This is a genomic window from Streptomyces sp. NBC_00461 (assembly GCF_036013935.1).
Classification (GTDB): domain Bacteria; phylum Actinomycetota; class Actinomycetes; order Streptomycetales; family Streptomycetaceae; genus Streptomyces.
On record NZ_CP107902.1, the window covers coordinates 3,300,775 to 3,531,460 of the forward strand.

Here is a 230,686-nt window from a genome sequence, read left to right on the forward strand (position 1 = left end):
GCCCGCTCGGGGGCGGCGAGATGGTGGACGGCGATGTCGACCTGTGCGCTGCCGGCGCGCTCGGCCACGATCTCCTCAAGGCGGGCGATCGCCTTCGACGCCGTACGGACCTTCTCCAGGAGTTCGATACGGCCGCCGTCCAGCTGCAGCAGCGGTTTCACGGCGAGCGCGGAGCCCAGCAGTGCCTGCGCGGCGCCGATCCGGCCGCCGCGGCGCAGATAGTCGAGGGTGTCGACGTAGAAGTAGGCCGACGTGCCGGAGGCCCGCTTCTCCGCGGCAGTGACGGCCTCGTCCACCGTGCCGCCGGCCTCCGTCGCCTCCGCCGCGGCCAGCGCGCAGAAGCCGAGTGCCATCGCGACCATGCCGGTGTCCACCACCCGCACCGGCACCGGTGCCTCGCGCGCCGCGAGGACCGCCGCGTCGTAGGTACCCGAGAGCTCGGCGGAGAGATGCAGGGAGACGATGCCGGTCGCGCCGGACTCGGCGACCTCGCGGTAGGTCTGGGCGAACAGCTCGGGGCTGGGGCGCGAGGTGGTGACGGGGCGCCGCTTCTGGAGTGCCTGGGCCAGGGAACGGGTCGAGATCTCGGTGCCCTCGTCCAGCGCCTGGTCGCCGAGGACCACGGTCAGCGGCACCGATGTGATGCCGTGGCGCTCCATCGTCCGCGGCGGCAGGTAGGCCGTTGAATCGGTGACGATCGCGACATGGCGGGACATGAGCTGGAGGTTACCTGCCGTAGCGCCCGGGCGGCAGCCCGGCCCCTCTCACCTGGTATGCCCTTGACCGGATCAAGTAGTGCTCTCGGGGCGGGGCTTCTTCTGCCAGGGGTAGGAAGGGCGCCGCACCGGAGGGGTGATGGCGGTCCGCGTCGGCTCCTCGGCCGTGCGCGACCGGGGCGCCTCCGGCCAGGTCTGCCGGGATGCCTCGCCGTCGGCGGCCGGGGCATCGGGCCACGGCGGTGGGGCCGACGCGGGCTCCGCCGTCGTCCAGTGCCGCAGGGCACCGGCCTCGACGTCTATCTGCGCGCTCAGCGAGTCCAGGTCGTCGTCGGCGAAGCGGCGGGCCCGGTCGCGGGCGGCCCAGCGCAGCGAGTCGGCCGCCTGAACGATGCGCTCGGTGCGCTCCCGCAGGTCGGGCAGCCGCTCGGCGAGAGTGGTCCGGTCCGGCTCGGCCTCCAGGCGCCTGAGCTCGCCGTCCAGTTCGTGCCCGTGCGCGCTGAGGCGCTCGAAGAGGCCCAGGGACTCCTTGAGGGACTCGTCCTCGGCCACGCCCGCATGCAGCGCGTCCTGGGTCGCGCGCATCGATGTGCGCAGCTTCAGCCGCAGTTGGGCCAGCTCACCCGCCGCTCCCGGCTGGACGAAGGACTTGGCCCGCAGGGTGTGGTCCTCGACCGTCCGGCGGGCCTGGTTGATCGTGCGGTCCACGCCTCGCTTGGCGGCGCCGACCGCCTTCACCGTGGCGTAGGCGCCGAGTACCAGGAAGAGCACGAAGAGCAGGGCGAATACTGCGATCACTGCTTCCACCGCTCCTCCTCCGACGGTCGCGACCCATACGGCGTCGCTCTTCCACGGTAAACGAGACGGGCAGGCCCGGAGTTCCAGACGAACCCCGAACCTGCCCGTAGGGGACTACCCCGAGGCGCTCACGCCCCAAGCCTCCGGCACCTGGGCCACCGACGCCCGGACCGCCGGCGCCTAGGCCGGAACGATGTTCACCAGCTTCGGCGCCCGCACGATGACCTTCCGGATGCCCGCGCCGTCCAGCGCCGCGACGACCTTCTCGTCGGCCAGCGCGACCTTCTCCAGCTCCTCCTCGGAGATGGACGGCGAGACCTCCAGGCGCGCCTTGACCTTGCCCTTGATCTGCACCACGCAGGTCACGCTCTCGTCGACGACGTACGCCGGGTCGGCGACCGGGAAGTCCTGGTGGACGACCGAGTCGCTGTGGCCCAGCTTGCTCCACAGCTCCTCGGCGACGTGCGGGGCCAGCGGCGCGACCAGCAGCACCAGCGGCTCGGCGACGGAGCGCGGCACCGTGCCGCCCGCCTTGGTCAGGGCGTTGTTCAGCTCCGTGACCTTGGCGATGGCGGTGTTGAAGCGCAGGCCCTCCAAGTCCTGGCGCACTCCGTCGATCGCCTTGTGCAGGGCGCGCAGCGTCTCGTCGTCGGGCTCGGCGTCGGAGACGGTGACCTCGCCGGTGGCCTCGTCGACGATGTTGCGCCACAGCCGCTGCAGCAGCCGGAACTGGCCCACCACCGCGCGCGTGTCCCAGGGCCGCGACACGTCCAGCGGGCCCATCGCCATCTCGTACAGGCGCAGCGTGTCGGCGCCGTACTCGGCGGCGATCTCGTCCGGAGTGACCGCGTTCTTCAGGGACTTGCCCATCTTGCCCAGCAGCCGGGAGACCTTCTCGTCCTGGTAGTAGTACGCGCCGTCGCGCTCCTCCACCTCGGCGGCCGGTACGGCGATGCCGCGGCTGTCGCGGTAGACGTAGGCCTGGATCATGCCCTGGTTGAACAGCTTGTGGAACGGCTCCGCGGAGGAGACGTGCCCCAGGTCGAACAGGACCTTGGACCAGAAGCGCGCGTACAGCAGGTGCAGCACGGCGTGCTCGGCGCCGCCGACGTACAGGTCGACGCCGCCGTGCGGCCGGCCCTCGCGCGGGCCCATCCAGTACTGCTCGATCTCCGGGTCGACCAGCTTCTCGCTGTTGTGCGGGTCCAGGTAGCGCAGCTCGTACCAGCAGGAACCGGCCCAGTTGGGCATGGTGTTGGTCTCACGGCGGTACCGCTTCGGGCCGTCGCCCAGGTCCAGCGTGACGTTGACCCAGTCCTCGTTGCGGGACAGCGGCGTCTCCGGGGAGGTGTTCGCGTCGTCCGGGTCGAAGGTGCGGGGCGAGTAGTCCTCGACCTCCGGCAGCTCCAGCGGCAGCATCGACTCGGGCAGCGAGTGCGCGATGCCGTCCTCGTCGTAGACGATCGGGAAGGGCTCGCCCCAGTAGCGCTGGCGGCTGAACAGCCAGTCGCGCAGGCGGAAGTTGACCGTGCCCTCGCCCAGGCCCTCGCGCGCCAGCCACTCGGTGATGCGCGCCTTGGCCTCGGCAACGTCCAGGCCGTCCAGGGAGATGTCGTCGTTGGTCGAGTTGATGATCTTCGCGTCGTACGACGCGAAGGCGTTCTCCCACGTCGACGTGTCGGTGCCGCGGCCGTCCGTCGGCTCGACGATGCAGTTGACCGGCAGTTCGAAGGCGCGCGCGAACTCGAAGTCGCGCTGGTCGCCGCAGGGTACGGCCATGATCGCGCCGGTGCCGTAGCCCATCAGGACGTAGTCGGCGATGAAGACGGGCAGCCGGTCGCCGTTGGCCGGGTTGGTCGCGTACGCGCCGATGAAGACGCCCGTCTTGTCCTTCGCCTCGGCCTGCCGCTCGACGTCGGACTTCGAGGCGGCCTGCGCGCGGTAGGCGGCAACGGCCTCGCCCGGGGTCGCGTGACCGCCGGTCCACACGTCGTGCGTGCCCTCCGGCCAGGCGGCCGGGGTGAACTTCTCGACCAGCGGGTGCTCGGGCGCCAGCACCATGTAGCTCGCGCCGAACAGCGTGTCGGGGCGCGTGGTGAAGACCGTGATGCGCTCGCCGTCGATCGGGAAGTCGACGCGGGCGCCCTCGGAGCGGCCGATCCAGTTGCGCTGCTGCAGCTTGATGGCCTCGGGCCAGTCCAGCGCGTCCAGGTCGTCCAGCAGGCGGTCGGCGTACGCGGTGATCCGCATGTTCCACTGGCGCAGCTTGGCCTTGAAGACCGGGAAGTTGCCGCGCTCGGAGCGGCCGTCGGCGGTGACCTCCTCGTTGGCCAGCACGGTGCCCAGGCCGGGGCACCAGTTGACCGGCGCGTCGGAGGCGTACGCCAGGCGGAACTCGCTCAGGACGTCGGCACGCTCCATGGCGTTCAGTTCGTGCCACGCGCGCGTGTGGCCCGGTACGGCGCGCTCACCGGTCTCGAACCGGGCGATCAGCTCGGAGATCGGGCGGGCCCTGCCGGCCTCGTCGTCGTACCAGGAGTTGAAGATCTGCAGGAAGATCCACTGGGTCCACTTGTAGTAGTCCGGGTCGATCGTGGCGAACGACCGGCGCCTGTCGTGGCCCAGGCCCAGCCTGCGCAGCTGGGACTTCATGTTCGCGATGTTGGCCTCGGTGGACACGCGCGGGTGCGTGCCGGTCTGCACGGCGTACTGCTCGGCGGGCAGGCCGAAGGCGTCGAAGCCCAGGGTGTGCAGGACGTTGTGGCCGGTCATGCGCTGGAAGCGCGCGAAGACGTCGGTGGCGATGTAGCCCAGGGGGTGACCGACGTGCAGGCCCGCACCGGAGGGGTACGGGAACATGTCCATGATGAACTTCTTGGGACGGGCGACGACCTCGGGGTCCCCGGCCAGATCACCCTTGGGGTTCGGCGCGGCGTAGGTACCCTCGGCGTCCCAGAAGTCCTGCCAGCGTGCCTCGATCTCGGCCGCCACGGCGGCCGTGTAGCGGTGCGGCGCGGCCACCTCGGCGGCAGCGGGGTTCGTCTCGCTCATGATCCTTAAGCTCCATCGATCGTCTCTGCCTGCGGCTGTGTCGTCGAGAAACGAAAAATCCCCTCACACAGGAGGGGACGCCGCGCCGATGCCGACCTGCCGGTTCCGGCGGTCGGGACTGATCAGCGCGGCTCGCTAAGCAGAAGGCGTACGGCACGCATGCGGTTAGGGTACCGCAGCGCTTGAGCACGATGCGACGCGCGTCCGTATGGGTCCTTGGCATCGGTCATCACCCGACAAAAACTGAACCAAGGTCAAAGGTTACTTCGCGTAACAACCAACACCGGGACATCGCAACAAGCGCGCGGTCCTTTTATAACAACGCAATAACTCAAACCTCGTACCGATCGGTATGGAGACACTTAGAGTTCGGCAGCGGGACCGCCTTCCCGAACTGCTTCGGAGTTGCCCCCATGAACGCTCGTCGTAGTAACACCTCGCTCCCCAAACCGGGCCGGTCGGCCTACGGGGTGGCCTCGGCTGTCGTACTGCTGCTGATACCCGTCGTCGTAATACTCGGAGGCGACTGGCTGCAGCAGTTCCTGAACTTCGGTGCCGGCGTCCTGTCGCTCGTCTGTCTCACCTGCTCGGTGATCTGGGGCCTGGTGGCCCAGGACCGGCTCGTCCTCAACATCCGCCAGCGCATCGTCGCGCAGGGCATCCACCGGGTGACCGCCGTCGCCTCGATCGCGTTCCTGTTCATACACATCGGGGTCAAGCTCGCGCTGGACCACGCCGACTGGGTCGCGGCCCTGCTCCCCTTCGGCTGGCTCTTCTCGGGCACCGGCGGCGCCAACCCGGGCAGCGCCACCCTCATCGGCATGGGTTCCCTGGCCGCGTACCTCATGATCTTCGTCGGCATCACCGGCGCGCTCCGCAACCAGTTCGCCTCCCCGGCGCCGATCGCGGCGCGCTGGCGTGCCATGCACATGCTGGCCTACCCGGCCTGGTGCGCGGCGCTCCTCCACGGCCTGTTCGCGGGACGGCCGGCGAAGACGTTCTTCATGGTGTCGTACGAGCTGTGCGTGGTCGCGGTCGCCGCGGCCCTCGCGCTGCGTGCGGCGCCGCGCCCGTTCAAGCGCAAGGTCGCCGACCGCCTCGCCATGATTCTGGGCAACGAGCCGGGGTCCATCCGTGCCGAGGAGCTCGAAGCGAGCCGCGCGCGCGTCGCCGAGGGCTCCTCCGCACTGCCCGGCTACGAGAACAGGCGGGCACCGAGGCAGTCCGTCACCGACACCGGAAGCATCCCGACGGCAGCCCCCTCGTACGACGCCCCGGCCTCGCGCACCATGTCCCCGGAGCCCTCGAACGGCTTCGCGGCCGCCTACCGCGCCGTCACTCCCCAGCAGCGTGGACAGCAGCCCTACGCGGCCGACCAGACCGCGCGCATGGACATGCCCATGGACATGCAGTCCACGGAGGCGATCCCGCGCATGGACGGCGGCGGCAGCACCTCGGGGAGCTGGCCGGTCCCCCTGCCCCCTCCGGTCGGCGAGGCGCCCCCATCGGCGTACGACCCGATGCAGGACACCGGATACAACATCCCGGCCTACGACAATTCGGGCACCGCTGCCTATCGCAACAGTGATGTGTACGACACCGGTGAGACGAACACCGGCTACGCCACGTACAACCAGAGCGACACGTACAACCAGAACGGCACGTACAACAGCGGTCCCGCCAACGAACCATCGCCCGGTGCCTCGTACGACGCACCGGGTTCGGGCGAACCTTGGAACACGCCCTCCGGAGGCTATAGGTGAACGAGGCCCTGCCCGACGTCCCGGAAGTCCGCGTGGTCGGCCTTCCGCAGCTGACGTCTGGCTTCGACCTTGTCGAAAGACTCGATCTGTCCATGCACCTCAAGGTGCACGGGCCACTCGAACCCCTGGGCGGCGAGCAGCTCGCCAAGCTCGCCGAGAACATCAACCTGAAGGGCCGCGGCGGCGCGGGCTTCCCCTTCCACAAGAAGCTGCGCTCGGTCGCCGAAACGGCGATCAAGCGCGGCGTACGGCCCGTCGTCGTGGTCAACGGCAGCGAGGACGAGCCGGCCTGCCGCAAGGACACGGTGCTGATCAACCGTGCCCCGCACCTCATCCTGGACGGCGCGCTGCTGGTCGCGGAGGCGCTGGGTGCCCGCACGCTCGTGGTGGGGGTCACCCGTGAGTCGACGCAGCGCTCGATGGAGGCCGCGCTGGCCGAGCGCGGCCTGAGCAACGGACGCCGCTCCGCACTGAAGGCCTGGGTCCAGCGCAACCCGGTCCGCATGGTCACCGGTGCCGCCGCGTCGCTGATCCGCTCCATCGACGGCGGCCCGGCGATCCCTCCCGGCCGCAAGGTCAGCGCCTCCCAGAACGGTGTGGGCGGCGCACCCACCCTGCTGTCGAACGCCGAGACCTTCGCGCAGTTGGCGATCGCCGCCCGCATCGGCCCGGAGCGCTACGGCAACACCGGTCTGTACGACGAGCCGGGCACCGTCATGCTGACGGTCTCCGGCGCGGTCGCGCGCCCCATGGTGATCGAGGTCCCCACGGGTGTCCCGCTGCGCTACGTCCTCCAGCTCGCCGGCGCCCCGCCGGTCCCGCAGGGTGTGCTGACCGGCGGCTACCACGGCAAGTGGATCGACGCGGCGACGGTCAACGAGGCGATCGTCTCCCGCAACTCCCTGGACGCGGTAGGCGGAGCGCTGGGCGCCGGCGCGATCCTGCCGATCACTCAGGAGACCTGCCCGCTGGGCGAGTCGCTGCGCGTGGCGCAGTGGCTGGCGGAGGAGAGCGCGGGCCAGTGCGGTCCCTGCTACCTCGGTCTGCCGGCCGCCGCGCGCGGCATGGCGGACATTCTGGGCGGCGGCGGCCCGGCCGCCCTGGAGGCGCTCAAGCAGGTCGCCAAGAACGTGAAGCGGCGCGGCGCCTGCTCGCACCCGGACGGCTCCGCGATGTTCCTGGAGTCGACCATCAAGGCGTTCACCGACGACCTCGCCGCGCACGTCCTCGGGAACGGCTGCGGACGGCCCGTGGAGGGGGTTCTGCCGCTCTTCGAGGGCGGCCAGATGCCCGCGGGCATCGCGGGCGGCGGAGAGCCGGAGGAGAACGGCCCCAGCCGCCAGAAGATCTACGTGGACTGGACCCTGTGCCGCGGCCACGGCCTGTGCGCCGACATCCTCCCCGAGGTGTTCGAACTCGGCGCCGACGGCTTCCCGACCGTCGCCCAGGCCCAGGTGCCGCGGTACGCGGAGGCGAAGGCCCTGCGCGCGGTGCGCCGCTGCCCGGCACTCGCCCTGCGCATCGAGGAGGAGACGGCGCGCGACCGGGCACCGTCCCGCAACCTGCCGGTCCTCTCCCAGGGCCGCGGACGGCGCGCGCTGGGCCGCTGAGCCCGAACGGAAACGGCGGGCCACCCTCTTCGGGGTGGCCCGCCGTCATGTTGCACCGCTCACACACGTGAAAGGCGGGCCATCCATCGGATGACCCGCCTTCCAAGTCCTGTGGAGCTAAGGAGAATTGAACTCCTGACCTCCTGCATGCCATGCAGGCGCTCTACCAACTGAGCTATAGCCCCTCGCGTCACCCGGCGAAGCCGGATATTGGCGCTGTCCGGCGGGTTTCCCCGGCGGCGACGCCAACATTACACGGTCGACCGGGTGGAACACCAAATCGTTTCCGTCGGCCCAGGACAGGGCCGACGGGTGTCATGCCGTGACGAACGAATAGAACCGCTTCAGTGTGCAATGCTCCTCGAGGAGGCGGCCGTAGATCGGCTCGCCCTCCAGTTCGCGGTACGTCTCGATCGGGTCGCCCTTTATGATCAGCGCCCTCGCGCATTCCTCGCACCAGTACTGGTAGTCGGGGTTGACCGGCTCCATGTCCCGGACGATGGGCGTACCACTGCCGCACCAATCGCACTTTCGCCTGTGTGCACCCATCGATCAGCTCCAGCTGTGGCCGCAGGCCGTGCACACGTAGGAGATTCCGCCGTTGTCGCCGAGCACTTGGGCGACGTGGACGGAACCACAGGAAGGGCAGCTCAGACGGGTGACCGTGTCCCGTGTCGACGCCGCTTCGAGGAGGTGGCCGACCTCCTCGAGGATGCTCGCAGGCATCACTGCTCCCTCCCGTCGGGCCGCGCTCCCTTCCGGCCGTTTGATTCTGCCACGGCCGGAGCAATACGGTCAGCGACGCCTCAGTACCAGTCCGGACACGGCACCCTCCGCGGCCGTCCCGGCCGGCGCGAACGTGCACGCCAAGAGCGCCTCCGCAGAGATATACGCCGCCGGGCCCCAAGTGACTCAAGACGCTTGGGGAACAGTGTGCCGAACGCGGCGACTCCAGTCAGCCGTCCCAACTGCGCGACCGTGACGAGCAGCCAAGTCGGTCCCTGAGGCTTGGAGTTCGGTGCCGGTGGCGGCTCCCACGTGGCTGAGGTGCCGTACGGCCCACGCCCCGCGGTGGTCCGCGACAACGAAAGATCCCGCCCCCTGAGGGGACGGGATCCGATCTGTGGAGCTAAGGAGAATTGAACTCCTGACCTCCTGCATGCCATGCAGGCGCTCTACCAACTGAGCTATAGCCCCTTGTCCTTCTGTCACGCGGCGAAGCCTCGTGATGTTTCGCCCCGCTCGGCGGGGCGAACAAGAAGAACTTTAGCCTGCGACCTGCCGGAAAGTGAAATCCGGGTCAGGGGCCCGGCACGACGGCCGGTCAGGCGTTCAGTCGTCGTCGCCGAGCACCGGTTCCGGCAGCGTGCCGGCGTTGTGCTCCAGCAGGCGCCAGCCGCGGGCGCCCTCGCCGAGGACGGACCAGCAGCAGTTGGAGAGACCGCCGAGGCTCTCCCAGTGGCGGGCCTCCAGGCCCAGGAGGCGTCCGATGGTGGTGCGGATCGTGCCGCCGTGGCTGACCACCACGAGGGTGCCGTCGTCGGGGAGCTTCTCGGCGTGCCGCAGCACGACGGGAGCGGCCCGCTCGGCCACCTCGGTCTCCAGCTCGCCGCCACCGCGGCGGACCGGCTCACCGCGCTTCCACGCGGCGTACTCCTCGCCGTGGCGCGCGATGATCTCGTCGTGTGTCAGCCCCTGCCAGACGCCCGCGTAGGTCTCGCGCAGCCCCTCGTCGTGGGTGACCTCAAGGCCGGTGAGCGCGGCCAGCTCGGCCGCGGTGTTCGCGGCCCGCCGGAGGTCGGAGGCGACGATCGCGTCGGGCTCGAGGGAGACGAGCAGCCGGGCGGCGCGGCGGGCCTGGGCCACGCCGTCCTCGGTCAGCTCGACGTCCGTGCTGCCCTGGAAGCGACGCTCCACGTTCCAGGAGGTCTGGCCGTGCCGCCACAGGATGACGCGGCGCCCGCGGCCGGGACGGCCCGCGGACACCTCACCGGTGGCGCTCATCACCACTCACCGCCCAGGTCGGCCGCCTCCTCGGCGGCCCGCAGCTTGGCGTGCTCCTCGGCCTTGCCCCGGGTGGCCTTCGCGTCGGCGGGCAGCTCCAGCTCGGGGCAGTCCTTCCACAGCCGCTCCAGGGCGTAGAAGACACGCTCCTCGCTGTGCTGGACGTGGACGACGATGTCGACGTAGTCGAGCAGGACCCAGCGGGCCTCGCGGTCGCCCTCGCGGCGGACCGGCTTGGCGCCGAGCTCCTTCTGGAGCCGCTCCTCGATCTCGTCGACGATCGACTTGACCTGGCGGTCGTTGGGCGCGGAGGCCAGCAGGAAGGCGTCCGTGATCGACAGGACGTCGCTGACGTCGTAGGCGATGATGTCGTGCGCGAGCTTGTCGGCGGCCGCCTGGGCGGCGGTGTTGATGAGCTCGGTGGAGCGGTCAGTCGCGGTCACTACATGGCTTTCGGTCGGCGGTCACTTGACCTCAAGGGTCTCACGGACCGCCGGGAGCACCCCACGCGTTTGAGGGATCACGTGGGGCGGCCCCGCTTCTTCCGTTCTCTCCCGGGTCCGCGGGCTAGGACGACGACGGCTTGTAGTCCCGGCCGAGGGTCACCGAGACGTCCGCGTTCGAGGTGGTCGCGCCCTTGGCGACGGAGCCGGCGGGCAGGCCCAGGGTCTTGGCGACCTCGGTGGCGTTCTCCTTGTCGGCGGCGTCGGTGTAGACGACCTTGGACGTGGCCGACGTGGTGGCGGTGCCGCCTCCCAGGAAGGTGAAGCCGCCGTTGAGGAGTACGACGCGGGCCTTCTCGGTGTTGTCCTTGACCCCGCTGGCGTTCTGGACGGAGACCCGCACGGCGGAGCCCTGGTCGGGGCTCTTGGCGGTGCCGCCGAGGACGTCCTTGACCACACTGGCGCTTGCCTGCGCGCTCAGCGATCCGTCGTTCTGCACGGGCAGGAGCGCGGTCTTGTAGTCGCCGCCCTTGGCGAGGTCGGCGAGCTTGGCGAGGAAGGCGCCGAGGTCCTTGTCGGTGAGTGAGGGGTCCAGGATCTGCGCCAGCGTCTGCACGGTGGTGGTCGCCCCCGTCGGGTCGGACGACAGCTTGCGCAGCACGCCCTGCAGGACCTGGCCGAACCGCTCCAGCTGGGCGTTCTGGGCCTCGCCGGAGGCGCGGTAGGTGGCGTAGGCGACGGCCGTCTTGCCGCTGAGGGTCTGGCCCTTGCCCTTGTGGACCAGCGGCGCGCTGCCCTTCTTGGCGTCCGGGTCCGGTACGTCGGCGTTGGTGTCGACGTCGATGTTGCCGACGAGGTCGACGAGGTTCTGCAGGTAAGGGGTGTCCAGCCGCCAGGTGCCCTCGATGTCGGTGCCGAGGACCGTGTCGATGGAGTCGCGGGTGCCCGAGGAACCGTCCTCGTCGACCGACTTGGCGAGGGTGGTCGTGGTGCCGTCGTCGTCCGTCAGGGAGAGGGAGTTGGGCAGCAGCACGGTGGTGGCCTGCCTGGTGGTGGTGTTGTCGACGAGCAGCGCCGTGGAGGTGCCGCCCTTCTTGGTGTTGTGCAGGTGGACGACGATCACGTCGCGGTTCTGGGCGCCCGCGGCGGTCGCCGTACCGGTCCTGGAACCGGAGGACGACGACAGGCCGGGCAGCTTCCCGGCGTACCAGAGGTAGCCCACTCCGCCGACCGCGACCAGGGCCAGGACCACGACGAGGGCGACGAGGCGGCTGCGGGCGCGGCGCTTGGCCTCCTCGCGTCGCTCGGTGCGGTTCTCGGTGAAGTTCAGCCAGTCGATGACGTCTTCGGAGTCACTGTCGGGATCCTCGACGAAGGCGAACTGCTCGGTGTGGTAATCCCGTTCGGGCCGGGCGGCGGCCTGGGAGCCGTCCTGTGCCGGCTCCGACGGGCCGGCCTGCTGCGGGATGTAGGCGGTCTGCTCGGCGACACGGGGCTGCTGACCGCCGGCCGTGGCCCGCCCGTAGGGGTCGTACGGCGCTGCCGGCGCACCGCCCTGGGCCGTCCCCCCGGTGCCATAGGGGTCGTCGTAGGAGGGCACGGGAGGCTGCTGGCCGGTGCCGTAGGGGTCGTACTGCTGCGGCGGGACCGGCTGCTGCCGGCCGGTCGCGTACGGGTCGTATCCGTAGCCCTGCTGCTGCGCGTACGGGTCGTACTGCTGCGGGGCAGCCTGCTGCCGCTGGGCCTGCCGGTAGATGGGACGGCCGTACTCGTCGTAGCCGACGAGCTCGTACTGCTCCTCCTGCTCCTCGTAGTCGCCGCCGTAGCCCGCGTCGTATCGGTCGTTCACCGGTGCCCCTCTCGGCTCACTCGCCGCGGTACAGCTCGCGCTTGTCGATGTAGCGCACAACTCCGTCCGGCACCATGTACCAGATGGGGTCTCCCTTGGCGACTCTCGCACGGCACTCTGTGGAGGAGATGGCCAGGGCGGGAACCTCCACCAGCGAGACGCCGCCCTCCGGGAGACCGTGGTCGGTCAGGTGGTGGCCGGGCCGGGTGCAGCCGATGAAGTGCGCCAGGGAGAAGAGTTCCGCCGTGTCCCGCCAGGTCAGCAGTTGGGCCAGGGCGTCGGCGCCGGTGATGAAGAAGAGGTCCGTGTCGGGGTTGAGCGCGCGCAGGTCGCGCAGGGTGTCCACGGTGTAGGTCGGGCCGCCGCGGTCGATGTCGATGCGGCTCACCGAGAACTGCGGGTTCTCGGCGGTCGCGATGACCGTCATCAGATAGCGGTCCTCGGCCGGGGAGACATGGCGGTGGCTCTTCTGCCACGGCTGGCCGGTCGGGACGAACACCACCTGGTCCAGGTGGAACTGCGCGGCGACCTCGCTGGCCGCCACGAGGTGCCCGTGGTGGATCGGGTCGAACGTTCCGCCCATGACGCCGAGGCGGCGCTTGCCGGGGTTCGACGGGCCGTTGCCGGGGCCGTTCACCAGACGCGGCTGCGCGGCGGGGCCGCTCTTCGGACGGTTTTCCGTGCCGTCCGCCGTGCCGGTCGCCGGACCGGTAGGCATGTCCTGCTCTCCCATGCGTGCAGACCCTACCGGCCCGGCCTGAGAAGCCTGCCCGGGCCGGTGCCCGAGGGCGACCCTGGAGGGGCTCAGCGGTCGCGGTTGAAGCGGGTGGTGATCCACAGCAGGAGCAGCAGGAGGAACAGGGCACCGCCACCGGTGACGTACGGGCTGAGGCTCTCGTGGTTGCCGCCGTGCTCCTCGCCCTCGGCAGCGAGGGTCACCAACTGAGCAGCAGCGCTGTGGAAGCTCGTCATCGACAGAACCTATCGGTGTGGGCGGGATGAAGACGTCCGCCCATCGTAAGCGGGCGCCTTCACGGCGATCACGCCGACTCCGCCGTTGGGGAACCCGGGGCGGCCCTCAGTCGTCCTTCTGCTTGTAACCCCGCAACAGGAACCACCCGGTCAGCGCGCAACCCACCATCATCACGATGAGTACGACCCGGAGCAGATTCCCCGGCCCCTGGTGCTGGGCGGCGCTCGCGGCCTCGGTGAGCCAGGCGGCTGCGGGGCTGTGATCCATGGTGCTGGACTCCTTCGGTGTAGTGCCCGTCCACGGTAACTCCGCCTAGGCTGGGGCTTGCTTCGGGGGCGCAAAGGGCCGCACAAGGGTCCGCAAAGGCAACTCTCACGCACATGGGGGAAGACATGCCCGACGACGGCCACGAGCACAACGGTCACGAGCACGTACCGAGCAGGCAGCGCCGGCGCTTCCCGGGGATCTCCTCGCGTGCGTACGAACACCCGGCGGACCGTTCCGCTCTGGTGGCGCTGCGCAAGCTGAGCGGATTCGACACAGTCTTCAAGGCGCTCAGCGGGCTGCTGCCCGAGCGCAGCCTCAGGCTGCTGTTCCTGTCCGACTCGGTGCGCGTCTCGGACCAGCAGTTCGCTCACCTCAACGACATGCTGCGGGACGCCTGTTACATCCTGGACCTGGAGAAGGTCCCGCCGATGTACGTCAACCAGGACCCGCAGCCGAACGCGATGTGCATCGGCCTGGACGAGCCGATCATCGTCGTCACCACGGGTCTCGTCGAGCTGCTCGACGAGGAGGAGATGCGGGCGGTCGTCGGCCACGAGGTGGGCCATGCGCTGTCCGGCCACGCCGTGTACCGCACGATCCTGCTGTTCCTGACGAACCTGGCGATCCGGGTCGCCTGGATCCCGCTGGGCACCCTCGCGATCATGGCGATCGTGACGGCGCTGCGCGAGTGGTTCCGCAAGTCGGAGCTGTCCGCCGACCGGGCCGGGCTGCTGGCCGGCCAGGATCTGCAGGCCTCGATGCGCGGCCTGATGAAAATCGCGGGCGGCAACCACCTGCACGAGATGAACGTGGACGCGTTCCTGAAGCAGGCCGACGAGTACGAGGCGGGCGGCGACCTGCGCGACTCCGTGCTGAAGATCCTGAACCTGCTGCCGCGCTCCCACCCGTTCACCACCATCCGCGCGGCCGAGCTGAAGAAGTGGGCCGAGTCCCGGGACTACCAGCGGATCATGGACGGCCACTACCCGCGGCGCACCGAGGACAAGGACACCTCGGTCTCGGACTCGTTCCGTGAGTCGGCGGCGAGCTACGCGACCAATGTGAAGAGCTCCAAGGACCCGCTGATGAAGCTGGTCAGCGACATCGCCGGCGGGGCCGGGGACCTGGGCGGGCGGGTGCGGCGCGGCTTCGGCGGCTTCGCGAGTTCGACGCCCACGCAGGAGCGGCCGACGACCGACGAGCCGCCGACCGACGAGCCGCCCACGGACCACCAGGAGGACTGACCGGCCCCGGACGACTGCAACGCCTCAAGGGGCACGGGGCTGCATGCATCCATGTACGGCTCCGCCGCGTGGGCGCGACCGGCCCCCACCGGGGCCGCGGCCGACCACCGACCCCGCGCCCCTGTCACACCTTCGGCTGCGCCCCAGTGGCCAACGACCCGCACAGGGCCGTCGTGCCGCCCGTGGCGTACGGGTCGGTGCCTGCCGGGCCGCCCGCCTTGGCCGTCTGTCCGGCCAGCAGCGGGTGGAGGTGGTTCGTGGAGTCCTCGGCGCAGGACAGCGGGCCGGCCTGGACGTAGGACACGACGAGCTGGGCCTGGCGCAGGCGCAGGTCGTCGCGGTCGAAGCGGAAGTGCAGCTCGCGCCGGACGGTGAACAGGGAGGCCTGGGCCTTGGCGTCGGCGCCGGTCGGCTTCAGCGCGTAGACGAAGGTGTGGTCCGCGGTGACCTCAAGGGTGGCGGAGTCGGTCTCTACGGCCTGCAGCGTGCCCTCGACGCGGATCTTGGTGTCGGCGAGCTGGGCGCGGGTCTGGTCGAAGCGAACCATCCAGCCGGTGGGCTGGTGGCGCCCGTCGGCGGTCGGGTGCTCGAAACTCTGGTCGAACTGGTCCAGCTGGTCGCCGTCGAGCAGGACGCGCACGGAGCGGACGTCCTGGCTGCTGATCACGTCGGGTGAGAGCGAGGACCGCACGATGTAGTCCTTGGCGGCGGTCAGGGCGGCCACCACCTGGCTCTCGGAGAAGTGCGCGGTGCGCCGCGAGGCGGGCAGCGGTATGCCCTCGGCGCCGACGCGGAACTGCGCGGCGGGGCTGTGCGCGTACAGGTACTCGGGATCGACCGCGCCGGGCACCCGGCCCTGCGGGGAGAGCGGTATGACGGTCATCCGCAGGGGCTCGACGGGCTGCCGGGCCGCGGGGGTCTGGTAGGGGTGCCGTACACCCATGTAGATCGCGGTGCCGAAGGCCACCGCGATCAGGAGAACAAGGATCAGCGCCTGCCGGGACAAGCCCCGGCGCAGTGGCGTACGGCGGCGTACGGCGGGTGCGTGGTCGGCCATGCGCTCGTGCGCGGAGAACTCCTGGAGGCGGGCAGCGCGAACGAACGACTCGTCGAAGACGACGGATCGATACTCGTCCTCTCCACCTCCGGGGGCGCCCTCGGGTGTCCCCTCAGGTGGGTCTCCAGGCCCTCCCATATCTTCAGGGTAGGTCGCCGAGAGCCCCGGTAAACGCCCTGGTACACGACAAGTTCTGACAGGTTCCCACCAGGTTCGAAAGTGAGCGCGACGGAGCTGCTCCGAGTGCCGCTCAGGGGGTGCGCGGTATCACCGAGAGGGCTGGCTGAGAGTTGTCGGCGGAAGCGGAGGGCGGCGCCGCGCTGCCCTGTTCCAGACCCGTCGAGGCGGGCGCCGGCACCTGGTCCCGGCTGCCCGAGGAGGCTCCCCGGTAGACCGCGGCGAAGGCCAGCGCGACCATGCCGATGCCCATCACCAGGGCGAGCATCCACGCGACGGGGCGATGCCAGCGGACCGGTTTCCCGTACGTCCCCGGGGCGCCGTAGCGGCCTTCGAGGACGTCGGTGTCGTCCAGGTCGTCGAGGTCGGGATCATGGCCGAAACCGGTGCGTGCGTCGGGGCGGTACCCGTCCTCGTAGCGCTCGCCTCTGCCGTGGGCCCTGCGGGCTTCCGCCTCGGAGGCCTCCGCTCTCGCCTGGGCAGCGGCAAGGAGGCGTTCGACGGCGGTCGGCTCGTGTACTACGGCCGCCCGTACGAAGGCCTCGTCGAAGACCACGGAGGCGAACTCTTCGTCCGACACCCCGCGGTCGTGGTCGTCGTCGGGCTCCCAGCCGTCAGGGAACGGCGTGCCCCCCACGTCCTCCGGCACCACTCCAGAGTAGACCTGGGGGGTCAATTTGGGCAGACGGTATGGAAATTCATCCGTCTGCTGAGACATTTCCGGCCGGGGTGCCGGGTCAGCGCCGGATGTGCCCGTCCCCGGTGACGATGTACTTCGTGCTCGTCAGCTCCGGCAGCCCCATCGGCCCGCGCGCGTGCAGCTTCTGCGTGGAGATGCCGATCTCCGCGCCGAAGCCGAACTGGCCGCCGTCGGTGAAGCGCGTGGAGGCGTTCACGGCGACGGTGGTGGAGTCGACGAGCTGGGTGAAGCGGCGGGCGGCCTGCTGCGAGGTCGTGACGATCGCCTCGGTGTGACCGGAGGTCCACAGGCGGATGTGCTCGACGGCCTTGTCCAGGGAGTCGACGACGGCGGCGGCGATGTCGTAGGAGAGGTACTCGGTGTCCCAGTCCTCCGGCGTGGCCTCGACGACGGTCGCCTTGGAGTCCTTCGCGTACGCCAGCACGCGCGGGTCGGCGTGCACCGTCACTCCGGCCTCCGCGAGGGCGTTCAGGGCCCGGGGCAGGAACTCGGGGGCGATGTCCTGGTGGACGAGGAGGGTCTCGGCGGCGTTGCAGACGCTGACCCGGTGGGCCTTGGAGTTGATCAGGATGTCGACCGCCATGTCGAGGTCGGCCGACGCGTCGACGTAGACGTGACAGTTGCCGGTGCCGGTCTCGATGACGGGGACGGTGGACTCGGAGACGACCGTCTGGATCAGGGAGGCCCCGCCGCGCGGGATCAGCACGTCGACCAGGCCCCGGGCGCGCATCAGCTCGCGCACGCTCTCGCGGCTCTCCCCGGGCACCAGCTGGATGGCGTCGGCGGGCAGCCCGGCGCCGCCCACGGCGTCGCGCAGCACCCGCACGAGGGCGGTGTTCGACTCGTACGCCGAGGCCGAGCCGCGCAGCAGGACCGCGTTGCCGGACTTCAGGCACAGCGCCGCCGCGTCCACGGTCACGTTCGGGCGGGCCTCGTAGATGATGCCGACGACGCCCAGCGGGACGCGGACCTGGCGCAGGTCGATGCCGTTCGGGAGGGTCGAGCCGCGGACGACCTCGCCGACCGGGTCGGGCAGCGCTACGACGTCCCGCACGTCCGAGGCGATCGCGCGCACCCGCTCGGGCGTGAGCGTCAGACGGTCGACGATGGCCTCGCTGGTGCCGGCCTCGCGGGCCTTGGCGATGTCCTTGGCGTTGGCCTCGACGATCTCGCTCGTACGGACCTCCAGGGCGTCCGCGACGGCGAGCAGCGCGTCGTCCTTCACCGCGCGCGGCAGCGGGGCGAGGTCGGCGGCGGCGGCCTTGGCGCGGTAGGCGGCCCGGGTGACCGGGGACATGGAGTCGTACGGCGAAAGCGTGGTCATGAGGGAAGCGTAGTGCGCTGTCCGGGCTCGTCCACCGCGCATTCCACACCCCGAGACAAGCCCCGCAGAGCCCGTATAGCCCGCATATCCCCCGAGACCTCGCAGGTCTCTCAAAAGGGATGCACGCCCACGGGGCTGGCCGGTGGCGGGCCGTACCCCTCGGCGAGCCGCTGGTGGTAGGTCTCGCGGTCGATGACCTCCAGGCCGACGATCTCCCAGGGCGGCAGCTTGGCGGTCTGGCGGTGCTCGCCCCACAGGCGCAGGGCGACGGCGGCCGCGTCGTGCAGATCGCGGGCCTCCTCCCAGTAGCGGATCTCCGCGTGGTCGCCCGCGTATCGGCTGGTCAGGAGAAAGGGGTGGTCGTGGGCGAGCTGTTCGAGGCCGCGCCGCACCTCCTTCAGCGGCGCCTGTTCGCCGGAGACGCTGAGGGTGACGTGCCACAGACGCGGCAGGTCGGCCGGTTCCTCGTACCGGGCGCCGGCGGCGACGCTGGTCAGGGCGCGCTCCTCGCCGCCCGCACGGGAGGCGGCGCCGTCGCGGGACGCCGCCGCCCCAGGGCGCACTCGTCTCACGACGGCCTCCTTACGCAATGGTCGAGCGATGCTCGCGCGGAATCTGTCCCTGAGACAAAGTTGAGCAGGCCGCAAGGGTTCGTGGGGCGGTTTTGCGGAACGTCCACCTCAGGGGCGGGCCGTTTTGCGGGGCGTTCCCCCCGTTTTCGGCTCCTGCGCCGCGCTCTTCCGCTTCCGCGGGCGTCCGGGGCGGTCAGGGATGCAGGATCACCAGGTCGTCCCGGTGGACGACCTCGCGTTCGTACGCCGGGCCCAGTTCGCGCGCCAGTTCCCGGGTCGAGCGGCCGAGCAGCTGGGGGATCTCCTTGGCGTCGAAGTTGACGAGCCCGCGGGCCACCGCGCGCCCCTCGCCGTCGCGCAGCTCGACCGGGTCCCCGGCGCTGAACTCGCCCTCCACCGCGGCGATTCCGGCCGGCAGCAGCGACTTGCGCCGCTCGACCACCGCCCGCACCGCCCCGTCGTCCAGCGTGAGGGAGCCCTGCGGGGTGGAGGCGTGCTGCAACCACAGCAGCCGGTCGGCGGAGCGCCTGTCCGCGGGGTGGAAGTAGGTGCCGGTGTCGTTGCCCTGCAGCGCGTCGCCGGCGTGGATCGCGCTGGTGAGGACGACCGGGATGCCGGCGGCGGCCGCGATCCGGGCCGCCTCGACCTTGGTGACCATGCCGCCGGTGCCGACGCCGGCCTTGCCCGCGCTGCCGATGTCGACGTGCGCGAGGTCCTCGGGCCCGTGGACCTGAGCTATCCGCGAGGTGCCGGGCTTGCTGGGGTCGCCGTCGTAGACGCCGTCGACGTCGGACAGCAGCACCAGCAGGTCGGCGTGGACGAGGTGGGCGACCAGCGCGGCGAGGCGGTCGTTGTCGCCGAAGCGGATCTCGTCGGTGGCGACGGTGTCGTTCTCGTTGACGATCGGGAACGCGCCCATCGCGAGCAGCTTGTCGAGGGTGCGGGAGGCGTTGCGGTGGTGGGCGCGGCGGCTCATGTCGTCCGAGGTGAGCAGGACCTGGCCGACGCGGACGCCGTAGCGGGCGAAGGAGGCGGCGTAGCGGGCGACGAGCAGGCCCTGGCCGACGCTGGCGGCGGCCTGCTGGCGGGCGAGGTCCCTGGGGCGGCGGCGCAGGCCCAGCGGGGACAGGCCCGCGGCGATGGCACCGGAGGAGACCAGGACGATCTCCTTCTCTCCCCCGCTGCGGCTCTTGGCGAGGACGTCGACGAGCGCGTCGACCCGGTCGGCGTCGAGGCCGCCGGACGCGGTGGTCAGCGACGAGGAACCCACCTTGACGACGATCCTGCGGGCCTCGATCACGGCCTGCCTTGCCCCTGCCACCTTGTTCTTCCGTCCCTCGCGCTCAAGCTTCCCCGCCCGGCAATCTACGCGAAGGGGACCCGGTTGCGCGCGCCCGGTCCAGACCCCGGACAGGCGTGACGTAACCGTTTGCTCACGCGTCGCATACGGCAAAAAGGTTGCACTGGTTGCCTATAGAAATCAAAGTGCAGGTAAACCTAATTTGAACTCCGTGCAACCTACAGAAGTTCGCCGTGCAAAGCGCATCCTCCTGCGTTCGGGGAAGAGCCCCTTCGACGTCTTTCCGGTGGAGGAGGCCCTCGACCAGGACGTCATCGCCACCAACTCAGGCAACCTGATCTTCAGTGACGCCTCCCACAAGATCCTCGAAACCCCGGGGACCGAGGTCATCTCGAACAGGATGCGGACCGAAGTGGCGGCGGCGGGCCTGATCAACGAGGAGTACGACGCGTTCGTCGTGCCCCTGGCCAATGCGTTCCGGCCGTCGTTCGAGGCCGGGCTGAAGCGGTTGACGCGGCTGATCAGCAGGCTGAAGATCCCGGTCGTGGTGCTGGGCATCGGTGCGCAGGCCGGGCTGAACTACAACGCGGCACGGCTCAAGCCGATGGAGCCGGCCGTGCGCGACTTCGTCTCCGCGGTGCTCGACCGCAGTGCCTCGATCGGCGTGCGGGGCGAGTTCACCGAGAAGTACCTCAAGGACCTGGGGTTCAACGACGTCGAGGTCATCGGCTGCCCGTCCCTGTTCATGTACGGCAAGGAACTGGCCGTGGACAAGCGGACGCCGGACCTCACCGCCGGCTCCCGGATCGCGGTCAACGGCTCGCACAGCGCGGTGCAGAAGCAGGGCCTGGGCAAGGTCATCGACCGCGCCCACGCCCGCTATCCGCATCTGACGTTCTTCGGCCAGAACCTCAGCGACGCACGGCAGTTGCACTGGCGGGACCTGTCCCACCCGAACGCGGCGGTGACGGCGATCCCGACGCATCCCGACCACCCGATGTACCGGGAGGACAAGGTCCGGGTCTACGTCGACCCGGTCACCTGGATCGACGACCTGCGCGGGTACGACTTCTCCTTCGGCTCCCGCATCCACGGCAACATCGCGGCGCTGCTCGCGGGCACGCCCGCCACGGTACTGTGCGGCGACTCGCGGACGCTGGAGCTGTGCCGCTACTTCGACATCCCGCACCGCCGCATCGACAGGCTGCCCCCGGACCTGGACCCCGCGCAGCTCTACGAGGAGGCCGACCTCACCGGCCTGACCGGCGGTCATCTGGAGCGCTTCGAGCGGTTCACGGGGTTCCTGGACAGGAACGGCCTGGAGAACACGTTCACACACGGAGACGGCGGCGCGGGCTTCGAGGCACGGATGAAGGAGCTGGCCTTCCCGGCGGGCATCCGTCCCTGGAACGACGCCGACCTCGCCTCGCTCACCTCACGTTTCGGCTGGATGCAGAGCCGTATCACCGAACTGTCGCTGGACAACGCCCAGTTGAAGCGGGATCTGGAACGAGGCACCGCCAGGCCGGGTACGGCGTCACCGTCGACGTCCGTCTACCGTCGGGCCCGCCGCGTGGTGGGCCGCCCGATCCGACGTGCACTGCAGTCGGGCCGGTAAGCAGCGGTCGGGTTGGTAAGCAGCGATCGGGCCGGCATGCAGCGGTAGCGACGGGGTCTGGCGGCGAGCACTCCGCCTACCGACAGACCTGCACCAGTCCGCCCGGCATCCCGGACGACACGCCCGCCGCCCGCGCGGAGCAGCCGTCAGGCCGCCGCCGCGGCGCCCGTTCCCGTACCCGTACCCGTTCCCCCTGGCGTCCGCGGCCTGCTCGCCGTCGTCCGGGACCGGATCACCCTGCGCGCCTTGCGGGCCGCGCGGCGCAGCACCGAGGCGGGCGAGTGTTCCCGGTAGCCCGGGACGGCGCGGGCCTCGCGGGGAGCGGCGAGGTAGACCGAGTCCGGTATGCGCGCCGCGGCGTCACGGAAGAGCGGGTAGGCGAGGTAGACGTGGCGGCCCTTCTTCTCCAGGAGCGCGGCCGCCTGCTTCTTCGCCTTGACGAACTCCACGACGCCGACGAGGAGTTCGGGCCGCTGCTCGGCGACCAGGTGCAGCCTGAGCCGCTCCTCGACCTTAAGGCGGCCGGCCACGCCCTCACCCCAGAACTCCTCCATCAGCGGTTTCGCCAGCTCGAACTTGTGCCGGCGGACCTTCTCGCTGTCCTTGAGGTACCGGGGACCGAACTGCGGGAGCAGCGTGATCAGGAAGGGCCGGATCATGAGCGCGTCGCGCCGCTCCCCCGCGGGGACCAGCCCGGCTATCAGGTTCATCAGGGCACGCGCGGAGTCGAAGCGCAGGGTGTAACTCCCGCTCTTCGTCACGTGCTTGCCGTCGTCCCGGCCGACCAGGTAGTAGCAGGTGTAGTCGGCCAGCACGGAGACGCCGTCCGCCCGCAGATAGGCCTCCATCGTGAACAGCGCGTCCTCGCCGGTCCACAGGGACTCGTCGAAGCGCATGCCGTGCCGCTCCAGGAACTCCCGGCGGAACAGCTTCTGCGCGCTCAGCGTGAACTTGATGTTGGAGGAGAACACGTCCGTACGCTCGAACGTCTTTCCCCACATCGACTGCGGCGGCTTGCGGTTGATGCCCTCGACCCGGCCGAGGACCACGTCGGTGCCGTTGCGGTCGGCCATCGCCACCATCCGCTCCAGCGCCTCCGGGCCCAGCCGGTCGTCGGCGTCGAGGAAGAAGACGTAGCGCCCGGCGGCCTTGCCGAGCCCGACGTTGCGCGGCCCGCTCGGGCCGCCGGAGTTGTCCTGCCGGATCACCGTGACCGGCATGGTCACACGCTCCGCGAACTCCTCCAGGTAGTCCCCCGTCCCATCGGTGGACCCGTCGTCCACCGCGATGACCTCGATGCGCTCCGGGTCGATGGTCTGTGCCTCGACGGACGCGAGGCACTCGACCAGATACGGCATCGCTTCGTACGCCCCGATGATCACACTCACATCAGGCTGCGCGACGGTCACATTTCCCCCTTGGTCACAGTGCATTTCCCCCGAATCCGCATATTCGCAATTTGTTAGACGGGTGGCCACTTGAGGAGGTTGCCTTACCGCTTGGAATTGGTGACACAGGTCACAGGGAGCACACAGGCGGCACAGGCCGCCGAAAGGAACGGGCACCGAAAAGTACGCACAACCGCCGAGAGTTACTCAGGACGCGGTGGGACCAAGCGGTAAGAAACGGTAAAGAGCCCGGCCCCGAGGAGTGATCCTCGGGGCCGGGCTCTTGAGGTGTTTACGTGGGAGCGGAGAACGTCAGCGCGTGTTGGCGCCGTCCGCCTCCCCGGTCGCCGGCACCGGCTGGGCGGGCTGTGCCGGGGACAGCTGGTCCGACAGCTCGTCGGCTCCGGCGGCGCCGGCCGCGGCCCGGGACTCCTGGCCGAGGTTGCGCGTCTGGGCCTTGAGCGCCAGGTCGGCCACCGCCTTGTTGAACTGCTCGATGGACGTGGGCTCGTCCGGGCCGAGCAGGTACTCCTTCAGCTCCTTGCGGTCCTCCGCCAGCGGGTCGGCGGCCGGGGCGCGGACCGCGCCCAGCAACTCGCCCAGTTCCGCGGCGCTGTTGGAGAGGATCACCGCGGCGCGCACGGCGGTGTTCTGCCGCTTGAACTCCTCGACCCCCAGCTCGGCGGAGTCCGTGACCGCGTACGGCTTGCCGCTCGCGATGAAGTCGGAGACCACGGAGGAGATGTCGGAGACCATCGCGTCGGAGACGTTGAAGCAGTCGTACAGGCGCGGCTCGGCACCCTCGATGACGCGGTGCTCGAAGCCGCCGAAGGAACGCCAGTACGCGTCGTTCCACTCGCCGCGCAGCCGGGCGACCTCCGCGTGCTTCTCGACGTCGACCACTCCGTCCCGCGTGGCCTCGGCCTCGTCGCCCTTGTCGCTCGCGGTGCCGGACAGCTCGGCGAGCCGGGCCTCGATACGGGCCAGTTCGCTCTTGGCCCCCGCCTGGGCGGCCGCGTCCACCGCGAAGCGGGAGTCGGCGGCACGCTCGGCGGCGGCCTTCTCGACCAGGGCGATGATGCGCTGGTGCGCGGCGCCCGCCTGCTTGCTGACGGTGCCGGTGAAGGGGTGCGGCTTGTACAGGACACGGACCGGCGGGTCGGCCTTCACCAGCTTCTTCACGATGTTCTCGCCGGCGAGCACGAGCGAGGTGTTGCCCGGGTTGCCGTCCCAGCCCTCCCAGGTGGGCGCGTACAGCACCGTCGGGCAGGATCCGTCAGCGGCGGCGTCGCCGGCGGGCAGTGCGTCGTGCCGGCTCTGGATCGGCGCCAGCTGCGGGCGGCCGACCTCCACGATGTCGTCGTCGCGGACGCCGACATCGGCGATGGCGTAGCGGTCGCGGCCCGCGCGGCCGGCGGTCCACACCTCGTCGTACACCTTGCTGAAGGGGTTCACACTGGCGAGCTTGTCGCTGTCGCCGTGGCCGATGAAGACGTGCTTCATGGTGGGGACGCGCAGCATGTGGATGTTCTTGCCGACGTTCGCCGCGTACAGCGCGACGCGCACCGTCGAGAGCTCCATGTTCATCAGGTGCACACCGCCGGGCACGCAGATGACGGGGGCCGTGGTGGGCGCCAGGTTCGTCAGGATGACCCGCTCGCGCAGGATGACCAGCGGCTTGGAGTCCAGCTGCTCCATGGTCTCCAGCCACATGTTGACCTGGTACGCGGAGTCCTTGGAGCCCGAGAAGTACAGCACCGTCTCCGGCTTGTACTCCCGCAGCCAGTCGTCTACGGCCGCGAGCACCTTCTCCGCGTTCGGCGGGATCTTGGTGCCGCGGACGTACGGCATCAGCGTGAGGACGTAGAGGCAGCCCAGGACCAGGGTGACGCCGATGCCGATGAAACCGGGCACGGCCGAGTCCAGGGCGGCGGAGACGAGCAGGCCCGTGACGGCCGCGAGGTCGAGGTGGAGCATCTTCTCGGCGGAGCGGTTCAGCAGCCGGCGCGGCGGGGCGTCCGGGATGCGGACGCGCGAGGCCAGGTCGACGTTGCGGGTCGCGACCGGCATCCGACGGCGGTTGCGGATCAGCGTGACCAGGGCGCCGTGCGGGGCCTGGAGGCCGTAGAAGGCGATGAAGCAGGCGATCGCGCCGTAGAAGATCAGGCCGTCCGAGAGGGACATCCGGGCCAGCAGCAGGACCAGCAGCAGCTGTCGGATGAGGAAACGGATCGACAGGCCGGCGCGGACCTTGCTGAGCCGGTTGACGAGGTAGCTGCCCTTGCGGTGCAGATAGTGGTCCGCCAGGTACGTCACGGCGGCCGCGGCCGCGAAGGCGTAGACGCTCGGAATGAGCGCGGCCAGCATGAGTGCCGGGAAGCCCAGCATCATGAGTGCCGCCGCGGCAAGCTCGGCCGCGCTGCCCACGCGGGCGACGCGAATAGCGGTGGATATCACTGAGAACCTGCTCTGGGATGGGGAGTGCCGGTTTTGTTCTGGAGTGCGCAGGGTTTAGGTAATTCGTCGGGTGTACGGATCAGGCCTCTGCAAGCACCCGGTCAATGCACTGCATTAACGCCGGAAAGCAGAGGCCTGAATAACGGAAGACTAATTACCGTCGATTATTACACGCCGTCCTGGACGTCCAGAACCGAGGCCAGCGCCTGCTCGAAGCCGGAGGCCTTCGCCGCGCCCGCCGTCGGGTCCTGCTGGCGGACGTCGATGACGTGCCCGGTCAGCTCGGACAGCAGCACGTCGAGCGAGGTGCGGGCCACCGCCTCGGAGGAGAGCAGGGAACCCGTGGGCTCCTGGCCGAAGGCCTTGGTGCGCATGGGCGTCGCGGTGCGCTCCGGGTTGACGCAGTTGACGCGGATGCCGTCGCCGGCCCACTCGTCGGACAGGGCCTGGGTGAGGTTCACCATGGCGGCCTTGGTCGAGGAGTAGAGGCTGTACTCGGCGCGGCCGCGGGTGTAGCTGCTGGAGGTGTACAGCAGCAGCTGGCCCTTGGTCTCCGCCAGGTACTTGTACGCGGAACGGGCGATCTGCACCGGCGCGAGGTAGTTGACCTTCAGCGCTTCCTCGATGGTCGCGTTGTCGGTCTCGGCCAGCTTGCCGATGCGCAGCACGCCCGCGGTGTTGACGACGTAGTCGATCCGGCCGGTCTCCGCGTACGCCTTGGACAGCGCGTCGTCGACCTCCTCCGGGTTCTCCACGTGCGTGCCGGTGGTGGAGCGGCCGAGCGCGTACACCTTGGAGCCGTAGGACTCGGCGAGCTCGGCGATGTCCTTGCCGATGCCGTACGAGCCGCCGAAGATGACGACCGTCTTGCCGGTCAGCAGCTCGCGGTAGGCCTCCTCGCTCATCTGCTCGGGCGTGGCGGTCGAGGCGAGCTGGAACAGCTTGTCGGCGATGAAGACGTCGACCGGCTGCGTGACCTTCATGTTGTACTCGTCACCCGCGACGACGTGGATCGGCACGTCCGGCAGGTACTTCAGTACGACCGAGCAGTCGTCCGTGGCCTGGAAGTTGGGGTCGCTGGCGGCGACCTCGTAGGCGCGCTTGATCGTGGACAGCTTGAAGGCCTGCGGGGTCTGGCCGCGGCGCAGGCGGGAGCGGTCCGGGATCTCGGTGATGAACTCGCCGTCCTCGCCGTGCGTGCGCGTGACGATGATGGTGTCCGCGGACGGGATGGCGACGTCGACGGCCTGGAAGCGCTCCAGGGCGACCACGCAGTCGTCGATGACGCGCTGCGAGAGCAGGGGGCGCACGGCATCGTGGAAGAGGACGTTGAGGTCCTCGCCCTCGGCCAGGCCCTCGCCGAGCGCCTCGATGGCACGCTCGGTGGTCTCGTTCCGCGTCGAGCCGCCCTCGATGATCTTCTTGACCTTCTTGAACCCGGCCTTGGCGACGATCTTCTCGATGTCGGGGACGTAGCCCGGCGCCATCAGCACGATGACGTCGTCGATCGAGTCGGCCTTCTCGAAGGTGGTCAGGGTGTGCTCGACCACTGCCTTGCCGGCGATCTTCAGCAGCTGCTTGGGGATCGAGAGACCCACCCGCTGGCCGGTGCCACCGGCCAGGATCACTGCGGTGGTACGGGGCTTGGCTATGTGCTGGGACACAGAGGACCTACCTTGGGGCGTCAGGGAACCTGGAAATGGTCCCACTTGCGGTTACCGCTGTGCAAGGTGAGCGCCGTTCACTGCATATGTACGGGCCACCTGGCATTCATCTTGCACTGCTGGTGGCCCCGGGAACGCCGCCGGGAGCACCTGTCGAATTGCTGTGAGTAACTGCACAGGTGGTCAGTGCCGCCGCAGCTTCCTCAGGCAGCGGCGGCCGAGAGCACCTTGATGGGTTCCACGAACACGTCAGGTGAACCAGGTGAACCGTGCGTGCCACCGGATCACCGAGGACCCGTACGCCCATACGAGTGATGTGCTCGATCATCTCGGCGCCGATCCCGCACCGATCCCGACGGCGATGCCGACTGGGACCCCTGTGTCCGCCCGCCCGGGGCGCCGAGATCTTCACGTCCCCCGGTGCCGGGCTGCACGCATTCTTCATATGCATGACCGCGCCGTTACGGATGAGCCTGGAATACAGCTCGTCCGACAGCGCATTGCCGCGGAATTCCTTATTAAGATTCCGCAGCATTTCGGTCTCGGTGAGGGAGGGGCGCGAGAAGGCCTGGGACACAGAAGAGTCCCAGGCCCCGTCACGCAGACCTCATGTACCGCCAGACCTCATGTACCGTCCCGGGTCATGGCGTCAGGCGAGTTCGACGCCCGGCCGACCGTTCTCCACCCGCAGTCGCGCATAGGTGCTCGGCGTCGCCTTCGGCTGCAGCACCGTGTCGACCACCCGCACCTGCGCGTCGATCCCGTCACGCCGGATGTCGAAGAGGTGGTAGCCCCGGTGGGCGTCGATCAGCTTCCAGTGCGGGTTGTCCGCCTGCAGCGGGTCCCACTGCGCGTGGAAGGCGGCCTGGTCCTGGTCGCCGTTGCTGGAGATGGACGTACCGACGAACTCGGCGCCGACGACCTCGGAGTCCGGGTCGGCGTAGTCCGTTTTGAGGTCGCTGATCATCGTCAGGTGGCGGTCGCCGCTGAGTACGACGGGGTTGCGGACGTCGGCGAACTCGTCGAGCAGGGCGTTGCGCTCGACCTGGTAGCCGTCCCAGGCGTCGTAGTACCAGAGCTTGCCCTCGCCGATCTGCAGGTCGGTCTCGGCCATCATTATCTGCGAGGCGACGAGGTTCCAGCGGGCCGGCGAGTCCTGCATCCCGTCCAGCAGCCACGCCTTCTGCTCGGCGCCGAGCATCGTGAGTGACGGGTCCTCGGCGGCCGCCTGGCTGGTCACCTGGTCGCTGCGGAACTGGCGGGTGTCGAGGACGTTGAGGCGCGCGAGGCGGCCGAACTCCAGGCGGCGGTACATCTGGATGTGCGGGCCGGTCGGGATGGCGGTCGCGCGGACCGGCATGTGCTCGTAGTACGCCTGGAAGGCCGCCGTCAGCCGCGCCACGAACGCGTCGTGCGGCTGCTTGGCGGGGTCCTGCGGGATCTCGCCGGCCCAGTCGTTGTCGACCTCGTGGTCGTCGAAGGTGACCACCCAGGGGGCGCTGGCGTGCATCGCCGCGAGGTCGGGGTCGGTGCGGTACTGCGCGTACCGGTTGCGGTACTCGACCAGGGTGTACGGCTCCCCCGTGCCCTCGTGCCGGCGCGGCCCCGTCGAGGCAGGCGTGGACTCGTAGATGTAGTCGCCGACGAACAGGACGAAGTCGGGGTCCTGCTGGAGCATGTCGGCGTACGGCGTGAAATAGCCGTGCTGCCAGTTCTGGCAGGATGCGAGCGCGACGCGCAGGGAGCCGCCCCTGCTGTGCGGGTGGGGGGCGGTGCGGGTGCGGCCGGTGGGCGAGAGCTGCCCGCTCACCCGGAAGCGGTACCAGTACGAGCGGTCGGAGCGCAGTCCGCGTACGTCCACGTGAACGCTGTGCCCGTACTCGGGGCGGGCCTGGGCGACGCCCCGGCGCACCGGCTTTCTGAGCCGTGGGTCGTCCGCGATCTCCCACTCCACCGCGACCACGCGGTCGGGCATGCCGCCGCCGTTCAGCGGGTCGGGGGCGAGCCGGGTCCACAGCACGATGCCGTCGGGCAGCGGGTCACCGGAGGCGACGCCGAGGCTGAACACCCCGTCGGGCAGCGTGGCCTCGGCCGCCCGGGCGGTGCCCGGCACCCACAGTTGGGCGGAGGCCGCCGCACCGAGGACGGCGGCACCGGCGGTCAGAAAGCGCCGTCGGTCGGGCGAGATTGTTCCGGTCATCATGAACTCCCTTGCCTCGCAAGCCTCTTGGACACGTGAAAGCTCACGCAGCCGGACGGTCCACCGGCTGAACGCAAGCGTTCGCGTGCATGACAAATGGGCAGACAACAGAAGACCCGTTGCGACACAGGAACAACGGGATGAACGTCACCTGGTCACAACGGGTCTGACGTCACATCAATTGACGCCCACCACATGAGGCTTCAGTACGAGAAGTTCGAGCCGAATTTCGCGTTCGTACCATCCGTGCCGAGCACGGTGTTACCGACGAGACCGGTGCCGTTAGGCGCTTGAGGACGAGCCCAGCTCAGCCCCATCCAGCCCGTCCGGCGCTGGGGGACGAACTCAGCTCGACCCCATCCAGCCCGTCCGGCGCTTGAGGACGAGGCCGCAGGCCGACAGGGGGGCGAGGGGCGCAGCCCCCAAACACGCGCACCCCCACACGAGACCGGCTCAGCCCCATCCAGCCCGTCCGGCGCTTGAGGACGAGGCCGCAGGCCGAAGGGGGGCCTGGGGGCGCAGCCCCCAGTCATCAGCGCCGACGGCTCAGAACGGCTCGAACCCGTCAAACTCCTGGAGGGACTCGTCCCGCTCAGCCTCCCGGTCCCGCCGCCGCTGCGCCGCAGGCCGCGGCGCCTCGAAGCGATGGTCCTCACCACGGCGTCCCAGCATCTCCGCCCCGGACATCATCGACGGTTCCCAGTCGAAGACGACGGCGTTCTCCTCGGGTCCGATGGCGACACCGTCACCCGAACGGGCCCCCGCCTTCATCAACGCCTCTTCCACACCAAGCCGGTTGAGCCGGTCGGCGAGGAATCCGACGGCCTCGTCGTTGCTGAAGTCGGTCTGCCGCACCCAGCGCTCGGGCTTCTCGCCCCGCACCCGGAACACGGGCTCCCCGTCGGCCTCCTCGTGCGTCACGGTGAAGCCCGCGTCGTCGACGGCCTTGGGCCGGATCACGATCCGCGTCGCCTCTTCCTTCGGCTTGGCGGCCCGCGCCTTCGCCACCAGGTCGGCGAGCGCGAACGACAGCTCCTTCAGGCCGAGATGGGCCACCGCCGACACCTCGAAGACCCGGTACCCCCGCGCCTCCAGATCCGGCCGCACCATCTCCGCGAGGTCCTTGCCGTCCGGCACGTCGGTCTTGTTCAGTACGACGATCCGCGGCCGCCGGTCGAGCCCGCCGTACTGCTTCAGCTCCTCCTCGATGATGTCGAGGTCGGAGACGGGGTCCCGCTCGGACTCCAGGGTCGCGGTGTCCAGCACATGCACGAGCACACTGCACCGCTCGACGTGCCGCAGGAACTCCAGGCCAAGGCCCTTGCCCTGGCTGGCGCCCGGGATCAGCCCCGGCACGTCGGCGATGGTGTACACGGTCGAACCCGCGGTCACCACACCCAGGTTCGGCACCAGCGTCGTGAAGGGATAGTCCGCGATCTTCGGCTTCGCCGCGCTCAGCACCGAGATCAGCGAGGACTTGCCCGCGCTCGGGTACCCCACGAGCGCCACGTCGGCGACCGTCTTCAGCTCCAGGCCGATGTCCTGGAGGTCCCCGGGCTCACCGAGCAGCGCGAACCCCGGTGCCTTGCGCCGCGCCGACGCGAGCGCCGCGTTGCCGAGGCCGCCCCGGCCGCCCTGCGCGGCGATGTACGACGTGCCGTGTCCGACCAGGTCGGCGAGTACGTTGCCCGCCTTGTCGAGCACTACGGTGCCGTCCGGCACGGGCAGGACGAGGTCCTGTCCGTCCTTGCCCGAGCGGTTGCCGCCCTCGCCCGGCTTGCCGTTGGTGGCCTTGCGGTGCGGGGAGTGGTGGTAGTCGATGAGCGTGGTGACGGACTGGTCGACGGTGAGGATCACATCGCCGCCGCGCCCGCCGTTGCCGCCGTCGGGTCCGCCGAGCGGCTTGAACTTCTCACGGTGAACGGAGGCACAGCCGTGGCCTCCGTTACCCGCGGCGACGTGCAGCTCGACGCGGTCCACGAAGGTGGTCATCTGGGTGCCTCCAGCACTTCAAAAACGTACGGATATGTCTCTGCTGTAACACGCGAAAGGCGGACCCGCCTTCCCACAGGGGAAGTGAGGTCCGCCTCGCGAAACGTTCGGTCTGTGTCTAAGCCTGAGCTCAGGCGACCGGAACGATGTTCACGACCTTGCGGCCACGGTGGGTACCGAACTCCACCGCACCGGCGTTGAGCGCGAACAGCGTGTCGTCGCCGCCACGGCCGACGCCGGAACCGGGGTGGAAGTGGGTGCCGCGCTGGCGGACGATGATCTCACCCGCGTTGACGACCTGACCGCCGAAGCGCTTCACGCCGAGCCGCTGGGCATTGGAGTCGCGACCGTTCCGGGTGGACGATGCGCCCTTCTTGTGTGCCATCTCTCCTCAGTCCCTTACTTCGCAGCCGCGGGGATCTCAGTGACCTTGATCGCCGTGTACTGCTGGCGGTGGCCCTGACGACGGCGGTAGCCGGTCTTGTTCTTGTAGCGAAGGATGTCGATCTTCACACCCTTGTGGTGGTCCACGACCTCGGCCTGGACCTTGATGCCGGCCAGCACCCACGGGTCGCTGGTGACAGCTTCGCCGTCGACAACGAGCAGGGTCGAGAGCTCGACCGTGTCGCCAACCTTGGCAGTGGAAATCTTGTCAACCTCAACGATGTCGCCGACAGCAACCTTGTGCTGGCGACCACCGCTGCGCACGATGGCGTACACGCGGATCTCACTCTCTCGCTCGGGAACGGCACCCCCGCAGTCCAGCCACCCGGCAGGCGGGCAGCCTCTCCGGAACAGCCGGTGACGAGCACCGAGCACTCTGGAGGAAGAGGTTTACGGGGATGTGACGCGTCTGTACCTGCGGACACGCCGACGGCCAAGGTTACGGGGCCGTGGCCGAAGGGGTCAAACCGGGCCGGGGCCCAGCGGTGTGCGGCCGGTCACGTGGACCGGCCGCACAGCGCACTGCTCAGCTCTCGTCGGCTGCGGCCGAGACCGCGGACTTCTTCGCCGTCGACTTGGCGGCGGCGGTCTTGACGGTCTTGGCCGCCTTCTTCGCCGTCGCCTTCTTGGCGACCGTCTTCTTGGCCGCGGTCTTCTTGACGGCGGCCTTCTTCGCGGTCGCCTTCTTGGCCGTCTTGCGCGCGGCCGTCTTCTTGGCCGGAGCCGTCTCCTCGACGCTCTCCGCCGCGGACGACGCCTCGTCCGCCGCACCCGACGGGACGACCACGACGGCCGTCTCCTCGGACGCGGTGGGCGCGGTCGCCTTACGCACCGCACGGCGCCGCGGACGGGCCGGTGCGGCGCTCTCGGCGGGCGCCTCGGCCGGGGCCTCGGTCGCCACCGGAGCCTCGGCCACGGGCGCCGCGGTCTCGGCGACGGTCACCACGGCGGTCTCGGCCCCCGCGGGCGACCCGGCCGGCGCGGACACCTTGCGGGTGGCGCGACGACGGGTACGGCCCTTGGGCGCGGTCTCCTCCACGGCCTCGGCCGGGGTCTCGACGACCGCGTCCTCGACGGCGGCGGGCTCGGCGAGCGCCGCGACGGCCGGCTCCGGCTGCACCGGACGCTCGACCTCCTGCTCTGCGGTCACGTGCTGAGCGGTCGGTGCCTCGGACTGGACGTCCTCGGCCCGGACCTCCTCACGCCTGCTCTCGTCGCGCCTGTTGTCGTCCCGCCTGGAGTCGTCGCGCCTCGGCGCGCCCGCCGGAGCGGACGCCCGCCGGCTCGTCCGGCGCCGCGAACGGCCACGGCCGACCGCCGCCTCGGCCTCGGCGACGCTGCTGTACAGCTCCTCGTCCGGGGCGTAGGCGGGCGCGGACAGCGCGACCGGCTCGGCCACCTCGGCGGCGACCTCGGCCTCGGTCTCCTCCTCGACGTCCGGGGCATCCACGGCCACCGCGGCCTCGTGCTCGTGCACATGTCCGTCGCCGCCACGGCCGCGCTTCTTGCGCTTGCCGCCGCCACCGGCGGAGGTCGGCTGCTCCATGTGCACGATGACACCGCGGCCGTTGCAGTGGACGCAGGTCTCGGAGAAGGACTCCAGCAAGCCCTGGCCGACCCGCTTGCGGGTCATCTGCACGAGCCCCAGCGAGGTCACCTCGGCGACCTGGTGCTTCGTACGGTCCCGGCCCAGGCACTCCAGCAGACGCCGCAGCACCAGGTCCCGGTTGGACTCCAGGACCATGTCGATGAAGTCGATGACGATGATGCCGCCGAGGTCGCGCAGCCGCAGCTGGCGGACGATCTCCTCGGCCGCCTCCAGGTTGTTCCTGGTGACGGTCTCCTCGAGGTTGCCGCCCTGACCGGTGAACTTGCCGGTGTTGACGTCGACGACGACCATCGCCTCGGTCCGGTCGATCACCAGCGAACCGCCACTGGGCAGCCAGACCTTGCGGTCCAGGGCCTTGGCGAGCTGCTCGTCGATCCGGTACGTGGCGAAGACGTCGACCTCGGAGGTCCACTTCGACAGCCGGTCGGCCAGGTCGGGCGCGACGTGGGCGACGTATCCGTAGATGGTCTCCCACGCCTCTTCGCCGCTGACGACGACCTTGGAGAAGTCCTCGTTGAAGATGTCGCGGACGACGCGGACGGTCATGTCCGGCTCGCCGTACAGCAGCGACGGCGCGTTCGAACTGCCGCCGTTCTTCGACTTCTTCTGGATGTCCTCCCACTGCCCCTGCAGTCGCTCGACATCGCGGCGCAGCTCGTCCTCGCTCGCGCCCTCGGCGGCGGTGCGCACGATGACGCCCGCGTCCTCGGGGACGATCTTCTTGAGGATGGTCTTCAGCCGGGCGCGCTCGGTGTCGGGCAGCTTGCGGCTGATGCCGGTCATCGAGCCCTCGGGCACGTACACGAGGTAGCGGCCGGGGAGCGAGACCTGGCTGGTGAGCCGTGCGCCCTTGTGACCGATCGGGTCCTTGGTGACCTGGACGAGCACGGACTGGCCGGACTTGAGGGCGGACTCGATGCGCCGCGGGCCGTTGGCCATGCCCAGCGCCTCGAAGTTCACCTCACCCGCGTAGAGAACGGCGTTGCGGCCCTTGCCGATGTCGATGAAGGCGGCCTCCATCGACGGCAGCACGTTCTGGACCTTGCCCAGGTACACGTTGCCGACGTACGAGGTCGACTGCTCCTTGTTGACGTAGTGCTCGACGAGCACACCGTCCTCCAGGACGCCGATCTGCGTGCGCTCACCGCTCTGCCGGACGACCATCACACGCTCGACGGCCTCGCGGCGGGCCAGGAACTCGGCCTCGGTGATGATCGGAACCCTGCGGCGGCCCTGCTCGCGGCCTTCGCGGCGGCGCTGCTTCTTGGCCTCCAGACGGGTCGAGCCCTTGATGGACTGCACCTCGTCGGACGGCTCGGAGGGCTTGCGCGGCTCGCGGACCTTGACGACGGTGCGCTCGGGGTCGCCCTCGCCGGGCTCCGAGTCCGCGGAGGAGTCACCGGCCCGACGGCGACGGCGACGGCGCCTACGGCTGCTGGAGCTAGAGCCACCACCGTCGGCGTCGTCCTCCTCGTCGTCCTCGGCGCTGTCCTCGGCGTCCTGCGCGGCGGCCTCGTCGGACTCCTCCGACTCGTCCTCGCCCGCGGAGTCGGCCAGCTCGCCCCGACGGCGGCGACGGCCGCCCCGGCGACGGCGACGGCGGGACCCGGTCTCCTCGGACTCGTCGCCGTCGGCGGCGTCCTCGGCCGACTCGGCGGCCTCGTCGGACTCCTCCGACTCGTCCTCGGCGGCGGTCTCGACGGCCTGCGTCTCGGTCTCCTCGGCGAACGAGGCACCCCGGCGCCGGCGGCGGCGCCGCGATCCGGCCTGCTCCTCGGGGAGCTCCTCCGGCTCGACGGCCTCGACCTCGACCTCGGCTTCGGCGGCAGCCGCGGCGGCGGCCCGCTGCGGCGTCTGGAACTGCGGCTCGGTGAACACGGGCGCCTGGAACACGGCGACGGCGGGCCGCGACGGCCGCCGCGGCTCCTCGCTCTCGCCCTTGTCCTCGGTACGTGCGGCCTGCGCGGGCGCGGCGAAGCCGGTCGCGGCCTTGCGCGTGGCCCGCCGACGCGTACGCCGCGGGGCGGCGTCCTCGTCGCTCTGCTCGGCGGCAGGGGCGGGAGCGGTCACCGGCTCCTCGACGGCGGGAGCCTGCGCCTCTTCGACGGCGGCCTCGGTGGTCGCGGCCGTCTCCTCGGCGGGCGCGGTCACGCGCCGCGTGGCGCGACGCCGGCCACGGCGCGGAGCCGCATCCTCGCCGGCGGACTCGACAGCGGGAGCCTCGGCCTCGGCGGGCGTCTCGGCCTCCGCGGCAGGCGTCGCCTCGTCGGCCAGGGGCGCACCGGCGGGTGCGGACGCACGACGCGTGGCACGCCGACGGCTACGGCGCGGAGCCGCGTCCTCGTCGGCGGACTCGACAGCGGGAGCATCGGCATCGGCCGGTGCCTCGGCGACGGCCGCGCTCTCCGCGACGTCGGCCGGAGCGGCAACGGGCACCACGGTCTCGGCCACCTCGGCGGCCGCGGGCGCACCGGCAGGCGCGGCCGCACGACGGGTCGCACGACGACGCGTACGCCCAGCGGGCGCGGCCTCCTCGACAACCGCAGGCACCTCGGCCGCCTCAGCGCCCTCGTCGGTCTTTTCTGCTTCTTCGGCCTCTTCGAGATCAGCCGCGACCGTGGTCTCGGCGGCCTCGTCCTCGTCGGCCTTGAGGTCGCCGTCGGCCGGTATGGCCGGCGCGACGATCTCCTCCGGGGTCTCGGAGGCGGCCGGGGCGGGGGGACCCGCCGGGCGGGAAGCGGCACGGCGCCGACGACGCGGCGGCAATGTGTCGCTGGGAGTGTTCGGTTCGGAACCCTCAGTGGGTTCGGTCGGTTCGAGCATGCGGGCATTTCTCCCGTCAGGCTCCCGGGCGCCGCACCTGGTCCGGCTTGATTGCCGGTGACGTCCGCGGCTCGCGCGATGCGCGGTGCCGCCGTCCGGGGCGCGGGCGCCGCACGGGAGCTCTCTGTGTCCTGTCTCGCCGGTTCCGTACACCGAATGTGCACGGCCTGGCGAAAGTCTTCTGGTCAGTTCGCTGCCCGACCCAGGTGGCTCCCGAGTACAAGGGCGGCGCTTCGACGTCCGTCCTTCGCGGGACCTTCCTTACGCCGGCGCCTTCGCGGCGGCAGCGGGATCGGCCATGGGTGCGGCCGTCGCTGCCTCGCGGTCGGGCGCGAGCGGGTCGGTCACCGTGCCGGTCTCTTCATCGAACAGCCCCTGCGCCAGCCTGGTCACCGCTGCGGGGACCGGCGGCGCCAGGTCGGCCACGGCGCGGAGACCGGACAGGACGTCGTCGGGTCGTACGGCAGGCGTCACGTGCCGAACAACCAGCCGCAGTATCGCACAGGGCTGGTCGGTCGGCCCAGCAAGGTGCACGGCGTCAGCTTCTCCATCGGAGCCGACGCTTGTGGGTGAGGGTCCACGATGCGTTTCGAGCTGTACGACCGCGGCGCGGGCGTCAAAGGTCCGTACGCCGTTCTTGGCGGTGCGCTGGACCTCGACCGCGTCCGCGGCGTTGAAGGCCGAAACGGCCCTCTCGGCCTGCACCGGATCCACGCCGTCCAGCCGCAACTCCCACACGGAAGCGGTGAGCCGGTCGGCGAGCCCGGAGGTCCGGGCCTCGACAGCGTCGACGATGTCGAGCCCGGCGGGCAGCGACTCGTCGAGCAGGAGCCTCAACTTCTCCGGATCCCGCGCCTCGGTGAGGGCGATCTCCAGATACTCCGCCTCACTGCCCGTGCCGGTGGGTGCGGCATTGGCGTACGACACCTTCGGATGCGGTGTGAACCCCGCCGAGTACGCCATCGGCACCTCGGCACGGCGCAGCGCACGCTCGAAGGCGCGCTGGAAGTCACGGTGGCTGGTGAACCGGAGGCGGCCGCGCTTGGTGTAGCGCAGTCGGATGCGCTGCACCGCGGGTGCGGGCGGCGGGCCTTCGGGCTGTCGCTTGCCCAGTGTCGTTCAGTCCTTCGTGAGAGCGGTCGTACTGCTATCAAGAGTACGTGCCTCAAGGCCCAGAGGTTCCCGCCCGTCCACAGCCTCGGCCCGCTCCGGCTCTCCGAAGAGCATCCGGCGGAAGTCGGCCCGCGCCTGGCGTGCGGACTCCCGTGCGGAGGCCAGCGCCAGCCGGATGGCCCGCCCCACACTGCGCGCGGCCTCGGCGGCCGGCCGCAGCACGGCGTCCCGTACGGCATGCCCGACGGGAGTGAGGACGGCCCGGTGGAACCAGCGCACGGGCTCCACGAGGATCCACCGGAAGAGGGTGCCGAGGGCCCGCCCCACGGCGAGCGAGATCCGCCCGGCAACTCGCCAGGCATGCCCGAGCGCCTCTCCCACCTCGCGGCCGACGACGGCGAGGAAGCGCCAGACGGGCACGAGCACCCAGCGCCATAGGGCGAGCGCGGGCAACACGAACAGCACCCGCAGGATCCAGTAGAGGGCGACCCCGAGCCCGGTGGCGAGCAGGACCACGCCCCGCACGAGCCCCTTCGCGCACCACGCGACCGCCCGCCCGACCGGCGCGAGCACCCACGTGTACAGCCACACCGCTGGGACGACGACGAGATACCGCACCAACCAGGCGAGAGCGGCATACGCACCCGCCCCGAGCAGGGCGAGCACCGCACCGATCCCCCTGAGCGCCCACATCACGGCATGGCCGACCGGCGCCAGCACGCGCGCGTACAGCCACCCGGCGGGGACGACGACGAGATACCGCACCAGCCAGGCGAGAGCGGTGTACATCCCGGTCATGAGCAGGCCGAGCACCGAGCCGATCCCTCGCGCCAGCCACACGAGGGCGTGGCCGAGGGGAGTCAGAACATGGCGGTGGAGCCATCCGAGCGGGACGACGACGAGGACGTTCCCGAGCCAGGCCAGCGCCCGGCCGAGGGGCACGACGACGTACCGCCACAGTCCGATGAACGGCCACACGAACACGGCTCGCGCGACCCACCCCAGCGCCCGTCCGACCGGCCGCAGCACGGTGTCCTTCAGGAACCGCCCGGCAACGACGAGCGCGTCCCACACCATCCGCACCGGCACGACCAGTACGAGTACGACGATCCGCACGGGAAGCCGGATCGCCACGACGAGACACCCCTCGGGCGTCTGTCCCTCGGGCGTCTGTCCCTCGGGCGACTGCCGCGCGGGCCGCTGATGCGCGGACTGGTGTTGCGCGAGCTGCTGTTGCGCCGGCTCCGCGGGCGGCTTGTGCAGATCCATACCCACGTAGACGCCGGAACCTCCCCTCCGGATCCCGCGTCAGTCACAAAGAGCTTGGTCCGCCAGCAGCAGGGTGTGCCAGTACCGGTAGTAGCGGACGCCCTCCGAGTGGCCGGTGAACTCGCAGTACTCGACGGCGGCCGCGACGGCGTCCGTCACCGGCAGGTAGGCGGCACAGGGCACGTCGGCGTCCGCGGACCGCGACGTCAGCTCGCGGATGGCGTCGTGCGCCGCGGCGATCACGTCGCCGTCCAGGTCAGGGAGGTGCTTGCTCAGCGCCCGGTAGTAGTTCAGGTGCTCTTGGAGTGCCGTCCTGAGGAGACTGCTCGACTCTGCCATGGGTCCTCCTAAGGGGGAGTCGCACCGTGAGAGAAACCGTGTGATGCCTGAGGTTTCAGGTTACGGCGCGTCCACCGTCCTCACGGGCTCAGCAGCCGCTGCACCAACGGAAGCACGTCCTCAAGATCCGCGGCCGCCAATTCCCCGAACGCGCCGGCGCTGCGTCCCATCACCACCCCGATGAACGCGGCCGCCGCCACCTCCGCCCGCAACTGCGGATTGTCCAGCCCCTGAGCCGCGAAGGTCTCCTTCAGGGGAGTGACGATCCGCACGTGGAGTTCGTCGTGCGTGGCGGTCTCGACCGCCGGATCACGAGGGCGCTGGACCGCGGCCTGGAAGATCGGCCCGGGACCGCGCTGCCCGATGCGCTCCAGCAACATCCGCACCTGCTCGGTGTCGAACAGGTCCAACTCCAGACTGTCGCCCGCCTCGGCGCGCAGGACGGCGATGAGGAGCTGAGCCTTGCCCCCGAAGTACCGGGCGATCAGGGCCTGGTCGAGTCCCGCGCGTTCACCGATGTCCCGCACGGTGGTGCGCTCGAACCCACGCTCGGCCACCAACTCCCCCGCGGCCTGCACCAACAGCTCCTTGCTGCGCGCAGAGTCCCTCCGGCGCACGGGTTTCTCCGCGCTCATCGACAAACGTCCCTCCGTCTCAGCCTCTTACGACGACGTGTACGCCCCGCTTCTGCCGGCGACTCTGCCACGTCCGGCCGGCCACGCCGTAGCCGCGCGATGGGGCGGACGTGAGTCGTATCACGCCGACGGGCCCCCGCCCGGGTGCGGCCCAGTAGTAAAGTCGCGATGTCAGCACTTGCTGACTTACGGGTGGCAGGACGCCCGCCGCCTCCCCCGGGAGTCGCGATTCACCAGGAGATGCGCTCGTGCAGCAAGAGGTCTTCAACCCCGATACGGGCTCTGGTACGAACTCTGGTCCCGGTATCAGCTCTGGTACGGGCCCCGGTACGAGGCCGAGCCCGAGCTGGAGTCGGCCCCGGCATCGCGGGGGTAAAGCGACCGATGCGGCGCCCGCCCGGCGCGGCCTGACCGGCCCGAAGGCGGTGCTGGCTCCGGTCGTCACCGTGCTCACCATCGGCCTCGTGTTCATCGCCGTCTTTCTCGCCGCGTTCCACACGCCGAAGGCCCACCGGCTCCCGGTCGCGGTGGCCGCCTCGGACCGGGCGGCGGCACTCTTCGACGTACGGCTGCAGCGCGCGGCGCCCGACGCGTTCCAGGTCGATCGCTACCGGGACGCGGACGCCGCCAGGTCGGCGGTCGAGCACCGCACCGCGTACGCGGCCTACGTGGACACCGCCGGCTCACCCCGCCTTCTGTACGCGGGCGCCAACGGCCCGGCCGTCCAGGCGATGGTCACCCCGCTCGGCAACGCCGCGACGCCCGACGGCAGCAAGATCAGGGTGCAGGACATCCTCCCGCTGTCGAAGGGGGACAGCCGCGGCCTGTCCGTCTTCTACGCCTCCTTCGGCCTCGTCCTGGCCGGATTCCTGTTCGGTCAGATGACGTACCAGATGGCGCCGAGACTCTCCTTCGCACAGCGCATGCTCAGCCTCGCGATCTTCGCGGTCGCGGGAGGCACGGCCACGGCCGTCATAGCGGGCGGGATATTCGACGCCATCCCGGGATCCTTCATCGCCCTCGCCGGCATCCTGACGCTCGCGGCAGGGGCGGTGGCCGCGGGAACCGCCCTGCTCATACGGATCTTCGGTTCGCTCGGCATCCCACTGGGCTCGATCTTCATGCTGGTCATGGGCAACGCATCGAGCGGCGGGGTCCTGCCCCCGTCGTTCCTGCCGGGCTGGCTGCAGCCACTGGCCTCGGTGATGCCGGCCGGCGTCGGCGTGCGGGCCATCGACGGGCTCGCCTACTTCCACCACGACGGAGTGGGGGACGGCGTGATCATCCTCTCCGTCTGGGTGCTGTTCTGCACAGCAGCGATCTTCAGCCTCGACCGCATCGCCGCATCAACGGGCATCCTCCACGTCGCCCACCGCGGGAGTCCGTCGGCGGCGAGCGCGTGAACACCGGCCCCTCGCCGTACTCGCCGTACTCGCCGTAACTACAGAGCCACGGAACCTACGCAGCCGCAGAGTCACGAAGCCACGGAGCTACAGGAGTTCGCTCACCAGCCCACGAATCCGCTGCTCGATCCCGTCCCGGATCGGGCGGACCGCGTCAACGCCCTGCCCAGCGGGGTCGTCGAGCTGCCAGTCGACGTACCGCTTGCCCGGGAAGACGGGGCAGGTGTCGCCGCATCCCATGGTGATCACGACGTCCGACGCCTGCACGGTGTCCACGGTGAGCGCCTTCGGCGTCTCGTCGGAAATATCGATGCCCACCTCCTTCATCGCCTCCACCACGGCCGGGTTGACGGTGTCGGCAGGGGCAGAACCGGCCGATCGCACCTCGATCCGGTCCCCCGCGAGGCGAGCGAGAAAGGCCGCAGCCATCTGGGAGCGCCCCGCGTTGTGGACGCAGACGAACAGCACGGACGGGCGATCACCGAGAGCAGTCATGACGTGTCTTCCTGGGAGAAAAGGGGGCCGGAGAGAGCCGGAGAGAGGGGAGAGCGGATCAGGGAGTGGCAGGGGCTACGGATTCGACTGCGCCCTGCGGGACGGAAATCTCGGGAACCTCGGGAACTTCGGCTTCAGCGGGCGCGGGGCGACCGAACACCGCCGCCACCAGGCCCAAGCCGAGGACGGCACCGATCAGTTGGGCGACGACGAACGGGGCGACGGAAGCCGGCGCGATACCGGCGAACGTGTCCGTGAAAGCCCGGCCGATGGTCACCGCCGGGTTGGCGAAGGCCGTGGACGAGGTGAACCAGTACGCGGCACCGATGTAGGACGCCACCCCCACCGGGGCCAGGTGGTCACGCCCCACGCGATTCAGGCCGAAGACCAGCAGGACGAGGCCGGCCGTGGCGACCGTCTCGCCGAGCCACAGGTGACCGGCGGAGCGGTCGTGCGTGGACCACTTCACCAGCGGTTCTGCGAACATCGCGTCGGCCAGGATCGCCCCGCCGACAGCCCCGACGACCTGCGCGGGGACGTACGCCACCACTTCCCGTCCGGTCGGCCCGTCTCCGCTCGCGCGACCGGAGACACAGGCCACGATGGTCACGACCGGATTGAAGTGGGCCCCGGAGACCGGCCCGAGGAGCACGATCAGCACCCCCAGCCCGAAGACCGTGGCAAGCGAGTTGGCGACCAGCTGCACGCCCACGTCGCGCGACAGCTCGGCCGCCTGAATCCCCGAGCCGACCACCACGGTCACCAACGCGGCTGTCCCGACGCCCTCGGCCAGCGCGCGCCGCGCAAGTGAGGCACTCACACGGTCACCGCAGTAGGCTCGGCAGGCTCGGCAGTGGTCAAGAACGCGGCCAACCGCTCCAGCACCCCTGGCAGCACCCAGTAGTAGACCCAGGTCCCACGCCGCTCGCAGTCGATGAGTCCCGCCTGCCGGAGCAGCTTGAGGTGGTGCGAGATCGTCGGCTGAGACAGGTCGAAGGCGGGCGTCAGCTCACACACGCACACTTCGCCACCCTCCCCGCGCGAGGCGATCATCGACATCAGCCGCAGCCGCACCGGATCGCCCAGGGCCTTGAAGATCTTCGCCAGGTCCGCGGCCTGGCCCTCGTCCAGCGGAGCGGACGCAAGACCCTGGCAGCAGCCGGCATCCGTGTCCTGTCCGAGGATCTTCAGCTCTTGTTTCGACATTCCTCTATGTTGACGTTTTTCAATCCAAGGCGCAAGGTTGCATCAACGAACGTCAATACAAGCCGTTCCGGGGCAAGATCCTGCCCCCCGTTACCGGGAGTGAGTCATGTCTGATCAGTCCACCGATCAGTCCACCGAACTGCGCGAAACCGTCCGCCGGCGCTACGCCGCCGCAGCCGTGAAGGTCACCGAAGGCGCCACCGCCTGTTGCGGACCCGAGCCCGTCGAGGTCGACGAGAACTTCGGCTCCACCCTCTACGCCGCCGACGAACGCGACGCCCTGCCCATCGAGGCCCTCGCCGCCTCCCTCGGCTGCGGCAACCCCACCGCCGTAGCCGAACTCCAGGAAGGCGAACGCGTCCTCGACCTCGGTTCCGGCGGCGGCATCGACGTCCTGCTCTCCGCCCGCCGAGTCGGCCCCACCGGCAAGGCCTACGGCCTCGACATGACCGACGAGATGCTCGAACTCGCCCTCAGCAACGCCGCCAAGGCCAAGGCGCCCAACGTCGAGTTCCTCAAGGGCACCATCGAGTCCATCCCCCTGCCCGCGAACACCATCGACGTCGTGATCTCCAACTGCGTGATCAACCTGTCCACCGACAAGCCCGCCGTCTTCGCAGAGACCTTCCGCGTCCTCAAGCCCGGCGGCCGCATCGGCGTCTTCGACATCGTCGCCGACGACGCCCTGGCCCCCGAACAGCGCGCCGAGCGCGGCGACTACGTCGGTTGCATCGCGGGCGCCCTGTCCTTCACGGAGTACCGCGAGGGCCTCGACGCAGCGGGCTTCACCGACATCGAGATCACGCCCACGCAACCCGTCGCCGACGGCATGCACTCGGCCATCGTGCGCGCACTCAAGCCCGTATCCGCCGCCGCGCGGACGTCCACGAACGCCGAAGCCGCCGAGACCGCTGCCGAGTCCGCCGCCGAATGCTGCGGCGTCACCTCATGCTGCACACCGGCCGAGCAGTCCGCCGACCCGGCCCTCACCGTGACCGAGGCCAAGTCGACATCCGGCTGCGCATGCCAGAGCTGAGCAGATGACCCCGCCTTTCCGACCTCCGCTCAGGTCTCAGAGCAGGCTCTCGTCCCGCACGACCCAGCCCTGACCCAGCTCGCGACGCAGCACCTCCAATGCGGTGAGCGCCTGTTGCTTGAACTGTCGGAGTTCGTCGTCCGACCACGGTGACGGATCCGGCGGGTACTCCCAGTTGATCGAAGACTGGTACCGCCGGCTCAGCCCGGCCAACTCGTCCCGTGTCTCCGAACTGATCGGGAGGAGCGCCAGATCAACGGGGTAGCCGTACGGGCTGCCCATGTCCTCCGGCCACAGCGGGGTGTCCACGCCGGCCTCGAAGAAGAACCGCAGATGGTGGATCATGCCGCACCTTCTCGCGACTGTGGTCCCCGGCGAGGGCCAAAAGTCATGATGCGCCGCGTCGTTGGCACCGAAACCTCTCCTTTCCCGTACAACCCTTCAGTCTCACCGGAGGTCTCTCTGAGCCCATACGTATGTCCTGGAGAGGAATCCATGTCCCGGCCCCACCACAAGCGCTCCCGGCGTCCCGTCGTCCTGGGCGCCACCGCCGTCGCGGCAGCCCTGGCCGGCGGCCTGCTCATCACCCTGCCCGGCGGGGCGAGTGCCGCCGCATCCGGCCTCGCCGACGACTTCAACGGTGACGGCTACCGCGATCTGGCGATCGGCGCCCCGGGTGCCGTGGCGAACGGGAAGGCGAAGGCGGGCGCCGTGGTCGTCAACTACGGTTCGTCGAGCGGTATCAGCGCAGCCCGCCGCAAGACCACATCGCAGAGTTCCTCCGGTGTGCCGGGCGACTCGGAGACCTCCGACCGCTTCGGCACCGAACTCGCGCACGGAGACCTCAACAGAGACGGCTACGGCGATCTCGTCGTGGGCACACCGCTGGAGGACGTCGGCAGCGATGCCGACGGTGGTTCGGTCACGATCCTGTGGGGCAGCTCGTCCGGACTGTCGGGCGGCACGACGATCAGCGACCCGAACGCGTCGGGCCACGACCGGTTCGGCCAGGCCCTCGCGGTCGGCGACTTCACCGGTGACGGGAAGGCCGATCTGGCGGTCGGTTCCACCGGTAAGGACGTGTGGATCTTCAAGGGCGGCTTCACCACCTCGGGTGGCGCGGCCGGGAAGCTGCGCTTCGACGCGCAGATCGAGTCCGGCTCGTATCCCAAGGGCGCCGTCCAGCTGGCCGGCGGGGACTTCGACAACGACGGCACGGACGACGTGGTGGTGGGCTCCTCCGCGGGCAACTTCGTCTACCGGGGCTCCTCGACCGGGCCCACGCTGCAGACCGAGGCGGGCCCCGGGTACGCGGGCGCGCTCACCGTGGCCGACTTCGACCGGGACGGACACGACGACCTGGTCGTCGGCTCCGACTTCGCCGACGTCATGGACCAGACGGCGAAGGGCGGCTACGCCACCGTGTTCTACGGCGGTACGGCGGGCGTCGACACCACGCGCAGCGCCGTCTTCAGCCAGGACACAGCGGGTGTGCCGGGAGCGGACGAGTCCGACGACTCCTTCGGAGGCGCACTCGCAGCGGGCGACGTCAACGGTGACGGCTACCCGGACCTCGCCGTCGGCGCGAACTTCGAGACCATCGGCTCGGCCACCCACGCAGGCAGCGTCTGGGTGCTGCGCGGCGGCGCCTCCGGCCTGACGGGGACCGGCGCGCAGTCCTTCAACCAGGACACCTCGGGTGTACCGGGCGCCAACGAGTCGTCGGACATGTTCGGCGACGCCGTCCACCTCGCCGACCACAACAAGGACGGCCGCGCCGATCTGTCGGTGGGCGCGGCCGGCGAGAACAGCGACGACGGCGCCGTGTGGGTCCTGCGGGGCTCCACCGGAGGCGTCACAGCCACCGGCGCGGTGAGCTTCGGTGCGTCGTCCGTGGGCATCGGGAACTCGGGGGCCGACCCCATGTTCGGGGAGGCCATGTCGGGCTCCTGAGCACGTGGACAGACAGCGGGAAGGGGCGGCACCGGACGATTCCGGTGCCGCCCCTTCCTTGTGCCTCGACAACTCCCTGTGTGCCGGCGGCGTGAGCCGGCGGCGGACCGGTGAGGGATGCCCCCGTCGCCGAACTGCTCGTACGCCCCACCGAACAGGCCTGACCAGTCAACAAAGCAGCCCCAGGTCACCTCTGGTGCCCGTGCCTGTCGTCATCCCACAGGCCCCTTGGGCCACTTGCACCGGCGCGTGCCCCTCGCGCCTCGGCAGGCCGTTCACCCGCATGATTCGCCCAGGTCGCGTGCTTTACGCCGGGCAGCTCTGCTGGTGCCATGAGCGACAGGGGTGACGAAGAGCTCTCGGCCCGGGAGCGCGGCGAACTGGCCGAACTGCGGCAGCGGGTCCATGCCCTGGAGGACGCCGGGCCACCCAAAGCGGCCCGGCACCACCCGTTGCGCTCGCTCGGCTCGGCCCTGCTGATCCTTTTCGCCGCCCTGCTGGCGCTGCTGTCCGTCGTGGCGGTGTGGGCGAACAGCATCGTGCAGGACACCGACCGCTACGTCTCCACCGTCGGACCGCTGGCGAGCGATCCCGATGTGCAGCAGGCGGTCACCAAGCGGGTCACCAACGCCGTGCTGGCGCAGGTCGACGTGGACGCGCTGGTCAAGCAGCTGACGGACGCGGCCTCGTCCAAGGGCGTTCCCCCGCAGGCCGCCAAGCTGCTGGGCAACCTGGACGGTCCGATCGAGAACGGGCTCAAGCAACTGGTCAGCAGCACCGTGGAGCGGGTGATCACCAGCAGTGCCTTCGAGACCGTCTGGGTGAACGCGAACCGCAGGGCACACACGGCGCTGGACAAGGCCCTGACCGGCCAGGCCGATGGCGCCGTCCAGCTGAAGAACAACGAGGTCGTCGTCGACCTGGGGCCGATCGTCGCCAACGTCAAGGACCAGCTGGTCGCCGCAGGCTTCTCGCCCGCCGCGAAGATCCCAGCCGTGCACACGAACTTCGTGGTGTTCGCATCCAAGGACATCGGCAAGGTCAGGTCCTATGTGAGGGTGCTGCAGATCCTCGGCGGCTGGCTGCCCGTCATCGCGCTGTTGATCGCGGCAGCGGGGGTGTACGTGGCGTTCAACCGCCGGCACGCGCTGATCGGGGCAGCGCTGGCGGTCTTCGTCGCCATGCTGGTGCTCGGCATCGGTATCACCGTCGCCCGCGACGTCTACCTCAATCATCTGCCACCCGGCGCATCCCAGGCCGCCGCGGGAACCGTGTACGACGCCCTGGTCAAGTTCCTGCGGGCCGGTGTACGTGCCCTCGCCGCGGTCGCCCTCTTCACCGCCGCCGGCGCCTTCCTCGCCGGCCCGTCCCGGATCGCCGTCGTCACACGCACCGGCTGCAAGAAGAGCCTCGGCGCTCTGCGCGAGGTGACGACGTCGGCGGGCCTCCGTCTCGGTGCGGTCGGCCGGTTCGTCCATCGCTTCAAGCGCTGGATCGGGGTGGTCATCCTGGTGGTCGCGGCGATCGTCCTTTTCACTTGGACCTACCCGACCACGGCGGTCGTGGTGTGGACCGCGGTGATCACCCTGGCGGCCCTCGCGATCCGCGAGTTCCTGGACCTCGACGACTCCACCGCGCCCGCCGACGGCGGTATGGCCGCCGCTCACTGACTCGGCTCGCCGGGTGCCTCCGCCGGGGATAAGTTGGGTGAGGAAGCCCGTGAGCGGCCGTTTCGTGACCGCGAGACGTCGACCACGGCGAAGGCGGAGCACGCTCCGACATCAGTGCCCGGTTGCGCTGGTCTCGGCGGCGACCGCGCCACGGCCCACGGCCCACGGCCGACTCGGAGCGGTCGACCCACCACTCGCAGCCCGTCGCCACCGGCGTGTGAGGAGGCGACCATCCCCTGGAGCCGCTGTCATGACGGAGAACCACTTGGACGGCCGCGAGCTGCGGCACCGCACCCCGCAGGAGCGAGCCGCGCTCGGCAAGGCAGCGCGGGCCGAAGTGCCCCGTTCCAGCCAGGCCGAGTTCGCGCCGGGACCCAAGCGGCCGGATCCCCTGGAGATCATCGAGAAGCAGTCGGCGACGCGGCTGCCCGAGCTCGTACCGGTCCGCTACGGGAGGATGTCCGAGTCACCGTTCCGGTTCTACCGGGGGGCCGCGGCCATCATGGCGTCGGACCTCGCGGAGACGCCGAGGACGGGTTTCAGGACCCAACTGTGCGGTGACGCCCACATGTTGAACTTCCGGCTGCTGGCCTCGCCCGAGCGCCGCCTCATGTTCGACATCAACGACTTCGACGAGACACTGCCGGGCCCCTGGGAGTGGGACGTCAAGCGCCTGGCCGCCAGCCTCGTCATCGCCGGCCGGTTGAACGGCTTCAGCACCAAGGAGCGCGCCGCGATCGTACGGGCCACCGTAGGGTCCTATCGCGAGGGCATGCGCGGGTTCGCCGGAATCGGCAACCTGGGCGTCTGGTACGCCCAGTTCGACGACAACTGGGTGCGGAACCAGTTCGGGGCGGACCTGTCGGCGCGGGGCCGTGACCGCTGGGCGCGTGCCGCGGCCAAGGCCCGTTCGCACGACACCCTTCAGGTCTTCGACAAGCTCACCCATGTCGTCGACGGCAAGCGCCGTATCGTTCCCGACCCGCCGCTCATCACCCGCCTCGAGGACCTGATGCCGGACGATCAGCGCGGCCAACTGGAGCAGCAGATCAGGCGGCTGGTCGAGCGTTACGGCACGACCCTGCAGTCGGACCGGCGGTTCCTGCTGGAGCAGTACCAGCTGGCCGACATAGCGCGCAAGGTCGTCGGGGTCGGCAGCGTGGGCACCCGCTGCTGGATCGTGCTCCTGTTGGGCCGGGACGACGAGGATCCGCTGTTCCTCCAGGCCAAGGAGGCCGATCAGTCGGTGCTGGCACCCCACGTCGGAGACAGCGAATATCCCACGCAGGGCGAGCGGGTCGTCTCCGGGCAGCGGCTCATGCAGGCCACCAGCGACATCCTCCTGGGCTGGGAGCGGGTCGAGGGCATCGACGGCCGACGGCGCGACTTCTACATACGGCAGTTGCGGGACTGGAAGGGGGTCGCCGTGGCCGAGGACATGGTGCCGCGGGGCATGCGGACGTTCGGCGCTCTGTGCGGCGCGACGCTGGCCCGCGCCCACGCCAGGTCCGGCGACCGCATCGCCATCGCCGCGTACCTGGGCGGCGGGGACACCTTCGACCGGGCGCTGGTGACATTCGCCGAGCACTACGCCGACCAGAACGAGCGGGACCACCAGGCACTCGTCGACGCCGTCAGCACCGGGAAGCTGCCGGCCGAGGCAGCCTGAGGAGGCATTGGCCTCAGAGCCGTCGCGGCGATGAGACCGCCGATGCCACCAGGATGCGGGACCCGTGGACCGGTCATGGCCGGCTGGCCGTCTTGCCCAGGCCGGTGCCGTCGAACCGCCTCACGGACCTCACCCGCCACGGGTGATCACCCCTGCTGAGTCAACGCGCATGCTCGAAGAAACAGCGTTGGCGCTGCGTCTCACCGACGAAGTGAGGAATTCACCATGGCCACGACCACAACGCACCACCGTTCGGAAACCGGTCAGGCGGCCGCGGGTGGACTGACGATGTTCGCCGCCGTCCTGCTGTTCATCGCCGGTGTCCTGGACCTCCTCCGGGGCATCACGGCCATCGCCAACGACAACATCTACGTCTCCGCCCCCAACTACACCTTCAAGTTCGACCTGACGAGCTGGGGCTGGATCCAGCTGGTCCTCGGAGTGATCGCCGTGGGCGTGAGCGCCGGTCTCTTCACGCGCGCCACGTGGGCCAGGGTCGTCGGCGTCGGCATCGCCGGACTGCTGATCATCGCCAACTTCCTGTCGATGCCGTACTACCCCGTCTGGTCGCTCATCCTGATCGCGATGTACGGCTTCGTCATCTGGGCCCTGTGCGTCGTGCAGCGGGAGCCCTGAAACGAACGGTCGGCCGATCGGGCCGCTCACTGACGGCCTCTCCGGCCAGATGATCTCGTGAACTCCGGGTCCCGACCCGGGCCGTCGCTCGCGGAGCACGCTCTGCCTGCACTACTCGGGTGGCGGATCATTCGGTGGTGAAATGCCAGGTGGAGCGCCGCCTGCCGGCGTGTCGCCGGACGGTGGGCCCGGCGCTGCGGATCTGTCCAAATGGCGGGCGGCCCAGGGTTCGCGGGCGATGACCGCACCGGCGGTGATGCACAGGGCCGCGACCACGCAGAGCGTGATGAGCCAGGACAACAGAGTGAAGACCGCACCCAGCGAGCCGTACTTGTCCAGGCTGTGGTTGAGGGCCTGGGGCACGTACAGCGGTGCGGTGAGGGTGAGGACGCTCAGGGCCGTTCCGGTCAGCAGCGCGCCCGGCAGCAGTGGCAGCCACGGCACGCGCGCGGCCAGCAGCAGATGCTGCGTCCACCACCAGAGGGCGACCTCCGCGACCAGCAGCAGCGGCACACCCAGCCACAGGCCGAGCCCGAAGCCGGTGCGCAGGCTCCCCTGCAGTCCGAACATGACCAGCCACGCCGCGAGCCAGGCGATCCAGCGCCAGGCGGCCACCCGCGCGCTCGCCCCGGGCAGGCTCCAGGCTCGCTGGCACAGCCGTTGCATGGCACGGCTGCACGCGGTGGCCGAGATGAGCACCATCAGCCCGCCGACCACGCCGGTGGTCTGCCGAAGCTCGTCGGACGGATTACCGGTGCCCTGGACAACCTTCTTCAACTCGGCGTCCGCGCTTCCGGTCAGCCCGAAGGCCTCGTGCACGGACTTGACGAACTGATCACGCAACGCCGCCGGGGCGATGGAGGCCACCACGAACAGCAGCGGGACGGCCGTGAGGAACGTCTGAGCAGCCAGCCGGGTGGCCGAGTCGAGCACATTCACCGAGATCAGGTGCGACATCAGACGCGTGATCACCGGGAACCGGGCCTCGGCCCGGGCCCGCAACCCCATCAGCCGGGACCCGATCGAGGCGCCGGACTCCCGCCGCGCTGCCCGGCGTGGCGGGTGATCCGGGCCTTTCCCTCCGGCCCCTGTCCCTGACTGCATACTGCCAGGGTGTCGCCGCTGAGACCGTCTGGCTCCGGCACGAGCACGACGCAGGGCCGGATGGATCAACGAACCAGCACGAAAGGCGTGAACGGGACGGCGGTTTCAGAGACCCGGTGAGCCTCCGGCGCGAACCGGCCCCGCCGCCGAGGAGGGCCGTTCACCTGGCTTCACGAACCGCACGTGACGAGCGGGCGCGGCCTCCATCGACCTGTTCAGTTCAGTAGCAGGCAGCGCGGTTGAAGCCGGTGATGTTGAGCTTGAGGCCCTTCACCGCGTCGGTCTCCAGTTGCGAACCTGGGGCATTGGGGCCTCGTGGGCTGACCAGTGGATGCCCTGGAGGACCGGGCAGGTGTGTCCAACCGGGGCGCGGAGGTGCGTCAGTAGCCGGTGCCGCGCTTGACCTGGGCCCGCTCGATCCCGTGGGTCGCGCCCTTGTCGTCCAAAGTCCGACACGCGTCGTCGATGTCCTGGCTCAGGCGATCGACCTGCTCGCGGCTCAGGGTCTCCCTGACCAGGGCACGCAGGATCTTCACCCTCTCCGCGTTGGGCGGGAGCGTGTACGCCGGCACCATCCAGCCGCGCTCGGCCGAGAGCTGCCAGGCGATGTCGGACTCGTCGTAGGCGTACTTGCCGGCGAGACGGAAAGCGACCAGCGGCAGCTGCTCAAGGTCACTCCCGATCACTTCGAAGCGGCCGTTGCTCCGCAGGTTGTCCGCCAACGCGTGGGCGTTCTCCTGCATCATCTTCATGACGTAGGTGTAGCCCTGGCGACCGAGCCGGACGAAGTTGTAGTACTGCGCGAGCACCATCGACGCGCCGGTAGAGAAGTTCAGCGTGAACGTGGCGTCGGTCTTGCCCAAGTAGTTCTCGTAGAACACGAGATCCTTGGCCAGGTCGGACTCCTCGCGGAAGACCAGCCATCCGATGCCGGGGTAGACCAGGCCGTACTTGTGTCCCGAGACGTTGATCGAACGGACCTGTTCAAGCCGGAAGTCCCATTTCGAGTCCGGGTAGAGAAAGGGCCACACGAATGCGCCGCTGGCGCCGTCAACATGGATCGGAATGTCGAGGTCCCGCTCTTTGCGAACGTCCCGCAGGAGCTTGTCGATCCCGACGACATCGTCTTTGTGGCCGGTGAACGTGGTGCCGAGGACGGCGACGACGCCGATCGTGTTCTCGTCGAGGTGGGGCTCCACGTCCTCCGGGCCGATCGTGTACTTGCCCTCAGCAAGCGGCACGATCCGCGGCTCGACGTCGAAGTAGCGGCAGAACTTCTCCCACACGACGTGGACGTCCCCGCCGAAAATCAAGTTGGGCCGGTCGATCGACAGGCCGGCCGCCTGGCGACGCTCGCGCCACTTCCACTTCAGCGACATCGCTCCGAGCATGATCGCCTCGGACGAGCCCTGAGTCCGACATCCAGTCGTCCTGCCCGGCGCATGGAACAGGTCGGCGAGCATGCGCACGCAACGCTGCTCGATCTCGGCGGAAATGGGGTACTCCGCATGGTCGATGAAATTACGGTGGAGGTTCTCGGCGATCAGCCGCTGCGCCTCCGGCTCCATCCAAGTGGTGACAAACGTGGCGAGGTTTCGCTGAGGGTCGCCCTCCATGGCGAGATCCACATCCACGAGCCTCATTGCGTCCGTCGCGGCCATGCCTTCCTCGGGAAAGGTCTCCGAGGGTGCGGGCGCAGTCAGGAATCGGTTGCCGAAAAGGGCCACGTCGTCGCGCTTGGTCATACGACGAATCAAACAGTGCCGGAGCGTGCCTCCGGGAGGGACACGCCGAAGCAGAATAGCGAGGCGCCGAGCATGAACGAGATCGCGGCCAGCAGGTCAAACCGCGGAAGAAGCAAATCGTTCCAAGCCCATCAAGCACCCCTGGGACTACGAACACGTTTGAGTCGATCACCGGCCCGACTGCATTTTGGCCTTTTTCACCGCCGCCACAAGGAACCGGGCAGCCACACCGATCAGCAGCAAGTTCAGGGTCATCTGCGCGGTGACCAGCAGCCGGGCCGGTTCGCTGCGCGGGCTGATATCTCCGAAGCCGACGGTGCTGAAGACGGTCATGGTGAAGTACAGCGCGTCGCTCCGCGACAGAACCTCGCTGAAGCTTTCCGCACCGCTGCGCTCCATCAGGTAGTAGACCGTCGCGAACAGGAGCAGGTAGAGCGGGAGGGTTGTCCCCAGGGCCTCAGCGGCCCGCAGCTCGGGACGCGGGGACTGGGCGATCCTTCGGATGTGCCACACGAGGAGCAGCACCACGGCCGCCACACCGCCGACGAGCGCGAGGACCGTGCCGGCGGTGAAGGCCGAATCGAGCGGCAGCACGTAATAGGTGGTGACGAGAAGCGCCGCAGTCAGCAACGAACGCAGCAAGGCACGGAGCGCCTGGCGTCGGCCCTTGCGTGAAGTCTTGTCCACGGTTCCCTCGATGCGCCGCTGCGGTGATCGCGTTGTCGCTTCCGCTCGTGGCTTCAACGTCCCCGTGCTTCGGAGGCGCGTGTGGCAGGCGCACCAGATGGTCACCGGGATGGCGGCTTCCGGCTCGGGCCGCAAGGCGGCCTCATCGGGGAATGGTTAGGACACTCGCCTCTACTGGCAGTGGATCGGCTACAACACGATCGCGTTCGTCGTTGTTCTGACTGTCGGCTTCTTGTTGGTACTGGCCGGCAGCGACACCTTCAACCTGGACCTGGATCCTGTGAGCACCCATGGCAGCGGCTACGTCCTCCTCGCTCGCCGCTGCCAGGGCATCAGCAATCCGTGCCAGCGCCTCACTCACGTCAGTGAGTGTGTCCGCCGGCCGCAGCGTCCTTCTTGACCGTAAGAGGCAGCAACTTCTTCCCCGTGGGCCCGATCTGAATCTGCGTGTCCATCTGCGGACACACCCCACAGTCGAAGCAAGGCGTCCACCGGCAGTCCTCGACCTCTGTCTCGTCGAGGGAGTCCTGCCAGTCCTCCCAGAGCCAGTCCTTGTCGAGGCCGGAGTCCAGGTGGTCCCAGGGGAGGACCTCCTCGTACGTGCGCTCGCGCGTCGTGTACCAGTCGACGTCCACGTCGGAGTCCGCCAGCGCCTTGTCCGCGCACTGCATCCAGCGGTCGTAGGAGAAGTGCTCGCGCCAGCCGTCGAAGCGGCCGCCGTCCTCGTAGACCGCGCGGATGACGGCGCCGAGCCGGCGGTCGCCGCGGGAGAGGAGGCCCTCCACGATGCCCGGCTTGCCGTCGTGGTAGCGGAAGCCGATCGAGCGGCCGTACTTCTTGTCGCCGCGGATCTTGTCGCGGAGCTTCTGCAGGCGGGCGTCCGTCTCCTCGGCGGAGAGCTGGGGCGCCCACTGGAAGGGGGTGTGGGGCTTGGGGACGAAGCCGCCGATCGAGACCGTGCAGCGGATGTCGTTCTGGCCGGAGACCTTGCGGCCCTCGGCGATGACCTTCATCGCCATGTCGGCGATCTGCAGGACGTCCTCGTCGGTCTCCGTGGGCAGGCCGCACATGAAGTACAGCTTCACCTGGCGCCAGCCGTTGCCGTAGGCGGTGGAGACGGTGCGGATGAGGTCGTCCTCCGAGACCATCTTGTTGATGACCTTGCGCATGCGCTCGGAGCCGCCCTCGGGGGCGAAGGTCAGGCCGGACCGGCGGCCGTTCCTCGTCAGCTCGTTCGCCAGGTCCACGTTGAAGGCATCGACACGCGTCGACGGGAGGGACAGACCGATCTTGTCCTCCGTGTAGCGGTCCGCCAGGCCCTTGGCGATGTCGCCGATCTCCGAGTGGTCCGCGGAGGACAGGGACAGCAGGCCGACCTCCTCGAAGCCCGTCGCCTTCAGGCCCTTCTCCACCATGTCGCCGATGCCCGTGATCGAGCGTTCACGGACCGGGCGGGTGATCATGCCGGCCTGGCAGAAGCGGCAGCCGCGGGTGCAGCCGCGGAAGATCTCCACCGACATGCGCTCGTGGACCGTCTCGGCCAGGGGGACCAGCGGCTGCTTGGGGTAGGGCCACTCGTCCAGGTCCATGACCGTGTGCTTGGACACACGCCACGGGACACCGGACTTGTTCGGTACGACCCGTGCGATACGGCCGTCCGCCAGGTACTCCACGTCGTAGAACGCCGGGATGTACACCGAGCCCGTCTTCGCCAGGCGGAAGAGGACCTCCTCGCGGCCCCCGGGCCGGCCCTCCGCCTTCCACTCGCGGATGATCCTCGTCATGTCGAGGACGGCCTGTTCCCCGTCGCCGATGATCGCCGCGTCGATGAAGTCCGCGATCGGCTCGGGGTTGAAGGCGGCGTGGCCGCCGGCCAGGACGATCGGGTCGTCGAGCGTACGGTCCTTGGACTCCAGGGGGATGCCCGCCAGATCCAGTGCCGTCAGCATGTTCGTGTAGCCGAGTTCCGTGGAGAAGGACAGGCCGAACACGTCGAAGGCCTTCACCGGGCGGTGGCTGTCCACCGTGAACTGCGGGACGCCGTGCTCCCGCATCAGCGCCTCCAGGTCCGGCCAGACGCTGTAGGTGCGCTCGGCGAGGACGCCCTCCTGCTCGTTCAGGACCTCGTAGAGGATCATGACGCCCTGGTTGGGCAGGCCGACCTCGTACGCGTCCGGGTACATGAGCGCCCAGTGGACGTCACAGGACTCCCACGGCTTGACCGTGGAGTTGAGCTCTCCGCCGACGTACTGGATCGGCTTCTGCACGTGCGGGAGCAGAGCTTCGAGCTGCGGGAACACGGACTCGGCGGCCGCAGCGACTTCGGCAGGCATCTCGCGAACCTTCGTGGGAGGACTGGACTGACAGGGGTGACCATCTAGCGTAACGCGGCCGCACGGCCACCCCGACCGTTCAAGCCCCTCCCCGCCCCCTCAGACCTGCATCCCGGCCTTCGCCTCCTGCCACGCGGCGGGCAGCCCGGCCTCGGCGGCCGTCGCGCGCCCCTCCTCGCGGGCGTAGAGCACTCCGTACGTGAACGCGTTCTCCCCCGCCGCGTGTGCCACGGCGGACAGCTCGCGCAGGGTCTGGCGGGTCATGACGCTGTCCTGGTGGTCGCCCAGCAGGCTCTGCAGGGACTTCATCGACTTGGCCAGGGCGGACGCCGGGCCGCCGAGGGCGGCTGCGGCGACCTCCGCCGAGTACCGCGTCCGCTTCGCCTTCTTGCGGGCCTCGTGCAGGGCGAGGTCGCGGTCCTGGCCGGGTTCCAGGCCGATGGCCCGGTCCACCAGCTCCGCCAGCTTGCCGAAGTCCTTGCGTACGGCCTTGGCGATCACCATCTCCGGCGCTCCGGCGGCCGCCTCCAGCAGCGGCGGGTCCGCGACCAGCGCGTCCAGCCTGTCGAGCAGGACCAGATACCGCTTGGAGTCCAGGACGCCGGTCAGCCGGCGTCGCGAACCGCCGCGGCGGGCGCTCATCCACGTGCGCAGCCGGGTGCGGACCGGGCCGTGGAGCAGCGTCCTGGGCAGTGCGTCGAAGGCCGCCGTCAGGCGTTCGGTCAGCACCTCGGCGTCCCGGTCCACACCCAGCTCGCCGGCCAGCCACTTCAGTTCCTCGCCGATCGGGTCGGTGACGGTCCGGTCGAGAACCTTGGCGTACGAGCGGAAGGCGCTGCGCATACGGCGGGTGGCGACGCGCATGCGGTGCACCGAGTCGTAGGTGTCCTGCCGTACGGCCGGGTCGAGGGCGACGATGGCGTCCCGCTGCTCGCGGAGGTAGGCGAGGACGTGGTCGCCGGCCGTCTCGGGGGCCTCGGGCATCTGCTTCTTCGCAGCCTGCTGCTTCGCGCGCTGCTTCTTGGTGCCCTTCTTCCGCGGTGCCGTCTCCATCAGCGCTCGCGCGAGCTTCGACGCCGATGCGGACGGTCGTACGCCCGCCTTGCGCAGCCTCTTGTGGACTTTGTCGAGGAAGACCGGGTCGCCGCCGTCGGCGAGTTCCACCTCCAGCTCGGTCCACTGGGCGGAGCCGCCGTCGCCGGTGAGCCGCTCGGCGCGTACGGCGTCCACGCTGACCTCGGCGAGCAGCCGGCCCTCGGCGTCGACGAGGTCGCGAACGTCGCGGTCGGAGAGGAGGCGGACGACGGGCTGCAGTTCGGCGTCGCGGACGCGGGAGCGGACCAGGCCGGCCAGGACGCGCGGGACGGTGTCGGAGAGCGGGGCCCGGATCTCGTCGCGGACGTCGGGGGCGACCGGGAACTTCAGGTGCCAGCCCGCGTCGGATCCGCCGGTGCGGCGGCGCAGGGTGATCGCGGCCGCGGCGAGGCGTTCGTCGGGGGTGTCGTAGTAGGTGGCGTCCAGATGGGCGACGCCCTTGTCGACGACGGACGCGACACCGGCGACGCCGGTCAGGTCCGGCAGGCCGCTGTCGTCGGATTCGTACTTCCGCTCGATCTCGCGCTTTGTGTCCGCCATGACCTGAATCTAGTGGGATTCAGGTCATGGCGGCAGAGCCTCTCGGAGGTGAATCCCGGGGGGATGCGGGGGAAACGCGGGAGCAACGCGCGGGTCCCTACGCGGACATCGGCCGCTGCACCTTGATCGACTGGAGCAGTCCCACCGCTATCCACACCGCGAACATCGACGAGCCGCCGTACGACACGAACGGTAGCGGCAGGCCCGTGACCGGCATGATGCCGAGGGTCATGCCGACGTTCTCGAAGGTCTGGAAGGCGAGCCAGGCGACGATTCCGGCAGCGACGATCGTGCCGTACAGCTCGGTCGAGTCGCGGGCGATGCGGCAGGCGCGCCACAGGACCACGCCGAGGAGGACGATGATCAGTCCCGCGCCGAGGAAGCCCAGTTCCTCGCCCGCGACCGTGAAGACGAAGTCGGTCTGCTGCTCGGGGACGAACTGGCCGGTGGTCTGCGAGCCGTGGAACAGGCCCGCTCCGGTCAGACCGCCCGAACCGATCGCGATACGCGCCTGGTTGGTGTTGTAGCCGACGCCGGCGGGGTCGAGCGCGGGGTTGGCGAAAGCGGCGAAGCGGTTGATCTGGTACTCGTCCAGGATGTGCAGCTGCCAGACGGCGATCGCGCCGATGGCGCCCGTGGCGATGAGGCCGAAGACCCACCGGTTGGAGGCGCCGGAGGCGAGCAGCACGCCGAGGATGATGATCACCATGACCATGACGGATCCGAGGTCCGGCATGAGCAGGACGATCAGGATCGGTACGGCGGCCAGGCCCAGGGCCTGCAGCACCGTGCGGTGGTCGGGGTGCTTCTTGTCGCCCGCGTCGACTCTGGTGGCCAGCAGCATCGCCATGCCCAGGATGATCGTGAGCTTCACGAACTCCGAGGGCTGGAGGGAGAAGCCGCCGCCGAGCACGATCCACGAGTGTGCGCCGTTGACCGTGGAGCCGAGCGGGGTGAGCACCAGCAGGATCAGCAGCACCGAGGCGCCGTAGAGGATGGGGACGGCGGTGCGCAGGGTGCGGTGGCCGAGCCAGACCGTGGCGATCATCAGGGCGAACCCGATGCCGGTGTTCATGATGTGCCGGATGAGGAAGTAGTACTGGTCGCCCTGGTTGATCTCGGTGCGATTGCGGGTCGCCGAGAAGACGAGGACCGCACCGATCATCGAGAGCGCGAGCGCCGCCAGCAGTATCGGCCAGTCCAGGCGGCGGGCGAGCGAGTCGCGGGCGAAGATCCGCGTCCAGCCCGCGCGCGCGGGTCCGTACCCGGAGACGGAGAAGCTGCCTGCACCGGTCATGTGAGCATCCTCCGGCTTCCCCTTCTGCGCGGCCGCCTGCGGGTCGTCCGGTTCGTCGTGGTGGGCGAGGCGGTGGTCGCGCCGGGCTGGGTCTGGTCGGGGGCGGTCGTGCCCTTTTCGGTGGCCTTCTGCAGGTCCTTGAGCTGCTTGGCCGGGTCCTTGGAGATCTTCGGAGAGGCGATCGTGCCGTCCGTCCGGACCTTGGGCAGGCCCTTCTGCGGGCTGGGCAGCAGCGCCTTCTTCTTGTCGATCGAGCCGTCGGAGTTGACGCCGTACAGGGCGCTGTAGATGTTGCGGACCGCCTCACCGGAGGCGCCGGAGCCGGTACCGGCCTGGGCGATGGTCATGACGACCGTGTAGTCCTTGGAGTACGTGGCGAGCCAGGAGGTGGTCTGCTTGCCGTAGACCTCCGCGGTACCGGTCTTGGCGTGCAGTTCGATCTTGTCCTGCGGCCAGCCCTGGAACTTCCAGGCGGCGGTACCGCTGGTGACGACGCCCGCGAGGGCCTTGTCGATGCCCTTGAGCGTGGCCTGGGTGACCGGGAGTTTGGCCTTGACCTTCGGCTTGATCTCCTTGACGGACTTGCCGTCGGGGCTGATGACCGCCTTGCCGATGGTCGGGACGTACTCGGTGCCGCCGTTGGCGAGCGCCCCGTAGATCATGGCCTCCTGGATCGGGGTGAGGAGGGTGTCACCCTGGCCGATGGAGTAGTTGATCGAGTCGCCCTCGCGCATCTTGTTGCCTTCGAGGCAGTTCTCGTACGCGATCTTCTCGACGTAACTGCCGTCCTTCTTGCCGGTCCTGCACCACGAGTCCTTGTTGGCCTTCCAGTAGTCCTCCTTCCACTGGCGGTCGGGGACGCGGCCGGTGACCTCGTTGGGAAGGTCGATGCCCGTCTGCTTGCCGAGGCCGAACTGGTGGGCGGTCTTGTAGAAGTAGTCCTTCGGCTCGCCCTTCTTCGGGTTGATGCCGCCGTCCTTCTTCCACTCGCGGTCGGCGAGGCCGTAGAAGACGGTGTCGCAGGAGACCTCGAGCGCCCGGCCGAGCGAGATGGGGCCGAAGTTCTCGCCCTCGAAGTTCTTGAAGACCTGGCCGCCCACCGAGTACGAGCTGGTGCAGGGGTAGCCGCCGTCCCAGACGTAGCCGGCCTCGACCGCGGCGGCCGTGGAGACCACCTTGAAGGTCGAACCGGGCGCCGACTGACCCTGTATGGCCCTGTTCAGCAGCGGGTAGTCGGAGTCCTTGCCGGTGAGCTTCTTGTAGTCCTTGGCGGAGATACCGCCGACCCAGACGTTCGGGTCGTAGGTGGGCGCGGACGACATGGCGACGATACGGCCGGTCTTGGCCTCCATCACGACGACGGCGCCCGAGTCGGCCTTGTAGTTCTCGCCGGTGATCTTGTCGAACTGTCCGCGGGCTGCCTTCATCGCCGCGTTCAGTTCGTATTCGGCGACGCGCTGGACGCGGGAGTCGATGCTGGTGACGAGGCTGGAACCGGGTTCGGCGGCGTCCGCCTTGGCCTTGCCGATGACCCGCCCGAGGTTGTCGACCTCGTAGCGGGTGACGCCCGCCTTGCCGCGCAGTGCCTTGTCGTACTCGCGCTCCAGGCCGTTGCGGCCGACCTGGTCGGAGCGCAGGTAGGGCGAGTCGGTGTCCTTGGCCTGCTGGATCTCGTCGTCGGTGACGGGCGAGAGGTAGCCGAGGACCTGGGCGGTGTTGGCCTTGCCGGGCGACGGGTAGCGGCGCAGGGCCTCGGGCTCGGCGGTGATGCCGGGGAAGTCCTCGGAGCGCTCGCGGATCTGCATGGCCTGGCGGGGCGTGGCCTCGTCGGTGATGGGGATCGGCTGGTAGGGCGAGCCGTTCCAGCACGGCTGCGGCGTCTTGGCGTCGCACAGCCGGACCCGCTGCATGACTTCGGTGGGCTTCATGCCCAGGACCCCGGCCAGCTTGGTGAGGACCGCCTTGCCGTCGTCCTTCATCTTCAGCAGGTCGGTGCGGGAGGCAGAGACCACGAGGCGGGTCTCGTTGTCGGCGAGCGGTACTCCGCGCGCGTCCAGGATCGATCCGCGTACGGCTGGATCGACGACCTGCTGGACGTGGTTGCCGGACGCCTCCTTGGCGTATGCGTTGCCCTCGCGGATCTGCAGGTACCACAGACGGCCGCCGAGGGTGCCGAGCAGGGAGAGGACGAGAATCTGGATGACGACGAGTCGGATCTGGACCCGTTGGGTCCGACCGGTCTCGGGGATGTTGGTCACTGCTGTTGCCTCCCCCTCTCAGTGTGTGTCTGTGTCATATCCGACGGAGCTGTGAAAGCGTGCCGCCGACTCCCGCGCTCTCACAGCCGCTTGACCCCCTTGATGCGGCCCACGCGCGTGGTACGGGTACGGGCCTTGGTCTTCAGCCCGCCGAGGCCACCGCGCTGGCCGCCGACCTTGAGGCCGGTGCCGGCGGAGATCCAGCCGGAGGTGATGTCGGTCGCCTTCTTGGACGGGGAGTTGGTCTCGGCGAGGGGGTCGTTGTCCGCGCGCCGGGCCAGGGCCATGATCCCGGGGACCACGAAGGGGGCGAGGAGCAGGTCGTACAGGGCCGCCGTGAACAGCAGGCCGACGAGGCCGACATGGCGGGCGGCGGTGTCACCGACCAGGGCGCCCACACCGGCGTAGAGCAGGGTCGAGCCGACGGCCGCGGCGGCCACGACGATCATGGGCCCTGTGGCCGATTTCAGCCGCCCGTTCTCCGGTTTGACCAGTCCGGCGAGGTAGCCGACGACGCACAGCACCAGGGCGTAGCGCCCGGCGGCGTGGTCGGCGGGCGGCGCGAGGTCGGCGAGCAGGCCCGCGCCGAAGCCGACGAGGGCGCCGCCGACATGGCCGTACACCAGGGCCAGGCCCAGGACGGTGAGCAGGAGCAAGTCGGGGACGGCGCCGGGCAGATGGAGCCGGGCGAGGACGCTCACCTGGATGACCAGGGCTACGACGATCAGGGCCGAGGAGAGCAGGATCCGGTTGACACGCATGGGGATTCAGCTCCTACTGCTGCTGGGTCTGGCCGTCGGGGGACGCGTTCGCGGACGGGGTGACCGTGACGGTGACCGTCGGCGTGGGCGTCGGCTTGGGCTTCTTCGGGAGCACCGTGTCGCGGGGGTCCTGCTTCGGGGCCTCTACGACGACACCGACGATGTCGAGTTTGGTGAAGCCGACGTAGGGCGTGACGTAGAGGGTGCGGGTCAGGTCGCCGCCGGAGGGGTCGACCCGGGAGACCACGCCGACCGGGACGCCCGGCACGAAGGGCTTGTCGGCCTCGGAGCCGAAGGTGACGAGCCGGTCGCCCTTCTTCACGTCCGCCTTGCTGTTGAGCAGTTCGACGCGCAGCGGGCGGTCGCCCTGTCCGGAGGCGAAGCCGAGTTCGTCGCTGCCCTCCATGCGGGTGCCGACGGTGAAGTCCGGGTCGTTGGCGAGCAGGACGGTCGAGGCGTCGGGGCCGACGGTGGTGACCCGCCCGACCAGACCGTCCCCGTTCAGGACGGTCATGTCCCGCTTGATGCCGTCGTTGGCGCCGATGTCGATGGTGATCGTCCAGGAGAAGCCCTGGGCCGCCCCTATGGCGATGACCTGGCCACCCTTGATGCCGTACTGGCCCTCGGCGGAGACCTTCAGCATCTTGTCGAGCTGTTTGAGGCGGCTGGAGTTGCGGTCGTCGCTGCCGAGCTTCGCCTTGAGGGCCGCGTTCTCCTTTTCCATGCGGGCGAGCCGGTCGTGCCGGGTGCCCGAGTCGCGGATCGCGGAGACGGCGTTACCGACCGGGTCGACCGCCGACGACATCCCGTTCTCGACGGGGCCGAACACCGCGGCGGCACCCTGGCGGGCACCGTCGACCGGTGAATCCTCTCCGCCCCGGATGTCCACCGTGATCAGCGCGAACGCGACGGCGATCAGCAGCACCAGGAGCAGCCGGCTCTCTCGTGTGTCCCTCACGTGCGGCGGCCGTGCCTTCCTCATAGGAATGTGCAGAGGTTTGGGTATTCAGGTGTGCGGAGGCTTATGGGCGAGCTTATGCCTCCATATCAACGATCCGCCGCACGAGAGGAGATCATCTCGTACGGCGGAATCGAAGAGTTACTTCATCTGCGCGGCTGGGCGTCCAGCACCTGCTGGAGCGCCTCGAACTCCTCGACGCACTTGCCCGAACCGAGCGCCACGCTGTCCAGCGGGTCCTCGGCGATGTGGATCGGCATGCCCGTCTCGCGGCGCAGCCGCTCGTCGAGTCCGCGCAGCAGCGCCCCGCCGCCCGTCAGCACGATCCCCCGGTCCATGATGTCGCCGGACAGCTCCGGCGGGCACTTGTCGAGGGTCGTCTTGACGGCGTCGACGATGGCGTTGACCGGCTCCTCGATCGCCTTGCGCACTTCGGCGGCGGAGATGACGACGGTCTTGGGCAGCCCGGAGACGAGGTCCCGGCCGCGGATTTCGGTGTGTTCGTCAGCATCGAGCTCGTACGCCGAACCGATCGTGATCTTGATCTGCTCGGCCGTCCGCTCACCGAGGAGGAGGCTGTACTCCTTCTTGATGTGCTGGATGATCGCGTTGTCCAGCTCGTCACCAGCGACGCGGATGGACTGTGCGGTGACGATTCCGCCGAGCGAGATGACCGCGACCTCCGTGGTGCCGCCGCCGATGTCCACCACCATGTTGCCCGTGGCCTCGTGGACCGGCAGGCCGGAACCGATGGCCGCGGCCATGGGCTCCTCGATGATGTGCACCTGGCGGGCGCCCGCCTGGGACGACGCCTCGATGACGGCACGGCGCTCGACGCCGGTGATGCCGGAGGGCACGCACACGACGACGCGCGGCCGCGCGAGATACCGACGCTTGTGGATCTTCAGAATGAAGTAGCGGAGCATCCGCTCGGTGATCTCGAAGTCGGCGATGACACCGTCCTTCAGCGGTCGCACGGCAACGATGTTGCCAGGGGTCCGCCCGATCATCTTCTTCGCCTCGGCGCCGACCGCGAGGATGCCACCGGTGTTGGTGTTGATCGCGACGACGGACGGCTCGTTGAGTACGATCCCGCGACCCCTGACGTACACCAGCGTGTTGGCGGTCCCGAGGTCGACAGCCATGTCACGGCCGATGAACGACATTGAGTTCCCCATCAGGATTCGTCTGGCCTTCCTGGGAGCTTTTGAGTGCTTTTCAGGTCGGCGAAGTGGGTGCTGTGACGTGAAGGCTTCCATCGTAGACGCGCCTGCACGAACACTGCGCGAGGGTCTTCGCCATTGTCAGCAGATGAAGTGCCGCATCGCTTGTGGAGACGGCCTATCGGGGGCACTCGTTCCCCCGATCGGCACGCATATGCCGAAGGGCGGCCGAAATCCTACGGCCGCCCCAGGTCAGACGGGCGGGCGACCTGACGGAACCTCAGAAATATCCACGAAAGTTCCGCGCACGGCTCCCCCGGGGCACCTCGGACCCGGCCGGCCGGACAACCCGCGGACGACCCGAAGTCGTCAGCTGCCCAACCCCCGCAGGACTACGCGCGGCCGGGGAAGAAGATCTTCACCTCGCGCTGGGCGGACTCCTCGGAGTCGGAGGCGTGGATCAGGTTCTCGCGGACGATCACGCCGTAGTCGCCGCGGATGGAACCGGGGGCGGCGGCGATCGGGTCGGTCGGGCCGGCAAGCGCGCGCAGTCCCTCGATGACCCGCTCGCCCTCGACGATCAGCGCGACGACCGGGCCGGACGCCATGAACTCCACCAGCGGCTCGTAGAAGGGCTTGCCCTTGTGCTCGCCGTAGTGCTGCTCCAGGGTCTCCTGGTCCAGGGTGCGCAGCTCCAGCGCGGTGATCTGCCAGCCGTCCTTGCGCTCGATACGGCTGATGATCTCGCCGGTCAGGCCACGGCGGACCGCGTCGGGCTTGAGCAGGACGAGGGTGCGCTGAGTCACTGCGGGCTCCTATGAATCAAGGGTTCTGCTGAATCAAGAGTCGTGCTGAATCAAGGGTTCTGCGAGGTGTTCGAAGATTACAGGGCGTGTCCGGACCCCTGTTACGCAGCGTCAGCTGTGGAGGAGCCGGCCTCTGCCGCGAATCTGGCCTTCGCCTCGTCGATCTTTCGTCCGTAGTGCACCGAGGCCCACCACAGGGCCGCGAAGACCACGCCCAGGAAGAACATCGTCGGGACGACGAAGCCGGAGGCGATGAGGGCGATCTGCAGGGCCCAGCCGAGGACGATCCCGGCCGGCCGCGTCACGACACCGCACAGCGCCACGCACAGGAACATCGCGATGCCGCTGACCGTCCACACCGTCGCCATGGACAGGTCGGGGTCCTTCATGGCGACCAGCCCCGCGAAGCCGATCACGAAGAACTCGCCGATCAGGGTCGAAGCACAGAGCGTACGCACGGGCCGTCAGCCCCTTCCCAGAAGAAGCCGGGCCTCGCCGACCGTGATGACGGAACCGGTGACGAGGACGCCGCCGCCCGCGAACTCACCCTCCTCCTCGGCCAGCGTGATCGCGGCCTCCAGAGCGTCCGGCATCGCCGGCTCGACCTGGACGCGCTCCTCGCCGAACACCTCCACGGCGATCGCTGCCAGCTCGTCGACGTCCATCGCGCGGTGGCTGGAGTTCTGCGTGACGACGACCTCGGCGAAGATCGGCTCGAAGGCCTCCAGCAGTCCTCGTACGTTCTTGTCGGCGCTGGCGCCGACGACGCCGATCAGCCGGCTGAAGTCGAAGGCCTCACCGACCGCCTCGGCGGTGGCACGGGCACCCGCCGGGTTGTGGGCGGCGTCCAGCACGACGGTCGGGGACCGCCGTACGACTTCGAGCCGGCCCGGGGAGGAGACGGCGGCGAATGCCTTGCGGACGGTGTCGATGTCCAGCGGTTCGGGACGCTGGGAGCCGACTCCGAAGAACGCCTCGACCGCGGCGAGCGCGACGGCGGCGTTGTGGGCCTGGTACGGGCCGTGGAGCGGGAGGTACACCTCGCCGTACTCCCCACCGAGGCCGCGCAGCGTGAGCACCTGGCCGCCGACGGCGACCTGCCGGGCGACGACCCCGAACTCCAGCCCTTCCCTGGCCACGGTGGCGTCGACCTCGACGGCCTTCTTCAGCAGCACCTGCGCCGCGTCGACCGGCTGCTGCGCCAGGATCACGGTCGCGTCCTGCTTGATGATCCCGGACTTCTCCGTGGCGATCGCGGCGGGCGTCTCGCCGAGCCGGTCGGTGTGGTCGAGGTCGATGGGGGTGACGACGGCGACGTCCCCGTCGATCACGTTCGTCGCGTCCCAGGAGCCGCCCATGCCGACCTCGACGACCGCGACGTCGACAGGCGCGTCGGCGAAGGCCGCGTACGCCATGCCGGTCAGCACCTCGAAGAAGGACAGCCGGTACTCCTGCTGCGCGTCGACCATCTCGACGTACGGCTTGATGTCCTCGTACGTCTCGATGAAGCGCTCGGCGGAGATGGGGCTGCCGTCGAGGCTGATGCGCTCGGTGACCGACTGGACGTGGGGGGAGGTGTAGCGGCCGGTGCGCAGTTCGAAGGCGCCGAGGAGGGCCTCGATCATGCGAGCCGTGGAGGTCTTGCCGTTCGTCCCCGTGATGTGGATCGAGGGGTACGAGCGCTGCGGGTCGCCCAGCACGTCCATCAGCGCGGAGATACGGCTGACCGACGGCTCCAGCTTGGTCTCGCCCCATCGTGTCGCCAGCTGCGCCTCGACCTCGCGCAGGGCCTTGTCGACCTCGGGGTCCTCGGGACGCGCGGGCACGTCTGCCTCCGGCGGGCCGCCCTGGGTGCGCAGGGTGCGGCTGCCGGCCTCGATGACCGCGAGGTCGGGGTCGCGGTCGGCTTCTGCGGCGATGATCTCGTCGAAGGCGTCGGGCTCGTTGTCGAAGGCGTCGGGCTCGTTCTGGTCGCTCACGGACTCAGTCTACGGAGGCCGACTGACAGTGTGCCCACGGAGTGGGGTGGCCGGTCATTGCCGGCGGGCGCGGGGAGTCTGCGGCTTGTCGCGCAGTTCCCCGCGCCCCTCGAGGTCGGCTACTGCTGGGGCAGGCGGTCCAGTTGGGCCTTGATCCTCGCGATGTCCTCGTCCGCCTTGGCCAGGCGGCCGCGGATCTTGTCCACGACGTTGTCCGGGGCCTTCGCCAGGAACGCCTCGTTGCCGAGCTTGGCCGTGGCCTGGGCTTTCTCCTTCTCGGCGGCCGCGAGGTCCTTGGCGAGGCGCTTGCGCTCCGCCACGACGTCGATCGTGCCGGAGAGGTCGAGGGCCACCTCGGCGCCGGAAACCGGCAGGGTCGCCGTCGCCGTGAAGCTGTCGCCCTCCGGCTGGAGGCGCAGCAGCTGGCGGATGGCCGCCTCGTGGGGCGCGAGCGCCGTGCCGTCGAGGCTCAGCCGGGCCGGGACGCGCTGGCCCGGCTGCAGACCCTGGTCGGCACGGAAGCGGCGGACCTCGGTGATGACGGACTGGAGGCTCTCGATCTCCCGCTCGGCGGCGGTGTCCCGGAAGCCGCTGTCGGCCGGCCACTGCGCGATGACGACCGACTCGCCGCCCGTGAGGGTGGTCCAGAGGGTCTCCGTGACGAACGGGACGACCGGGTGCAGCAGCTTGAGGGTGACGTCGAGGACCTCGCCGAGGACGCGCTTGGAGACCTCGGCCGCCTCGCCGCCCGCCTGGAACGTCGTCTTGGACAGCTCGACGTACCAGTCGAAGACCTCGTCCCACGCGAAGTGGAAGAGCGCGTCCGACAACTTCGCGAACTGGTAGTCCTCGTAGAGCGCGTCGACTTCGGCGACGACGGAGTTGAGCCGGGAGAGGATCCAGCGGTCCGTCGCGGACATGGCCGACGCGTCCGGCAGGGGGCCGTCCACCGTGGCGCCGTTCATCAGCGCGAAGCGCGTGGCGTTCCAGATCTTGTTGGCGAAGTTGCGGGAGCCCTGGACCCAGTCCTCGCCGATCGGGACGTCGACGCCCGGGTTCGCGCCACGGGCCAGAGTGAACCTGAGCGCGTCGCTGCCGTACTTGTCCATCCAGTCCAGCGGGTTGACCGCGTTGCCGAAGGACTTCGACATCTTCTTGCCGAACTGGTCGCGGACCATGCCGTGCAGGGCGATGGTGTGGAACGGCGGGGTGCCGTCCATCGCGTACAGGCCGAACATCATCATCCGGGCGACCCAGAAGAAGAGGATGTCGTAGCCGGTGACCAGGACGGAGTTCGGGTAGAACTTCGCGAGCGACTCGGTCTGTTCGGGCCAGCCGAGCGTGGAGAAGGGCCACAGGCCGGAGGAGAACCAGGTGTCCAGGACGTCGGTGTCCTGACGCCAGCCCTCCCCGGTGGGCGGCTCGTCGTCGGGGCCGACGCAGACGACCTCGCCCTCCGGGCCGTACCAGACCGGAATACGGTGGCCCCACCACAACTGCCTTGAAATACACCAGTCGTGGAGGTTGTCGACCCAGTCGAAGTACCGCTTCTCCATCTCCTGCGGGTGGATCTTGACGCGGCCGTCGCGGACCGCGTCTCCGGCGGCCTTCGCGAGCGGGCCGACCTTCACCCACCACTGCATGGACAGACGCGGCTCGACGGTGGTCTTGCAGCGCGAGCAGTGGCCGACGGAGTGGACGTACGGCCGCTTCTCGGCGACGATCCGGCCCTCGGCGCGCAGGGCGGCGACGATGGCGGAGCGGGCCTCCAGCCGGTCCAGGCCCTGGAAGGGGCCGTGGGCGGTGATGACAGCGTGCTCGTCCATGATCGTGATCGCCGGGAGGTCGTGGCGCCGGCCGATCTCGAAGTCGTTCGGATCGTGGGCCGGGGTGACCTTGACGGCGCCGGTGCCGAACTCGGGGTCGACGTGCTCGTCCGCGACGACGGGGATGGAGCGGTCGGTGAGCGGCAGCTTGATGAGCTTGCCGACGAGGTGCTTGTACCGCTCGTCCTCGGGGTGAACGGCGACGGCGGTGTCACCGAGCATGGTCTCGGCACGGGTCGTGGCGACGACGATGGACTCGTCGCCCTCCCCGTACTTCATGGAGACCAACTCGCCGTCGTCGTCCTGGTACTCGACCTCGATGTCGGAGATCGCGGTGAGACAGCGCGGGCACCAGTTGATGATGCGCTCGGCGCGGTAGATCAGCTCGTCGTCGTAGAGCCGCTTGAAGATGGTCTGGACGGCCTGCGACAGCCCCTCGTCCATAGTGAAGCGCTCGCGCGACCACGCGACGCCGTCGCCGAGGCGGCGCATCTGGCCGGAGATCTGCCCGCCGGACTCGCCCTTCCACTGCCAGACGCGCTCGACGAAGGCCTCGCGGCCGAGGTCGTGCCGCGACTTGCCTTCCTTCCCCAGCTCGCGCTCGACGACGTTCTGCGTGGCGATGCCGGCGTGGTCCATGCCGGGCTGCCACAACGTCTCGAAGCCCTGCATGCGCTTACGGCGCGTCAGCGCGTCGATGAGGGTGTGCTCGAAGGCGTGCCCGAGGTGCAGGCTGCCGGTGACGTTCGGCGGCGGGATGACGATGGTGTACGGCGGCTTGTCGCTCTTCTCGTCCGCCTCGAAGTAACCCCGCTCCACCCAGCGCTCGTACAGCGGGCCCTCTACGTCGGCCGGCGCGTACTGGGTCGGCAGTTCGGAGTCGGGCGCTGGTGGCTGCTGCTGAGCGTTCTCGGTCACGCGCTCAGTTTAGGGGTGTCACGGGGCAGCCCCGAAACGCGTTTGTTCTGTAACGGTGCGCCCCCCGCCGGAACGCGCGCTCGAGGTCTAGGCCAGGATGTCAGGACCATATAAAGCATCTGGAGGGGAACCCAGAAATGAGTCACAACCAGCCGGGCCCGTACGGCGGGCAGCCCCAGCAGCCCGGACCGTACGGCCAGCCGGGCCCCTACGGCCAGCAGCCGCCGCAGGCGCCCCAGCCCGGCTACGGCTATCCCCAGCAGGCCCCTCCGCCCCAGCCGCAGCCCGGCTACGGCTACCCGCAGCAGGCTCCTCCGGCCCAGCCCGGTTACGGCTACCCGCAGCAGCCCGGCTACGGCCAGCAGCCCGGCTATGTCCCGCAGCCGCCCCCGCCCAGCGGCAGCGGCAAGAAGACGGGCCTGATCATCGGCGCGGTGGCGGTCGTGGCCGCGATCGCGGTCGGGGCCTACTTCGTCATCGGCGGGGGTTCCGGCAGCGGCGGTTCGTCCGTCTCCGACGACGGCGCACACAAGCTGACGACTCCGGCGACCGTGATCAACGGCGAGTACAAGAAGTCGGAGAAGGGCGGCTCCAACGACGAGATGACCAACGACGACAAGGCCGACTTCGAGAAGTGGGGTGTGAAGAACCCCAAGGACGTCAGCGCCGGTTACCAGAAGGGCACCGGACTCAGCGCGACGAGCCTGTCCTTCAGCGGCGTCTACGGCACCATCGACGACCCGGAGGCGGTCGTCGACGCCATGTTCGCCAAGGTCAAGTCGGAGTCCCAGAAGGACGAGAGCGGCGACAGCGGCAAGGGCAAGATGATCGGCAGCCCGGAGAAGGTGTCACCCGCGGGCTTCAAGGACGGCATCATGAAGTGCCAGATCGCCCAGATCGACAACACCGGCTCGTCGAGCTCGAGCGCCGGCGCCGCGAAGACCATCAACATGCCGATGTGCATCTGGGGTGACCACAGCACCGTCGCCGTGGTCACGAACTTCGGCTTCGCCGACCTGGCCAGCGGCAACGGTGGCTCGATCGACGACACGGCGTCCGTGGCGGCCAAGCTCCGCAACGACGTCCGCGTCAAGGCGTAGCCACAACGACGCGAGGGGGCACCTCGTCGGTGAGCGCCCCCTCGCGTCGCAGCGCTAGCCCATCAGGCCAAGGAGCAGGCAGTATTCGCCACGCGGTTCGTAACTCGGGCGAGGCCGCCGGTCAATTCCCTATGCCGCCAAGCCTCTTTGCCCACCCTCCGGTTCCCGCGGAGTGATCTAGCGAAAAAGGGGACGCCCGGCGACTCCGCCGGGCGTCCCCTTTCAAGGTCGTACCAATACCGCCTACGCCGTCTTCTGCTCCCCCGGCCCCCGCCCGTTCCGCGCGTCGCGCGGGATCAGGGTCGGGTTCACGTTCGAGTGGACGACGTCCGCTGTGACGACGACTCGGGCGACGTCCTTGCGGGACGGGACCTCGTACATCACGGACATGAGGACTTCCTCCATGATGGCGCGCAGGCCGCGGGCGCCGGTCTGGCGGAGGATGGCCTGGTCGGCGATGGCCTCCAGGGCCTCGCGCTCGAAGTCCAGCTCGACACCGTCGAGTTCGAAGAGACGTTGGTACTGCTTCACCAGCGCGTTACGCGGCTCGATGAGGATCTGGAGCAGGGCCTCGCGGTCCAGGTTGTGCACCGAGGTGATGACCGGGAGGCGGCCGATGAACTCGGGGATCATGCCGAACTTGACCAGGTCCTCGGGCATGACGTCCCCGAACTGGTCCTTGGACTGCAGCTCCAGCTTCGAGCGGATCGTCGCGCCGAAGCCGATGCCCTTGGCGCCCGCCCGGGACTCAATGATCTTCTCCAGGCCGGAGAAGGCACCGCCCACGATGAACAGGACGTTCGTCGTGTCGATCTGGATGAACTCCTGGTGGGGGTGCTTGCGGCCGCCCTGGGGCGGGACCGAGGCCGTCGTGCCCTCCAGGATCTTCAGCAGGGCCTGCTGGACGCCCTCGCCCGACACGTCGCGAGTGATCGAGGGGTTCTCACTCTTCCTCGCGACCTTGTCGATCTCGTCGATGTAGATGATCCCGGTCTCGGCCTTCTTGACGTCGTAGTCCGCCGCCTGGATCAGCTTGAGCAGGATGTTCTCGACGTCCTCGCCGACGTAACCCGCCTCCGTGAGCGCCGTCGCGTCCGCGATCGCGAACGGGACGTTCAGCATGCGGGCCAGGGTCTGGGCCAGGAGGGTCTTGCCGGAGCCCGTGGGGCCCAGCAGCAGGATGTTGGACTTCGCCAACTCGATCGCGTCGTCACGGCCGTTGGCGCCGCCGTTCTCGCCGGCCTGGACGCGCTTGTAGTGGTTGTAGACCGCCACGGAGAGGGCCTTCTTCGCCGGCTCCTGGCCGACGACGTAGCCCTCGAGGAACTCGTAGATCTCGCGGGGCTTGGGCAGTTCCTCCCAGCGCACCTCGCTCGTCTCCGCGAGTTCTTCCTCGATGATCTCGTTGCAGAGGTCGATGCACTCGTCGCAGATGTACACACCAGGCCCTGCGATGAGCTTCTTGACCTGCTTCTGGCTCTTGCCGCAGAACGAGCACTTGAGCAGATCGCCGCCGTCACCGATGCGTGCCACGGTGTGCTTCCCCTTCGCCTGGGAGACGCCTAGGTCCAGCGGCTCCTGGTGCTGCCTTAATCCGACGGTACCTTGCCGAGCCCCCCGTTCGGGCCCCCCTTGGCGCGGTTCACTTTGACGTGCAGCGTGTCAAAGGCCACCAACCGTGCCAAGGGGCGGCAGACGATACAGCCTCCGACTAGCGGACGGCGGCGTTGTTCATCTTCCGGGTGGAGATGATCTGGTCGATCAGGCCGTACGAGAGCGCCTCCTCGGCCGTGAGGATCTTGTCGCGCTCGATGTCCTCGCGGATCTTCTCGATCGGCGTGGTGGAGTGCTTGGCCAGCATCTCCTCCAGCTGCGCGCGCATCCGCAGGATCTCGTTGGCGGCGATCTCCAGGTCGGAGACCTGGCCGCGGCCCGTCTCGCTGTAGGGCTGGTGGATCAGCACGCGGGCATTCGGCAGCGCCATGCGCTTGCCGGGCGTACCGGCGGCCAGCAGGATCGCGGCGGCGGAGGCCGCCTGGCCCATGCAGACCGTCTGGATGTCCGGCTTCACGAACTGCATGGTGTCGTAGATCGCAGTCAGCGCGGTGAAGGAGCCGCCGGGGCTGTTGATGTAGACCGAGATGTCCCGGTCGGGGTCCATCGACTCCAGGCACAGCAGCTGCGCCATGACGTCGTTGGCGGAGGCGTCGTCGATCTGGACGCCCAGGAAGATCACGCGCTCCTCGAAGAGCTTCGCGTACGGGTCGTACTCGCGGATGCCCTGCGAGGTGCGCTCGACGAAGCGCGGGATGACGTAACGGGACTCCGCCGCGGGACCCGTGTACTCGGCGCGTGTGCGGTCGAACAGGCCGCTGCCGGGGAAGTCGTTCACTGTCTCTCTCCTAGGGGCTGAGGCGGTCGGCTGGGGGCTTGCAGGGGGCCTCAGGCCCCGGTGCCGCCGCCGCCCGGCATGTTGGCGGCCGCTGTGATGACGTCGTCGATGAGGCCGTACTCCTTGGCCTCCTCGGGGTCGAACCAGCGGTCGCGGTCGGAGTCGCGGGTGACCTGCTCGAACGACTGACCGGTGTGCTGGGCGGTGAGCTCCGCCATGCGCTTCTTGGTGTGCAGCAGCCGCTCGGCGTGGATCTTGATGTCGGAGGCCGAACCAGCCAGGCCCGCGGAGGGCTGGTGGATCAGGATCTCGGCGTTCGGCAGCGCGAAGCGCTTGCCGGGGGTGCCCGCGCTGAGCAGGAACTGGCCCATCGAGGCGGCGAGGCCCATCGCGATCGTCACCACGTCGTTCTTGATGAACTGCATGGTGTCGTAGATCGCCATACCGGCCGTGATCGAGCCGCCGGGGCTGTTGATGTAGAGGTTGATGTCCTTGTCGGGGTCCGCAGCGGCAAGGAGCAGCAACTGTGCGGTGATCTTGTTCGCGATGTCGTCGTCGACCGGCTGGCCGAGGAAGATGATCCGCTCGTTGAGCAGCCGGTTGTAGACCTGGTCGCCGAGGCCGCCACCGATGGAAGGCTCGCCGGCGGCGGAGGGCATCAGATTCGTCACGTATCCACCTGCTCGTCTTACGACGGCGCCGGGCCGTCTTCACGTTTGCCTTCGGGGCCGGGCCCCGTTCGGGGACTCCACTGCCCTCGTATTCATGGACCCTAACGCGCTGGTCCCTTCGGAGAATCCCGTAGATGGGAGTGTTCGCCGGGGGCGTAGAGCCTGGCGGCCGGGCCGCCGCCCACGCGCCGGGGCTGTGCCGCCGCCCCCGGGTAGACGGACGGGCCCCGGGTCATGAGTGACCCGGGGCCCGTCCTACGACCTACGAGGCGCCGTGGGCTCAGCCCTCGGTCTTCTCGTCGGCGGCCTCGACGGCGTCGCCGTCGGTGCTCTCGGCGGCGACCTCCGCGGCCGTCTCCGTCTCGTCCTCGTCGTCGAGGTCGACGACCTCGCCGTTGGTGTCCTTGACCGTGGCGGCCTCGACGACCACCGCGAGGGCCTTGCCGCGGGCGACCTCGCCGACCAGGAGCGGAACCTGGCCGCCCTCGACGACGGCCTGGGCGAACTGGTCGGGGGACATGCCGGAGGAGGCGGCGCGGCGCATGAGGTGCTCGGTGAGCTCCTCCTGGTTGACGTTCAGCTTCTCCTGCTTGACGAGCTCGTCGAGGACGAACTGCGTCTTGATGCCCTTGACCGCGGCTTCCTTGGTCTCGGCGTCGAACTCCTCGACCGTCTTGCCCTGGATCTCGAGGTACTTCTCGAGGTCGAGGCCCATCTGGCCGAGCTGGTGGTGCTCGAGGTTGTGCTTACGGGTGTTGATCTCGTCCTCGAGCAGCTTCTCGGGGACCGGGACCTCGACCAGCTCGAGCAGCTTCTCCAGGACGCGCTCCTGGGCCTGCGTGGCCTGGTCGTACTGCTTCATGTTCTCCAGGCGCTTGCGGCTGTCCGCCTTCAGCTCCTCGAGGGTGTCGAACTCGGAGGCGAGCTGCGCGAAGTCGTCGTCCAGCTCGGGCAGTTCACGGGCGGCGACCTGGGTGACCTTGACGGTGACCTCGGCCTCCTTGCCGGCCGCCGAGCCGCCCTTGAGCTCGGAGGCGAAGGTGGCCTCGCCACCGGCCTCGATGCCCTTGACGGCGTCGTCGATGCCGTCGAGCAGCTCGCCGGAGCCGATGGTGTAGGAGACGCCGGACGCGACGCCGTCCTCCAGCACCTCGCCCTCGACCTTGGCCTCCAGGTCGATCGTGACGACGTCGCCGTCCTCGGCGGCCCGCTCGACCGGGGAGGTGGAGGCGAAGCGCTCGCGAAGCTGCTCGACCGACTTGTCGATGTCCTCTTCGGTGACCTCGACGGCGTCGACCTCGACCTCGATGCCCGAGTAGTCCGGGATCTCCAGGGCCGGGCGGATGTCGACCTCGGCGGTGAAGTTCAGCGTCTCGCCGTCCTTCAGCTCCGTGATGTCGACCTCGGGCTGGCCGAGGACGTTGAGCTCGGCCTCGTTGACCGCCTCGGTGTAGAACTTCGGAAGCGCGTCGTTGACCGCTTCCTCCAGGACCGCTCCGCGGCCGAACCGCTGGTCGATGACGCGCGCCGGGATCTTGCCCTTCCGGAAGCCCTTCACCGTGACCTGCTGGTTGATCTTCTTGTACGCCGCGTCGAGGCTGTCCTTGAGCTCCTCGAAGGGCACCTCGATGCTGAGCCGAACCCGGGTCGGGTTCAGGGTCTCCACGGCGCTCTTCACGGTTCGGTCTCCTTGGGGGCTGACTTCTTGGTCTCTGCCGGAGCCAGACTGGTCCGGCGGATTTCGCCGCCCGAAGGACGTCCGGAGGATCTCCAGTGGGGGTCCAGTGGATTCCTGCGGATGAGACACACGGGCGCGCAGCTTGCATAGTAACCGCAGCCGCCGAACGCCCCAAAGGCGATCATGCGAGGTGATCGCGCGGGTGACCGGTGTTGACCGGTCGGTGGTCGGGGTGGCGGGATTTGAACCCACGGCCTTCCGCTCCCAAAGCGGACGCGCTACCAAGCTGCGCCACACCCCGTCAGGTGCGACACGTAGGGTACATGCCCGCAGGCAGTGCGGCTGCCGCATTTACCGAGCGCCGCTGCCCCGCGGGGGCGGGCGGGAACGGCGGGCCGGAATGGAGTGTGCGCCGAGCGCATCCGACCCGCTACGATGCCTTGTGTGCCGCGGTCACCTGACCTGCGGCGCGTGCTGTGCGGGCGTAGCTCAATGGTAGAGCCCTAGTCTTCCAAACTAGCTACGCGGGTTCGATTCCCGTCGCCCGCTCCATACGCCGAAGGCCCAGGCGAGAGGTGGATTTCCTCTCCCTGGGCCTTCCGCCGTTCCCGGGGCCGTTCAGTCCTTCGTGTCCCCCGCCTGCACAGGCTGAGCGAGAGCATCTGGAGCGGGGGAGGCGCAGCAGCCCTTGCCCTGCCAGGCGTCGCGGTCGCGGCCTTCCTTGACGGCGATGGCGGCGATGACGAGGGCGGCGATCGGGTCGGCCCAGGACCAGCCGAGGGTGGCGTTGAGGACCAGGCCGACCAGGAGCACGGCGGAGAGGTAGGTGCGCAGGAGGGTCTGCTGCCGGACGGTGTGGAAGCATCCTGACCATGCGATGGGGACGCACGTCACGGGACCAGAACTCCAACGACGCACGCAGGTCGCAGGTGGCACTGCTGGAGGAGCAGGCGCTCAGCATGTTCCAGCAGGGCCGCACGGCTGAGGCTGTGCCGCTGCAGGAACGGGCCGTCGAGCTTGTCCACGCCATCATCGGCGCCCAGGCCGGGGCCACCCCCGACGACCTGGTCATGCTGGGCTCACTGCAGTACGGGCTGGGTTCGAGCCTGCGCGCGGTGGACCGTCCCGACGACGCACTCGCCGCGCTCGATGCGGCCGAGGAGGCCTACGGCGACGTGCTCGACACCGGCAGGCGGGACATGGCGCAGCGGATCACTGATGTGCAGGTGCGCCGCGCCAGAACGTTCCAGGAACTGGGCCGGGTGACGGACTCGATCCTCGAAATGGACGGTGTGGTCCGGGCAGCGATGCTGGCGGGACCGGACGGCGATGTGTTCGAGTTCGAGCTGGGCCTCAGCCGGCTGCTGTACACCAACGCCCTGGTGCTGGGCCAGTACGGCGACCCGGATCTGATCCTGAGTTCGGCGGACGCCGTGGTGCGGCTGATCACCTCGAACGGCTTGAAGGTCAACACGCTCGAGGGCGATCGCGCTTACTACATCGATGTGCTGCGCTGCGCCGCCACGATCGCCATGCGTGAGCACGCCGGGCAGGGGAGGGCCGAGATAGCCGCGTCGGCCGGGCGGATCGCGGTCGATACCTGGGTCGAGGTCGAGCGGTCGGAGTTCCCGCAGTTGATCCGCGAGATGGGCGAGATGCCGTCGATGTACCGCATCTCGATCGTCCGGGCCGCGGCGTACTACGGCAAGCTCACAGAGGCGCTCGGGCAGCGGGAACTGTCGGAGCGCTACCGCGACTTCGCGCGCGACCTGGACGCCGACGTCGCCGGCCGGGCCGAGCAGAACTGGCTCGGGATCGGGATCGGGCCGATGACCATGGGCACGGCACTGCACCGGGCGCGCAAGCTGCTGGGCGTCGGGCAGGTGCCGGACGAGGTCCTGCTGCTCGGCGGCCCGGACAACGCACGGAGCAGGTTCACCACCAGTCAGCGCTGCCCGCGCTCGCAGTGGGCCGACTCCGCCGGGGAACTGGCCCGCATCGTGGCACCACTGGCGCGGCATCCGCAGCTGGTGGCCACGCTCGGGCTGGAGGCGCACCTCCTGTACGCGTCCTCACTGGCCGTCGCCGAGGATGCCACGGCGTGGCACGTGGCCAACTCACGCCATTGGATGTACCTGCTCCGAGACCTGGTCAAGGCGTTCGAGCAGGCAGGCGACCAGGCCATCTGCCAGGACCTGGAGCGTTGGATGGACGTCACCTGCGAGGTCATCAACCCCTTCCATGACCCCCACGGCCACTGACCGAAACCGGCTTCCCCGAGGACCGCGTCTGGCTGTTCTCACCAACGGGGACCCCGAGCAGCAGCGCGCCAAGGTGGGCAGCAGCCTACTTGTCCTGAGTGCGGAGCATTGATCCGCGTATGTCGCACCGACTACGACCGGTGGGTCAGCCTCGCCACGGTAGAACTCCCCGCCAAAGACGTCCCAGAGCCCTTCCGCCGGCGCTTGACGAAGCGGCCGGACCGATCCCCCATCGCCACCGATATCGTGGCTGTACGGGTCCGTGGAATCGATCCGCTCCCGGGCGAGCCCGTTGTGCCGGCCCACCGCATGATGTGCGTCCCCGACTGAGGCGAGTCGTAGATCACGCTACGAAGCGCAAGGCACCAGCCGTGTCCCCAGCGTGCCCGATCGAGCAGCGACCAGCGGGGGACAACGGGGAGCTCCGGTGAGTGACCCGAGAACGGCCAGGTCAGCGTCTCGCCGGCTCAGCCCCGATACGCATACGCGATGGGGGATCACAGCACGCTGTGCAGGAGGGCAGCCATCATGTAGGCCGCGCCGAGCATGAACATGCCGCCGACCAGCCTGGGCAGGACTTTGTCGAAGTCCGGATGGGAGCTCGCACGGCTGGGAATCCGGCCGGTGAAGATGCACCAGCCCAGCGCGAAGCCGCCGATGATGAACGCTGCCATCAGGACGTTGACCATGTGTTGCCCCTCCCCCTCCATTGGCACCACCAGGACCTGGGGACAGCCAAGGAGTGGCGGGGGCGGTCCCGTGGGAGTCCGACGGCGCACGAGGCGGCGTGCGCGGTGGTGCCGGGCGTCGGGCGGTCAGCGGGGAGGCTCACGCCGACGGGGCGCGCGGGTTCCGCGCCCCCGTGCGCGCGCCCGTCGGCGACGACCGATCAGAAGCTGATCGAGTTGATCGTCTCGGCTATCGAGTTGAGGAACCGGTTGATCGACGGGGCCATGCCGGTCGATGCCAGGAAGAAGCCGAACAGCACCGCGACGATGGCGGGGCCGGCCTTGATCGATCCTCCTCGGATCAACACCACCAGGATGATCGCCAACAGCAGCACCACTGACAGTGAAATGGCCACAACTGATCACACCCTACGGTCGGTCCGCTCTCCCGGCCCGGGGGTGCCAGCCCCGCGCACCCCCGCCAGAACCATCGTGCCACCAACAGGGCCTCGGTATGCGGCAGGTGAGACATCATCGGCCACACCTGTGCCGGACCTTTGCCCGAGCCATACGGACGCCGGCCGCGCGAGAGCCCCAACACGCCCCTCCCGCACAGCAATTCGAGGGTGCACCCGCACAGGAAATTCGGCGAGATCGTTTCCATGTCCACACAACGCGTTCGCAGGTATTTCGAATTAACGCCACAGGCAAGTGAAGCGGACATTCCGCAGGAGTCGCCTGCGGGTCATATGCACCGTTTAGTCGGGACGAGTCGCGACAACCAGGACATGTAATGGTGTGTTGACCGTCACCCTCACACAGGCGTCAACTCCCGTTAATCGCGGGTACTCGAAGCCAATTAGCAGTAATGACGTGGAGAGTTTTACGAAAACCCACAGACGACGCTAGGGTGCCTCAGATGTTTCACGCTGCCTCGTCCCCCACACGCGCAGCGAGGTCCGGGCCCGTCTCCCCCAGCTTCTGGGGGGATGGTCTGTGACGAACTCGTTGCGACCGCATGGCCAGAACAGAGCGCCGCTCCCTCCGGCACAGCCGCCGGCTTCGGGAGTGCCGAGTCCGCGCTCGCCGCAGGATCAGCAGAACAAAACCACCAAACCCGGCAAACAGCGCGACGCGTTCTTCGACAACGCGAAGTATCTGGCGATCGTGCTGGTGGCGATGGGCCACTCCTGGGAGCCCCTGAAGGGTGACAGCCGCATCCTGGAGGCCGTGTACACGGTGGTGTACAGCTTCCACATGCCGGCGTTCATCATCATCTCCGGCTACTTCTCGCGCAGTTTCGACATGCGCCCCGACCGCCTCAGACGCCTGGTCACCGGGGTCCTGGTGCCCTACGTCGTCTTCGAGACGGCGTACTCCCTCTTCAAGCGCTACGGCGACCACGACCCGGGCATGGCGATCAGTCTGCTCGACCCCTGGTACCTCACCTGGTTCCTGGTGGCACTGTTCATCTGGCGGTTGACGACCCCGCTGTGGAACAACCTGCGCTGGCCGCTTCCCGTCGCCCTCGGTGTCGCGATGTTCGGGTCGGTCTCCCCGGAGATCGGCGACGACCTGGACCTTCAGCGCGTCCTGCAGTTCCTGCCGTACTTCGTGCTGGGTCTGTGCATGAAGCCCGAGCACTTCCACATGGTGCGCACCCGGAAGATGCGGATCCTGTCCGTGCCCGTCGTCGCGGCCGCGCTCGCCTTCGCCTGGTGGGCGGTGCCGCGCATGAACACCGCGTGGTTCTACCACCGTGACGCCGCCCAGGAGTTGGCAGCGCCGTGGTGGACCGGGCCGGTCATGGTGCTGGCGATGTTCGGCTGCTCGCTGCTGCTGACCGCCTGCTTCTTCGCCTGGGTGCCGCGCCGGAAGATGTGGTTCACGGCGCTCGGCGCGGGCACGCTGTACGGCTATCTGCTGCACGGATTCCTGGTCAAGGCCGGTGACTTCTACGGCTGGTTCGACCACAAGTGGCTGCACCGGCCGCTGGGGGAGATCCTCGTGACGGTGGCCTTCGCCGCCGCCGTGACCCTGTTGTGCACCCCGCCGGTGCGGCGGGTCTTCAGGTTCGCGATGGAGCCTGAGATGAAGTGGGCGTTCAAGCGGGATGCGGCGGAGCTCGCCCGGGAGCGGGAGAAGCGCGAGCGCGCCATGGCCAACGCCTGAGCGGTTGCCACGCCATGCCGTCCGGCGGCTGCGGCTGCGTCGTGGCTTGTCGCGCCCACGCGGCGGAGCCGCAAATGTCACAGACCCGCGCCCCTTGAAAGCCGCTACTGCTGGGCCAGGCCGAGAAGTGCGCGCATGTGTGCGTACTTCTCGGTCAGGCGTTTGCGGGTGGGCTCGTCGGTGAGGCGGGACAGACGGGCCGGGTGCGCGTTGTGCGCCAGGTCGGCCTCCTTCACCAGCAGTGCGCCCGGCGTGGCGAGGATCCGGGCCGCGTACTCCTCCGGCCCCTCCCCCGCGCGCTTGGTGACCGCCAGCACGATGTCCTTCGTACGGCGGCTCAGCGCGGCCTCGTCCAGCCACCGCTCGGAGAGCGCGTCGTCCTCGACGGCGTCGTGCAGCCAGGCCGCGGCGATCTGTTCCTCGTCGCCACCGCGCGCCGAGACGCCTTCGGCGACGGCCCGCAGGTGCTCGGCGTACGACCGTCCCGCCTTGTCGGTCTGGCCCTCGTGGGCGGCGCGGGCGGCGGCCTCGACCTCGGCCAGGGTCATCGGGGTACGGGATCTTCCGGTCACTCCTCCAGTGTCTCCCTGCGCAGCGCGGCGCGGGCCGGGAGGGTCGCCGCCGTCAGCCCGAGGACGACGATCCCGCCGGCGAACGAGCCGTACACCAGCGGGGGTATGTACGGCCCCTGCCCGGTCAGCCCCTTCATCATCGGCACGAGCGTGGCCAGGGCGATGGCCGTGCCGAGGGCGATGCCCGCGAGGGCGACCAGGAGGGCCTCCCAGCGGATCATGCGCAGCACCTGGCGGCGGGTGGAGCCGATGAGGCGGAGCGTGCCGAGTTCACGGCGCCGGTCGAGGACGGTCATCACCAGCGTGTTGGCGGCGGCGACAGCCGCGAAGCCGCCGAGGACGCCGGCCATCAGGGAGTTGGCCCAGGCGTTGAGCTCGCGGTCCAGGGACTGGGCGCTGGTGTAGTCGCCGCGGTCGAGAACGGTACCGAGGGGTGCGAGCCCGGCCGCCTTTCCGCCCTTCGTCCACAGTTCGGCGTCGTAGGCGGAGGTGACGTGGGTGGCGAGGTCGGCGCGGGCCATGGTGACCTGGGAGAGCCCCATGCCGCGTGCGTACGTCGCCGTGACGACCGGTGCGGCCTTCGTGCCGTCGGGCAGGCGGAGGTGGAGGCGGTCGCCGACCTTGACGCCGGCGTTGTCGGCGAGGGAGGTGTCGACGGCGATCTCGCCCCGCTTCAGGGCGAGTCGGCCCTGCCTGACGTCCAGGTCCTGTACGGCCGTCAGGTCATGGACCGATCCGTCGACGCCCTGGGCGGAGGCCGAGTCCAGGCCGCCCGACATCGGGACCAGCACGGACGTCTTCAACAGGCCGACGGCGGCGATGACTTCGGGGGTGCGCCCGGCTCGTCGTACGGCGTCCGGGGTCAGGCCCGGGTCGGCGGTGACGATGTGGTCGGCTCGGATGCCGGCGTGCTGCTGGTCGGCGGTGACGCGGTCCGTGCTGGTCTGCATGAAGATCAGCACGGAGGAGAAGGCCATGGCGAGCACGATCGGGGTGATCGCGGAGGCCAACCGGCGAGCGTTCGTACGGGAGTTGGCGGCGGCGAGCACGGCGGAGGCGCCGGCGCCGCGCAGCGGGAGCCCGAACAGGGCGGCGCAGGCGCGGGCGACGAACGGGCCGAGCAGGGCCACGGCCAGCATGAAGAGGAAGACGATGCCGAGTGCCGTGTTGGCCGCGTCGTCGCCGGTGAGGGAGGACGAGAGACCGCCGCACACGCAGCCGCCCACCGCGGCGGCGATGCCCAGGGGCGTACGGATCCAGCCGGGGCGCAGCCGTTCCACGGACGCCTCGCTCAGCGCCTGGCCGGGTTTGATGCGGGAGCTGCGGTGGGCTGCGATGTAGCCGGAGAGGAGGGCGGCGAGGAGCACCGCGCCACTCGCGGAGACGAGCGGGATCCAGGAGACGGAAAGGTGCACCGGCTGAGGCACCGCGCCCCTGTCCTGCAGCTGCCCGAACCACCAGCGGGCCAGGGCGATTCCGGGCAGGCAGCCCAGGGCGGCCGCGACCGGGGCGACGAGGAGGGTCTCGGTGGCGATCGTGCGGCGGATCTGGCGGGGCGTGGTGCCGATGGCCCGCAACAGGGCGAAATCGCGGGCGCGTTGGCCCACGGCGAGCGCGACGGTGCCGGCCGCGGTGAAGACGGCGACCATGGTGGCGACACCGCCGAAGGAGCCGCCGATACCGATGAGCATCTCCTTGGCCTCGCCCAGCGCGGGATCCTCGACGGTGCCGCGGTCGTCACCGGTGTGGACCTTCGCACTGTTGCCCAGGGCGTGCGCCACCTGCGACTTGAGGGCGCTGGTGGAGACGCCGGGCTCGGGCAGTACGGCGATGGCGTCGACGCGGCCCGGGTGTCCGGAGACGCGTACGGCTTCGGTGTCGGCGAACCAGGCGGTGGCGCCCGGGGTGTTGGCGGTCCCGGAGACGCGGTAGGTGTGCGTGCCCGCGGGGGTGGTGAGGGTGATGTGTGCGCCGACCGTACCCCTGCCTTCGGCCAGGACGATCTCGCCGGGGTGCGGCGGGCGGCCGGAGGTGAGTTTCTCGCCGGTGAAGGCGGTGGAGGCCCAATTGTGGGCGGTGAAGGGGCCGTTCGGGCCGCGCCCGGGGAAGGTGACGTCCGCGACGGCCGTACGGGCGCCGGGTGCCGAGGCCGCCTTCGCGACCAGGGAGTCGTCGAGGCGGGCGCGGTCGGGGATCGGTTCGCTGTCCGCGTCGTCGCCGTGGCCGTAGGGGGCGCGCTGGTCGGCGGCTGCCACCACCGGGGCGGCCGCGTAGCGGGCGGGCGGGACGGTGGCGCGGATGCCGGTCTCCAGGAGGATGCCGCAGGCGGACACGACCATGGCGGCCATCGCGAACGCGATGAAGGTGCCGACGAACGCCGAGGGGCGGAAGCGGAGGGCCGCGCGGGCGAGGCCGTTGGGTGTGAACATCACGCCGCGGCCTGTGCGTAGGAGGGGCGTGCGGTGAGAGCGGTCATGCGTGCGGCGATCCGCTCGGCCGGCGCACGGTCCAGGTGGTCGACGATCTCGCCGTCGGACAGGAACAGGACGCGGTCCGCCCAGGCCGCCGCCGTGGGGTCGTGGGTGACCATGACGACCGTGGCGTCCTGGGTGTCGACGGCCTGGCGCAGGAGGGAGAGGATCTCGGCGGCCGTCGTGGTGTCCAGGGCGCCGGTGGGCTCGTCCGCGAAGACGACGTCGGGGCGGGTGACCAGGGCGCGGGCGATCGCGACGCGCTGTTGCTGGCCGCCGGAGAGCTGGCCGGGGCGACGGCGGGCCTTGTCGGTCAGGCCCACCTGGGCGAGGACCTCGGCGGCACGGCGACGGTCGGGCCGATGGCCCGCCAGCCGCATCGGCAGGACGACGTTCTGCTCGACCGTGAGGGACGCCAGCAGGTTGAAGGCCTGGAAGACGAAGCCGAGGCGGGTGCGGCGCAGCGCGGTGAGCTTGTTCTCCTTCATGCCGGTGATCTCCGTGCCGCCCAGCCGGACGGTGCCCGCGGTGGGGCGGTCCAGGCCTGCCGCGCACTGCAGAAAGGTGGACTTTCCGGAGCCGGAGGGGCCCATGACGGCGGTGAAGCTCCCGCGGGAGAGGGTGAGGTCGATGCCGCGCAGGGCGTGCACGGCGCTGCCGCCGCGGCCGTAGCGCTTGCGGACTCCGTGCAGTTCTACGGCCCAGTCGCCTGACATGCCGGTTTCCTTCCGGTCCGTGGTGTGCTTCGAACCTACGGATCGGAGGCGGGTGCGGGCGATGAGGGCGGCTGGCGAATGGGACCGGGGGTAAACCCCACCTGCCGGCGCCGCGGGCTCAGTGCGGCGTCGGCTGCTGGGCCGTCGCCGTCGGCCCCTCCCTGGAGATCAGCAGCAGCGCCCTGTCGTCGTTCACGTCCTTCGCCACCGCCTCGATGAGGTGCCAGGCGGCGCCGTGGAAGCCGCCGGCGACATAGCGGTCGGCCTCGCCGGTGAGGCGGTCTATGCCCTCCACGATGTCGCGGTCGGACGTCTCCACGAGACCGTCCGTGAACAGCATCAGCACGTCGCCGGGGCGCAGCGAGCCCTTCACGGGGTCGAACTGCGCGCCGTCGTACACACCGAGGAGCGGTCCCTCGGCCGCCTTCTCCTCCCAGCGCCCGCTGCCCGCGCTGAGCTGCAGCCCCGGTGGATGCCCGGCGTTGTACAGCTCGTAGTCGCCGGAGTCGAGGTCCAGCACGAGGTGGATCGAGGTCGCGAAGCCCTCGTCCCAGTCCTGGCGGAGCAGATAGCCGTTGGCCGCCGGGAGGAAGGCGTGCGGGGGAAGCGAGCCCAGCAGGCCTCCGAAGGCCCCCGACAGCAGCAGCGCACGCGAGCCCGCGTCCATGCCCTTGCCCGACACGTCCGTCAGGACGACCTCAAGAGTGCGGCCCCCGTTCGTCCGCGCCGCGACCACGAAGTCGCCGGAGAAGGACTGGCCGCCCGCCGGGCGCAGCGCCATCTCGCGGTGCCAGCCAATCGGCAGCTGCGGGAGCTTGCTCTGCACCCGGATGCGTTCGCGAAGGTCGAAGAGCATGGTGCCGCCGCGCCGCCAGGGCACGCCGACCCGGCTGCGGAACTGGGCGATGAGCAGACCGAAGAAGCCGCAGGCGGCGACCACCAGCACGACGCCGGGCGTGACACGGGAAGGGCCCTCCGTGTAGGGCCCCAGTTTCACCGACTCCACGATCAGTGCCGTGGCCGCGGCCGCGTAGAGACCGAGCAGGCTCGACGGGCGCAGCAGCAGGCCGCCCGCCACGATCGGGAGGACGAGGACGGCCGGGGAGCACCACACCGCGTTGGCGAGCGTGACAGCCGCGATCACCGGGACGGTGATGAGCAGACCGGCCAGCGCGACCCAGTCCGAACCGTCCCCGCGGAAGTAGTCGACAGCGCTTCTGCGCAGGCCGACGCGGACCCGGTGCCACTGCATCTTCAACCGGGCCGTGAACGTCTCGGCTTCCGCGCGCCGCTCTCGTCCTGCTGCCATTAGTTCGGGACCCTATCCATCGGACCAGCTGCTTGGCACGGGAGGTCCCACTTGTCCCCCGTCCGAGGTTCAACTTCACAGTGAACTTCACAGAAAGCCGTTGCGGGTCCGGCAAGACGAAATTCCCTCGCTCGTCCTGCAATGCCCTGGTAGGCATGGTTCATGGGCACTGACTTGCGCGTGCTGCGCCGGGACGACTGGGACGAGTGGTACGACAACTTGATCCGCGCCTTCGGCGGGCGTCCGGAGTCCGCCGAGGAGCGGGAGCTGTGGCGCCAGCTCACCGAGACGGACCGTTCCCTCGGCGTCTGGGACGGTGACATGTGCGTGGCGACGGCGGGAGCGTTCGGCTTCCGGCTGACCGTGCCCGGCGGGGCCGCGGTGTCCGCGGCCGGCGTGACCATGGTCAGCGTGGCCGCCACGCACCGGCGTCGCGGGCTGCTGACGTCGATGATGCGGCGCCAGCTGGACGACGTACGGTCCTGGGGCGAGCCGCTGGCCGTCCTGACGGCCTCCGAACCCGCGATCTACGGTCGGTTCGGGTACGGCGTCGGGACGTTCAACGTCAACGCCGAGATCGACACGACCCGGGTCCGGCTGTCCGTGCCGCCCGGCACCGATGACGTACGGCTGCGGTACGCCTCGCCCGCCGGGTCGCTCGGCGCGTGCGAGGCCGTGTACGCGCAGCTGGTGGCGCGGCGGCCGGGCATGGTGGCGCGGATTCCGGGCTGGGAGAGGCTGTGGGTGCTCGACCCGGAGAGCGAGCGGGACGGTGCGTCGCCGCTGCAGTGCGTACTCGCGGAGCGCGGAGGCCAGGTCGTCGGGTACGCGCGCTTCCGGATCAAGGGCGACTGGGAGGCCGCGGGTCCCAAGGGCACGGTCGTGGCGCAGGACGTGGACGCGCTGGATCCGGCGGCTCACGCGGCGCTGTGGCGGTTCCTGTTCGACATCGACCTGACGTCGAAGATCGACGTGCGGCGCCGTCCGATGGACGAGCCGTGGCAGTACCTGGTCTCCGACATCCGGCGCTGCTCGCTGCTGGTCCGGGACTCGCTGCACGTGCGGCTGGTGGACGTGGGTGCGGCGCTCGGGGCCCGCACCTACCAGGCGCCGCTGGATGTGGTGTTGGAGGTCGAGGACTCCTTCTGCCCCTGGAACAGCGGGCGTTGGCGCCTGACCGGCGACCCGAAGGGCGCCTCCTGCGAGCGTACGCAGGACTCCGCCGATCTCGCCCTGTCCGTACGGGAGTTGGCGTCGGCGTACCTGGGCGCGGTCCCGCTGACGTCACTGGCGGCCGCCGGGCGGGTGCACGAGCTCCGACAGGGCGCACTGACCGAGGCGTCGGTCGCCTTCGGCTCACCGGTGGTGCCGTGGCTGCCGCACGGGTTCTAGGTGCACTGATCTGAAGGGGCCCGCGGGTCAGGGCTGTTGGCAGGTGGGGCACCAGAAGAGGTTGCGGGCGGCGAGGTCGGCGGTGCGGATCTCGCCGCCGCAGATGTGGCAGGGCAGGGTGGCCCGCCGGTAGACGTACACCTCGCCGCCGTGGTCGTCGACGCGCGGCGGGCGGCCCATCGCCTCCGGGGTGTGCTCCGGGCGGACGGTGTCGATGCGGTTGTTGCGGACGCCCTCACGCATCAGCTCGACCAGGTCCGCCCAGACGGCGTCCCACTGGGCCGGGGTGATGTCCCGGCCGGCGCGGTAGGGGTCGATGGTGTGCCGGAAGAGGACCTCGGCACGGTAGACGTTGCCGACGCCGGCGATCACCTTCTGGTCCATGAGGAGCGCGGCGATCGTCGTACGGCTGCGGGAGATCCGCCGGTACGCCGCCTGCGGGTCGGCGTCCGCGCGCAGGGGGTCGGGGCCGAGGCGGTCGTGTACCGCCTGCTTCTCGGCGTCCGTGATCAGGGCGCACGTCGTCGGGCCACGCAGGTCGACGTACGACGTGGCGTTCGCGAGGCGGAGGCGGACGGTGTCGGTGGGCGGCGGCGCGGGGGCGTCACCGAAGGCGACCTTGCCGAACAGGCCCAGGTGGATGTGGACCCAGTCGGAGTCGCGGAAGCCCAGGAAGAGGTGCTTGCCGTGGGCTTCGCTGCGGGTGAGTTCGGCGCCGTCGAGCAGTTCCGCGGCGTCGGAGAACTTGCCCTGGGGGCTCGTCACTCGCGGTGCCGTGCCGAGGAAGCGGGCCGCGTAGTCCTTGGCCAGACGGTGGATCGTGTGCCCCTCAGGCACGGTGGCTCCTGTTCGTGCGTGGGTGGGGGCGGGGGCGGGCATGGGGGCGGGCGTGGGGGCGGGCGTGGGGTTTTTCGCCCCTACCGCCCTTACCCGTACCCATCCCCAGGGGCTCCGCCCCTGGACCCCCGTCGGCCCGAGGGCCTCGTCCTCAAACGCCGGACGGGCTGAAAACTACTGCTGCGGGTGGTGCGCCGGGATCGGGGGCAGGTCGCCCGTCGTCTCGTAGTCCGCAAGCATGTCGATACGGCGGATGTGGCGCTCGTCACCCGAGAACGGGGTGCCCAGGAAGGTCTCGACGAACTTCGTCGCCTCCTCCTGCGTGTGCATCCGGGCGCCCACCGCCACGACGTTGGCGTTGTTGTGCTGGCGGCCGAGCGACGCGGTCTCCTCGCTCCACGCGAGAGCGGCGCGCACACCCTTCACCTTGTTCGCCGCGATCTGCTCGCCGTTGCCCGAGCCGCCGATCACGATGCCGAGGGAATCGGGGTCCGCGACCGTCCTCTCCGCGGCACGGAGGCAGAAGGGCGGGTAGTCGTCCTGGGCGTCGTAGATGTGCGGGCCGCAGTCGACGGGGTCGTGGCCGGCCGCCCTGAGCCACTCGACGAGGTGGTTCTTGAGTTCGAGGCCGGCATGGTCGGAGCCGAGATACACGCGCATGGTTCCGAGTGTGACATGGGTGTTTCCGGGCAGCAGCCCCGGGTGTCGGCCAGGAAAATCCGGAGCCCAACCACGGAACCTCAAGGAAACCTCAAGTAACGATCTGGATTCAAAGGTTCACGAATTCCTTTGCCTCCGTTTCACTGGACCAACTCGTACGCCGCTCGTACGAAACCGCTCACCCGGCGCAAAGGAATTCCCCCCATGACTGGTCTCCAGGCCGGACTGAAGAACCGCCATCTGACGATGATCGCCATCGGCGGCGTCATCGGAGCCGGCCTCTTCGTCGGCTCCAGCTCAGGAATCGCCACCGCAGGACCCGGCATCCTCCTGTCGTACGCACTCGTCGGCACGCTCGTCGTCCTCGTGATGCGGATGCTCGGCGAGATGTCCGCGGCCAACCCGACCTCCGGCTCGTTCTCGGCGCACGCCGACCGGGCGCTCGGCCGCTGGGCCGGCTTCTCCATCGGCTGGCTCTACTGGTTCTTCTGGGTCGTGGTGCTCGCGGTGGAGGCCACCGCCGGTGCCAAGATCCTGGAGGGCTGGATGCCGGCCGTCCCGCAGTGGGGCTGGGCCCTGATCGTGATGGTGGTGCTGACCGCCACCAACCTCGTCTCCGTGGGCTCCTACGGCGAGTTCGAGTTCTGGTTCGCCGGGATCAAGGTCGTCGCGATCGGCGCGTTCATCGTCGTCGGCGGGCTCGCGGTCTTCGGTGTGCTGCCGGGCGTCGACAGCGACAAGGCCGGCCTGAGCAACCTCACCTCCCACGGCGGGTTCCTGCCCCACGGCCCCGGCGCGATCCTCACCGGTGTCCTGCTGGTCGTCTTCTCCTTCATGGGCAGCGAGATCGCGACGCTGGCGGCCGGCGAGTCGGAGAACCCGCAGCGCGCGGTGACGAAGTCGACCAACAGCATCATCTGGCGTATCGCCGTCTTCTACCTGGGCTCGATCCTCGTCGTCGTGTCCCTGCTCCCGTGGAACGACCCGTCGATCAAGGAGCAGGGCTCCTACGTCGCCGCCCTCGGCTCCCTCGGGATCCCGCACGCCGCTCAGATCATGAACTTCATCGTGCTGACGTCGGTGCTGTCCTGCCTCAACTCCGGCCTCTACACGGCCTCCCGGATGGCCTTCTCGCTCGGTGAGCGGGGCGACGCGCCGAAGATGTTCGCCCGGACCACGTCCCGCGGTGTGCCGATGGCCGCGATCGTCGCGTCGGTGGTGTTCGGCTTCGTCGCCGTCTTCTTCAACTACAAGTTCCCGGACTCGGTCTTCCTCTTCCTGGTCAACTCCAGTGGTGCGGTGGCCCTGTTCGTCTGGCTGGTGATCTGCTTCTCGCAGCTGCGGATGCGGAAGATCATCCAGGCCGAGGCGCCGGAGAAGCTGGTCGTGAAGATGTGGCTGTACCCGTATCTGACCTGGGCGACGGCCGGGCTGATCGTGTTCGTGCTCGGCTACATGCTCACGGACACGGAGCACGACGGGCGCGAGACCGTACTGCTGTCGCTGCTGGTCGCGGCGGTCGTGCTCGTCATCTCCGTCGTGAAGCAGAAGGTGGGCGGGAGCCGGGCCGTCGTCGACGGCACGTCGTCCGTGTCGGCGCGGGACAAGGTCAAGACCCGCTGACGTCGGCTGTCGGAGGGGCTCGCGGTGACCGCCGCGGGCCCCTTTCGCGTGTTCACAGCACCGTGAAGCTGTCCTTGACCTTGCCGTAGGTCTTGAGCGCCTGGGCTTCGTCCTCCGGCTGGTACCAGGTGTTGATCTGGTACGACTTCCCTTCCTGGTCGAACCCCAGCAGCCGGGCGTGCCACGGGACTCCCTTCAGCGTGAAGGTGTACTCCCAGACCACCGCCGGGTTGCCGCGGAACGTCGTCTTCTCCAGGCGGATCTTCTGGTAGTCCTGCCCCTGGTGGGCGTTCTCCTCCGACTTCTGCCAGGTCTCCATCAGGTCGCCGCGGGCGATGGACGACTTGCCCACGAGCTCCTGTGTGGCGTCGGGAGACGTGTAGTGCACCTCCGACCCCGTCTGCAGATCCCGCCGCCAGCCCGCCGGAGTCGCCCACGCGAACCCACCGGCCTCCCGGTGCGTGCCCGGCGGCAGGCTCTGCGGCCTGGACGTGCCCTCGACGGTGGGCGACGAGCTGCCGCCGGGTGTGGTGGCGGACGTGGACGGTGAGGTCGAGGAGCCTGCGCGATCGTCGCCGGGCGACCCGGAGTGCGGCAGGAGGACCACGGCGACCACGGCACCGGCGGCGGCCACTCCGACGGCGGCGACGATCCCGGCACGGCGCCGGCTGCGGCGGGGGGTGGCCGGGGCCGCGGGGCCGGGGAGTTCGCCCTGGGGGGTGCGGAGGGGGTGGGGACCCAGCGCGGGGCGGGTGGCCTGTTCGGACGTGGGGGGCGGGCTCTGGCGGGAGCGACGCGGCTCGGGAGCACGCGCGCTGTGCTGTGAGCCCTGGTGGAGGCCGGTCGAGGAATCGGAACCGTTCCCCTGCGCGGGGCTCTCCTCGGTGACCGGGTGAGGGCGGACGAGCGAGACCCCGGACCGTCGAGGGGGCGCGGAACCGGCCACGGGGGGCGCGGAATTGGCGGACGGGGTCTCGGAGCGGACCTCCGAGCGGAGTTCGGAGGGGACTTCGGTGGAGGCGTTGGGGGGTTCAGCGTGTGTGTAGGGGGCGGGGGGCTGGGCGTGTGCGTGGGGAACGGGGGGCTCGGCGTGCGTGTGGAGCGCAGCGGGCTCGGCGTACGCGGAGGAGTCGTCGGGCTCGGCGTATGCGGAGTAGTCGTGGGGCTCTATGCGGGTGGACGGGAGGTTGGGCCCGGCGTGGGCGGGGGCCTCGCCGGATTCCGTATGCGTGGCGGCGGGTCCCTGAAGGTCGGCGGGTGCATGAAGTGGCTCCGCGGACGGGGGCGCCGTTGCCGCGGAGGTGGCAGGGGCTGGTTGTGCCGCTGTGGGTTTGTCGGAGGCGTCGGCTGTGCCGGCCCCGGCCGGGGCGCGGTCCCGGCGGAAGTCGTGGGTGTCCGGCAGGTCTTGCGGTACCGCGTCCTCGACGGAGTCCGATTCGGGTTGCCTGGGGTCACGGGCTGCGCGTACGAGTCGGGTGCCCAGGTAGGCCGGGGTGGGTGCTTCGTTCGGGTCCCAGGGGGCGGGAGAGGCCGGCTCCGAGGGGCTGGGGGCGTCCGCGGGCGCGTCCAGGTCCGCGGGCGCGTCCAGGTCTGCGGGCGCGTCTTGGTCTGCGGGGGCGTCTTGGTCTGCGGGGGCGTCGGTCCCGGTGCCGGCCCCTGGCCCTGACTCGGCAGCAGGCTCGGAACGCGCCACGCGCCCGTGCACGGGTCGGGGCGGGGGCTCGGGCTCGGATTGCGCGGGGGGTACGAGGCCGCCCGCCTCCGTTGGTTCGGCTTCAGAAGCGGGCCCGGGTTCCACCCCGGGTTGGAAGTCGCGCTGCACCGCGGGCGTGGGCCCGCCCGCCACGCTCGGTTCGGCTGCGGAAGTCCTCGTGGACCCCGCCGCGGGCATGGAGTCGCGCTGCGCTGAGGGGCTGAGCCCACCCGCCACCATCGACTCGCCTTCAGAAGCCGACCCGCACTCGGCCGCAGGCACGCTCCCTGCCGCTGACCCTGACCCAGGCCCAGGCCCGGCCGAAGGCACACTCCCCGGGCTTGGCCCGGATCCGACCGCAGGCGCACTCCCCCGCCCGGTCGCAGGCTCGGGCGCAGACGCACTCCCCGCGCCACGCCCAGGTCCAGCCGGAGACGCACTCCCCGAACCCGGCCCAGGTGCAACCTGAGCCGCGGACCCACCCCCCGGGCTTGGCCCGGATCCGACCGCAGGCACGACCCCCGGCCCACGCCCAGGTCCACGCTCACCCCCGGGTCCACGCCCAGGTCCAGCCGGAGACGCACTCCCCGAACCCGGCCCAGGTGCAACCTGAGCCGCGGACCCACCCCCCGGGCTTGGCCCGGATCCGACCGCAGACACGACCCCCGGCCCACGCCCAGGTCCACGCTCACCCCCGGGTCCACGCCCAGGTCCAGCCGGAGACGCGCCCCCCGGCCCAGGTCCAGGTCCGGCCACCGGCGCACCCCCCGGGCCCGCCCTCTCCCCCTTCTCTCTCTCCTCCCTCTCCTCCCTCTCCTCCCCCTCCGCCGGCTCGGGCTCACGTGCGCCCCGGGGAACCAATGGCTCTCCCCCAGCCGCCGGTTGACCCGCATCCGGGTCTGACCCGTGCGAGCCATGCGCCCCGCCCGTACCCTCCTTCGGTCGTGGTGGGCCGGATGGGCCGGGCGGGCCGTCGGCTTCTCCCCCGCCGACGGGGAGGGTCGGTGTGGAGGGTGGGTAGGCGAGGGGGCGGAGGGCTGCCTCCAGGTCCTCCAGGGCCGGGCGGACCGATGGTTCCTTCTCCAGCAGTGCGGCCAGGACGTCCCTGAGGGGGCCGGCCGCGGCGGGGAGTTCGGGCTCCTCGTAGAGGACCGCGTGCAGTGTGGCGAGAGTTGTGTCGCGGGAGAAGGGGGAACGGCCGCCGAGGGCCGCGCAGAGCGTCGCGCCCAGGGACCAGATGTCCGACGGCGGCCCCTGTGGGCGGCCGGAGATGCGCTCGGGGGCCATGTAGTCGGGGGAGCCGACGAGCATGCCGACCATGGTGAGCGCCTTGGCGTCCTGGATCGCGGCGATGCCGAAGTCCGTGAGGACGATACGTTCGCCGACCGCCTCCACCAGGACGTTCCCCGGTTTGATGTCCCGGTGCAGTACGCCGCGTGCGTGCACCTGGCGCAGGGCGGCCACCAGACCGAGCCCGATCCGGGCCGTGCCGGCCGGCCCCAGCGGCCCCTCCTCCACCAGCATCCGTTCCAGGGAGCGGCCGACGACCAACTCCATGACGATCCACAGGCGTTCGCCCTCGTCGACGACGTCGTAGACCCGCACGACATTGGGATGGTCGATCCGGGCCGTGGCCCTGGCCTCGCGCAGCGTGCGTTCACGACGGGTGCGGGTGTCCTCCGCGTCCAGTCCGTCTATCCGCATCTCCTTGACGGCGACCGGGCGATCGAGCATTTCGTCGGCGGCTCGCCACACCCGCCCCATTCCCCCCTGGCCGATACTCTCGACCAACCGATAGCGCCCCGTCACCAGTGTCCCTGGGACTCCGCCGCTCCTCGTGTTCCCCGAATTCCCCGGCAATCCGCTACACCCCCTCAATTACCTCAACAACACCCCGACTGAAACACAATGGTCACACTTCATGCCGTACCAGCATAGTGCGGAGAAATCTTGTGGTACCTCTTCAAGTACTGCGAATTCAGGCGCAGCCAAGGGGGATTTGAACATGAGTTCTCTTCGCACGACGACCATCGCGGGATCGCTGGTCGCGGCATCTTTCTCGGCGGTGATGATCCTTTCCTTCACCGCCAGCGCGGACGATCAGGGGCCCGGCAGTGGCAAAGGGGGAAAGGCCGTCGACGAGGCACCGGCAGGTGTAAAGCTGACCACTCTCCTGCCTTCGAAGATCTCCGTCGACAACGGCTCCCAAAAGACGGCTATTACCGCCACGGTCAAGAACGAGGGGACGAAGGACAGCGGAAAGATCCAGCTTCTGGTCGTCGGTTTCGACGGCCTCACGGTGAAGGGCGTCCAAGGCTGCTCCCAGATTGACGAAAAGAATCTTCCGGAGGGCTCGAACAGCGGTTTCTCCTGCCCGATCGACAATCTCGCGGCCGGCAAGTCGAAGTCGTACGCCGTCGATGCCACGTACGACCTGCGCAAGGCCGGCAAGATCTGTCTGCCCGTGCAGTCCGGTGACGGGAAGAAGACGTACTGGCAGCAGGGCCCGGTTCCGTTCGGTACGACGAACCCGTCGCCGAACGCCCCGGCCACCCCGCTGCTCCTCGGCACCGACAACAAGCCGGTGGCGCCGGGCGGCGACCAGAAGGAGCTGCCGAAGACCGGCGTCGGGCGGGACGTCCTGCCACTCGGTGCGGCGGGCGCGACGCTGATGGCGGCCGGTGCGGCGGGGCTGTGGTGGTCGTCCCGGCGGCCGACCCGGCAACTGCGCGGCTGAGCGGACCCACCAGAGGGCCGGGGTGCGGCAACAGGTGCACCCCGGCCTCGAACGACCCTAAAAAGCTGACGGCGTCTGTCAGGTTATGCGGGCACGATGCCTGCAATGAACTTCGCCGACCAGTCCGATCAGTCCCACGAGAGCGACCAGTCCGACGTCACAGTCCTTCACCCCGGCGACCCCGGCTACGAGGAGGAACTCGCCGGTTTCCAGACCGGGTTCACCCAGCGACCCGCCGTGGTGTTCGCCGCCTCCTCGGCCCAGGACGTGATCGCCGCCGTGCGGTACGCGGCCGAACGGGACCTGCCGGTCGGTGTCCAGGCCACCGGCCACGGACTGCCCGGCGCCTCGGAGGGCGGCGTCCTGGTCACGACGAAGCGCATGGACAGGGTGAGTGTCGACCCCGAGGCCCGTACCGTCCGGGTCGGGGCGGGCGTCCGCTGGGGGCAGGTCGTGGCGGCCGCCGAGCCGTACGGCCTCGCACCGCTCAACGGCTCCGCCCCGAGCGTCGGGGCCGTCTCCTACACACTGAGCGGCGGGCTGGGCATCCTGGCCCGGGAGTTCGGCTACGCGGCCGACCATGTGCGCGCCCTGGACGTGGTCACCGCCGACGGCCGGCTCCGGCAGGTGACCCGGGAGTCCGACCCCGGCCTGTACTGGGCCCTCCTCGGCGGCGGCCACAACTTCGGCGTCGTCACCGAGCTGGAGATCGGCCTCGTACCCGTGAGGACGCTGTACGGCGGTTCTGTCGCCTTCGACGGGCGGGAGGCCGATCCGGCGGTCCTGCTGCGGGCGTACGAGGAGTGGACGCGGACCGTGCCGGAGGGGCTGACCTCGTCCTTCGCGGCCGTACCGTACCCGGACATCCCGGCGCTGCCGCCGCATCTGCGCGGTCGGTACGTCGTCTCCGTGCGGGTCGCGTACACCGGCGCCGACGGCGAGGAACTCACCGCCCCGCTGCGGGAGTTCGGGCCGGTACTCGCCGACTCCCTGCGCGAGATGCCGTACGCCGAGAGCCGCACCATCCACAGTGATCCGGACTTCCCGCACGCGTACTACGGGGACAGTGCGGTGCTGAGCGAGCTGGACGTGGCGAGGGCCGGGGAGCTGCTCGCCGCCGTCGGGCCGGACGCGGGCGGGCCGATGTGCGTGGTGCAGATCAATCATCTGGGCGGGGCGCTCGCGCGGCCCGCGCCGAACTCGGTGCCGTATCGCGAAGGGCGTTTCCTGGTACGGCTGTTGACGGTGGGCGACCGGGACGCGGCACGGGCCGTGCTGGATCCGGCGTTCGCGCTGCTCGCGCCGGTCACGATCGGCCGTGCGCTCAACTTCGCGTTCGGCGCCGGCGACCGGACCGCGGGGCTGTACGACGCCGGGACGCGAAAGAGGCTCGCCGGGCTGAAGGCGCAGTACGACCCGGCGAACCTCTTCCGCGCCAACTACAACGTCGGCGCGTGAGCGACCGGCGCATGGAGGGCAGGCGCGTGAGCGACCGGCACGTCAGCGACCGGCACGTGAGCGACCGGCACGTCAGCGCTTGTCGACGAGCTTCCAGGCGGTGGGCATGGCCCCCATCGCCAGGGCGGCCTTCACGGCGTCGCCGATCAGGAACGGGGTGAGGCCGGCCGCGATCGCCGCGGACAGGGAGAGGTCGGCGGCGTAGGCCAGGTACGGGACGCCGACGGCGTAGATGATCGCCTCGCCCAGCAGCATCGTGCCCGCCATGCGGGGCACCGAGCGGTCGGCGCCGCGGCGGGCCAGGGCGCCCACCACGGTGGAGGCGAGCATCATGCCGAGGATGTAGCCGAAGGAGACGGAGACACCCGAGGTGCCGCCGGCGAACCACGGCACACCGGCGAGGCCGGCCAGCGCGTACAGCACGAGCGCGCTCAGGCCGCGGCTCGCGCCGAGCGTCGTGCCGACCAGCAGGGCGGCGAAGGTCTGGCCGGTCACCGGCACCGGGGAGCCCGGGACGGGCACGGAGATCTGGGCCGCGAGGCCGGTGAGCGCGGCGCCGCCGAGCACGAGTGCCACGTCCCGGACGCGGGACGCGGGCAGGAGGTCGGCGAGGACCTCGCGGGGGCGGACGGTGGCGGCAGCGGTGCTCATGGGGACTCCGCGGGTGACGGGGACATGCTGGGACACGATGACGCTATCCCGGCGGCCTCGCGTCGATCACCGTCAGCGCTCGACAAAGCGTGGAACGGGGGCTTGGTGGGCTCCCGACAAAGAGTGCCACTTGCACCGGTCTCGACGTGATGCCGGTCACTGAGGCAGGGAGGCCGCGGTCACCCCGCGAGGTGCGGGCGGTCTGTGGGATCCCACCAAATGAATCCTAGCGGTCTGGCCGGATTCACGCTTTCTGGCCTACTCTTCAAGCCATGGTTGCCCAGGCCCGGAACTTCACGTCGCGTCGCTATGTCGACCTGCGACGCCAGGGCACTGCCACCTGTCGCCGTCCGGTGTGAGGCGGCCCCGGAACGGTTTCGGCACGCCTCGACCTCCGAGACATGTCGGCCCCGGTCCCGAGGACGGTCTCCCATGCCCCGAACAGCGGCACCCCCTGTCACCTCCCCCGCCCCTGCCCCTGCCCCTGCCCCCACCGCCCGCCGCCGGACGAGCGCGAGCGTGGTGCTGCGGTCCGTGCTGGACCACGGTCCGGTGGCGCGCAGCACCATCGCCCGGCTGACCGGCCTGTCACCGGCGTCGGTGACGGACTACTGCGCCCGCTTCACCGAACTCGGCCTGATCCGCGAGGCGTCCGCGCCCCGGCGGTCGAACGGTGTCGGGCGCCCGCACGTCCCCGTCGACCTGGATGACTCACGGTTCGTGGTCGGCGGGGTGCATGTGGCGGTGCCGTACACCACGGTCGCGCTGCTCGATCTGCGCGGTCGGGTGGTCGCCCGGCGCGAGCTGAAGCACGAGGGCACCGATCCCGGCCGGGTGCTGGCGCGGGCGGCCGACGGGCTGGCGGCGCTGCTGGCCAGCGCGCCCGGCTGCCGACCGCTCGGCGTCGGCGTGGCCCTCGGCGGCTGGGTGGACCGGGAGTCCGGGACCGTGGTGGAGCATCCGATGCTGGGCTGGCGGGAGGTGGCGGTGCGCGAGGTGCTCGGCCGGCGTACCGGGCTGCCGGTCCATGTGGACGGACACTCCCGGGCGTTGGTCAACGCGGAGCGGCTGTTCGGTCCGGCGCGGGAGAGCGGGAGCGTGCTGCACCTGTTCGTCGGCAACGTGGTCGACGCGGCCTTCGCCACCAACGACGAGGTGCACCACGGCCCCCGCTCGCAGGCGGGCGCGATCGCGCATCTGCCGGTGCCGGGCAGCACGGAGCCGTGCGCGTGCGGGCGAATCGGCTGCCTCCAGGCCGAGTTGAGCGAGCGGACGCTGTGCCGGCGGGCGCGCGAGGCGGGCGTCGTCGAGGGCGTGAACCCGATGCACGTGGTCGCGGCGGCGGCAGCGGGCGATCCGGAGGCCGTACGGCTGCTGGTGGAGCGCGCGGCCGCGATCGGGCGGGCGGCGCGGCTTCTGCTGGACGTGCTCAATCCGGAGACGGTGGTCGTGACGGAGGTCGGGATCATTCACCGGGAGGACTGCCTGAGGGCGCTGCGCGAAGGGGTCGGGGACGAACGCGCGGCTTCCGTCGTGCCCACGAGTTTCCCGGATTCGGTGCTCGCCGTGGCCGGTGGTTCGGTGGCTCTCGACGTGCTCTACCGGGATCCCCTGGCCACGTCACCTGAGGCTATTTAATTCAGAAACTCCGAATGTTGACAGGGATAGCCGATGACCGGGAACATCCTGCTCATGAGCCCGTTCGTGAGCTGTCGCACCCTTTGTTGCTGACACGTTGCCGCGTGTGAAGCGCTCATTTCTTCCTGCGTGAATTTTCTTTCCTGGGCCTTCTTGTGCCCGGAATTCCGCATGCTTTCCTGCCTTCTGAACTCACGGAGTCCTCCCATGCCTTCCTCTTCCCTGCCGGGTGTCGACCGACGGCTCTTCCTCGCCTCGCTGCTCGGTGCCGCGGCCGGTGTCGCCGGGCTGAGCGGCTGCGCCGGCAGCAGCGCGGCCGCCGACAGCAAGGGCGTCTCGACCGCCCCGCTCGCCGACAAGGTCCCGGCCGGTACGAGCCTGAAGATCGCCTCGTACCTGGGCACCCAGCAACTCCAGTTCAAGCTGGCCAAGTTGGACGACCTGCCGTTCAAGGTGTCGAACTGGCTGAACATCGGCGCCGGACCGGACGTCATCAACGCGTTCCGCGCCAAGTCCCTGGATGTCGGCAACAATGCCGGGATTCCGCCGATCCAGGCGCACTACCAGGGATTCGACGCGAAGATCGTCGCGATCAACATCACCCGCAAGCCCAACTACCTCTTCGCCACCAAGCCCGGCAGCGACATCCGGTCGGTCGCCGATTTCAAGGGCAAGAAGCTCGCCTTCTCGCAGGGGCAGGCCCAAGGTGTCGTGCTTCTGCGGGCGTTGAAGAAGGCCGGACTGAAGTACGACGACGTCGAGCTCGTCCCGCTGACCAGCAACCAGTTCCTGACGGCCCTGCAGTCCGGCCAGGTCGACATCGCGCCACTCGCCAACACCCAGGTGCCCTCCTATCTGCAGCAGTACGGGTCCAAGGGCGCCCACGTCATCAAGACGGACGTCGTCGACCTCCTCAACCTCCTGTGGGCGCCGACCGCCGTGCTCAACGACTCCGCGAAGGCCGCCGCGGTCGCCGCGTACATCCCGTACTGGGCCAAGGGCCAGGTCTGGACGTACGAGAACCCCGACGCCTGGAACGAGGAGTTCTACGTCAAGACGCAGAACGTGACGCTCGCCCAGGCCCAGGGCATCACCAAGCTCGCCAACAAGCCGCTGTTCCCGCCGAGTTGGGACGAGGCGATCAAGTGGGAGCAGGAGACCGCCGATCTGCTGGCGAAGGGCGGCTTCGTGAAGAAGTTCGACGTGTCCACGCTCTTCGACCACCGCTTCGAGTCCATCGCCGCCAAGGCCGTGCCGGCGGAGTACCGGAGGTGACCGCCATGACCACCACCACGACCACCACGACCACCGCTGCCGCGCCGTTGACGGGCGAGGAGGAGGGCCACCGCCGGCCACGCCGACGAGCACGGCGCGGCCTCTCCCCCGGCAAGCCCTTCCCCGCCTCCCGGCTGGTCGGCCCAGCCCTCCTCGTCGCCCTGTGGGCCGCCGCCTCCGCCGCCGGACGGCTGGACCCCGGCGCGATCCCGGCTCCCTGGACGGTGCTGAGGACGGCCGGACGTCTGTGGACCTCCGGGAGCCTGCCCACCGACATCCTGACCTCGCTGGAGCGCGCCGCGTACGGCTTCGCGATCGGCCTCACCGCGGGCGTCGTCCTCGCGCTGGCGTCCGGGCTCAGCCGGGTCGGCGAGGCGCTGATCGACGGAACGGTGCAGCTCAACCGGGCGGTCCCGACGCTCGGTCTGATCCCGCTGTTCATCCTGTGGCTGGGCATCGGCGAGACCTTCAAGATCGCGATCATCGCCATCGTCGTCTACATCCCGATCTATCTGAACACGCACGCCGCGCTGTCCGGCATCGACAGCCGCTTCGTCGAACTGGCCGAGGTGCAGGGCCTGTCGAAGCTCCAGTTCGTCCGCCAGATCGTCATCCCCGGCGCACTGCCCGGATTCTTCGTGGGGCTCCGGCTCGGTGTGACCGGCTCCTGGCTCGGTCTGGTGGTGCTGGAGCAGATCAACGCCACCAGCGGCCTCGGCTACATGATGTTCCAGGCCCAGAACTACGGCCAGTCGGACGTCATCCTCGTCGGTCTTCTCGTCTACGGCGTCTTCGGCCTCATCTCCGACAGCGCGGTCCGTCTCGTCGAACGGAGGGTGCTGTCATGGCGCCGCACACTGAGCAGCTGACCCGGCCCGCCGTCCAGCTCAGGGGACTCACCAGGTCGTTCGAGGGGCGCACGGTCCTCGACGGCATCGATCTGGACCTGCCGGCCGGACAGTTCACGGCCCTCCTCGGGCACAGCGGCTCCGGCAAGAGCACTCTGCTGCGGGCGATCGCGGGGCTGGACCACAAGGTCTCCGGGAGCGGCCAACTCACCGCCCCGGACCGGGTGTCCGTGGTCTTCCAGGACTCCCGGCTGCTGCCCTGGCGCCGGATCCTGGACAACGTACTCCTCGGCCTGGACGGCAAGGAGGCGGCGCAGCGGGGCCGTGAGGCGCTCGCCGAGGTGGGTCTGGAAGGCCGCGAACGTGCCTGGCCCAACGAGCTGTCCGGCGGTGAGGCGCAGCGTGCGGCGCTTGCGCGCTCCCTTGTGCGGGAGCCCGAACTCCTGCTGGCGGACGAGCCGTTCGGGGCGCTGGACGCCCTGACCCGGATCAAGATGCACGGTCTGCTCAGGGAGTTGTGGCAGCGCCACCGGCCCTCTGTGCTGCTCGTCACCCACGACGTGGACGAGGCGGTTGTCCTCGCGGACCGGGTGCTGGTGCTTGAGCGGGGGCGGATCGGGCTCGACCTGGCCATCGATCGTGATGCGGGTGCGCGTGGTGAGTACCGGGCGCGGTTGCTCGCGGCGCTGGGTGTGACCGAGGACGTCAGGTGATCCTCGGTCCCGCCGGTTCTGGGGGCTGCCGCCCCCAGGCCCCCGCTTCGGCCTGAACGGCCTCGTCCTCAAACGCCGGACGGGCTGAAAAGCAGCCCCCTCCGGCACGGGCTGCCTCGTCCTCAAACGCCGACCGGGCTGGAAATCAGCCCCCGATCGCACTTTCTCCTGTCGCAAAGGACCCATCCATGCCCCGGCAACTCCACCTCAACGCCTTCCTCATGAACACCGGCCATCACGAGGCCTCGTGGCGGCTTCCCGAGAGTGATCCGTTCGCGCACGTCGAGCTGGCCCACTACGTACGGCTGGCGAAGATCGCCGAGCGCGGCACCTTCGACTCACTGTTCCTCGCCGACGGGCCGCAGCTGTGGAGCAATCTCGCGCAGCGCCCCGCCGGGGCCCTGGAGCCGCTCACCCTGCTGACCGCGCTGGCGACTGCCACCGAGCACATCGGGCTGATCGCCACCGCCTCCACCTCCTACAACTCGCCCTACAACCTGGCCCGTAAGTTCGCCTCGCTGGACATCATCAGCGGCGGCCGGGCGGGCTGGAACATCGTCACCACCGCCGGTGCCGAGGCGGCGCGCAACTTCGGTCTGGAGCACGAGCCCGCGCACGCCGAACGGTACGCACGGGCCGCGGAGTTCCTGGATGTCGCCGTCAAGCTCTGGGACAGCTGGGAGGACGACACGGTCGTCGGCGACAAGGCGGCCGGTGTCTGGGGCGACGACGCGAAGATCCATCCGCCCCGGCACAAGGGGACGTACTTCAGCGTCGAGGGTCCTCTCAACGTCCCGCGCTCACCGCAGGGTTACCCGCTGCTCGTGCAGGCGGGGTCGAGCGAGGACGGCAAGGCGTTCGCGGCCCGGTACGCGGAGGCGGTGTTCACCGCGCAGCAGACCCTCGCCGACGCGCAGGCCTTCTACGCCGACCTCAAGTCCCGTACGGCGGCGGCCGGCCGGGATCCCGAGCACATCAAGGTGCTGCCCGGGATCGTGCCGGTCATCGGGTCCACGGAGGCCGAGGCACTCGCGAACGAGCGGGTCCTGGAGGACCACATCGTGTACGCGCACGGCGTGGACCGCCTGGAGAGCCTCCTCCAACTACAGCCCGGCACCCTGGAGTTGGACCGGCAGCTGCCCGCCGACCTGCCGCCCGAGGACGCCATCGAAGGCGCCAAGAGCCGCTACACGCTCGTCGTCGAACTCGCCCGACGTGACCGTCTCACCGTCCGGCAGCTGATCGGCCGGCTCGGCGGCGGGCGCGGCCACCTCACCTTCGCCGGAACGCCCGAGCAGGTCGCCGACGCGATCGGGACGTGGTTCACGCAGGGCGCCGCGGACGGCTTCAACATCATGCCCGCCGTGCTGCCGTCCGGCCTGGAGACCTTCGTCGAGCACGTCGTCCCGATCCTCCGCGCCCGGGGCCTGCTCCGCGAGGAGTACGGCCCGCGGCAGACCCTCCGGGAGCGCTACGGCCTCCCCCGCCCCGCCAACCAGCACCTCACCACCACTCCCGCACCCGTCCTCGTCTGAAAGGGACCGCTCATGTCCGGCATCGAAATCCAGAAGGTCACCGCGCACATCGGCGCCCGGGTCTTTGGCGTCGAGATCTCCAAGCCCCTGGACGAGGAGACGGTCGTCGCGATCCGCGAGGCCCTCAACGTCCACAAGGCTCTCGTCTTCGACGACGTGAACCTGGACGACGAGGGCCAGCAGGCCTTCGTCCGCCACCTCGGCGACATCACCACCGCCCATCCGACGGTGTCGTCCGTGGACGGCGTCCCGAACGTCCTGCCCGTCGACAGCGAGCGGGGCCGCGCCGCCAACAACTGGCACACCGACGTCACGTTCGTCCTCAACCCGCCGCAGGCCAGCACCCTGCGCAGCATCAAACTCCCGCCGTACGGCGGCGAGACCCTGATCGCCAGTTCCGCGGCCGCCTACCGCCAGCTGCCCGAATCGCTGCGGCGGCTCGCGGACACGCTGTGGGCCGAGCACACCAACGACTACGACTACGCCGTACCGGACGAGGAGGTCGACGAGCAGCTCGCCGCCCAGCGGGCCCAGTTCACGTCGATCAAGTACCGCACGGTCCACCCGGTGGTCCGCGTCCACCCGCTCACCGGTGAACGCGGCCTGTTCATCGGCGGGTTCGCGCAGCGGATCGTGGGCCTGTCGCCGGCCGAGGGACGCAAGATCCTGGACCTGCTCCAGGCGTACGTCACCCGGCCGGAGAACATCCTGCGCCACCGCTGGTCCGAGAACCAGCTCGTGCTGTTCGACAACCGCATCACCCAGCACTACGCGGTCGACAACTACGACGGTCTGCCGCGCCGTCTGCACCGGGTGACCGTCGCCGGTGACGTGCCGGCCGGCATCGAGGGCAAGGAGAGCTACTCGATCGAGGGGGACGCCTCGCACTACACGTCCGTAGCCGCGTAGTCACACCCTGCGACAGGCGCGTCCGGATGCTGGGCAGTCTCCCCCTGCGAGCGGGGAGGCTGCCCAGACTGTGGGCGTTTTTGCCCATCTATTGCACTGGACGAGCCGGGCCCATGCCGAACAGCACCACCACGGTCGAGACACCGCCTCAGGCGGACGACGCCACTCTGTCCCACAGCCTCAAGCAGCGTCACCTGTCGATGATCGCCCTGGGCGGCGTCATCGGCGCGGGCCTGTTCGTGGGCTCCGGCGCGGGGATCGCCGCCGCCGGCCCCTCCATCGTCATCGCCTACGCCCTCTCCGGCCTGCTCGTGATGCTGGTGATGCGGATGCTCGGCGAGATGTCGGCCGCGTACCCCTCCTCTGGCTCCTTCTCGGCGCACGCGGAACGCGCCATCGGCCCCTGGGCGGGCTTCACCGCGGGCTGGTCCTTCTGGGTGCTGCTGTGCACCGCCGTGGGCCTGGAGGGCATCGGGGCCGCGAAGATCGTGACGGGCTGGCTGCCGGGGACGCCCGAGTGGGCGTGGGTGGCCCTCTTCATGGTCGTCTTCTGTGCCACGAACCTCGCCGCGGTGAAGAACTTCGGCGAGTTCGAGTTCTGGTTCGCGGCCCTGAAGGTCGGCGCGATCAGTCTGTTCCTGGTGCTGGGTGTGCTGGCGATCGCCGGCGTCCTGCCCGGCACGAACGCCCCGGGCACCTCGAACCTCACCGACTTCCTGCCGCACGGCAGCGAGGGCCTGATCATCGGCGTGCTCGCCTCGATCTTCGCGTACGGCGGCCTGGAGACGGTCACCATCGCGGCGGCCGAGTCGGAGGATCCGGTGCGTGGCGTGGCGAGCGCCGTCCGCACCGCCATGTGGCGCATCGCGCTCTTCTACATCGGCTCGATGGCGGTCATCGTCACCCTGGTCCCCTGGGACTCGAAGGAGGTCGTCGAGAAGGGCCCGTACGTCGCCGCCCTCGACCACCTCGGCATCCCCGGCGCCGGTCAGCTCATGAACGTCGTCGTCCTGGTCGCCCTCCTGTCGGCCATGAACGCCAACGTCTACGGCTCCTCCCGCATCGCCTACTCGCTGGTGCGGCGCGGCCTGGGCCCGAAGGCGCTGGGCCGGGTGTCGGGCGGGGTGCCGCGGGTCGGCGTCCTCGTCTCCTGCGTCTTCGGCTTCGGGTGCGTGGTGCTGAGCTACTGGCGGCCGGACGACGTCTTCCCCTGGCTGCTCAACATGATCGGCGCGGTGATCCTGGTCGTCTGGCTCCTCATCGCGGTCTCGCAGCTGCGGCTGCGCGCGCAGCTGAACCGGGAGGCCCCACAGAAGCTGGTCGTCCGCATGTGGGCGTACCCGTGGCTGACCTGGGTCGCGCTGGCGGCCATGGCGGCGATCTTCGTCCTGATGGCCCGGGATCCCGGCACCCGCACCCAGCTCTGCTACACCGGCGGAATGACCGCGGTCCTGGCGGCCGTCGGGTACGCCCGGCAGAGGACGCGCGCCAACGCCTGACGCTCCGCCCGCGCCGAATCACGAGGCCGCGAAGTCCCGGGCGAACGTGCTGCTGCCGGCTCCCTGAGAGCCCCCGCGAGGACGTGACTCGCGGGGGTTTCCCATGCCGCTAAGGCCTTCGTCGCTGCTACGGCTTTCGTCCGAGGCCGCCGTGCTGGCCGATCGGCGTGGTCGCCGCACCCGGCTCCGGATGCCACAGCGGGACGGACACGATGCCCGGTTCCACCAGTTCCAGCCCGTCGAAGAAGGCCGTGATCTGCTCCACCGGGCGCAGGAAGTACGGCACCGCGCCCGTCTCGTTGTAGGCGTCCTGGGCCCGCTCGTACTCGGGGTCGGTGCCGCGTGAGCCCTCGTTGAGGGAGAGGTAGCTGCCGGAGGGCAGGCCCGCCAGCAGGCCCCGGACCAGGTCGCGGGCCTGGTCGTGGTCGGCGACGTGACCGAGGATGCCGCTGAGGATCAGCGCGGTCGGCCGTGTGAGGTCGAGGGTCTTTCCGGCCGCTTCGAGGATGCGGTCGTGCTCGTACAGGCTCAGGTCCTCGTACGCCGTCACGCCCTCGGGCGTGGAGGTGAGCAGGGCACGCGCGTGGGTGAGGACCAGCGGGTCGTTGTCCACGTAGACGATCTTCGCCTCGGGGGCGTGGCGCTGGGCGACCTCGTGGGTGTTGTCGACGGTCGGCAGACCGGTCCCGACGTCCAGGAACTGCCGTACGCCCGCCTCCGTGACGAGATACCGGATGCTGCGTCCGAGGAAGGCGCGACTGCTGCGGGCGATGGTGACGATGCCGGGGAAGACGGCGGTGTAGGCGTCACCGGCCGCCTCGTCCACGGGGTAGTTGTCCTTGCCGCCGAGCCAGTAGTTCCAGATCCGGGCCGAGTGCGGCACGGAGGTGTCGATGTCCGTCATACGGTCATCCTCCTACTCCTCGTCCGGCTCGCACGGCACGTTCAACGAGATCAGCCCAACCGACATGACATCCATACGGAGTTCGGTGACCGCGGCGTTGCGCAGCTGCGGGAAGACACGGCGGTAGTCGGAGAGCGGGACGGACAGCAGACCGCACAGGACCAGCCGCAGCAGGGTGTTGTGGGCGACGACCAGGACGCGTCCGGCGTCGTGGGCGGCGGCGATGCGGTGCAGGGCGGCGGCGCCCCGTGCGGCGGCGGCCCTCGGGTCCTCGGCGCCGGGGAACGGGTGGGCCACCGGGTCGGCGCGGAAGGCCTCCGCCGCCCTCGGGTCCTCGCGCGCGAACTCGGCGAGCGTCCTGCCCTCCATCACCCCGAAGTCGCATTCCCTCAGGTCGGGTTCGCGATGCGGGGCGAGGCCGAGGGCGCGGCAGGCGGGGTCGGCGGTGGCGGTCGCCCGGGAGACCGGGGACGTCCAGATCGCGTCGACGGGATGGGCCGCGGCCCAGCGGCCGAGGGCCTTCGCCTGCGCGCGGCCCGTGTCGGTGAGCGCCACGTCGCTCACCCCCGCGTAACGGTTCTCGGCGTGCCAGACGGTCTGCCCGTGCCGGGCCAGCAGAAGGGTCGTACTCATGAAGGCGAAGTATCCACGGTGAGCCGCCTGTGTGCGTGGGCCGCCACCGTCGGCGAAAGCCAGCCCCGTGCCGTCAGTTCGTCGACCAGGCGGGAGTACGGCTCGGCGAACAGCGCCGTACGGCCGGGGCGCGGTTCGAGGACCGTGTCGATGCGGACCATGCGTTCGGCGACGTCCGTCAGGGGGCCCGATCCCGTGCCGTGGGCGGCCAGTGCGGCCATGCCCAGGGCGGGTTCGGTCTGCTTCGGTACGCGGGCCGGGCGGCCGAGGACATCGGCGCGCAGCTGGTTCCAGTACGGGCTGCGGGCGCCGCCGCCGGTGAAGGTGAGCGGGCCGTCCAGCGGCGCGCCGAGGTGGTCCAGATAGTCCAGGCAGAGCCGTTCCGCGAAGGCGACGCCTTGCAGCAGCGCGGCCCACAGGTCGGCGTCGCCGTCCGGCTCGCCCAGGACCAGGGCGGAGGCGTCCGGCGCGAGGAACGGGAACCGTTCGCCGGACGACACAAGGGGGTAGGCCACCGCGCCCGAGGGTTCGTGGGCTGCCGCCCGCGCGTCCATCGTGGCCGGGTCGGCGCCCGCGAAGGCGGCGGTCAGCACCCCCGCGCCCACGCTGGACGCCCCGCCGGGCAGCCAACTGCCGTCCGGTGCGCGGTGGTTGTAGACCACGCCGGTGGCGTCGTGGATGGGGGTGACGGAGGCCCCCTTCAGGACGAGCGTCGTGCCGAGCACCGAGTTCCAGGAGCCGGGGCGCAGCGCCCCGGACGCGATCTGGGCCGCGCAGCCGTCGGTCATCCCGGCGATCACGGGGGTGCCGGCCGGGATGCCGGTGGCCTCGGCGGCGGCCGGGCAGACCTCGCCGAGGGGGGTGCCGGGGCGGACGACGTCGGGCAGGGAGGGCGCGTGGGGGACGGCCGGCCAGGCGTCGCGCTCCACGTCGTACGCCGTCTTGAGGGCGTGGCTGGAATCGGTGGGGACGGGGTGGCCGACGAGGCGGGCGGTGACGATGTCGGGCTGGTGGGCGATGTGCCCGTGCCCATGGGTGCGCAACAGCCACAGCGCCTTCGGCAGCCCCCAGGTGTTCTGCACCGTGAGCCCCGCCCCGCGCAGCCGCTCCCCCTCGGCCCACGCCCGCCCGTCGTCGTACATCAGCGCGGGGCTCACGGGCCATCCCGCCGCATCCGTCAGCAGCACGGTCCCGGACGTCCCGCACACCGCGAGCCCGCCGACCCGGGCGGGCCGGTCCCTGAGCGCGACCCGGGCCGCCGCGCACACCGCCGTCCACCACTGCTCCGGATCCTGTTCGTGCCGTACCCCGTCGCGCCGCCCCTCCAACGGGGCCGAACCGGCGCCGAGGACCGTGCCGTCGGCGGTGACGAGCAGCACGCGGACGCTCTGTGTGCCCAGGTCGATCCCCAGCCACGCGTCACGCTCGTGTCCCATCCGGACCTCCCATGGATCGCGACCCGGCATGTGAACTTCTCACTCTGCACCGATATTTTCGCGTGCGCGAGGGATTGACGGTCATCTTCCGCCGTTACACCCTCTGTTAACGAGTCGACTCGACGTGTCAACCAAACAGCGCACCGGGCCCAACCCCACGCGGAGGTCACGGATGGACACGCACGCGCACGACCGCCGACGCTTCCTCGCCCTCACCGCGGGGGCCGCCGCGACCCCGTTACTCGCGGCCTGCGGCGCGGGCTTCGGCGGGGACGACAACAGGAGCGACGGCTCGGCCGCCGACGACGTCACCGGCTCCTTCGACTGGAAACGGGAGAAGGGCACGACGGTCAGGGCACTGCTCAACAAGCACCCGTACACGGACGCCCTGATCGCCGACCTGAAGTCCTTCACCGAGAAGACCGGCATCAAGGTCGAGTACGACGTCTTCCCCGAGGACAACTACTTCGACAAGCTCACCGTCGACCTGTCCAGCGGTCGCGCCTCCTACGACGTGTTCATGCTGGGCGCGTACATGGTCTGGCAGTACGGGCCGCCGGGCTGGCTGGAGGATCTCGGGCCCTGGATGCGCAACTCCTCGGCCACCGGCGCCGAATGGGACCAGGCCGACTTCTTCCCCAACCTCCTCCAGGCCGACCAGTGGTCGCTCAGGGCGGGCGCGCCGCTCGGGCAGGGCGGACAGTACGCGCTGCCGTGGGGCTGGGAGACGAACGTCGTCGCCTACAACACCGAGGTCTTCAAGAAACTCGGGCTGAAACCGGCGGAGACCTTCGACGAGCTGCGCGAGATCTCCGGGGCCATCAAGAGGAAGGCGCCCGGGGCCGGTTACGACGGCATGTACGGGATCGCCGTGCGCGGGTCCCGCAGCTGGGCCACCATCCACCCCGGCTTCATGACCATGTACGCCCGCAACGGCCTGCACGACTTCACCGTGAACGGCGGCAAGCTGAAGCCCGCCATGAACACCCCGGAGGCGATCGCCTTCACGCAGGACTGGGCCGGCATGGTCAAGCAGGGCGGGCCGCCGTCCTGGACCTCGTACACCTGGTACCAGTGCTCCAGCGACCTCGGCGCGAAGAAGGCGGGCATGCTCTTCGACGCCGACACGGCCGCCTACTTCCAGGCGGTGAAGGGCGCCTCCCCCGCCTCCGGGAAGATCGCCTTCCACCCGGGGCCGAAGGGACCGGACGGCTCCCTCGCCACCAACATGTGGATCTGGTCGCTCGGCATGAACGCCAAGTCCAAGAGGAAGAGCGCCGGTTGGCTGTTCCTGCAGTGGGCGACCGGCAAGGAGCACCTGCGCAAGGCCGCCATCACCGGCAACCACATCGACCCGGTGCGGAAGTCGGTCAGCCAGGACGCGGCCTACAAGGACAAGATGAAGCACCTGCCGGGCTTCATCGAGACCTTCGAGACGGTCGTCGACCAGACGAGGATCCAGTTCACCCCGCAGGCCCAGTTCTTCGACGCGACCACCAGCTGGGCCGCGGCCCTCCAGGAGATCTACGGCGGCAAGAACGCGAAGTCGGTACTGAACGGCCTGGCGGGCGACCTCGCCTCCAAGGTGGGCTGAGCGGCGATGGGCTGGCGGCTGACCCTGCGCCCGTACGTCCTCATCGTCCCGGCGCTGCTGCTGACCTGCGGGATCCTCTATCCGTTCGGACTCGGGCTCTACTACACGCTGTTCGACTTCTCGGCGAGCAAACCGCAGCCGGACATGGTGCGGTTCGAGAACTACGAGACGGTCTTCACGCAGGACGCCTTCTGGAACTCCGCGTGGGTGACCGTGCTGTACGCCGTCGGAGCCGCCGCGGTCGAGACCGTGCTCGGTGTCGCCGTCGCCCTGCTGCTGCACCGTTCGTCGATCGTCGGCCGGGTGCTGGAGAAGATCCTCATCCTGCCGCTGATGATCGCCCCGGTGATCGCCGCGATCATCTGGAAGCTGATGCTCCAGCCGTCGGTGGGGGTGGTGAACCACCTGCTGAAACCCTTCGGGCTGGGGGGAGTCCAGTGGACGGACACCCCGGCCGGCGCGCTGCTGTCGTCGATCGCCGTGGACGTCTGGGTCTACACCCCGTTCGTGGCGATCCTCGCCCTGGCCGGTCTGCGGTCGCTGCCCACCTCCCCCTTCGAGGCGGCGGCCGTGGACGGCGCGGGCTGGTGGTACACCTTCCGGCGGCTGACCCTGCCGATGCTGTGGCCGTACGTCCTGGTCGCGGTGATCTTCCGGTTCATGGACTCGCTGAAGGTCTTCGACATCATCTACGCCCTGACGGAGGGCGGCCCGGGCGACTCGACCGTCGTCCTGCAGATCCGTGCCTACCTGGAGGCGATCCGCTTCCAGCGCTACAGCTTCGGGATCAGCTACACGATCGTGCTGTGGGCGGTGGTGTACCTGGCCGCGATGGTGCTCGTACGCCATCTCGGCACGATCCAGCGGAAGGCGGCCGAGGCGAAATGACCGTCAGGAAACGCCTGTTGGGATGGCTGGCCGATGTCGCGCTCATCCTCTACTTCGTCTTCGCCCTGTTCCCGATCGCCTGGATGGTGATCCTGTCCCTGAAGCCCGCGAACCAGCTCTTCAGCACCTACTTCTCCTTCACGCCGACCCTCGACGGGTACCGGACCGTCCTCGGCGACAGCGAGGGCATCCCGTTCGTGCGGTTCTTCGTCAACAGCCTGGTGGTGTCGGTGGGGGCGGTCGTGCTGTCGCTGGTGGTCGGGCTGCCGGCGGCGTACGCGTCGGCCCGCTGGCGGTTCAAGGGCTCGGAGAACCTGATGTTCACGCTGCTGTCGTTCCGGTTCGCGCCCGAACTCACCGTGATCATCCCGCTGTTCGTGCTCTACCAGAAGCTCGGCCTTTTCGACACGTACGTCGGCATGATCTGGGTCCTGCAGCTCGTCACGCTGCCGCTGATCGTGTGGATCATGCGGTCCTACTTCGCCGATCTGACACCGGAGCTGGAGCAGGCGGCCCTGCTGGACGGGTACTCGCGCAAGCAGGCGTTCTTCAAGGTCGCCCTGCCACTGGTCAAGCCGGGCATCGCGGCGGTGTCGCTGCTGGCCTTCATCTTCGCCTGGAACAACTTCGTCTTCCCGCTGATCCTCACCTCCAGCGAGGCCCAGACGGTGACGGTGGGCGCCCTGTCCTTCCTCGGCGGCGACCGCCCCAAGTACAACCTCACGGCCGCGGCGGCGCTGGTGTCGGTCGTACCGCCCCTCCTGTTGGCCCTCACCATCCAGCGGTATCTGGTGCGGGGGCTGTCGTTCGGTGCGGTGAAGTCGTGATCGGGCTGCGGGGGATCACCAAGGCGTACGGCAGGGTCACCGCCCTCGACGGGCTCGAACTGGACGTACGCGAGGGCGAGTTCTTCTGTCTGCTCGGTCCGTCCGGTGCCGGCAAGACGACCACGCTCAAGACCGTCGCCGGGCTGGAACAGCCCGACTTCGGGACGGTCCTGCTCGACGGCAGGGACATGGCGGGCGTCGAGCCGTACGACCGGGGTGTGGCGATGTGCTTCGAGAGCTACGCCCTCTACCCGCACCGCTCGGCCTACGACAACCTGGCCTCCCCGCTCCGCTCGCCCCGCCACCGCCTGCCCGCCGCCGAGGCCCGCGACCGGATCGGCGCCATCGCCGAACTGCTCGGCATCAGCGCCCTGTTGGACCGCCGGGTCGGACAGCTCTCCAACGGCCAGCGGCAGCGCGTCGCGCTCGGCCGGGTCCTGGTCCGCCCCGCCCGCGCCTTCCTGCTCGACGAGCCCCTCTCCCACCTCGACGCCAAGCTCCGCCAGCAGATGCGGGCCGAGCTGAAGGCGATCGGAGCGGTCCAGAACACGACCACCCTCTACGTCACCCACGACTCCCTGGAAGCGCTGGCTCTCGGCGACCGGATCGGGGTGATCCGGGACGGGCGGATCGTGCAGACGGGGACGCGGGAGGAGATCTGGTACCGGCCGTGCGACACCGAGGTGGCGCGGGCCTTCGGGCGGCCGCGGATCAATCTGCTGCCGGGGACGGTGACCGAGGACGGCGGCTTCCGGTCGACGGACGGGAAGGTGGAACTGCCGCTCCGGGTGAAGGCGCAGGCCGGCACGGACGTACTGGTCGGCGTGCGGCCCCGGGACATCGCGCTGAAGGGCGTCGCCGGCCACGAACTCACCGGCACCGTCTACGTCACCGAGGTGCTCGGCCGTTCGGTGGAGGTGACGGTCCGGCTCGGCGGGCAGCACGCGTCGCTGGTCGTCCCGCGCGGCGACACGGCCGGGCTGCGTCCCGACGATCCGGTACGGCTGACCGTCCGGCCTGAGAACCTGCTGCTGTTCGAGGCCGACCGGCCCGGGCGCCCAGGACGACTGATCGGGACACGATGAGCAGCACCAGCAGCGCGCATCAGCAGGGGCCCGCGGCCCGCCAGGCCGCCATGGCCGAGCAGGTCCTGGCCGACGGATCGGCGACGGCGGCCGAGCTGGCCGAACGCTTCGGGGTGAGCCTGATGACCATCCACCGGGACCTCGACGAGCTCGAACGGCAGGGCATCGTCCGGAAGTTCAGAGGTGGGGTGACCGCCCAGCCGTCCGGGGTCTTCGAGTCGAACGTGCAGTACCGGCTGAAGACCATGCGCGCCGAGAAGGCCGCCGTCGCCGAGCACGCGCTGAAGTCGATAGAGCCCGGCATGGCGATCATGCTGGACGACTCCACCTCCACCCTGGAGATAGCCCGCAGGCTCCGCCTCGGCGACATCACCCCGCTCACGGTCGTCACCAACTTCCTGGAGGCCATCAACCTCCTCTCCGACCAGCGGGGCATCCATCTGATGGCCCTGGGCGGGGAATACGACCCGCTGCACTCCTCCTTCCTCGGCGTCTCCTGCGTCGAGGCCGTCCAGTCGCTGCGCGTGGACGTCTGCTTCGCCTCCACGTCGGCCGTGCACGGGGGCTACGCCTACCACCAGGAGCAGCACATCGTGTCCGTGAAGCGGGCGATGCTCGACTCGGCCGCCCGCAACGTCCTGCTGATCGACCACACCAAGCTCGCCCGGGTCGCCCTGCACCGGGTCGTCCCGCTGTCCCGCTTCGACCTGCTCCTCGTGGACGACGGGGCGTCGGCGGAGGCACTGCGGGACCTGGACGAGCACAAGGTCCGTTACGAGGTGTGCACCACGACAGCCACCACGGCCTCGACTATCACGACAGCCACAAGGGGCGGCGATGACCGAGCTGGAGCTACGTGATCTGCGCAAGACGTTCCGGTCCCGGGGCCGGCCGTCGGTGGACGCCGTACGCGGCATCGACCTCGCGCTGCACTCCGGGGAGCTGCTCGGGCTGCTGGGCCCCTCGGGCTGCGGCAAGTCCACGACCCTGCGGATGATCGCCGGCCTGGAGACCGTGACCGGCGGGGACATCCTGGTGGCCGGCAGGTCCGTGACCGACCGTCCCGCCCAGGCCCGCAACATGGGGGTCGCCTTCGAGAACTACGCGCTGTATCCCCCGCTGACGGTGGCGGAGAACCTGGCCTTCGGGCTGAAGGCACGCAGGGGGAGCGATCGGAGGGACGTGGCGCGCAAGGTCGCCGAGATCGCCGACCGCGTCGACCTCACCGGCATCCTCGACGCCCGCCCGGCGGGCCTGTCCAGCGGCCAGAAGCAACGGGTCTCCCTGGCCCGCGCACTCGTCCGCGAACCGGACGTACTGCTCCTCGACGAACCCCTCTCCCACCTCGACGCCGCCCAGCGCGACACCACGCGCCGCGAACTCAAGCGCATCCAGCGGGACTTGGGCCATACGACGATCCTTGTCACGCACGACCAGGAGGAGGCCCTCTCCCTCGCCGACCGGATCGCGGTGATGAAGGACGGCGTCATCCAGCAGCTCGGCACGCCCTACGAGATCTACGACAGCCCCGCCAACGTGTTCGTCGCGGACTTCGTCGGCGAACCCGCGATCAACCTCCTCCCCGGCATCGCGGATGCGGACGGCCACGCCCGGCTGTCGGCCGCGGTCAGGATCGCGCTGCCTCTCCCGGTGCCGGCGGGCCGCGAGGTCGTCGTCGGTATCCGCCCCGAGGACCTGCACCTCACCGGCGACGAGGGCCTGCCCGCCCGGGTCGTCGCCCACGAACCCCTCCTGGAGGCGGGCATCGCCACCCTCGCCCTCGACGGCGTCGAACGCTCCCTCGTCGTCCTCACCGACCCCGAGGTGCGCCTCGCGCACGACGAGCCCGTACGGGTCACCGCCGACGCGCGCCTCACCCATGTCTTCGACGCCGAGACGGGAGACTCCCTGCGATGAGCGATCCGACGAGTGAGCCGATGAGCGAACCGGTGAGCGAACCCGTGCGGGTCGTCGCCGCCGGTGACCACTTCATCCTGCCGTCGCTCATCACGGCGGCGATCGGCCGTGAAGCCGCCTGTGACGTGAGCGAACTGACCCTCGGCTGGCCGCTGGAACCCTTCGGCCCGGTCGCCGAGGTGACGGAGGCCAGCGACGCCGAGGAGGAGCTGATCGATGCGCTCGTCGGCGCGACCGTGCTGGTCACCCAGATGGGGCCGGTGACGGAACGCGTCCTGGAGGCGTGTCCCGACCTGCGGCTGGTCGTCGTGTGCCGGGGCGGACCGGTCAACGTCAACCTGGACGCGGCCAAGCGGCACGACGTCCGCGTCTGCTTCGCCCCGGGCCGCAACGCCGCCGCCACCGCCGAGTTCACCGTCGGCCTGCTCCTGTCGGCCCTGCGCCGCATCCCCCAGGCACACAACCTCCTTGCAGGGCAGGGCAGTTGGGAGGGGGCGACGTACTACACGTACGAGCACAGCGGTCTGGAGCTGGAGGACCTGCCCGTCGGGCTGGTCGGCTACGGCGCCGTCGGCAGCCGGGTGGCCCGCGCGCTGTGCGCCTTCGGCGCGCAGGTGATGGTGCACGACCCCTATGTGCGCGGCGAGATCCACGGTCTGCGGGTCGCCTCGCTGGACGAACTCCTGCGCCACTCCCGGGTGATCACGCTGCACGCCCGGCTCACGCCGCAGACCTACGGCCTGATCGGCGCCCGCGAACTGGCGCTGCTGCCGCAGGGCGCGGTGGTCGTGAACGCGGCACGCGGCCCGCTGCTCGACGAGGACGCGCTGTGCGACGCCCTGGAGAGCGGGCAGGTGTCGGCCGCCGCCCTCGACACCTACGTACAGGAGCCGTTGCCGGCGGACTCACGGCTGCGCGCGCTCGCCGAACGCGTCGTACTGACCCCGCATCTGGGCGGCGCCTCGCGCGCGGTGGCGGAGAAGGCGGCGCGGATCGCCGCGGCGGAGGTGGGGCGCTGGGTGCGCGGGGAAGCGCTGGCGCACGCTCTGACCTGAGTGCCGGGAAGTGTCGTCGTTCGCATGCAGCGCCGTCGTGGCCGGTCGCGCCCGCGCGGCCAAGCCGCACACCGATACCGCCCGCGTCCCTCCGGGGCGCTGCCGAACCGCAGAGGAGAGCGCGTCATGTACGTCGGGATCGACGTGGGTACGTCCATGGTGAAGGCCGCCGCGTTCGACGGCGAGGGACGTGAACTGGCCGTCGAGGCACGCCCGGTGGGGCTCGCGCTGCACGGCGGCGTCGTGGAGCAGGACATGGAGGAGGTGTACGCGGCTGTCGTCGGCGTGCTGCAGGAGTTGACGGCGCGGGTGCCCGAGCCCGTCGAGCTGGCCGGGCTGACCGGGCAGGGCGACGGGGTCTGGCTGGTCGACAAGGAGGGGCGCCCGGTCCGCCCCGCGGCCTCGTGGATGGACGGCCGCGCCCATGAACTGCTCGACCAGTGGCTGGCGGACGGCACCTTCGAGGCGGTGTTCCGGCGGACCGGGAGCGCCATGTTCCCGGGCTGCCCGGGCCCGCTGCTGGCCTGGTTCGACCGCTACGAACCGCACTCCCTCGATGCCGCGGCCACCGCCCTGTACTGCAAGGACATGGTCTTCCGGCGGCTGACCGGCGCCCCGGCGACGACGGACGTGTCGGACGCGTCGATGCCGTTCCTCGACCCGCGCACGAGGACGTACGACAACCGGGCGGTCGAGCTGCTCGGCCTCACCCACCGCCGCGGTCTGCTCGCGCCCGTCGGCGACCCGATCACGACGGCCGAGGCGCTCGGCGAGGGCCTGCCGTCGGGCACACGGCTCGCGAACGGCCCGTACGACCTCCCGTCCTGCGCTCTCGGCGCGGGCGTGACGACGCCGGGGGACGGTCTGCTGATCGTCGGCACCTGCCTGGCCAGCCTGGTCGCGACGACCGACCTCGACCTGACCGGGGAGCCGGCCGGCCTGTACATCTCCACCGACCGCCCAGGTCACCGGCTGCGCGCCATGCCCGCGATGGTCGGCACGGCGGCCCTCGACTGGGTGCTGTCGACCACCGGCGTCCACCACGAGGAGGTCGACGCGCTGCTCGCCGGGACCCCGCCCGGGGCGAACGGTGTGCGAGTCCTGCCGTACTTCGCCCCGTCGGGTGAGCGCGCTCCCTTCGTGGAGCCGCACCTGCGTGCCGAACTCACCGGTATCTCCCTGGAGTCGACGAAGGGCGACCTGATCCGCGCCACCTGCGAGGGCATCGGCTTCGCGGCCCGGCACTGCCTGGAGGCCGCCGGCCTCAAGGGCACGCTCGCGGTCTGCGGCGGCGGCACCCGCAGCGCCGCGTGGATGCGGCTGCTCGCCGACGTCCTGGGCCGCCCGCTGAGGATCGTCGAGGGTGAAGTGGGCGCGCGCGGCGCGGTGCTGGCGGCGGCGCAGCGGTACGGGATCGCCCTGGACGCGTCCGCCTGGACCGAGCCGACGGCGGTGGTCGACCCGGACGCGGCACGGGCGGCGTACTACGCGGAGGCCTACGAGGACCATCTGGCCCGGCTCACGGCGGCCCGGGGCCGGGCACGCGGGTGAACGACGAGGACGACTTCGGGGACGACTTCGGGGCGATTCCGGAGGCGCCTTCGCCGAGTACGCGCTGTACTACCCCTGAGGGTCGACGCGGGTGTGGCCGCCCGCGGCGGAGCCGCTGTCCGATACCGCCCGGACCTGGCGGTGATCGCGAGGAGGGGTTGATGACCGAGATCGAGCGGGAGTGCCCGACGTGCCGGAGCAGGCAGAGGTTCCGCCTGCTCACCAACGCGGAGAAGGCGGCCGTCCGCGAGAAGAAGGGCCCCCGCTTCTTCGTGGGCAACCTGTGGCGCTGCACGGCCGAGGGGTGCCTCTGGTACCAGCCGTACCTGAACAGGGGCAAGGGCGAGCGCTTTCCCGAGGAGTTCGGGGAGGCGGCCAAGGGGACGTGAGAGCAGCAAGAGCGTGACGTGGGGAAGGTTCCGCGAGAACGTGTCTCGCGGAGCCTTCCGGTGGCCGAGCCTCCGGTGGACCGTGACGTCATGGCGAATCCACGGAAGCTGTACTGCGAGACCTGCCGTCACGACGAGAAGCACAGTCCGCTGACGAAAGACCAGCAGGACAAGCTCCGCGACGCCACAGGGCGCAGGTACGTGGGCGACTTCTTCGTCTGCGACTGCGGGACTCTGCGAACCGGCCTGAACTCGTCCCCCTTCGACCGGCCCAGGCGGCTGCCCGACTGAGCCGCCCGGCTCACGGGGTCACAGGTTGCTGAAGTCCGGGCCCGCCGTCCGTGTCCGCTTGATCTCGTAGAAGCCGGGGACCGAGGCGACGGCGAGGGTGCCGTCCCAGAGCCTGGCGGCTTCCTCGCCCTTGGGGGCCGGGGTGACGACCGGGCCGAAGAAGGCGATCTGCTCGCCGTCCGCGCCGGGGACGGCGATGACCGGGGTGCCGACCTCCTGGCCGACCTTCTCGATGCCCTCCTTGTGGGAGGCGCGCAGCTCGGCCTCGAACTCGAAGTCCTCCTGGTCGGCGTAGTCGATCAGGTCGGCGGGCAGGCCGACGTCGGCCAGGGCGCCCACGATCGCCTCGACGGTCGGGCCCTCGCCCTGGTTGTGGATGCGGGTGCCGAGCGCCGTGTAGAGGGGGCCGACGACGTCCGCGCCGTGCTTCTGCCAAGCCGCCGTCACCACGCGCACCGGCTTCCACGCCTTGGTCGCGAGCATCTCCCGGTACTGCTCGGGCAGCTCGTCGATCCGGTCCTCGTTCAGCACGGCCAGGCTCATGATGTGCCAGTGGACCTCTATGTCCCGGACCTTCTCCACTTCCAGCACCCATCGGGAGGTCATCCAGGCCCAGGGGCACAGCGGGTCGAACCAGAAGTCGACGGGGGTCTTGGTGGACGACGTCGCGGTCTCGGACATGGCTCTCCTAGGAATACGGCCGTTTCCCAGGGCAACACCGGGCATCACCGACCCCATTCCCGGTGTCCGGCGTCAGGTGCACATGGCAGGATCGGTCCTGTTCCGCCGCACCCCACCCATGCCCGATATGTCCAGAGGGAGTACCGCCCGTGCCCGGTGAGAATCTGACCCGCGACGAGGCCCGGGAGCGGGCCGCCCTGCTGTCCGTCGACGGTTACGACGTGTCCCTCGACCTGCGTACGGCGGTGGGGGACGTGGCCGAGGAGGGACGGCGCACCTTCCGCTCGGTGACCACGATCCGCTTCCGCAGCAACGAGCCGGGCGCCACCACCTTCGCCGACCTGATCGCGCCGAGTGTGACGGCCGTCTCACTCAACGGCCGGGACCTCGACCCGGGCGCGGTCTTCGACGGTTCGCGGATCCTCCTGGAGGACCTCGCCGCGGAGAACGAGCTGGTCGTCGACGCGCAGTGCGCCTACTCCCGCACCGGTGAGGGCATGCACCGCTTCGTCGACCCGGAGGACGGCGAGGTGTATCTGTACACCCAGTACGAGCCGGCCGACTCCCGCCGGGTCTTCGCGAACTTCGAGCAGCCGGACCTCAAGGCCCCGTTCCGCTTCGAGGTGCGGGCGCCGGAGGGCTGGACGGTGTGGAGCAACGGGGTCGGTGAACTGGCGGACGGCGTCTGGAGGTTCGCGGAGACCAAGCCGATCTCGACATACATCACGTGCGTGACGGCGGGCCCGTACCACTACGTGACCGACTCCTACGAGCGGACCTTCGAGGACGGCTCGCGGCTGGAGATCCCCCTCGGCGCCCTGTGCCGCAAGGGCCTGGCCCCCTACTTCGACTCGGACGACGTCTTCCTCGTCACCAAGCAGGGCCTGGACTTCTTCCACGACCACTTCGACTACCCGTACCCCTTCGGGAAGTACGACCAGGCGTTCGTCCCCGAGTACAACCTCGGCGCGATGGAGAACCCCGGACTGGTCACCTTCCGCGAGGAGTTCATCTTCCGGGGCAAGGTCACGCGGGCCTCGTACGAGGGTCGGGCCAACGTCATCCTGCACGAGATGGCGCACATGTGGTTCGGCGACCTGGTCACCATGGAGTGGTGGGACGACCTGTGGCTCAAGGAGTCCTTCGCGGACTTCATGGGCGCGTTCGCGCTGGTCGGCGCCACCCGATTCACCGACGGCTGGATCACCTTCGCCAACCGCCGCAAGGCCTGGGCGTACCGCGCGGACCAGCTGCCCTCCACCCACCCGATCACCGCCGACATCCGCGACCTCCAGGACGCGAAGCTCAACTTCGACGGCATCACCTACGCCAAGGGCGCCTCCGTACTGAAGCAGGTGGTGGCGTACGTCGGCCAGGACGCGTTCCTGGAGGGCGCACGGCGCTACTTCAAGCGGCACGCGTACGGCAACACACGCCTCGGCGACCTCCTGTCGGCCCTGGAGGAGACCAGCGGCCGGGACATGGCGACGTGGGCGGGCAGCTGGCTGCAGACAGCGGGCGTCAACTCCCTCACCCCGCACGTGCTGTTGGACGCGGAGGGCCGGGTCGACGAGCTGGCGGTTGTGCAGGAGGCCGCCGAGTCGCACCCCGAACTGCGGCCGCACCGCGTGGCGGTGGGCCTGTACCGGCGTACGGCCGAGGGCGGCCTGGAGCGGTACGCGCGCGCCGAGGCGGACGTCGACGGCCCGCGTACGGTCGTGGCGGAGCTGGCCGGCGCCGAGGCCCCCGAGCTGGTGCTGGTCAACGACGACGACCTCACGTACTGCAAGATCCGCTTCGACGACAGCTCGCTGGCCGCACTGCGCGAGCACCTCGGTGCGATGGCCGACCCGCTGGCCCGCGCCCTGTGCTGGTCGGCGCTGTGGAACCTGACCCGGGACGCGCTGCTGCCCGCGGCCGACTTCATCGACCTGGTGACGCGTTTCGCGCACCGCGAGTCCGACATCGGCGTCCTGCAGATGCTGCACGCCTGGGCGAACTCGGCGCTGGTCAACTACGCGGCGCCGGCCTGGCGGCCGACGGGCGAGCGGCTGCTGGCCCAGACCGCGCTGCGGGATCTGCGGGCGGCCGAGCCGGGCAGCGAGCACCAGCTGGCGTGGGCCCGTTTCCTCGCCTCGGTGGCGTCGGCGCCGGCCGATCTGGCGCTGCTGCGCGGCCTGTTGGACGGCACCGAGAAGGTCGAAGGACTGGAGGTCGACCAGGAGCTGCGCTGGGCGTTCCTGGAGCCGCTGGCGGCCCACGGAGTCGCGGACGAGACGGCGCTGGCGGCCGAACTCGCCCGCGACGACACGGCGTCCGGCAAGCGCCACCAGGTCCGCTGCCTGGCCGCCCGCCCCTCGGCGGCGGTGAAGGCGCAGGCCTGGGCGCAGGTGGTGGAGTCGGACGCGCTGTCCAACGCCCTGGTGGAGGCCACGATCGCGGGCTTCGCGCAGCCTTCGCAGCGGGAGCTGACCGCGCCGTACGTCTCGAAGTACTTCGCGGTGATCGAGCGGGTCTGGCGGGAGCGGTCGATCCAGATCGGGATGGACGTGGTCCGGGGCCTGTTCCCGGCCCATCCGGCCGAGCGGGACGCGCAGCCGACGCTGGACGCGGCGGACGCCTGGCTCGCCGCCCACGAGGACGCGGCGCCGGCGCTGCGGAGGCTGGTGCTGGAGTCGCGCGACGACCTGGCGCGGGCGCTGCGGGCCCAGGCTTTGGCCAACGGTTGATCCGCCCGTGACCGTTACGGAATGCGGTCAATAACACCCGTAACCCCTGGTCCAACCCGAACGGACCAGGGGTTTTCCGTGCCCTATCGGCATCCGAACACCCGTCCTTTAGTGGCACCTTGTCCGTATTTGTCGACGAGCGTGTAACAGCGGTTAAAGAGCGGACCAGGCGCGGAAAACCCCCGGCATGAACCACAACACGCCGCTCCCCCCGGCCTCCCCCCGCCCCCTCCGCCACCTCGCCGAGGTGCACCGCCGCGTCCTGACGACCGCTCAGCTCCGCGCGCACGGCGTCACGTCCGCGGAGATGACCGAGCAGTGCCGCGCGGGCGGTCCCTGGCAGCAGATCCTCCCGGGCGTCTTCCTTCTCCACCCGGGCCCGCCGACCAGCGAGGAGCGGCTGCACGCGGTGCTGATGTACGCGGCGCGAGAGTCGTCCGCCGGGGTGCCGGCGCAACCGGGCGCGGACGACCCCCACCACCCGGTCTACCCGGAGGCGATGATCACGGGGCTGGCGGCCCTGAACCTGCACGGCTTCACGTCGGCGCCCCCGCTGCTGTCGCTGGAGAAGGTCGACGTCCTGGTCCCCCGGCTGCGGCGGCTGCGCTCGACGGGCTGCGCACGGATCGTCCGCACGCCGGCGCTGCCGACTCCCCAGCAGGTGACGGGAGTTCCGATCGCCCCGGTGCCGCGGGCCCTGGCCGACGCGGTCTCCGAACTGGCGGACGCGGGCGCGGTGCGCCGGCTGCTGACGGAGGCGGTGCGCGGCGGCCACTGCGAACCGGCCTCGGTGGTACGGGCGTTGAACCAGGCGAAGCTGCTCAGCCGGCCGCACGTGGTGGACGCGGTGGACTCGCTGCTCGCCGAGGGCCGCGCGATCGCCGAGGACCGCCTGTACCGGATGGTCCACGACCACGGCCTGCCCGACCCGGTCTGGAACGTCGACCTCCGCCTCCCGGGCGGCCCCCACCTCGGCGGCCTGGACGCGTACTGGCCCGAGCAGGCGGTGGCGGTGGAGCTGGACACACGGGCCCCCCGCCAGGACGAGGACGCGATGTGGTCGGAGTACGCCCGCAAGCGGGAGACCTTGGAGCGGCTGGGCATCACGGTCGTGTACGTCACCCCGAAGAAACTCCGCGACTCGATGGAGCAGCAGGCCACGGTCGTCCGTACGGCGCTCATGGCGTCCGGCGACCGGGACCCGGCCGCGTATGTCGTGGTGCTGCCCCGGTAGTGACGGACCGGGACCGGTATCCGGGAGGACCGGTATCAGGAGGGGAGAGGAGGGGGCCGCCGGGTGCCGGCGGCCCCCTCCTCGTACGCGGTCAGGAGGCCAGCGACTGTGCCCGCTCGGGCTGGAGCACGAGGTCGTAGGTGTCGTCGCAGCTGCCCTCGTCCAGGCAGGGAAGCAGCGCAGGGCGTCGCGGGCCGCGAGGTGCGCCGCCTCGATGACTCCCGCGTGGCCGCGCTGGCGCTGGTCACCGCCCTGGCCGTCCTGACCTGGCTCCCGGACGTCCCCGGCACGGCGGGCGCTACGGCCGGGCGGCTGAACCTACTGCGCCGGGGCCCGGTCCGCTGGGGCCTGGTGACGACGTTCGGCCTCTACTTCGCGGCGTACACGATGTACACGTATCTGTCCCCCATCGCACACCGGGCAACCGGCCTGGACAGCACGGGCGTTGCGGCACTCCCAGTTCCTGGGCGTCGCGGTCGCCGGAGCCCTCGGAGGTCTGACCCTGTCCACGGCCGGCGCGGCCGGGGTGCCCGCGGTGGTGGGCGCGATCGCGTTGGCGGCGCTGGTGAGTGTGCGTCAGGTACTGCCGGCGACCGAGGCCGGCGAGCGGGTGGGTGCCTCATCGACGACGCCGAGGTCGGCCCGCGTGGAGTGACGCCAGGGCGGCGGGCCCGACGGTCACCTCACCAGCCGGGCCCGCACCGTCCTGCCCACCTCGGCACGCAGGAGCCAGTCCGGTTCGACGGCCGCCCCTGCCGGGGTGCGACTGGGGCTGAAGCAGCTACGGAGATCAGGCCGACGACCACCGCGCTCCGCCCCTCGGGCCCGAAGCTCTCAGAGCGATTCCGGGAGCGCCGGCCTTGCGGCAGCCCCTGCGGCGACCCGGTCGAGCAGCGCGGCGTACGAGGCGATCATCCGCGTACGGCTGAAGCGTTCGCGGCTTGCGGCGAGGGCCGGGGCGAGGTCGGCGCGGGATGCCGCCGCTTCCGTCCAGGCCCGGGCGATCGCCGCCGGGTCGGGCGGCGTGACGAAGCCGTGGCCCGCCACGATCACCGCGCTGTCGCCGACGTCGGTGGCGACCGGTACGGCGCCGCACATCATGCCCTCGACCAGGCACAGCGGGGCCGCCTCGCCCCACGAGGACGTCAGCGCGACGACGTCGGCACCGGCGTACACGGACTCCATGTCGTGCCGGACGCCCAGCAGCCGGACCCGGTCCGTGGGTGACCGCTGTGCCCCGAACGCGGCCTCGATGTCCGCGTCCAGCCCCGGGTTCGCCGCTGTCATGCCCGCCCCGCACATCAGCACATGCCCGTCGGGCTCCCGCTCCAGCCACGCACGCGCCGCCCGCAGGAACAGCGGGACGTTCTTCATCGCGTCGTAGCGGGCCGCGAAGACGACCACCGGTGCCGCCACCGGGATGCCGAGGGCGGTCCGCAGGGCCAGTCGCCGGGCCGGGTCGGGGCGGAAGCGGAGCAGGTCCACGCCGTTCGGGACGACGTGAAGCAGGTCGGCCGGGATGCCGGCGGCCTCGTACGCGACCCGGGTCGACTCCGCACAGCACACGCACGCCACCACCGTGCCGTCGGCGATCGCGGCCTTCAGCTCGTCGAGGGCCGGCCCCTGGTTCTCCGGATCGGAGCGGTGCAGACAGACCACGATGGGGCGGCGCGGCAGGCCCGCCTGGTTGAGCAGGCGCAGCGGCTGCTCCTTGAGGGACAGGATGACGTCCACGTCGGCCGTCGCCCGCGCCGTATCGGCCAGCTCGGGGCCGGTGAATCCGGCCTGATCACCACTTGCGGGAAACACCCGGCCCAGGGAGGAGACACCCACTCCGGCCGCGGTCAGCGACCGGTAGCAGGCGTCGTCCTCCATGCGCTGCCGAGTGGCCTCCCGGTGCACCTCGGCATGGATGCTCAGCACACGATGATGCTGGTCACCCTCCTGTAGGCCCAGGAGGACATCGCTATGGAGTATCCGGGCCCCGCCGGAGAAGAAGCCCTCGTACACCGAGAGCACGTGCAGTCCGCGCCTCGTGCGCATACGACCACCCGCCTTGCACAAATCGAGCCATCCCCGTGAATGCCGGGTTAGCCGATATGAGGCGGCATGGACGTTTCGTACGGATGAACTCGGCGTCTCGTGTCGGAGTCCGCTGGATTACCTCACGGTCATTCGCTCCAGAACTCCGCATCGAGCACGGCGTCGGTGTCCCCGGACCAGTCCCCGTTGAAGTTGGACGCCTGCCGTTTCCGGCCCCGTTCTCAGCCCTTGTCCCTCAGGCCTTCTTCAGCACCAGTTCCGTGTTGCGGTCGTTCGCGTCGCCGCCGAGCGAGGTGCCGGCGCCTGGGGCGTTGTACGACAGCTCGCGGTAGAGGGCCGCGAGGCCGGTCTGGGTGAGGTCGGAGAAGTCCGTGTGGTGCGGGGCCGAGGACTCGACGAGCGTCGTGAACAGGGAGATCGTGCCGTCCTTGTTGTCCGTCAGCTCGATGACCCGGGCGAGCTGGGGGTAGTCCACGTGGGACGCGGTGGAGATCTCCCAGAAGGAGCGGCCGCCGGAGGCCGCGTGCGGGGTGATGTCGTTACGGTGGATGTGGCCGTTCACCCAGGCGAGGACGTTGCGGTGGGCGCCGAGGGTCGCGATGACCTCCTGGCCGTTGTGCCGCCGCTCGTTCGGACGGGCCGGGTCCACGTGGTTCGTGTTCGTCATGGTCTTGCTGGTGTGGTGGCTGAAGACGACGACGTACGAGTCCTTGTTGTCCCGCAGCTGCTTGTCCAGCCACTTCAACTGGGCCGTACCGATGGAGCCTTCGTAGTGGCCGCCCGGGTCGGTGGTGTCGAGGCTGATGCCGACGACGTCGTCGGCGATCCGGAAGGTGTAGTACTGGGTGCCCGCCGCGAGGTTGGCGCTGGAGTAGCCGTGCCCGACCGGACCCACACCGCGGTACGCGGGGTCGAGGTGGGCCTTGAGGTACTCGGTCGGGGTGTACGGGGCGCGCTTCTCGTCCGCGGTCACCGAGCGCATGTCACGGCTGTGCGCCTTGAGCATGTCCCGGAAGGCGGTGCCCTTGGGGTCGTTGCCGTTCTTGATGTGGTTCTGGAGCTTCGTCGCCTCGGACGCGGACAGGGACATCAGCTTCCTGCCGCCGACCGCGTACTCGGCGAGCCAGGAGTCGCCGTGGCCGTAGCAGCCGAGCGGCATGGCGTCGTGGTTGCCGACCGTGGAGTACCAGGGCAGGTTCAGGCCGGGGCTCTGGACCTCGCGGATGGCGGCGGCAAGGAAGCCCTGCAGATGCGGGAAGCCGAGCTGCTTGTCTCCGTCGCGCACGGTGGAGTCGGGCTGCCAGTACGTCTTGAGGCCGCTGTTCTGGACGCCCTCGTAGTGCCGCGGATCACCGGAGTTGGGGGTGATACGTCCGCCGCTCATGATCTTCAGGAACCATTCGAGCTCGGACTTGGCGTTGTTGTCCGTGTTGTCGCCCGTGGTCATCGCGAAGTGCAGCGGCGTCCCGGTGACGGGGGCGCCGCGCAGCGCGTTGATCCGCTCGACCAGCGAGACCGCGCCCTGCACGGTGAGCGCCTCGTGGGGACGCCAGGCGTGCTTGTCGGTGGAGCGCAGGTACTCCAGGCGCATCGGGTGCTGGGAGTCGATCAGGTGCAGGTCGGTGAGCTGCACGAACGCGGCGAGCGCGGTACGGCGGCCGGCGCGGCCCGTCCTGGGGGCGGCCAGCTCGCTGCGCACGACCCGGCTCCAGCCCGGACCGTCACCGAGGCGACGGTAGCCGGAGCCGGTGCGCGGGGCGGCGACGGTGGCGAGGGTGGTGCCCTTGGTGTACGGGGCGAGGGGGGCGGCCGGGGCCTGGCGGGACTGCGCCACGACCCGAGTGCCCTCGGTGGTGGCGGTTGTGGCGGTGGCGGCCTGGCTGTCGGTGGGCCGCAGGGCGTAGCCGAGGCCTGCGGAGACGGCCGCCGCGCCGGTGGCGGCGAGGACGGTACGGCGGTTGATCGCCGGGATGGTGGCGGCGACAGAGCGTATGCGCGACATGGCGCGATCTCCCCGAGTACTACGCGTCGGCAGTGGTCGCGGGTCGTTTCGCTGTCGCGAACAACCCGCTCGCTCTGGATGCTTGGCATCGGGGATGACCTGTGCGTGAACGAGACGGCAACGCGCAACGCCGATCACCGTACGTCGATCTTGGGCCACCCTGCGCGTTCACGCCCGCTCGTCGGACCGCCCGGGGGTGGTCACCCAGTGTTCATTTTTCGGGGTAGGGGAGGGAGTCCGCCCCTGCCTCACTCGCGGACGGCAGATGTCACATGCCCCGACGCCGGCCGCTCCCGCCAAAGCGCCAGTCCGGCGTCGACCAGTCCCACCCGGTTGAGGCCCGCCACCTCCTCCAGCGGATGCCAGGCCGCCATGTCCGTGGACCCGCCGACCTCGGGGCGCAGTTCGCCGCCGGTGATGCGGGCCTCGTAGATCAGCCGCAGGCCCTGGTGGTCGACCGTGCGGCCGAAGCGGCGGGGGAAGCGGCGCCGGTTCGTGTCGACGCCCAGCAGGCCCGTCACCTCGATGTCGTAGCCGGTCTCCTCGTCGACCTCCCGCCGGACAGTGTCGTAGGGGTCTTCCCCGTGTTCCATTCCGCCGCCCGGCAGGGTCCACTCGGGGACGCCGTCCCCGTCGATCCAACGGGCCAGGAGGAGCTGGTCGTCGCGGACACACATGGCGTAGGCCGCCACCCTCAGTTTCCTGCGCACATACGGACGTTAGACCGCCGGAGAGGGATTGGCAGGCGAGTATTCGGGCGCCGACCAGCGCAGCGGGATCGCGGACGGGGTCTCGACGACTTCCGTGACACCGAAGCGCACCCGTCGCTCCCCGTCCGCACCGAACTCCGTGCGCGCCTCGCCCGTCAGTTGCAGCGTCGTGCCGGTCGTCCAGTCCAGGAACAGCAGCCCCGCCCGCGGGTCCGCCGCGAGGTTGCCGAGGGTGAGGAACATGGAGTTGCCCGGGTAGTCCCGCCAGATGAGTTCCCGCGGTGAAGCAGCCCGTACGAAGCCCGGGTTGCCGCCACGATGGCTCACGTCGACGCCCCGGTCATGGACCGTGGCGACGAAGAAGGTGTCCGCGTCGAGCACGAACCGCCGCTGTGCGGTGCTCAGTTCGCCGCTCGTCTGGGACCGTCCCGGCGCACGGTCGTCCAGCAGCTCGTACGACTCTCTCCGCTGGATGTACTTGGGGCAGTTGGAGAACACCCGGTCCGCCGTCACCGCCAACCCCCGTGCCGTGGGCCTGAGTCGGCCGTTGAGACGCATCCGGCGGCGGGTGCGGGGGTCGACGGCGATGGAGCCCACGGGGGTGCCCTCGGTCGCGCATGCAGTCGTCAGCGGGTCGCCCGGGCGCACGCTGCCCGCAACCGACATCTGGTGCGGGCCCGTCGCCCGCGCGAAACCGGGGGCGCCGGTCAGCGCCGACGTCCAGACGCGGCCCGTCTCCGGGGCCGCGGCGCCCAGCACCAGCAGCGGCTGCAGTTCCAGGAAGGCCGCGGCCACCGGCTTGATGCCCTCGCCTATCGCCCGGCCCACATGGTCGGCGACCTCCCGCACGCCGACCCGGTCCTGCAGCGCCCGCGAACCCGCGTGATACACGGCCACGACTAGAAGAACCCGCAGGTCGGAGCCGCCTCATGGGGGGCCGGCGCGCCCTCGGCGCCGCTCGGCACCGAGATCTCCAGGCGGGTGCCGTCGGGGTCGTGGAAGAAGATGCCGCCCGACGCCGCGCCCTCGCCATGGGCCACCACACCGTCGTACGCGAAGTCGACGCCGTAGGTGCGCAGTGCCGTCTCGTACTCCCTGACCTGCTCGATCGACTGCGCCTGGAGCGCGAGGTGGTGCAGGCCGGCGTGGGTGCCGTCGTAGGGCTGCTGCGCCTGCTGCCAGAGGGTGAGCACCAGGTGCTCTCCGTCGCCCAGGAACGCGAACCGCCTGTCCTCGTCCTTGCCCTCCCTCAGGAGTACGAAGCCCAGGACGTCCCGGTAGAAGGCCAGTGATCGGTCGAGGTCGGTGACGTTCAGGCCGATGTGGCCCGTGTGCAGGGTCATTGCTCTCCCTCTCGGTCGCAACCGTCGAGTTATAACCATCATTAAGCACGTTAGAGGTTAGAATCAGGAGGCGTCAACCGGTCACGTAAACTTCAGTGGTTAGCCGAAGGTGGTTGCGAAAGGAGTCGCCCCATGCCCGCCGCCCCAGATCCGCGCCCCCTCACCGGTGAGCCCCTCGCGCTCGACCTGCTCAACACGCGATGGAACAAGGAAGGGGTCGTGCAGGATCTGCTCACCGACGTCGACGGGCTCGCGGTGTGGCTCGACGCCAACGGGCTCGACGGGCGGTTCGACGCCGACGCGACGACCCTGCGCCATACCCTCCAGGCCCGTGACGCCCTGAAGAAGGCCGTGGACGGATCACTCACGGAAGGCGCCGGCGCCGTCGACGCCGTTCTCACGCACGGGCGGATCCGGGCCACGCTCACCGCCGACGGCCCCGGCGAGCTGCCCGAGTTCGGCGACCCGTCCTGGGGCCCCGCCTGGCTTGCCGCCCGCAGCTATCTGGAGCTGCTCTCGACCGCCTCCGACCGCATCCGCGGCTGCGCCCACGACGCGTGCATCCTGCATTTCTTCGACACGTCGAGGAACGGCACGCGCCGCTGGTGCTCCATGGCCGCCTGCGGAAACAGGGCGAAGGCGTCCCGGCATTACGCGCGCACAAAGGAATCCTGAACCGCCGTAGCACTCCATACGATTTGATGCTATTGGGGACTCATACCCCTAAAGGGCATCGGGGGTTTTCCCCATACGTCGATATCGTTTCGGTCAACACTTCCCAAACAACTGTCCCTTGGGTAAAGCTGCGCTCGTCCGGCACTGGACTCTTCACCTCAAAGGGATGCCGATGACCCTCACTCCTCAGCGCGATCCCATATCGGGCGCGAGACGCGTGGCCCGCATAGCCGTGGCCGCCGGTCTTGTCACCGCGCTCTCCGCGGCGGGGCCGATACCGATGGCGTTCTCCGCCGACGCTCCGACCCCGGGCTCCACCGCCCCCTCGGACGGCAGCGTCAAGTCCGCCCACGACAAACTCGGTTCGGACGACGCGGACCTCCTCGCCGAGGCCCAGGCCGACGGCGACAAGAACGTCACGATGATGATCGCCACCGCGCCGGGGCAGACCGAGCAGGTCGCCGAGAAGCTGGACGCGGTCAAGGGCGGCTCGGTGGGCCGGACCTACGACAAGCTCGGCTACGTCCGCGCCACCGTCCCGACCGGCAGGGCCCAGTCGGCCATCGCGGCCGCCGCGAAGCTCTCCTCCGTGCACGGCATCGACCTGCGCGAGGAGATACCGCTGGACGACCCGAGCGTGAGCGCCGGCTCCGCCAAGACCTCGTCGGCGAAGGCCACTTACCCGGCCCCCGGCATGAAGACCCCCGCCAGGAACCCGTACAACCCGTCCTTCGAGACGGGCGCCGTCGACTTCGTGAAGAAGAACCCGAAGGCGGACGGCCGCGGTGTCACCATCGGCATCCTCGACTCGGGCGTGGACCTCGGCCACCCCGCCCTGCAGAAGACCACCACCGGTGAGCGGAAGATCGTCGACTGGGTGACGGCGACCGACCCGATCGTCGACAGCGACGCCACCTGGCGGCCGATGGTCACCGCGGTCTCCGGCCCCACCTTCACCTACAGCGGCCGGACCTGGACGGCGCCCGCCGGGTCGTACCAGGTCAGCACCTTCAGCGAGGCCGCCACCGCGGGCGGCGACGCGAAGGGCGACGCCAACCGGGACGGCGACACGACGGACAAGTGGGGTGTCCTCTACGACGCCGCCGCCGGCACCGTCCGCGTCGACCTGAACAACAACTACGACTTCTCCGACGACGCACCGATGAAGCCGTACAAGGACGGTTACCAGGTCGGCTACTTCGGGACGGACAACCCGTCGACCGACGTCGTGGAGCGCCAGCCGTTCGTCGTGCAGATCCGCAAGGACGTGCCGATGGACCCGTTCGGCGACGACTGGGTCGGCAAGAAGGCCGACTTCGTCAACATCGGCGTCATCGAGTCCGAGCACGGTACGCACGTCGCCGGCATCACCTCCGCCCACGGACTGTTCGGCGGAAAGATGAACGGCGAGGCCCCGGGCGCGAAGATCGTCTCGTCCCGTGCCTGCACCTGGAGCGGCGGCTGCACCAACGTCGCGCTCACCGAGGGCATGATCGACCTCGTCGTCAACCGCGGTGTCGACATCGTGAACATGTCGATCGGCGGCCTCCCGGCCCTCAACGACGGCAACAACGCCCGTGCCGAGCTGTACACGCGGCTCATCGACACCTACGGCGTGCAGCTGGTGATATCGGCGGGCAACTCCGGTCCCGGTGCCAACACCATCGGCGACCCGGGCCTGGCCGACAAGGTGATCTCCGTCGGCGCCACCATCTCCAAGGAGACCTGGGCGTCCAACTACGGCTCGGTCGTGGAGAAGAAGTACCAGATGATGCCCTTCTCCTCGCGCGGTCCGCGTGAGGACGGCGGCTTCACACCCACCCTGTCCGCGCCGGGTGCCTCGATCAACACCACCCAGACCTGGCTGCCGGGCTCCCCGGTCGCCGATTCGGGCTACACGCTGCCGGCCGGCTACTCGATGCTGCAGGGCACGTCCATGGCGTCCCCGCAGGCCGCCGGTGCCTCCGCGCTGCTGCTGAGCGCCGCCAAGCAGAGGCACATCGCGCTGACGCCGGCGGCCCTGCGCACGGCGCTGACCTCAACAGCCGATCACATCAAGGGTGTTCAGGCGTACGAGGAGGGCGCGGGCCTCATCGACATCGTCGACGCCTGGGACTCGATCCGCGACGCCGCCAAGGCCCAAGACGCCGTGCCCAACAACTACGCCGTCAAGGCGCCGGTCGACACCGCGATCGACTACGCCCTGAAGACGCCGGGCTTCGGCACGGGTCTGTACGACCGCGAGGGCGGCCTCAAGGCCGGTGACAAGAAGACGTACGACGTCACCGTCACCCGCACCTCCGGCTCGGACAAGGCGATCCGGCACGAGCTGCACTTCGCGAACAACGCCGGTGACACCTTCAGGATCGTCGGCTCCGACACGGTGAAGCTGCCGCTGAACCAGCCGGTGACCGTCAAGGTGCGGGCGAACCCGCGGTCCGCGGGCATCAAGAGCGCGATCCTGGAGGTCGACGACCCGAGGACGGAGGGGATCGACAAGCAGATCCTCACCACCGTCGTGGTCTCGGCGCCGGTGAACTTCACCTACTCCGCGTCGAACAGCGTGCAGCGCAACAGCACGCGGTCCTACTTCGTGACCGTGCCCGAGGGCGCCACGTCGCTGGAGGCGGCGATCAGCGGGCTGAAGGACAAGAGCCAGACCCGCTTCATCTCGATCCACCCCTACGGCGTCCCGGTCGAGGACACCGGCACCCCGTACTGCTACAGCAACTACCCGAACACCAACGGCTGCAAGCCCGACGTGCGTTCGTACGCGGACCCGCAGGCAGGCGTGTGGGAGATCGAGGTCGAGTCGCGCCGTACGTCGCCGCTGCTCGACAACCCCTACAAGCTGGACCTCGCCGTCTACGGCGCGGCCTTCGACCCGGCGACCGTGACCGTCCCCGAGGCGAAGGTGGGCACCCCGGCCGCCGTCTCCTGGAAGGTGACCAACAAGTTCGCCGCCCTCGACGGCAAGCTCGCCGGCGGCCCGCTCGGCTCGGCGAAGTCGGACCGCCCGTCCATCAAGCAGGGCGAGACCCGCACCACCACCGTCGAGGTGCCCGCGGGCGCCAAGTCGCTGGACGTCGCCATCGGCAACGTCTCGGACGCGGCCGCCGACCTCGACCTGACGGTGAAGAACGCCGCCGGTACCGTCGTCGGCCAGTCTGCCGACGGCGACTCCGAGGAGGCCGTGTCCGTCGCCTCGCCCGCCGCCGGTACCTACACCATCGAGGTCACCGGCTACTCGATCCCCGCCGGCTCCACGGACTACGACTACCGGGACGTCTTCTTCTCCCCGTCCCTGGGCACCGTGACCGTCGACGACTCGACCCCCGTCAAGCTCGGCACGGGCGACTCGGCGACCGTCTCCGGCAGCGTCACCGCCGCGGCGGCCGCTCCGGAGGGCCGCGAGTTCTTCGGCCAGGTCCAGCTGGTGAACGCACGCGGCACGGTCGCGGGCACCGGCAGCGTGAAGATCGAGAAGGTCACGCCGTAGTCGGGCAGTGATACGGCGGTGGGGGCGGGCGTCCGTAAGGGCGCCCGCCCCTTCTCGTCTTCCCGTCCCTCACTCGCAGGAGATGCCGGCCGACTCGGGCAGCGCCCGGCCGAGCCCGGCGCGCTCGCGGGCGATCGACTTCTCGCCCACGAGCACGTAGTCCGGGGTGACGGCGTGCTGCGGGACGGCCACGAGGATGCGGTCGCCCTTGTGCAGGGCCTTCTGGAGAGCGCCCTCGTCGATCACGAGGGTGAGCTGCTTCTCGGCCTTCTCCGGCTTGTACGAGCGGGTCACGTGCAGGGTGATCCGGTCCTGCTCGGAGGCTCCGGGCAGCTGCTCGACGTCCGTCACCTCGCCCTCGGCGACCAGACGGGCGCAGGCGAGGTAGCCGGGACTCGAGAAGGGGGAGCGGGCGGAGGTGTCCGCCTTGGCGCCCGAGGCACTGCCGGAGTCCTCGTTCGCACCGCTCCCGGCCTGGACCACCAGCCAGCCCATCCCCGCCAGGACCGTCGCGACGGCGGCCACGGCGAGTGAGCCGAAGGCGAACCTGCGCACCGGACGCCAGTTCCGCGGCGCCCGTACCGGAGCGGGTTCCTCCTGCGGCCGCGCGTCCTCGGCCAGCGCGTTGCCGATGATCCCGAGCTGCTCCCGCAGCAGTGCCACGTCGGCCGTCGCCCTGCGGTGTTCGGCCATGAACGCGGCGTCGGCACGGGTTTCGGCCGGCAACTCCTCGCCGGTGATCGCGGCCATCAGCGCGTCGGTGCCGTCGTACATCTCGTGCGTCTCGTGTTCGGCGGTCATCTCACACCACCTCGTCCTCGTGCAGGCGGGCGCGCAGGGCCCGTACCGCCGTGTGCAGCCGGCTCTTGACGGTGCCCTCCGGGACGCCGAGCTCCTCGGCGATCGAGCGGACCGGCAGGTCGGCGAAGAAGCGCAGGACGAGGACCTGACGCTGGGGGTCGGGCAGTTCGTCGAGGCCCTGGGCGACGGCGAGGGAGAGCACGCTGGTGTCCTCCCCGGAGGGGTGCTCCAGCTGCCTCAGGGAGGCCAGCCGCTCGCCGATCCGCTCCTGGCGCTTCTTGGCCCGGTGCCAGTCCATGGCCAGGTTGGAGGCGACGACGGCCACCCACGCGGAGACGTCGCGCGGGGCCTCGTACCCCTTCGCGGCGCGCTCCAGCAGCCGCAGGCGGACCTGCTGCACCCCGTCCGGCAGGTCCGTCTGCGGCACCCCGCCCAGCGCGAGCACCGCCCGCACCCGGCGTTCCTGAGCCGCGTCCAGAGGATCCCCCTGATCGTCCCTCTGGACCCGGCGGGCCTTTCTGCGCAGCACAAGCCACCCCCCTCACCGCGTTTCCTCTACGACGTCACAGCGCACGGAAACGTTCGGCCGGGTCCCCGGGAATTTCGCCGAGGCGTACGTCACACCGTCGCGCGACGCAGCACAGCTTGCGGCACGAGGGCCGTAGCGAGCTAATTTCTGCAGCTCAGCGGGGTGTGAGCACGAGTTCCGCAACCGTACGGGTGGTCCGGGTGTCCCAGGTGCCGGGCATGGCGTCCAAAGAATTGGACAGGCGGACCCCGGTCGGCCGCATGATGGAAATGCCGCAGACACGCAAGAAGCCGCAGACAGGCACATACACGTAGAGGGAGTCGCCGTGAGGGTCGGAATCGTCGGAGCCACCGGGCAGGTCGGCACGGTCATGCGCAGGATCCTCAAGGAGCGTGCCTTCCCGGCCACCGAGCTGCGCCTGTTCGCCTCGGCCCGCTCGGCGGGGACGGTCCTGGACGGCGTGACGGTGGAGGACGCGGCGACCGCCGACTACAGCGGCCTCGACATCGTGCTGTTCTCCGCGGGCGGCGCGACCTCGAAGGCGCTGGCCGAGAAGGTCGCCGCGCAGGGCCCCGTCGTGATCGACAACTCCTCCGCCTGGCGCCGTGACCCGGACGTACCCCTGGTGGTCTCCGAGGTGAACCCGCACGCGGTCGCCGACCGGCCCAAGGGCATCATCGCCAACCCGAACTGCACGACGATGGCCGCGATGCCCGTCCTGCGCCCGCTGCACGCGGAGGCGGGTCTGGAGGCGTTGGTCGTCGCCACCTACCAGGCGGTGTCCGGCTCGGGCCTCGCGGGCGTGGCGGAGCTGCACGGCCAGGCGCAGAAGGTGATCGCCGACGCGGACAAGCTGACGCACGACGGCGGTGCGGTCGACTTCCCGGAGCCCGCCGTCTACAAGCGCCCCATCGCCTTCAACGTGCTCCCCCTCGCCGGCTCGATCGTCGACGACGGTCTGAACGAGACGGACGAGGAGCAGAAGCTCCGCAACGAGTCCCGCAAGATCCTGGAGATCCCCGAGCTGAAGGTCTCCGGCACCTGCGTCCGGGTCCCGGTCTTCTCCGGCCACTCCCTCCAGATCAACGCCCGCTTCGCGCGCCCGATCTCCCCGGAGCGCGCGACGGAGCTGCTGGCCGGCGCCCCGGGCGTCGCGCTCTCCGACATCCCGACCCCTCTCCAGGCCGCCGGCCAGGACCCGTCCTTCGTCGGCCGCATCCGCCGCGACGAGACTGTGGACAACGGCCTGGCCCTGTTCGTCTCCAACGACAACCTCCGCAAGGGCGCCGCACTGAACGCGGTGCAGATCGCGGAACTGGTGGCGGCTGAGCTGAAGGGATAGTGCCCGGGCGCTAGCCCCTCCTGACCTCGTAGAGGAAGCAGCCGTACTCGACGGCCCTGACGTGGACGAGTGCCACGGACGGGTCGTCGAACGCGTTCTGGAAGGCCCTGTCGTCGGGGGCCTCGACCAGCTCACCGCCGAGGATGTGCCCGTCGGCCGAGTAGCGGCGGACCGTGCGGTGGGCGTTGGCGAACGGGTAGCCGTCGCCCTCCGGACCGGGGCACTCGTCCGCGTGGATGAAGACGGGGCCCTGCTCGTCGTACGCACCGGGTTCGGCGCCCGTCCCGGCCGCCCAGCGGCGCAGGGGCGCGTAGGAGACGAGGGCGATCACCTCGCCCGGCTCGCTGCGGCGCAGACAGCAGCGCAGTGGGGCGCCGCCTTCGTCGTCGATGCCGGCTGTCATCGGGCGGCCCGCGTCGTCGGCGGTGCGCAGCTCCTTGAGGACGGACGGTTCGATGGGTCGTGCGGTGTGGGTCGTCATGCGTTCCAGGCTGGCGCGGACGGGGCTGGATGACTGGCGGGATTCGGACGCGGCATTTTATGCGGCATGTGACGTGGCATTCCGGACGCCGACCGGGCGAGCCATCGGGAAAACCCTCGTCGCCCTCCCCACGGTCACGTGGAAGGATGGCGCAACCCACACATAACGAGGAGATGACCGCGTGCCTGGCACAAACCTGACTCGCGAAGAGGCGCAGCAGCGGGCGACGCTGCTCACCGTTGACTCGTACGAGATCGATCTCGACCTCTCCGGCGCGCAGGAGGGCGGCACCTACCGGTCCGTGACCACGGTGCGTTTCGACGTGGCCGAAAACGGTGCCGCGTCCTTCATCGACCTGGTGGCCCCCACCGTTCACGAGGTGACGCTCAACGGCGACGCGCTCGACCCCGCCGAGGTCTTCAAGGACTCGCGCATCGCCCTCCCGGAGCTGCTCGAGGGCCGCAACATCGTGCGGGTCGTCGCCGACTGCGCCTACACCAACACCGGTGAGGGCCTGCACCGCTTCGTCGACCCCGTCGACGAACAGGCCTATCTCTACACCCAGTTCGAGGTCCCGGACGCCCGCCGCGTCTTCGCGTCCTTCGAGCAGCCCGACCTGAAGGCGACCTTCCAGTTCACGGTGAAGGCACCCACCGGCTGGACCGTCATCTCCAACTCGCCGACGCCCGAGCCCAAGGACGACACCTGGGCCTTCGAGCCGACCCCGCGGATCTCGTCGTACATCACGGCGCTCATCGTCGGCCCGTACCACTCGGTCCACAGCGTGTACGAGAAGGACGGGCAGTCCGTCCCGCTCGGCATCTACTGCCGGCCCTCGCTCGCCGAGTTCCTCGACTCCGACGCGATCTTCGAGGTCACGCGGCAGGGCTTCGAGTGGTTCCAGGAGAAGTTCGACTACGCGTACCCGTTCAAGAAGTACGACCAGCTGTTCGTGCCGGAGTTCAACGCGGGCGCGATGGAGAACGCCGGCGCGGTGACCATCCGCGACCAGTACGTCTTCCGCTCCAAGGTCACCGACGCGTCGTACGAGCTGCGCGCCGAGACGATCCTGCACGAGCTGGCCCACATGTGGTTCGGCGACCTGGTCACCATGGAGTGGTGGAACGACCTGTGGCTGAACGAGTCGTTCGCCACCTACACCTCCATCGCCTGCCAGGCGTACCACCCCCAGTCCCGCTGGCCGCACTCCTGGACCACCTTCGCCAACTCCATGAAGACGTGGGCCTACCGCCAGGACCAGTTGCCCTCGACCCACCCGATCATGGCCGAGATCAACGACCTCGACGACGTGCTCGTCAACTTCGACGGCATCACCTACGCCAAGGGCGCGAGCGTCCTGAAGCAGCTCGTGGCGTACGTCGGCATGGACGAGTTCTTCGCGGGCGTGCAGGCGTACTTCAAGCGCCACGCCTTCGGCAACACGCGCCTGTCCGACCTGCTGGGCGCGCTGGAGGAGACCTCGGGCCGTGACCTGGGGACCTGGTCGCAGAAGTGGCTGCAGACCGCCGGTATCAACGTCCTGCGCCCGGAGATCGAGACAGACGGTGAAGGCGGGGCGGGCGTCATCACCTCCTTCGCGATCCGTCAGGAGGCCCCCGCCCTGCCCGCCGGCGCGAAGGGCGCGCCCACCCTGCGCCCGCACCGTATCGCCGTCGGCCTGTACGAACTCGACGCCGAGACGGGCAAGCTGGTGCGCGACGAGCGTGTCGAACTGGACGTGGACGGCGAGTTGACCGCGGTACCGCAGCTGGTCGGCAAGCGCCGTCCGGCCGTCGTGCTGCTCAACGACGACGACCTGTCGTACGCCAAGGTCCGCCTGGACGAGGAGTCCCTCGCGTTCGTCACCGAGCACCTCGGGGACTTCGAGTCGTCGCTCCCCCGCGCCCTGTGCTGGGCCTCGGCCTGGGACATGACGCGGGACGCGGAGCTGGCGACCCGTGACTACCTCTCCCTGGTCCTGTCGGGCATCGGCAAGGAGTCCGACATCGGTGTCGTGCAGTCGCTGCACCGCCAGGTGAAGCTGGCCATCGACCTGTACGCCGACCCGGCGACCCGCGAGGCCCTGCTGAACCGCTGGACCGACGCCACGCTCGCCCACCTGCGCACGTCCGCACCGGGCAGCGACCACCAGCTGGCCTGGGCGCGGGCGTTCGCGGCGACGGCCCGGACGCCGGAGCAGCTGGACCTGCTGGACTCCCTGCTCGAAGGTGCGCAGACGATCGAGGGCCTGGCCGTCGACACCGAGCTGCGCTGGGCGTTCGTGCAGCGGCTCGCGGCGGTCGGCCGCTACGACGAGACGGAGATCGCCGGCGAGTACGAGCGGGACAGGACGGCCGCCGGTGAGCGCCATGCCGCCAGCGCCCGTGCCGCCCGGCCGACGGAAGAGGCCAAGGCGGAGGTGTGGGCGCAGGTCGTCGAGTCCGACAAGCTGCCGAACGCCGTCCAGGAGGCCGTCATCGGCGGTTTCGTCCAGACCGACCAGCGTGAGCTGCTCGCCCCGTACGCCGAGAAGTACTTCGAGGTGGTCAAGGGCGTCTGGGACTCCCGCTCGCACGAGATCGCCCAGCAGATCGCGGTCGGCCTCTACCCGGCCGTCCAGGTCTCGCAGGAGACGCTGGACCGGACGGACGCCTGGCTGGCCTCCGCCGAGCCCGGCGCGGCCCTGCGCCGCCTGGTCTCCGAGTCCCGCTCGGGCGTGGAGCGCGCGCTGAAGGCACAGGCAGCGGACGCGCTCCGCTAAAGGTGCCGCGATGGGCCGTCGGTTGTCCGCGGCATCATCGTGGTTGGTCGCGCAGTTCCCGCGCCCCTTTGGGGCGCTCAGGGCGTCCGGCGATTTGCCGGGCGCCCTTCGCGTGCGTTCAGCGCGCGATCATTCCACCCGTCACGTTGACGAAGGTGCCGGTGATGCCGGCCGCGTGGTCGGAGGCGAGGAAGACGGCCGTGGCGGCGACGTCGGCGAGGGTGGGGTTGCGGCGGGTCATGCGCATCCCGGCGAGCTGGTCGATGATGCCCTGTACGGCGGCCGCGTCGATGGCCGGGTTGACCGCGGAGAGCTTCTCGACGGTGAAGGTCTCGGGCACTCCGGCCGCCCACAGGCCGACGGCCCGCACCCCGCGCGGGCCGCACTCCACCGCGAGGTTGCGGACGAGCGTGTCGATGGCGGCGTCGGCGGGCCCCGTGCCGCCCATCATCGGACTGCCGTGCGCGGAAGCGCTGTTGAGGGTGAGGATCACGCCCGAGCCGCGTTCGGCCATCCGGCGGGCGGCGCCGCGGGCGGTGATGAAGCCCGCGCGGGTGCCGTTGACGACGGGCCGCAGGAAGTCGTCCACGGGCATCTCGGTGAGCGGGGCGCCCTGCACGTCGCCGCGGCTGACGAGGTTGAAGGAGATGTCGACGTCGCCGACGCGGGCGAGATGCTCCTCCACGGCCGCCTCGTCGAGGGCGTCCACCACGGCGACCTCGGCGTCCTTGATGTCGTCGGCCACCGCCTGAAGCGTTTCCCGGGTGCGTCCGACGAGGTGCACGCGGGCGCCCTCGGCCGCGAAGGCGCGGGCGACCGCCCCGCCGATCGAGCCGCCGGCGCCGTAGACGATCGCCGTCTTGTCGGTGAGCAGCATGGTGGTCTCCTTCGGAGGTGTTCCGTATGCGGAGGTGTTCCGTATCGGTCGGTCATACAGACGCACGGCACCCCGAACGCTCATCGGCCGGCAGGGTCACAGGCGCAGCGGCAGGCCGAAGGCCGGAAAGAGATGCGGTTCGAAGGACATGACCTCCACGACGCGGTCGTCGCCGTCGAAGCGGAGGACGTCGAGGACCTGGGCGCGGTAGACGTTCGTTCCTGGCCTGCGGACGTAACCGCCCGCCGCCAGCTGGCCGTTGGCGCGGGCGGGCAGGTGGCGCCAGTGCCCGAAGAACATGGGGGACGCCGGGTCGAGGGTCGGGAGCAGAAAGTCGACGAGGGCGTCGCGGCCCGTGAACCAGAACGGGTTCGGCGGCATGGTGAGCGTGACGTCCTTGCTCAGCAGCTCGGTCATAGCCGCGAGGTCGAGCCGTTCCGCTGCGGCCATGTACCGCTGCAGGACGGCGCGTTGGGCCTCGGTGGGCTCGGTGGCGGTCCAGTCGGCGCGCCTGCGGGGCAGGTGGTCGCGGAGGGTGGGGCGGGCGCGCTGCAGGGCGCTGTTGGCGGAGGCCACGGTCAGGTCGAGGGCCTCGGCGGTCTCGGCCGCGGTCAGGCCGAGGACGTCCCGCAGGATCAGCACGGCGCGCTGGCGGGGCGGCAGATGCTGGATGGCGGCGAGGAAGACCAGCTCCAGGGTCTCGCGGGAGACGGCGGCGGCGTCCGGACGGTCCTCCTCGGCGGTGGGCAGCTCGTCGTCCGGGTAGGGCTGCAGCCAGGTGACCCGGGCGGGTGGATCGCCGGTGCCGTGGTTCATGCCGGGGATCGGTTCGTAGCGCTGTGGGCGGCGGGCGGTGCGGCGCTGGAAGTCGAGGCAGGCGTTGGTGGCGATGCGGTACAGCCAGGTGCGTGCGCCGGCCCGCCCCTCGAAGCCGTCCCGGGCCCGCCAGGCCCGCAGGAACGTCTCCTGCACGAGGTCCTCGGCGTCGTCGTAGGAGCCGGTCATGCGGTAGCAGTGCACCTGGATCTCGTGCCGGTGGGACTCGGTGAGGGCGGCGAAGTCGGCTTCGGTGAGGAGGGATACGGGGCGGGAGCGTTCCGTAACGGGGGCCGGTGTGACGGATTCCGTCACCGTGTCCCGGGACACCTTCGGCGTCTCCCGGGAAACGTTCGCCGTGTCCCGGGCCAGTCGTGCCACGCGCCGCAGCCGAGCGACGGAGGACGAGAGTTCGGTCGCTCCCGAGTACAGGACCGAGGGAGGCTGCGGTGCCAGCTCCTTCACCTGCCGGGCGATGTCCTCGATCAGGCCGTCCACTCCCGCCGCTCCGGTCGCCCCGGCCGCTCCGCTCCCATCGAACTCGTGTCGCCTGCGGTACGCCTTCTGCCGGCACGCGGCCGAGCAGTACACCGAGCTGCGGCCCGTGCGGCCGGCCCGGGCGGGAAGCGGTTTGCCACAACTGGCACAGACCTGGGCGACCACGGGCACCTCCGGAAGTCCGGGCTTTGCGTCACGCGGGGACGGTGTGACGCTATCGCGAGTCGGTGCCCGTGATGCGGGTCCGAACCGACTTCTCGGTGAGGCCCGCGGCAACGGTCCGCAACACCTCCAGCACCCGCCCCACCGCCGCCCCCTCCTCGGCCCCCTTCCGTACGGCCGCCACCACGTGCCGTCTCGGCCGGTCCGCCGGCAGTTCCCGCATGACCACGCCCTCCCTTCCCACGGCCGCCATGCGCGGTACGAGCGCGACCCCCATCCCGGCCTCGACCATCGCCAGGATCGCCGTCCACCCGGCCGCCGAATGCGCCTGGACGGGGCTGAAGCCGGCCGCCTCGCAGGCCCCGCGGGTGATGTCCGACCAGGGCCCGCTCCCGCCGAAGATCCACGGCTCCCCGGCGAGACCGGCGAGCCGCAGCCCGTCCGCGGCGGCGAGGGCGTGGTCGCGGGGCAGGGCGACGTCGAGGGGGTCGGCGAGCAGCGGGACCCGGGTGAAGCGGGGGTCGGCCGCCGTCGGGGCCTGTGCGGCGAGGGACAGCGCGAGGTCGACGTCCCCGGCGGCCAGCAGCTCGTACGCCTCCCCGGCCTCCGCCTCGCGCACCCGCACGCTCACCCCGGGGTGCGCGGTCCGCAGCGCCTTCACGGCCGGTACGACGAGGGCGGGTACGGCGGTGGAGAAGGCGCCGACCCGCACCTCGCCGACCTCACCGTGCGCGAAGGCCGCCAACGCGGCGTCGGCGCGCTCCAGTTGCTCGAACACCGCCTCGGCGTGCCCGAGCACCAGCCGCGCCGCGTCCGTCAGCCGCACCCGCCGCCCGTGCGCCTCCAGCAAGGGCACGCCGAGCTGTTTGGCCAAATTGGTCAGCTGCTGCGACACGGCTGACGGCGTCATCCGCAGCGCCTCGGCCGTCGCGGTCACGGTCCCGCGCTCCCTGAGCGTCCGCAGGATCTGCAGTTTCCGGATGTCCCACTCGGCCATGGCGGCAACCTATACGGCGGCGCCGAGCACCACTCCGCCGACGATCAGCGACATGCACAGCAACCGTGCCTGGCCGAGCGTCTCACCGAGCACGGCCCGGGACAGCAGAGCCACGCACACCGGCTGAAGGTGGTAGACGGCTCCGGCACGAGCCGGACCGACGAGCGCGATCGCCCTGTTCCAGGCGAAGAAGGCCACGGCCGAGGAGGCGATCCCGACGTAGAGCAGCGGAAGGACCGTGCCGGCCGTCGGCTGGAACCCGCCCTGGACGGCGAGGCTGACCCCGAAGGCGGGCAGCAGCATGGCGTCGCCCAGCAGGAACATGGTGAACAGGAAGGCCGCGCCGCCGAGTTCGGCCGGTTTGCGCCGCAGTACCGCGCTGTAGGAGCCGAAGCAGCACGCGGCGGCGATCATCCAGAGGTCACCCAGGGAGAAGCCGGCCCCGCCTCCCATGAGCAGCAGCACGCCCCCGCACGCCATCAGCAGTCCGGCGACCCTGCGTGCCCCCAGCCGCACACCGCCCACCCTCTCGAACACCGCCATCAGCACCGGCGAGGCGGCCATGATCATGCCCATGCCGGCGGCCGGGACGGTCAGCCCCGCCTGGTTGACGAGGGTGTTGTAGACGCTCACGCCGAGGAGCGAGGCGAGCAGCACGAAGCCGAGGTGACTCCGTATCAACTGCCGTTGCCGCCAGGCCTGTCGGGCTCCGAAGGGAGCGACGGCGACGAGCGCCACCAGCCAGCGCCAGAAGGCCTGCTGCACCGGAGGCACGCTGTCGTGCAGGGCCCGGGAGGTGACGAAGCTGCCGGACCACACGAGGGTGGCCAGCGCGGCGAACGCGAGCCCGCGGAGGAGGGCGTCGCGGGGCGCGGTGCGGGTGACGGAGGAGGTCTTGGTCGTAGGGGCGGTCCGGTGCAGGACGGCGGCCACAGATGTCCTTTCACTGATCGGGGATCTCGGTGGATCTACCGTCGCAGCGCCGCACCTGTCACGTCCATCGAATGTTTTTGACCGATATGTTCAGCTGAACTGAACGATTGCCGGGTCCCCCTCGGCCGGAGCTGCCCGGCCACCGTCGCCCCGAAGGCCAGGGCCATGCCCGTCAGCTGAAGGGGTGTCAGCGCCTGGTCGAGGGCCGCCCAGCCGACGATCGCCGCCGTCAGCGGTGACAGCGGGCCGAGGAAGGTGACCTGTGTGGCGGTGAGCCGGCCGATGCCGCGGAACCAGAGCCAGTACGCGACCGCCGTATTGGCGAGGGCGAGATAGAGGTAGCCGCCGACGGCGCGGCCGTCGAGCGCGGGCGGCGCGCCCTCGACCAGGAGGGCGAGGGGCGCGATGAGCAGGCCGCCCGCGGTGAGCTGCCAGCCGGTGAGGGCAAGCGGGCCGACACCCTCGGGGCGGCCCCACCGCTTGGTGAGCACCGTGCCGGTGGACATGGACGCGGTGGCGGCGAGGGCCGCCAGGACGCCCAGCCCGTCCAGCGCCCCGGCCGCCTTCAGTACGACGAGAGTGACGCCGAAGGCCGCCGCGATCCCCGTGAGCAGCGTCCGCAGGGTCGGCCGCTCCCCCAGCAGCACCGCCGCGAGCCCGGCGACGAACAGTGGGCCGACCGACCCCACGACCGCCGCCATGCCGCCCGGCAGCCGGTAGGCGGAGAGGAAGAGGAGGGGGAAGAAGGCGCCGATGTTGAGTGCGCCGAGGACCGCGGCCTTCCACCACCAGGCGCCGCGCGGAAGGACACGGGTGATCCCGAGGAGCAGCAGGCCGGCGGGGAGAGCACGCACCAGGCCGGTGAAGAGCGGGCGGTCGGGCGGCAGGAACTGGGTGGTGACGGCGTACGTGGTGCCCCAGGAGACGGGGGCGAGGGCGGTGAGGGCGGTGAGGGACATGAGAGCGCTGCGGTTCGCGGGCATGACGGGGACCCTTCTGCGACCCTTCGAAGTAGGTCGACGGTAAGTAGCTTAGCCCTAAGCTACTTACCGTCAAGCCACTGGCCATCAAGTCACTGATCGCCAAGTCACTTTCTTGCGGGCGACCGGAATGGGACGGATACTCGCCGCATGACTGCGCAGCACAACGACCCCGTCGACGCGATCATCGGCCAGTGGGCCGAGGTGCGGCCCGATCTCGACACCGCCGCGATGGAGGTCTTCGGGCGGATCTTCCGGCTGTCGCGCACGATGGGCGACCGGATGGAGCGGGCGTACGCGCCCTACGGGATCTCGCGCGGCGAGTTCGACGTCCTCGCCACGCTGCGCCGCTCCGGCGAGCCGTACACCCTCTCGCCCCGCCAGCTGTCCGGCACGCTGATGCTCACCACGGGCGGCATGACCGGCCGCCTCGACAAACTGGAGCGGGCCGGCCTGCTGCGCCGCTCCCCCGACCCGCACGACCGCCGTGCGCTCCAAGTGACGCTCACGGACAAGGGGTTGGCCATCATCGACGAGGCGGTCGGCGCCGGCCTCGCCGCCGAGACCGAGGCCCTGTCCGCCCTGGGCGCCGAACGGGCCGGCCAACTGGCCGACCTGCTGCGGGAGTTGCTCGCGGGGACGGCCACGGGGGCCGGCCGGCCCTGAGTCAGCCCAAGTGGCGCGCGACCGCCTCCTCGATCGTCGCCGCGTCCGCCGAGTCCGCCGCCCAGGCCACGTACCCGTCGGGGCGGACCAGGACGGTCGAGCGCCGGCCGCTCGCCCAGCGCTCCACCGCCAGCCGGTCCTTGCGGGCGCCCTGATCCTCGTACGCCTCCGGGGTGATCAGCACGAACCGGCCGCCGCGCAGGGCCTCGTAGAGGCGGCCGCCCTCCAGGGCGACGTCCGGGACGCGGGTGCCGGTGAGGCGGTGGGCGCCGCGGGGGGCGGGGTAGCGGTAGCCGATGCCCGTGATCTGGCCGACCCCCTTGCGCCGGGCGGGACCGACGGTGTCGAGGAAGGTGGTGAGCGCGGACCGCAGCGCCAGTTCCCAGGAGCGCTTGGCCATCGCGAGGCGGACGATGCCGCCACTGCTGCGCAGGACGGCCCGGCCGACGGGGTGGCGCTCGGCCTGGTAGGTGTCGAGGAGGGCCGCGTCCGCGTGACCCTGGACGACGGCGGCGAGCTTCCAGCTCAGGTTGGCCGAGTCCTGCAGGCCGGTGTTCATGCCCTGGCCGCCGGCCGGGGTGTGGACGTGCGCGGCGTCCCCGGCGAGGAAGACGCGGCCCACGCGGTAGGCGGGCGCCTGGCGTTCGTCGCTGTGGAAGCGGGACATCCAGCGGGCGTCGCGCATACCGAAGTCACGGCCGAAGGCGAGCCGGGTGACCTCCTTGACCTCATCCAGGTCAAGGAGCTCGCTGTCGGGGACGTCACGGGCCCGGTTCCAGGCGATGACGCGGTGGTAGCCGTCGCCGAACGGCGCGAGGAAGGCGAAGGCGTCGCCGACGGCGTTGACGGTCAGCAGGTTCTCGGGTTCCTCGGCCAGCCGCACGTCCGCGAGGACGACCGAACGGATGACGGAGCGACCGGGGAAGGGCAGCCCGATCGCTTCGCGCACGGCACTGCGCATGCCGTCCGTGCCGACGGCGTACGCGGCGCGCAGGCGGTCCGCCTCCCCGCCGGGTCCGCGGACCTCGGCCGTCACCCCGTCCGCGTCCTGGGCCAGCCCGGTCAGCTCGGTCTCGTACCGGAAGTCGACGCCCGCCTCGACGGCACGCCGCTCCAGGGTCTTCTCCACCTCGTACTGCGGGATGACGAGAAGGTGGTTGAAGCGGGAGGGGAGCGTGCCGAGATCGACGGTGAGGCGGCCGAAGAGGCGCAGGCTGTCGAGGCGGCGGCCGGTCGACTCCAGGCCGTCGGCGAGACCGCGGGCGTCGAGCTGTTCGAGGGTACGGGCGTGCAGGACGAAGGCGCGGGAGAGGTTGCTGGTGCAGTGCGGGCGCTTTTCGAGAAGGGTGACGGGAACACCGGCGGTGGCGAGATCTCCGGCCAGCAGAAGGCCGGCGGGGCCCGCGCCGACGACGATCACGGGGTGCCGGGTGCTGTTGGTGCCGGTGCTGTTGGTGCCGGTGCCGTTCATGGTGGCCTCCTGTTGCCAACGCCTGTTTGCCAACGCTTGTTGACGAGAGTAGGGGCGCCCGTCCGAAGGAGTCAACACTTGTTGGCCAACAGACGTTGTCCTACGCTTGTTGATGTGAGAGCCAGTGACAGCAGCAGTACGGAATCCGGTACCGGCGGTGGCCGCCGCCGTTCGAAGGACACCCGTGACGCCATCCTCGCCGCGGCCCGCGAACGCTTCGCCGCCGACGGCTACGAGCGGGCCACCATCCGCGCGATCGCCAAGGACGCCGGCATCGACCCGTCCATGGTGATGCGCTATTACGGCAACAAGGAGGGCCTGTTCGCGGCGGCGGTCTCCATCGATCTGTCGATGCCGGATCCGGGTTCGCTGCTGCGGCAGGACGTCGGCCGGACGCTCGTGGCGCATTTCCTCGGCATGTGGGAGGAGAACGAGGTACTGACGGCCCTGCTCCGGGTGGGGGTGACCAATCGCGCCGGGGCCGAGCGGATGCAGTCCGTCTTCCGGGACCGGCTGATTCCGGTCGCCCGCGAGGTGTGCCCCGATCCCGAACAGGCCCCGGCGCGGGCCGCGCTCGGTGCCGCGCAGCTGCTGGGGCTGGCGCTCACGCGCTACGTGCTGCGGTTTCCGGCGACCGTGGCGCTCAGCCGCGAGGAGATCGTGGCATGGCTGGCACCGACCCTGCAGCGGTATCTCACTGCGCCGAGCCCCTGAGAACACGCCGAGGGCGCCGGTCCCGCCCGCCTGCGGCGGGACCGGCGCCCTCGAACGAGTGTGAGGTCAGGCCTTGGCCTTCGGCTGACGGTCCTTGGACCTGTCCAGAACCATCACCAGGCCCGCGATGACCGCGAACAGGGCGAGGGGGGCCAGAACGTAGAGGCCCAGCGTCTCGCCGACGCTCAGGCCCGGGCCGGGGTCGTCGCCGTCGTCGCGGGTGAGCGCGAGCGCGGGGGACGTCATGAGCAGCATCATCAGCGTCGTACCGGCAGCCAGGGCGCCGGCGCGCAGGGCGTTCTTCTTGTCCACGGTGCCAAAAGTATCGAACGACGAATCGGCCCGCTCGTCCGGGGGTGCCGTACGGGCTCCGCCCTACTCCGGCCGCCCCGCCCGCAGCACATCGATCAACGCGTGCAGGCGTGGCGATCCCGCCAGCTCCTCCAGGGTCACCGGGCGGCCCTCCGCGTCCGCGATCGGGAGTCGCCAGTTCGGGTACTGGTCCCAGGTGCCGGGGAGGTTCTGGGGACGGCGGTCGCCGAGCGTGTCGGGGAGCCAGACGCCGAGCATGCGCGACGGGGTGGCGAGCAGGAAGCGGTGGACCGCCTGGATCTCGGCCTCCTCCTCCGACGTGCCGTGGCCGCCACCCGTGCCGTCCAGCAGACCGAGGCGGGCCAGCAGGCCCAGCCATTCGCCCGTGTCGGCCGCCGCCTCCGCGCGCTCCTCCTCCAGCGGACGGGTCAACAGGCCCAGACTGTCGCGGAGTTCGACGTGCTCGCCGGTGAGGCGCGCGGCGGTGGGCGGCAGGTCGTGGGTGGTGGCGGTGGCCAGACAGTCGGCGCGCCAGCGTTCCGGGGGCAGCGGGCGGCCGTCGCCGTCCCAGTCCCGTTCGAACCACAGGACGGACGTGCCGAGCACCCCGCGCTCGCGCAGCGTCTCGCGTACGCCGGGCTCGACCGTGCCCAGGTCCTCGCCGATGACGACGGCTCCGGCGCGCGAGGCCTCCAGCACGAGGACGGCGAGCATGGCCTCGGCGTCGTAGCGGACGTACGTCCCCTCGGTCGGCGGGTGTCCCTGCGGCACCCACCAGAGGCGGAACAGGCCCATGACGTGGTCGATGCGCAGGGCGCCGGCGTAGCGGAAGAGCGCCTTCAGCAGGCGGCGGTACGGCTCGTAGCCGGACTCGGCGAGGCGGTCCGGTCTCCAGGGCGGCAGGCCCCAGTCCTGGCCGCGCGCGTTGAAGGCGTCCGGTGGCGCGCCCACCGACATCCCGGCGGCGAAGTACTCCTGCTGCGCCCAGGCGTCGGCGCCCCCGGGATGCACTCCGACCGCCAGGTCGTGCACGATCCCGACCGTCATCCCGGCCTCGCGCGCGGCGCGCTGGGCGTCGGTGAGCTGGGCGTCGGTGAGCCAGGCCAGCCAGGAGTGGAAGTCGACCCGGTCCATCAACTCCCCGCGGGCGCGCGCCGTCTCGGCCGACCGGGGGTCGCGCAGGGCGACCGGCCACCGGCTCCAGTCGGAGCCGTGCACCTCGGCGAGGGCGTACCACGTGGCGTGGTCCTCCAGGGCCTCGCCCTCCTCGGCGAGGAAGTCAACGTACGCGGCACGCCGACCGGGCCCCGGCTCCACCTCGCGGATCAGCTCCAGCGCCTGCCGCTTGAGCGCCCAGACCGCGTCCCGGTCGATCAACGCGCCCTTCTCCAGCACCGATTCGCGCAGTCCGGCGGCGCGCCCGAGCAGCGCGCGCAGACGCTCGCGGTCCTCGACGTAGGCGTACTCGGGGATGTCCTCGACGCGCAGGTGCACGGGGTCGGGGAAGCGGCGGGAGGAGGGGCGGTAGGGAGACGGGTCGGTGGGGGCACCGGGCACGGCCGCGTGCAGCGGGTTGACCTGGACGAAGCCCGCGCCGAGGGCACGCCCGGCCCAGGCGGCGAGTTCGGCGAGATCGCCGAGGTCGCCCATGCCCCATGAGCGGTGCGAGAGCAGGGAGTAGAGCTGGACGAGCAGACCGTACGAGCGGGCGGCCGGCGTGGGCAGCCGGTCGGGGGCGACGACCAAGTGGGCTGCCGCGGTACGGCCGTCGGGCACGGTGGCCGTCAACCGGTGGACCCCGGGCGGGAGTTGCTCGGCGGACGCACGCGTCTCGCCCTGTTCGGTCTCGATGCGCAGCCGGGTGCCGTCCGGGAGGGCCGCGAGCGCGGGGGACGTACCGCCGCTCCAGAGCACCACCGTCGGCGGCAGCAGCCGCTCGCCCAGCTCCCGCTCGCGGTCGGCGAGTGCGGCACGGGTGGCCTCGGGGGTGCCCGTGTCGACGCCGAGGGCGGCCAGGACGAGGGTGACGGCGGTGGCCGAGGCCGCGACCGTGCGGTCCGGGGAGGGGCTGTAGGAGGTGGCGACGCCGTACAGAGCGGCGAGCCGGGACAGGTCCTCGGCGGGCGGCTCGGGCGATCCCTGCGCTGCTGCTGCCATCTAGGGCCTCGTGCAGTCCGGCTCGGGGGCCACCGCCTCGCTGGTCAGGTGCGCCGCGTCGGCGAGGGGCGGCTCGCTGGTGAGGGGCTCGGCGTCGGGCAGGGGCGGTTCGCTGGTCAACGGGATCTCGGCGCAGGCGCCCTCCGCACTGAAGACGCAGAAGTGCGGCTCGGGTTCGAAGGACGGCAGCTGCGCCACGGGTTTGGAGAGGGGGTAAGCCGGTGCGGCCACGAGGGGCCTCCTTGTCGGGTACGGGCAACGGGTTACCGCAGCCCTACCCCGTGCGCGCGGCGGCAGACGTACGGGATCGAACCAGGTGCCTCTTGTCACATTCTGCTCCACTTCTCCTCCATACCGGGAGCGCCGCGGGGCAGCGAACCTCCCCCCACTATTCACTCAGTACATGTATCGAGTGCATAATGATCGCCATGAGCACCCGCCATATCCTGCTGGGGCTGCTCGCCTCGGGGTCGAGCCATGGCTACGACCTCAAGCGACGCCACGACGAACGTTTTCCGCAGGCCCGTCCACTGGCCTACGGGCAGGTCTACACGACCCTGCAGCGCCTGGTCCGGGACGGCCTCGCCCAGGTCGAGGGCACCGACTCGGACGGCGGCCCGGAGCGGACGACATACCGCTCGACCGAGGACGGAACGCGCGAACTGACCCAGTGGGCCGCGGAGGTCGCCCCGCCCGCACCGTTCGTGACGAACGAGATCTTCGCCAAGGTCGTCGTCTCGATCCTGTCCGGCGGCGACCCGGCCGGCTACCTGGCCGCGCAGCGCGCCGCGCACATGGAGCGGATGCGGGAGCTCACGGCGGTCAAGACCGCCGGGAGTGCCGACCTCGCGACCGTGCTCTCGGCGGACTACGCCCTCAACCACCTCGACGCCGACCTCCGTTGGATGAACACCACGGCGGCCCGGCTCACCACCCTGACCGCGGAGGTCGACGCAGCATGAGCAACGGGGACTTGAGCAACGGGGACGGCCCGGACAGCGGGGTGCCGCTGCTGGCGGCCCGTGACCTCACGAAGGCGCACGGCAGGACCGAGGCCCTGCGCGGCGCCTCGGTCGAGTTGCGGGCCGGCGAGATCCTCGCCGTGACCGGGGCCAGCGGCAGCGGGAAGTCCACGCTGCTGCACTGCCTGGCCGGCATCGTCCGCCCGGACGCGGGCGCGGTGACCTATGCCGGGCAGCGGCTCGACCAGCTGCCGGAGAAGCGGCTGAGCGAGCTGCGCCGCACCGACTTCGGGGTGGTCTTCCAGTTCGGGCAGCTGATTCCCGAGCTGACGGCGCTGGACAATGTCGCGCTGCCGCTGATGCTCGCCGGAACACCGCGCGCCGAGGCGCAGGCGCAGGCCGGCGAGTGGCTGGAGCGGTTCGGCGTACGGGGGCAGGAGGCGCTGCGGCCCGGTGAGATGAGCGGCGGTCAGGCCCAGCGGACGGCGCTGGCGCGGGCGTTGGTCACCGGCCCGAAGGTCGTCTTCGCGGACGAGCCGACGGGAGCGCTGGACTCCCTGGCGAGCGAGCAGGTGATGGCGGCCCTGGTGCACACGGCCCGGGACGCGGGCACGTCGGTGCTGCTGATCACGCACGACGCCCAGGTGGCCGCGTACGCGGACCGCGAGGTGCGGCTGAGCGACGGTGCTGTGGCGCCCGCGGGGGTGGCGGCATGAGGGCCGATCTTCGGCTGGCCTGGCTGTTGACGCGGGGCTCCGACCGGCGGGAGTGGTGGCGGATCGGGCTGACGGCGGTCGGGGCGGCGTTGGCGACGGGCATCGGGCTCGCGGTCGTCTCGCTCGCCTCGCTGGACGGGTACTACTCCGTGTCCGTCGGATCGGGGCTGCTCGACTCCGACAGTGACCGGCGCGGAGTGATCTTCGCGTTGGGGCTGCTGCTCATCCCGGTGCTCGGGTTCCTGGGCCAGTGCGCGCGCATCGGAGCGGTGCACCGCGACCGGCGGCTGGCCGCGCTGCGGCTCGCGGGAGCCTCTCCCGGGCAGGTGCGGCGGATCGCGGCGCTGGAGTCGGGGCCGGCCTGTCTGGCCGGTTCGGCGGTGGCCACGGTCGCCTTCGTGCCGCTGCTGCTGGCTCTGTGGTCGCGCCCCTCGGCCGCGGCCTGGGCGGGCATCGTCCTGGTGGCCGCGGCCGTACCCGTGCTGGGCGCGGCCGTGAGCGCCCTGTCGCTGCGCCGGGTGGTGGCCTCCCCGCTCGGGTGGGTACGGCGGGTGCGGGCCACGCGGGGCCCGGGACGGCTGTTCAAGTCGGCGACCTGGCTGCTGGCGGCGACGCTGCTGTTCCTCGTCGCGGCCCCGCTCTTCAGCGACTCCTCCGCCTTCACCCCCGGCCCGCCGGCGCTGATCGTCCTGACGCTGCTCGTCAGCTGCACGGCGGTGTGGCTGTCCGGCTCGTCGTCCCGGCAGCTGGGCGCGGGCCTGGCCGCCCGCACCCGCCGCCCGGCGGTGCTGATCGCGGCGGAACGGATGTGCGAGGACCCGTGGGCGGCAGCCCGTACGCATGCGGCGGTACTGCTGGTGACGGTCGTGGGCTCGGGCTTCGTCGGCGTACGGCAGGTGCTGCTCACCGAGCTGCACGCCATACGCCGTGAAGGACACCTGGCCGCGAGCATGACGTATTACACGACGGGCATCGACCTGACGGCCGCCGCGATCCTGGTCGCCCTCGCGCTCGTCCTCACCGGCCTCGCCGTCGGCACCGCCGAGTCCCTCGCCACCCGGCGCCGGGGTCTGGCCGCGCAGTCCGCCGCCGGAGTACCGCACGGCGTGCTGGCCCGGGCACTGCTCCTGGAGACCGCGCTGCCGCTGGCCCCCGCGGTCGCGGTGGCGGGCATCGGCGGCCTGGGGATCGGCGCCTGGTACGCCTCGCTCAGCACGGACTACATCGCCGCGCCGGTGCCGTGGGGCATGCTCCTGGTGCCCGTCGCCGTGTACGCGTGCTGCCTGCTGGCGGCAGCCACCTCGCTCCCTCTGCTGCGCCGCTCGGTCCGCCCGGCCGAGCTGCGCTACGCATGAGCGGATGACTGTCCGGTCCGGGAGTACGGGGGGCTCCCGGACCGGACCGCGTGCGGCACGCCCCGCCACCGGAGCTATGCGAAAGCCCGGATCGTCAGGCTGAAATGCCGTCGATCCGGGCCATGGCGGCCTCCGCGCCGTATGGCTGCAAGTACGGCAGCCAGCGCGGGTCCCTATGGCCGGTGCCGATGATGCGCCAGGCCAGTCCGGTGGGTGGAGCGGGTTTGTGGCGCAGCCGCCAGCCGATCTCGAATAGATGTCGGTCGGCCTTCACGTGGTTGCAGCGGCGGCAGGACGCCACCACGTTGTCCCAGACGTGTTTGCCCCCGCGGCTGCGCGGGATGACGTGGTCGACGCTGGTTGCGACGCCACCGCAGTACATGCACCGGCCCCCGTCGCGCGCGAAGAGCGCCCGCCGGGTAAGAGGAACGGGCCCCCGATAGGGAACCCGGACGAATCGCTTGAGCCGGACCACGCTGGGTGCGGGGACTGTGACGGTTGCGCTGTGCATGAAGGCGCCGGATTCCTCCAGGGAGACAGCCTTGTTCTCCAGGACGAGGACGAGCGCGCGACGAAGCGGTACGACGCCGAGTGGCTCGTACGACGCGTTGAGGACCAGGACGTGCGGCACGGATGCCTCCTTGTGCGTCGGCGGCGCGTGGCTCGCGCCGGGACGATCTGTAGCCAGTCTCCCCTCTGGCCTGGTGGAAGCGCCACCATGTCCCGGTAACGGGCTGGGAGTGTTTTCGACCACATCTGATTCATCCCCCGAAGGGGCGATGGTTTATCCCACCTGCTCATCCCCCGATGGGCACCTACTCTCCCCCGAAGGCTGCAAGAATTCGCACACGATGCCCCGATAGTGTGGTGGACCCGCCCGTCCGGTGACCTTTCCGTGACCTTGACCAATCCGGAACCGGACGGCGGACCGCAGCACCTGGAGGTACCTGCCGTGTCCTTGCCCGCCGTCCTACTGGCCGCCGGTTCGTCGCCGTCGCCGACTCCCTCGGAGTCGACGACCCCGGCGGTCCCCACGCTCCAGGACGCCCAGCAGAGCGCGACCAACGCCGCCAGCTGGGTCGAGCAGAACTGGTCCACCTGGCTCGCCATCGGTCTCAGGGTCCTGCTGATCCTGGTGATCGCCGGGGTGCTGAGAGCGGTCGTGCAGCGGGCGATCACCAAGCTGATAGACCGCATGACCCGCACCGCCCAGGCCGTGGACGGCACGGCGCTCGGTGGACTGCTGGTCAACACCGAGCGCCGGCGCCAGCGCTCCCAGGCGATCGGCTCGGTGCTGCGCTCGGTCGCCTCCTTCGCGATCATGGGCACCGCGGCACTGATGATCCTGGCCGCGTTCCAGATCAACCTGGCCCCGCTGCTGGCCTCCGCCGGTGTCGCGGGCGTGGCGATCGGTTTCGGCGCCCGCAACCTGGTCACGGACTTCCTCTCCGGCGTCTTCATGATCCTGGAGGACCAATACGGGGTCGGTGACACGATCGACGCGGGCGTCGCCTCCGGCGAGGTGATCGAGGTCGGCCTGCGCGTGACCAAGCTGCGCGGCGCCAGCGGCGAGATCTGGTACGTCCGCAACGGCGAGGTCAAGCGCATCGGCAACCTCTCCCAGGGCTGGGCGACGGCCGGCGTGGACGTGACCGTGAAGGCGAACGAGGAACTGGACCGGGTGAAGTCCACCCTCGACGAGGTCGCCGAGAAGATGAGCGCGGAGGAGCCCTGGAACGAGCTCCTGTGGAGCCCGATCGAGGTCCTCGGCCTGGACAGCGTGCTCCTCGACTCGATGGTGGTGCGGGTCTCCGCGAAGACCATGCCCGGCAAGTCCCTCACCGTGGAACGCGAGCTGCGCTGGCGCGTCAAGCGCGCCTTCGACGCCGCGAACATCCGCATCGTGGGCGGCGCGACGGCCCCGCTGGACGAGGAGCCCGTCGACCCGACGGCAGCGGTCTCGGCCCCCTCGGCGCTCTCCAACCCCGACTCCCCGCAGGCGGCGGCCGCATCGCCGCTCGCCCAGCAGCGCTCGGCGGCGCCCAAGTAGGGGCCGGCCGGCCCCACCACCCACTCCCACCGCCCCCGAGGTAACGAGTCTGTTGCCTCGGGGGCGGTTCCTATTGACGCCTCCTTCGCCCTGGGCTTACGTTCCTCTCCAGCCAATAGGAAACTTTCCTAACAGTGATCAACGGCCACCCGCACAGTGATCAGTGAGAAGCTGAGCAGTCGAGCTGGGCAGTCGAAAGGCAGGTGTCGACCACATGGCAGGAACAGCCGGTACGCCGGGAACCCCGCGCGTCCTGCGCGCCATGAACGACCGCGCCGCCCTGGACCTCCTCCTGGAGCACGGGCCCCTGTCCCGCACCCGGATCGGCAAGCTCACCGGCCTCTCCAAGCCGACCGCCTCCCAACTGCTCGCCCGCCTGGAGGCGGCCGGCCTCGTCCTCGCCACCGGCACCACCGAGGGACGCCCCGGCCCCAACGCCCAGCTCTACGAGGTCAATCCGGCCGCCGCGTACGCCGCCGGACTCGACGTCACCCCCGAGCGCGTCCTCGCCGCCGTCGCCGACATCACCGGCCGCAGGGTGGGGTCGTACGAACTGGCCACCCCGGGAAGGCGGCCCACCCAGCCCGTCGTCCGACAGGTCACCGACGCCCTCGACGGCGCCGTGAAGGCCGCGGGGCTCGCCCGTGACGACGTCCACCGGCTCGTCATCGGCACCCCGGGCGCCTTCGACCCCAACACCGGCCGGCTGCGCTACGCCTCCCACCTCCCGGGCTGGCACACCCCGACCCTCCTCGACGAACTCGCCGCCGCCCTCCCGATGCCGGTCGAGTACGAGAACGACGTCAACCTCGCCGCCGTCGCCGAACAACGGCTGGGCGCGGCCCGCGGGCACGAGGACTTCGTGCTGCTGTGGAACGAGGGCGGCCTCGGCGCCGCCCTGGTCCTCGGCGGGCGGCTGCACCGCGGCTGGACCGGCGGCGCGGGCGAGGTCGGCTTCCTGCCGGTGCCGGGCGCACCCCTGGTCCGGCAGGTGACCAAGGCCAACAGCGGTGGTTACCAGGAGCTGGCCGGTTCGCAGGCCATCCCCAAGCTGGCCCGCCGGCTGGGCATCGAGGAGATCCCGACCGGCCCGTACGCCGAGGTCGCCGCGACTCTCGTCGCCCGCGCCGCCGAAGCCCACGAAGCCCACGAGAGCGGTGCCGACCCGCACCGGCAGCTGCTGGAGACCTACGCGACGCACCTCGCCACCGGTCTCGCCTCCCTCGTCTCCGTCCTCGACCCGGAACTCGTCGTCCTCAGCGGCAGCTCGCTCACCGTGGGCGGCGAAGTGCTCCGCGCCCTGGTCCAGGCCGAGTTGGAGGAACTGGCCGCCTCCCGGCCCCGGCTCGTGGTCGGCGACGTCCGTGAACACCCCGTGCTGCGGGGCGCGTTGGAGAGCGCCCTGGTGGCCACCCGCGACGAGGTCTTCGACACCTCCCGCTGACCAGCCCGTACACCTTCTCGCGCACCCTCCGAACTCACCCCCCGCCTTCCCTCACCCACCCCGTCCCGCCCCTGGGAGACCTCGCCATGCCCGGAATATCCCGGAAAGCGGCCCTCGCTCTCGCCGCCTCCGCCTCCCTCGCCCTCCTCGCCACCGCCTGTACCGGCCAGTCCTCCTCCGGCGCCGACGACGACGCCTCGAAGGACACGACCATCAACTTCTGGCACGCGTGGAGCGCGCCCAATGAAGTGAAGGCCGTCAACTCCCTGATCTCCGGCTTCGAGAAGGCGCACCCCAACATCCATGTGAACGTCGTCGCCAACATGACCGACGACAAGATCAACCAGTCGCTGCGGACGGGCGGTGACAAGGCTCCGGACGTCATCTCCTCCTTCACCACCAACAACGTCGGCAAATTCTGCTCGTCGGGTGCACTGGTCGACCTCAACCCCTTCTTCAAGAAGGCGGGGATCGACCCGGAGACGACGTTCCCGAAGGCGATGAACGAATACACCCAGTTCGACGGAAACCGCTGCACGGCGCCGTTGCTGGGTGACGCGTACGGGCTCTACTACAACAAGACGGCCTTCGCGAAGGCCGGCATCAAGAACCCGCCGAAGACCTGGTCCGAATTCGCGGCCGACGCCAAGAAGCTGACCATCGCCCAGGGCGACAGCTACAAGCAGCTCGGTTTCATGCCGGACTACCATGGCTGGGAGACGACGACCGAGCACTACTTCGGGCAGTTCTCCCCGACGTACTTCGACAAGGCCGGCAAGTCGCAGCTCGCCACCGACCCGGCTTTCGAGGCCGGATTCAAGCTCCAGAAGAAGCTCGTCGACGAACTCGGCGGTTTCAGGAAGCTGGAGACCTACCGCTCCAAGCTCGGCGACGAATGGGGTGTCAAGCACCCCTTCCACACCGGCCAGGTGGCCATGCAGCTGGACGGTGAATGGCGCCTGGGAATGGCCGTGGAAGCAAAGCCGAAGTTCGACATCGGCGTGGCCCCGCTGCCCGTCCCCGACGACCGGGCCGACCAGTACGGCAAGGGCTACATCACCGGCACCATCACCGGCGTCTCCGCCGCGAGCCATAAGCAGAACGCGGCCTGGGAGCTGGTGAAGTACATGACCACGGACACGGACGCGGTGGTGAACTTCTCCAACGCCATCCACAACGTGCCCTCGACGCTGGCCGCCCTGAAGTCCCCGAAACTGAAGTACGACCCGCGCTTCAAGACGTTCCTGGACATCGCCGCGAACCCGAACTCGACCACGTCACCGGCGTCCATCAACGGCGGCGTGTACCTCGCGACGATCCAGAACTTCGGCTACGACTACGAGAGCGGAAAGGTCAGCGACCTGAAGGCCGGCCTGAAGAAGACGGCCGCGCAGATCGACACGGACATCGCGCAGGCGAAGTAGGCCGACGATGAGCACCGTCACCCTGGCGTCGAAGCGCAGGAAGCAGGCCCTGCGCACGGCCGCCTTCATGTCGCCCTGGTTGATCGGCTTCGCTGTCTTCTTCGCGTATCCGCTGATCTCGACGGTCTATTTCTCCTTCATGCACTACGACGGCTTCAAACCGCCGACGTGGAGCGGGACGAAGAACTGGACGTACGTCTTCGAGCACTATCCCTTCTTCTGGCCGGCCCTGCGCAACACCCTGTGGCTGGTCCTGGTCATGGTGACCCTGAGGGTCCTCTTCGGTCTCGGGGTCGGCCTTCTGATCACCAAGATAAAGACGGGTACGGGGGTCTTCCGCACCCTCTTCTATCTGCCCTATCTCGCCCCGCCGGTGGCCGCCACGATGGCGTTCGCATTCCTTCTCAACCCCGGTACGGGCCCGGTCAATTCGATCCTCGAAAAGGTCGGCATTCCGGCCCCGGGCTGGTTCAACGACCCCACCTGGTCCAAGCCCGCCCTCACCCTGCTCGCCCTGTGGGGCATCGGCGACCTGATGGTCATCTTCATGGCCGCACTGCTCGACGTGCCCCAGGAGCAGTACGAGGCCGCGGAGCTGGACGGCGCGTCGGCGTGGCAGCGGTTCCGGTACGTGACGCTGCCGAACATCTCGCCGATCGTGATGTTCGCCGTCGTCACCGGCGTGATCCAGACGATGCAGTACTACACACAGCCGCTCATCGCCGGAAAGGTCGCCTCGGGCGTGATCCAGGGCGCGGGCACCCAGTTCGAGCCCGGCTACCCGGAGAAGTCGACCCTCACCCTCCCCCAGCTCGTCTACAACCTCGGCTTCCAACGCTTCGACTACGGCTCCGCGTGTGTCGTCGCCCTGGTCCTTTTCGCCCTGTCCATGGTGTTCACCGCGTTCCTGATGCGGCGCCGGGGCGGTCTCAACCTGGCAGGTGACTGACCATGGCCCAAGTACTGGACAAACCCGTGCGGTTGAAGGCACCCGTCTCCCCCGCCGAGCGCACGGCCCGCCGCCGGTCGCTCCTGGAGTGGGTGGCGATCCACTCCCTCGGCGTGGCGGCGGCGCTCTTCTTCGTGCTGCCCTTCGTGTTCGTGTTCCTGACCTCGCTGATGAGCGACACCCAGGCACTCAGCCGGGACCTGATCCCGCACACCTGGGAGTGGTCCAACTACAAGAAGGTCTTCGACACCCCGGGCTTTCTGACCTGGTGGAAGAACACGCTGATCTACGCGGGCCTTGGCACGGTCCTCACCGTGGTGTCGTCGATCCCGGTGGCCTACGCGCTCGCCAAGTTCCGCTTCCGGGGCCGCAGTCTGTCGCTCATGCTGGTGATCTCGATGATGATGCTGCCGCCGCAGGTGATCATCATCCCGATGTACCTGTTCTGGGCGAAGCAGCTGGACCTGTCGGGCACCCTGTGGCCGCTGATCATCCCGATGGCGTTCGGTGACGCGTTCTCCATCTTCCTGCTGCGCCAGTTCCTGATGACCATCCCGAACGAGTACATCGACGCGGCGAAGGTGGACGGCTGCGGCGACTTCAGGACCCTCCTGAAGGTCGTCCTGCCCATGGCCAAGCCGGGCATCGCGGCCGTGGGCCTCTTCCAGTTCTTCTACGCCTGGAACGACTACTTCGGCCCGCAGATCTACGCCTCGGAGAACCCGGGCGCCTGGACCCTCTCCTACGGCCTGGAGTCCTTCAAGGGCGCCCACCACACCGACTGGAACCTCACCATGGCCGCGACCGTGCTGGTCATGGCCCCCGTGATCCTCGTCTTCTTCTTCGCGCAGAAGGCATTCGTCGAGGGCGTCACGCTCACCGGAGTGAAGGGTTAAGCCACACATGAAACTCACCGTGGTCGGCGGAGGCTCGACCTACACACCCGAACTCATCGACGGCTTCGCCCGGTTGCGTGACACCCTGCCCGTCGAGGAACTGGTCCTCGTCGACCCGGCGCCCGAACGCCTGGAGCTGGTGGGCGGTCTGGCCCGCCGTATCTTCGCCAGGCAGGGGCACGGCGGCCGGATCGTGACGACCGACGACCTGGACGCCGGCGTGGACGGCGCCGACGCCGTGCTGCTGCAGCTGCGCGTCGGCGGTCAGGCGGCCCGCGAGCAGGACGAGACGTGGCCCCTGGAGTGCGGCTGCGTCGGCCAGGAGACGACCGGCGCGGGCGGCCTGGCCAAGGCGCTGCGCACGGTCCCGGTCGTCCTGGACATCGCGGAACGGGTCCGTCGCACCAACCCGGACGCCTGGATCATCGACTTCACCAACCCGGTCGGCATCGTCACCCGTGCCCTGCTGCAGGCGGGCCACAAGGCGGTCGGCCTGTGCAACGTCGCGATCGGCTTCCAGCGGAAGTTCGCGGACCGGCTCGGCGTCTCACCTGCCGACGTCCACCTCGACCACGTGGGCCTCAACCACCTCACCTGGGAGACCGGCGTACGTCTCGGCGGCCCCGAGGGCGAGAACGTCCTGCCCAAGCTGCTGGCCGAGCACGGCGACTCGATCGCCGCCGACCTGCGGCTGCCCCGGGCCGTGCTCGACCGCCTGGGCGTGGTCCCGTCGTACTACCTGCGCTACTTCTACGCCCACGACGAGGTCGTACGGGAGCTGCGCACCAAGCCCTCCCGGGCCGCCGAGGTCGCCGAGATGGAGCGGCGCCTGCTGAAGATGTACGCCGACCCGGCCCTGGACGAGAAGCCGGCCCTGCTCGCCCAGCGCGGCGGCGCCTACTACTCGGAGGCGGCCGTGGATCTGGCGGCCTCGCTGCTGGGCGCGGGCGGCAGCCCGTACCAGGTGGTGAACGCCTACAACAAGGGCACGCTGCCGTTCCTGCCGGACGACGCGGTGATCGAGGTGCAGTCGGCGGTCGGTCCCAAGGGACCGCTCCCGCTCGCCGTGCCGTCCGTGGACCCGCTGTACGCGGGCCTGATGGCGAACGTGACGGCGTACGAGGACCTGGCTCTGGAGGCGGCGCTGCGGGGCGGCCGCGACCGGGTCTTCCGGGCCCTGCTCTCCCACCCCCTCATCGGCCAGTACGAGTACGCCGAAGGCCTGACCGACCGACTGATCGCACACAACCGGGAGCATCTCGCGTGGGCATGACCGCACGTGTCCTCGCCGTCGACGCGGGCAACAGCAAGACCGATGTCGCGGTCGTGGCGGCGGACGGAACCGTCCTCGCCACGGCCCGCGGCGGGGGGTTCCGGCCGCCGGTGGTGGGCGTGGACGCGGCGGTGGACGCCCTCGCCGCCGCGGTGTGCAGCGCCTTCGCCGCCGCCGGGGTGGAGTCGGTCGACCATGTCTCCGCGTGCCTCGCCAACGCCGACTTCCCCGTGGAGGAGGAGCAGCTGGCGGCCGCGCTGCAGGCGCGCGCGTGGGGCGCGCAGGTGGAGGTCCGCAACGACACCTTCGCCATCCTGCGCGCCGGCATCACCGAACCCCGGGGGGTCGCCGTCGTCTGCGGCGCCGGGATCAACTGCGTCGGCATGCGCCCCGACGGCCGCACCGCCCGCTTCCCCGCACTCGGCCGTATCTCCGGCGACTGGGGCGGCGGCTGGGGGCTGGCGGAGGAGGCGCTGTGGTACGCGGCCCGCGCGGAGGACGGCCGCGGCGCACCGACGGCTCTCGCCCGCGTCCTGCCCGCCCACTTCGGCCACGACACGATGCTCGCGCTCATCGAGGCGCTGCACCTCGAAGAGGTGGCGCCTCCCCGCCGCCACGAGCTGACACCGGTCCTGTTCGCCACGGCCGCGGACGGCGACCCGATCGCCCGCGCGATCGTCGACCGGCTCGCGGACGAGGTGGTGGCGATGGCGACGGTGGCTCTGACCCGCCTCGATCTGCTGGAGGAGGAGACCCCGGTCCTGCTCGGCGGCGGCGTACTGGCCGCCCAGCACCCCCAACTCAACGATGGGATCAAGGAGTTGCTGGCGGCCCGCGCCCCGAAGGCGGTGGCCCGGGTGGTGACGGCGAGCCCGGTGCTGGGGGCGGCACTGCTGGGGCTTGACCGGGTCCACGCGGGACAGGGGGTGCATGACAGGGTGCGCGCCCACTTCGAGGACGGCCCCCAGGACGGAACCGATCCGATTCCCACGACGTATTGATGGGCAGGGGGTGATGCGAGCCCCTGCCCTCCCGCCGGAGGCATCCGGCAGGGATACTGGCGGCGACGGATGACCATGGGGGAGGTCAAGGTGACACACCCGCCGAAGAGCAGTACGGCGCCACCGGGATCCGGCATGCCCACGATGCCGGCCGTGCCGCCGCAGCCGGGACGGCCCGTTCCCCCGCCGCCACCGGGTCCCACAGCCGTGTCCGCGCCCGTTTCGGCGCGCCGTACCGCCTTCGCGGAGGGTGCCGAGCGCCTGCGTGAGGCGGCGACGACCGAGCCGGGGCGGCTGCGCATCATCGGCGCGCTCGTCGCGCTCCTCGTCGTCGCGTTCGGCTCGGTCACCGCCTGGCAGATGACCGACCGTGCGTCCGCCGCCGACCAGGTGCTCAACCGCAGCCAGCCGCTGAGTTCCGACGCGGCCGACATCTACAGATCGCTCGCCGACGCCAACACGGCGGCGGCCAGCGGCTATCTCGCGGGCCCGCAGGAGAAGCCCGAGATGCGGCAGCGGTACGAGCACGACATCGACACGGCCGCGGACAAGCTCGTCAGGGCCGCCTCCAACTCCGACCCCGGGTCGGACTCCGCGAAGACCATCGCCGATCTCAACAAGCTGCTGCCGCAGTACAAGGGCCTGATCGAGACGGCCCGGGCCAACAACCGGCAGGGCTACCCGGTGGGCAGCGCCTACCTGCGGGCGGCGAACGAGCAGATGCAGCAGCAGATGCTGCCGAAGGCCGAGGACCTGTACCAGAAGGAGAACGAGCGGCTGAGCTCGGACTACGCCGACGCGAAGTCGTTCCCGTGGGCCGCCGTCGGCCTCGGCCTCCTCGCGCTCGGCGGCCTGGCCTGGGCCCAGCACCGCAACTACCTGCGCACCAACCGGGTGTTGAACCACGGTCTGGTCACCGCCTCGGCCGCCTCCGTGGTGGTCCTGCTCTGGCTCGTCGTCGGTCACACCGTCGCCCGCGCCGGGCTGAGCGACTCCTACGACCACGGCGTCCGCTCACTGAACGTCCTGCACGACGCCCGCATCGCGTCCCTGACCGCCCGCAGCGACGAGAACCTCAGCCTGATCCGCCGCGGCGCGGACACCGAGAAGGTGGGCGACAAGCCCGTGGACGCCTACGCCGTGGGGTACGACCGGCAGATCGGCGCGCTGGCCACGTCGCTCACCAAGGCCGGCGGTCTCGCCGACGACTCCGCGGGCAAGAAACCCGTACAGGACGCGAACAGCTTCATGAAAGCGTGGAAGGACCGGCACGTCGTCGCCCAGGGCCTGAACGACAAGGGCGAGTACCAGCAGGCCCGTGACAAGGTCATCGGTGTCGGCAAGGACCCGACGAGCGTGTGCTTCGACAATGTGGACGCTGCCCTGGAGAAGGCACTCAAGCACGAGCAGATCGAGTTCCAGCAGGCGGCGGGCGACGGCAAGGACGCGCTGACCGGCCTGCCGTACGGGGCGGCGGTCCTCGCCGTCCTGGGCGCGGCCGGCGCGGTGCTGGGTATCGGGCGCAGGCTTTCGGAGTACCGGTGAGAGGGGGCGTGGAGATGGATGCACACCGTCTGGCGCGACGTCTGCGGGCCGGCCTCCGGGGCTGGGGCGGCGTCGGCGCGATGGCGGCCGTGTGCGCCCTCGCGCTGGCCTTCGCGCTGCTGCTGCCCCTGACGCAGTCGAGCGGGGCGGCCGGCGCCGCGGGCAGCGGCGGTCAGGGCGTCGCCCAGGGCAGCCAGATCAAGGCCGACGACTGCAAGACGCTGAACGACCCGCAGGACCGGAGCCTGTCCCCGTCGGGCGGCGACGGCAGCACACAGACCCTCGACAAGATCAAGGCCCGCAAGGACCGGCGTCTGATCGTCGGCGTCGACACCAACAGCTACCGCTGGGGCTACCTCAACCCGAACAACTCCTCAGGTGCGCTGGAGGGCTTCGACATCGACCTCGTCCACCGGATCGCCAAGGACATCCTCGGCGACGCGGACGCGGTCTCGTTCAAGGCGATCCCCACCAGCCGCCGTATCGACGCGATCCAGAACGGCGAGGTCGACATGGTGGTCCGCACCATGACGATCAACTGCGACCGGCTGAGCCAGGTCGCGTTCTCCGCGCCCTACTTCAGGACCGGCCAGCAGATCCTCGCCCCCCGCACCTCGACGATCACCGGGTACAACGGCACGCTCGCCCACAAGAGGGTCTGCTCGGCCGACAGTTCGACGGCGCTGGACCGTCTGCAGGCGGACCGGAAGGCCGGCAGGCTTCCGGCCGGCACCGACATCAGGACGGTGGTGCCCAACCAGCTGGACTGCCTGGTGAAGTTGCAGCTCGGCGCGGTCGACGCGGTCGTCACGGACGGCGCGCTCGCCGCGAGCCAGGCCGCGCAGGACCCGACGGTGGAGCTCAAGGGCGGCCTGTTCACCGACGAGTACTACGGCGTGGCGATGAAACTGCACTCCGACGATCTGGTACGCCAGGTCAACCGGACCCTGCAGAACTACATCAAGGACGGTGGCTGGGCGGACTCGTACGAGAAGTGGCTGCACCCCACCATGGACCAGGGCGACAAGAAGTCGACGTCCGCGACCCCTCCCGCCGCCCACTACAAGTGACCGACCATCGGACGTACGAGACCACACCACGGACCACGACAGCAGCGAGAGGTGATCGATGGGCGTCACGGACCCCGCCGGGCCGGTGATGGACCGGGACGAGGTGGACCGTGCGCTGGCGCGGCTCGGCGCCGAGCACGAGGCGATCGAGACCTCGCTCCTCGCCCTCCAGGACCACGCGGGCCGCAGACTCCTGGAGGGCGCGGAGCTCACCGGCGTCACCAAGGAGCGCTGGGCTGCCGCGGAGACGTCGATCACGCTGCTGTGGGCGTACTTCGACGCGTACACGGACGCGCTGCGCTCGGCCCGTGAGATCCGCTCCCGCCGCCGCTGGTCCAGCCGTGAGGACCTGGTGGAGCTGACGGAGCTGCTGCGCGGCGAGTCCGTGACGCTCGCCGGCTCGACGACGGCCACGGCGAACGCGCCGACGCTGACCGGAGGTTCGGGCAAGCTCAGCCGGCAGTTCTCGCTGGCCGGCCTGGTCGACCTGATGAACGACCTGTACGCGACGAGCCTGGACATGGTCGTCACCGCCGACGCGGTCTGGTCGGCGCTGCCCGCGCGGATCGATTTACTGGCCGCGGAGCTCCAGCGCACCCGCAAGCTCGCCCACTCGGTCGGCGTGCGCCCCGGCGAGCACCCCTCCGGCGACGACCTGGAGCTGATCACGCGCACCCTGACGTCCCTGCGCGAGCAGGTGGTGTCCGACCCGCTCGCGTACTGGCTTCCCGCGCAGGGGAGTTCGGCGCCCGGCGGTGGCCGCCCTGACACCACGGTGTACGACCGGGAGGCGCGCGCTCTGGAGGAGGTGCGCCGGGAGATCGACGCCGTGCTCACCGTCCGGCAGGACGCGGAGCAGCGGCTGCTGCGGCTGCGGGACGTGCTCAGCCGCGCGGACCGCACCCTCGCCGAGGCACGCAACGCACGCGGGGAGGTCCTCGCGAAGATCGCCGCGACGGAGGTGCCGGTGGTCAGCGGTCCGCCGACCGTGCTGCAGGAGCAGCTGGCGACGGCGGCCGAGTACCGCAGACACGCCCAGTGGCACCGCCTGTCCCCGCTCCTGGAGTCCCTGGAGGAGAAGGCGGAGGACGAACTGCTGCGCGCCCGCGAGTCGTTGACCGCGGTCACCGCGCCGCTGGCGGTCCGCGCGGAGCTGCGCGGCCGCCTCGACGCGTACAAGGCGAAGGTCGCCCGGCACGGGTACGCCGAGGACCCGTTCCTGATCGAGCGGTACGACGCGGCGCGCCGCATGCTGTGGAGCGCCCCGTGCGATCTGCGCGTCGCCGAGCAGGCCGTGCTGCGCTTCCAGCACGCGGCCGCCGAAGTGTTGGGCGGCCCGCGCGTTCCGGGGCAGAGCGGGCCCGAGGACCGCAGGGGGCCCGGAGCGTGAGTGACAGAGGGGGTGCTGTGACGTCATGAGTCAGGCGCAGCAGAACTGCCAGCGGCCGGGGTGCGAGGGCGCCTACGAGGACGTGGGCGGCGGCGAGCTGTACTGCGACACCTGCGGCCTCGCGCCGGTCGTGTCGGCGAACGGCATGGTGAGTTCGCCGGCCACGGGCATCACGGGCGGCGGCAAGGGGTCGCAGGGCAGCGGCAGTTCGCGTTCCAGCGGCCGCAGCAGCCGTAGCAGCTCGCGTACGTCCTCGCAGTCGTCGAAGTCCCGGCGCTCGGTGTCGGGACGCCTGTCCCGTTCCCTTTCGGGCCGTTCCACGGGCCGTTCGGTGTCGGTCAGGAGCTCCGGTTCCTCCACGAACACCAGTGCCCGCGGCCGGCTGGGCGTCGGCCTGGTGCAGGTGCCGGACGTGCCGCGGCCCGAGCCGCGCGCGATGGTGCTGGACAACCCGGAGGTGCCCGAGCGCAAGCGGTTCTGCTCGCGCTCCGACTGCGGGGCGCCGGTCGGCCGGGCGCGCGGTGAGCGGCCGGGCCGTACGGAGGGCTTCTGCACCAAGTGCGGGCATCCGTACTCCTTCGTGCCGAAGCTGAAGGCCTCCGACGTGGTGCACGGCCAGTACGAGGTCGTGGGCTGTCTGGCGCACGGCGGGCTCGGCTGGGTCTACCTCGCGGTGGACAAGGCGGTCTCCGACCGGTGGGTGGTCCTCAAGGGCCTGCTCGACACCGGCGACCAGGACGCGATGGCGGCGGCGATCTCCGAGCGGCGCTTCCTGGCCGAGATCGAGCACTCCAACATCGTGCGGATCTACAACTTCGTGGAGCACCTCGACCAGCGCACCGGTTCGCTCGACGGCTACATCGTCATGGAGTACGTCGGCGGCAAGTCGCTGAAGGAGATCGCCAATTCGCGCCGTACGTCCGCGGGCAAGCGGGATCCGCTGCCGGTGGAGCAGGCGTGCGCGTACGGCATCGAGGCCCTGGAGGCGCTCGGCCATCTGCACAGCCGCAACCTGCTGTACTGCGACTTCAAGGTCGACAACGCGATCCAGACCGAGGACCAGCTCAAGCTGATCGACATGGGCGCGGTGCGCAGGATGGACGACGAGGAGTCGGCCATCTACGGCACGGTGGGCTACCAGGCGCCGGAGGTCGCGGAGGTCGGCCCGTCGGTGGCGTCCGACCTGTACACGGTCGCCCGCACCCTGGCCGTCCTGGCCTTCGACTTCCAGGGCTACACGAACGTCTTCGTGGACTCGCTGCCCGACCCGGACAACATCGAGGTCTTCCGGCAGTACGAGTCCTTCTACCGCTTCCTGGTCCGGGCCACCGACCCGGACCCGGCCCGCCGGTTCGCCTCCGCGCAGGAGATGGCGGAGCAGCTGACGGGCGTGCTGCGCGAGGTCGTGTCGCTGCAGACGGGGCGGGCCCGGCCCGCGCTGTCGACGCTGCTGGGGCCCGAACTGAAGGTCACGGACGCGGAGTTGTTCCCGAAGCTGGAGGGCGACGTGTCGCTGCTCGGGGCACGGGTGGCGAGCAAGCGGAACCAGCAGGGGAAGCAGCAGCAGCCCTCGCTTCCCGCCTCCGCGAACGGCACCCCGGCGATCGTCAAGCCGGTCAACTCCCCCGTCGCCGCCCTCGCCCTGCCCGTCCCCCGTGTCGACCCCTCCGACCCGAACGCCGGTTTCCTCGCGGGCCTGATGACGACCGCGCCGGCCGAGCTGCTCGGTGCGCTCGCCGCGGCGCCGGCGGCGTCGGTCGAGACCCGTCTGAGGCAGATCCGCGCCTGGCTGGAGAACGGCGACGCGTACACCGCGCTGGAGGCCCTGCGGAACCTGGAGGAGGAGCGTCCCGACGACTGGCGGGTCGTCTGGTACCGGGGCGTGGCCGCACTGGCGACCGGCGACCACGAGGGCGCCGCGCTCGCCTTCGACGCGATCTACGACGCGTTCCCGGGCGAGCCCGCGCCCAAGCTGGCGCTCGGCCTGTGCGCGGAGGTACTGGGCCAGCTGGACAACGCGGCCGAGTACTACCGCCTGGTCTGGTCGACCGACCCGAGCTATGTGAGCGCCGCGTTCGGTCTGGCCCGCGTCCAGCTCGCGGCCGGGGACCGCACCGGCGCCGTACGGACGCTGGAGTCGGTGCCGGAGTCGTCCATCCACTACACGGCCGCGCGGGTGGCCGCCGTCCGGGCGCGGCTGCGCGGGCGCGCGGCGACCGCCGCCGACGTACCGTTCCTGGGCGACCTGACCGCCGCCGCCGGGCAGGTCGAGGCGCTGGACGCGTACGGTCTGGATCCGGCGCGCCGGGAGCAGTTGTCGGCCGAGGTCCTCGGCTGTGCGCTGGACTGGATACTCTCCGGTGGCCAGGGTTCCGCACCCGCGGGACAGCAGGTGCTGCTCGGCAGTGACCTGGACGAGCGGGGACTCCGCTTCGGCCTGGAGCGCTCGTACCGCACGCTGGCCCGGCTGGCGCGGGGCGGCGAGGAGAGGATCGACCTGGTGGAACGTGCCAACCGTTACCGCCCCCGGACGTGGGTGTAGTTGATGTCGCAGATGCCCCAGCAGGCCGCCCTGTCGAACTGCCCGAGCTGCGAGTGGCCGCTTGAGTCGGGTGACCGTTTCTGCGGTGCGTGCGGATACGACCTGTCCGTAGTGCCCGTACCGCCGGACGACCATCCGACGGTCGCCCTGAACGGCTCGGTCCCGCCCGCGGGCGACGGTGGCGGCGCCTGGCCGCTCGCCGCCGGGCCGGGCGGCTCCGGCACCCCGGTGCCGGCCCATCTGCCGACGGACCTGCCCGGACAGAGCTCGGGCGGCTCCCCGCTGCCGCCGGAGCAGTCACCGCCCACCGGATCGCCGGTGTCCCCGGCCTCCGGCGTGCGCTTCGACCGGCCGCCGGAGCCCGACGAGTACCCGCTGCAGGCACCGGATCCGCGCGTCGCCGACCTCGCGGCGTCCGCCGAGGAGGCCAAGATGTGCGTGGCCTGCCGCGCCGGCCGCGTCGACAGCGACGGCTACTGCGAGAACTGCGGGCACGCCCAGCCCCGGGAGCGCGATCACATGGAGCAGGAGTGCGGCCCGCTGGCCGCCGTCAGTGACCGTGGCCTGCGCCACCACCGCAACGAGGACGCGTTCGGCCTCGGCCACACCGCGCTGCCCGACGGCTCCCCCGTGTCCCTGGCCGTCGTCTGTGACGGCGTCTCCTCGGCGACCCGCCCCGACGACGCCTCGCTCGCCGCCGCCCGGGCCGCGAGCGAGTCCCTGTCGGCCGCGCTGCCCCGCGGCACGCACCCGCAACAGGCCATGCACGACGCGATCGTCGCCGCCTCGCACGCGGTGAACGTCCTGGCCGACGAGCCCGCCACCGCCCGCGAGCACAGCCCGCACCAGAACGCGCCCGCGTGCACGATCGTCGGTGCCGTCGTCACGTCGGGGCTGCTGGTCGTCGGCTGGGTCGGCGACAGCCGCGCCTACTGGATCCCGGTGGACCGCGCCTCGCCTCCGGCCCGGCTCACCGAGGACGACTCGTGGGCCGCGCAGATGGTCTCCGCGGGCCTGATGAACGAGGCGGAGGCGTACGCCGACGAGCGCGCCCACGCGATCACGGGCTGGCTGGGCGCGGACGCCTACGAGCTGGAGCCGCACACCGCTTCCTTCAAGCCGGACCGGCCCGGTGTGGTGGTGGTGTGCTCGGACGGGCTGTGGAACTACGCGGAGGCGGCCGAGGAGATGGCCGAGGTCGTGCCACTGGATGCCGCGGTACGTCCGTTGCACAGCGCCCGCGTGCTGGTCGGTCACGCCCTGGACGGCGGGGGCCACGACAACGTAACAGTGGCCGTCGTGCCGTTCCCCGCCGTGTCTCAGGGGGCAGGATCGGACTGAGGCGGGCCCATCGAGCACGACGGGGTCGCGGCGGGCCGGAGGGGACCGGTCCGCATCCAGGTATCGCCTCGCACCTGTGAGGTTCTCAAGGGGGATTTGAGTAGGCATGGCCAATTTCTCGAAGTCCAACGTGCCGCAGTTCTCGATGGACGTGTACCAGAACGAGTACCTGCCGGACGGCGGCCGCGAGGTCAACGCCATCGTCACGGTCACCGCCACCGGCGGCGGCACGGTCGGCAGCGCGGTCGCCGCGCCCCACCTCTACGGGCCGGGACAGGGCCCGTCCGCGGGGGTGGCGATCATGGTCGACTGCTCCGGCTCGATGGACTACCCGCCGACCAAGATGCGCAACGCCCGTGACGCGACGGCCGCCGCGATCGACACCCTGCGCGACGGGGTGCACTTCGCGGTGATCGGCGGCACGCACGTCGCCAAGGAGGTCTACCCGGGAGGCGGGCGCCTGGCGGTCGCCGACGCCACCACCCGCGACCAGGCCAAGCAGGCCCTGCGCAAGCTCAGCGCGGGCGGCGGTACGGCCATCGGCACCTGGCTGCGCCTCGCCGACCGTCTGCTCTCCTCCGCCGACGTCGCCATCCGGCACGGCATCCTGCTCACCGACGGCCGCAACGAGCACGAGTCGCCGGAGGACCTCAAGTCCGCCCTGGACTCCTGTGCCGGACGGTTCACCTGTGACGCACGTGGCGTGGGAACCGACTGGGAAGTGAAAGAAGTCACAGGAATCGCCTCCGCCCTCCTCGGCACCGCCGACATCGTCGCCGACCCGGCCGCCCTCGCCGCCGACTTCACGCAGATGATGGAGGCGGCCATGGGCAAGGAGGTCGCCGACGTAGCCCTCAGGCTGTGGACGCCGGTCGGCACCGCCATCAAGTTCGTCAAGCAAGTCGCGCCCACCGTCGAGGAGTTGACCGACCGCCGCACGGAGGCCGGCCCGCGCGCCGGGGACTATCCCACCGGCTCCTGGGGAGACGAGTCCCGTGACTACCACGTCTGCGTCGAGGTCCCGGCCGCCGCCCTCGGCCAGGAGATGCTCGCCGCCCGGGTCTCGCTCGTCGTCCCGCAGCCCGACGGCAGCGCCCAGAACCTCGGCGCCCAGGGCCTGGTGAGGGCCGTGTGGACCGATGACATGGCGGCCTCGACATCGATCAACCCCCAGGTCGCCCACTACACGGGCCAGGCCGAACTGGCACAGGCCATCCAACAGGGGCTGGATCTTCGCAAAGCGGGCGATTTCGACGGAGCAACGGCCAAACTGGGCCGGGCCGTTCAGCTCGCGAGCGCCTCCGGAAACGCGGATACTGCGAAACTGCTTGCGAAGGTGGTGGACGTGGTCGATGCCGCGACAGGTACTGTGCGACTGAAGGCGAAGGTCGAGGAGGCCGACGAGATGACCCTCGAGACCCGGTCCACAAAGACTGTTCGTGTAAAGAAGTGACATAGCAAGCCGCGAGCCCGGCCCCCTGGGGTTGGAGAAACCCGGCCCACGGGCCGGAACAGGAGAGGGGGAAGCGCCGACATGCCGACCTGCCCGAACGGACACCAGTCGGGTTCCGACGACTGGTGCGAGGTCTGCGGTCACCGCATGGCCGGTGCCGTACCCCCGCCCCCTCCGCCGCCCCCGCCCGGCGGTGGCTACGGCTTCCCGCCACCCGGCCCGGGCCAGCCCGGTCAGCCCGGCGGCCGTCCGCACCTGTCCGCCGTGCCGGACACCCCCGAGCCGGAGCTCTGCCCGCAGTGCCGTACGCCCCGTGAGGGCGGCGCGCCGTTCTGCGAGGAGTGCCGGTGGAACTTCCTGACGAACACGGCGACCTCGTACACCCCGGCCGCCCCGCGCCCGCCGGCGCCTGGCCCTGCCGTGCACTTCCAGCAGCAGCCGCCTGCGGGACCGTCGTACGGCGGCGGTGACTCGTACGAGTACCAGGGCTCGCGCCCGTCCCAGATGAACCGTCCCGCCGAGCCGATCCCGCCGTTCGGCAGCGAGCCGTCCGGCCCCGCCGGGTTCGGCAACGACCCGCGCCCCGGCGGCCCGTACGGCAACGACCCACGTCCCGGCGGCCCGTACGGCAACGACCCGCGCCCAGGCGGCCCCTCCGGCTTCGGCGGCGACCCCTCCCGCCCGGTCCCGCCGCCGCCCGGCCCGACACCGACCACCGCTCCCGGCGGCCAGGGAGGATACGGCGGCCCCGGAGGGTACGGCGAACCCCAGGGCCCTGGCGGCCCCGGTGGTGCCCCGCAGGCGTTCCAGCAGCCCGGTCCGCCGGCCCCGCCCGCCTACCCGCAGGAGACGGGCCGGCCGCCGCAGCCCGGCGGACCCTCCGGCTTCGGCGGTGACGACGACTGGGTGATCTCCCCGCCGTCCGGTGGCCCGGGCGGTCCCGGTGGCCAGGGTGCTCCCGGCGGTCCGGGCGGTCCCGGTCAGGGCGGTGGCTACGGCTATCCGCAGCCCGGCTCCACCCAGGCCCCGCCCCCGCCCGGCCAGGGCTACCCGCAGCAGCCCGCCGGCCCCGCCACCTGGATCGCCACCATCGGTCCGGACCGCGAGTACTTCATGGCGATGATGCAGCGCTCCGGCCCCGAGGCCGCGGGTCTCAACCTGCCCGCGTACTCGCCCGAGCAGCAGCGCACCCTCAGCGGCAACCAGATCACCATCGGCCGCCGCCGGCACTCCACCGGCGAGTCCCCCGACATCGATCTGGCGGTGCCGCCGGAGGACCCGGGTGTCTCGCACCAGCACGCGGTGCTGGTCCAGCAGCCGGACGGCAGCTGGGCGGTCGTCGACCAGAACTCGACGAACGGCACGACGGTCAACGGCTCCGAGGAGCCCATCCAGCCCTTCGTGCCGGTGCCGCTGCAGGACGGCGACCGGGTGCACGTGGGCGCCTGGACGACGATCACGATCCGCAGGGGCTAGACGCTGCGCTTGCGGCGGCCGTTGTCCGGCTGCGGCAGCGTCGTGGCCGGTCGCGCGGTTCCCCGCGCCCCTTCGGGGCGCTACCGAACCGTCGGCTTCACCGGAGGGGCCAGGTGTACGGGCCCTCCGGATCGTCCAGCCACGCCCACTCCCGGTCTTCGGCGACCGTGATGCCGTAGCGCTCGCGTTGCGGCTGTTTCTCGTGCTCCCACAGGGCGAACGCCTCCTGGGGGGCGAGGCTGCCGCGGGTCAGGGTGAGCAGGAAGCGGAACAGTTCGTGGTCCCTGGCCCGGCGTGGAATCGCATCGAGGTGTGACGGTTCCGGTTCGGGGCGGCTCTCGCCGCGCAGCGGCACGAAGTAGGCGGCCGTGTGGAGGAAGCGGCCCTCCCCGTGCCCGGGGTCCCGGACCGTCAGGGCGATCAGGCCGGTGGCCAGGGGCGCCAGGATGCGGGCGCCGGGGGTGCACTGGGCGAGCCAGGCGGGCGGGACCGAGGCCAGGGTGCAGGTCGCGATGATCCGGTCGAAGGGGGCGCGTGCGGGCACTCCACGGGCGCCGTCGCCGGTGACGACGGCCGGGTGGTGTCCGGCCGCGGCCAGGTGCCGGCGCGCCGACTCGGTGATCTCCGGCTCCAGATCGACGGTGGTGACCAGGTCGTCGTCGCCGAGCCGGTGCGCGAGCAGGGCCGCGTTGTAGCCGGTGCCGGCGCCGACCTCCAGCACCCTGTCGCCGTCCTCGACCCCCAGCTCGGCCAGCATCTTCGCCATCAGCGACGGCTGGCTGCTGGAGGAGACCAGCTCGCCGTCGCGCAGCCGCGTGGCCAGCGGAACGTCGGCGTAGGCACCGCGCACCCACCGCTCGCGCGCCCGCGGATCGGGACTCTCGCCCCAGCGCCGCTCATAGCCGCCGGTGACGCCGACGTAGTAGTACGGCACGAACAGATGGCGCGGGACCGCCTCGAACGCCGCCCGCCACACCGGGTCGTCGTCCCAGGCCCCGCTCGCGTCGATCTCCCGCACGAGCGCCGCCCGCGCCGAGACCGCGAGAGCGGCGAGAGCGGCGAGGCCCCTGTCGTTCCTGTCGAGTGCATGCGCGCCCATACGTCCACTGTGCTGCGGGACGGAGCGCGAGGCGAGCACCGGAGCCGGCCGATCCGGAATCGCCCCAGGCCTGGAGTCCTGGTCCGCCCGGTCTGAGAGCATGGACGGGTGAATGAGATTCGGCGCGGCACGCTTCAGGAGCAGACCTTCTACGAGCAGGTCGGCGGGGAGGAGACCTTCCGCCGCCTCGTCCACCGTTTCTACGAGGGTGTGGCCGAGGACCCGATCCTCAAGCCGATGTACCCCGAGGAGGACCTCGGCCCGGCCGAGGAGCGCCTCACGCTGTTCCTGATCCAGTACTGGGGCGGCCCGACGACGTACAGCGACAACCGCGGCCACCCCCGTCTGCGCATGCGCCACGTCCCCTTCACCGTGAACCGCGAGGCGCACGACGCCTGGCTGAAGCACATGCGGGTCGCCGTCGACGAGCTCGGCCTTGCCGCGGAGCACGAGCAGCAGCTGTGGAAATACCTGACCTACGCCGCCGCCTCGATGGTGAACACCCCGGACTGACCACCGGCCGTGCCCGCATGACGTGCGGATTCCGGTCGTACGACGCCGGAATCCGGTCACGATCCGGTCAAGCCGCGGGTACAAGCGCTTACCGGTGACCCGCCCCCTCTGACAACATCACCCGGAGGTCTGGACAACCACGGGGGGTTGGCGTGACGGCGTTCGGCGCGGTGGCACGGTTCGTCCTGTTACGTGCCCGCGCGCACCGCCTCCTGCTCGCCGCGGCGCTGCTCACCGTCCTGCTGACCACCGCCGTCCTGGCCACGTTCGCGGCCTACTCGGGCGCGATCGGCGACGCGTCCGTGCGCCACTCCCTGCGGAGCCCGCAGAACGCCGCCGACGCCGCGCTGATCGTCAAGGCGGATGTGCCGGCGGACCGGCGCGCGGCCGCCGGCACGGCCGTACGGGAGGGTGCGCGGCGGACGTTCGACGGACTGCCGGTGACCGTGCGGACCCTGGTGCGCTCGGGCCCGTACGGACTGCCGCGTTCGCTGCAGCCGCCGGCCGAGCGGTCCGGGGACCCCGATCTGACGTATGTCGCGGCGCTGGACCCGACGCAGGTGCGGATCGTCTCGGGACGAGCACCCCGCGAGGGCTCCGGCACCGCCGTCGAGGCGGCCCTCCCGCAGAGCGCCGCCCAGCGCCTCGGCCTGGGACCCGGCGCCCGCCTCACCCTCACCGACCGGCTCGGCGGCCCGAAGGTGCACGTCACGCTCACCGGCCTGTACCGGCCCGCGCAGGCGGACGCGCCCTACTGGCGGCTGGACGACCTGGGTGGCCGGGGCGTCAGGACGGTCGACTTCACGACGTACGGCCCACTGCTCGCCGCTCCAGGGGTCCTGACCGGTGGCAGGGTGAGCGCCGGCCCGTCCGGATGGCTGGCGGCGGCCGACTTCTCGACGCTGACGACCGCGCGGATCGGCGAGCTGCGCGAGGCGGCCGCCTCCGGAGGCGCGGCCCTGCGCAAGCGGCCCGAGCTGAGCGGCACGACGGCCGCGGGCACTCCCCTGCCCGAGGTCCTGGAACGCGTCGAACGCTCGCTGCTCGTCTCCCGCTCGACGCTGCTGATCGTCGCGTCGCAGCTCGCCCTGCTGGCCGGCTGTGCGCTGTTGCTGGTGGCCCGGCTGCTGAGCTCGGAACGGGCGGGCGAGGTCCGGCTGCTGCGGGCGCGCGGGGCCTCCCGTGCCCGGGTCGCGGCGCTCGCCGCCCTGGAGGCCCTGTTCCTCGCGGTGCCCGCGGTGGTCTGCGCACCCCTGCTGTCAGGACCGCTGACCCGGCTGCTGGCCGGGCAGGGGCCGCTGGCCCGTATCGGGCTGCACTTGGACGTGCCGGCCGGCGCTCGGCTCGGGGTGTGGCTGGTGGCGGCGGGGGTGGCGCTGGGGTGCGCGCTGGCGGTGACGCTGCCCGCGCTCACGGTCGAGGGGTTCGGCCCGGTCCGGGCCCGTACCCTGCCCGCTTCGGTGCGCGCGGGCGCGGACCTGGGCCTGCTCGCGGTGGCCGCCGTCGCGTACTGGCAGCTCGGTCGGCAGACGTCCGGCGCGGTGACCGGCGACCGGTCGGGCACCCTCGGCATCGACCCCTTGCTGGTCGCGGCGCCCGCGCTCGCGCTGCTCGCCGGCACGGTGCTGACCCTGCGGCTGCTGCCCCTGGTGGCGCGGCTCGCCGAGCGCCGGGCGGCCGGTGGGCGCGGGCTGACGGCGGCGCTGGCGGGCTGGCAGCTGAGCCGTCGCCCGATGCGCGGGGCGGGACCGGTGCTGCTGCTGGTCCTCGCCGTCGCGCTCGGCATGCTGGCCATCGGACAGGGCGCCTCCTGGAGCCGCTCGCAGAACGACCAGGCGGACTTCGCCGCGGGCGCGCCGGTCCGCGTCCTCGCCGAGGGCGGCGGCGGCCTCGGGAGCACGGACAGGTACGCGGACCTTGCGCACGTACGGGAGGCGGCCCCGGTCCTCCGTACGGAACTGCCGCTGTCCGGCGACCGTACGGCGGCGCTGCTGGCGGTGGACACCACGCACGCGTCGGACACGGTGCTCATGCGCCGGGACCTGGCCCCGCAGCCGGTACGGCCGCTGTTCGCGGCGCTGGGCCCGAAGGGGCCGACGGCCGGGGCGAAGGTGCCCGCGCACACCGCCCGGCTGCGGCTGACGGCGAGCCTGCGCAGTTCGTCGGGCCCGGGGGCGACGGCGGACGTGACGGCCACCCTCGAGGACGGGTACGGGACGCCGTACGCGGTGCCGGCGGGCGAACTCCCCTCCGACGGGCGGGCGCACACCCTGGACCTGCCCGTCTCCGAGGGAGCGCTGACGCTCACCGGTGTGCAGTTGGTGATGCCCCAGCCGATCGGCAAGCGCGAGCAACACCGGCTGCGACTGGGCGGGTTGACGGCAACCGGGGCGGACGGGACCGCGCGGAAGGTCCCCTTGCCGGCCACCTGGAAGGCGTCGGTGAGCAGTGACGGGCAGGTCTCGTCGCCGGACGGGAGGACCGACCCGACGAAGCCGGTCACGAGTTCGTCGGGGCCGCCCACGGTCGAGTACGGCACGGGGTACGTGCCGGTCGAGGACACCTGGGTCAGCGCGTCGCTCACGGTGCGGCTGCAGGTCGCGCAGCACCGGCCGCCGGAGATCACGGCGGTGGCGACCGACCGTTACCTCACGTCGGCGGGCGCGCGCACCGGCCAGCGGGTGGACGTGACGGTCGGCGGGCGGAGCGTGCCGGTGCGGATCGTGGGTGCGGTACGGGAGTTGCCGACCACGGGGGACGCGGACGGGGGCGCCGTGCTGGTCGATCTGCGGTCCGTGAACCGGGTGCTGGAGGCCCGGTACGGGGAGGGCGTCACGCCCACGGAATGGTGGCTGCGGACCGGACCCGGCGATTCGGCCGACGTCGCGGCGGCCCTGCGGGCGTTGCCGGATCTCGATCCTGCGCAGGTCGTGGTGCGGGACGAGACGGCCGCGCAGTTGCGGGACGACCCGTTCGGGGCAGGCCCGGAGGCGGCGTTCGCGGCGGCGGCCGGGGTGGCCGCGGCGCTGGCCGCGGTCGGCTTCGCGGTGAGCGCGGCGGGGTCCCTGCGGGAGCGGGGCGCCGAACTGGCGGTGCTGCGGGCCCTGGGCGCCCCGCGCCGCCGCCTTGCCCGCATGATCGCCGTCGAGCAGGGTGTGCTGGTGGCGCTCGCGCTGGTGGTGGGCGCGGCTCTGGGGACGGTGCTGACCCGCGCGGTGATCCCACTGATCGTGCTGACCGCACAGGCCACACGTCCCGTCCCGCGGGTGCTGGTCGAACTGCCGGTCCTGCACGTGGCCGTACTCCTGGCGGCGGTGGCCCTGACACCGTTGCTCGTGACGGCGGGTCTGGCGGTACGGCGCGGGCACCCGGTGGCGTCGCTGCGGGAGCAGGGGGGTGAGTGACGTGAGCCAGCTGCCGGCTGCCCGGATCAGTGCGCGTCTCAGGATCCGTGCGCGCCTCCGGATTTGTGCGCGCCTCCGGATTTGTGCGCGCCTACGCCTCTCCGGTGGCGTTCCTGCGGGAGACAGGGGACGAGGGGCATGAACCCGATACCGGCCCCATGGATCCGCACCCGCCTGCGCGCCGCCCCCGGTGCCGCCTGGGCGCTGGCGCTGCTCGTGGCGCTGACCGCCTGTCTCGCGGGCGCGTTCCCGCGGGCGGTCGACCGGTACGAGGACGCCGGTCTGCGCCGGGCCGTGGAGCGGACGCGGCCCGCGAGCACCAGCGTGAACGTCTGGGCCCAGCGGCCCGGCCTCCTCATGTCGCAGGAGGAGCGCGAGGAGGCGCTGCGCCCCGGCACGCTCGGCGCCCAGAACGCGAAGGTCCTCGCCGCCGTACCGCGGCCGCTCGTCGCCGATCCCGGTCAGTCGACGTACGGGGTGCGCACCGCCATGCCCCTGGCGGCACCGGAACGTTGGCTGCCCCGGCCAAGCGGTCTGCCGCCGCAGCTCACCCTCTCCACGCAAGCCGGACTGGCCGATCACGCGACGGTACGCGAGGGACGCCTGCCCCGCGCCGACGGCCGGGTCACCGCCGCCACACCCGAGGTGGAGGCCGCCGTCACCGCGGAGACCGCCAAGAGCCTGCACATCGAGGTCGGTTCGGTCGTCCATCTCCCCGGCGTGGAACGTGCCCCGCTCGCCGTCCGCGTCACCGGCGTCGTCGCCCCCCGCGACCCCGACGGCCCTTACTGGGCCACCCAGCCCCTTCTGCGCAGCCCCAGCCTGGTCCTGACGCCGGGGTCGGGCGCCGACGGCGACAAGTACTGGCGCGCCGCCCTGCTGCTTGCTCCCGAGGCGGCCCCGGCGATGCTGGGCACCCCCGGAAACCCTTGGCGTTACTGGCAGTTGGCCCCCTCGATGGCCGCCCTCCACGCCTACGAGGCGGACGGTCTGAAGTCCGCCGTCGCCTCCCTGGAGGCCGGTCCGGCCCTGCGGAAGGTCCGCACACTGACCGACCCGTCCACGGTCGTCGACACCGACCTGGACGACGTACTGAGCGGCTTCACGGAGCTGCGCGGTGGCGTCCGCCCACTCACGGCCGTCGCCGCGTTCGGTACCGGCACGGTCGCCGCAGTCGTCCTGCTGATGGCGGGCGGCCTCACCGCCGACCGACGCCGCGCCGAACTCGCCCTGCTGCGCGCCCGCGGCGCCTCCTTGCGCGGTCTGGCGGGCCGTCTGCTCGCCGAGACCGCGGTCATCGCGCTGCCCGCGGGAGCACTGGGCCTGGGGATCGCGCTGCTCGCGCTCCCCGGCGGCCGCGCGTTCTACGCGATCACGGCGGCGGCGACGGTCACGGCGGTCGCCTGCGCGGCCCTGCCCCTGCGGGCGGCCGTCGCTCACCGTACCGTCCGGATCCACGGCGGCCGAGGGGACGTGGCATCCGTACGACCGTCCAGGCGCCGTACGGTCGCGGAGCTGACCCTGGTCGTCGTGGCGCTGGGCGCGGTCGAGACCCTGCGCAGACGGGGCGCGTCGGGCGATCAACTGACGTCACTCGCACCGGTGTTGGTGGGAGTGACGGCGACTCTGCTCCTGGTCCGCCTCTATCCCCTCCCCCTGCGCGGCCTGAGCCGTCCTGCCGCCCGCCTGCGGGGTGCGGTGGGGCATCTCTCGCTGGCCCGGGCGGGCCGTACGTCCGCTTCCGCGGTCCTGCCCCTGCTGGCGCTGTTGACCGCCCTCACCACGGCGGCCTTCGGCGGCTCGGTCCTGGCCGGTGTGCGTGAGGCCCGCGACCAGGCAGCCCTCCTCACAGTCGGCGCCGACGCCCGTATCGAGGCGACGGCCCCGCTGCCGTCGGGCCTGCCGGACCGGATCCGCCGGACGCCCGGCGTGCGGGAGGTGACGGCGGTGAGCATCATGTACCAGGCCAGGCCGACCGATCTCAGCCAGTCGGTACCGGTGGCGGGCGTGGAGCCGCAGGACTACGCGGAGTTGGCGGGCCGCACCGGCATCGGCCCCTTCGGAGCGGACGAGTTGAAGAGACGGACCGCCCACGGCCCCCTCTCGGCGCTCGCCTCTCCGACGGCCGCCAGGACCTACGGCACCCGGCCCTTCCCCGTGCTCCTGGAGGACGGCACCACGATCACCGTCCGCATCACCGTTGTCCGGGACCGTACGCCCGCCGTCGCGGGCGACAACTTCCTGGTCGTGGACCGCGCCGGCCTGAACGCGTCCGCGTCCCGCCCCACCGCACTGCTGCTGACCGGCACCCGGCTGGACCGGGCGGCGCTGCGCGGGGCCGCGCCCGACTCGGCGGACGTACAACTGCGTTCGGAGGAACGCGCCCGCTACGCCGACTCGCCCCTCCAGACCGGCGCCGAGCGTGTCTATGCGGCGGCGGGCGCGGCGGGCGCGGGCTACGCCGTACTGGCCCTGCTGCTGTCCCTCCTGCGCGCGGCGCCCGAACGCACCGCGCTCCTCGCCCGTCTGCGCACGATGGGCCTGACCCGCGCGCAGGGCCGCCGGCTGCTGGTCCTGGAGTCGCTGCCACAGGCCGGACTGGCCGCGGCAGGGGGTGCGTTGACGGGCTGGGCGACGATTCGGCTGCTGTCGCCGGGAATCGACCTGACGACGATCGCGCTGGCGTCGAGGCAGGCTCCCGCGGGCGAAGCGGTGTTGCGCACGGACGCACTGTCACTGGCGGTACCGGCGGTGGCGATCGTGCTGGTGACGGTCGCCACCGCCGGCGTACAGGCGTGGTGGACGGGACGGCGGGGAGCCGCCCCGGAGTTGCGGGCGGGGGATGCGCGATGAATCATGCGGCGACCGCCCGGGGACCAGCTGTGGACATGTGCCGAGGAGAGTTTCGATGACGACGACGAACCCGACCCTCGCCGACCTCGCCCAGCGTGCCACGGAACACCGCGACCGCCCCGCCTACGGCCATGACGCCCTGATCACCTGCGACCGGCTGGTCCGCATCTTCACCACGGACGGCATCGAGGTCCAGGCCCTGCAGGGCCTCGACCTCCTGGTCCGCGAGGGCGAACTCATGGCCTTGGTGGGCGCGTCGGGCAGCGGCAAGTCCACGCTGATGAACATCCTCGCGGGCCTGGACACCCCCACCGCCGGCGCCGCCCGCGTGGCCGGCCGCGACCTGCTCACGATGACCGCGAAGGACCGTCTGGCCTACCGCCGCACCACCGTCGGCTTCGTCTGGCAGCAGACCTCCCGAAATCTCCTCCCCTATCTCACCGCCGCCCAGAACATCGCCCTCCCCCTGCAGATGACGGGCGCCCGCAGGCGCCGGTCGCAGTCCGAACGCGCCCTGGAACTACTGGAGTTGCTGGACGTGGCCGACTGCCGGGACCGCCGCCCGCACCAGATGTCCGGCGGTCAGCAGCAGCGCGTCGCCATCGCCGTGGCCCTCGCCAACAACCCCGCGGTCCTGCTCGCCGACGAACCCACCGGCGAACTCGACTCGCACACCGCCGAGCAGGTCTTCGCCGCCTTCCGCACGGCGAACGAGCGCCTCGGCACCACCATCGTCATCGTGACCCACGACCAGGCGGTCGCCGGCGAGGTCCGCCGCACGGTCGCCATCCGCGACGGCCGCACCTCCACGGAGGTCCTGCGCCGGAGCGAGGTCGACGAGACGACCGGCGACGAGAGGGTGGTCGCCCGCGAGTACGCCATGCTCGACCGCGCCGGCCGCCTCCAGCTCCCCGCCGAGTACACCGAGGCACTCGGTATGCGCGACCGCGTGGCCCTGGAACTGGCCCCGGACCACATCGCCGTACGACCGGACGACAGCGAACGCGCGTGACGGCTGCGGGAGTTCAGCAGACCGCTGAAGTTCAGGGGAGTTGGAGTTCAGCGGACGCTGACGGCCAGTGCCCCAAGTCCCGCCCGCCGTACGGCGATCGACCCGAACGGCGTGCGCAGCCGTAGCCACGCGCCCGACGAGAACAACGCCTGGCCGCCCGCACCGTGCGGGGACCGTAGGAAGCCGAGCGACTGTGCCGCGTGCGCGGCCCGCACCGGGAGCGGGGTGTCGCCGACGGTCCGGGACCAGATCTCCCCTCCGATACGGTCGAGTTCGGCCCGCGTACGCTGCTCCGGCGCCAACTCCTGCGTACGGGACCGGAATTCGGCGACCGCCGCACCGACCATCGCCCGCAGGGCGTCCGGCGCCGGGAGCCCCGGCTCGGCACGCCAGCCACCGCGCGGCGGCAGCACCCCGGCCCACGGCGGGCCGGTCACCGCGGCCGGCACGGCGGCCGTTGCGGCCGACTCGTCGACCGACTCCAGGAGTTCACCGGCGGACACGGTCACATCGAGCGTGACGTCCAGCCCGTCCTCGTACGGCTTGGCGAGGCGGACCGCCCGGATCGCCAGCACCTCGAAGGACGGCGGCCGCCCGAAGACGGCGAGCGCGGTACCGGCCGCCTGCAGCCGCACCGCCGCCGAACGGTCGTAATGGATCAGCCGGGAGAGGAAGGCCGCGAGGTCCGCCGCCTCCCCTTCGTCGGCGAGGTGGAGCACCGTCATGCGGCGACGGCCTCCTCCTCGTTCTCGTCCCGGTATCCCTCCAGGAACTCCCGCTCCTCGGAGGTGATCCTGCGTGGCCGCTGTGTCTCGAAGTCGAACGGCACGACCACGGTGCACGCCCGTACATAGACCAGGTCGTCGTCCTTCACCTCGTAGGTGATGGTGAAGGACGCCGCCCTGACCTCGGTGATCCACAGCTCGACGTCCACGGGGTGGTGCCGGTGGACCAGCTGCCGCTTGTAGTCGATCTCGTGGCGCGCCACCACGGACCCCTGCTTGAAGTCCTTCTCCGGGCGGAACAGGAAATCGATACGGGCTTCTTCCAGGTAGCGGATGAAGACCGCGTTGTTGACGTGGCCGTACGCGTCCATGTCCGACCAACGCAGGGGGCAACGGTAGATGTGGCGCAAGATCGATCAGCCCCGGGTCAGCTTCTTGTACGTGGCACGGTGCGGACGCGCGGCGTCCGGCCCCAGCCGCTCGACCTTGTTCTTCTCGTACGACTCGAAGTTGCCCTCGAACCAGAACCACTTGGAGTCACCCTCGTAGGCGAGGATGTGCGTGGCGACTCGGTCCAGGAACCACCGGTCGTGGGAGACGACCACGGCCGCGCCCGGGAACTCGAGCAGCGCGTTCTCCAGCGAGGACAGGGTCTCGACGTCGAGGTCGTTCGTCGGCTCGTCGAGGAGCAGCAGGTTGCCGCCCTGCTTGAGGGTGAGCGCCAGGTTGAGGCGGTTGCGCTCACCACCGGAGAGGACTCCGGCCGGCTTCTGCTGGTCGGGACCCTTGAATCCGAAGGCCGAGACATAGGCGCGGCTCGGCATCTCGACCTGGCCGACGTTGATGTAGTCGAGCTCGTCACTCACGACGGCCCACAGCGACTTCTTCGGGTCGATGTTCTCGCGGCTCTGGTCGACGTACGAGATCTTGACGGTCTCGCCGACCTTGATCGAACCGGAGTCGGGCGTCTCCAGCCCCTGGATCATCTTGAAGAGGGTGGTCTTGCCGGCGCCGTTCGGGCCGATGACACCGACGATGCCGTTACGCGGGAGCGTGAAGCTCAGGTCATCGATGAGGACCTTGTCCCCGAAGGCCTTGCTGAGGTTGTTGACCTCGACGACCACGCTGCCCAGCCGCGGGCCCGGCGGGATCTGGATCTCCTCGAAGTCCAGCTTCCGCATCTTGTCCGCCTCGGCGGCCATCTCCTCGTAGCGGGACAGACGCGCCTTCGACTTGGCCTGCCGGCCTTTGGCGTTGGAGCGAACCCAGTCGAGCTCTTCCTTGAGCCTCTTGGCGCGCTTGGCGTCCTTCTGCCCCTCGACCTTGAGGCGGGAGGCCTTCTTGTCGAGGTACGTGGAGTAGTTGCCCTCGTACGGGTGGGCGCGGCCGCGGTCCAGTTCGAGGATCCACTCGGCGACGTTGTCCAGGAAGTACCGGTCGTGGGTGACGGCGACGACGGTGCCCGCGTACTTCGCCAGGTGCTGCTCCAGCCACTGCACGGACTCGGCGTCCAGGTGGTTGGTGGGCTCGTCGAGCAGCAGCAGGTCGGGGGCTTCCAGGAGCAGCTTGCAGAGCGCGACGCGACGGCGCTCACCACCGGAGAGGTTGGTGACGGGCCAGTCGCCGGGCGGGCAGCCCAGGGCGTCCATGGCCTGCTCCAGCTGCGTGTCCAGGTCCCACGCGTTGGCGTGGTCCAGGTCGTCCTGGAGCTTGCCCATCTCCTCCATGAGCGCGTCCGAGTAGTCGGTCGCCATCAGCTCGGCGACCTCGTTGAAGCGCTTGAGCTTGCCCATGATCTCGGCGGCGCCGTCCTGCACGTTCTCCAGGACCGTCTTGGACTCGTCCAGCGGCGGCTCCTGGAGGAGCATGCCGACGGAGTAGCCGGGCGACAGGAAGGCGTCCCCGTTGGACGGCTGCTCCAGCCCGGCCATGATCTTGAGAACGGTGGACTTACCGGCACCGTTAGGACCGACCACACCGATCTTCGCGCCGGGCAGGAAGCTCAGCGTCACGTCGTCAAGGATCACCTTGTCGCCGTGCGCCTTACGCGTCTTGCGCATGGTGTAGATGTACTCAGCCAAGAGAAACCGTCCGGCAGCTTGAATTCTGGCAGTGGGCAGATACACCCCATCTTGCCTGACGGCCAGCCCTCGGGGGAAACGCGTATGGCCGGGGGGCTCTGAACTGGGGGTTCGCTGCTGGCGGCTGCGGCTCGACTGTCACTGTCGGTCGTCGTCGAGTGGCCTCGGGGGGCGTCGGACGGCCCAGGGACGGCCCAGGCTTGATCGGTACAGGTCTCGCGCCCGGTCAACGGGAGGCACTTCGACCACCCGTCTGCTGCTCAGCCGACGAACCCCGGCGCTGTGGGACTCAGCAGGTCTACCACCCCTGCCACCGAAGTAGAAGCAGCCTTATAAATCCAACTACATTCGCGCGATTGATATGCCACAATCATGCAATGGTGATCAGAATAAACGAAACAAGTCGAACACTTAGTTTCGATGGTGTCGAGATCGAACCTTGCGGCCTCGGATATTTGTACGAGTACGAAGAATGCAAGGAAATCAATCTGCCCGGACTCCGGCGCGCAATTGCCAAGCTGGAAGGGAAAAAGATACCGCCACTCAATACCAAGCCGACAACCTTAGGGGAAAACGCCGTCACGCCCGAAAGGGAGGCTGCACTACTAGAAGGCACGACCGGGAATGTGACATTCTGCCTACGCGGCAACATCAGGCCAGAGTTCATTACAATAGATGTAAACAACTCGGGAGACCTTATCGCCTCTTTCTTCATTCCTTGCGAGATAGATGATCCATCTTACGCAACCGAATCCTTTTCTCCTCACCTTGCAATTCGAGGCGCCCGCCTCATCCAGTGTAAATACTGGGATGACCCTGGCCCAGGAATCCCGTCGGGATGGGACATTGACATCCTTCTCCCTCGCACTAGGAGTCTACTTTCGAGTGTTCGCGAGTTGGCCGTAACACTCGCTAGGTCAGCAGGGATGACACCTGGCGCCCCGATGGGACCCGAGTTCGCAGCGGGCCTTTGCCATGGCGGTGCGCCCGACTCACTTGTGGGACTTGAGGAGTCAGACTGGCTAGAAGTGAAGTCTCAGGGCTATGACCTGGACAACATCAAAGACAAGATTGAGCTTGCCCAAGATGTTTCACGTTTCGCCAATAGCGAGACAGGAGGAATTCTCGCCATTGGCTACAGGACTAAGAAGAACCGGAATGGTGAGGTGATCTCCAAATGCACGCCCATCCCCGAGAGGTTTGCACAAGCTGTTCGCTACCGGGCAGTCATCGACAGTCGCATATTCCCGCCAATTGATGGGCTTAAAATCCGAGCTTCTCCGCATGATGGAGGGTGGGTACTGACCGTGTTTGTCCCATCACAGGCAGAGGAGAATAAGCCATTCTTGGTCCACGGCGCGATTGTCGGCGGAAAGGTGGAAGGAGCTTTCATTTCGATCGTTAGGCGGCGAGGGGAAGCTTCAATTCCAATTACAGGGCCAGCAATTCACAGCATGCTGGCCGCCGGACGGTCAATATTGCACCGTAAGGACATTGGCCAGTAGTAGGTGCGCTGCTTAGCGAGGTCGGCGGAGCGGCTTTGGGCTGGAGCTGCTTTGGGGCGAGTGATCATGGCCCCGTAAGCTTCCGGCGAGTCGGGCAGTCTGTGGACCTGCCCGTTAAAGCACGACGTTGGGGCCATGATCTTCGAGGCTCGCCCCAAAGTGGCTGCCTAAAGCCGTGGAGCCGACCGCCCCAGCCACAGAGGGTGTCTCCCAACTTCTGCCCGCAGCTCGCGAGCGCGCCGCCGGGCGCGGCCAGCCGGGGCGAAGACAGGAGGCAGGCCGCGCCGCAGAGGCGGCGCGCGCCCGCGCCGTGCGCGGGCCTTGAATCTGTAGAGAAGGTTGAACTCAGCCGGTCTATTGGGGCGTGTCATGTCTCGGTTAGTTGGTCTGCGGCTTCACAGATGCTTGGCACCGCTTGCCTCGGCTTCGCCTCGCCCGTTGTGAACCACATGGTTGTGCCGGACGCCGTTGGTGAGCCGGCGCCCGCTCCCTACTACGTCAGAACGGAGGGGCGCTAGTCCGCATGCGGGGCGCCCGTGCCGCTCGTAGGCTGATGTTGCTCGGGGTTCTTGCGGAGGTCTGCCATGCCCCGAACGATCTGGAGTGGTGCGATCAGCTTCGGTCTCGTGACGGTGCCGATCAACGTCCAGAGTGCCACCGAGGATCATTCGATCCGCTTCCACCAGTACCACCTGGAAGACATGGGCCGGGTGCGGGTGAAGAAGGTGTGCGAGCTGGAGGACCGTGAGGTCACTCAGTCGGAGATCGGCAAGGGCTACGAGTACGCCAAGGACCAGGTCGTCGCCATCAGCGATACCGATCTGCGGGAGCTCCCGCTGCCGACGGCGAAGGCCATCGAGATCGAAGCTTTCGTGCCCCTCGACAGCATCGACCCGATCCGGATCAGTGAGGGCTACTACCTGGCGCCGGACGGGCAGGTCGCAGCGAAGCCGTACAAGCTGCTGGTACAGGCGCTGGGCCGGTCATCCAAGGTGGCTGTGGCGAAGTACGCGTGGTCGGGGCGGGAACGCCTGGGCCTGCTGCGGGTGAAGGATGACGTGATCGTGCTGCACGCGATGCGCTGGCCGGACGAGATCCGCGATCCCGCCGAGCTGCTGCCGCCGCCAACTGAGGTGTCGGACGGGGAGATCGAGGGCGCGCTTGCACTGATGGAGTCCATGAGCCGCGACGATCTGACGGGGCCGGAGTTCGAGGATGCCTACACCGACGCCATGGCGAAGATCATTGAAGCGAAGCGGGAACACCGCGAGCTGCCGGACGCTCCGGAGCCTCAGGAGACGGGCAAGGTACTTGACCTCATGGCCGCCCTGAACGAGTCCGTCCAGCAGGCCAGGGCTTCCCGCGGCGAGGACGCCGACGTGCACGAGCTGCCGAAGAAGAAGACCGCTGCCAAGAAGCAGCCGGCGAAGAAGGCAGCGGCGAAGACCACGAAGAAGGCTGCCGCGAAGAAGACGGCAAGGCGACCACGCAGTGCCTAGTCCAACATCCCCAGGGCCGTGTCTGGCTGGCACTGCCGACAGGCCTTGACTCCGTCGGCGAGCGCTCTGCGGGCCTGGTCCCGGTTGATGGCCCGGCTGCGCTTGCCCGCCATCCAGCAGTCCCCCACGTGCACGAACACGGGCGGGGCATGCCGGTTGAGCCCCACTTCGAGCAGCCACTCCGGCGCCGGCGGGCGCGCTTGGACGCCGCGCTGTCGCTCGGCTTCGTGCCGCTCTTCGTCGGCGATCCACCGGCGGGTGCGGGCAAGGTCCCGCTCCTGCACGCGCTCCAGGAAACGGAGCAGCGCGAGTCTCGACGGAGCTAGATCGTTCACATGTTCGATTCTAGACAGTAGGCTTCCGCCTGCACATCGAGGGAGGCCACGTGCGAGACCGGATCGACCTGGGCGAGCTGCTGCGTCAGCAGCATCGGGCGGCCTCCAGTGCCACGATCACGATCGCAGGATCGCCGTAGTACGTAACGCACGGTTCATCCCTCCCTGGAGCCACGAAGCGGGTGCGGTATCGCTGGAGGTCGCTCTCTGAGAAGTAGATCGAGTTGGGATCGTGTGCGTGGGCTTCGTTGCGCTTGCTGATCCTCGCCCAAAGGTCATCGTGACTGGCGGCGAGATAGACCAGTACAGGGGTGGCGCCGGCGTCGGTCGCGACGGCTCGCCATCTAGCCCGATCTTCCGGGGTCCAAAAGCCGTGGTCGACGACGACGTCATGTCCGGCCTTGAGCTGTTCCCTGAGTTCAACCGCCATGTCTTCGAGCACCGGCCGTTCAAGGGTCGGGAACGTGCCTCGCGGGAAGTCGACTCCGTAGACGCCATGCCTGCGGTACATCTCTTCATCCGGGCACAGACGAACGAACCCGCGATCCGTGAGGGCGCGGGAAAGGGTGGTCTTGCCGGAGCCGGGTAGTCCGGCCATCAGGACGCAGAAGGGTGGACGTGGTGACATCGGTCTCGTCATGGTCTGGGAGATGGCGGCGATCTCCGCTTCGCCTCCGAGCGTGATCGTGCCAGCCCTGCGCGCCGCAAGCAGTGACCCTAGGCGTTCTTCGAGCACGCTCGCGAGCGTGTCATCGATCACCGTCATGGGGTGACCTCCGACTCCGTGCGCCATGTGCGGCCCGGGCCTCCGAGGTCCACGCCGTATTCCACGATGTTTCCCTCGCTGTCCACGAACTTTGCCGTCATCACGACCACCGGTTCCGTCGGCAGGTGTGCGGGGTCCAGCTCCAAGAGCTGTGCGTACTCCGGCGTCAGCAGGCGCGCTGAGGCTGTGTCGATGCGGTGACTGATCGGGTGGCCGGTCACCTGGGCGATGAGCTGGAGCGAGGTTCCCCCGGTCAGCCGCTCGCTCTCTGCAAGCTGCGGAATCAGCTTCGCGTAGCGGGCGGGAATCCATGACGTGCTGTGGGCCACGATGCCGTGCCGGTCTCGGTAGACCCGGCTTCGGCGGATCACGTCGGAGCCGGGCTGAATGTCCAGCGCTTGGGCTACTTCAGCAGGTGCGGACACGATGGCTGCTTGATGCGAGTCGGACCTTTCGCCGTCCCCCCAACTGGATCCGGTACGGCGCCCCCGGTCCTGGCGCTGAGAACCGGAAGACATCGGAGCCGGCTGGTCCAGAACCTCCGTCCCGATCCCGTGGATCCCCCGCACGAGTCCCTCGTTGCGCAGCTTCCGCAAGGCCTTCTCAGCGGTCGCGGTGCTCACTCTCCACTCTTCCGAGAGGTTCTTGATGCTCGGCAAGAGGGTTCCTGGCTCTAGCTGGCCAGACGTAATCAGCTCTGCGTAGTGGGCGGCAATCTTCGCGTACGGGGCCCGATTGTCGGCCTGGCCTGCCATGTCGTCTGCTCCTTGTCGTCACATCCCTGAGGTTCCCTACCTTACCGCTTGACACCGCAGGGAACCCTAGGGAACCTTAGGGATGTGCCCGCCGGTCGCTTCGGGGAGCGGCGGTCGCTGAACCTCGGCACACCTGTGTTCAAAACGGGCGTGAACCGGGGGTTGCGCCAACGCCCGGAGGGCTCCGTGAAACGGGCTCGAAGGAAGCGATAGCCGCTTGAGAACTCAACAGAGGGCTGATGAGGAAGACCGCCCCACCTCTGCGAGCAAGAGGGCGGCGTGCGCGGGTTCTGTCCCTGCGTGCGAGTACGGCGCCATTCGACCTTTTCGCAGCTCAAGGGCTGCGGCCGGTTGCCTCCGCTGCTCGTCTTTGACGAGCAGCGCTGAGGGGAGCCGGGTCTACCGACTTCAACCGTCTTGAGAGGACACCGCATGTTCGGCACTCGCCATCAGTTTTCCGTCTGGCCCGCCCGAGGCGGCCGCAAGGTCCAGTACCGCTGCAGCTGCGGCGCCACGGGCTACGAGACCGTCAGCGACGCCCGTGCCCGGCAGATGGGCAACGAGCACGTCGCCCGGGCCAAGGCCAGGGCCAAGAACCGCAAGGGCCTGTTCCAGAGCTGATCCACCGCACAACGGCGCGCGCCCCCGGAGCTGGAACTCCGGGGGCGCTGTTCGGGCCGTTTCCACCTAGCAGGGAGACCACGACCCAATGAGCCACATCGTCACTGTTCAGGAAGCTGTTACCGCGTTCGCCGACTTCATGGAGCCGACGGCCGCTGAGCTGGACGCGATCGAGCGGGAGATGCCGCTGATCCTGGCGGACGTCGACCTGATCGACGCGCAGATCATCACCCTGGACCGCACCCCGAACGAGCTGGACGCCCGCCGTATCCGCCGCGCCCGCCGTCGGGTGCTGGCCGAGCGGCGCGCGCTGGCCAACCGCACCTCTGGTGCGACGGGCGGTGCGGCATGACCGGCCGGACCCCGAACCCGAAGGGCTTCGCCCTGGCCCTGGTCTTCACGGGCATCGTCATCGCGACCACCGCGTCCCTGGCCGCCCTCGTCACGGGCAACCACCGGCTGATGGGCATCGCCGCCGCCGGTTTCGCCCTCCAGCTCGCCGGATGGACGCGCAACGGCCGCCGGAACGGGGGCCAGGCATGACCACCGATCCGAAGCTGGCCGCCGCGCACGCGGAGGTGAAGGCGGAGATCGCGCGGACCGACAACAAGACCGCGCTGCTGCTGGCGTTCGTCGGCGCGGTCCTGGCCGGCGCCTGGAGCATCGCCCGCGACCTGCCCCTGAACCCGGCCGCCGGGTGCGCGGGCGGTGTCGGGATGGCGCTGCTGGTCGCGGCGGCCGGATTGCTGCTGCGCTCGGTACGCCCCAACCTGCGCGGCCGGCACGGCTTCCCGCTGTGGGCCACCCTCACCGCCGACGAGATCACCGCCACCGTCAACGGCGGCGACCTGGCCGCCGACGTCGCGGGCCTGTCCCGCCTCGCGGTCACCAAGTTCACCTGCCTGCGCCGCGCGGTCGACCTCACCCTGACCGGCGGCGCCCTGCTCGTCCTCGCCCTCCTGCTCACCGCCGGAGGCGCCTGATGAACCGCACCGAACTGACGAAGGCTCAAAAGGGTGTGCTGACGACCGCGTTCGTGCCGATGCTGGCCACGGGCGTGATCGGCGGGATCGGCACCTACAGCAACATCGGCCGCGCCTACGGCAAGGGCACCGCACTCGGGGCGCTCGCCGCAGGCGAGGGCGCCACCGCCGTGCTCGCCCTGGTCCTGCTCGGGCTGACCATGCTGGGCCAGTCCTCCCCGTCCGTGGTGCGCATGGGCCTGTGGGCGCTACCGGCCGCCGCGTCCGCCATGGGCGCGATGGCCGCACCCGACCCCGGCCGCACCGTCATCTACGCCCTGACCCCGATGGGCATGTCCGTGTCGGCGGAGGGCATGGCCTTCCTCGCCCGCCGGATCGTCGTGCACACCGACGGCCGCGACGCGGAGCACGAGCGACGCACTGCCGACATCGTGCAGGCCCTCGCCTACCACCGCGCCCGCGCCACCCACCACCCCAGCGATCGGGTCAAGTGGTGGTCGGAGCGCAAGTCGTGGCGTCTGGCCCGCAAGGTCGGCGTCGGCGACGTGGCGCTGGGATCGAGGCTGCTGGACGTCCAGCGCGACCGCGTCACCGCCGGAGCCGATGCCGCACTCGGGTCGATGTTCGGCACTCTCGACCCGACTCCCGCCTCGATCGCAAATGCGGAGGAATCCACCGAGACCGTAAGGAAACGGTCTACGGCTGAGCTGGGGGAATCGACCCCGCCCCCGGCCGTGACGTTGACCCGGCTGACCGTGCCGGATCCGGTCGCGGTCGATGCGGGCAAGTCGATTCTTCCGCTCAAGTCGATGCCCGCGATTTACGCCCCGCTTCCGGCACCGGTGGTGGCGCCGGTGGGGCGGACCGTGGCGGCGGGATCGACCGCGCCGCGTCGGGCGACCGGCCGGATTCCCGAGGCGGCCCGATCGCCCCGGCCCAAGCGCACCCCCGAGCAGCTGCTCGACGAAGCACGGTCGGCGACGGCCGCTCTTGCGGACGCGAAGGTGACCGCTGAGGGCATCCGTCGCGCGATCCACACTTCACCGGCCAACGCCCGCAAGCTGCGTGACGCCCTGCTCGCCGAGCGCGCCACCGCCCTCGGGACGCCGTGATGGGGGCGCTGCCGGTGTTCCGGTGGCGCCTGGCACCGGACGGCTACGCCACCCGCCGCCAACTTCGGGCGCGTGATCTGCGCCCCGGTGGTCAACAGGTGGCCGCGCAGCTGGAACGGCCGCGCCGGCGTCGTGGGCCGCTGGTCGCCTACCTCTACCGGATCGACCTGGCCAAGCCGGTGCGGCCGATGACGCCGGCGCGGTGGGCGGCTTTGGCCAAGGCCAACACCGCCCGCCGTATCTGCCCCGAGTGCCGCCGCGATGCCGGATACACCATCCCCACCTCGCTCGGCATGTGCGTGACCTGCGCCTTTCCCGACAACTCCGACGCCTTGAGGAGTGCTTGACCATGGGCAAGCCCAACACCCGCCGCCTGGACCGCGAAATCCAGCTGACACAGCGCAAGTTGGCTGCGGTGCAAAACGAGGAGATGTGGCCGCTGAACGGCGAGGAGCGGCGCAAGGTCGCCCGCGCCATGGTCGGCGGCTCCTACCGCGTCGCGCGCGGCAAGAGCGCCGGCCGCGCCGAACGCGCCGCGGAAAGCGTCTGGAACACGGTGCTGATCCGGCTGACCGCCGAACTGAGCGCCCTGCAGAGCGAGCGGCAGCACATCGTCAACGACGCCGCCAAGGACAAGGCCGCCAAGAAGTCCTCGGGGTGGTGGTGACCATGGCCAGCACGAACACGCCTGCCGGCCAGTGCCCGCAGTGCTGGCAGCACGCCCACGACCGCAGCATCCACCGGCGCCTTGGCCCGCGTGAGGACTGCCCGCAGTGCGTGGACCACATGCACAACGGCCACCCCTACCTCGTGCCCAAGCCGAAGCGGAGTTGGTGGTGAGCGTGGACGGCCGTTGCCCCGCGGCTCACCCGGAAGACCCGACACCCTGCCTGGGCCCGGTCGTGGTGAGCGTGCTGGACGCGTTCAACGCCGGCGCCGAGGGGTGCGAGCACCACGGCGCCCGGCTGCTGGCCTCCCTCGACCGCGGCCGCGTCTACCCTCTCCCGGACGCCCCGCCCGGTGCGGCCATCCGCACGTTCACGGCCGCCGCCGCCCTGCGCCCGTTCTGCTGGGTCGACGGCCCGCGTACCGCACCGTCGCAGCTCAGTGACATCGCGTCAGCGGCCCGTCAGGGCCGCTGACGCGCACCTTCCCGGGGGTGGCCGCGCCCTCCCGCGTGCCCGGCCACCCCCGGCATCCATTCTTCTCAACTCCCGCCCCGCTCAGGGCAGTCAGGAGTAGTCCCCGCATGTCCGAGAACGTCGTTCATCTGCACAAGGACACCGACCCGCCCACCGATACGGCGACCGTGACCACGCTGACCGTCGTACCCGACCCCGTGCCCGACCCGGTGCCCGTGCCGGTGCCGATCGTGCCGCTGTGGGTGCGCTCCGGCCGCGCCATCAAGACGGCCGTCACCCACGAGCGCACCCGCACCACCGCCCGCGCGGTGGCCCGCCACGGCCTCTACACCATCAACGGGGGCCGAATCGTGGCCCGCCGGACCTGGGACGGCAAGACCGGAGCCCGCTACGAACGCATGCTGCGCGCGGCTGAGGCTGCCGGGAACTACGAGGTCGCCGAGGAGTGGGAGGAGCGGTTGCAGCGCTTCCGCGAGGCGAGGCACCGCCGCCGTATGGACCTGCTCCACTCGCCCGTGGACGTGGCCAAGGGCGTCGGAGTCGGGGCCGGTATGAGCGTCGGGGTGCTGGTCGCGCTCGGGGTCGTGATGGCCATCAACAACCACCACGCCGGCGACGTCATCACCCCCCTTGCGGCCACGATCGAGTTCGTCGGCCTGCTGATCCGGATCGTGCAGGTCGTGTGGGGTCCGGCCCTCACGATCGGCCCGTTGCTGGCGCTGCTCGCGCTGTGGGCGGTGGGCAGCAAGCAGCAGGCCGCACCCGCGTGGGCGCTGCCCGCCAACGTCCGATCGAGCGAGGGTGAGCCGATCACCCCGTCCATCGTCGTCAAGGCTCTGCGCGACCTCGGGGTGCCCGCGCTGCGCAACGCCATCAAGGAGATGGGCGACGCCGGCGCGGCCATGCTCGGACCGATCCGGATCGCCGGATGCGGCGTCGAGGTCGACGTCACCCTCCCGTCGGGTGTGTCGACGAACGAGGTGCAGGGCAAGCGGCGCAAGCTTGCCGAGAACCTCACCCGGCACGAGCACGAGGTGTTCATCACCATCCCCCAGGCCGCCCGCACGGTGAGGCTGTGGATCGCCGACTCGGGAGCGCTGGACGAGCCGATCGGGCCGTCTCCGCTGGTCATCGACGAGACCATGACCGCGAACTACAAGACGGGTAAGGCCCCGTGGGGGCAGGATCTGCGCGGGGACGCGGCAGCGCTGAGTCTGTATCAGCGGCACCTGCTGGTCACGGGCCTGTCCAACCAGGGCAAGACCGCCGCCCTGCGCGCGCTCGCCCTGTGGCTGGCCCTGGACCGCAACGTGCAGTTCTGGATCGCCGACCTGAAGGGCATCGGCGACTGGGCCGTGTTCGAGGGCATCGCGAAGATGCTGATCGAGGGCCCCTCCGACGACCACTGCATCCAGGCGACTGAGATGGTCGAGGACGCGGTGGGGGAGATGAACCGCCGGATCGAGGCGCAACGCCGGGACCCGAGCATCGTCTTCCCGCCGCTGATCGTGCTGGTCGACGAGGCACAGAAGGCGTTCATGTGCCCGGCCAAGGGCGAGGACAAGCGGCCCTACGGAGGCTCCAAGGCCACGTCCCGGTACTTCATGGCCGTCCGTGAGATCCACAACCAGGGCCGTGCGGTCGACGTGCTGATGTGGCAGGGCACGCAGGACCCCACCGACCAGAACCTTCCCAAGCTGGTCCGCGAGGGCGCGCACACCCGCGCCTCCCTCGTGGTGGGCACCGAGTCCCAGGCGGAGATGGCGCTCGGTGCCAAGGCCGTCAACGCCGGTGCGGCTCCGCACCTGCTGCGTCAGGGTCTGGACAAGGGAACCCTCGTGGTCGCCTCCGACGGCATCACCATCCCGGCCGGCCAGTCGTCCATCACGGTGCGCACGCACTTCATCGACGACGAGCCGGCCGCCGAGATCGCCGCACGGGCCAAGGCCCTTCGCGATGGCGTCACCACCCTGCGCGCGGTCGAGCAGGGCGAAGAGCGGGACGCGCTCGCCGACGTTGCTTCCGTCCTCGGCGACGCGCCCCGGCTGCGGACCAACGAAGTCCTCAAGCGGCTGCACGCGCTGGACCCGAGCGCCTACGGCGACCAGTGGACCAACGACCGGCTCAAGAGCCTGTTGGAGGAGTACGGCGAGGAGCCGAAGAAGTCGCACGGGGTCATGGTCATCCACCGTGATCACATCCTCCGGGCGCTTGCCAACCGCGACGCCGATGGTTCCGCTTCCGCCGCCGAGTAGCGGGGAGGCACGGCCGCCCGGCCCGGGGAGGCGGGGAGAACTCCCCAACCCCCTCCCCGGGCCGCCTCCCCCACGTTGATCAGCGAAAACACCGTTTCGGGGAGGCGGGGAGGCACCCCAGGTCAGACCCCGAAACCCCCTCCACAGCGCTCCCGGCAGGGGGGCTTCCGCCTCCCCGAACCTTCACCGGAAGGGATTCCGCATGTACCCCGAACATGTCCGCCACGCGCCCGCCGCACGGGCCGTGGAAGTCCATCAGCCCACCCCGATACAGCCCGCCGTGGTGACGCCGGCGCCGATGGTCGCCGTGCATCCGGGCTCCGTCCCGGCGGTGGCGAGCATCGTCCTGCCCGACGGCCGCGTCGTCACCGGCTACTCGCTCTCCCCGATGCAGCCGGACCCGGTCACCGCGGTGAAGCCGCCTGTCTCGCGCGCGGCGGTGAACGTCGCCCTCGGGGGCGTGGGGTTCCTCGCCGTGTGCGGCGGACTGCTCCTGCTCACCACCTTCATCACCGCCCTGACCGCGCTGATCACTCAGCTCATTACCCTCGCCGCCGTCCTCTTCGGCGGCTGGATCGCCGTGCAGGTCTTCCGCACGAACGGCCACCGCGAGGGGACCACGGTCAACATCCGCAAAGCGATCTTCAAACGCAATCACTTCGGCTGATTCACACACTCGTTTGCGGGTGGGCTGACCAATGCGCGGACAGCGCCGGCCACCAGAGTGGATGCTCGGTCACCACGTGAACGAGGGCTGGAGACGATTCACGCAGCCTGAGTGCGAAGGCCCGCCACCCTCCGTACCCCTTCAGCTCAGGGTTGAGTGCGTTGATCATCAGACCGTAGTTCACCGTGTCGGCGAGCATGCCGGTGAGAACAAGCACCCGCGCACGCACAGTCTCTTCCGTCGGAAGATCCGCGGATCCATAGAAGTAGTCGTACATCTCGGGTTGCGCGGCGATCATGCCCTCAATGTGATGCAGCCGTTCCATTCCGTTGTAAATCGCTGCCGCTCCCGCGACACCGTTGTTGATGGCTGTCTGCCGTGAGAGTTCTCGCGTCTGCCAAGCAGAAACGAGTAGAGAAACCACCACGCCCATGGACGCGATCACGCCGAATATGTCGGTCACTTCGTCCCCCAGATCGCAAGTATCGGAGGCAGTACCCAGAGCCATTGATCAAGTAACAATCCGGTCATCACTGACCAATCGCGCCAAGGGCGGCCCCCCATTCCGCCAAGAACCGGGGCCGCCCTTGTCCAGCCAGTCACCATCAAGGAACTGGAGACCACCCAGCATGACGCAACCCACCGAGATCCGGCGAGACGACCACCAGCCCTTACTGCTCGATCTGTTCTCCTGCGCCGGCGGCGCCGCCATGGGCTACACCCGCGCCGGATTCCGCGTCCACGGCTGCGACATCGCCCACCGCCCCAACTACCCCTTCCCCTACCACCAGGGCGACGCGTTGGCCTACCTCGCCCACCTGATCGCCTCGGGCGAGATCCACCGGTACGCGTTCGTGCACGCCTCCCCGCCCTGCCAGGACAAGTGCACGCTGACCGTGGGCACCAACGCCTCACAGGGATGGGGCGGCACCCACGTCGACCTGGTCGCACCAACCCGCGCACTGCTCGAACTCACCGGTCTGCCCTTCGTCATCGAGCAGCCCAACGGCCGCGCGGACATCCGCAAAGACCTCACCCTGTGCGGCGAGATGTACGGGCTCGGGGTCATCCGGCACCGCAAGGAACTGACCGAGGCCATCCCGCCCGCCTACAGCGAATACATCGGCCGTACCTTCCGCGCCTCCTGTGCCGTATCGGGGGTGGCTGCATGAGTGAGCACCAGTGCACCGCGCTGCGGCTCGCAGCCTCCGGGGTCCCGCCCCTGCCCCTTCGGGCGGGGAAGCTGCCGTTCGGGAACTGCCCGGCATGCGCCCGCAACGCGTGCGGCGGCCGGCCGAACATGAAGACCCCCGGCCCCTGCACCTGCCCGGCGCCCTGCCACGGATGGGCCGCCGCCACCACCGACCCACACGTCATCAACTCGCAGACGTGGGCTCGCGCGTGGCGGGAAGCGGCAGCGGTCGCCTACCACCCCGGCGGCGCCGGCCTCACCGTCGTCGACCTCGACAACGCGGAAGCCATCTCATGGGCCCGTGCGAGCCTGCCCGCCACCCGGATCGTGCTCACCACCCGGGGTGAGCACTGGATCTACCAGGGCACCATGCCGTCATCAAACGCGGTCCGACCCGGCGTCGACATCAAGTCCCTTACGCAGTACGCCCGTTGGCTCGGTCCCGGCACCGGCACAACGGCCCCTCTCCCGGACACCGTGCGCGCCCTGGCAGTAAAGGAGCCCTCCACGGCTCGCAGGGCGCCACAGAGGCTCACAATGCCCCTCAGGGGCGGACAGGGCGAGTGCCGCCACCGCACGCCCGCCTACCTGGACCGTGGCATCGCCATGGCGGAGCAGCGCATCACCGAAGCCCGCAGCGGCGTGCACAGCACCGTCTACCGCACCTTCCTGGCCGTGCTCTCCACGCATGGCCGGTGCGGCTGCCTCACCGACGCCCACATCGCGCGGCTGTTCACCGCCGCGCAGACCAAGGGCGAATCACCCCGGCACTGCACCGACGCGTGGACCAACGCCCGCACCGCACTGGGGATGTGACCGTGTCCGAGGACGAGAAGACTCCGGCCCGCCAGATCATCACCGACTACGCGCAAGCGCACTTCCGGTACTTCCGCACCATCGACGGCACCGTGTACGCGCAGCGCAACGGCCACCCCGTGGCCCGGCCCATCCGCTCCCAGGGCACCACCGGCAGCCACCGCCAGGAACTCATGGTCGGCCTCTACAAGGACGGGGTCGGCGTGTTCAACGGCACGGCACTCAAGGAGGCACTGGACTTGATCGAAGCACTCGCGCTGACCGAGGACGTACAGCCCACCCACATCCGCGTCGCGCCCGGATTCGACAGCGCGACCTGGCTCGACCTTGGCCGCAACGACGGCAAGTCCGTCCGCATCCACCCCACAGGCTGGGACATCCTCACCCCCGACCCGCAGGAAGTCTGCTGGAGGCGCACCCAGCTCACCGGGGAACTCCCCCTGCCCGCCAAAGACACCAACGGCAAGGGCATCGACCTCCTGCTCCGCTTGTGCAACTTCGCCGGCGCCGAGACCGAATGCCTGGCCATCGCCTGGCTGATCGGCTGCCTGGAACCCTCCGTGCCCGTTCCCGCACCGTTCCTCACCGGCCCCCAGGGGGCGGGCAAGTCCACCGGCGGCCGGATGCTCGTGCGGATCATCGAAGGGATGAGCGGCGACCTGCGCCGGGCCCCGAAGGACGAGGAGAACATGATCACGGCCGTTGCCGCCGGATGGGTCACCGCCCTGGACAACCTCTCCCACCTGCCCCCGGACCTGTCCGACCTCATGTGCTGCATCGTGACCGGTGCCGAGAGCATCAAGCGCGCGCTCTTCACCGATGGTGACGTCGTCCGCTCCCGCTACCGGCGCCCCATGCTGCTGACCGGTATCGACGTCGGCGTCATCCGGCCCGACCTCGCCGAACGCCTCCTCCCGCTGCGTCTCGTGCGGCCCCGGGTGCGGCGCACCGAGGCAGAGCTGTGGGCGGAGTACGCGGAGATCCTGCCGGTCGTTCTCGGCTCCCTGCTGGATCTGACGGTGAAGGTGCGGGCCGCTCAGGCGGACACCCCCACCGACCTGCGGATGGCCGACTTCGCCCACCTGTGCGCACAACTCGATGCGGCTACCGGCTTCAGCTCGCTGGCCGCGTACCGGGCCAGCCTCGACGACCTCAACGACGACGTCATCGAAGGTGACCTGCTGGCTCAGACCGTCTTGAAGCACGCGGCCGGGCTCGATGCGGGCGCGGAAGTCCGTATGGCGTCCTCGGAGTGGCTGCACTGCCTCACCACCCTCTACAGCGGTGAGGAGTGCCGTCCCCTGCCCAAGGGCTGGCCGACCACCGGGAAAGTTCTCTCCGACCGTCTCAAGCGGCTGCAACCGACCCTTGCCGCACGCGGCGTGCTCGTCGACTGGGGGCGCACCAGTGCCGCCCGCTACATCGAGATGACCCGGGCCGCCGCGCTCGCCCTCACCCAGCAGGAAGCGGCGTTCTGACCACACCGGCCGGACAAGCAAGAGGAGCACCCCCCGCGGCGGCTGGTGCTCCTCTTGTTGTTCCGGCGGCGTGCCGCCGCTGCACAGGCGTGCCGCTGCGCGGCTCCGCATTCGCGTTCTGAGCAGCGCACCACCACAGACACCACCCTCCCTTTTTCCTAAGAGAAGAGCCCCTGCGTCACCCACGTCATCAACCACCCGAACCCGGTCGCTGACCAGCGATTACGACCGTGACGCAGACGGCCGAACCCAGCGTCACGGCCCGTCATCCGCGTCACAGGTGACAGAACCCCGCCCCGGCCTGTGACACGCCCGCACTGCCCGCGTCACCGCATAACCACAGGTCAGAGCCACAAATGACGGGCGTGACGCGATGACGCAGAAATCCGAACCTCGGACAGACGCACGCTCCGGGCCCGCCCGCCCTCAACTCACCGCAGGACACCTCACCCCACCCCGCCCCGGACATGAGGAGTCACCAACCATGGCCACGGAAGAGCCGACCGACCCGCGCGCCCTCCTGCGCGGCGGACTCCCGGACCGCTACCTCACCCCCGAAGACCTGGTCACCATGTTCAGCCTCCCCAGCGTCGAAACCGTCTACCAGTGGCGACGCAAGCGCATCGGCCCGACCGGCTTCCGCGTCGGCCGCTACCTCCGCTTCAACCCTGCCGCCGTACAGGCGTGGGAGACCGAACGCACCGTCCTCGAAGACGCCGCCTGAGACAGCCACACCCCGCACCACCCAACTTCCCCGGGGAGGGCCACACCGTGGCCCTCCCCTTCCCGTGCCCAGAAGGGACAACGCCCCACATGGCAGGCCACATCCAAGACCGCTGGTTCAAGACCGAGACCAACGCCGCAGGCAGAACGGTTCGCGTCAAAACCGACCGCCACGGCATCGGCCTGCGCTACCGGGCTCGCTACGTCGGCCCGGACGGCACCGAGAAGTCCAAGAGCTACCCCGACGGACAGAAGCGCCTCGCCGAGAAGTGGCTGACGCGGATCGAAGCGGACATGGACGCAGGTCAGTACATCGATCCGAAAGCCGGGAAGATCACGTTTCGCGAGTACGCCGAAAAGTGGTTGGGCGGGCTGACCACGGACCCGGTAAGTCAGGAAGTCGTGGACAGGCGGATTCGCCTGCACGCGATCCCTCACCTGGGATCGCGCCCGATGGGGTCGTTCAAGCCCGAGCACATGCGTACGTGGTTGAACCGCCTCAACTCCGCAGTGCCCAACGGCACGTACCGCCGTGCGATCTACGACTCTGTGTCGTCTGTCTTCAACGCTGCGGTGGACGATGGCGTGATCAAGTCAAACCCCTGTCATGCACAGTCCGTCAAGCCTCCGGTCCCCGAGGACCGGCTCGTCGTCCCGTGGACCAAGGAGCGCGTACTTAACGTGCGCGAGGGGCTGCCCGCTCGGTACGCGGCCACCGTGGACGCCGGCGCGGGCTGCGGGCTCCGACAGGGGGAGATTCTCGGGCTTGCCGTGGACAACCTCGACTTCGACACGGGTTGGGTGCACGTGCGCCAACAGGTCAAGCGGGTGGGTGGCAACCTGGTCTTCGCCCCGCCCAAGCGTGGCAAGCTGCGGGACACGCCGCTCAGCCCAGTGGTGGCGGCGGGGCTGCGTGAGCACATGGCACAGTTCCCGCCCACCGCAGTCACGTTGCCCTGGAAGACTCCGGACGGGTCGCCGGTCACGCTAAAGCTCGTCTTCACTAACGGCGTGGGCAATGCCATCAGGCGCAGCTACTTCGACGACTTCGTGTGGAAACTCGCTCTCGCCCGCGCTGGCGTCATCCCGCCGAAGGAGCCGGGCCAGCGCTACGCTGCCGCTCCGGACGACGGCATGCACGCACTGAGGCACTTCTACGCCTCAGTCGTCCTGGAGACTGGAGGGAGCATCAAGGCCCTGAGCACATACCTGGGACACTCCGACCCGGGATTCACGCTGCGGATCTACACGCACTTGATGCCGAGCAGTGACGAGAAGGCACGGGCGGCCGTATCCTCCGTGTTCCAGCGCGTCAGCCCAGTGCGAGAGCTTCCGGCAGCGGCCTGACGGCCCACAGGCGGCCCACGGCCCCGTGACGGCCCCTGCCCGGCGGTTCCGCCGCTGGTCAGGGGGCGTTTGGCGCCTTGGAGGCGGCAGAAACACCCCATCTTGCCCGACCGCCACCCTCCGGGGGAAACCCGTTTGGCGGAGGGGCTCTGACCTGGGGGTTCGGTGATCGCGCCGGCAGCCGAACCCTGGCCTGGTGCTCCCACCGAGGCGCGATCCAGATTTTTCGGAGTTCGGCGGTCCGCGCATGTCGAGAACGCGCCACCGGCTCCGTCCCAGGGACATCGGCGGCCATCACCGGCCGCACGAGGAAGGCCGTACGAGGAAGAAGGAGAGACCAGCATGGCGATTCAGCGGATGGACAACGTCGGCATCGTCGTCGAGGACATGGATGCCGCCGTCGCGTTCTTCGTGGAACTCGGTATGGAGCTGGAGGGCAGGGGGGAGGTCGAGGGCCCCTTCGCCGACCAGTGCACCGGACTCGACGGCGTCCGCTGTGACATCGCGATGATGCGGACCCCGGACGGTCACAGCCGGCTGGAGCTGGCGAAGTACCGCAGCCCCGAGGTGATCAGCGCCGGGCCGCGCAACCGGCCGCACAACATTCTGGGCACGCACCGCGTCATGTTCGCCGTCGACGACATCGAGGACACCGTTGCCCGCCTGCGCCCGCACGGCGCCGAACTCGTCGGCGAGATCGCCCGGTTCGAGGACGTCTATCTGCTCTGCTACCTCCGCGGCCCGGAGGGCATCATCGTCGGACTGGCCGAGCAACTGCGCTGAGAAGGCGGAGCCGAACCGCGCAGCCGAACGGATGACCGCGGGGCGGGCAGACAGGGCTCCGGCCTGGCACTTCCCTCCGCCTCGCGGTAACGGCAAAGTGACTGTCAGTGGCCCTCAGTGACGCCCAGTCCCCCTGGGAAGCCGCCGGGCCAGCAGCAGGGCCGCCACCGCGGTCACCCCCACGGCCCCGACCGCAGCATTCACAGTGCCCACAGCCCCCACGGAGCGGAAGGCGTGGGAGGAGCGCCAGGACAGGATCGACCACTGAGACTGCGCGGACAGCACCGATCCCTTGCTCAACCAGGATCCGGCCGAGAACAGTGAGAGCGCCGAACCGATTGATCCGACGGACAGGGCGCTCCCGATCGACCCGATGGACAGAGACGAGCCGACGGAGCCGATGGACAGCGCCGACCCCACCGAGCCGATCGACAAAACCGAGTCCTGCGACCACAGGGACAGCAAGGAGCCCGAGGGGGCGTGAGGCGTGGGCGGTGCGGGGGGCTTGGTCATGAGCCCATCCTGCCCAGCGGACGGTCGGCTCGCATGACAGTTCCCCGAGATGACTCAGCGCAGGGCCGCGGCGAACTCTGCGCGGTGCGCGGCGGTGTGGTCGTGTTCGCGCCTGGACCAGGCGATACGAGCGAGGATCTCGTCCTCGCCCGTACCGCGCGGTCCCGGTCGGCCGAGGTATCCGTGCCACCAGCGGGCGTTGCATGCCTGACGGTCCATCATCGCGTCGATCAGGTCCGGGCGCCGGTGCGGAGCCAGACCGTAGGCGTCGGCCAGCAGCCGGACCTGGGCTGCTTGGGCGGTGACGGGGCCTCTGTCGGGCCGGGACGAGACGCACCACGTCCAGGCCATGTAGCCGAGGTCTTCGAGCGGGTCACCGGGTGCCGCGGTGTCGAAGTCGATGAATGCGACGGGCAGGTCGTCGCGGAAGACGACGTTGTTGGGGCCGGGGTCGTGGTGGCACACGACAAGGTCCGTGCCGGTGAGGTCGCTGGTGTCAGTGAGATCGCTGGTGCGAGTGAGGTTGTCACTGGTGCGCGTGAGGTTGTTACTGGTGCGCGTGAGGTCGCTGGTGCGGGTGGCCTCGTGCAACCCCCGCAGCAGCGCGCCGGCCGCCCCGACCTGCCCATCCGACCAGCGCCGGAACGTGGGCGGCACCCATCCGGAAATGTACGTGAGGATGTCCCGCCCCTTCTCGTCGGTGCCGAGGTAGCGGGGTGCGCCCTCGAACCCGTACCGCTCAAGATGGGTGAGAAGGGCGCCCACGAAGGTGGAGGACGCCGTCGAGGGCCGGCGCACGGTGTCCCCGACCCGCACGACTCCCTCTGTGACGCGTCCCCCTGCCAGGGGCATCTCTTCGTCGTCACGGGACACCGCTCCCCCGGATCCTCGTCGCCGCAGTCATCGCGGTGGACAGCGCGACGGACATCGCCGCAGGCTCACTGCTGCGTCGGCGTCTCCTTCTTTCCTACGAGCACCAGTGCCGCGCCTCCGATCACGACCAGCGCGATGGCAACGCCCACGATCAGCGGGGTCGCGCTGGAGCCGCCGGTCGCGGCGAGGTTGGTGTCGTCCGCCGTGCCGCCCACCGTCGCGGGGCTCGGCTCACTGAGGATCTGGGTCGCGTCGCCGCCGGCGCTGCCCTGTGTCCTGCAGTCGAGGATGCCGGTGAACCGCTTCTCGAGTGCGCCCGGCGCCTTGATCGTGAAGTCGTACGCCTGGTCTTCCTGCAGCGGGATCGTCACCGTGCGGGACTGGCCCGCGGGGATGCTGTACTCGGTCCCCATCAGCTCGAAGGTGAACGCCTCGTCGCCCTGGTTGGCAGCGGCGATGTCCACGCCGCCCTTGGCGCAGTTCTTCGCCGCGGACAGTGCTGGTATCGGCCCCTTCTCGGCCCAGGTCGCGCCGGCCTGCGCCGAGACCGTCGACTCGCTGGACCCCGCCAGGATCTGCGTCTGGCTGCGAGTCTCGGAGGCGAAGGCCCGGCCCACCGGGACGGTGGTCGAGGCCTGCACGGTGATCTCGGCCGACCCTCCCGCACTGCTCGACGCCACGGCGGTGCCGTCGGCGGCGTCCTCGGGAACGTCGAAGAAGATCTGGCTGCCGTTCACCGCGGATGTGAGCGGCTTGCCGTCCTTGCCGACGATCCGCACCCCACTGGTCGCCGCGTCCGCCGGCGGCGTGACGGCCACGCCCGCCGCGTTGGTGTGCACGGTCACCGGGCCGAGCAGCTCGCCGGGACGGCCGGAGACCGCGGGCGGGTCGAGCGTCAGCGACGCCTGCGGTTCCACCAGGTCGACGGCGCTCTTCTGGAGATAGTCCGCGAGCTTCTCGGCCTGCGGGTCGACGGCGTCGACGGCAGCCGCGTCCGAGTAGCGCCAGATGGCCACCTGGGTGCCGGCCGCCGCGTCCTGTTCGGTCAGGCCCCGGACACCGGCCTTCGCTGCGAGCGCAGCGAGGTCGTTGACCTGCGGGTAGGAGTTCTGCAGGATCCAACGGATCTTGCCGGCGTCCTTGTTCGCACCCAGCGAGGTCCCGCTCCAGGCGGTCTCCTGGTACTTGGCGTCCCGCTGTGTGGGGTGGTGGATGTCGACGCAGTACGTCTGCAGGGTGCCGCCGCCGTCGACGGACATCTCGAACAGGCCTGCCGAGACCTGCTGGTCGCCGGTGTCCTCGTGGATCACGGCGGCGCCGTAGGTCTTGAGGCCGCCTATGGTGGCGGTCGCCCCGCCCTGGCTCTGAGTCGTCTCCTCTGCGGTGGCCGCACCAGCTCCGGCGAGCACGCCCATCGCCACGAGACCGGACACCAACGTCGCAGCGGCGAGGCGGGCGGCGCCTCGCTTGCGTACGGACAGCGCGGAGAAAGAAGAAAACACCAAATTCCCTTCGAGCAGGACCCATTGATGTGGGGGTGTGGTCCCACCAGCAGAATCAGAAGCCCCGAGAGCTATGCCCGGCATCCTAAGGACGCTGCGCACCCACGCTTGCCGGTCATACTGTCGGACAAGCGATCCGACTCGGAATCGTTATCGCCGAGACGGCCTGTGAGCAGGGCCTATCGACAAATCCACCGGGTCGCGCGGAACGCATTCACCGATAAGCCGCAGTACGGTCAGCTCGGGACACCCTCTGACATCCGAGATCCGAGATCCGAGATCTGACGTCCGACATGTGACATCACGTCACCGCAGCGGGTACCGCCTCGGGTTGGGCCGGTACGGACCCGGAGTCCCCCGGCTGCGTCTCCCAGTTGGGCTCGGGCCGATGCGGTGCCGAGGCTGTCGTACCCGTCCCCGTCCCCATCCCTGCGCCCATCCCCATCCCCGTCCCTGTTTCCGGCCTGCCAGTGCGCCGGAAGGCCGACGTCCCCCGCGACAGGTCGTGGCCGATCGACACCGCGTCGAGATCCGCCGAGGTCCGGTTCTGCCCCTCGCGCGTCTCCGAACGGACCTTGAGCCTGCCCTGCACGATGACGGGGTCGCCCACATTGAGCGACGACGACACGTTCAGGGCCAGCTGGCGGTTCGCCCACACCGTGAAGAAGCTGGTGTGACCGTCGGTCCACTCGTTCTTCTCCCGGTCCAGATAGCGCGCGGTCACCGCCAGCCGGAACCGCGCCGAAGGTCCCGACGCCAGCTCCCGGAACACCGGCTGCGTCGCCACGTTCCCCACGGCACAGATGGTCGTCTCGTTCATCACGAACCCCTCCCTCGCCCGGCCGCCGAGGCCGGACGGACATGCCGACGGGCCCGTCCCGTACGGCTGCGTCTGCCGCCGCGACCGCGCCCCTCGCGATCGCCGCACAACCAGACTGCCTCCGCCGGGCTGAGCCCGCTGAGCCCTGTGGACCGCCCCCCACCTGTGGAAAACTCCGTCACCCGGACGAGTGGCGCCAGGACGCCCCTGACGAGTGATGACCCACCGATGGCCCCGCCGTCACGCTCAGAGAGACACCGTCCCCCTCCGGGAACCATCGCCCCATTCGGGCCGTCGGGCACCCTCCCCCACAGGCCCCCGAGTCACCGGGCCACGGCCCCCGCTCCCGTAACCCGCCCGTACTGCTCCCGAACCTCCCGGTACCGCAGCAGCTCCGCCGCCACTGGATCCAGCACCCGGGCCCTCCCGCACCCGGCGGCCGCCTCCCGCAATCGCCGCTCCGCATCGGTGCCGTAGCGCCGGGCCGGCCCGCGTGCGGCCATCCGGCAGCTCCACTCGACGAGCGGGCCGCCGACGATGCCGGTCAGCATCAGCAGCACCGGCACCCCCAGGTTCGGCACCATGAACCCGATGATCTGCCCCAACAGCCACAGCCCTCCGACGATTTGAAGGAGCGTCATGGCGGCCTGGGCCAGCACGGCCACGGGCCACCAGCCCGGTCGCGGTGGCCGGCCCGGCGGCAGACCCGCCCGTGCCGCCAGGTCGTCGAGCGCCTCCGGCAGCCCCTGGGAGCCACGTGCGGCCGCCTCGCGCACCGCCTGCGCCCACGGCGCGGGCAGCCCGGTGGAGGCCCGGTCGGCCAGCGTCCGTACCGCCTGCTCGACGCGCTGGCGCGCCGTGGCCTCCTCGTCCGCCTGGGAGCGCAACGGCAGCCGTCCCGTCGCCGGTTCGTACCGGTCCTGGTACCACCGCCACAGCCGCAGCCATGGGGTCCCGCACGCGCGGTTGGCGTTGCGCAGCCACGCGCGTTCGGCCGCCTCCCCCGCGGCGGAGGCCCCCACCGCGTCCGCGAGCCGGGCGGCGAACTCGTCGCGCGCCTCCTCGCTCAGACCGGTCCGCCGCCGCGTGGCGTACACGGGCCTGAGCCCCGCCGCCGCGCTGTCCAGATCGGCCGAGATCCGTCGCGCGGGAGCCCCGCGCTCCGCCACGAACTGGCCGAGTGCCTCGCGCAGTTCACCGACGCCGTCGCCGGTGAGCGCGGACAGTGCGAGCACGGTGGCACCGGGTTCGCCGTACTCGCCCAGGGCGATCCCGTCCTCGTCGAGCAGCCGCCGAAGGTCGTCGAGGACCTGGTGGGTGGCCTCGCCGGGCAGCCGGTCGATCTGGTTCAGCACGACGAACATGACTTCCGCGTGCCCCGCCATGGGCCGCAGATAGCGCTCGTGGAGCATGGCATCCGCGTACTTCTCGGGATCGACGACCCAGATGACGGCGTCGACGAGGGCCAGGACGCGGTCCACCTGCTCGCGGTGCTGTACGGCCGCCGAGTCGTGGTCGGGCAGGTCGACCAGGACGAGCCCGCGCAACTGGGCCTCGGCCTCCGGGTTCTGCAACGGGCGCCGCCGCAGCCGGGGCGGAATGCCGAGCCGCTCGATGAGGCTGGCCGCGCCGTCGCTCCAACTGCACGCGATGGGCGTCGCCGTGGTGGGCCGCCGTACGCCGGTCTCCGAAATGGGAACCCCGGCCAGCGCGTTGAAGAGCTGCGACTTGCCGCTGCCCGTCGCGCCCGCGATGGCGACGACGGTGTGCTGCCCGGAGAGCCTGCGCCGCGCCGCGGCCTCGTCGAGCACCCGGCCGGCCTCCGCGAGCGTCCGGCTGTCGAGCCGAGCGCGCGAGAGCCCGACGAGTTCCCGCAGCGCCTCCAGTCGCGACCGCAGGGGGGCGTCGTACGCGAGGGGGCCCACGCTCTGGGCAGCACTGTGCACGCGGGTCTCCACCACGGCGACGTGCTCGGCGCCCGCGCCCTCTTCGGTCACGCGTCGCGCGATCAGCCCGTCGTCCCAGGCACCCGCGGGGTCCGTACGACCGCCCGCGCGGTCGTCCGTACGACCGTCCGAGCGCCTGTCCGTACGACTGCCGGCGTCCCCGCCCTCCACGCGCGCCTCCACGCGCGCGTGGTCGTCGTTCCCGTGTGTGTCGGCCGTGCCCGAACCGCCACCACCCTCGGACTCGTCGCCCACAGCGTCACCCTCTGCAGGCAGCCCCTTCCCACGTTTCCCGCCCTTACGGCCCTTCCCGCCCTTTCCGGAGGTGCCCCCATCGGGGAGGCGCTCTTCGGAACGCCCACCCCCGGCACCCTGTTCACCCGCATGATCGACGCGCTCCGCATGATCGGCGCGTTCCGCGTGATCGGCGTGTTCCGCGTGATCGGCGTGTTCCGTGCGATCCGCAGGGCTCTTACGGTCCGTATGGTCCGTGTGGTCCTGGTCAGTGACGGCAGTCACCGGTCACCTCTCCTTCTGCAGTACGGACAGCGCGGCGATGAGTTCGGCCTGGGGTTCGGGGTGGACGTCGAGGGCGTCGAGCGGCGCGAGACGGCGCTCCCGTTCGGTGTGCATCACCCGGTCGACGTGCTCGGCGAGCAGCCGCCCGCCCCGGTCCCGCAGCCGCAACGCCCCGTGGGCGCCGATCCGCTCGGCGAGTCCCTCACCGGCCGAGCGCGCCCGGCGGCCGCCCAGCAGCACGGTGGCGACAAGGACGGCGACGACCTCCGGGTCCGGCGCGACATTGCGGTCGAGGTCACGGACCTCCTCCTCGGCGAACTCCTCAAGCTCGCGCCGCCACCTCCGCACGGCCATCCCGATGCGGTGCTCGGCGCTCTCCAGGGACGGGTCGCGGTCCGTCAGCTCCGGGGCGAGCGCCGCGGGTTCGCGTCGCCAGGCCTCCTCGACGCGCTCGTCGGCGGCCGTGACGGCGCACAGCAGGAGGGAGGCCAGGCTCTCCACGAGCGCCTCCAGCAGCTCACCGGCGGCGCAGTCGAGCGGAAATGCGCGCCACCGCTTCAGCGCGTCCCCGGCGAGCACGGCACCGGCCTGCAACCGCCCTCGTACGCGCGCGTGCTCGCTGTCGTACGCCGAGTCGACGGCTGAGGTGAGCCGGAGAGCGGCCGCGTACTGGGCGGCGGCGGCGCTTGCGAGTTCGGGCATGCGGGCCTTGAGGGAGTTGAGCATCCCGTGTGCGGTACGGACCATGGCGTGCTGGCGGGCGGCCGGGTCCTGCGCCAGGTGGACCAGCCAGGTCCGCAGCGAGGCCACGGCGCTGGCCGGCAGCAGCCCGCTTCCCCAGGCGGACTCGGGCAGTTCGGGCACCGTGAAGCGCGGTACGTCGCCGAGACCGGCCTTGGTGAGCAGCGCGCCGTACTGCCGGGACACCTCGGACACGACCTGGTGCGGCACCCGGTCGAGCACCGTCACGAGCGTGGCGTCGTACTCCTTGGCGGTACGCAGCAGATGCCAGGGGACGGCGTCGGCGTACCGGGCGGCCGTGGTCACCATGACCCAGATGTCGGCCGCGCAGACGAGTTCGGCGGCCAGGACTCGATTGTCGGCCACCAGGGAGTCGATGTCGGGGGCGTCCAGGAGGGCGAGGCCGCGCGGCATCGTGTCGGCGGTCTCGACGCGCACCACGCGCGCGGGGTCCTCTCCCGGGAGCAACAGGTCGTCCCCGCCTTCCTGATGGGGAACCCACACGCGCGTGAGATCGGGCAGCACCCTCATCCCGCTGAACCAGTGATGGTCCTCCGGATGGCACACCAGTACCGGCGTCCGCGTGGTCGGCCGCAGCACGCCCGCCTCGCTGACCCGCCGCCCGACAAGGGAGTTGACGAGAGTCGACTTGCCGGCTCCCGTAGAGCCGCCCACGACGGCCAGAAGCGGCGCTTCGGGCTCCTTCAACCGGGGCACCAGATAGTCGTCGAGTTGCGCGAGCAGTTCGTCGCGGTTGGCACGCGCGCGTGGAGCCCCCGCCAGGGGCAGCGGGAAGCGTGCGGCGGCGACACGGTCGCGCAGGGCGGATAGTGCGTCGAGCAGCTGAGGCCGTACGTCCAAGGTCACCACATGCGAAGAATGCCCAATTTTAGGGGAATTCTGAAGCATATGAGCATGTCTGCGCGCCGATAGGACACAAGGGACGGAAGGGATGACTGGGACGCAGGCACAGTCCAGGCATAACGAGTGCACAACACCCGGTGCGTGAGAGCCCAAAAGCGATGCACGATTCGTACCTGCCTGCGATTATCAGGACCGCTTCACCGAACCTCCACATCGAGCCACGGAGGCGAAGCAACAGGGACATGGACGCAGGAGCCCTATCCTTGTCCCCGGCAACGTCACGGTTCGGCCCACACCCGGCCACCCACGACAGAGGCCACACACCCGGCCCCCGTAGCTCAGTGGATAGAGCAGGCGCCTTCTAAGCGCTTGGCCGCAGGTTCGAGTCCTGCCGGGGGCGCACGTCTCCGCCCTCCCTTTGGGAGGGCATTTTTGCTGCTCAGAGCACGTTTCACCCGCCACGCCGAAGCCCCGGGCACTCCCCCGACGATCAAGGGAAGGTTCCGGGGCTGTCCGGCTGTCACCGGGTTTTCGCGGGTGGCCCTGTCGAATACGTGTCGAAATTCTTGGCGCGAAGCCTCAGTCGGTGTCGGCCGACTCGGGGAGATCTCCGGCAGCCTCCAGGCGCCGTTTCAGGTCAGGCAGCTGCCCCTCGACGCACCGCGCGTAAGTGGCCAACAGCACCGGCACGCTGTTCCCGGCCCATTCGGCCACCTGGGCAGGTGGGATCCCGTCGTTGAGCCACTTCGTGAGGCGCGTGTGCCGGTTGTCGTACACCCGCCTCCCCGTGGGCGAGTCGAAGACGTGCGGGGGCAGGACGGCCTTGCGCGCACTGCGCCAAGCCCGGCGGATGACCGAGCCCGCGAGGATGCCACCTGTCTCCCCCTGGAACAGCAGATCACCTGGCTTGAGCTGTTCATCCTCGATGTGCTGCCGCAGGATGCGCGTCAGGGCGGGATGCCCCGGCACGGTGCGCGTCTCGCCCTCGGCACGGCCCTTCAGGTCGCGTTCCTCGTGGATCTCTCCGGTGTCGGTCCACTGCTTGCCGACTTCCGGAGTCGCCGTGTGGATCAGCAGCTCGCACCACTGGTCCCTGACGTCGGAAGCGGGAAGCGTCACGTCCTGCACCCGCATGGCTACGGCTTCCTCCGGCCGCAGAGCGCAGTAGTACAGCGTGGCGAAGAACGCGTGCAGCCGATTCCCTCCACGCGGCCGGCGGCGAATCCAGTCGAGGAGTGCCGCCGCCTGGTCCGTGTTCATCAAGGACCGCTTGTCCACGGCATTGCTGGTCTTGGTGACAGTCGTCGACTCCTTCCCCTTGGGGAGAGGGTTGGTCCGCAGGATGCGCCGCCTGATCCCATGCTTCATGACGACGTTGAGGATCCGGCGGTGGCGCTTCCTGGACCAGGCCGCCGCCTGCTTACCGTCGAGGCGCGTGTCGACGGCTCGCAGGACCTCATCGACCCTTTCCGCCTCCTCCCAGGCCGAGACCGGCAGGGAGTTGCGCTCCACCCATCTGAGGATCGTCACCACGTCTCGCGGGGCGTCCTCACGGCGGGTCGCATTGAACGCCCATTCGCGCAGCGCGGTCCGCACGGCCACCGGCGTGAACTGGGTCGGTTGGACCCGCAGCAGTGCGATGGTGACCGCTGTCAGGGTCTTGGCGATGTTCTTACGGCTGTTGCCCCCGAGCTCCGGCCAGCGGGCATCCACATACCCAACGGCGAACGCGTACCAGGTCATCGAAGCCGACTTGGAGCGGTGGGACACCGGCAGCCCGGTGGCGATGACGAAGGCCTCGCCCTTCCCCATTGCCCGGATCAGTTCGGAGCGGAAGCCCTCAGCGAGTGCGACGGTACTGAAGGGCTCACGCCAGCGCTTGCCTGCGACCTCCCAACGCACGGTGTACGTGGTCTTTCGGGCGCCCTTGTACGTGAGGATCTTGTACACCTTCACGTCGTACGTGGTCTCCATCAGGCGGCGTCCTCACGGTCGTCGAGCCAGTGGTCGAGATCGCTCCGCCGGATCCTGAGGTCGCCGTTCGGGAGCTTGATGCAGCGGGGCGCACGGCGTTTGGCGCGCCAGTCGTAGAAGGTCGAGCGCGAGACGGCCAGTTCGTCGCAGACCTCCGCGAGGGTGAGCATGGTGCGTGACCGGATGGCCGTGGTCATTCCGTGCTCCCTTCGGTCAGGAGGGCGTCGCGGGCGGTCTCGCGGTTGGTCTGGAGGTCGCGGGCGATGGTCGCAGCGAGGGCGGCTTCGCCGGGTGTGTGGCCGTGGCCGGCGTACTGCCAGTCGGTCAGCACGAGGACGGTGTCCGGCTCGCGGTCGTCCAAGCCGAGGACGGAAGCCTCCTGTGCGGCGCGGTAGTCGGCGCGTTCCTGGCGGAGGGCGGCGAGGGTGGTGGAGTACATGCGCGACTTGGACGAGAAGTGCCCGCGGAAGCCGAGCATGTGTGCCCAGGCCCAGAGGCGCCGGTCCGGATAGAGGCTGTCCAGGTCGCGGCACGCAGTGATGAGCCATCGGGTGTGGTCGGGCACTTGGTGACGGTCGAGTTCGGCGAGTTCGCCGATACGGCGGTCCAAAGTGCCGGTGTTCTCGGCGGCCTTGGTGGCGTACTTGGCCACGTACGAGGCGACTGCCTGTTCGGTGATGTCGGAGCCGTCGCCGAAGGCTTTGACCGGGCGGACGTCGAGCTGTCGGCCCCATCGGAATGTTCGGCCGGGTTGGTCGTCGGCAGCCGGGACCGAGACGGACGTGTAAGAGTGCGCGGCAGCGGCACGTATCGCATCCGTGAGCAGGTCGACGGTGGCCCAGGCGGGAGGCGGTGTCCCGGGACCCTCGGGGCCGTCGAGGCGTACGACTGCATGGAAGTGGAGGGCCCCGCGCTTCTGGAACTCGGCGACCTTGCCGTACGAGACACGCAGGTGGTCACCGAGTTCCCGACGGGCCAGGCCGCCGCGGGCAGCGAGTTCGCGGCGGAGCCGGGTGGTGAAGCGCTGCCAGAGCTGGCCGGCGTGGTTGTTGAACAGAACGGCGCCCGCGTAGTCGTAGGTGTTCGGGTCGAGGGCGGTGCCCAACTCCGGGGCGTCGGAGGCATGTCGGGTGCCGCAGCGGCAGGAGCTCCCGTGATCGGGCCGGTTGTGGACCGGGCCGAACGAGGGGGCCGTGAGGGTGGCGAAGACGCGCGGGTGATCGCGGACGGCGGCGGGAATGTCTCGGCGGTCGTCCCCTGCGAGGCCGGTGCGGATCAGGTGGTAGGTGTCGCCCGCGTAGGTCCAGGCGCAGGACGGGCAGCGGGAGGCACGGCGGTTGCCGCAGGCAAGGCGCAGGCGTCCGCCCGGCTCGCTCTCGGTGGAGTAGTGGTGCAGCGTCTCGCCGGTGGTCTTGTCCTTGGTGAGCGTCCAGCCGGTCAGGTGGATCGGGTCGGAGCAGCCGCCGGTGCGGCGGATCTGGTCTTCCCAGCGGAGGTAGTCGGAGGCCGAGGCCACCCGGAGGATGTCTCCGAGGGTGATCGGGTCGAGCGATTGGGCGGGCGTGGGCATCTTCAGTGCCGCAGGTGGGGCCCGGTGGGCCATGCTGGGGGTTCCTTCCGGTTGCGAGATCGATCGGTGGGGACGGCTCCCGGGCGGCGGATGCTTGGCGGTATCAGGGCCGCCCGGGGGCCGGTCAGCGTCGCTTGGCCTCGGAGGTGAGCAGGGAGCGCAGGACGACGGCGCAGACGGCGACGGACGCGCCGGTGACGGCGACCGCGAGGAGCATCGAGACGAGAACCGCGCCGACGACCAGGACCACGGCTGTACCGCCGGCGACCAGGGCAAGCACGGATCCCGGAGTGAGCTGCACCGTGGGCCGCGAGGACGCCGGGGCCGCGACCGGCGAGGCGACGGGAGCGGGCTGTTGCTGGATGACGGCGGTCGGCTCGATGCCCCGGGCGGGCGGGGTGAGGAGGCCGGTCGGCTGAGGCATGACCGGGATCTTGGGACGGAGCATGGCGGATCTCCTTTCTCAGGTGGCTACTTGACGGCGGTGTCGATGACGGGGGCGAGCAGGCTGTCGGCGATGAGGTAGCCGCCGAGGAGGAGGACCAAGACCAGCCAGAGCGGCGGGCGGAAGAGCTTGCAGCCGAGGTAGCCGACGACGGCGAGGGCGAACCAGAGCGGAACCTGCATGGCGGTGTCTCCTAGCGGACGCGGCAGCGGTGGGTGCGGGCGGCGAGCTGGGCGGCGGTCTGGCTGGAGTAGTCGGCGGACCAGCCGCAGCGGTCGGCGGTGCAGACGGCGGCGTGCATGGTCCGGCCGTTGCGGTCGCGGTGGGTGCCGATCTGCACGGGGCCGATCCGCATCACCGAGTGGAAGTTGTCGCGAGCGGGCATGGCGGTGGTTCTCCCTTCGAGGTCAGGCGAGCTGGGCGGCGATGGCTTCGGCGAGGTGGGGCGGGACGCCGAGGCGGGCGCGCAGGGTGTCGGTGTCGATCGGAGCCCCGTTGCGGTCGCGGTACTCGTCGGCGACCTTGCGGGCGTGGTCGACCAGAACGGCGGGGACCGGCGGAGCGGGCGTCGAGGCGGGAGCCGTGGCCGTGGGCGGGGCCGGGATCGCGTCAGGCTCGGGCACGGCTTCCGGCGGCGGGCGCTCGTCGTTCGGGGCGTCCGGGACGGGCGCCGGCGGAACCGGCTCCGGCTCCGCAGCCGACGAGTGAGCGAGGAGCGTGCCGCCGAGGAAGGCGAGTGCGGGCCATCCTGCGATGCCGAGGCGGAGCAGGGCGGGCGGGTCGGCAAGGTCGAGGAACCCGGCGGTGGCGATGTTCGCGCCGAGCGAGGCGAACAGGGCAATGAGGAACCAGCACCAGGCCAGCCGAGACGGGCCCTCGGAGCGCAGTCGTCGCCAGGCGGCGACCAAGAGCAGGTCGACACTGACCGGGTAGGCCCACGCCTTCCAGCCGTCCTGTCCGGCAGCGGCGGCCAGGTCGTGCAGGTGCGCGAAGGACAAGGCACCGGCGATCACGGCTTGGACCAGGACCGCGTCAACTCGGAGACCGTGCCGGGCGCCCATCAGATGTCGCCCGGGTAGGCAGGGCCGCCGTCCGGGTCGTAGTCGTCCGGGAACATGCCGGGCGGCGGCTCGGGCAACGAGACGGCGAGGGACGTGCTGACCGCTTCGACGAAGTCGAGGTCGGCACCGGCCATATCGGCGTACAGGGCGAGTTGGCCGAGGAGGAGCACGGTCCGAGCGAAGTCCTCGCAGTTCGGGCACATGCCGAGTTCTCCCTTCATCAGACATGGCGGGGGTAGGGACTTGGCGCGAAGGTGGTCGCGCCGACCGATGGGGACGAGCGAGAGATCAGGCGGTGGCCGGAGAAGCCTTGGCCGAAGGCACGGGAGCGGCAGCGGGGCCGGAGAGGGCGGGCCGGAACGGCGCCAGCTCAGGTAGGTCCGGGGTCCGGTCGGCGTGCCGGTTGCAGAGGTTCACAGCCTGGCGGAGCGATGTGTGCGGGGCACGGATACGGTGCCAGCCTCCGGAGGAGTCGCCCGCGATGGCGATCCCCCGCATCTCCGCCGGGATCTGGATGGCGGCGAGGACGGCGTCCGGGGAGATGTCGCCGAAGGCCATGTTGGCGGAGGTCTCGTCATTGACACGGTGAGCGGTACGGCCCGTGAGCTGGGCACGGAGCATGGTGATGCCCTTGCCGAGTTCGGATCCGAAACGCTGCCCGCAGATTTCGAGATAGATGCCGGCCGCGCGGCCGAGCTGGGCGAGGCGGACCAAGGCCGTGATGATCCGATCTCGCCGCTTCTCCTCCTCCTTGCTGGCGTACAGGGCGAGTTCGGCAACCTCGTCTACCAGGACGACGACCGGGGTCGGACGCAGTCCGTCTGGCAGGTCCCAGATGTCGGCGGCGATCTCCGCGTCCGGTACGTCGACGGTGATCCGCTGCTGGGCACGGATGAGCTGATAGACGTCTGCCATCCGAGCCACGAGCGCGTCGAGCAGTTCGACGGCCGTGTCCGGGTTGTCGGCCAGCGCGGAGAACCTGCGGGCCAGCGGGAACAGCTCAACCCCTTGCTTGCAGTCGATACCGACGAGGGCGACGTCCATCGGGGCGAGTCCGGCGACCAGATTGCGTTGGTAGACGGACTTGCCGGATTCCGTGGCGCCGAGGGTGAGGGCGTGGGGTATCGCCCGGTAGTCGCGGTAGTGCACCGAGCCGTCCTGCCGCAGGGCGACCGGTACCCGCATGGGCCGAGTGTCGGACGCTGCGGGCATCTGCACCCGTTTGAGCACGTCGTAGCCGGTCATCCGCACTTCAATGACGCCGGACCGCAGCTCACGCGAGGTCACGCCGTACATCGAGAACGAGTGGCGGAGCCTGTCCGAGGCTGCGGCGATGTCGAAGGCGTCCTGGCCGGGGCGCAGCTTGAGCCGCAGAACCAGGCCGGTGCGAGTCGGCCGCAGCCGCAGGATGCGCGGCGGACGGGACTCCGGCATCGGGCGGTTGGTGGCCCGTGCCAGGGCGAGCCGCCATCTCGCGGGCGGTACGGTCAGCCCGCACGCGTCCATGACGGAGCCGTACCGGACCAGGACGCGCAACGTGGCCAGGGTGACCCCGAAGGCCAGCCAGTACCAGGCGGGACGCCGCCACCGCAGGAGACCTGCGGCAGCGACGACCAGCACCAGAGCGACCGTGAATCCGGTCATGATCAGGCCGCCTTCGGCCCGGCGGTGGCGTTGACGTTGGCGAGCGAGGTGACCGCGACCGCGCGGAACGCAATGCCGTGTCGCTTCTGGCCGTTGAAGTCGTTCTCCCAGGGCCGGGCGATCAGGCCGGTGAGCGCGACCGGTGTACCCATGGCCAGTTCACCGCTGATCCCGGGCTCGGGAACGGTGATCGACAGGATCTCCACCTCCTCGTTCGCCGCGAACATCACGTCGACCGTCATCAGCTTCGCGCCGGACTCGATGTCCATGGCGATCTCACCCGTCCGGCGGTCCTTGACCTTGGGCTGCGGGGTCTTGGCGACCATCACGATCGCGGCGGAGGTGTCGACAGGAATCTGACGCACAGCAGATCACTCCTCTATAGATGCTGAACTCCGCCACTCATGTACATGAGTGACATGAAGAAGAGTGCATCACTCCTGTACATGAGTCAACCCGCCGCGAAGAAGAACTCGCGACGGGTTGCGGTGAGTTGAGCGGGCGTCAGTCGTCGGCAGGGATCCGGTACTCGAAAACGAACTGGTCAGCGGCCATGAGCGTGTCGCACACCTCGACCACGAGACCTGCGGTCGTACGAGCTTCACGGATCAGATGAACCACAGGGGCACCCGGGCTCAGCGCCAGCTCCGAGGCCTCCGACTTCGAGGCCGGCCGCGCTTGCAGCGTCTCGACGAACTCCGCGAACTCATGTCCGTGGTCTTCGAGTCGGGCGTAAATGCCACCGCCGCCCGGGTTCTCGGCGAAGAGCTCCGGGATCTCCTTCACGACGTCCCACGGCAGGTAGGACGCGGCAGTCTCGACCGGAACGCCGTTGCGGAAGTACAGGCGCCGCCGAGCCAGCACCTGCGCACCAACGGGGACGCCCAGCCGTTGGGCGGCATCCTCGGGAGCCTCCATGGGCCCGATGTAGAGGACGCTGACCTTTGCGGTGGCGCCGGACTGCGCGGACTCCGCAATGTAGGCAGCCTGCCCTCCCTGCCGCAGCGAGCGCCGGAAGCGATCGGAGGAGCGGTGCCGCACAGGAGGCCGGTTCTTGACGATCGAACCCTTGCCATGCCGGGTCTCGACGAGCCCACTCGCCCGCACCTCGACCATGGCCTTACGGATCGTGCCGCCAGACACGCCGTAGCGATCCACCAGGTCCGCTTCACTCGGCACCATGTCACCGGGCTTCAGAACCCCCGCCCGGATCTGCTGCACGATCTCTTCCGCGATCTGAACGTACCGAGGGCCAGCCGCGCCCCCTCCAGCAGCAGTTCCCATAGTGCTTCTCTGCCTCCTAAGCTCCTCTACATGAGTCAACCACAGGAAGCGACACCGTCTCCCCTGCACTCCGTGTCCGTAGCCGGAGTAGTGGTGCGCGAGGACGGCCGCCTCCTGGCGATCCGCCGAGCCGACAACGGCACCTGGGAGCTCCCGGGCGGCATCCTCGAACTCAACGAGACTCCAGAGGCCGGCGTCGCCCGCGAGGTCCTGGAGGAGACCGGCATCCACGTCGAGGTGGACGAGCTCACCGGCGTCTACAAGAACATGGCCCGCGGCGTCGTCGCCCTGGTCTTCCGCTGCAAGCCTTCAGGCGGCACGGAACGCACCTCCAACGAGTCCACGGCGGTCTCGTGGCTTACACCCAACGAGGTCAGCGAGCGCATGTCCGAAGCCTTCGCCATCAGACTCCTGGACGCCTTGGACGGCAACGGCCCCCACGTACGGAGCCATGACGGACAGCACCTCATCACAGCGGGATAAGACTTTCTCTCCTTCATCAAGGCTCGCTGCGCTCGCTCGTCCGGTGGCCGACGGCGCTTCGATCTTCGGGCCGCATGGTCCGCCCAGGCGCATCAAGGGCCGCCGCTCTGGCCCACATGCCACCGCCACCACGATCCGGCCTCAGGAGGGGAAAAGAGCAACAGCAGCTAGACCCCAACGCCCCGCTTCAGGGGCCACGCCGCACCCCTTTCCACCCGGTTGCCTACACCAGTAGGTCGGATCAAACCGAGGGCCGCACCAACGCGGCGGCGCCTGCCGGTCGCCGCCGCGCCGCCTCCATGTCTTCGCCACCGGCCGCACGTCGCCGCCCGTCCGTCGCCGCCACAGCGGCCACATTCCAACACGGGCACGGGGAACTAACGGTGATCCCCAACGGTGCAGGTCAAAGACGCTTTGTGTTACCGAAAGAGGCCGGATCGTGGTGGCGGCGGCATGCGGACCGACGCTGCCAGATGCGCAGGCGTCCATGCGACCCGCTGATCCCGCACCGGGCCACCGACCGGACTGCGAACGCGGCCGTGAACGGGGCGAACCCCGCTGTGGCTGGGGCGGTCGGCTCCACGACTTTAGCCAGCCACTTTGGCGCGAGCCTCGAAGATCATGGCCCCAACGTCGTGCTTTAACGGGCAGGTCCACAGACTGCCCGACGCGCCGGGAGCTTACGGGGCCATGATCACTCGCGCCAAAGCAGCTCCCGGCCAAAGTCGCTCCGCCGACCGCTCTCGTGACCAGGGGCTGAGAAGCCCTAGTGCCTCACAATGCACTCATGGATGCAGGTCTCGCAGCACTCCTCGGCGCCGCTGTCGGAGCATGCGGCACAGCTCTCGCAGCGGGAGTCGCCGGGTTCTTCACGCGATCTCAGACGATGGTTCAAGTAGCAGCGCAACTACAACAAACGGAACGCCAGATACGTGCTGATCTCGCAACACAGCTGCGGGAACCACGGCGGCAGGCTTATGCCGATTACGGAGCAGAGGTCTCAGCGAGATTGGACGCGCTCTGGTGGGTCGGCCAGGCGCTCTCTCACACTCCGCCAAGGTGCGATGTGGCCGAAGAGCGCATACGAGACAGCATCGCAACGTCTTTGAGCACCGCCTACGAGCGGGTCCTGCTTGAAGGGCCCGAAGAAGTTGCTGGCGCTGCCGCAGAGCTAGGAGTGGCTGTCGAGGACGCGACACACGTCGCCCTCACGTGGCTGATGGAGGTTCAGGCAGATTCAGCGCTTGATCAGCGTGACTTCGCGAGCGAACTGAGACGAGCCCGGGAGTCCGCAAGCCGCCGCCGACTGCAGTTTCGTATGATCGCGATGGACGTTGTTCGGTCGGATGGCGGGGGACCGGAATCAGAGCAGGCCCAGCTCCGTACCGCCATCATCGCTGAGCAGCTTCGTCAGCAGTCTGCAGATTCGCAGTCGAGTAGTTGACGATCACGGGTTCCCTCGATCATGTGACCATTTGCGAGCCAAGTGCAGTACAGCAGAGAAGTACAGCAACCACAGCAACCGACCATGGCTCCGGGCGTCCATCGACATCCTTCGAACGACCTGTATGACCGTCAAAGCCTGATCTATATAGAACTACGGAACAGAAGGTCATCCGTCCCCCTGCCTCATTCGTCATCGTGCCTGGCAAAATCACTGGCACAACGACAGCGAGGCGGGGGGATGCTCGGTGGGTAGCCAGTTGCGGGTCGGTGAGGTGCTGCGGTCCTCGCAGAACAGGGATCCGTCCGTCGAGGTCATGAACGGCTACCCGAACATCCACCATTTCACGGCTTCACAGATCCTTGCTCCGATACAGCTGAGCAAGGGGATCAACCCGATCGCCGAGGTCAAGGTCGCACGCGTCGCACGGCGACCGGCGATCCTCATACGTTCGAGCCCGTGGAAGGCCGGCTCTGTCGAGACGCCCTGGCACGACGAGTTCGACCTAGGAAGCGGGCGCGTTACCTACTTTGGAGATCATCGCGTTGATCACACCGTTCCCGTGGGAGAAACGCAGGGCAACAAGGTGCTGCGGAAGGCATGGACAAGCCATCGCGCGACGACCGTGCAGGAGCGGACCTTGGCGGCGCCACTGCTCGTCTTCGCAACGGTCACGCGCAACAAGACTCCCAAGGGATACGTAAAGTTTTGCGGCTTGGCGGTCATCGAGGACGTCGAAGAGATCGAGCAGAGCGACAAGGGACGGCCGTTCCCCAACTTCCGCTATGAACTGGCCCTTCTCGACCTGAGTACAGAAGATGACCTACTGAACTGGGCCTGGATCGAAGCACGCAGCGATCAGAGGCTCTCGACGGCTGAGGCGCTGAAACACGCGCCGCGCTCTTGGCGTCGTTGGGTGGAAGGTGGCACTGCCGTCTTGTCGGAGGTACGCCAACGTCCCCTTCAGCTTGAGGAGCCCGAAGCAAGCCCTCGATCCGTCAACCGCCCTGCGGATGAAGACACGTTGTTCCCCACTCCTCCGCAGCCGCAGAGCGGGCCTGTATCCAGCGTCGAGCACGACGACCGGCAGCCAAAACTCACGGCAGCTCTGCTCATGGAGAGGCTAAGGAGTCTCAAGGTTCATCGCCAGGACGGACGCCCGAGCCGGCACAAACCCTTGGCGTTGATGTGGGCCATCGCGAGAAACGCCCGAGGAGAGTCGCGACTCTCTCCCTGGCCAGAGTTTCGTGACGAGGTGGGCAAGCTATTGATCGAGTTCGGCCGTCCCCAGTCGCCCCCGACTCCGGAGAAAGCATTCTGGCATCTGCGGACGAGCGGCTTGTGGGACATTGATGGCCTCCCGGCGGAGCAGGCAGGCAAGATCAGCGTCCCGGCGCTCGATAGATCCAAGCCTCAAGCAGGGTTCACTCACCAGGCTGACCGTCTGTTGAGGGATCCGTTCGTACGGTCCCAGGCGATCGCCGTCCTGCGAGAGACCTACTTCGCCGAGTTCGCTCAGCACAAACTGATGGAGCAACTTGGGCTGGCCGGCTACGAGAACGCAAGCGGCGTCGATGCACTGCCAGAAGAGCAAGAACAACAAGGTCCTGCCACTCGCCGCGCCACGAACACGTCCCGCATAGTGCGCGATATCGGACTGGCCAACAAGGTCAAGGAGATGCACTCCGACCACTGTCAAGTCTGTGGAAAGCAGCTAGCGAAACGGTTCGGCACATACAGCGAAGCGGCCCACATCCGCGGCCTCGGGCAACCGCACAACGGACCCGACGAGCTTGCCAACCTCCTTGTGCTATGCCCCAACCACCACGTGCAATTCGACACTCTGGCGATCTACATCGATCCACACGGGATCATCCGCTCGACCGCGGACGGCCGTCGCAGAGGGGAGCTACGACGACTCCCGGCGCATCCCATCAGCGAAGCTCACCTGCGCTACCACCGGGCGCTATGCGGAAGAGACATACAGGTCGAGTCGGACGATCAAACAGGGATTTAACTGCGTCACGCAATTCAGGCCCGCCGTAAGTCATCACGATCCGAGAGAGGTCGCCATGATTCCCGTAACAGACTACGAACCAACAGTCGAAATACCCGAGCAAGCCAGCTTTTGGATGCCAACAGAGGATGACATTCCAGACGATGAAGGGTTGGGGTATTTTCGTGACGTTTGGATGATCCTGAATGAGCCATTAAAATATAGTCAACCTCTCATAAAATCCGAAACGGAATTTATCGAGATCGTTGATAGCGTCGCAAAGTCAGTCGAGGACTACGAAACTCTAGCTAGTCTGATCGAAAACGGCGAAACGGGCCGAGTCGATCTCGGTTCACTCCAACACCGCTTCGAGGTGGAAGCGCCGGCAATCTTCGATCGAGCAGAAGAGGACGAACTACCTCTGCGAAGCCTGGAGCTCGGCGTCGCCGGCCTCTCGTATGCCTTGTCGACGATCGGAGCTGTGCCCGTCGCGAGCTGTCGGGGCCACATCGGCGGGTGGTCAGACCAACCCGTAGTTTACGCCGCGATAGACGAACAACGGGCCCATTGGCTTCAACCGCTGGTGCGAGAGGCGGGATGCGGATTCCACATTGGCGTAAATCGGGAAGAATTCTTGGCCATTGATGGGCCATCCATCCGTCACACGAATGATCTAGCGCGAGCTGTCATATCAAAGTTTGACGGGCGAGCGAAAATCTTTGATAGGTGGCTCGACGTAGAATCGATTTACCATCGCTACGAGTGACGTCGTCGTCCTTGATTTCCGAGGACGACAAGGGCCACCAGGATGCCAGTCGAAGCCAAACGGTCGACCTCGCAAAGTCAAGCACACCACACACGTAGAGTATCTAGCGGGAATTACCACGCTACCGCCGCACACTTAGAATTGAGAGCTAAGGAATTTTCCATGCCCCAAATGAAAGATTGGAAAGAGTATCAGATCAAGGTATCCGAAACACTCGCGGAATTCGGCTTCACGACAAAGGTTGAGGAGGTAATCGAAGGAGCCAGGGGACGGCATGAGATTGATGTCACAGCGCGAATTAGATACGCAGGAGTCGATCAACTATGGATCATAGAGTGCAAGAAATGGAAGCGCCCAGTGCCGAAGGAACGCATACTGGCCTTTACTTCGATTGTCGAAGACGTTGGAGCAGACCGTGGACTGATTTTCGCGGAAGGCGGATTTCAGGCTGGCGCAGTACGCGCATCCCGCAATACCAGCATCACACTCACAAACCTGACTGACTTCGTCAGTAATTCTGAAGATGAACTTTCCTCAATCAAGATAGGCGGCCTGATGAGAAGAATCGCCGAGCTTGAAAACAAATACCATTCCATTTGGAATCTCGACGAGAAAGAGAGGGGGAGAGTTCAGTCTCGATATGTAGGTCCAGAGGCCTTCGGCTTGAAAGAACCGATCGCAGTAATGGCCTGTCTCTCCACCATGAAGGATTCGCTTGAAGCGGCAAGTTTCGGGCGGTGGCCTGTACCCTACCGCGCGCTAGACCAGGATGACTCAAACGGGCTGATCGATGTTAAAAACTGGGATGGCCTCCTCTTCGTTACCGAACAAACCCTTGAGACATGCTCTCGGATTTACGAACACATGGTGGGTAATGGAAGTAGCGTTAGCCGTTGGCAAGATCTACAACCGTCGGATCTGACAGACCTTTTGTCTGCGCTTCGCAACGGGCGCTCTCCTAGATAATGCGGAACCGTAGCTCCGGGAGCCTAAGATCTCGCCGAGCGCGTAATAATCCACCCCACATCCCTTGGTTTCCCAGCCGTTTACGCTCCAGACCTATGCGCCACGAGAATGTTTATCGTCCGCAACGCCCTGTGGCTCGCTCAAGCAGACGTGCGCGGCACCGATCAGGGCTTGGTGCGGCGCATGGTCGTACAGCAGCAAAGTACAGCAACTGCGCCAACCAGCATCAACCGTGAATGGCTCCCACAGGATCCCTGACCAGCCCGGGAGACCTCAGCAACCCTCCCGCCCGTAGTTCGCACCGAGGGGCGCGCAAGGCGGCCATCCCATCATCAATCGCCGGGGTATACTGCAGGTTTCCATGTCGGGTCCTCTCACCAATCGACCCGAGTTACTCGATATCCTGGTAGTTCGACCAATAGGGCCGCTCGTTCGACATTGGTCAAACCCTCATGGGATGACTCGTATGTCTCAATGAAGGCATTGACACCCTTCGATTTTGCGGCCTCTATAAACTTCACTCTCTCGGTGGTGTCTGAGGACTGATCCAAAGCGCGTTTACTCATTGCGCTCTCGATCATCTTTACACCCATGCACTCTAGCACTTTCGCGGCTCGGAATCGCGGAATGAAACTAACACCATCCAGGATCAATTGCGTCAACGCGACAGCCGCCTTGGGATTTGTCAAGTTTCGACGGACCCAGAAAGGCGCGCCATCGGCGGTACGATGAATTGCCGATACTAGAGCGAACGCAAGAATGTCCCGGTCCACAGGTGGGGTGCTCCGCAATTTTGCTAGCTGGTGCGGGGTGAGCAGGTAATCTTCATCCCATTCGTCGTTCCACAACTCGTATAGCCGCCTAGGTGAATCCTCAAAGTCTCCGGCGGTTTTCCATCCGGTCTTCGGTCTAACTGAGCACTTGATGGCTTCGAGTGCGCGCTTCAGATCTTCCCGACCTGCCTTTGTGTCGAGCGATACGCGATTAACGCCGTCGATGTCAGAAAATACGCGTCCCACGCCTACGGAGGCGATTATGGTTTTCCCGGGATAAAGAGCGCTAGCCATACCAGCTTCGAAGATTACGTTCGGCCGAGACTGTCCCGCTGGATGCAGCAACGAGGCGTCGTCGTGCGCCTGGTTGAAAAATTCCTTCTTTAGCGCTGCGTCTTCGTCAGGTGTCATCAAGACGATAATTGCTTGGACGGGCTTCATCCCCGCTTCGACTATTTGGAGATTCGTGGGGAGGCCACGCCCGGTATCCTCAATTGCTGCGTGTCGAGCGTCTGCCCAGCTGAATTCTTTGAGCCCGAACAGAGCAAGAAGCGATGTGAGGGAATCCTTAGCCACGTAGTTGCGGCCATGAACGACGAAATATCTTTTCCGCTGTTCATCTGCTGGGTTCATGTTAGGAGACGTGTTACGCCTAGGCCTAGAGCTCATGTTTCCGCCTCTCCAATGAAGCCCCAACTTCTGGCTGAACCGAGAGATCCCTCGTCTTCAAGGCTAGGACCCAAGGAGTTGCGTCGCACGTCAGGCCTCGCAGCCGCAGCCGACCGCGCCTGTCCGGTCCCGCCGGGATAAGGCCCTGGCCTGCCCGAGGGCTACCCGAGGGCTACCCGAGGATTACCGAGTCCAACAAGGCTCCTCACAACGGCAGCATGTCGGTGACTGTGCCACCCAGGAGACCGACCGGGCGGCTTACATCCGCACTGTCGCGGAGGACTGAGTCCAAGAGTGCGGACCATCTGTGGACTGGATCCGCCTGACCTACCGCGGTTGAGCCCGTGGCCTGCTGCGTTCCGTGGGTGCCAAAGGCCTCCGGAGCCGTGTGCTAGTCGGCTGGCTTACCAGTAGACAACACCGCAGATGTGGCGGCATGCTCCGCGCAAACAGCCCACCAGCTCTCGCCACCCGAGTCCGTGACAAGAGCGCTCCACATTGCGGGCTTGGGGCATGGTGCTGCCCACGAACACTCACCCCGCGCTGATGCCGTGTTGGCCTGGTGACGGCTTGCCTCCCACGGGCCCAACCACTGAAGTTCCATGTCTCACAGTGAAGCGGAGGTTCAACCAGCATCGCCATGTGTGTGCCAGACCCGTGCCAGATCGTACGGGGAACACCGGGGAACCGGCCGACGGCGCACCAAGCGCCGACACCGGTCAGCCGCAGGTCAGCACCGAAGCAGGCCCCGAATACCCTCAGCTTCCCAAGCTCATGTCTTCGTGAGCTGCTCGGAGCCGTACGCGACGGATCTCGCTGTCAGACCGTCCCTGTACGGTCCGCTCCATGGCTGAGAGACCGACAATGAGTTGGCGCAGAGGCGTAGCTGAGGAAGCCCAAGAGCTTGCCGCCGGCACCCTGGATTCCGACTGCGCATGCATGGCGCCCTCTTTCCGGATGAGTTGCTGGTGGCCACCGATGCTGTCCTCGGCACCTTCGAGGCCGAGTTGCCTGCGCTGGCCGAGGACGACGACGCACAGATCTTCGCAGTGGTGGAGCGCGTCGTCCTCGCTCTGAACGCCGTGAACGACGCCCGTAACGGATGCGCCTTCGAAACCGGCGAGCGCGAAGAGTTGTGCGCCTACATCGACGAGGCGCTCACCGAGCGCGGCGTCGACGTCGCAGCGCTGACCGCCCGACACGGAATCGGCCGGTACGAGCTCACCGACAAGTGGCGGAAGTGGTGAGTAACTCGTCGACATGGCCGGTCACCCCAGGACCGGCCGTCTCAATTTCCGTCTCATCTGCGTTCAAGAGCGTTCAGGCGCGTTCTGCGGCAGGCTTGACAGAGTCGATCAGTCGCCCATGAACCCAGGTGAACGCCCCCGCACTGAACCCACCACCCCACCACCACAGTTGGAAAGCGTGTTGGGGGCAACCCCTCACGAGTTCGAATCTCGTATCCTCCGCCAGTGCCTCACCGGGTGATGTCGAAGGGCCCCACCGTTCGCGGTGGGGCCCTTCGACGTGTTCCGTCTCAGTTCGCTTTGGGCAGCTCCCAGAGCGCGTCGCCAACTTGCTGCGCGACTTTTCGGAGATGGTCCCGGTCACGTGCATGTAGCGGGCTCGCATCCGGGCCGCTCCCCCGGGCTCCCAACCCATGATCGAGTCTGTCTCCGCCACCGGCGCACGCCGCCGCCCGCCCGTCACCGCACGCAGCGGCCAAACTCCAACAAGAGCACGGGGGCGAACGATGATCCCCAACGGTGCAGGTCAAAGACGCTTTGTGTTACCTAAAAGAGGCCGGATCGCGGTGGCGGCGGCATACGGTCCGACGCTGCCAGATACGCGGGCGTCCGAACGGTCCGCTGATCCCGCACCAGGACACCGGCCGTACGGCGAACGCGGCCAAAGAGCACCCCACAACCGACCACGGACCAGCGCAGGCCCCCACCATCCGCAGCGGCCAAGCATCCCCCGACATGCGACCAGCACGGACGCGAGCAACCTGACGACGGCGAGAAGAGTGAAGGTGGCGGGGTGAGGGGTGAGTGGGTGGCTGGGGCGGTCGGCTCCGCCACGAGAACACCAAAGGGGCACGCTGGATCCTCAAGTTCTCCTCAGAACACCGATCTTCTAATTGTCGCGGACATGCCCTGCACATAATGTCCAAGTGCTCGATCGCCACGGGGGCGGTCCACCAGCAAAGGTGTCACATGGGCATCAGCTCACGGCGCGCACTGACCGGCGCTGCCACTGCACTGCTTCTCTGCCTCACGACTGCGGGCACTGCCGCCGCTGATGAGGCGCCGTCCGACAGCGCAGCATCCGCCAGCACGGCGATATCCGCCGACCAAACGACGGATATCAACGACAGACAGGATTGGGAAGACACCGACTATCAGCCGCTCGACGAAAAGTCACCGACCATGTGTGACAGGGCGGAGACGTGGTACACCATCACCTCGAAGAAGAAGGTTCACGTTCCTTCCTGGTGGAACGGAACCGAGTACCAGGACGGTCCGGGCGGCACCATGAGCGGGACTGTCACCAAAAGCGGCACCATCTCAGCCGATGTGACGGGCACTGGGGGGGTTGACGTTGACGCCATCATCCTGACGGCCAAGGTCAGCGTCAGCACCAAGATCGGCGGCAGCGTGAGCATTAGCACCGGGCACACCTACTCTCACCCAGTCAGCAGAAACAAGTACGGCCATCTGCAGTACGGTTCGTGGGGTTGGAAGACGACCTGGAAGAGGTGGCGTTCCAGTAGCGGCAGCAGCTGCAACACCGTCGAGATCGGTCACGGATCAGCAACCTTGCCCACGTCCTCGACCGGCTGGAAGTATTGGGAAACCTCGTCATGACCAGTTTCAAGCCGCGGGCCTGGTTCGCTGGATCCGCTATGGCAGTGTCGGCATTGCTGCTGACCTCGTGTACGTCCAGTAGCAGTGAAGGTGGGGCCGCCAACAAGACGTCGTCACCGCCCACGGTGAGCGCGTCTCAGGCTGCGGCCAAGCAGGAGAAGAAGCTCACCGACCAGGCCCAGGCGGCCCTTGCCGCCGTTCACAGCGGGACGATGATTGAGGCTGGCGCGGAGCGCGTGACCGACGGCATCCACACTGAGCCCACCCTGAAACAGGGCAAGTCGTACAAGCTGAACCTGGTGTGCTTCGGCAGCGGCAGCGCGCACTTGACATTTACACCGGCGAGCACCGGGCCGAAGGGCGAGGTGCCGTGCGATCAGTCAGTGGTGGAGCAACGGATCACCGCGCACAAGCTGCCGGTATACATCGATGTCGATGGTGCCAAAGGATCTACAGGCATGATCGCATGGCAGATCGACACCGTCTGATCGAAGCAGCCAGTGCGTACAGCAGTGACGTACAGCAACCGCAGCAGCCACGAGTGACCGCCCGAAGCCGTTAATACCCCCTTGAGTAGGGCGGATGACCTCAGCGACCTACCCGCCCGTAGTTCGCATCGAGGGGCGGCCTGAGTGTCTAACTGCGTGACAATGCCCGCGAACGGCTCCGAACAACCGCGGACGCCAGGGAACTATCGCAGCAGGCCAGCAGCACATGCCGCCCAGCTCAGTCCCTGAACCAAGTTGCTTCGGGACGAAGAGGTCGTGAGCTAAACGCCGTCGTTCTCGATCCGCCGGGCACGATAGGGGCACCGCCGACGCTGGTCGACGGTGCCCGGGGTGGCGCGGGGTCAGCAGGCGTCGTACTTCCAGGCGCCGCCCTCAACCGTCCACGGCTGCCCCTGCTGGTCAAACTTCGGCAGGCCCTTCACCTTGTACGAGACGCGGCCCATGTCTCCTGAAACCGTCGCGTGCACGTCCGTCGCCGGATGGTCGGGGCCGTAGTCCTTCGCGGCCTGCCCCACGGTGGCCGCGTACGTGGCCGGGTCTGCCTTGGCGCGGCAGCGCTTCGACAGGAAGGCGTACGCCCCCTCCCCGGCCCCTCCGAAGTAGAGGTTCACGTACGTGTCCGCGACGCGCTCCAGTTCGATGGCGCCGGGCGGCGTCGGGGTGGTGTTCGGCGTCTCGGCAGCCGTGGTGGGGCTGCTGTTCGGGGTGTCGGCTTTGTCGTCGCTGGACGAGGAGCAGGCGGCGAGGGTGGCGAGCAGGGCGGTGGTGAGTGCGATGGTGGCGCGGGTGCGCATGTGTCCCCCATGAACGGTGTGCTGGAGGGGGCATGGTGCCACGCCGGGCAGGGCTAGGGCCCCGCCCGGGGGAATTCGGCGGGGCCGTGGGACCAGTCTGCGGCCGCTGTTTCAGAAGCTGTGCAGTGCGCTCACCCCCAGGAGGTGACCGCGGCTGGTAGCCACGCGGAGCACGTCTCGGAGAGTCCCGGTCAGTTCCCCGGTCAACCGTCGTAGGTCCTCCGGGTTCGCGTCCTGGTCGTCGAGGGTGGCCGAAGCGTGCTCCAACAGGAGCGCCGCCGCGTCGAGTTGGTCCGCTTCGATGTTGTCGGCCAGGCGGGACATGTAGCCGCCCTTGTCATCCGTACTCAGGTAGCAGGGCTTGCCCTCCGGGCCCGACCACGGGAGGAGGCGCAGTTCGTTCCGTGCTGTCATCCTGCCGTCTGCCTCTCGTCGGGCGTGTGGTGGGTGGTGAAAACCGCGTCGGCTCGATCCCCTGGGAAGACCAGGAGGGCCGCCTCGACCACTCGGCCGGTGCGGTCGGTTGCGACGCGCGTGATCGCCAGAACTGGCGTGATGGAGTTGGTTCGTAGGATCGATGACTCGTCCGGCGTCGGCGGACGGGCGCAGAGCGTTTCCCGGACAGCGGCCGGCGGAGGGCCAAGTACGGCGAATCTCCTGGCTGCCTCCGGGCCCAAGGATTCGTCGTCGAGCACTCCGGCCGGCGCCAGGTCGCGTGGGATGTAGATACGGGCCAGTCCGTGCGGTGACTCCCCCTCGTGGCTGACGCAGAAGAACTCCGCGAGAGGGCTGCCCGTCGGCACCCTCAGCAGAGTCGTCAGGTGCCCGTCGGCCTGGACCGTAGCGGTGCGAACGGTGACGCGCAGCGCTGCTTCGGCGGCGGTCCACGGGTCCAGCGTTCCCCAGCCACCGACGTACATGATCCGGCTGAGGGGGCGGCGGACGAAGTTGCCCTTGCCGTGGATCTTCTCGACTAGGCCTTCGCCCTGGAGCACCGCAAGGGCCCTCCGCAGGGTCACTGTGCTGACCTTGTACCGGTCGGCCAAGCCGGTCTCAGACGGGAGTCGTTCGCCGGGCTTGAGGTGGCCGGTCGTGATCTGGTTCCGGAGGTCGTCGGCGATGTCGTGGTGGCGAGGAGACATGGACCGGATCACCGCCGCCTCATCATCCGCACGGCAGCGAGCCGGGTTCGCGTGTGTATGGTCAGCAACTCGCCCGAGTCGAAGAGGATTTGCTTCGCGCCCTGGGAGAGCTGGAAGAGGTCTTGTACCCGGCAGGCCCGGCCTCCGAGTTGGATGATGTCGCCGCGCTGCACGGTGGCCGCGGTCACCTCGACGTTGGATGCCAGCGTGCCGCCGGGCACTCGCTCCCTCACCGTTGCACCTCCGAAGACGCCGTCTGGCCGGACATCGAATGACACGGGCAGTCGCACGCCTCGTAGACCACCGGGAGGTCGACCGGCGCCGAGGCCGGGGAGGACTCCGCGCAGGCGTGGTGGGTGCCGATCCGGCATGCGGTCGATCGGTAGGGGACGGCCGAGGCGTCCGTGACGCGGGTCTGTCCTCGGGGAGGCATCAGTGGGCCCCCACCAGGGCCGACCACGCGTCGGCCGGCAGGTAGGGAGCGACAACCACTTCGCGCGTTCTCACGAGCTTCTCCCAGGCGAGCACGTACGGGCGGACGAGCGCGATGTCATCACCCCTGAGCGTTTGCCGGTGGTCCACGTCGTCGGAGGCACACCAGCGCGCTGCCGTCCTCCTGTCCGAAGACAGGGAGGAGGCGGGGGTGGCGGACGGCCCGGAGGTCGCTAAGGGGCGGCGGTGCCTGCCCCTGGGGAAGTGCCGTTCTCTGGTGAGCGAGACGGCACGGCGGATACGGTTGAGCACGCTGCTCAGCTCCTATCGCTGATGGCCCGGTCCCCCGACATCGCCCGTCGTGGGGGCCTTTTTGCGTACGACCGCCCAGAGGGTGCGGCCGTTCATGCTGGTGGCCAGGAGCCCGAATCGATCGGCCTCCGCCACCACGTCCAGGACCGCCCGCCACGACTCGGCGGAGAGCGCGTCCGGCACTTCTGCTTCCACCGACGTGTGCTGGGGGTGTTCCTCCACTCGCGTGAGCAGCCCGAGGGCGGACAGCCGGGCGGCGAGGGCCGCCGCGCTAACTCCCGAAGCGGGCACAGGGCAGCCTCCGTCACGAGCGATCACTTTGAGTAAAGCTAGTTAACTAGATTAGAGCTAGTGGACTAGATTTTCCATATGCCTGAGCAGCCGCCCTATCTCCGCATCGCCGATGAACTCCGGCGGCGGATCGCGGAACATGTCTGGGAGCCGGGAGACCGCCTGCCCTCCCGTGCCCAGATCGGCGAAGAGTGCGGCGTGGGCGAGAACGTGGTCCGCCGGGCTCAGGAGTTGCTGATCTCTCAGGGCGTCCTGGAGGGTCGCGCCGGATCGGGCACGTACGTCGCCGAGCCGCGGCAGCGAGTGCGGGTGGTCCGTTCCTCGGCGCGCGAGCAGCCCACCGGCTCACCATTCCGCGCGGACATGAAGGCCGTTGGCAGGCAAGGGGATTGGGAGAGCCGGACCGACGCCAAGGTGCCGGCCCCGGCGGAGATCGCCGCTCGGCTGGGCATCGTCGAGGGCGAGCCGTGCGTCCGGACGACGTACGAGTTCCTGGCGGACGGCAGGCCCGTGCAGTTGTCGACGAGTTGGGAGC

General features: G+C 69.8%; 206 protein-coding genes, 5 tRNA genes and 6 pseudogenes (2 of these 217 running past the window's edge). 95 read left to right on the plus strand and 122 right to left on the minus strand.

Going from position 1 to position 230,686, the window contains the following annotated elements:
* From OG870_RS15520 to leuS, 3 genes are all read right to left on the minus strand, one after another.
* A protein-coding gene (locus OG870_RS15520) for a DegV family protein (protein ID WP_266584702.1) crosses the window boundary here: on the minus strand, positions 1 to 716 show its 5' portion. Its footprint begins 130 nt before the window's first position; the window shows 716 of its 846 coding nt (coding positions 1-716); the start codon lies at positions 714 to 716; its stop codon lies beyond the left edge, outside the window.
* Positions 717 to 788: 72 nt separating this feature from the next.
* A complete protein-coding gene (locus tag OG870_RS15525) occupies positions 789 to 1,523 on the minus strand; it encodes a hypothetical protein (RefSeq protein ID WP_266584700.1) in 735 nt (244 codons plus the stop codon).
* A 171-nt stretch (positions 1,524 to 1,694) separates the two neighbouring features.
* A complete protein-coding gene (gene leuS / locus OG870_RS15530) occupies positions 1,695 to 4,565 on the minus strand; it encodes a leucine--tRNA ligase (protein WP_266584698.1) in 2,871 nt (956 codons plus the stop codon).
* A 413-nt stretch (positions 4,566 to 4,978) separates the two neighbouring features.
* On the opposite strand from leuS, the gene OG870_RS15535 reads away from it, so the two are divergent.
* Both OG870_RS15535 and OG870_RS15540 read left to right on the plus strand, forming a co-directional pair.
* Positions 4,979 to 6,328, plus strand: a complete 1,350-nt coding sequence (locus OG870_RS15535) for a ferric reductase-like transmembrane domain-containing protein (RefSeq protein ID WP_266924164.1) — start codon at positions 4,979 to 4,981, stop codon at positions 6,326 to 6,328.
* Entirely contained in the window at positions 6,325 to 7,938 is a 1,614-nt protein-coding gene (locus OG870_RS15540) for an NADH-quinone oxidoreductase subunit NuoF family protein (RefSeq protein ID WP_266514191.1), read from the plus strand. The genes OG870_RS15535 and OG870_RS15540 overlap by 4 nt, the downstream gene beginning before the upstream one ends.
* A 112-nt stretch (positions 7,939 to 8,050) precedes the next feature.
* Here the strand turns inward: OG870_RS15540 and OG870_RS15545 are convergent.
* The 11 genes and pseudogenes from OG870_RS15545 to OG870_RS15595 form a co-directional block, all read right to left on the minus strand.
* Positions 8,051 to 8,123, minus strand: a tRNA-Ala gene (locus OG870_RS15545).
* Between the two features lie 130 nt (positions 8,124 to 8,253).
* Entirely contained in the window at positions 8,254 to 8,487 is a 234-nt protein-coding gene (locus OG870_RS15550; protein ID WP_003976229.1) for a hypothetical protein, read from the minus strand.
* Between the two features lie 3 nt (positions 8,488 to 8,490).
* Positions 8,491 to 8,664 carry a hypothetical protein gene (locus tag OG870_RS15555; RefSeq protein ID WP_107057459.1) on the minus strand — a complete coding sequence of 58 codons (174 nt, stop codon included), beginning with the start codon at positions 8,662 to 8,664 and terminating at the stop codon, positions 8,491 to 8,493.
* 69 nt (positions 8,665 to 8,733) lie between these two features.
* Positions 8,734 to 8,927: pseudogene (locus OG870_RS15560) on the minus strand (MFS transporter); the annotation flags it as partial.
* Between the two features lie 135 nt (positions 8,928 to 9,062).
* Positions 9,063 to 9,135: transfer RNA gene (locus OG870_RS15565), tRNA-Ala, on the minus strand.
* Positions 9,136 to 9,270: 135 nt separating this feature from the next.
* Entirely contained in the window at positions 9,271 to 9,942 is a 672-nt protein-coding gene (locus OG870_RS15570) for a histidine phosphatase family protein (protein WP_266514196.1), read from the minus strand.
* Entirely contained in the window at positions 9,942 to 10,385 is a 444-nt protein-coding gene (gene rsfS / locus OG870_RS15575; RefSeq protein ID WP_266514207.1) for a ribosome silencing factor, read from the minus strand. Before rsfS ends, OG870_RS15570 begins: the two co-directional genes overlap by 1 nt.
* A gap of 124 nt (positions 10,386 to 10,509) precedes the next feature.
* The gene (locus tag OG870_RS15580) at positions 10,510 to 12,234 is read right to left on the minus strand and encodes an LCP family protein (RefSeq protein ID WP_327690993.1); all 1,725 of its coding nucleotides are present in this window, start codon (positions 12,232 to 12,234) and stop codon (positions 10,510 to 10,512) included.
* Positions 12,235 to 12,250: 16 nt separating this feature from the next.
* Positions 12,251 to 12,967, minus strand: coding sequence for a nicotinate-nucleotide adenylyltransferase (gene nadD, locus OG870_RS15585; RefSeq protein ID WP_266514214.1), 717 nt, complete (start codon positions 12,965 to 12,967; stop codon positions 12,251 to 12,253).
* 71 nt (positions 12,968 to 13,038) lie between these two features.
* Positions 13,039 to 13,206, minus strand: a complete 168-nt coding sequence (locus tag OG870_RS15590; RefSeq protein WP_266514217.1) for a hypothetical protein — start codon at positions 13,204 to 13,206, stop codon at positions 13,039 to 13,041.
* A gap of 106 nt (positions 13,207 to 13,312) precedes the next feature.
* A complete protein-coding gene (locus OG870_RS15595; RefSeq protein ID WP_266514220.1) occupies positions 13,313 to 13,474 on the minus strand; it encodes a hypothetical protein in 162 nt (53 codons plus the stop codon).
* 125 nt (positions 13,475 to 13,599) lie between these two features.
* On the opposite strand from OG870_RS15595, the gene OG870_RS15600 reads away from it, so the two are divergent.
* Positions 13,600 to 14,718 (plus strand): M48 family metallopeptidase, encoded by a 1,119-nt coding sequence (locus tag OG870_RS15600; protein WP_266520250.1) that lies wholly within the window; start codon positions 13,600 to 13,602, stop codon positions 14,716 to 14,718.
* Between the two features lie 124 nt (positions 14,719 to 14,842).
* Here the strand turns inward: OG870_RS15600 and OG870_RS15605 are convergent, their stop codons facing one another.
* The 5 genes from OG870_RS15605 to proB all read right to left on the minus strand — a co-directional run bounded on the left by OG870_RS15605 (position 14,843) and on the right by proB (position 19,848).
* Positions 14,843 to 15,913 carry an SCO2583 family membrane protein gene (locus OG870_RS15605; RefSeq protein ID WP_327690994.1) on the minus strand — a complete coding sequence of 357 codons (1,071 nt, stop codon included), beginning with the start codon at positions 15,911 to 15,913 and terminating at the stop codon, positions 14,843 to 14,845.
* A 112-nt stretch (positions 15,914 to 16,025) separates the two neighbouring features.
* Positions 16,026 to 16,601 (minus strand): SCO2584 family spore wall biosynthesis protein, encoded by a 576-nt coding sequence (locus tag OG870_RS15610; RefSeq protein WP_266514222.1) that lies wholly within the window; start codon positions 16,599 to 16,601, stop codon positions 16,026 to 16,028.
* An 88-nt stretch (positions 16,602 to 16,689) separates the two neighbouring features.
* Positions 16,690 to 17,976 (minus strand): glutamate-5-semialdehyde dehydrogenase, encoded by a 1,287-nt coding sequence (locus OG870_RS15615; RefSeq protein ID WP_266514225.1) that lies wholly within the window; start codon positions 17,974 to 17,976, stop codon positions 16,690 to 16,692.
* Positions 17,977 to 18,086: 110 nt separating this feature from the next.
* Positions 18,087 to 18,539 (minus strand): hypothetical protein, encoded by a 453-nt coding sequence (locus OG870_RS15620; protein ID WP_266520252.1) that lies wholly within the window; start codon positions 18,537 to 18,539, stop codon positions 18,087 to 18,089.
* 202 nt (positions 18,540 to 18,741) lie between these two features.
* A complete protein-coding gene (gene proB, locus OG870_RS15625; protein ID WP_266520254.1) occupies positions 18,742 to 19,848 on the minus strand; it encodes a glutamate 5-kinase in 1,107 nt (368 codons plus the stop codon).
* A 211-nt stretch (positions 19,849 to 20,059) separates the two neighbouring features.
* Here proB and OG870_RS15630 point away from each other — a divergent pair, with 211 nt between their 5' ends.
* Positions 20,060 to 21,466: a polysaccharide pyruvyl transferase family protein gene (locus tag OG870_RS15630; RefSeq protein ID WP_327690995.1), complete on the plus strand. Its 1,407-nt coding sequence runs from the start codon at positions 20,060 to 20,062 to the stop codon at positions 21,464 to 21,466.
* A gap of 146 nt (positions 21,467 to 21,612) precedes the next feature.
* On the opposite strand, the gene OG870_RS15635 is transcribed toward OG870_RS15630, so the two are convergent.
* The 12 genes from OG870_RS15635 to OG870_RS15690 form a co-directional block, all read right to left on the minus strand.
* Complete coding sequence (locus OG870_RS15635; protein WP_327690996.1) at positions 21,613 to 22,875, minus strand: glycosyltransferase family 2 protein; 1,263 nt, start codon at positions 22,873 to 22,875, stop codon at positions 21,613 to 21,615.
* 291 nt (positions 22,876 to 23,166) lie between these two features.
* Positions 23,167 to 25,311 (minus strand): hypothetical protein, encoded by a 2,145-nt coding sequence (locus OG870_RS15640; RefSeq protein ID WP_327690997.1) that lies wholly within the window; start codon positions 25,309 to 25,311, stop codon positions 23,167 to 23,169.
* 167 nt (positions 25,312 to 25,478) lie between these two features.
* Positions 25,479 to 26,975, minus strand: a complete 1,497-nt coding sequence (locus OG870_RS15645) for a bifunctional cytidylyltransferase/SDR family oxidoreductase (protein ID WP_266514233.1) — start codon at positions 26,973 to 26,975, stop codon at positions 25,479 to 25,481.
* Between the two features lie 649 nt (positions 26,976 to 27,624).
* Positions 27,625 to 29,175 carry an alkaline phosphatase D family protein gene (locus OG870_RS15650; protein WP_266520258.1) on the minus strand — a complete coding sequence of 517 codons (1,551 nt, stop codon included), beginning with the start codon at positions 29,173 to 29,175 and terminating at the stop codon, positions 27,625 to 27,627.
* A 546-nt stretch (positions 29,176 to 29,721) separates the two neighbouring features.
* On the minus strand, positions 29,722 to 31,167 hold the full coding sequence (gene obgE / locus OG870_RS15655) for a GTPase ObgE (protein WP_327690998.1): 1,446 nt from the start codon (positions 31,165 to 31,167) through the stop codon (positions 29,722 to 29,724).
* 130 nt (positions 31,168 to 31,297) lie between these two features.
* Positions 31,298 to 31,552 (minus strand): 50S ribosomal protein L27, encoded by a 255-nt coding sequence (rpmA, locus tag OG870_RS15660; RefSeq protein ID WP_266514238.1) that lies wholly within the window; start codon positions 31,550 to 31,552, stop codon positions 31,298 to 31,300.
* 14 nt (positions 31,553 to 31,566) lie between these two features.
* A complete protein-coding gene (gene rplU, locus OG870_RS15665) occupies positions 31,567 to 31,887 on the minus strand; it encodes a 50S ribosomal protein L21 (RefSeq protein ID WP_030601628.1) in 321 nt (106 codons plus the stop codon).
* 250 nt (positions 31,888 to 32,137) lie between these two features.
* Positions 32,138 to 36,043 (minus strand): Rne/Rng family ribonuclease, encoded by a 3,906-nt coding sequence (locus OG870_RS15670; protein ID WP_266584686.1) that lies wholly within the window; start codon positions 36,041 to 36,043, stop codon positions 32,138 to 32,140.
* Between the two features lie 261 nt (positions 36,044 to 36,304).
* Complete coding sequence (locus OG870_RS15675) at positions 36,305 to 37,114, minus strand: TIGR03936 family radical SAM-associated protein (protein WP_266584684.1); 810 nt, start codon at positions 37,112 to 37,114, stop codon at positions 36,305 to 36,307.
* A gap of 48 nt (positions 37,115 to 37,162) precedes the next feature.
* Positions 37,163 to 38,425 (minus strand): hypothetical protein, encoded by a 1,263-nt coding sequence (locus OG870_RS15680; RefSeq protein WP_327690999.1) that lies wholly within the window; start codon positions 38,423 to 38,425, stop codon positions 37,163 to 37,165.
* 39 nt (positions 38,426 to 38,464) lie between these two features.
* Positions 38,465 to 38,764 (minus strand): hypothetical protein, encoded by a 300-nt coding sequence (locus tag OG870_RS15685; RefSeq protein WP_266514245.1) that lies wholly within the window; start codon positions 38,762 to 38,764, stop codon positions 38,465 to 38,467.
* A gap of 80 nt (positions 38,765 to 38,844) precedes the next feature.
* Positions 38,845 to 39,399: a TetR/AcrR family transcriptional regulator gene (locus tag OG870_RS15690; RefSeq protein ID WP_266584682.1), complete on the minus strand. Its 555-nt coding sequence runs from the start codon at positions 39,397 to 39,399 to the stop codon at positions 38,845 to 38,847.
* A 446-nt stretch (positions 39,400 to 39,845) separates the two neighbouring features.
* On the opposite strand from OG870_RS15690, the gene OG870_RS15695 reads away from it, so the two are divergent.
* Positions 39,846 to 40,802: an ABC transporter permease gene (locus tag OG870_RS15695; RefSeq protein ID WP_266840451.1), complete on the plus strand. Its 957-nt coding sequence runs from the start codon at positions 39,846 to 39,848 to the stop codon at positions 40,800 to 40,802.
* A gap of 87 nt (positions 40,803 to 40,889) precedes the next feature.
* Here OG870_RS15695 and OG870_RS15700 read toward each other — a convergent pair whose 3' ends face one another.
* The 3 genes from OG870_RS15700 to OG870_RS15710 are packed head-to-tail and all read right to left on the minus strand — an operon-like array spanning position 40,890 to position 42,503.
* Positions 40,890 to 41,297, minus strand: coding sequence for an arsenate reductase ArsC (locus OG870_RS15700; RefSeq protein ID WP_266584678.1), 408 nt, complete (start codon positions 41,295 to 41,297; stop codon positions 40,890 to 40,892).
* Between the two features lie 58 nt (positions 41,298 to 41,355).
* The gene (locus OG870_RS15705) at positions 41,356 to 42,117 is read right to left on the minus strand and encodes an aquaporin (RefSeq protein ID WP_266584677.1); all 762 of its coding nucleotides are present in this window, start codon (positions 42,115 to 42,117) and stop codon (positions 41,356 to 41,358) included.
* A complete protein-coding gene (locus OG870_RS15710) occupies positions 42,114 to 42,503 on the minus strand; it encodes an ArsR/SmtB family transcription factor (protein ID WP_266584675.1) in 390 nt (129 codons plus the stop codon). The genes OG870_RS15705 and OG870_RS15710 overlap by 4 nt, the downstream gene beginning before the upstream one ends.
* Positions 42,504 to 42,609: 106 nt before the next feature.
* On the opposite strand from OG870_RS15710, the pseudogene arsM reads away from it, so the two are divergent.
* Positions 42,610 to 43,377, plus strand: a pseudogene (gene arsM, locus OG870_RS15715) (arsenite methyltransferase); the annotation flags it as partial.
* Positions 43,378 to 43,575: 198 nt separating this feature from the next.
* On the opposite strand, the gene OG870_RS15720 reads toward arsM, so the two are convergent.
* On the minus strand, positions 43,576 to 43,884 hold the full coding sequence (locus OG870_RS15720; protein ID WP_266514266.1) for a hypothetical protein: 309 nt from the start codon (positions 43,882 to 43,884) through the stop codon (positions 43,576 to 43,578).
* Positions 43,885 to 44,034: 150 nt separating this feature from the next.
* Here OG870_RS15720 and OG870_RS15725 point away from each other — a divergent pair, with 150 nt between their 5' ends.
* From OG870_RS15725 to OG870_RS15740, 4 genes are all read left to right on the plus strand, one after another.
* Positions 44,035 to 45,492 carry an FG-GAP-like repeat-containing protein gene (locus tag OG870_RS15725; protein ID WP_266584667.1) on the plus strand — a complete coding sequence of 486 codons (1,458 nt, stop codon included), beginning with the start codon at positions 44,035 to 44,037 and terminating at the stop codon, positions 45,490 to 45,492.
* Between the two features lie 332 nt (positions 45,493 to 45,824).
* The gene (locus tag OG870_RS15730) at positions 45,825 to 47,162 is read left to right on the plus strand and encodes a hypothetical protein (protein ID WP_266584665.1); all 1,338 of its coding nucleotides are present in this window, start codon (positions 45,825 to 45,827) and stop codon (positions 47,160 to 47,162) included.
* Between the two features lie 250 nt (positions 47,163 to 47,412).
* Complete coding sequence (locus OG870_RS15735) at positions 47,413 to 48,831, plus strand: DUF2252 domain-containing protein (RefSeq protein WP_266584663.1); 1,419 nt, start codon at positions 47,413 to 47,415, stop codon at positions 48,829 to 48,831.
* A gap of 225 nt (positions 48,832 to 49,056) precedes the next feature.
* The gene (locus OG870_RS15740) at positions 49,057 to 49,467 is read left to right on the plus strand and encodes a DUF7144 family membrane protein (protein WP_266514276.1); all 411 of its coding nucleotides are present in this window, start codon (positions 49,057 to 49,059) and stop codon (positions 49,465 to 49,467) included.
* A gap of 111 nt (positions 49,468 to 49,578) precedes the next feature.
* Here OG870_RS15740 and OG870_RS15745 read toward each other — a convergent pair whose 3' ends face one another.
* The 15 genes from OG870_RS15745 to OG870_RS15815 all read right to left on the minus strand — a co-directional run bounded on the left by OG870_RS15745 (position 49,579) and on the right by OG870_RS15815 (position 68,937).
* Entirely contained in the window at positions 49,579 to 50,424 is an 846-nt protein-coding gene (locus tag OG870_RS15745) for a YhjD/YihY/BrkB family envelope integrity protein (protein WP_266514278.1), read from the minus strand.
* Between the two features lie 527 nt (positions 50,425 to 50,951).
* Entirely contained in the window at positions 50,952 to 52,316 is a 1,365-nt protein-coding gene (locus tag OG870_RS15750) for a glutamate decarboxylase (protein WP_266514280.1), read from the minus strand.
* Positions 52,317 to 52,484: 168 nt separating this feature from the next.
* Complete coding sequence (locus tag OG870_RS15755) at positions 52,485 to 53,003, minus strand: potassium channel family protein (protein ID WP_266584659.1); 519 nt, start codon at positions 53,001 to 53,003, stop codon at positions 52,485 to 52,487.
* Positions 53,004 to 53,145: 142 nt separating this feature from the next.
* Entirely contained in the window at positions 53,146 to 53,364 is a 219-nt protein-coding gene (locus OG870_RS15760) for a hypothetical protein (protein ID WP_266584657.1), read from the minus strand.
* Position 53,365: 1 nt separating this feature from the next.
* On the minus strand, positions 53,366 to 55,336 hold the full coding sequence (locus OG870_RS15765; protein ID WP_266514288.1) for a TIGR03960 family B12-binding radical SAM protein: 1,971 nt from the start codon (positions 55,334 to 55,336) through the stop codon (positions 53,366 to 53,368).
* 99 nt (positions 55,337 to 55,435) lie between these two features.
* Positions 55,436 to 56,971 (minus strand): CYTH and CHAD domain-containing protein, encoded by a 1,536-nt coding sequence (locus tag OG870_RS15770; RefSeq protein WP_266584637.1) that lies wholly within the window; start codon positions 56,969 to 56,971, stop codon positions 55,436 to 55,438.
* 97 nt (positions 56,972 to 57,068) lie between these two features.
* Entirely contained in the window at positions 57,069 to 58,268 is a 1,200-nt protein-coding gene (gene rodA / locus OG870_RS15775) for a rod shape-determining protein RodA (protein WP_266514293.1), read from the minus strand.
* Positions 58,265 to 60,526, minus strand: coding sequence for a penicillin-binding protein 2 (gene mrdA, locus OG870_RS15780; RefSeq protein ID WP_266584635.1), 2,262 nt, complete (start codon positions 60,524 to 60,526; stop codon positions 58,265 to 58,267). The genes rodA and mrdA overlap by 4 nt, the downstream gene beginning before the upstream one ends.
* A gap of 80 nt (positions 60,527 to 60,606) precedes the next feature.
* Positions 60,607 to 61,287 (minus strand): rod shape-determining protein MreD, encoded by a 681-nt coding sequence (gene mreD, locus OG870_RS15785; RefSeq protein WP_327691000.1) that lies wholly within the window; start codon positions 61,285 to 61,287, stop codon positions 60,607 to 60,609.
* 13 nt (positions 61,288 to 61,300) lie between these two features.
* Positions 61,301 to 62,245: a rod shape-determining protein MreC gene (gene mreC, locus OG870_RS15790; protein WP_266514301.1), complete on the minus strand. Its 945-nt coding sequence runs from the start codon at positions 62,243 to 62,245 to the stop codon at positions 61,301 to 61,303.
* Positions 62,246 to 62,391: 146 nt separating this feature from the next.
* Complete coding sequence (locus OG870_RS15795; protein ID WP_266514304.1) at positions 62,392 to 63,411, minus strand: rod shape-determining protein; 1,020 nt, start codon at positions 63,409 to 63,411, stop codon at positions 62,392 to 62,394.
* Positions 63,412 to 63,800: 389 nt separating this feature from the next.
* Positions 63,801 to 64,214: a nucleoside-diphosphate kinase gene (gene ndk, locus OG870_RS15800; protein WP_266514307.1), complete on the minus strand. Its 414-nt coding sequence runs from the start codon at positions 64,212 to 64,214 to the stop codon at positions 63,801 to 63,803.
* A 101-nt stretch (positions 64,215 to 64,315) separates the two neighbouring features.
* Complete coding sequence (locus OG870_RS15805) at positions 64,316 to 64,672, minus strand: DUF4233 domain-containing protein (protein WP_266514310.1); 357 nt, start codon at positions 64,670 to 64,672, stop codon at positions 64,316 to 64,318.
* Between the two features lie 6 nt (positions 64,673 to 64,678).
* Positions 64,679 to 66,193 carry a bifunctional tetrahydrofolate synthase/dihydrofolate synthase gene (folC, locus tag OG870_RS15810; RefSeq protein ID WP_266514312.1) on the minus strand — a complete coding sequence of 505 codons (1,515 nt, stop codon included), beginning with the start codon at positions 66,191 to 66,193 and terminating at the stop codon, positions 64,679 to 64,681.
* Between the two features lie 119 nt (positions 66,194 to 66,312).
* Positions 66,313 to 68,937 (minus strand): valine--tRNA ligase, encoded by a 2,625-nt coding sequence (locus OG870_RS15815; protein WP_266840434.1) that lies wholly within the window; start codon positions 68,935 to 68,937, stop codon positions 66,313 to 66,315.
* 137 nt (positions 68,938 to 69,074) lie between these two features.
* Here OG870_RS15815 and OG870_RS15820 point away from each other — a divergent pair, with 137 nt between their 5' ends.
* The gene (locus tag OG870_RS15820; protein ID WP_266514319.1) at positions 69,075 to 70,037 is read left to right on the plus strand and encodes a hypothetical protein; all 963 of its coding nucleotides are present in this window, start codon (positions 69,075 to 69,077) and stop codon (positions 70,035 to 70,037) included.
* Between the two features lie 243 nt (positions 70,038 to 70,280).
* On the opposite strand, the gene clpX is transcribed toward OG870_RS15820, so the two are convergent.
* The 5 genes from clpX to OG870_RS15845 all read right to left on the minus strand — a co-directional run bounded on the left by clpX (position 70,281) and on the right by OG870_RS15845 (position 75,079).
* Complete coding sequence (clpX, locus tag OG870_RS15825; protein ID WP_266514322.1) at positions 70,281 to 71,570, minus strand: ATP-dependent Clp protease ATP-binding subunit ClpX; 1,290 nt, start codon at positions 71,568 to 71,570, stop codon at positions 70,281 to 70,283.
* A gap of 178 nt (positions 71,571 to 71,748) precedes the next feature.
* A complete protein-coding gene (locus tag OG870_RS15830) occupies positions 71,749 to 72,429 on the minus strand; it encodes an ATP-dependent Clp protease proteolytic subunit (RefSeq protein ID WP_323179373.1) in 681 nt (226 codons plus the stop codon).
* A gap of 50 nt (positions 72,430 to 72,479) precedes the next feature.
* The gene (locus OG870_RS15835; protein ID WP_323178394.1) at positions 72,480 to 73,100 is read right to left on the minus strand and encodes an ATP-dependent Clp protease proteolytic subunit; all 621 of its coding nucleotides are present in this window, start codon (positions 73,098 to 73,100) and stop codon (positions 72,480 to 72,482) included.
* Between the two features lie 280 nt (positions 73,101 to 73,380).
* Positions 73,381 to 74,778, minus strand: coding sequence for a trigger factor (gene tig / locus OG870_RS15840; RefSeq protein ID WP_266584627.1), 1,398 nt, complete (start codon positions 74,776 to 74,778; stop codon positions 73,381 to 73,383).
* A 224-nt stretch (positions 74,779 to 75,002) separates the two neighbouring features.
* Positions 75,003 to 75,079 (minus strand) — tRNA-Pro (locus OG870_RS15845).
* A gap of 177 nt (positions 75,080 to 75,256) precedes the next feature.
* Here OG870_RS15845 and OG870_RS15850 point away from each other — a divergent pair.
* A tRNA-Gly gene (locus OG870_RS15850) sits at positions 75,257 to 75,330 on the plus strand.
* A 66-nt stretch (positions 75,331 to 75,396) separates the two neighbouring features.
* Here the strand turns inward: OG870_RS15850 and OG870_RS15855 are convergent.
* A pseudogene (locus OG870_RS15855) lies at positions 75,397 to 75,624 on the minus strand (cation transporter); the annotation flags it as partial.
* A gap of 26 nt (positions 75,625 to 75,650) precedes the next feature.
* Between OG870_RS15855 and OG870_RS15860 the strand changes: the two are divergent.
* A complete protein-coding gene (locus OG870_RS15860) occupies positions 75,651 to 77,039 on the plus strand; it encodes a hypothetical protein (protein ID WP_266840432.1) in 1,389 nt (462 codons plus the stop codon).
* 66 nt (positions 77,040 to 77,105) lie between these two features.
* Positions 77,106 to 77,369 (plus strand): annotated as a pseudogene (locus OG870_RS15865) (DUF6083 domain-containing protein); the annotation flags it as partial.
* A gap of 167 nt (positions 77,370 to 77,536) precedes the next feature.
* On the opposite strand, the gene OG870_RS15870 reads toward OG870_RS15865, so the two are convergent.
* Positions 77,537 to 77,728, minus strand: a complete 192-nt coding sequence (locus tag OG870_RS15870; protein ID WP_266584623.1) for a hypothetical protein — start codon at positions 77,726 to 77,728, stop codon at positions 77,537 to 77,539.
* A gap of 200 nt (positions 77,729 to 77,928) precedes the next feature.
* On the minus strand, positions 77,929 to 78,123 hold the full coding sequence (locus tag OG870_RS15875) for a hypothetical protein (RefSeq protein WP_016435177.1): 195 nt from the start codon (positions 78,121 to 78,123) through the stop codon (positions 77,929 to 77,931).
* A gap of 580 nt (positions 78,124 to 78,703) precedes the next feature.
* On the opposite strand from OG870_RS15875, the gene OG870_RS15880 reads away from it, so the two are divergent.
* The gene (locus OG870_RS15880) at positions 78,704 to 79,879 is read left to right on the plus strand and encodes an acyltransferase family protein (RefSeq protein WP_405624316.1); all 1,176 of its coding nucleotides are present in this window, start codon (positions 78,704 to 78,706) and stop codon (positions 79,877 to 79,879) included.
* 104 nt (positions 79,880 to 79,983) lie between these two features.
* Here OG870_RS15880 and OG870_RS15885 read toward each other — a convergent pair whose 3' ends face one another.
* The 4 genes from OG870_RS15885 to OG870_RS15900 form a co-directional block, all read right to left on the minus strand.
* Positions 79,984 to 80,427: an HD domain-containing protein gene (locus OG870_RS15885; protein ID WP_327692313.1), complete on the minus strand. Its 444-nt coding sequence runs from the start codon at positions 80,425 to 80,427 to the stop codon at positions 79,984 to 79,986.
* A 20-nt stretch (positions 80,428 to 80,447) separates the two neighbouring features.
* On the minus strand, positions 80,448 to 82,880 hold the full coding sequence (locus tag OG870_RS15890) for an FtsX-like permease family protein (protein WP_266588426.1): 2,433 nt from the start codon (positions 82,878 to 82,880) through the stop codon (positions 80,448 to 80,450).
* Entirely contained in the window at positions 82,880 to 83,638 is a 759-nt protein-coding gene (locus OG870_RS15895) for an ABC transporter ATP-binding protein (protein WP_266584619.1), read from the minus strand. The genes OG870_RS15890 and OG870_RS15895 overlap by 1 nt, the downstream gene beginning before the upstream one ends.
* Positions 83,639 to 83,756: 118 nt before the next feature.
* Positions 83,757 to 84,947: a PP2C family protein-serine/threonine phosphatase gene (locus OG870_RS15900; protein ID WP_266514342.1), complete on the minus strand. Its 1,191-nt coding sequence runs from the start codon at positions 84,945 to 84,947 to the stop codon at positions 83,757 to 83,759.
* Positions 84,948 to 85,109: 162 nt separating this feature from the next.
* Here OG870_RS15900 and OG870_RS15905 point away from each other — a divergent pair, with 162 nt between their 5' ends.
* Positions 85,110 to 86,339 carry a GNAT family N-acetyltransferase gene (locus tag OG870_RS15905; RefSeq protein ID WP_266584617.1) on the plus strand — a complete coding sequence of 410 codons (1,230 nt, stop codon included), beginning with the start codon at positions 85,110 to 85,112 and terminating at the stop codon, positions 86,337 to 86,339.
* 27 nt (positions 86,340 to 86,366) lie between these two features.
* Here OG870_RS15905 and OG870_RS15910 read toward each other — a convergent pair whose 3' ends face one another.
* Both OG870_RS15910 and OG870_RS15915 read right to left on the minus strand, forming a co-directional pair.
* Positions 86,367 to 87,176, minus strand: coding sequence for an Fpg/Nei family DNA glycosylase (locus tag OG870_RS15910; protein ID WP_266514347.1), 810 nt, complete (start codon positions 87,174 to 87,176; stop codon positions 86,367 to 86,369).
* 174 nt (positions 87,177 to 87,350) lie between these two features.
* Entirely contained in the window at positions 87,351 to 87,836 is a 486-nt protein-coding gene (locus OG870_RS15915; RefSeq protein ID WP_266514350.1) for a ribose-5-phosphate isomerase, read from the minus strand.
* A 204-nt stretch (positions 87,837 to 88,040) separates the two neighbouring features.
* Here OG870_RS15915 and OG870_RS15920 point away from each other — a divergent pair, with 204 nt between their 5' ends.
* The gene (locus OG870_RS15920; RefSeq protein WP_266514352.1) at positions 88,041 to 89,459 is read left to right on the plus strand and encodes an amino acid permease; all 1,419 of its coding nucleotides are present in this window, start codon (positions 88,041 to 88,043) and stop codon (positions 89,457 to 89,459) included.
* A gap of 52 nt (positions 89,460 to 89,511) precedes the next feature.
* Here the strand turns inward: OG870_RS15920 and OG870_RS15925 are convergent, their stop codons facing one another.
* Entirely contained in the window at positions 89,512 to 91,152 is a 1,641-nt protein-coding gene (locus OG870_RS15925; protein ID WP_327692314.1) for a hypothetical protein, read from the minus strand.
* A gap of 987 nt (positions 91,153 to 92,139) precedes the next feature.
* Positions 92,140 to 92,916 (minus strand): annotated as a pseudogene (locus OG870_RS15930) (serine/threonine-protein kinase); the annotation flags it as partial.
* A gap of 241 nt (positions 92,917 to 93,157) precedes the next feature.
* Between OG870_RS15930 and OG870_RS15935 the strand changes: the two are divergent.
* Both OG870_RS15935 and OG870_RS15940 read left to right on the plus strand, forming a co-directional pair.
* On the plus strand, positions 93,158 to 93,889 hold the full coding sequence (locus OG870_RS15935) for an LPXTG cell wall anchor domain-containing protein (protein WP_266514355.1): 732 nt from the start codon (positions 93,158 to 93,160) through the stop codon (positions 93,887 to 93,889).
* A 105-nt stretch (positions 93,890 to 93,994) separates the two neighbouring features.
* The gene (locus tag OG870_RS15940; protein WP_266584601.1) at positions 93,995 to 95,347 is read left to right on the plus strand and encodes an FAD-binding oxidoreductase; all 1,353 of its coding nucleotides are present in this window, start codon (positions 93,995 to 93,997) and stop codon (positions 95,345 to 95,347) included.
* 72 nt (positions 95,348 to 95,419) lie between these two features.
* Here OG870_RS15940 and OG870_RS15945 read toward each other — a convergent pair whose 3' ends face one another.
* Positions 95,420 to 95,998, minus strand: a complete 579-nt coding sequence (locus OG870_RS15945) for a biotin transporter BioY (RefSeq protein ID WP_266584599.1) — start codon at positions 95,996 to 95,998, stop codon at positions 95,420 to 95,422.
* Positions 95,999 to 96,430: 432 nt separating this feature from the next.
* On the opposite strand from OG870_RS15945, the gene OG870_RS15950 reads away from it, so the two are divergent.
* From OG870_RS15950 to OG870_RS15980, 7 genes are all read left to right on the plus strand, one after another.
* The gene (locus OG870_RS15950; protein ID WP_266584597.1) at positions 96,431 to 97,636 is read left to right on the plus strand and encodes an ROK family transcriptional regulator; all 1,206 of its coding nucleotides are present in this window, start codon (positions 96,431 to 96,433) and stop codon (positions 97,634 to 97,636) included.
* 207 nt (positions 97,637 to 97,843) lie between these two features.
* Positions 97,844 to 98,911 (plus strand): ABC transporter substrate-binding protein, encoded by a 1,068-nt coding sequence (locus tag OG870_RS15955; RefSeq protein WP_266584594.1) that lies wholly within the window; start codon positions 97,844 to 97,846, stop codon positions 98,909 to 98,911.
* A 5-nt stretch (positions 98,912 to 98,916) separates the two neighbouring features.
* A complete protein-coding gene (locus OG870_RS15960; protein WP_266514373.1) occupies positions 98,917 to 99,780 on the plus strand; it encodes an ABC transporter permease in 864 nt (287 codons plus the stop codon).
* A complete protein-coding gene (locus OG870_RS15965; protein ID WP_266514376.1) occupies positions 99,756 to 100,472 on the plus strand; it encodes an ABC transporter ATP-binding protein in 717 nt (238 codons plus the stop codon). Before OG870_RS15960 ends, OG870_RS15965 begins: the two co-directional genes overlap by 25 nt.
* Before the next feature lie 188 nt (positions 100,473 to 100,660).
* Positions 100,661 to 102,007, plus strand: a complete 1,347-nt coding sequence (locus tag OG870_RS15970) for an LLM class flavin-dependent oxidoreductase (protein ID WP_266584592.1) — start codon at positions 100,661 to 100,663, stop codon at positions 102,005 to 102,007.
* Positions 102,008 to 102,019: 12 nt separating this feature from the next.
* Positions 102,020 to 102,916 carry a TauD/TfdA dioxygenase family protein gene (locus tag OG870_RS15975; protein WP_266514381.1) on the plus strand — a complete coding sequence of 299 codons (897 nt, stop codon included), beginning with the start codon at positions 102,020 to 102,022 and terminating at the stop codon, positions 102,914 to 102,916.
* 113 nt (positions 102,917 to 103,029) lie between these two features.
* Positions 103,030 to 104,415: an amino acid permease gene (locus OG870_RS15980; RefSeq protein ID WP_266584589.1), complete on the plus strand. Its 1,386-nt coding sequence runs from the start codon at positions 103,030 to 103,032 to the stop codon at positions 104,413 to 104,415.
* A 127-nt stretch (positions 104,416 to 104,542) separates the two neighbouring features.
* Here OG870_RS15980 and OG870_RS15985 read toward each other — a convergent pair whose 3' ends face one another.
* From OG870_RS15985 to OG870_RS15995, 3 genes are read right to left on the minus strand one after another with little or no spacing between them, the layout of a single operon-like run.
* Positions 104,543 to 105,319, minus strand: a complete 777-nt coding sequence (locus OG870_RS15985; protein WP_266584587.1) for an SAM-dependent methyltransferase — start codon at positions 105,317 to 105,319, stop codon at positions 104,543 to 104,545.
* Between the two features lie 12 nt (positions 105,320 to 105,331).
* Positions 105,332 to 105,952 carry a histidine phosphatase family protein gene (locus tag OG870_RS15990; RefSeq protein WP_266514387.1) on the minus strand — a complete coding sequence of 207 codons (621 nt, stop codon included), beginning with the start codon at positions 105,950 to 105,952 and terminating at the stop codon, positions 105,332 to 105,334.
* Positions 105,949 to 107,388, minus strand: coding sequence for an FGGY-family carbohydrate kinase (locus OG870_RS15995; protein ID WP_327691003.1), 1,440 nt, complete (start codon positions 107,386 to 107,388; stop codon positions 105,949 to 105,951). The genes OG870_RS15990 and OG870_RS15995 overlap by 4 nt, the downstream gene beginning before the upstream one ends.
* A 172-nt stretch (positions 107,389 to 107,560) precedes the next feature.
* Here OG870_RS15995 and OG870_RS16000 point away from each other — a divergent pair, with 172 nt between their 5' ends.
* The 10 genes from OG870_RS16000 (at position 107,561) to OG870_RS16045 (ending at position 116,985) form a co-directional block, all read left to right on the plus strand.
* A complete protein-coding gene (locus OG870_RS16000) occupies positions 107,561 to 108,982 on the plus strand; it encodes an ABC transporter substrate-binding protein (RefSeq protein WP_266584585.1) in 1,422 nt (473 codons plus the stop codon).
* A 6-nt stretch (positions 108,983 to 108,988) separates the two neighbouring features.
* Positions 108,989 to 109,870, plus strand: coding sequence for a carbohydrate ABC transporter permease (locus OG870_RS16005; protein ID WP_266514395.1), 882 nt, complete (start codon positions 108,989 to 108,991; stop codon positions 109,868 to 109,870).
* Positions 109,867 to 110,697 (plus strand): carbohydrate ABC transporter permease, encoded by an 831-nt coding sequence (locus tag OG870_RS16010; RefSeq protein ID WP_266584583.1) that lies wholly within the window; start codon positions 109,867 to 109,869, stop codon positions 110,695 to 110,697. The genes OG870_RS16005 and OG870_RS16010 overlap by 4 nt, the downstream gene beginning before the upstream one ends.
* Positions 110,694 to 111,782, plus strand: coding sequence for an ABC transporter ATP-binding protein (locus OG870_RS16015; RefSeq protein WP_266924219.1), 1,089 nt, complete (start codon positions 110,694 to 110,696; stop codon positions 111,780 to 111,782). The genes OG870_RS16010 and OG870_RS16015 overlap by 4 nt, the downstream gene beginning before the upstream one ends.
* Positions 111,779 to 112,642, plus strand: coding sequence for a DeoR/GlpR family DNA-binding transcription regulator (locus tag OG870_RS16020; RefSeq protein WP_327691004.1), 864 nt, complete (start codon positions 111,779 to 111,781; stop codon positions 112,640 to 112,642). Before OG870_RS16015 ends, OG870_RS16020 begins: the two co-directional genes overlap by 4 nt.
* The gene (locus OG870_RS16025; protein WP_266584581.1) at positions 112,620 to 113,699 is read left to right on the plus strand and encodes an ABC transporter ATP-binding protein; all 1,080 of its coding nucleotides are present in this window, start codon (positions 112,620 to 112,622) and stop codon (positions 113,697 to 113,699) included. Before OG870_RS16020 ends, OG870_RS16025 begins: the two co-directional genes overlap by 23 nt.
* Positions 113,696 to 114,754 (plus strand): 2-hydroxyacid dehydrogenase, encoded by a 1,059-nt coding sequence (locus OG870_RS16030; RefSeq protein WP_405624328.1) that lies wholly within the window; start codon positions 113,696 to 113,698, stop codon positions 114,752 to 114,754. Before OG870_RS16025 ends, OG870_RS16030 begins: the two co-directional genes overlap by 4 nt.
* Positions 114,755 to 114,880: 126 nt before the next feature.
* Positions 114,881 to 116,305 (plus strand): FGGY-family carbohydrate kinase, encoded by a 1,425-nt coding sequence (locus OG870_RS16035; RefSeq protein WP_266584579.1) that lies wholly within the window; start codon positions 114,881 to 114,883, stop codon positions 116,303 to 116,305.
* 161 nt (positions 116,306 to 116,466) lie between these two features.
* Entirely contained in the window at positions 116,467 to 116,694 is a 228-nt protein-coding gene (locus OG870_RS16040; protein ID WP_266584577.1) for a hypothetical protein, read from the plus strand.
* Positions 116,695 to 116,784: 90 nt separating this feature from the next.
* Complete coding sequence (locus OG870_RS16045) at positions 116,785 to 116,985, plus strand: hypothetical protein (protein WP_266514411.1); 201 nt, start codon at positions 116,785 to 116,787, stop codon at positions 116,983 to 116,985.
* Between the two features lie 18 nt (positions 116,986 to 117,003).
* On the opposite strand, the gene OG870_RS16050 is transcribed toward OG870_RS16045, so the two are convergent.
* Positions 117,004 to 117,666, minus strand: a complete 663-nt coding sequence (locus OG870_RS16050) for a mycothiol-dependent nitroreductase Rv2466c family protein (RefSeq protein WP_266514414.1) — start codon at positions 117,664 to 117,666, stop codon at positions 117,004 to 117,006.
* 149 nt (positions 117,667 to 117,815) lie between these two features.
* Between OG870_RS16050 and pepN (OG870_RS16055) the strand changes: the two genes are divergently transcribed.
* The 3 genes from pepN (OG870_RS16055) (at position 117,816) to OG870_RS16065 (ending at position 122,284) form a co-directional block, all read left to right on the plus strand.
* Complete coding sequence (gene pepN / locus OG870_RS16055; RefSeq protein WP_266584575.1) at positions 117,816 to 120,395, plus strand: aminopeptidase N; 2,580 nt, start codon at positions 117,816 to 117,818, stop codon at positions 120,393 to 120,395.
* A gap of 187 nt (positions 120,396 to 120,582) precedes the next feature.
* Positions 120,583 to 121,629: a hypothetical protein gene (locus OG870_RS16060; RefSeq protein ID WP_266514418.1), complete on the plus strand. Its 1,047-nt coding sequence runs from the start codon at positions 120,583 to 120,585 to the stop codon at positions 121,627 to 121,629.
* A 445-nt stretch (positions 121,630 to 122,074) separates the two neighbouring features.
* Complete coding sequence (locus tag OG870_RS16065; protein WP_266584573.1) at positions 122,075 to 122,284, plus strand: hypothetical protein; 210 nt, start codon at positions 122,075 to 122,077, stop codon at positions 122,282 to 122,284.
* Positions 122,285 to 122,463: 179 nt separating this feature from the next.
* Here OG870_RS16065 and OG870_RS16070 read toward each other — a convergent pair whose 3' ends face one another.
* From OG870_RS16070 to OG870_RS16090, 5 genes are all read right to left on the minus strand, one after another.
* On the minus strand, positions 122,464 to 123,648 hold the full coding sequence (locus OG870_RS16070; RefSeq protein WP_266588422.1) for a glycosyltransferase: 1,185 nt from the start codon (positions 123,646 to 123,648) through the stop codon (positions 122,464 to 122,466).
* A 259-nt stretch (positions 123,649 to 123,907) separates the two neighbouring features.
* The gene (locus OG870_RS16075) at positions 123,908 to 125,674 is read right to left on the minus strand and encodes a TIGR03767 family metallophosphoesterase (protein ID WP_266584571.1); all 1,767 of its coding nucleotides are present in this window, start codon (positions 125,672 to 125,674) and stop codon (positions 123,908 to 123,910) included.
* 248 nt (positions 125,675 to 125,922) lie between these two features.
* Positions 125,923 to 126,384: an NUDIX hydrolase gene (locus OG870_RS16080; RefSeq protein ID WP_266514433.1), complete on the minus strand. Its 462-nt coding sequence runs from the start codon at positions 126,382 to 126,384 to the stop codon at positions 125,923 to 125,925.
* Between the two features lie 9 nt (positions 126,385 to 126,393).
* Positions 126,394 to 127,281: a pyridoxamine 5'-phosphate oxidase family protein gene (locus OG870_RS16085; RefSeq protein ID WP_266584569.1), complete on the minus strand. Its 888-nt coding sequence runs from the start codon at positions 127,279 to 127,281 to the stop codon at positions 126,394 to 126,396.
* A 2-nt stretch (positions 127,282 to 127,283) separates the two neighbouring features.
* Positions 127,284 to 127,727 (minus strand): VOC family protein, encoded by a 444-nt coding sequence (locus OG870_RS16090; protein WP_266514438.1) that lies wholly within the window; start codon positions 127,725 to 127,727, stop codon positions 127,284 to 127,286.
* Between the two features lie 132 nt (positions 127,728 to 127,859).
* On the opposite strand from OG870_RS16090, the gene OG870_RS16095 reads away from it, so the two are divergent.
* Together OG870_RS16095 and OG870_RS16100 are read left to right on the plus strand one after the other, a co-directional pair.
* Positions 127,860 to 128,402: a CGNR zinc finger domain-containing protein gene (locus OG870_RS16095; RefSeq protein ID WP_266514441.1), complete on the plus strand. Its 543-nt coding sequence runs from the start codon at positions 127,860 to 127,862 to the stop codon at positions 128,400 to 128,402.
* Positions 128,403 to 128,574: 172 nt separating this feature from the next.
* Positions 128,575 to 131,901: a S8 family serine peptidase gene (locus OG870_RS16100; RefSeq protein ID WP_266584567.1), complete on the plus strand. Its 3,327-nt coding sequence runs from the start codon at positions 128,575 to 128,577 to the stop codon at positions 131,899 to 131,901.
* 69 nt (positions 131,902 to 131,970) lie between these two features.
* On the opposite strand, the gene OG870_RS16105 is transcribed toward OG870_RS16100, so the two are convergent.
* Positions 131,971 to 132,702, minus strand: coding sequence for a hypothetical protein (locus OG870_RS16105; protein WP_266840412.1), 732 nt, complete (start codon positions 132,700 to 132,702; stop codon positions 131,971 to 131,973).
* 1 nt (position 132,703) lies between these two features.
* Complete coding sequence (locus OG870_RS16110; protein ID WP_266840410.1) at positions 132,704 to 133,231, minus strand: RNA polymerase sigma factor; 528 nt, start codon at positions 133,229 to 133,231, stop codon at positions 132,704 to 132,706.
* A gap of 325 nt (positions 133,232 to 133,556) precedes the next feature.
* Here OG870_RS16110 and OG870_RS16115 point away from each other — a divergent pair, with 325 nt between their 5' ends.
* Positions 133,557 to 134,573 (plus strand): aspartate-semialdehyde dehydrogenase, encoded by a 1,017-nt coding sequence (locus OG870_RS16115; protein ID WP_266514453.1) that lies wholly within the window; start codon positions 133,557 to 133,559, stop codon positions 134,571 to 134,573.
* Positions 134,574 to 134,583: 10 nt separating this feature from the next.
* Here OG870_RS16115 and OG870_RS16120 read toward each other — a convergent pair whose 3' ends face one another.
* Positions 134,584 to 135,054 carry a DUF1203 domain-containing protein gene (locus tag OG870_RS16120; protein ID WP_266840407.1) on the minus strand — a complete coding sequence of 157 codons (471 nt, stop codon included), beginning with the start codon at positions 135,052 to 135,054 and terminating at the stop codon, positions 134,584 to 134,586.
* Between the two features lie 181 nt (positions 135,055 to 135,235).
* Here OG870_RS16120 and pepN (OG870_RS16125) point away from each other — a divergent pair, with 181 nt between their 5' ends.
* On the plus strand, positions 135,236 to 137,815 hold the full coding sequence (gene pepN / locus OG870_RS16125) for an aminopeptidase N (RefSeq protein ID WP_266840405.1): 2,580 nt from the start codon (positions 135,236 to 135,238) through the stop codon (positions 137,813 to 137,815).
* Between the two features lie 118 nt (positions 137,816 to 137,933).
* On the opposite strand, the gene OG870_RS16130 is transcribed toward pepN (OG870_RS16125), so the two are convergent.
* From OG870_RS16130 to OG870_RS16150, 5 genes are all read right to left on the minus strand, one after another.
* Positions 137,934 to 138,692 carry an SDR family NAD(P)-dependent oxidoreductase gene (locus OG870_RS16130; protein WP_266584560.1) on the minus strand — a complete coding sequence of 253 codons (759 nt, stop codon included), beginning with the start codon at positions 138,690 to 138,692 and terminating at the stop codon, positions 137,934 to 137,936.
* A gap of 96 nt (positions 138,693 to 138,788) precedes the next feature.
* A complete protein-coding gene (locus OG870_RS16135; RefSeq protein ID WP_266840403.1) occupies positions 138,789 to 140,171 on the minus strand; it encodes a sigma-70 family RNA polymerase sigma factor in 1,383 nt (460 codons plus the stop codon).
* A gap of 49 nt (positions 140,172 to 140,220) precedes the next feature.
* Complete coding sequence (locus OG870_RS16140) at positions 140,221 to 141,165, minus strand: LysR family transcriptional regulator (RefSeq protein WP_266514468.1); 945 nt, start codon at positions 141,163 to 141,165, stop codon at positions 140,221 to 140,223.
* 9 nt (positions 141,166 to 141,174) lie between these two features.
* Entirely contained in the window at positions 141,175 to 142,098 is a 924-nt protein-coding gene (locus tag OG870_RS16145; protein WP_266840400.1) for a DMT family transporter, read from the minus strand.
* 35 nt (positions 142,099 to 142,133) lie between these two features.
* A complete protein-coding gene (locus OG870_RS16150; protein WP_266840398.1) occupies positions 142,134 to 143,081 on the minus strand; it encodes an EamA family transporter in 948 nt (315 codons plus the stop codon).
* A gap of 147 nt (positions 143,082 to 143,228) precedes the next feature.
* Here OG870_RS16150 and OG870_RS16155 point away from each other — a divergent pair, with 147 nt between their 5' ends.
* Entirely contained in the window at positions 143,229 to 143,744 is a 516-nt protein-coding gene (locus tag OG870_RS16155) for a MarR family winged helix-turn-helix transcriptional regulator (protein ID WP_266840396.1), read from the plus strand.
* 1 nt (position 143,745) lies between these two features.
* Here OG870_RS16155 and OG870_RS16160 read toward each other — a convergent pair whose 3' ends face one another.
* Complete coding sequence (locus OG870_RS16160) at positions 143,746 to 145,215, minus strand: FAD-dependent monooxygenase (protein ID WP_266840394.1); 1,470 nt, start codon at positions 145,213 to 145,215, stop codon at positions 143,746 to 143,748.
* Positions 145,216 to 145,329: 114 nt separating this feature from the next.
* On the opposite strand from OG870_RS16160, the gene OG870_RS16165 reads away from it, so the two are divergent.
* Entirely contained in the window at positions 145,330 to 145,929 is a 600-nt protein-coding gene (locus OG870_RS16165; protein WP_266840392.1) for a TetR/AcrR family transcriptional regulator, read from the plus strand.
* A 66-nt stretch (positions 145,930 to 145,995) separates the two neighbouring features.
* Here the strand turns inward: OG870_RS16165 and OG870_RS16170 are convergent, their stop codons facing one another.
* From OG870_RS16170 to OG870_RS16180, 3 genes are all read right to left on the minus strand, one after another.
* The gene (locus OG870_RS16170; protein ID WP_266514493.1) at positions 145,996 to 146,241 is read right to left on the minus strand and encodes a hypothetical protein; all 246 of its coding nucleotides are present in this window, start codon (positions 146,239 to 146,241) and stop codon (positions 145,996 to 145,998) included.
* A gap of 63 nt (positions 146,242 to 146,304) precedes the next feature.
* Entirely contained in the window at positions 146,305 to 148,398 is a 2,094-nt protein-coding gene (malQ, locus tag OG870_RS16175; protein WP_266840390.1) for a 4-alpha-glucanotransferase, read from the minus strand.
* On the minus strand, positions 148,399 to 148,629 hold the full coding sequence (locus OG870_RS16180; protein WP_405624339.1) for a hypothetical protein: 231 nt from the start codon (positions 148,627 to 148,629) through the stop codon (positions 148,399 to 148,401).
* Positions 148,630 to 148,826: 197 nt separating this feature from the next.
* Between OG870_RS16180 and OG870_RS16185 the strand changes: the two genes are divergently transcribed.
* The 3 genes from OG870_RS16185 to OG870_RS16195 are packed head-to-tail and all read left to right on the plus strand — an operon-like array spanning position 148,827 to position 151,431.
* A complete protein-coding gene (locus OG870_RS16185) occupies positions 148,827 to 149,360 on the plus strand; it encodes a PadR family transcriptional regulator (protein ID WP_266840388.1) in 534 nt (177 codons plus the stop codon).
* Positions 149,357 to 150,076, plus strand: coding sequence for an ABC transporter ATP-binding protein (locus OG870_RS16190; RefSeq protein WP_266840386.1), 720 nt, complete (start codon positions 149,357 to 149,359; stop codon positions 150,074 to 150,076). The genes OG870_RS16185 and OG870_RS16190 overlap by 4 nt, the downstream gene beginning before the upstream one ends.
* Entirely contained in the window at positions 150,073 to 151,431 is a 1,359-nt protein-coding gene (locus tag OG870_RS16195) for an ABC transporter permease (protein WP_266584546.1), read from the plus strand. Before OG870_RS16190 ends, OG870_RS16195 begins: the two co-directional genes overlap by 4 nt.
* Positions 151,432 to 151,525: 94 nt before the next feature.
* Here OG870_RS16195 and OG870_RS16200 read toward each other — a convergent pair whose 3' ends face one another.
* Positions 151,526 to 152,062: an HNH endonuclease gene (locus tag OG870_RS16200; RefSeq protein WP_266514508.1), complete on the minus strand. Its 537-nt coding sequence runs from the start codon at positions 152,060 to 152,062 to the stop codon at positions 151,526 to 151,528.
* Positions 152,063 to 152,383: 321 nt separating this feature from the next.
* On the opposite strand from OG870_RS16200, the gene OG870_RS16205 reads away from it, so the two are divergent.
* The 14 genes from OG870_RS16205 to OG870_RS16270 all read left to right on the plus strand — a co-directional run bounded on the left by OG870_RS16205 (position 152,384) and on the right by OG870_RS16270 (position 171,285).
* Positions 152,384 to 153,481, plus strand: coding sequence for a mechanosensitive ion channel family protein (locus OG870_RS16205; RefSeq protein ID WP_266514511.1), 1,098 nt, complete (start codon positions 152,384 to 152,386; stop codon positions 153,479 to 153,481).
* Between the two features lie 214 nt (positions 153,482 to 153,695).
* The gene (locus OG870_RS16210; RefSeq protein WP_266514514.1) at positions 153,696 to 154,925 is read left to right on the plus strand and encodes an ROK family transcriptional regulator; all 1,230 of its coding nucleotides are present in this window, start codon (positions 153,696 to 153,698) and stop codon (positions 154,923 to 154,925) included.
* An 86-nt stretch (positions 154,926 to 155,011) separates the two neighbouring features.
* Positions 155,012 to 156,349, plus strand: a complete 1,338-nt coding sequence (locus OG870_RS16215; RefSeq protein WP_266514517.1) for an ABC transporter substrate-binding protein — start codon at positions 155,012 to 155,014, stop codon at positions 156,347 to 156,349.
* 7 nt (positions 156,350 to 156,356) lie between these two features.
* Positions 156,357 to 157,298 carry a carbohydrate ABC transporter permease gene (locus OG870_RS16220; protein WP_266514520.1) on the plus strand — a complete coding sequence of 314 codons (942 nt, stop codon included), beginning with the start codon at positions 156,357 to 156,359 and terminating at the stop codon, positions 157,296 to 157,298.
* Positions 157,299 to 157,300: 2 nt separating this feature from the next.
* Complete coding sequence (locus OG870_RS16225) at positions 157,301 to 158,194, plus strand: carbohydrate ABC transporter permease (protein WP_266514523.1); 894 nt, start codon at positions 157,301 to 157,303, stop codon at positions 158,192 to 158,194.
* 7 nt (positions 158,195 to 158,201) lie between these two features.
* Positions 158,202 to 159,467 (plus strand): 6-phospho-beta-glucosidase, encoded by a 1,266-nt coding sequence (locus OG870_RS16230; RefSeq protein WP_266514526.1) that lies wholly within the window; start codon positions 158,202 to 158,204, stop codon positions 159,465 to 159,467.
* The gene (locus OG870_RS16235; RefSeq protein WP_266514529.1) at positions 159,458 to 160,468 is read left to right on the plus strand and encodes an N-acetylglucosamine kinase; all 1,011 of its coding nucleotides are present in this window, start codon (positions 159,458 to 159,460) and stop codon (positions 160,466 to 160,468) included. Before OG870_RS16230 ends, OG870_RS16235 begins: the two co-directional genes overlap by 10 nt.
* Before the next feature lie 90 nt (positions 160,469 to 160,558).
* Positions 160,559 to 162,013 carry a hypothetical protein gene (locus OG870_RS16240; RefSeq protein ID WP_266840379.1) on the plus strand — a complete coding sequence of 485 codons (1,455 nt, stop codon included), beginning with the start codon at positions 160,559 to 160,561 and terminating at the stop codon, positions 162,011 to 162,013.
* A gap of 14 nt (positions 162,014 to 162,027) precedes the next feature.
* Positions 162,028 to 163,083, plus strand: a complete 1,056-nt coding sequence (locus OG870_RS16245) for a glutamate ABC transporter substrate-binding protein (RefSeq protein WP_266840377.1) — start codon at positions 162,028 to 162,030, stop codon at positions 163,081 to 163,083.
* A gap of 58 nt (positions 163,084 to 163,141) precedes the next feature.
* Positions 163,142 to 164,473 (plus strand): hypothetical protein, encoded by a 1,332-nt coding sequence (locus OG870_RS16250; RefSeq protein ID WP_266514538.1) that lies wholly within the window; start codon positions 163,142 to 163,144, stop codon positions 164,471 to 164,473.
* A 25-nt stretch (positions 164,474 to 164,498) separates the two neighbouring features.
* Positions 164,499 to 167,015 carry a serine/threonine-protein kinase gene (locus OG870_RS16255; protein ID WP_266584538.1) on the plus strand — a complete coding sequence of 839 codons (2,517 nt, stop codon included), beginning with the start codon at positions 164,499 to 164,501 and terminating at the stop codon, positions 167,013 to 167,015.
* The gene (locus OG870_RS16260) at positions 167,016 to 168,356 is read left to right on the plus strand and encodes a PP2C family serine/threonine-protein phosphatase (RefSeq protein WP_405624345.1); all 1,341 of its coding nucleotides are present in this window, start codon (positions 167,016 to 167,018) and stop codon (positions 168,354 to 168,356) included. It begins immediately after the preceding gene.
* A 106-nt stretch (positions 168,357 to 168,462) separates the two neighbouring features.
* Complete coding sequence (locus OG870_RS16265; RefSeq protein WP_266584534.1) at positions 168,463 to 169,809, plus strand: vWA domain-containing protein; 1,347 nt, start codon at positions 168,463 to 168,465, stop codon at positions 169,807 to 169,809.
* 81 nt (positions 169,810 to 169,890) lie between these two features.
* Complete coding sequence (locus OG870_RS16270) at positions 169,891 to 171,285, plus strand: FHA domain-containing protein (protein ID WP_327691007.1); 1,395 nt, start codon at positions 169,891 to 169,893, stop codon at positions 171,283 to 171,285.
* Between the two features lie 97 nt (positions 171,286 to 171,382).
* Here OG870_RS16270 and OG870_RS16275 read toward each other — a convergent pair whose 3' ends face one another.
* The gene (locus tag OG870_RS16275; RefSeq protein WP_266584530.1) at positions 171,383 to 172,384 is read right to left on the minus strand and encodes a methyltransferase domain-containing protein; all 1,002 of its coding nucleotides are present in this window, start codon (positions 172,382 to 172,384) and stop codon (positions 171,383 to 171,385) included.
* A 108-nt stretch (positions 172,385 to 172,492) separates the two neighbouring features.
* On the opposite strand from OG870_RS16275, the gene OG870_RS16280 reads away from it, so the two are divergent.
* From OG870_RS16280 to OG870_RS16295, 4 genes are all read left to right on the plus strand, one after another.
* Positions 172,493 to 172,897, plus strand: a complete 405-nt coding sequence (locus tag OG870_RS16280) for a globin (protein WP_266514556.1) — start codon at positions 172,493 to 172,495, stop codon at positions 172,895 to 172,897.
* 152 nt (positions 172,898 to 173,049) lie between these two features.
* The gene (locus OG870_RS16285; RefSeq protein ID WP_327691008.1) at positions 173,050 to 176,301 is read left to right on the plus strand and encodes an ABC transporter permease; all 3,252 of its coding nucleotides are present in this window, start codon (positions 173,050 to 173,052) and stop codon (positions 176,299 to 176,301) included.
* Positions 176,302 to 176,439: 138 nt separating this feature from the next.
* Positions 176,440 to 179,154 carry an FtsX-like permease family protein gene (locus OG870_RS16290; RefSeq protein ID WP_327691009.1) on the plus strand — a complete coding sequence of 905 codons (2,715 nt, stop codon included), beginning with the start codon at positions 176,440 to 176,442 and terminating at the stop codon, positions 179,152 to 179,154.
* Between the two features lie 55 nt (positions 179,155 to 179,209).
* Positions 179,210 to 180,166, plus strand: a complete 957-nt coding sequence (locus OG870_RS16295) for an ABC transporter ATP-binding protein (RefSeq protein ID WP_266584523.1) — start codon at positions 179,210 to 179,212, stop codon at positions 180,164 to 180,166.
* A 47-nt stretch (positions 180,167 to 180,213) separates the two neighbouring features.
* On the opposite strand, the gene OG870_RS16300 is transcribed toward OG870_RS16295, so the two are convergent.
* From OG870_RS16300 to ettA, 3 genes are read right to left on the minus strand one after another with little or no spacing between them, the layout of a single operon-like run.
* A complete protein-coding gene (locus OG870_RS16300) occupies positions 180,214 to 180,891 on the minus strand; it encodes a hypothetical protein (RefSeq protein WP_266514564.1) in 678 nt (225 codons plus the stop codon).
* Positions 180,888 to 181,301: an acyl-CoA thioesterase gene (locus OG870_RS16305; protein WP_266514567.1), complete on the minus strand. Its 414-nt coding sequence runs from the start codon at positions 181,299 to 181,301 to the stop codon at positions 180,888 to 180,890. Before OG870_RS16305 ends, OG870_RS16300 begins: the two co-directional genes overlap by 4 nt.
* Before the next feature lie 6 nt (positions 181,302 to 181,307).
* A complete protein-coding gene (gene ettA, locus OG870_RS16310; RefSeq protein ID WP_266514570.1) occupies positions 181,308 to 182,972 on the minus strand; it encodes an energy-dependent translational throttle protein EttA in 1,665 nt (554 codons plus the stop codon).
* A gap of 377 nt (positions 182,973 to 183,349) precedes the next feature.
* Here ettA and OG870_RS16315 point away from each other — a divergent pair, with 377 nt between their 5' ends.
* A complete protein-coding gene (locus OG870_RS16315) occupies positions 183,350 to 184,477 on the plus strand; it encodes an ATP-binding protein (protein ID WP_327691010.1) in 1,128 nt (375 codons plus the stop codon).
* A 584-nt stretch (positions 184,478 to 185,061) separates the two neighbouring features.
* Positions 185,062 to 185,976, plus strand: a complete 915-nt coding sequence (gene ku / locus OG870_RS16320; RefSeq protein ID WP_327691011.1) for a non-homologous end joining protein Ku — start codon at positions 185,062 to 185,064, stop codon at positions 185,974 to 185,976.
* Here the strand turns inward: ku and OG870_RS16325 are convergent.
* The 3 genes from OG870_RS16325 to OG870_RS16335 form a co-directional block, all read right to left on the minus strand.
* A complete protein-coding gene (locus tag OG870_RS16325) occupies positions 185,973 to 186,311 on the minus strand; it encodes a DUF6233 domain-containing protein (RefSeq protein WP_327691012.1) in 339 nt (112 codons plus the stop codon). The genes ku and OG870_RS16325 overlap by 4 nt on opposite strands.
* 85 nt (positions 186,312 to 186,396) lie before the next feature.
* Positions 186,397 to 187,077: an AAA family ATPase gene (locus OG870_RS16330; protein ID WP_327691013.1), complete on the minus strand. Its 681-nt coding sequence runs from the start codon at positions 187,075 to 187,077 to the stop codon at positions 186,397 to 186,399.
* Positions 187,074 to 187,832 (minus strand): GntR family transcriptional regulator, encoded by a 759-nt coding sequence (locus OG870_RS16335; RefSeq protein WP_327691014.1) that lies wholly within the window; start codon positions 187,830 to 187,832, stop codon positions 187,074 to 187,076. Before OG870_RS16335 ends, OG870_RS16330 begins: the two co-directional genes overlap by 4 nt.
* A gap of 432 nt (positions 187,833 to 188,264) precedes the next feature.
* Here OG870_RS16335 and OG870_RS16340 point away from each other — a divergent pair, with 432 nt between their 5' ends.
* The 11 genes from OG870_RS16340 to OG870_RS16390 all read left to right on the plus strand — a co-directional run bounded on the left by OG870_RS16340 (position 188,265) and on the right by OG870_RS16390 (position 194,612).
* Entirely contained in the window at positions 188,265 to 188,453 is a 189-nt protein-coding gene (locus OG870_RS16340; RefSeq protein WP_266517362.1) for a hypothetical protein, read from the plus strand.
* Positions 188,454 to 188,541: 88 nt separating this feature from the next.
* Entirely contained in the window at positions 188,542 to 188,805 is a 264-nt protein-coding gene (locus tag OG870_RS16345) for a DUF6284 family protein (protein ID WP_327691015.1), read from the plus strand.
* Positions 188,802 to 188,996 (plus strand): hypothetical protein, encoded by a 195-nt coding sequence (locus OG870_RS16350; RefSeq protein ID WP_327691016.1) that lies wholly within the window; start codon positions 188,802 to 188,804, stop codon positions 188,994 to 188,996. The genes OG870_RS16345 and OG870_RS16350 overlap by 4 nt, the downstream gene beginning before the upstream one ends.
* The gene (locus OG870_RS16355; protein WP_327691017.1) at positions 188,993 to 189,436 is read left to right on the plus strand and encodes a Pycsar system effector family protein; all 444 of its coding nucleotides are present in this window, start codon (positions 188,993 to 188,995) and stop codon (positions 189,434 to 189,436) included. The genes OG870_RS16350 and OG870_RS16355 overlap by 4 nt, the downstream gene beginning before the upstream one ends.
* Positions 189,436 to 190,548 carry a conjugal transfer protein gene (locus OG870_RS16360; RefSeq protein WP_327691019.1) on the plus strand — a complete coding sequence of 371 codons (1,113 nt, stop codon included), beginning with the start codon at positions 189,436 to 189,438 and terminating at the stop codon, positions 190,546 to 190,548. Before OG870_RS16355 ends, OG870_RS16360 begins: the two co-directional genes overlap by 1 nt.
* Positions 190,548 to 190,895, plus strand: coding sequence for an RRQRL motif-containing zinc-binding protein (locus OG870_RS16365; RefSeq protein ID WP_327691020.1), 348 nt, complete (start codon positions 190,548 to 190,550; stop codon positions 190,893 to 190,895). Before OG870_RS16360 ends, OG870_RS16365 begins: the two co-directional genes overlap by 1 nt.
* Before the next feature lie 2 nt (positions 190,896 to 190,897).
* Positions 190,898 to 191,215 (plus strand): hypothetical protein, encoded by a 318-nt coding sequence (locus tag OG870_RS16370; RefSeq protein WP_266517345.1) that lies wholly within the window; start codon positions 190,898 to 190,900, stop codon positions 191,213 to 191,215.
* Positions 191,216 to 191,217: 2 nt separating this feature from the next.
* Positions 191,218 to 191,388: a pRL2-8 gene (locus OG870_RS16375; RefSeq protein ID WP_327691021.1), complete on the plus strand. Its 171-nt coding sequence runs from the start codon at positions 191,218 to 191,220 to the stop codon at positions 191,386 to 191,388.
* Positions 191,385 to 191,690: a hypothetical protein gene (locus tag OG870_RS16380; protein ID WP_327691022.1), complete on the plus strand. Its 306-nt coding sequence runs from the start codon at positions 191,385 to 191,387 to the stop codon at positions 191,688 to 191,690. The genes OG870_RS16375 and OG870_RS16380 overlap by 4 nt, the downstream gene beginning before the upstream one ends.
* A 107-nt stretch (positions 191,691 to 191,797) precedes the next feature.
* A complete protein-coding gene (locus OG870_RS16385; protein WP_327691023.1) occupies positions 191,798 to 193,945 on the plus strand; it encodes an FtsK/SpoIIIE domain-containing protein in 2,148 nt (715 codons plus the stop codon).
* Between the two features lie 202 nt (positions 193,946 to 194,147).
* Positions 194,148 to 194,612, plus strand: a complete 465-nt coding sequence (locus OG870_RS16390; protein WP_327691024.1) for a hypothetical protein — start codon at positions 194,148 to 194,150, stop codon at positions 194,610 to 194,612.
* 1 nt (position 194,613) lies between these two features.
* Here the strand turns inward: OG870_RS16390 and OG870_RS16395 are convergent, their stop codons facing one another.
* Complete coding sequence (locus tag OG870_RS16395; protein ID WP_266514621.1) at positions 194,614 to 195,075, minus strand: hypothetical protein; 462 nt, start codon at positions 195,073 to 195,075, stop codon at positions 194,614 to 194,616.
* A 166-nt stretch (positions 195,076 to 195,241) separates the two neighbouring features.
* Here OG870_RS16395 and OG870_RS16400 point away from each other — a divergent pair, with 166 nt between their 5' ends.
* From OG870_RS16400 to OG870_RS16425, 6 genes are all read left to right on the plus strand, one after another.
* A complete protein-coding gene (locus tag OG870_RS16400) occupies positions 195,242 to 195,784 on the plus strand; it encodes a hypothetical protein (RefSeq protein ID WP_327691025.1) in 543 nt (180 codons plus the stop codon).
* Positions 195,781 to 196,620 carry a bifunctional DNA primase/polymerase gene (locus OG870_RS16405; RefSeq protein ID WP_327691026.1) on the plus strand — a complete coding sequence of 280 codons (840 nt, stop codon included), beginning with the start codon at positions 195,781 to 195,783 and terminating at the stop codon, positions 196,618 to 196,620. Before OG870_RS16400 ends, OG870_RS16405 begins: the two co-directional genes overlap by 4 nt.
* A 2-nt stretch (positions 196,621 to 196,622) precedes the next feature.
* Positions 196,623 to 198,098: an ATP-binding protein gene (locus tag OG870_RS16410; RefSeq protein ID WP_266514630.1), complete on the plus strand. Its 1,476-nt coding sequence runs from the start codon at positions 196,623 to 196,625 to the stop codon at positions 198,096 to 198,098.
* A gap of 484 nt (positions 198,099 to 198,582) precedes the next feature.
* Positions 198,583 to 198,822: a helix-turn-helix transcriptional regulator gene (locus OG870_RS16415; RefSeq protein WP_266514634.1), complete on the plus strand. Its 240-nt coding sequence runs from the start codon at positions 198,583 to 198,585 to the stop codon at positions 198,820 to 198,822.
* Between the two features lie 89 nt (positions 198,823 to 198,911).
* Positions 198,912 to 200,168 (plus strand): tyrosine-type recombinase/integrase, encoded by a 1,257-nt coding sequence (locus tag OG870_RS16420; RefSeq protein ID WP_266514637.1) that lies wholly within the window; start codon positions 198,912 to 198,914, stop codon positions 200,166 to 200,168.
* 342 nt (positions 200,169 to 200,510) lie between these two features.
* Entirely contained in the window at positions 200,511 to 200,951 is a 441-nt protein-coding gene (locus tag OG870_RS16425; RefSeq protein ID WP_266514639.1) for a VOC family protein, read from the plus strand.
* A gap of 114 nt (positions 200,952 to 201,065) precedes the next feature.
* On the opposite strand, the gene OG870_RS16430 is transcribed toward OG870_RS16425, so the two are convergent.
* From OG870_RS16430 to OG870_RS16455, 6 genes are all read right to left on the minus strand, one after another.
* Positions 201,066 to 201,464 (minus strand): hypothetical protein, encoded by a 399-nt coding sequence (locus OG870_RS16430; protein WP_266924281.1) that lies wholly within the window; start codon positions 201,462 to 201,464, stop codon positions 201,066 to 201,068.
* 54 nt (positions 201,465 to 201,518) lie between these two features.
* Positions 201,519 to 202,280 (minus strand): phosphotransferase family protein, encoded by a 762-nt coding sequence (locus tag OG870_RS16435; RefSeq protein WP_327691027.1) that lies wholly within the window; start codon positions 202,278 to 202,280, stop codon positions 201,519 to 201,521.
* A gap of 122 nt (positions 202,281 to 202,402) precedes the next feature.
* Positions 202,403 to 203,839 carry a Cys-Gln thioester bond-forming surface protein gene (locus OG870_RS16440; RefSeq protein WP_327691028.1) on the minus strand — a complete coding sequence of 479 codons (1,437 nt, stop codon included), beginning with the start codon at positions 203,837 to 203,839 and terminating at the stop codon, positions 202,403 to 202,405.
* A gap of 301 nt (positions 203,840 to 204,140) precedes the next feature.
* A complete protein-coding gene (locus tag OG870_RS16445; RefSeq protein WP_266514649.1) occupies positions 204,141 to 204,659 on the minus strand; it encodes a single-stranded DNA-binding protein in 519 nt (172 codons plus the stop codon).
* A gap of 323 nt (positions 204,660 to 204,982) precedes the next feature.
* On the minus strand, positions 204,983 to 207,124 hold the full coding sequence (locus OG870_RS16450; RefSeq protein ID WP_327691029.1) for a YfjP family GTPase: 2,142 nt from the start codon (positions 207,122 to 207,124) through the stop codon (positions 204,983 to 204,985).
* 3 nt (positions 207,125 to 207,127) lie between these two features.
* Positions 207,128 to 208,735, minus strand: coding sequence for a dynamin family protein (locus OG870_RS16455; RefSeq protein WP_266514654.1), 1,608 nt, complete (start codon positions 208,733 to 208,735; stop codon positions 207,128 to 207,130).
* Between the two features lie 321 nt (positions 208,736 to 209,056).
* Here OG870_RS16455 and OG870_RS16460 point away from each other — a divergent pair.
* A tRNA-Arg gene (locus OG870_RS16460) sits at positions 209,057 to 209,129 on the plus strand.
* 179 nt (positions 209,130 to 209,308) lie between these two features.
* Here the strand turns inward: OG870_RS16460 and OG870_RS16465 are convergent.
* From OG870_RS16465 to OG870_RS16515, 11 genes are all read right to left on the minus strand, one after another.
* Positions 209,309 to 210,703, minus strand: coding sequence for a tyrosine-type recombinase/integrase (locus OG870_RS16465; RefSeq protein WP_327691030.1), 1,395 nt, complete (start codon positions 210,701 to 210,703; stop codon positions 209,309 to 209,311).
* The gene (locus tag OG870_RS16470) at positions 210,703 to 210,900 is read right to left on the minus strand and encodes a helix-turn-helix transcriptional regulator (protein WP_053198138.1); all 198 of its coding nucleotides are present in this window, start codon (positions 210,898 to 210,900) and stop codon (positions 210,703 to 210,705) included. The genes OG870_RS16465 and OG870_RS16470 overlap by 1 nt, the downstream gene beginning before the upstream one ends.
* The gene (gene repSA / locus OG870_RS16475; protein ID WP_266840355.1) at positions 210,897 to 212,306 is read right to left on the minus strand and encodes a replication initiator protein RepSA; all 1,410 of its coding nucleotides are present in this window, start codon (positions 212,304 to 212,306) and stop codon (positions 210,897 to 210,899) included. Before repSA ends, OG870_RS16470 begins: the two co-directional genes overlap by 4 nt.
* Positions 212,307 to 212,397: 91 nt before the next feature.
* Complete coding sequence (locus tag OG870_RS16480) at positions 212,398 to 212,721, minus strand: SpdD-like protein (RefSeq protein ID WP_266840353.1); 324 nt, start codon at positions 212,719 to 212,721, stop codon at positions 212,398 to 212,400.
* 23 nt (positions 212,722 to 212,744) lie between these two features.
* Positions 212,745 to 212,900 (minus strand): hypothetical protein, encoded by a 156-nt coding sequence (locus OG870_RS16485; RefSeq protein WP_020133124.1) that lies wholly within the window; start codon positions 212,898 to 212,900, stop codon positions 212,745 to 212,747.
* A gap of 11 nt (positions 212,901 to 212,911) precedes the next feature.
* Positions 212,912 to 213,103, minus strand: coding sequence for a mobile element transfer protein (locus OG870_RS16490; protein WP_266840351.1), 192 nt, complete (start codon positions 213,101 to 213,103; stop codon positions 212,912 to 212,914).
* A gap of 22 nt (positions 213,104 to 213,125) precedes the next feature.
* The gene (locus OG870_RS16495; protein ID WP_266840349.1) at positions 213,126 to 213,779 is read right to left on the minus strand and encodes a DUF2637 domain-containing protein; all 654 of its coding nucleotides are present in this window, start codon (positions 213,777 to 213,779) and stop codon (positions 213,126 to 213,128) included.
* A complete protein-coding gene (locus OG870_RS16500; RefSeq protein ID WP_266584502.1) occupies positions 213,779 to 213,982 on the minus strand; it encodes a hypothetical protein in 204 nt (67 codons plus the stop codon). The genes OG870_RS16495 and OG870_RS16500 overlap by 1 nt, the downstream gene beginning before the upstream one ends.
* An 85-nt stretch (positions 213,983 to 214,067) precedes the next feature.
* A complete protein-coding gene (locus OG870_RS16505) occupies positions 214,068 to 215,423 on the minus strand; it encodes an FtsK/SpoIIIE domain-containing protein (protein WP_327691032.1) in 1,356 nt (451 codons plus the stop codon).
* A gap of 2 nt (positions 215,424 to 215,425) precedes the next feature.
* The gene (locus OG870_RS16510; protein ID WP_266584498.1) at positions 215,426 to 215,788 is read right to left on the minus strand and encodes an SCO3933 family regulatory protein; all 363 of its coding nucleotides are present in this window, start codon (positions 215,786 to 215,788) and stop codon (positions 215,426 to 215,428) included.
* Between the two features lie 139 nt (positions 215,789 to 215,927).
* A complete protein-coding gene (locus OG870_RS16515; protein ID WP_327692315.1) occupies positions 215,928 to 216,707 on the minus strand; it encodes a GntR family transcriptional regulator in 780 nt (259 codons plus the stop codon).
* A 30-nt stretch (positions 216,708 to 216,737) separates the two neighbouring features.
* Between OG870_RS16515 and OG870_RS16520 the strand changes: the two genes are divergently transcribed.
* From OG870_RS16520 to OG870_RS16540, 5 genes are all read left to right on the plus strand, one after another.
* A complete protein-coding gene (locus tag OG870_RS16520; protein WP_327691033.1) occupies positions 216,738 to 217,190 on the plus strand; it encodes an NUDIX hydrolase in 453 nt (150 codons plus the stop codon).
* Between the two features lie 1,066 nt (positions 217,191 to 218,256).
* A complete protein-coding gene (locus OG870_RS16525) occupies positions 218,257 to 218,634 on the plus strand; it encodes a hypothetical protein (protein ID WP_327691035.1) in 378 nt (125 codons plus the stop codon).
* A gap of 247 nt (positions 218,635 to 218,881) precedes the next feature.
* On the plus strand, positions 218,882 to 220,651 hold the full coding sequence (locus OG870_RS16530) for an HNH endonuclease (protein WP_327691036.1): 1,770 nt from the start codon (positions 218,882 to 218,884) through the stop codon (positions 220,649 to 220,651).
* Between the two features lie 55 nt (positions 220,652 to 220,706).
* A complete protein-coding gene (locus OG870_RS16535) occupies positions 220,707 to 221,396 on the plus strand; it encodes a hypothetical protein (RefSeq protein WP_327691037.1) in 690 nt (229 codons plus the stop codon).
* A gap of 162 nt (positions 221,397 to 221,558) precedes the next feature.
* Positions 221,559 to 222,362 (plus strand): restriction endonuclease, encoded by an 804-nt coding sequence (locus OG870_RS16540; protein ID WP_327691038.1) that lies wholly within the window; start codon positions 221,559 to 221,561, stop codon positions 222,360 to 222,362.
* Positions 222,363 to 222,736: 374 nt separating this feature from the next.
* Here OG870_RS16540 and OG870_RS16545 read toward each other — a convergent pair whose 3' ends face one another.
* Positions 222,737 to 223,768 (minus strand): TIR domain-containing protein, encoded by a 1,032-nt coding sequence (locus OG870_RS16545; RefSeq protein WP_327691039.1) that lies wholly within the window; start codon positions 223,766 to 223,768, stop codon positions 222,737 to 222,739.
* A gap of 1,004 nt (positions 223,769 to 224,772) precedes the next feature.
* On the opposite strand from OG870_RS16545, the gene OG870_RS16550 reads away from it, so the two are divergent.
* On the plus strand, positions 224,773 to 225,051 hold the full coding sequence (locus tag OG870_RS16550; protein WP_327691040.1) for a hypothetical protein: 279 nt from the start codon (positions 224,773 to 224,775) through the stop codon (positions 225,049 to 225,051).
* Between the two features lie 290 nt (positions 225,052 to 225,341).
* Here OG870_RS16550 and OG870_RS48170 read toward each other — a convergent pair.
* A pseudogene (locus OG870_RS48170) lies at positions 225,342 to 225,475 on the minus strand (site-specific integrase); the annotation flags it as partial.
* Positions 225,476 to 226,020: 545 nt separating this feature from the next.
* Between OG870_RS48170 and OG870_RS16555 the strand changes: the two are divergent.
* Both OG870_RS16555 and OG870_RS16560 read left to right on the plus strand, forming a co-directional pair.
* A complete protein-coding gene (locus OG870_RS16555) occupies positions 226,021 to 226,671 on the plus strand; it encodes a hypothetical protein (RefSeq protein ID WP_327691041.1) in 651 nt (216 codons plus the stop codon).
* Positions 226,668 to 227,159 carry a hypothetical protein gene (locus OG870_RS16560; RefSeq protein WP_266514674.1) on the plus strand — a complete coding sequence of 164 codons (492 nt, stop codon included), beginning with the start codon at positions 226,668 to 226,670 and terminating at the stop codon, positions 227,157 to 227,159. The genes OG870_RS16555 and OG870_RS16560 overlap by 4 nt, the downstream gene beginning before the upstream one ends.
* 362 nt (positions 227,160 to 227,521) lie before the next feature.
* Here OG870_RS16560 and OG870_RS16565 read toward each other — a convergent pair whose 3' ends face one another.
* The 6 genes from OG870_RS16565 to OG870_RS16585 all read right to left on the minus strand — a co-directional run bounded on the left by OG870_RS16565 (position 227,522) and on the right by OG870_RS16585 (position 230,151).
* Positions 227,522 to 227,974, minus strand: coding sequence for a hypothetical protein (locus OG870_RS16565; RefSeq protein ID WP_327691042.1), 453 nt, complete (start codon positions 227,972 to 227,974; stop codon positions 227,522 to 227,524).
* Positions 227,975 to 228,085: 111 nt separating this feature from the next.
* The gene (locus OG870_RS16570) at positions 228,086 to 228,388 is read right to left on the minus strand and encodes a hypothetical protein (protein WP_266584459.1); all 303 of its coding nucleotides are present in this window, start codon (positions 228,386 to 228,388) and stop codon (positions 228,086 to 228,088) included.
* Positions 228,385 to 229,116, minus strand: coding sequence for a GntR family transcriptional regulator (locus tag OG870_RS16575; RefSeq protein WP_327692316.1), 732 nt, complete (start codon positions 229,114 to 229,116; stop codon positions 228,385 to 228,387). Before OG870_RS16575 ends, OG870_RS16570 begins: the two co-directional genes overlap by 4 nt.
* An 8-nt stretch (positions 229,117 to 229,124) precedes the next feature.
* Entirely contained in the window at positions 229,125 to 229,349 is a 225-nt protein-coding gene (locus tag OG870_RS16580) for a hypothetical protein (RefSeq protein WP_327691043.1), read from the minus strand.
* A 199-nt stretch (positions 229,350 to 229,548) separates the two neighbouring features.
* On the minus strand, positions 229,549 to 229,860 hold the full coding sequence (locus OG870_RS48175) for a hypothetical protein (RefSeq protein WP_443063431.1): 312 nt from the start codon (positions 229,858 to 229,860) through the stop codon (positions 229,549 to 229,551).
* Between the two features lie 12 nt (positions 229,861 to 229,872).
* On the minus strand, positions 229,873 to 230,151 hold the full coding sequence (locus OG870_RS16585) for a hypothetical protein (protein WP_327691044.1): 279 nt from the start codon (positions 230,149 to 230,151) through the stop codon (positions 229,873 to 229,875).
* Positions 230,152 to 230,229: 78 nt separating this feature from the next.
* Here OG870_RS16585 and OG870_RS16590 point away from each other — a divergent pair, with 78 nt between their 5' ends.
* Positions 230,230 to 230,686: the 5' portion of a GntR family transcriptional regulator gene (locus OG870_RS16590; RefSeq protein ID WP_327691045.1), read on the plus strand. 299 nt of this gene lie beyond the right edge of the window; only the first 457 of its 756 coding nucleotides appear in the window; its start codon is at positions 230,230 to 230,232; its stop codon lies off the right edge, out of view.

Coding starts and splice junctions, on each gene's coding strand:
- leuS (WP_266584698.1), bottom strand. CDS start 4,565: ATGAGCGAGACGAACCCCGCTGCCGCCGAGGTGGCCGCGCCGCACCGC.
- OG870_RS15535 (WP_266924164.1), top strand. CDS start 4,979: ATGAACGCTCGTCGTAGTAACACCTCGCTCCCCAAACCGGGCCGGTCG.
- OG870_RS15550 (WP_003976229.1), bottom strand. CDS start 8,487: ATGGGTGCACACAGGCGAAAGTGCGATTGGTGCGGCAGTGGTACGCCC.
- OG870_RS15555 (WP_107057459.1), bottom strand. CDS start 8,664: ATGCCTGCGAGCATCCTCGAGGAGGTCGGCCACCTCCTCGAAGCGGCG.
- OG870_RS15570 (WP_266514196.1), bottom strand. CDS start 9,942: ATGAGCGCCACCGGTGAGGTGTCCGCGGGCCGTCCCGGCCGCGGGCGC.
- nadD (WP_266514214.1), bottom strand. CDS start 12,967: ATGGGAGAGCAGGACATGCCTACCGGTCCGGCGACCGGCACGGCGGAC.
- OG870_RS15590 (WP_266514217.1), bottom strand. CDS start 13,206: ATGACGAGCTTCCACAGCGCTGCTGCTCAGTTGGTGACCCTCGCTGCC.
- OG870_RS15595 (WP_266514220.1), bottom strand. CDS start 13,474: ATGGATCACAGCCCCGCAGCCGCCTGGCTCACCGAGGCCGCGAGCGCC.
- OG870_RS15600 (WP_266520250.1), top strand. CDS start 13,600: ATGCCCGACGACGGCCACGAGCACAACGGTCACGAGCACGTACCGAGC.
- OG870_RS15605 (WP_327690994.1), bottom strand. CDS start 15,913: ATGGGAGGGCCTGGAGACCCACCTGAGGGGACACCCGAGGGCGCCCCC.
- OG870_RS15615 (WP_266514225.1), bottom strand. CDS start 17,976: ATGACCACGCTTTCGCCGTACGACTCCATGTCCCCGGTCACCCGGGCC.
- OG870_RS15650 (WP_266520258.1), bottom strand. CDS start 29,175: ATGACCGGAACAATCTCGCCCGACCGACGGCGCTTTCTGACCGCCGGT.
- obgE (WP_327690998.1), bottom strand. CDS start 31,167: ATGACCACCTTCGTGGACCGCGTCGAGCTGCACGTCGCCGCGGGTAAC.
- rpmA (WP_266514238.1), bottom strand. CDS start 31,552: ATGGCACACAAGAAGGGCGCATCGTCCACCCGGAACGGTCGCGACTCC.
- OG870_RS15670 (WP_266584686.1), bottom strand. CDS start 36,043: ATGCTCGAACCGACCGAACCCACTGAGGGTTCCGAACCGAACACTCCC.
- OG870_RS15680 (WP_327690999.1), bottom strand. CDS start 38,425: ATGGATCTGCACAAGCCGCCCGCGGAGCCGGCGCAACAGCAGCTCGCG.
- OG870_RS15685 (WP_266514245.1), bottom strand. CDS start 38,764: ATGGCAGAGTCGAGCAGTCTCCTCAGGACGGCACTCCAAGAGCACCTG.
- OG870_RS15690 (WP_266584682.1), bottom strand. CDS start 39,399: ATGAGCGCGGAGAAACCCGTGCGCCGGAGGGACTCTGCGCGCAGCAAG.
- OG870_RS15700 (WP_266584678.1), bottom strand. CDS start 41,297: ATGACTGCTCTCGGTGATCGCCCGTCCGTGCTGTTCGTCTGCGTCCAC.
- OG870_RS15710 (WP_266584675.1), bottom strand. CDS start 42,503: ATGTCGAAACAAGAGCTGAAGATCCTCGGACAGGACACGGATGCCGGC.
- OG870_RS15720 (WP_266514266.1), bottom strand. CDS start 43,884: ATGATCCACCATCTGCGGTTCTTCTTCGAGGCCGGCGTGGACACCCCG.
- OG870_RS15725 (WP_266584667.1), top strand. CDS start 44,035: ATGTCCCGGCCCCACCACAAGCGCTCCCGGCGTCCCGTCGTCCTGGGC.
- OG870_RS15730 (WP_266584665.1), top strand. CDS start 45,825: ATGAGCGACAGGGGTGACGAAGAGCTCTCGGCCCGGGAGCGCGGCGAA.
- OG870_RS15735 (WP_266584663.1), top strand. CDS start 47,413: ATGACGGAGAACCACTTGGACGGCCGCGAGCTGCGGCACCGCACCCCG.
- OG870_RS15740 (WP_266514276.1), top strand. CDS start 49,057: ATGGCCACGACCACAACGCACCACCGTTCGGAAACCGGTCAGGCGGCC.
- OG870_RS15745 (WP_266514278.1), bottom strand. CDS start 50,424: ATGTCGCACCTGATCTCGGTGAATGTGCTCGACTCGGCCACCCGGCTG.
- OG870_RS15750 (WP_266514280.1), bottom strand. CDS start 52,316: ATGACCAAGCGCGACGACGTGGCCCTTTTCGGCAACCGATTCCTGACT.
- OG870_RS15765 (WP_266514288.1), bottom strand. CDS start 55,336: ATGCCTGCCGAAGTCGCTGCGGCCGCCGAGTCCGTGTTCCCGCAGCTC.
- OG870_RS15770 (WP_266584637.1), bottom strand. CDS start 56,971: ATGGCGGACACAAAGCGCGAGATCGAGCGGAAGTACGAATCCGACGAC.
- rodA (WP_266514293.1), bottom strand. CDS start 58,268: ATGACCGGTGCAGGCAGCTTCTCCGTCTCCGGGTACGGACCCGCGCGC.
- mreD (WP_327691000.1), bottom strand. CDS start 61,287: ATGCGTGTCAACCGGATCCTGCTCTCCTCGGCCCTGATCGTCGTAGCC.
- OG870_RS15795 (WP_266514304.1), bottom strand. CDS start 63,411: ATGTCGTTCATCGGCCGTGACATGGCTGTCGACCTCGGGACCGCCAAC.
- OG870_RS15820 (WP_266514319.1), top strand. CDS start 69,075: ATGAGTCACAACCAGCCGGGCCCGTACGGCGGGCAGCCCCAGCAGCCC.
- OG870_RS15860 (WP_266840432.1), top strand. CDS start 75,651: ATGCGATGGGGACGCACGTCACGGGACCAGAACTCCAACGACGCACGC.
- OG870_RS15870 (WP_266584623.1), bottom strand. CDS start 77,728: ATGGTCAACGTCCTGATGGCAGCGTTCATCATCGGCGGCTTCGCGCTG.
- OG870_RS15885 (WP_327692313.1), bottom strand. CDS start 80,427: ATGACCCTGGCCGAGGTCGAGGCCGCCGCCCGCGCCGCCCACGAGGGC.
- OG870_RS15890 (WP_266588426.1), bottom strand. CDS start 82,880: ATGTTCACACCCAACGGCCTCGCCCGCGCGGCCCTCCGCTTCCGCCCC.
- OG870_RS15895 (WP_266584619.1), bottom strand. CDS start 83,638: ATGTCAGGCGACTGGGCCGTAGAACTGCACGGAGTCCGCAAGCGCTAC.
- OG870_RS15900 (WP_266514342.1), bottom strand. CDS start 84,947: ATGGCAGCAGGACGAGAGCGGCGCGCGGAAGCCGAGACGTTCACGGCC.
- OG870_RS15905 (WP_266584617.1), top strand. CDS start 85,110: ATGGGCACTGACTTGCGCGTGCTGCGCCGGGACGACTGGGACGAGTGG.
- OG870_RS15915 (WP_266514350.1), bottom strand. CDS start 87,836: ATGCGCGTGTATCTCGGCTCCGACCATGCCGGCCTCGAACTCAAGAAC.
- OG870_RS15920 (WP_266514352.1), top strand. CDS start 88,041: ATGACTGGTCTCCAGGCCGGACTGAAGAACCGCCATCTGACGATGATC.
- OG870_RS15935 (WP_266514355.1), top strand. CDS start 93,158: ATGAGTTCTCTTCGCACGACGACCATCGCGGGATCGCTGGTCGCGGCA.
- OG870_RS15940 (WP_266584601.1), top strand. CDS start 93,995: ATGAACTTCGCCGACCAGTCCGATCAGTCCCACGAGAGCGACCAGTCC.
- OG870_RS15945 (WP_266584599.1), bottom strand. CDS start 95,998: ATGAGCACCGCTGCCGCCACCGTCCGCCCCCGCGAGGTCCTCGCCGAC.
- OG870_RS15950 (WP_266584597.1), top strand. CDS start 96,431: ATGCCCCGAACAGCGGCACCCCCTGTCACCTCCCCCGCCCCTGCCCCT.
- OG870_RS15955 (WP_266584594.1), top strand. CDS start 97,844: ATGCCTTCCTCTTCCCTGCCGGGTGTCGACCGACGGCTCTTCCTCGCC.
- OG870_RS15960 (WP_266514373.1), top strand. CDS start 98,917: ATGACCACCACCACGACCACCACGACCACCGCTGCCGCGCCGTTGACG.
- OG870_RS15965 (WP_266514376.1), top strand. CDS start 99,756: ATGGCGCCGCACACTGAGCAGCTGACCCGGCCCGCCGTCCAGCTCAGG.
- OG870_RS15970 (WP_266584592.1), top strand. CDS start 100,661: ATGCCCCGGCAACTCCACCTCAACGCCTTCCTCATGAACACCGGCCAT.
- OG870_RS15975 (WP_266514381.1), top strand. CDS start 102,020: ATGTCCGGCATCGAAATCCAGAAGGTCACCGCGCACATCGGCGCCCGG.
- OG870_RS15980 (WP_266584589.1), top strand. CDS start 103,030: ATGCCGAACAGCACCACCACGGTCGAGACACCGCCTCAGGCGGACGAC.
- OG870_RS15985 (WP_266584587.1), bottom strand. CDS start 105,319: ATGACGGACATCGACACCTCCGTGCCGCACTCGGCCCGGATCTGGAAC.
- OG870_RS15990 (WP_266514387.1), bottom strand. CDS start 105,952: ATGAGTACGACCCTTCTGCTGGCCCGGCACGGGCAGACCGTCTGGCAC.
- OG870_RS15995 (WP_327691003.1), bottom strand. CDS start 107,388: ATGGGACACGAGCGTGACGCGTGGCTGGGGATCGACCTGGGCACACAG.
- OG870_RS16000 (WP_266584585.1), top strand. CDS start 107,561: ATGGACACGCACGCGCACGACCGCCGACGCTTCCTCGCCCTCACCGCG.
- OG870_RS16005 (WP_266514395.1), top strand. CDS start 108,989: ATGGGCTGGCGGCTGACCCTGCGCCCGTACGTCCTCATCGTCCCGGCG.
- OG870_RS16010 (WP_266584583.1), top strand. CDS start 109,867: ATGACCGTCAGGAAACGCCTGTTGGGATGGCTGGCCGATGTCGCGCTC.
- OG870_RS16020 (WP_327691004.1), top strand. CDS start 111,779: ATGAGCAGCACCAGCAGCGCGCATCAGCAGGGGCCCGCGGCCCGCCAG.
- OG870_RS16025 (WP_266584581.1), top strand. CDS start 112,620: ATGACCGAGCTGGAGCTACGTGATCTGCGCAAGACGTTCCGGTCCCGG.
- OG870_RS16030 (WP_405624328.1), top strand. CDS start 113,696: ATGAGCGATCCGACGAGTGAGCCGATGAGCGAACCGGTGAGCGAACCC.
- OG870_RS16035 (WP_266584579.1), top strand. CDS start 114,881: ATGTACGTCGGGATCGACGTGGGTACGTCCATGGTGAAGGCCGCCGCG.
- OG870_RS16040 (WP_266584577.1), top strand. CDS start 116,467: ATGACCGAGATCGAGCGGGAGTGCCCGACGTGCCGGAGCAGGCAGAGG.
- OG870_RS16045 (WP_266514411.1), top strand. CDS start 116,785: ATGGCGAATCCACGGAAGCTGTACTGCGAGACCTGCCGTCACGACGAG.
- OG870_RS16050 (WP_266514414.1), bottom strand. CDS start 117,666: ATGTCCGAGACCGCGACGTCGTCCACCAAGACCCCCGTCGACTTCTGG.
- OG870_RS16060 (WP_266514418.1), top strand. CDS start 120,583: ATGAACCACAACACGCCGCTCCCCCCGGCCTCCCCCCGCCCCCTCCGC.
- OG870_RS16075 (WP_266584571.1), bottom strand. CDS start 125,674: ATGTCGCGCATACGCTCTGTCGCCGCCACCATCCCGGCGATCAACCGC.
- OG870_RS16090 (WP_266514438.1), bottom strand. CDS start 127,727: ATGACCCTGCACACGGGCCACATCGGCCTGAACGTCACCGACCTCGAC.
- OG870_RS16095 (WP_266514441.1), top strand. CDS start 127,860: ATGCCCGCCGCCCCAGATCCGCGCCCCCTCACCGGTGAGCCCCTCGCG.
- OG870_RS16100 (WP_266584567.1), top strand. CDS start 128,575: ATGACCCTCACTCCTCAGCGCGATCCCATATCGGGCGCGAGACGCGTG.
- OG870_RS16105 (WP_266840412.1), bottom strand. CDS start 132,702: ATGACCGCCGAACACGAGACGCACGAGATGTACGACGGCACCGACGCG.
- OG870_RS16120 (WP_266840407.1), bottom strand. CDS start 135,054: ATGACGACCCACACCGCACGACCCATCGAACCGTCCGTCCTCAAGGAG.
- OG870_RS16130 (WP_266584560.1), bottom strand. CDS start 138,692: ATGCTGCTCACCGACAAGACGGCGATCGTCTACGGCGCCGGCGGCTCG.
- OG870_RS16140 (WP_266514468.1), bottom strand. CDS start 141,165: ATGGCCGAGTGGGACATCCGGAAACTGCAGATCCTGCGGACGCTCAGG.
- OG870_RS16150 (WP_266840398.1), bottom strand. CDS start 143,081: ATGCCCGCGAACCGCAGCGCTCTCATGTCCCTCACCGCCCTCACCGCC.
- OG870_RS16155 (WP_266840396.1), top strand. CDS start 143,229: ATGACTGCGCAGCACAACGACCCCGTCGACGCGATCATCGGCCAGTGG.
- OG870_RS16160 (WP_266840394.1), bottom strand. CDS start 145,215: ATGAACGGCACCGGCACCAACAGCACCGGCACCAACAGCACCCGGCAC.
- malQ (WP_266840390.1), bottom strand. CDS start 148,398: ATGGCAGCAGCAGCGCAGGGATCGCCCGAGCCGCCCGCCGAGGACCTG.
- OG870_RS16185 (WP_266840388.1), top strand. CDS start 148,827: ATGAGCACCCGCCATATCCTGCTGGGGCTGCTCGCCTCGGGGTCGAGC.
- OG870_RS16190 (WP_266840386.1), top strand. CDS start 149,357: ATGAGCAACGGGGACTTGAGCAACGGGGACGGCCCGGACAGCGGGGTG.
- OG870_RS16195 (WP_266584546.1), top strand. CDS start 150,073: ATGAGGGCCGATCTTCGGCTGGCCTGGCTGTTGACGCGGGGCTCCGAC.
- OG870_RS16210 (WP_266514514.1), top strand. CDS start 153,696: ATGGCAGGAACAGCCGGTACGCCGGGAACCCCGCGCGTCCTGCGCGCC.
- OG870_RS16215 (WP_266514517.1), top strand. CDS start 155,012: ATGCCCGGAATATCCCGGAAAGCGGCCCTCGCTCTCGCCGCCTCCGCC.
- OG870_RS16220 (WP_266514520.1), top strand. CDS start 156,357: ATGAGCACCGTCACCCTGGCGTCGAAGCGCAGGAAGCAGGCCCTGCGC.
- OG870_RS16225 (WP_266514523.1), top strand. CDS start 157,301: ATGGCCCAAGTACTGGACAAACCCGTGCGGTTGAAGGCACCCGTCTCC.
- OG870_RS16230 (WP_266514526.1), top strand. CDS start 158,202: ATGAAACTCACCGTGGTCGGCGGAGGCTCGACCTACACACCCGAACTC.
- OG870_RS16245 (WP_266840377.1), top strand. CDS start 162,028: ATGGATGCACACCGTCTGGCGCGACGTCTGCGGGCCGGCCTCCGGGGC.
- OG870_RS16250 (WP_266514538.1), top strand. CDS start 163,142: ATGGGCGTCACGGACCCCGCCGGGCCGGTGATGGACCGGGACGAGGTG.
- OG870_RS16255 (WP_266584538.1), top strand. CDS start 164,499: ATGAGTCAGGCGCAGCAGAACTGCCAGCGGCCGGGGTGCGAGGGCGCC.
- OG870_RS16265 (WP_266584534.1), top strand. CDS start 168,463: ATGGCCAATTTCTCGAAGTCCAACGTGCCGCAGTTCTCGATGGACGTG.
- OG870_RS16270 (WP_327691007.1), top strand. CDS start 169,891: ATGCCGACCTGCCCGAACGGACACCAGTCGGGTTCCGACGACTGGTGC.
- OG870_RS16275 (WP_266584530.1), bottom strand. CDS start 172,384: ATGGGCGCGCATGCACTCGACAGGAACGACAGGGGCCTCGCCGCTCTC.
- OG870_RS16290 (WP_327691009.1), top strand. CDS start 176,440: ATGAACCCGATACCGGCCCCATGGATCCGCACCCGCCTGCGCGCCGCC.
- OG870_RS16295 (WP_266584523.1), top strand. CDS start 179,210: ATGACGACGACGAACCCGACCCTCGCCGACCTCGCCCAGCGTGCCACG.
- OG870_RS16300 (WP_266514564.1), bottom strand. CDS start 180,891: ATGACGGTGCTCCACCTCGCCGACGAAGGGGAGGCGGCGGACCTCGCG.
- OG870_RS16315 (WP_327691010.1), top strand. CDS start 183,350: ATGGTGATCAGAATAAACGAAACAAGTCGAACACTTAGTTTCGATGGT.
- ku (WP_327691011.1), top strand. CDS start 185,062: ATGCCCCGAACGATCTGGAGTGGTGCGATCAGCTTCGGTCTCGTGACG.
- OG870_RS16330 (WP_327691013.1), bottom strand. CDS start 187,077: ATGACGGTGATCGATGACACGCTCGCGAGCGTGCTCGAAGAACGCCTA.
- OG870_RS16335 (WP_327691014.1), bottom strand. CDS start 187,832: ATGGCAGGCCAGGCCGACAATCGGGCCCCGTACGCGAAGATTGCCGCC.
- OG870_RS16340 (WP_266517362.1), top strand. CDS start 188,265: ATGTTCGGCACTCGCCATCAGTTTTCCGTCTGGCCCGCCCGAGGCGGC.
- OG870_RS16345 (WP_327691015.1), top strand. CDS start 188,542: ATGAGCCACATCGTCACTGTTCAGGAAGCTGTTACCGCGTTCGCCGAC.
- OG870_RS16350 (WP_327691016.1), top strand. CDS start 188,802: ATGACCGGCCGGACCCCGAACCCGAAGGGCTTCGCCCTGGCCCTGGTC.
- OG870_RS16355 (WP_327691017.1), top strand. CDS start 188,993: ATGACCACCGATCCGAAGCTGGCCGCCGCGCACGCGGAGGTGAAGGCG.
- OG870_RS16360 (WP_327691019.1), top strand. CDS start 189,436: ATGAACCGCACCGAACTGACGAAGGCTCAAAAGGGTGTGCTGACGACC.
- OG870_RS16365 (WP_327691020.1), top strand. CDS start 190,548: ATGGGGGCGCTGCCGGTGTTCCGGTGGCGCCTGGCACCGGACGGCTAC.
- OG870_RS16370 (WP_266517345.1), top strand. CDS start 190,898: ATGGGCAAGCCCAACACCCGCCGCCTGGACCGCGAAATCCAGCTGACA.
- OG870_RS16375 (WP_327691021.1), top strand. CDS start 191,218: ATGGCCAGCACGAACACGCCTGCCGGCCAGTGCCCGCAGTGCTGGCAG.
- OG870_RS16385 (WP_327691023.1), top strand. CDS start 191,798: ATGTCCGAGAACGTCGTTCATCTGCACAAGGACACCGACCCGCCCACC.
- OG870_RS16390 (WP_327691024.1), top strand. CDS start 194,148: ATGTACCCCGAACATGTCCGCCACGCGCCCGCCGCACGGGCCGTGGAA.
- OG870_RS16400 (WP_327691025.1), top strand. CDS start 195,242: ATGACGCAACCCACCGAGATCCGGCGAGACGACCACCAGCCCTTACTG.
- OG870_RS16405 (WP_327691026.1), top strand. CDS start 195,781: ATGAGTGAGCACCAGTGCACCGCGCTGCGGCTCGCAGCCTCCGGGGTC.
- OG870_RS16415 (WP_266514634.1), top strand. CDS start 198,583: ATGGCCACGGAAGAGCCGACCGACCCGCGCGCCCTCCTGCGCGGCGGA.
- OG870_RS16420 (WP_266514637.1), top strand. CDS start 198,912: ATGGCAGGCCACATCCAAGACCGCTGGTTCAAGACCGAGACCAACGCC.
- OG870_RS16425 (WP_266514639.1), top strand. CDS start 200,511: ATGGCGATTCAGCGGATGGACAACGTCGGCATCGTCGTCGAGGACATG.
- OG870_RS16430 (WP_266924281.1), bottom strand. CDS start 201,464: ATGACCAAGCCCCCCGCACCGCCCACGCCTCACGCCCCCTCGGGCTCC.
- OG870_RS16445 (WP_266514649.1), bottom strand. CDS start 204,659: ATGAACGAGACGACCATCTGTGCCGTGGGGAACGTGGCGACGCAGCCG.
- OG870_RS16465 (WP_327691030.1), bottom strand. CDS start 210,703: ATGGAGACCACGTACGACGTGAAGGTGTACAAGATCCTCACGTACAAG.
- OG870_RS16470 (WP_053198138.1), bottom strand. CDS start 210,900: ATGACCACGGCCATCCGGTCACGCACCATGCTCACCCTCGCGGAGGTC.
- repSA (WP_266840355.1), bottom strand. CDS start 212,306: ATGGCCCACCGGGCCCCACCTGCGGCACTGAAGATGCCCACGCCCGCC.
- OG870_RS16480 (WP_266840353.1), bottom strand. CDS start 212,721: ATGCTCCGTCCCAAGATCCCGGTCATGCCTCAGCCGACCGGCCTCCTC.
- OG870_RS16485 (WP_020133124.1), bottom strand. CDS start 212,900: ATGCAGGTTCCGCTCTGGTTCGCCCTCGCCGTCGTCGGCTACCTCGGC.
- OG870_RS16490 (WP_266840351.1), bottom strand. CDS start 213,103: ATGCCCGCTCGCGACAACTTCCACTCGGTGATGCGGATCGGCCCCGTG.
- OG870_RS16495 (WP_266840349.1), bottom strand. CDS start 213,779: ATGGGCGCCCGGCACGGTCTCCGAGTTGACGCGGTCCTGGTCCAAGCC.
- OG870_RS16500 (WP_266584502.1), bottom strand. CDS start 213,982: ATGTGCCCGAACTGCGAGGACTTCGCTCGGACCGTGCTCCTCCTCGGC.
- OG870_RS16505 (WP_327691032.1), bottom strand. CDS start 215,423: ATGACCGGATTCACGGTCGCTCTGGTGCTGGTCGTCGCTGCCGCAGGT.
- OG870_RS16515 (WP_327692315.1), bottom strand. CDS start 216,707: ATGGGAACTGCTGCTGGAGGGGGCGCGGCTGGCCCTCGGTACGTTCAG.
- OG870_RS16520 (WP_327691033.1), top strand. CDS start 216,738: ATGAGTCAACCACAGGAAGCGACACCGTCTCCCCTGCACTCCGTGTCC.
- OG870_RS16535 (WP_327691037.1), top strand. CDS start 220,707: ATGATTCCCGTAACAGACTACGAACCAACAGTCGAAATACCCGAGCAA.
- OG870_RS16540 (WP_327691038.1), top strand. CDS start 221,559: ATGCCCCAAATGAAAGATTGGAAAGAGTATCAGATCAAGGTATCCGAA.
- OG870_RS16545 (WP_327691039.1), bottom strand. CDS start 223,768: ATGAACCCAGCAGATGAACAGCGGAAAAGATATTTCGTCGTTCATGGC.
- OG870_RS16555 (WP_327691041.1), top strand. CDS start 226,021: ATGGGCATCAGCTCACGGCGCGCACTGACCGGCGCTGCCACTGCACTG.
- OG870_RS16560 (WP_266514674.1), top strand. CDS start 226,668: ATGACCAGTTTCAAGCCGCGGGCCTGGTTCGCTGGATCCGCTATGGCA.
- OG870_RS16565 (WP_327691042.1), bottom strand. CDS start 227,974: ATGCGCACCCGCGCCACCATCGCACTCACCACCGCCCTGCTCGCCACC.
- OG870_RS16570 (WP_266584459.1), bottom strand. CDS start 228,388: ATGACAGCACGGAACGAACTGCGCCTCCTCCCGTGGTCGGGCCCGGAG.
- OG870_RS16575 (WP_327692316.1), bottom strand. CDS start 229,116: ATGTCTCCTCGCCACCACGACATCGCCGACGACCTCCGGAACCAGATC.